General features: G+C 60.5%; 204 protein-coding genes, 1 tRNA gene, 1 other RNA gene, 6 pseudogenes and 1 riboswitch (1 of these 213 running past the window's edge). Of the genes and pseudogenes, 144 read left to right on the top strand and 68 right to left on the bottom strand.

Going from position 1 to position 229,415, the window contains the following annotated elements; all coding sequences use genetic code 11:
• The 3 genes from PFEN_RS06915 to garD form a co-directional block, all read left to right on the top strand.
• Positions 1–567: the end of an aldehyde dehydrogenase family protein gene (locus PFEN_RS06915; protein WP_191486162.1), read on the top strand. It extends 879 nt beyond the left edge of the window; 567 of the gene's 1,446 nt are visible here — the last part of the coding sequence; the start codon falls outside the window, past its left edge; its stop codon occupies positions 565–567.
• 98 nt (positions 568–665) lie between these two features.
• Positions 666–2,027: an MFS transporter gene (locus PFEN_RS06910; RefSeq protein ID WP_191486161.1), complete on the top strand. Its 1,362-nt coding sequence runs from the start codon at positions 666–668 to the stop codon at positions 2,025–2,027.
• 11 nt (positions 2,028–2,038) lie between these two features.
• Positions 2,039–3,592, top strand: coding sequence for a galactarate dehydratase (gene garD / locus PFEN_RS06905; protein WP_191486160.1), 1,554 nt, complete (start codon positions 2,039–2,041; stop codon positions 3,590–3,592).
• Between the two features lie 201 nt (positions 3,593–3,793).
• On the opposite strand, the gene glsB is transcribed toward garD, so the two are convergent.
• Complete coding sequence (gene glsB / locus PFEN_RS06900; RefSeq protein WP_191486159.1) at positions 3,794–4,702, bottom strand: glutaminase B; 909 nt, start codon at positions 4,700–4,702, stop codon at positions 3,794–3,796.
• Between the two features lie 202 nt (positions 4,703–4,904).
• Between glsB and PFEN_RS06895 the strand changes: the two genes are divergently transcribed.
• Positions 4,905–5,192, top strand: coding sequence for a PA4642 family protein (locus tag PFEN_RS06895; protein ID WP_191486158.1), 288 nt, complete (start codon positions 4,905–4,907; stop codon positions 5,190–5,192).
• Between the two features lie 235 nt (positions 5,193–5,427).
• On the opposite strand, the gene mqo is transcribed toward PFEN_RS06895, so the two are convergent.
• Entirely contained in the window at positions 5,428–6,936 is a 1,509-nt protein-coding gene (gene mqo / locus PFEN_RS06890) for a malate dehydrogenase (quinone) (protein WP_191486157.1), read from the bottom strand.
• Between the two features lie 928 nt (positions 6,937–7,864).
• On the opposite strand from mqo, the gene PFEN_RS06885 reads away from it, so the two are divergent.
• Positions 7,865–8,449, top strand: coding sequence for a YajG family lipoprotein (locus tag PFEN_RS06885; protein ID WP_191486156.1), 585 nt, complete (start codon positions 7,865–7,867; stop codon positions 8,447–8,449).
• 158 nt (positions 8,450–8,607) lie between these two features.
• Here the strand turns inward: PFEN_RS06885 and PFEN_RS06880 are convergent, their stop codons facing one another.
• A complete protein-coding gene (locus PFEN_RS06880) occupies positions 8,608–8,814 on the bottom strand; it encodes a hypothetical protein (protein ID WP_191486155.1) in 207 nt (68 codons plus the stop codon).
• Between the two features lie 135 nt (positions 8,815–8,949).
• A complete protein-coding gene (locus tag PFEN_RS06875; protein WP_191486154.1) occupies positions 8,950–10,113 on the bottom strand; it encodes a 1-acyl-sn-glycerol-3-phosphate acyltransferase in 1,164 nt (387 codons plus the stop codon).
• Between the two features lie 144 nt (positions 10,114–10,257).
• Here PFEN_RS06875 and PFEN_RS06870 point away from each other — a divergent pair, with 144 nt between their 5' ends.
• The 4 genes from PFEN_RS06870 (at position 10,258) to PFEN_RS06855 (ending at position 12,330) form a co-directional block, all read left to right on the top strand.
• Positions 10,258–10,440, top strand: coding sequence for a CPXCG motif-containing cysteine-rich protein (locus tag PFEN_RS06870; protein ID WP_191486153.1), 183 nt, complete (start codon positions 10,258–10,260; stop codon positions 10,438–10,440).
• A 13-nt stretch (positions 10,441–10,453) separates the two neighbouring features.
• On the top strand, positions 10,454–10,714 hold the full coding sequence (locus PFEN_RS06865; protein ID WP_191486152.1) for a putative signal transducing protein: 261 nt from the start codon (positions 10,454–10,456) through the stop codon (positions 10,712–10,714).
• Positions 10,715–10,783: 69 nt separating this feature from the next.
• Positions 10,784–11,404 carry an SOS response-associated peptidase gene (locus PFEN_RS06860; protein WP_191486151.1) on the top strand — a complete coding sequence of 207 codons (621 nt, stop codon included), beginning with the start codon at positions 10,784–10,786 and terminating at the stop codon, positions 11,402–11,404.
• Positions 11,405–11,511: 107 nt separating this feature from the next.
• The gene (locus PFEN_RS06855) at positions 11,512–12,330 is read left to right on the top strand and encodes a M48 family metallopeptidase (protein ID WP_191486150.1); all 819 of its coding nucleotides are present in this window, start codon (positions 11,512–11,514) and stop codon (positions 12,328–12,330) included.
• Between the two features lie 66 nt (positions 12,331–12,396).
• On the opposite strand, the gene PFEN_RS06850 is transcribed toward PFEN_RS06855, so the two are convergent.
• The 3 genes from PFEN_RS06850 to PFEN_RS06840 all read right to left on the bottom strand — a co-directional run bounded on the left by PFEN_RS06850 (position 12,397) and on the right by PFEN_RS06840 (position 15,227).
• Complete coding sequence (locus PFEN_RS06850; RefSeq protein WP_191486149.1) at positions 12,397–12,981, bottom strand: TMEM165/GDT1 family protein; 585 nt, start codon at positions 12,979–12,981, stop codon at positions 12,397–12,399.
• Between the two features lie 109 nt (positions 12,982–13,090).
• Positions 13,091–13,189, bottom strand: a riboswitch (yybP-ykoY riboswitch).
• A 40-nt stretch (positions 13,190–13,229) separates the two neighbouring features.
• Positions 13,230–14,228, bottom strand: coding sequence for a class I SAM-dependent methyltransferase (locus PFEN_RS06845; protein WP_191486148.1), 999 nt, complete (start codon positions 14,226–14,228; stop codon positions 13,230–13,232).
• A 33-nt stretch (positions 14,229–14,261) separates the two neighbouring features.
• Positions 14,262–15,227, bottom strand: a complete 966-nt coding sequence (locus tag PFEN_RS06840; RefSeq protein ID WP_191486147.1) for a 2-hydroxyacid dehydrogenase — start codon at positions 15,225–15,227, stop codon at positions 14,262–14,264.
• Positions 15,228–15,316: 89 nt separating this feature from the next.
• On the opposite strand from PFEN_RS06840, the gene PFEN_RS06835 reads away from it, so the two are divergent.
• Positions 15,317–15,946 (top strand): LysE family translocator, encoded by a 630-nt coding sequence (locus tag PFEN_RS06835; protein ID WP_191486421.1) that lies wholly within the window; start codon positions 15,317–15,319, stop codon positions 15,944–15,946.
• Here the strand turns inward: PFEN_RS06835 and PFEN_RS06830 are convergent.
• Positions 15,930–16,703, bottom strand: coding sequence for an AraC family transcriptional regulator (locus PFEN_RS06830; protein WP_191486146.1), 774 nt, complete (start codon positions 16,701–16,703; stop codon positions 15,930–15,932). The genes PFEN_RS06835 and PFEN_RS06830 overlap by 17 nt on opposite strands.
• A 104-nt stretch (positions 16,704–16,807) precedes the next feature.
• On the opposite strand from PFEN_RS06830, the gene PFEN_RS06825 reads away from it, so the two are divergent.
• The 9 genes from PFEN_RS06825 to PFEN_RS06785 all read left to right on the top strand — a co-directional run bounded on the left by PFEN_RS06825 (position 16,808) and on the right by PFEN_RS06785 (position 34,395).
• Complete coding sequence (locus PFEN_RS06825) at positions 16,808–17,992, top strand: MFS transporter (protein WP_191486145.1); 1,185 nt, start codon at positions 16,808–16,810, stop codon at positions 17,990–17,992.
• Positions 17,993–18,140: 148 nt separating this feature from the next.
• Entirely contained in the window at positions 18,141–19,823 is a 1,683-nt protein-coding gene (locus PFEN_RS06820; protein ID WP_191486144.1) for a fatty acid--CoA ligase, read from the top strand.
• A gap of 335 nt (positions 19,824–20,158) precedes the next feature.
• Positions 20,159–22,036 (top strand): DUF1302 domain-containing protein, encoded by a 1,878-nt coding sequence (locus PFEN_RS06815; RefSeq protein ID WP_191486143.1) that lies wholly within the window; start codon positions 20,159–20,161, stop codon positions 22,034–22,036.
• A gap of 30 nt (positions 22,037–22,066) precedes the next feature.
• Positions 22,067–23,431 carry a DUF1329 domain-containing protein gene (locus tag PFEN_RS06810; protein ID WP_191486142.1) on the top strand — a complete coding sequence of 455 codons (1,365 nt, stop codon included), beginning with the start codon at positions 22,067–22,069 and terminating at the stop codon, positions 23,429–23,431.
• Positions 23,432–23,665: 234 nt separating this feature from the next.
• Positions 23,666–26,413, top strand: coding sequence for a LuxR C-terminal-related transcriptional regulator (locus PFEN_RS06805; RefSeq protein ID WP_191486141.1), 2,748 nt, complete (start codon positions 23,666–23,668; stop codon positions 26,411–26,413).
• Positions 26,414–26,627: 214 nt separating this feature from the next.
• Positions 26,628–28,322, top strand: coding sequence for an EAL domain-containing response regulator (locus PFEN_RS06800; RefSeq protein ID WP_191486140.1), 1,695 nt, complete (start codon positions 26,628–26,630; stop codon positions 28,320–28,322).
• Positions 28,323–28,394: 72 nt separating this feature from the next.
• Positions 28,395–32,723, top strand: a complete 4,329-nt coding sequence (locus tag PFEN_RS06795) for a hybrid sensor histidine kinase/response regulator (RefSeq protein WP_191486420.1) — start codon at positions 28,395–28,397, stop codon at positions 32,721–32,723.
• A 114-nt stretch (positions 32,724–32,837) separates the two neighbouring features.
• A complete protein-coding gene (locus PFEN_RS06790; RefSeq protein ID WP_191486139.1) occupies positions 32,838–33,482 on the top strand; it encodes an MBL fold metallo-hydrolase in 645 nt (214 codons plus the stop codon).
• A gap of 97 nt (positions 33,483–33,579) precedes the next feature.
• Positions 33,580–34,395, top strand: a complete 816-nt coding sequence (locus PFEN_RS06785; RefSeq protein WP_191486138.1) for an OmpA family protein — start codon at positions 33,580–33,582, stop codon at positions 34,393–34,395.
• Positions 34,396–34,475: 80 nt separating this feature from the next.
• Here the strand turns inward: PFEN_RS06785 and PFEN_RS06780 are convergent, their stop codons facing one another.
• A complete protein-coding gene (locus tag PFEN_RS06780) occupies positions 34,476–34,910 on the bottom strand; it encodes a YhcB family protein (protein WP_191486137.1) in 435 nt (144 codons plus the stop codon).
• A 149-nt stretch (positions 34,911–35,059) separates the two neighbouring features.
• Here PFEN_RS06780 and PFEN_RS06775 point away from each other — a divergent pair, with 149 nt between their 5' ends.
• From PFEN_RS06775 to zapE, 3 genes are all read left to right on the top strand, one after another.
• A complete protein-coding gene (locus PFEN_RS06775) occupies positions 35,060–35,689 on the top strand; it encodes an alpha/beta hydrolase (RefSeq protein WP_191486136.1) in 630 nt (209 codons plus the stop codon).
• A 14-nt stretch (positions 35,690–35,703) separates the two neighbouring features.
• The gene (locus PFEN_RS06770; RefSeq protein ID WP_191486135.1) at positions 35,704–37,059 is read left to right on the top strand and encodes a tryptophan--tRNA ligase; all 1,356 of its coding nucleotides are present in this window, start codon (positions 35,704–35,706) and stop codon (positions 37,057–37,059) included.
• Between the two features lie 91 nt (positions 37,060–37,150).
• Positions 37,151–38,245 carry a cell division protein ZapE gene (zapE, locus tag PFEN_RS06765; RefSeq protein ID WP_191486134.1) on the top strand — a complete coding sequence of 365 codons (1,095 nt, stop codon included), beginning with the start codon at positions 37,151–37,153 and terminating at the stop codon, positions 38,243–38,245.
• Between the two features lie 37 nt (positions 38,246–38,282).
• Here zapE and PFEN_RS06760 read toward each other — a convergent pair whose 3' ends face one another.
• Positions 38,283–39,074: an MBL fold metallo-hydrolase gene (locus tag PFEN_RS06760; protein ID WP_191486133.1), complete on the bottom strand. Its 792-nt coding sequence runs from the start codon at positions 39,072–39,074 to the stop codon at positions 38,283–38,285.
• A gap of 89 nt (positions 39,075–39,163) precedes the next feature.
• On the opposite strand from PFEN_RS06760, the gene PFEN_RS06755 reads away from it, so the two are divergent.
• Complete coding sequence (locus PFEN_RS06755) at positions 39,164–40,132, top strand: GlxA family transcriptional regulator (protein ID WP_191486132.1); 969 nt, start codon at positions 39,164–39,166, stop codon at positions 40,130–40,132.
• Positions 40,133–40,374: 242 nt separating this feature from the next.
• Here PFEN_RS06755 and PFEN_RS06750 read toward each other — a convergent pair whose 3' ends face one another.
• The 5 genes from PFEN_RS06750 to PFEN_RS06730 form a co-directional block, all read right to left on the bottom strand.
• Positions 40,375–41,361 (bottom strand): asparaginase, encoded by a 987-nt coding sequence (locus PFEN_RS06750; protein WP_191486131.1) that lies wholly within the window; start codon positions 41,359–41,361, stop codon positions 40,375–40,377.
• 353 nt (positions 41,362–41,714) lie between these two features.
• The gene (locus PFEN_RS06745) at positions 41,715–42,893 is read right to left on the bottom strand and encodes a hypothetical protein (protein ID WP_191486130.1); all 1,179 of its coding nucleotides are present in this window, start codon (positions 42,891–42,893) and stop codon (positions 41,715–41,717) included.
• 11 nt (positions 42,894–42,904) lie between these two features.
• Entirely contained in the window at positions 42,905–43,801 is an 897-nt protein-coding gene (locus PFEN_RS06740; RefSeq protein WP_191486129.1) for a nitrilase family protein, read from the bottom strand.
• Between the two features lie 112 nt (positions 43,802–43,913).
• The gene (locus PFEN_RS06735) at positions 43,914–45,893 is read right to left on the bottom strand and encodes a flavin monoamine oxidase family protein (protein WP_191486128.1); all 1,980 of its coding nucleotides are present in this window, start codon (positions 45,891–45,893) and stop codon (positions 43,914–43,916) included.
• A gap of 137 nt (positions 45,894–46,030) precedes the next feature.
• Positions 46,031–46,927 carry a GlxA family transcriptional regulator gene (locus PFEN_RS06730; protein WP_191486419.1) on the bottom strand — a complete coding sequence of 299 codons (897 nt, stop codon included), beginning with the start codon at positions 46,925–46,927 and terminating at the stop codon, positions 46,031–46,033.
• Between the two features lie 263 nt (positions 46,928–47,190).
• Here PFEN_RS06730 and PFEN_RS06725 point away from each other — a divergent pair, with 263 nt between their 5' ends.
• Positions 47,191–48,327 (top strand): acyl-CoA dehydrogenase family protein, encoded by a 1,137-nt coding sequence (locus PFEN_RS06725; protein ID WP_191486127.1) that lies wholly within the window; start codon positions 47,191–47,193, stop codon positions 48,325–48,327.
• Positions 48,328–48,423: 96 nt separating this feature from the next.
• Here the strand turns inward: PFEN_RS06725 and PFEN_RS06720 are convergent, their stop codons facing one another.
• Entirely contained in the window at positions 48,424–49,464 is a 1,041-nt protein-coding gene (locus PFEN_RS06720) for an NADP(H)-dependent aldo-keto reductase (RefSeq protein WP_191486126.1), read from the bottom strand.
• Between the two features lie 245 nt (positions 49,465–49,709).
• Between PFEN_RS06720 and rplM the strand changes: the two genes are divergently transcribed.
• The 7 genes from rplM (at position 49,710) to PFEN_RS06685 (ending at position 54,628) form a co-directional block, all read left to right on the top strand.
• Complete coding sequence (gene rplM, locus PFEN_RS06715) at positions 49,710–50,138, top strand: 50S ribosomal protein L13 (protein ID WP_191486125.1); 429 nt, start codon at positions 49,710–49,712, stop codon at positions 50,136–50,138.
• 14 nt (positions 50,139–50,152) lie between these two features.
• Positions 50,153–50,545 carry a 30S ribosomal protein S9 gene (gene rpsI, locus PFEN_RS06710; RefSeq protein WP_103494515.1) on the top strand — a complete coding sequence of 131 codons (393 nt, stop codon included), beginning with the start codon at positions 50,153–50,155 and terminating at the stop codon, positions 50,543–50,545.
• Between the two features lie 265 nt (positions 50,546–50,810).
• Positions 50,811–51,407: a ubiquinol-cytochrome c reductase iron-sulfur subunit gene (gene petA, locus PFEN_RS06705; protein ID WP_191486124.1), complete on the top strand. Its 597-nt coding sequence runs from the start codon at positions 50,811–50,813 to the stop codon at positions 51,405–51,407.
• The gene (locus tag PFEN_RS06700) at positions 51,407–52,618 is read left to right on the top strand and encodes a cytochrome b (protein ID WP_191486123.1); all 1,212 of its coding nucleotides are present in this window, start codon (positions 51,407–51,409) and stop codon (positions 52,616–52,618) included. Before petA ends, PFEN_RS06700 begins: the two co-directional genes overlap by 1 nt.
• Positions 52,618–53,400, top strand: a complete 783-nt coding sequence (locus PFEN_RS06695; protein WP_191486122.1) for a cytochrome c1 — start codon at positions 52,618–52,620, stop codon at positions 53,398–53,400. The genes PFEN_RS06700 and PFEN_RS06695 overlap by 1 nt, the downstream gene beginning before the upstream one ends.
• Positions 53,401–53,585: 185 nt before the next feature.
• Positions 53,586–54,203, top strand: a complete 618-nt coding sequence (locus PFEN_RS06690; protein ID WP_191486121.1) for a glutathione S-transferase N-terminal domain-containing protein — start codon at positions 53,586–53,588, stop codon at positions 54,201–54,203.
• 11 nt (positions 54,204–54,214) lie between these two features.
• Positions 54,215–54,628 carry a ClpXP protease specificity-enhancing factor gene (locus tag PFEN_RS06685; protein WP_191486120.1) on the top strand — a complete coding sequence of 138 codons (414 nt, stop codon included), beginning with the start codon at positions 54,215–54,217 and terminating at the stop codon, positions 54,626–54,628.
• Positions 54,629–54,737: 109 nt separating this feature from the next.
• On the opposite strand, the gene PFEN_RS06680 is transcribed toward PFEN_RS06685, so the two are convergent.
• The 4 genes from PFEN_RS06680 to PFEN_RS06665 all read right to left on the bottom strand — a co-directional run bounded on the left by PFEN_RS06680 (position 54,738) and on the right by PFEN_RS06665 (position 58,228).
• Positions 54,738–55,316, bottom strand: a complete 579-nt coding sequence (locus tag PFEN_RS06680; RefSeq protein WP_191486119.1) for a BON domain-containing protein — start codon at positions 55,314–55,316, stop codon at positions 54,738–54,740.
• The gene (locus PFEN_RS06675) at positions 55,313–55,906 is read right to left on the bottom strand and encodes a phosphoheptose isomerase (RefSeq protein ID WP_191486118.1); all 594 of its coding nucleotides are present in this window, start codon (positions 55,904–55,906) and stop codon (positions 55,313–55,315) included. The genes PFEN_RS06680 and PFEN_RS06675 overlap by 4 nt, the downstream gene beginning before the upstream one ends.
• A 139-nt stretch (positions 55,907–56,045) precedes the next feature.
• Positions 56,046–56,417, bottom strand: coding sequence for a YraN family protein (locus PFEN_RS06670; protein ID WP_191486117.1), 372 nt, complete (start codon positions 56,415–56,417; stop codon positions 56,046–56,048).
• A complete protein-coding gene (locus PFEN_RS06665) occupies positions 56,417–58,228 on the bottom strand; it encodes a penicillin-binding protein activator (RefSeq protein WP_191486116.1) in 1,812 nt (603 codons plus the stop codon). Before PFEN_RS06665 ends, PFEN_RS06670 begins: the two co-directional genes overlap by 1 nt.
• A 236-nt stretch (positions 58,229–58,464) precedes the next feature.
• Here PFEN_RS06665 and rsmI point away from each other — a divergent pair, with 236 nt between their 5' ends.
• The 18 genes from rsmI (at position 58,465) to lpxC (ending at position 77,923) form a co-directional block, all read left to right on the top strand.
• Positions 58,465–59,319, top strand: a complete 855-nt coding sequence (gene rsmI, locus PFEN_RS06660) for a 16S rRNA (cytidine(1402)-2'-O)-methyltransferase (RefSeq protein ID WP_191486418.1) — start codon at positions 58,465–58,467, stop codon at positions 59,317–59,319.
• Positions 59,320–59,451: 132 nt separating this feature from the next.
• Positions 59,452–59,805: RNase P RNA component class A (gene rnpB, locus PFEN_RS06655), an RNA gene on the top strand.
• Positions 59,806–60,115: 310 nt separating this feature from the next.
• Positions 60,116–60,571, top strand: coding sequence for a division/cell wall cluster transcriptional repressor MraZ (gene mraZ / locus PFEN_RS06650; protein ID WP_011063319.1), 456 nt, complete (start codon positions 60,116–60,118; stop codon positions 60,569–60,571).
• Positions 60,568–61,515 (top strand): 16S rRNA (cytosine(1402)-N(4))-methyltransferase RsmH, encoded by a 948-nt coding sequence (rsmH, locus tag PFEN_RS06645; protein WP_412071398.1) that lies wholly within the window; start codon positions 60,568–60,570, stop codon positions 61,513–61,515. Before mraZ ends, rsmH begins: the two co-directional genes overlap by 4 nt.
• A complete protein-coding gene (gene ftsL, locus PFEN_RS06640; protein WP_100941296.1) occupies positions 61,512–61,805 on the top strand; it encodes a cell division protein FtsL in 294 nt (97 codons plus the stop codon). Before rsmH ends, ftsL begins: the two co-directional genes overlap by 4 nt.
• Positions 61,805–63,541 carry a peptidoglycan D,D-transpeptidase FtsI family protein gene (locus tag PFEN_RS06635; protein WP_191486416.1) on the top strand — a complete coding sequence of 579 codons (1,737 nt, stop codon included), beginning with the start codon at positions 61,805–61,807 and terminating at the stop codon, positions 63,539–63,541. The genes ftsL and PFEN_RS06635 overlap by 1 nt, the downstream gene beginning before the upstream one ends.
• The gene (locus PFEN_RS06630; RefSeq protein WP_191486115.1) at positions 63,541–65,004 is read left to right on the top strand and encodes a UDP-N-acetylmuramoyl-L-alanyl-D-glutamate--2,6-diaminopimelate ligase; all 1,464 of its coding nucleotides are present in this window, start codon (positions 63,541–63,543) and stop codon (positions 65,002–65,004) included. Before PFEN_RS06635 ends, PFEN_RS06630 begins: the two co-directional genes overlap by 1 nt.
• Positions 64,997–66,379, top strand: coding sequence for a UDP-N-acetylmuramoyl-tripeptide--D-alanyl-D-alanine ligase (locus PFEN_RS06625; RefSeq protein ID WP_191486114.1), 1,383 nt, complete (start codon positions 64,997–64,999; stop codon positions 66,377–66,379). The genes PFEN_RS06630 and PFEN_RS06625 overlap by 8 nt, the downstream gene beginning before the upstream one ends.
• On the top strand, positions 66,379–67,461 hold the full coding sequence (gene mraY, locus PFEN_RS06620) for a phospho-N-acetylmuramoyl-pentapeptide-transferase (RefSeq protein ID WP_191486113.1): 1,083 nt from the start codon (positions 66,379–66,381) through the stop codon (positions 67,459–67,461). Before PFEN_RS06625 ends, mraY begins: the two co-directional genes overlap by 1 nt.
• Before the next feature lie 5 nt (positions 67,462–67,466).
• Positions 67,467–68,813, top strand: coding sequence for a UDP-N-acetylmuramoyl-L-alanine--D-glutamate ligase (gene murD / locus PFEN_RS06615; protein ID WP_191486112.1), 1,347 nt, complete (start codon positions 67,467–67,469; stop codon positions 68,811–68,813).
• Positions 68,810–70,024, top strand: a complete 1,215-nt coding sequence (gene ftsW, locus PFEN_RS06610; protein ID WP_191486111.1) for a putative lipid II flippase FtsW — start codon at positions 68,810–68,812, stop codon at positions 70,022–70,024. The genes murD and ftsW overlap by 4 nt, the downstream gene beginning before the upstream one ends.
• Positions 70,014–71,084 (top strand): undecaprenyldiphospho-muramoylpentapeptide beta-N-acetylglucosaminyltransferase, encoded by a 1,071-nt coding sequence (gene murG / locus PFEN_RS06605; RefSeq protein ID WP_191486110.1) that lies wholly within the window; start codon positions 70,014–70,016, stop codon positions 71,082–71,084. The genes ftsW and murG overlap by 11 nt, the downstream gene beginning before the upstream one ends.
• A complete protein-coding gene (murC, locus tag PFEN_RS06600; protein ID WP_191486109.1) occupies positions 71,077–72,531 on the top strand; it encodes a UDP-N-acetylmuramate--L-alanine ligase in 1,455 nt (484 codons plus the stop codon). The genes murG and murC overlap by 8 nt, the downstream gene beginning before the upstream one ends.
• Positions 72,528–73,496 carry a D-alanine--D-alanine ligase gene (locus tag PFEN_RS06595; RefSeq protein ID WP_191486108.1) on the top strand — a complete coding sequence of 323 codons (969 nt, stop codon included), beginning with the start codon at positions 72,528–72,530 and terminating at the stop codon, positions 73,494–73,496. Before murC ends, PFEN_RS06595 begins: the two co-directional genes overlap by 4 nt.
• A gap of 4 nt (positions 73,497–73,500) precedes the next feature.
• Positions 73,501–74,370, top strand: coding sequence for a cell division protein FtsQ/DivIB (locus PFEN_RS06590; RefSeq protein ID WP_191486107.1), 870 nt, complete (start codon positions 73,501–73,503; stop codon positions 74,368–74,370).
• A gap of 14 nt (positions 74,371–74,384) precedes the next feature.
• Positions 74,385–75,650, top strand: coding sequence for a cell division protein FtsA (gene ftsA / locus PFEN_RS06585; RefSeq protein ID WP_191486106.1), 1,266 nt, complete (start codon positions 74,385–74,387; stop codon positions 75,648–75,650).
• A 55-nt stretch (positions 75,651–75,705) separates the two neighbouring features.
• Positions 75,706–76,899 carry a cell division protein FtsZ gene (gene ftsZ, locus PFEN_RS06580; RefSeq protein WP_191486105.1) on the top strand — a complete coding sequence of 398 codons (1,194 nt, stop codon included), beginning with the start codon at positions 75,706–75,708 and terminating at the stop codon, positions 76,897–76,899.
• A 112-nt stretch (positions 76,900–77,011) separates the two neighbouring features.
• Positions 77,012–77,923 (top strand): UDP-3-O-acyl-N-acetylglucosamine deacetylase, encoded by a 912-nt coding sequence (gene lpxC, locus PFEN_RS06575; RefSeq protein WP_191486104.1) that lies wholly within the window; start codon positions 77,012–77,014, stop codon positions 77,921–77,923.
• Between the two features lie 96 nt (positions 77,924–78,019).
• Here the strand turns inward: lpxC and PFEN_RS06570 are convergent, their stop codons facing one another.
• The 6 genes from PFEN_RS06570 to PFEN_RS06545 all read right to left on the bottom strand — a co-directional run bounded on the left by PFEN_RS06570 (position 78,020) and on the right by PFEN_RS06545 (position 86,572).
• A complete protein-coding gene (locus tag PFEN_RS06570; RefSeq protein WP_412071407.1) occupies positions 78,020–79,516 on the bottom strand; it encodes a diguanylate cyclase in 1,497 nt (498 codons plus the stop codon).
• Between the two features lie 307 nt (positions 79,517–79,823).
• Positions 79,824–80,048, bottom strand: coding sequence for a hypothetical protein (locus PFEN_RS06565; protein WP_191486103.1), 225 nt, complete (start codon positions 80,046–80,048; stop codon positions 79,824–79,826).
• 224 nt (positions 80,049–80,272) lie between these two features.
• Positions 80,273–81,637: a heavy metal sensor histidine kinase gene (locus tag PFEN_RS06560; protein ID WP_191486102.1), complete on the bottom strand. Its 1,365-nt coding sequence runs from the start codon at positions 81,635–81,637 to the stop codon at positions 80,273–80,275.
• Positions 81,627–82,307, bottom strand: coding sequence for a heavy metal response regulator transcription factor (locus PFEN_RS06555; RefSeq protein WP_191486101.1), 681 nt, complete (start codon positions 82,305–82,307; stop codon positions 81,627–81,629). The genes PFEN_RS06560 and PFEN_RS06555 overlap by 11 nt, the downstream gene beginning before the upstream one ends.
• Positions 82,308–82,316: 9 nt before the next feature.
• Entirely contained in the window at positions 82,317–85,412 is a 3,096-nt protein-coding gene (locus tag PFEN_RS06550; RefSeq protein ID WP_191486100.1) for a multidrug efflux RND transporter permease subunit, read from the bottom strand.
• Positions 85,409–86,572, bottom strand: coding sequence for an efflux RND transporter periplasmic adaptor subunit (locus PFEN_RS06545; RefSeq protein ID WP_191486099.1), 1,164 nt, complete (start codon positions 86,570–86,572; stop codon positions 85,409–85,411). Before PFEN_RS06545 ends, PFEN_RS06550 begins: the two co-directional genes overlap by 4 nt.
• A gap of 300 nt (positions 86,573–86,872) precedes the next feature.
• Here PFEN_RS06545 and PFEN_RS06540 point away from each other — a divergent pair, with 300 nt between their 5' ends.
• From PFEN_RS06540 to PFEN_RS31350, 10 genes and pseudogenes are all read left to right on the top strand, one after another.
• Positions 86,873–87,199, top strand: coding sequence for a hypothetical protein (locus PFEN_RS06540; RefSeq protein ID WP_191486098.1), 327 nt, complete (start codon positions 86,873–86,875; stop codon positions 87,197–87,199).
• Positions 87,200–87,613: 414 nt separating this feature from the next.
• Positions 87,614–88,171, top strand: coding sequence for a fimbrial protein (locus PFEN_RS06535; protein WP_191486097.1), 558 nt, complete (start codon positions 87,614–87,616; stop codon positions 88,169–88,171).
• Positions 88,172–88,234: 63 nt separating this feature from the next.
• Positions 88,235–88,969 carry a molecular chaperone gene (locus PFEN_RS06530; RefSeq protein ID WP_191486096.1) on the top strand — a complete coding sequence of 245 codons (735 nt, stop codon included), beginning with the start codon at positions 88,235–88,237 and terminating at the stop codon, positions 88,967–88,969.
• Between the two features lie 242 nt (positions 88,970–89,211).
• Entirely contained in the window at positions 89,212–91,671 is a 2,460-nt protein-coding gene (locus tag PFEN_RS06525; RefSeq protein WP_412071406.1) for a fimbria/pilus outer membrane usher protein, read from the top strand.
• A gap of 14 nt (positions 91,672–91,685) precedes the next feature.
• A complete protein-coding gene (locus PFEN_RS06520; RefSeq protein WP_191486414.1) occupies positions 91,686–92,450 on the top strand; it encodes a molecular chaperone in 765 nt (254 codons plus the stop codon).
• Positions 92,443–93,423, top strand: a complete 981-nt coding sequence (locus PFEN_RS06515; protein ID WP_191486094.1) for a fimbrial protein — start codon at positions 92,443–92,445, stop codon at positions 93,421–93,423. Before PFEN_RS06520 ends, PFEN_RS06515 begins: the two co-directional genes overlap by 8 nt.
• Before the next feature lie 85 nt (positions 93,424–93,508).
• Complete coding sequence (locus PFEN_RS06510; RefSeq protein WP_191486093.1) at positions 93,509–93,751, top strand: hypothetical protein; 243 nt, start codon at positions 93,509–93,511, stop codon at positions 93,749–93,751.
• Between the two features lie 93 nt (positions 93,752–93,844).
• On the top strand, positions 93,845–94,030 hold the full coding sequence (locus PFEN_RS06505) for a hypothetical protein (RefSeq protein ID WP_191486092.1): 186 nt from the start codon (positions 93,845–93,847) through the stop codon (positions 94,028–94,030).
• Positions 94,027–94,308 (top strand): annotated as a pseudogene (locus PFEN_RS31355) (PAS domain-containing protein); the annotation flags it as partial. The gene PFEN_RS06505 and the pseudogene PFEN_RS31355, both read left to right, overlap by 4 nt.
• Positions 94,309–94,614: 306 nt before the next feature.
• Positions 94,615–95,610, top strand: a pseudogene (locus PFEN_RS31350) (methyl-accepting chemotaxis protein); the annotation flags it as partial.
• Positions 95,611–95,738: 128 nt separating this feature from the next.
• On the opposite strand, the gene PFEN_RS06495 reads toward PFEN_RS31350, so the two are convergent.
• The 5 genes from PFEN_RS06495 to norR form a co-directional block, all read right to left on the bottom strand.
• Positions 95,739–96,491 (bottom strand): YkgJ family cysteine cluster protein, encoded by a 753-nt coding sequence (locus PFEN_RS06495; RefSeq protein ID WP_191486090.1) that lies wholly within the window; start codon positions 96,489–96,491, stop codon positions 95,739–95,741.
• 97 nt (positions 96,492–96,588) lie between these two features.
• Positions 96,589–96,912, bottom strand: a complete 324-nt coding sequence (locus tag PFEN_RS06490; protein ID WP_191486089.1) for a hypothetical protein — start codon at positions 96,910–96,912, stop codon at positions 96,589–96,591.
• A 36-nt stretch (positions 96,913–96,948) separates the two neighbouring features.
• The gene (locus PFEN_RS06485) at positions 96,949–97,440 is read right to left on the bottom strand and encodes a GNAT family N-acetyltransferase (protein ID WP_191486088.1); all 492 of its coding nucleotides are present in this window, start codon (positions 97,438–97,440) and stop codon (positions 96,949–96,951) included.
• A 1-nt stretch (position 97,441) separates the two neighbouring features.
• Positions 97,442–98,344 (bottom strand): chemotaxis protein CheV, encoded by a 903-nt coding sequence (locus tag PFEN_RS06480; protein ID WP_191486087.1) that lies wholly within the window; start codon positions 98,342–98,344, stop codon positions 97,442–97,444.
• Between the two features lie 154 nt (positions 98,345–98,498).
• Complete coding sequence (gene norR, locus PFEN_RS06475) at positions 98,499–100,049, bottom strand: nitric oxide reductase transcriptional regulator NorR (RefSeq protein WP_191486086.1); 1,551 nt, start codon at positions 100,047–100,049, stop codon at positions 98,499–98,501.
• A 155-nt stretch (positions 100,050–100,204) separates the two neighbouring features.
• Between norR and hmpA the strand changes: the two genes are divergently transcribed.
• The 9 genes and pseudogenes from hmpA to PFEN_RS31340 all read left to right on the top strand — a co-directional run bounded on the left by hmpA (position 100,205) and on the right by PFEN_RS31340 (position 109,667).
• Positions 100,205–101,386: an NO-inducible flavohemoprotein gene (gene hmpA, locus PFEN_RS06470; protein WP_191486085.1), complete on the top strand. Its 1,182-nt coding sequence runs from the start codon at positions 100,205–100,207 to the stop codon at positions 101,384–101,386.
• Between the two features lie 343 nt (positions 101,387–101,729).
• Complete coding sequence (locus tag PFEN_RS06465; protein WP_191486084.1) at positions 101,730–102,239, top strand: disulfide bond formation protein B; 510 nt, start codon at positions 101,730–101,732, stop codon at positions 102,237–102,239.
• Between the two features lie 793 nt (positions 102,240–103,032).
• Positions 103,033–103,971 (top strand): ubiquinol oxidase subunit II, encoded by a 939-nt coding sequence (gene cyoA / locus PFEN_RS06460; RefSeq protein WP_191486413.1) that lies wholly within the window; start codon positions 103,033–103,035, stop codon positions 103,969–103,971.
• A gap of 3 nt (positions 103,972–103,974) precedes the next feature.
• Positions 103,975–105,993 carry a cytochrome o ubiquinol oxidase subunit I gene (gene cyoB / locus PFEN_RS06455; protein ID WP_191486083.1) on the top strand — a complete coding sequence of 673 codons (2,019 nt, stop codon included), beginning with the start codon at positions 103,975–103,977 and terminating at the stop codon, positions 105,991–105,993.
• Between the two features lie 3 nt (positions 105,994–105,996).
• Positions 105,997–106,623 (top strand): cytochrome o ubiquinol oxidase subunit III, encoded by a 627-nt coding sequence (gene cyoC / locus PFEN_RS06450; protein ID WP_191486082.1) that lies wholly within the window; start codon positions 105,997–105,999, stop codon positions 106,621–106,623.
• Positions 106,624–106,953 carry a cytochrome o ubiquinol oxidase subunit IV gene (gene cyoD / locus PFEN_RS06445; RefSeq protein WP_191486081.1) on the top strand — a complete coding sequence of 110 codons (330 nt, stop codon included), beginning with the start codon at positions 106,624–106,626 and terminating at the stop codon, positions 106,951–106,953.
• A gap of 10 nt (positions 106,954–106,963) precedes the next feature.
• On the top strand, positions 106,964–107,851 hold the full coding sequence (gene cyoE / locus PFEN_RS06440; protein WP_191486080.1) for a heme o synthase: 888 nt from the start codon (positions 106,964–106,966) through the stop codon (positions 107,849–107,851).
• A gap of 190 nt (positions 107,852–108,041) precedes the next feature.
• Positions 108,042–108,812, top strand: a pseudogene (locus PFEN_RS31345) (MCP four helix bundle domain-containing protein); the annotation flags it as partial.
• Positions 108,804–109,667 carry a methyl-accepting chemotaxis protein gene (locus PFEN_RS31340; RefSeq protein WP_412071405.1) on the top strand — a complete coding sequence of 288 codons (864 nt, stop codon included), beginning with the start codon at positions 108,804–108,806 and terminating at the stop codon, positions 109,665–109,667. The pseudogene PFEN_RS31345 and the gene PFEN_RS31340, both read left to right, overlap by 9 nt.
• Before the next feature lie 7 nt (positions 109,668–109,674).
• On the opposite strand, the gene PFEN_RS06430 is transcribed toward PFEN_RS31340, so the two are convergent.
• On the bottom strand, positions 109,675–110,259 hold the full coding sequence (locus PFEN_RS06430) for a DedA family protein (protein ID WP_191486078.1): 585 nt from the start codon (positions 110,257–110,259) through the stop codon (positions 109,675–109,677).
• A gap of 75 nt (positions 110,260–110,334) precedes the next feature.
• Positions 110,335–111,240, bottom strand: a complete 906-nt coding sequence (locus PFEN_RS06425; protein WP_191486077.1) for a LysR family transcriptional regulator — start codon at positions 111,238–111,240, stop codon at positions 110,335–110,337.
• Between the two features lie 102 nt (positions 111,241–111,342).
• Here PFEN_RS06425 and PFEN_RS06420 point away from each other — a divergent pair, with 102 nt between their 5' ends.
• Positions 111,343–112,578 carry an acetylornithine transaminase gene (locus PFEN_RS06420; protein ID WP_191486076.1) on the top strand — a complete coding sequence of 412 codons (1,236 nt, stop codon included), beginning with the start codon at positions 111,343–111,345 and terminating at the stop codon, positions 112,576–112,578.
• Between the two features lie 190 nt (positions 112,579–112,768).
• Here the strand turns inward: PFEN_RS06420 and PFEN_RS06415 are convergent, their stop codons facing one another.
• Together PFEN_RS06415 and PFEN_RS06410 are read right to left on the bottom strand one after the other, a co-directional pair.
• Positions 112,769–113,782 carry a sensor domain-containing diguanylate cyclase gene (locus PFEN_RS06415; protein ID WP_191486075.1) on the bottom strand — a complete coding sequence of 338 codons (1,014 nt, stop codon included), beginning with the start codon at positions 113,780–113,782 and terminating at the stop codon, positions 112,769–112,771.
• A 295-nt stretch (positions 113,783–114,077) separates the two neighbouring features.
• Positions 114,078–114,782: a hypothetical protein gene (locus PFEN_RS06410; RefSeq protein WP_191486074.1), complete on the bottom strand. Its 705-nt coding sequence runs from the start codon at positions 114,780–114,782 to the stop codon at positions 114,078–114,080.
• A gap of 357 nt (positions 114,783–115,139) precedes the next feature.
• Here PFEN_RS06410 and bcsQ point away from each other — a divergent pair, with 357 nt between their 5' ends.
• From bcsQ to PFEN_RS06365, 9 genes are read left to right on the top strand one after another with little or no spacing between them, the layout of a single operon-like run.
• Positions 115,140–116,270: a cellulose biosynthesis protein BcsQ gene (gene bcsQ / locus PFEN_RS06405; RefSeq protein ID WP_191486073.1), complete on the top strand. Its 1,131-nt coding sequence runs from the start codon at positions 115,140–115,142 to the stop codon at positions 116,268–116,270.
• Positions 116,267–118,528, top strand: coding sequence for a UDP-forming cellulose synthase catalytic subunit (gene bcsA, locus PFEN_RS06400; protein ID WP_191486072.1), 2,262 nt, complete (start codon positions 116,267–116,269; stop codon positions 118,526–118,528). Before bcsQ ends, bcsA begins: the two co-directional genes overlap by 4 nt.
• On the top strand, positions 118,525–120,831 hold the full coding sequence (bcsB, locus tag PFEN_RS06395; protein WP_191486071.1) for a cellulose biosynthesis cyclic di-GMP-binding regulatory protein BcsB: 2,307 nt from the start codon (positions 118,525–118,527) through the stop codon (positions 120,829–120,831). The genes bcsA and bcsB overlap by 4 nt, the downstream gene beginning before the upstream one ends.
• Positions 120,828–122,012 carry a cellulose synthase complex periplasmic endoglucanase BcsZ gene (gene bcsZ / locus PFEN_RS06390; protein WP_191486070.1) on the top strand — a complete coding sequence of 395 codons (1,185 nt, stop codon included), beginning with the start codon at positions 120,828–120,830 and terminating at the stop codon, positions 122,010–122,012. Before bcsB ends, bcsZ begins: the two co-directional genes overlap by 4 nt.
• Positions 121,994–125,902, top strand: a complete 3,909-nt coding sequence (locus tag PFEN_RS06385) for a cellulose biosynthesis protein BcsC (RefSeq protein ID WP_191486069.1) — start codon at positions 121,994–121,996, stop codon at positions 125,900–125,902. Before bcsZ ends, PFEN_RS06385 begins: the two co-directional genes overlap by 19 nt.
• A 19-nt stretch (positions 125,903–125,921) precedes the next feature.
• Complete coding sequence (locus PFEN_RS06380) at positions 125,922–126,608, top strand: SGNH/GDSL hydrolase family protein (RefSeq protein WP_191486068.1); 687 nt, start codon at positions 125,922–125,924, stop codon at positions 126,606–126,608.
• The gene (locus PFEN_RS06375) at positions 126,605–127,282 is read left to right on the top strand and encodes a cell division protein FtsQ (RefSeq protein ID WP_191486067.1); all 678 of its coding nucleotides are present in this window, start codon (positions 126,605–126,607) and stop codon (positions 127,280–127,282) included. The genes PFEN_RS06380 and PFEN_RS06375 overlap by 4 nt, the downstream gene beginning before the upstream one ends.
• Positions 127,283–127,301: 19 nt before the next feature.
• Positions 127,302–128,717, top strand: a complete 1,416-nt coding sequence (locus PFEN_RS06370; RefSeq protein WP_191486066.1) for an MBOAT family O-acyltransferase — start codon at positions 127,302–127,304, stop codon at positions 128,715–128,717.
• Positions 128,717–129,862, top strand: coding sequence for an alginate O-acetyltransferase AlgX-related protein (locus tag PFEN_RS06365; protein WP_191486065.1), 1,146 nt, complete (start codon positions 128,717–128,719; stop codon positions 129,860–129,862). The genes PFEN_RS06370 and PFEN_RS06365 overlap by 1 nt, the downstream gene beginning before the upstream one ends.
• 183 nt (positions 129,863–130,045) lie before the next feature.
• Here the strand turns inward: PFEN_RS06365 and PFEN_RS06360 are convergent, their stop codons facing one another.
• From PFEN_RS06360 to PFEN_RS06350, 3 genes are all read right to left on the bottom strand, one after another.
• On the bottom strand, positions 130,046–131,446 hold the full coding sequence (locus tag PFEN_RS06360) for an amino acid permease (protein ID WP_191486064.1): 1,401 nt from the start codon (positions 131,444–131,446) through the stop codon (positions 130,046–130,048).
• A gap of 223 nt (positions 131,447–131,669) precedes the next feature.
• The gene (locus tag PFEN_RS06355; RefSeq protein WP_191486063.1) at positions 131,670–131,906 is read right to left on the bottom strand and encodes a hypothetical protein; all 237 of its coding nucleotides are present in this window, start codon (positions 131,904–131,906) and stop codon (positions 131,670–131,672) included.
• Positions 131,896–132,684 (bottom strand): VacJ family lipoprotein, encoded by a 789-nt coding sequence (locus PFEN_RS06350; RefSeq protein WP_191486062.1) that lies wholly within the window; start codon positions 132,682–132,684, stop codon positions 131,896–131,898. Before PFEN_RS06350 ends, PFEN_RS06355 begins: the two co-directional genes overlap by 11 nt.
• Positions 132,685–132,710: 26 nt before the next feature.
• On the opposite strand from PFEN_RS06350, the gene PFEN_RS30975 reads away from it, so the two are divergent.
• From PFEN_RS30975 to PFEN_RS06305, 11 genes and pseudogenes are all read left to right on the top strand, one after another.
• Complete coding sequence (locus PFEN_RS30975) at positions 132,711–132,845, top strand: hypothetical protein (protein ID WP_263596594.1); 135 nt, start codon at positions 132,711–132,713, stop codon at positions 132,843–132,845.
• A 9-nt stretch (positions 132,846–132,854) separates the two neighbouring features.
• On the top strand, positions 132,855–133,565 hold the full coding sequence (locus tag PFEN_RS06345; protein WP_191486061.1) for a response regulator: 711 nt from the start codon (positions 132,855–132,857) through the stop codon (positions 133,563–133,565).
• A complete protein-coding gene (locus tag PFEN_RS06340) occupies positions 133,562–134,902 on the top strand; it encodes a sensor histidine kinase (protein ID WP_191486060.1) in 1,341 nt (446 codons plus the stop codon). The genes PFEN_RS06345 and PFEN_RS06340 overlap by 4 nt, the downstream gene beginning before the upstream one ends.
• A gap of 258 nt (positions 134,903–135,160) precedes the next feature.
• Positions 135,161–136,192: pseudogene (locus PFEN_RS31335) on the top strand (cache domain-containing protein); the annotation flags it as partial.
• Positions 136,193–136,282: 90 nt separating this feature from the next.
• Complete coding sequence (locus PFEN_RS31330; RefSeq protein WP_412071403.1) at positions 136,283–137,047, top strand: methyl-accepting chemotaxis protein; 765 nt, start codon at positions 136,283–136,285, stop codon at positions 137,045–137,047.
• 105 nt (positions 137,048–137,152) lie between these two features.
• The gene (locus PFEN_RS06330) at positions 137,153–137,659 is read left to right on the top strand and encodes a hypothetical protein (protein ID WP_191486058.1); all 507 of its coding nucleotides are present in this window, start codon (positions 137,153–137,155) and stop codon (positions 137,657–137,659) included.
• 122 nt (positions 137,660–137,781) lie between these two features.
• Positions 137,782–138,651, top strand: coding sequence for a Kdo hydroxylase family protein (locus PFEN_RS06325; RefSeq protein WP_191486057.1), 870 nt, complete (start codon positions 137,782–137,784; stop codon positions 138,649–138,651).
• A gap of 287 nt (positions 138,652–138,938) precedes the next feature.
• Positions 138,939–139,691, top strand: a complete 753-nt coding sequence (locus PFEN_RS06320; protein ID WP_412071396.1) for an outer membrane beta-barrel protein — start codon at positions 138,939–138,941, stop codon at positions 139,689–139,691.
• A 446-nt stretch (positions 139,692–140,137) separates the two neighbouring features.
• Positions 140,138–140,581 (top strand): TM2 domain-containing protein, encoded by a 444-nt coding sequence (locus PFEN_RS06315; RefSeq protein WP_191486056.1) that lies wholly within the window; start codon positions 140,138–140,140, stop codon positions 140,579–140,581.
• An 833-nt stretch (positions 140,582–141,414) separates the two neighbouring features.
• Positions 141,415–141,912, top strand: coding sequence for a sterol desaturase family protein (locus PFEN_RS06310; RefSeq protein WP_191486055.1), 498 nt, complete (start codon positions 141,415–141,417; stop codon positions 141,910–141,912).
• Positions 141,913–141,978: 66 nt separating this feature from the next.
• A complete protein-coding gene (locus PFEN_RS06305) occupies positions 141,979–142,626 on the top strand; it encodes a VOC family protein (protein ID WP_191486054.1) in 648 nt (215 codons plus the stop codon).
• A 54-nt stretch (positions 142,627–142,680) separates the two neighbouring features.
• Here the strand turns inward: PFEN_RS06305 and PFEN_RS06300 are convergent, their stop codons facing one another.
• Together PFEN_RS06300 and PFEN_RS06295 are read right to left on the bottom strand one after the other, a co-directional pair.
• Entirely contained in the window at positions 142,681–143,556 is an 876-nt protein-coding gene (locus PFEN_RS06300; RefSeq protein WP_191486053.1) for a DUF4087 domain-containing protein, read from the bottom strand.
• 134 nt (positions 143,557–143,690) lie between these two features.
• The gene (locus tag PFEN_RS06295; protein ID WP_191486052.1) at positions 143,691–144,755 is read right to left on the bottom strand and encodes a hypothetical protein; all 1,065 of its coding nucleotides are present in this window, start codon (positions 144,753–144,755) and stop codon (positions 143,691–143,693) included.
• 462 nt (positions 144,756–145,217) lie between these two features.
• Between PFEN_RS06295 and PFEN_RS06290 the strand changes: the two genes are divergently transcribed.
• Both PFEN_RS06290 and PFEN_RS06285 read left to right on the top strand, forming a co-directional pair.
• Positions 145,218–146,045, top strand: coding sequence for an NYN domain-containing protein (locus PFEN_RS06290; protein ID WP_191486051.1), 828 nt, complete (start codon positions 145,218–145,220; stop codon positions 146,043–146,045).
• A gap of 339 nt (positions 146,046–146,384) precedes the next feature.
• Positions 146,385–148,913 carry an RNA-binding domain-containing protein gene (locus PFEN_RS06285; protein ID WP_191486050.1) on the top strand — a complete coding sequence of 843 codons (2,529 nt, stop codon included), beginning with the start codon at positions 146,385–146,387 and terminating at the stop codon, positions 148,911–148,913.
• A 232-nt stretch (positions 148,914–149,145) separates the two neighbouring features.
• Here PFEN_RS06285 and PFEN_RS06280 read toward each other — a convergent pair whose 3' ends face one another.
• Positions 149,146–150,123, bottom strand: coding sequence for an IS5 family transposase (locus PFEN_RS06280; RefSeq protein WP_191486049.1), 978 nt, complete (start codon positions 150,121–150,123; stop codon positions 149,146–149,148).
• Between the two features lie 407 nt (positions 150,124–150,530).
• On the opposite strand from PFEN_RS06280, the gene PFEN_RS06275 reads away from it, so the two are divergent.
• The 3 genes from PFEN_RS06275 (at position 150,531) to PFEN_RS06265 (ending at position 151,725) form a co-directional block, all read left to right on the top strand.
• Positions 150,531–150,818 carry a DUF3077 domain-containing protein gene (locus PFEN_RS06275; RefSeq protein ID WP_191486048.1) on the top strand — a complete coding sequence of 96 codons (288 nt, stop codon included), beginning with the start codon at positions 150,531–150,533 and terminating at the stop codon, positions 150,816–150,818.
• A gap of 152 nt (positions 150,819–150,970) precedes the next feature.
• The gene (locus tag PFEN_RS06270) at positions 150,971–151,438 is read left to right on the top strand and encodes a hypothetical protein (RefSeq protein WP_191486047.1); all 468 of its coding nucleotides are present in this window, start codon (positions 150,971–150,973) and stop codon (positions 151,436–151,438) included.
• Positions 151,435–151,725 (top strand): type II toxin-antitoxin system RelE/ParE family toxin, encoded by a 291-nt coding sequence (locus tag PFEN_RS06265; protein WP_191486046.1) that lies wholly within the window; start codon positions 151,435–151,437, stop codon positions 151,723–151,725. Before PFEN_RS06270 ends, PFEN_RS06265 begins: the two co-directional genes overlap by 4 nt.
• A 119-nt stretch (positions 151,726–151,844) precedes the next feature.
• Here PFEN_RS06265 and PFEN_RS06260 read toward each other — a convergent pair whose 3' ends face one another.
• From PFEN_RS06260 to PFEN_RS06240, 5 genes are all read right to left on the bottom strand, one after another.
• On the bottom strand, positions 151,845–152,066 hold the full coding sequence (locus tag PFEN_RS06260; protein ID WP_191486045.1) for a formate dehydrogenase subunit delta: 222 nt from the start codon (positions 152,064–152,066) through the stop codon (positions 151,845–151,847).
• The gene (gene fdhF, locus PFEN_RS06255) at positions 152,063–154,951 is read right to left on the bottom strand and encodes a formate dehydrogenase subunit alpha (protein WP_191486044.1); all 2,889 of its coding nucleotides are present in this window, start codon (positions 154,949–154,951) and stop codon (positions 152,063–152,065) included. The genes PFEN_RS06260 and fdhF overlap by 4 nt, the downstream gene beginning before the upstream one ends.
• Positions 154,948–156,510 carry a formate dehydrogenase beta subunit gene (locus PFEN_RS06250; protein ID WP_191486043.1) on the bottom strand — a complete coding sequence of 521 codons (1,563 nt, stop codon included), beginning with the start codon at positions 156,508–156,510 and terminating at the stop codon, positions 154,948–154,950. The genes fdhF and PFEN_RS06250 overlap by 4 nt, the downstream gene beginning before the upstream one ends.
• Positions 156,507–156,983, bottom strand: coding sequence for a formate dehydrogenase subunit gamma (locus PFEN_RS06245; protein ID WP_191486042.1), 477 nt, complete (start codon positions 156,981–156,983; stop codon positions 156,507–156,509). Before PFEN_RS06245 ends, PFEN_RS06250 begins: the two co-directional genes overlap by 4 nt.
• 323 nt (positions 156,984–157,306) lie before the next feature.
• A complete protein-coding gene (locus tag PFEN_RS06240) occupies positions 157,307–157,675 on the bottom strand; it encodes a glutathione S-transferase N-terminal domain-containing protein (RefSeq protein ID WP_191486041.1) in 369 nt (122 codons plus the stop codon).
• Between the two features lie 272 nt (positions 157,676–157,947).
• On the opposite strand from PFEN_RS06240, the gene PFEN_RS06235 reads away from it, so the two are divergent.
• Positions 157,948–158,604: a peroxiredoxin-like family protein gene (locus PFEN_RS06235; protein ID WP_191486040.1), complete on the top strand. Its 657-nt coding sequence runs from the start codon at positions 157,948–157,950 to the stop codon at positions 158,602–158,604.
• Between the two features lie 37 nt (positions 158,605–158,641).
• On the opposite strand, the gene PFEN_RS06230 is transcribed toward PFEN_RS06235, so the two are convergent.
• The 3 genes from PFEN_RS06230 to PFEN_RS06220 all read right to left on the bottom strand — a co-directional run bounded on the left by PFEN_RS06230 (position 158,642) and on the right by PFEN_RS06220 (position 160,977).
• Positions 158,642–159,529 carry a LysR family transcriptional regulator gene (locus tag PFEN_RS06230; protein WP_191486039.1) on the bottom strand — a complete coding sequence of 296 codons (888 nt, stop codon included), beginning with the start codon at positions 159,527–159,529 and terminating at the stop codon, positions 158,642–158,644.
• A 112-nt stretch (positions 159,530–159,641) separates the two neighbouring features.
• Positions 159,642–160,364: an SDR family oxidoreductase gene (locus PFEN_RS06225; protein ID WP_191486038.1), complete on the bottom strand. Its 723-nt coding sequence runs from the start codon at positions 160,362–160,364 to the stop codon at positions 159,642–159,644.
• Between the two features lie 58 nt (positions 160,365–160,422).
• Positions 160,423–160,977 (bottom strand): carboxymuconolactone decarboxylase family protein, encoded by a 555-nt coding sequence (locus PFEN_RS06220; RefSeq protein ID WP_103498557.1) that lies wholly within the window; start codon positions 160,975–160,977, stop codon positions 160,423–160,425.
• A gap of 229 nt (positions 160,978–161,206) precedes the next feature.
• On the opposite strand from PFEN_RS06220, the gene PFEN_RS06215 reads away from it, so the two are divergent.
• From PFEN_RS06215 to PFEN_RS06195, 5 genes are all read left to right on the top strand, one after another.
• Positions 161,207–161,485, top strand: coding sequence for a DUF3077 domain-containing protein (locus tag PFEN_RS06215; RefSeq protein ID WP_191486037.1), 279 nt, complete (start codon positions 161,207–161,209; stop codon positions 161,483–161,485).
• Positions 161,486–161,843: 358 nt separating this feature from the next.
• Complete coding sequence (locus tag PFEN_RS06210; protein ID WP_191486036.1) at positions 161,844–162,056, top strand: YodC family protein; 213 nt, start codon at positions 161,844–161,846, stop codon at positions 162,054–162,056.
• Complete coding sequence (locus tag PFEN_RS06205) at positions 162,056–162,322, top strand: DUF6953 family protein (protein ID WP_191486035.1); 267 nt, start codon at positions 162,056–162,058, stop codon at positions 162,320–162,322. Before PFEN_RS06210 ends, PFEN_RS06205 begins: the two co-directional genes overlap by 1 nt.
• Before the next feature lie 266 nt (positions 162,323–162,588).
• A complete protein-coding gene (locus PFEN_RS06200) occupies positions 162,589–162,945 on the top strand; it encodes a hypothetical protein (RefSeq protein ID WP_191486034.1) in 357 nt (118 codons plus the stop codon).
• 1,323 nt (positions 162,946–164,268) lie between these two features.
• Positions 164,269–165,396, top strand: coding sequence for an IS630 family transposase (locus PFEN_RS06195; RefSeq protein ID WP_224770907.1), 1,128 nt, complete (start codon positions 164,269–164,271; stop codon positions 165,394–165,396).
• 208 nt (positions 165,397–165,604) lie between these two features.
• Here PFEN_RS06195 and PFEN_RS06190 read toward each other — a convergent pair whose 3' ends face one another.
• Entirely contained in the window at positions 165,605–166,096 is a 492-nt protein-coding gene (locus tag PFEN_RS06190; protein ID WP_191486033.1) for a GNAT family N-acetyltransferase, read from the bottom strand.
• A gap of 641 nt (positions 166,097–166,737) precedes the next feature.
• On the opposite strand from PFEN_RS06190, the gene fabI reads away from it, so the two are divergent.
• From fabI to PFEN_RS06160, 6 genes and pseudogenes are all read left to right on the top strand, one after another.
• Positions 166,738–167,532 carry an enoyl-ACP reductase FabI gene (gene fabI, locus PFEN_RS06185; protein WP_099601333.1) on the top strand — a complete coding sequence of 265 codons (795 nt, stop codon included), beginning with the start codon at positions 166,738–166,740 and terminating at the stop codon, positions 167,530–167,532.
• A 189-nt stretch (positions 167,533–167,721) separates the two neighbouring features.
• Positions 167,722–168,057 carry a hypothetical protein gene (locus tag PFEN_RS06180; RefSeq protein WP_191486032.1) on the top strand — a complete coding sequence of 112 codons (336 nt, stop codon included), beginning with the start codon at positions 167,722–167,724 and terminating at the stop codon, positions 168,055–168,057.
• Between the two features lie 251 nt (positions 168,058–168,308).
• Positions 168,309–168,536 (top strand): annotated as a pseudogene (locus tag PFEN_RS06175) (transposase); the annotation flags it as partial.
• A 523-nt stretch (positions 168,537–169,059) separates the two neighbouring features.
• On the top strand, positions 169,060–169,761 hold the full coding sequence (locus tag PFEN_RS06170) for a transcriptional regulator (RefSeq protein WP_191486031.1): 702 nt from the start codon (positions 169,060–169,062) through the stop codon (positions 169,759–169,761).
• Between the two features lie 5 nt (positions 169,762–169,766).
• Positions 169,767–170,552, top strand: coding sequence for a PhzF family phenazine biosynthesis protein (locus PFEN_RS06165; RefSeq protein WP_191486030.1), 786 nt, complete (start codon positions 169,767–169,769; stop codon positions 170,550–170,552).
• 359 nt (positions 170,553–170,911) lie between these two features.
• Positions 170,912–171,433: a hypothetical protein gene (locus tag PFEN_RS06160; protein WP_191486029.1), complete on the top strand. Its 522-nt coding sequence runs from the start codon at positions 170,912–170,914 to the stop codon at positions 171,431–171,433.
• 484 nt (positions 171,434–171,917) lie between these two features.
• Here PFEN_RS06160 and PFEN_RS06155 read toward each other — a convergent pair whose 3' ends face one another.
• The 9 genes from PFEN_RS06155 to PFEN_RS06115 form a co-directional block, all read right to left on the bottom strand.
• Positions 171,918–172,760: a chromosome segregation protein SMC gene (locus PFEN_RS06155; RefSeq protein ID WP_191486410.1), complete on the bottom strand. Its 843-nt coding sequence runs from the start codon at positions 172,758–172,760 to the stop codon at positions 171,918–171,920.
• A 231-nt stretch (positions 172,761–172,991) separates the two neighbouring features.
• On the bottom strand, positions 172,992–175,898 hold the full coding sequence (locus PFEN_RS06150) for a DUF927 domain-containing protein (RefSeq protein ID WP_191486028.1): 2,907 nt from the start codon (positions 175,896–175,898) through the stop codon (positions 172,992–172,994).
• Positions 175,895–176,167, bottom strand: a complete 273-nt coding sequence (locus PFEN_RS06145; protein ID WP_191486027.1) for a DUF3077 domain-containing protein — start codon at positions 176,165–176,167, stop codon at positions 175,895–175,897. The genes PFEN_RS06150 and PFEN_RS06145 overlap by 4 nt, the downstream gene beginning before the upstream one ends.
• Positions 176,164–176,448 (bottom strand): hypothetical protein, encoded by a 285-nt coding sequence (locus PFEN_RS06140; protein ID WP_191486026.1) that lies wholly within the window; start codon positions 176,446–176,448, stop codon positions 176,164–176,166. The genes PFEN_RS06145 and PFEN_RS06140 overlap by 4 nt, the downstream gene beginning before the upstream one ends.
• A 528-nt stretch (positions 176,449–176,976) precedes the next feature.
• Positions 176,977–177,282, bottom strand: a complete 306-nt coding sequence (locus PFEN_RS06135) for a hypothetical protein (RefSeq protein ID WP_191486025.1) — start codon at positions 177,280–177,282, stop codon at positions 176,977–176,979.
• Positions 177,279–177,560: a helix-turn-helix transcriptional regulator gene (locus PFEN_RS06130; RefSeq protein ID WP_191486024.1), complete on the bottom strand. Its 282-nt coding sequence runs from the start codon at positions 177,558–177,560 to the stop codon at positions 177,279–177,281. Before PFEN_RS06130 ends, PFEN_RS06135 begins: the two co-directional genes overlap by 4 nt.
• An 86-nt stretch (positions 177,561–177,646) precedes the next feature.
• A complete protein-coding gene (locus PFEN_RS06125; RefSeq protein ID WP_191486023.1) occupies positions 177,647–178,504 on the bottom strand; it encodes a hypothetical protein in 858 nt (285 codons plus the stop codon).
• A gap of 277 nt (positions 178,505–178,781) precedes the next feature.
• The gene (locus PFEN_RS06120) at positions 178,782–180,023 is read right to left on the bottom strand and encodes a tyrosine-type recombinase/integrase (RefSeq protein ID WP_191486022.1); all 1,242 of its coding nucleotides are present in this window, start codon (positions 180,021–180,023) and stop codon (positions 178,782–178,784) included.
• 164 nt (positions 180,024–180,187) lie between these two features.
• Positions 180,188–180,272, bottom strand: a tRNA-Leu gene (locus tag PFEN_RS06115).
• Positions 180,273–180,380: 108 nt separating this feature from the next.
• On the opposite strand from PFEN_RS06115, the gene queA reads away from it, so the two are divergent.
• From queA to PFEN_RS06085, 6 genes are all read left to right on the top strand, one after another.
• Positions 180,381–181,445: a tRNA preQ1(34) S-adenosylmethionine ribosyltransferase-isomerase QueA gene (queA, locus tag PFEN_RS06110; RefSeq protein ID WP_191486021.1), complete on the top strand. Its 1,065-nt coding sequence runs from the start codon at positions 180,381–180,383 to the stop codon at positions 181,443–181,445.
• Positions 181,446–181,459: 14 nt separating this feature from the next.
• Complete coding sequence (gene tgt, locus PFEN_RS06105) at positions 181,460–182,575, top strand: tRNA guanosine(34) transglycosylase Tgt (protein ID WP_191486409.1); 1,116 nt, start codon at positions 181,460–181,462, stop codon at positions 182,573–182,575.
• A 36-nt stretch (positions 182,576–182,611) separates the two neighbouring features.
• The gene (yajC, locus tag PFEN_RS06100; RefSeq protein WP_191486020.1) at positions 182,612–182,953 is read left to right on the top strand and encodes a preprotein translocase subunit YajC; all 342 of its coding nucleotides are present in this window, start codon (positions 182,612–182,614) and stop codon (positions 182,951–182,953) included.
• A gap of 62 nt (positions 182,954–183,015) precedes the next feature.
• Positions 183,016–184,884 carry a protein translocase subunit SecD gene (secD, locus tag PFEN_RS06095; protein ID WP_191486019.1) on the top strand — a complete coding sequence of 623 codons (1,869 nt, stop codon included), beginning with the start codon at positions 183,016–183,018 and terminating at the stop codon, positions 184,882–184,884.
• 9 nt (positions 184,885–184,893) lie between these two features.
• Positions 184,894–185,808, top strand: coding sequence for a protein translocase subunit SecF (secF, locus tag PFEN_RS06090; protein WP_191486018.1), 915 nt, complete (start codon positions 184,894–184,896; stop codon positions 185,806–185,808).
• A gap of 121 nt (positions 185,809–185,929) precedes the next feature.
• Positions 185,930–186,496: a glycine zipper 2TM domain-containing protein gene (locus PFEN_RS06085; protein WP_191486017.1), complete on the top strand. Its 567-nt coding sequence runs from the start codon at positions 185,930–185,932 to the stop codon at positions 186,494–186,496.
• Between the two features lie 70 nt (positions 186,497–186,566).
• Here the strand turns inward: PFEN_RS06085 and suhB are convergent, their stop codons facing one another.
• A complete protein-coding gene (gene suhB / locus PFEN_RS06080; RefSeq protein ID WP_191486016.1) occupies positions 186,567–187,382 on the bottom strand; it encodes an inositol-phosphate phosphatase in 816 nt (271 codons plus the stop codon).
• A 144-nt stretch (positions 187,383–187,526) separates the two neighbouring features.
• Between suhB and trmJ the strand changes: the two genes are divergently transcribed.
• From trmJ to PFEN_RS05975, 21 genes are all read left to right on the top strand, one after another.
• Positions 187,527–188,300, top strand: coding sequence for a tRNA (cytosine(32)/uridine(32)-2'-O)-methyltransferase TrmJ (gene trmJ / locus PFEN_RS06075; protein WP_191486015.1), 774 nt, complete (start codon positions 187,527–187,529; stop codon positions 188,298–188,300).
• A complete protein-coding gene (gene cysE / locus PFEN_RS06070; protein ID WP_191486014.1) occupies positions 188,300–189,076 on the top strand; it encodes a serine O-acetyltransferase in 777 nt (258 codons plus the stop codon). Before trmJ ends, cysE begins: the two co-directional genes overlap by 1 nt.
• 306 nt (positions 189,077–189,382) lie before the next feature.
• The gene (gene iscR / locus PFEN_RS06065; RefSeq protein ID WP_191486013.1) at positions 189,383–189,874 is read left to right on the top strand and encodes a Fe-S cluster assembly transcriptional regulator IscR; all 492 of its coding nucleotides are present in this window, start codon (positions 189,383–189,385) and stop codon (positions 189,872–189,874) included.
• A gap of 50 nt (positions 189,875–189,924) precedes the next feature.
• Positions 189,925–191,139 carry an IscS subfamily cysteine desulfurase gene (locus PFEN_RS06060; RefSeq protein ID WP_191486012.1) on the top strand — a complete coding sequence of 405 codons (1,215 nt, stop codon included), beginning with the start codon at positions 189,925–189,927 and terminating at the stop codon, positions 191,137–191,139.
• Positions 191,140–191,238: 99 nt separating this feature from the next.
• Positions 191,239–191,625, top strand: a complete 387-nt coding sequence (iscU, locus tag PFEN_RS06055) for a Fe-S cluster assembly scaffold IscU (protein ID WP_003443374.1) — start codon at positions 191,239–191,241, stop codon at positions 191,623–191,625.
• 44 nt (positions 191,626–191,669) lie between these two features.
• Positions 191,670–191,993 carry an iron-sulfur cluster assembly protein IscA gene (gene iscA, locus PFEN_RS06050; RefSeq protein WP_010565230.1) on the top strand — a complete coding sequence of 108 codons (324 nt, stop codon included), beginning with the start codon at positions 191,670–191,672 and terminating at the stop codon, positions 191,991–191,993.
• An 8-nt stretch (positions 191,994–192,001) separates the two neighbouring features.
• Complete coding sequence (hscB, locus tag PFEN_RS06045) at positions 192,002–192,523, top strand: co-chaperone HscB (protein WP_191486011.1); 522 nt, start codon at positions 192,002–192,004, stop codon at positions 192,521–192,523.
• Positions 192,524–192,574: 51 nt separating this feature from the next.
• Positions 192,575–194,437: a Fe-S protein assembly chaperone HscA gene (gene hscA / locus PFEN_RS06040; RefSeq protein WP_191486010.1), complete on the top strand. Its 1,863-nt coding sequence runs from the start codon at positions 192,575–192,577 to the stop codon at positions 194,435–194,437.
• Positions 194,438–194,439: 2 nt separating this feature from the next.
• Positions 194,440–194,781 (top strand): ISC system 2Fe-2S type ferredoxin, encoded by a 342-nt coding sequence (gene fdx, locus PFEN_RS06035; RefSeq protein ID WP_191486009.1) that lies wholly within the window; start codon positions 194,440–194,442, stop codon positions 194,779–194,781.
• 14 nt (positions 194,782–194,795) lie between these two features.
• Complete coding sequence (iscX, locus tag PFEN_RS06030) at positions 194,796–194,996, top strand: Fe-S cluster assembly protein IscX (RefSeq protein WP_191486008.1); 201 nt, start codon at positions 194,796–194,798, stop codon at positions 194,994–194,996.
• Between the two features lie 88 nt (positions 194,997–195,084).
• Entirely contained in the window at positions 195,085–195,510 is a 426-nt protein-coding gene (ndk, locus tag PFEN_RS06025) for a nucleoside-diphosphate kinase (protein ID WP_191486007.1), read from the top strand.
• A gap of 28 nt (positions 195,511–195,538) precedes the next feature.
• Entirely contained in the window at positions 195,539–196,687 is a 1,149-nt protein-coding gene (gene rlmN / locus PFEN_RS06020; protein ID WP_191486006.1) for a 23S rRNA (adenine(2503)-C(2))-methyltransferase RlmN, read from the top strand.
• 12 nt (positions 196,688–196,699) lie between these two features.
• Positions 196,700–197,461: a type IV pilus biogenesis/stability protein PilW gene (gene pilW / locus PFEN_RS06015; protein ID WP_191486005.1), complete on the top strand. Its 762-nt coding sequence runs from the start codon at positions 196,700–196,702 to the stop codon at positions 197,459–197,461.
• Positions 197,458–198,444: a helix-turn-helix domain-containing protein gene (locus PFEN_RS06010; RefSeq protein WP_191486004.1), complete on the top strand. Its 987-nt coding sequence runs from the start codon at positions 197,458–197,460 to the stop codon at positions 198,442–198,444. The genes pilW and PFEN_RS06010 overlap by 4 nt, the downstream gene beginning before the upstream one ends.
• Positions 198,445–198,447: 3 nt before the next feature.
• Positions 198,448–199,557 carry a flavodoxin-dependent (E)-4-hydroxy-3-methylbut-2-enyl-diphosphate synthase gene (gene ispG / locus PFEN_RS06005; protein WP_191486003.1) on the top strand — a complete coding sequence of 370 codons (1,110 nt, stop codon included), beginning with the start codon at positions 198,448–198,450 and terminating at the stop codon, positions 199,555–199,557.
• A gap of 22 nt (positions 199,558–199,579) precedes the next feature.
• Positions 199,580–200,869, top strand: a complete 1,290-nt coding sequence (gene hisS, locus PFEN_RS06000; RefSeq protein ID WP_191486002.1) for a histidine--tRNA ligase — start codon at positions 199,580–199,582, stop codon at positions 200,867–200,869.
• 40 nt (positions 200,870–200,909) lie between these two features.
• The gene (locus PFEN_RS05995; RefSeq protein WP_191486001.1) at positions 200,910–201,551 is read left to right on the top strand and encodes a YfgM family protein; all 642 of its coding nucleotides are present in this window, start codon (positions 200,910–200,912) and stop codon (positions 201,549–201,551) included.
• Positions 201,544–202,695, top strand: coding sequence for an outer membrane protein assembly factor BamB (bamB, locus tag PFEN_RS05990; protein WP_191486000.1), 1,152 nt, complete (start codon positions 201,544–201,546; stop codon positions 202,693–202,695). Before PFEN_RS05995 ends, bamB begins: the two co-directional genes overlap by 8 nt.
• A 280-nt stretch (positions 202,696–202,975) precedes the next feature.
• Positions 202,976–204,451 carry a ribosome biogenesis GTPase Der gene (gene der / locus PFEN_RS05985; RefSeq protein WP_191485999.1) on the top strand — a complete coding sequence of 492 codons (1,476 nt, stop codon included), beginning with the start codon at positions 202,976–202,978 and terminating at the stop codon, positions 204,449–204,451.
• Positions 204,452–204,565: 114 nt separating this feature from the next.
• A complete protein-coding gene (locus tag PFEN_RS05980; RefSeq protein WP_191485998.1) occupies positions 204,566–205,714 on the top strand; it encodes a pyridoxal phosphate-dependent aminotransferase in 1,149 nt (382 codons plus the stop codon).
• Entirely contained in the window at positions 205,702–206,496 is a 795-nt protein-coding gene (locus tag PFEN_RS05975; protein ID WP_191485997.1) for an amidohydrolase, read from the top strand. The genes PFEN_RS05980 and PFEN_RS05975 overlap by 13 nt, the downstream gene beginning before the upstream one ends.
• A gap of 226 nt (positions 206,497–206,722) precedes the next feature.
• Here PFEN_RS05975 and leuA read toward each other — a convergent pair whose 3' ends face one another.
• The 4 genes from leuA to PFEN_RS05955 form a co-directional block, all read right to left on the bottom strand.
• Entirely contained in the window at positions 206,723–208,405 is a 1,683-nt protein-coding gene (gene leuA, locus PFEN_RS05970) for a 2-isopropylmalate synthase (protein ID WP_191485996.1), read from the bottom strand.
• A 390-nt stretch (positions 208,406–208,795) separates the two neighbouring features.
• Positions 208,796–209,617 (bottom strand): peptidoglycan DD-metalloendopeptidase family protein, encoded by an 822-nt coding sequence (locus PFEN_RS05965; protein WP_191485995.1) that lies wholly within the window; start codon positions 209,615–209,617, stop codon positions 208,796–208,798.
• Positions 209,618–209,635: 18 nt separating this feature from the next.
• Complete coding sequence (gene xseA, locus PFEN_RS05960; protein WP_191485994.1) at positions 209,636–211,015, bottom strand: exodeoxyribonuclease VII large subunit; 1,380 nt, start codon at positions 211,013–211,015, stop codon at positions 209,636–209,638.
• A gap of 236 nt (positions 211,016–211,251) precedes the next feature.
• The gene (locus PFEN_RS05955) at positions 211,252–212,151 is read right to left on the bottom strand and encodes a LysR family transcriptional regulator (RefSeq protein WP_191485993.1); all 900 of its coding nucleotides are present in this window, start codon (positions 212,149–212,151) and stop codon (positions 211,252–211,254) included.
• 100 nt (positions 212,152–212,251) lie between these two features.
• Between PFEN_RS05955 and PFEN_RS05950 the strand changes: the two genes are divergently transcribed.
• The 5 genes from PFEN_RS05950 to PFEN_RS05930 all read left to right on the top strand — a co-directional run bounded on the left by PFEN_RS05950 (position 212,252) and on the right by PFEN_RS05930 (position 218,543).
• Positions 212,252–213,019, top strand: a complete 768-nt coding sequence (locus PFEN_RS05950; RefSeq protein WP_191485992.1) for a sulfite exporter TauE/SafE family protein — start codon at positions 212,252–212,254, stop codon at positions 213,017–213,019.
• Positions 213,020–213,242: 223 nt separating this feature from the next.
• Positions 213,243–213,791: a sugar ABC transporter ATPase gene (locus PFEN_RS05945; RefSeq protein ID WP_191485991.1), complete on the top strand. Its 549-nt coding sequence runs from the start codon at positions 213,243–213,245 to the stop codon at positions 213,789–213,791.
• A gap of 82 nt (positions 213,792–213,873) precedes the next feature.
• Positions 213,874–215,343 (top strand): IMP dehydrogenase, encoded by a 1,470-nt coding sequence (guaB, locus tag PFEN_RS05940; RefSeq protein WP_191485990.1) that lies wholly within the window; start codon positions 213,874–213,876, stop codon positions 215,341–215,343.
• 105 nt (positions 215,344–215,448) lie between these two features.
• Positions 215,449–217,026 carry a glutamine-hydrolyzing GMP synthase gene (guaA, locus tag PFEN_RS05935; protein WP_191485989.1) on the top strand — a complete coding sequence of 526 codons (1,578 nt, stop codon included), beginning with the start codon at positions 215,449–215,451 and terminating at the stop codon, positions 217,024–217,026.
• Positions 217,027–217,334: 308 nt separating this feature from the next.
• Positions 217,335–218,543, top strand: coding sequence for a tyrosine-type recombinase/integrase (locus PFEN_RS05930; RefSeq protein ID WP_191486408.1), 1,209 nt, complete (start codon positions 217,335–217,337; stop codon positions 218,541–218,543).
• A gap of 67 nt (positions 218,544–218,610) precedes the next feature.
• On the opposite strand, the gene PFEN_RS05925 is transcribed toward PFEN_RS05930, so the two are convergent.
• Positions 218,611–219,582 carry a hypothetical protein gene (locus PFEN_RS05925; protein WP_191485988.1) on the bottom strand — a complete coding sequence of 324 codons (972 nt, stop codon included), beginning with the start codon at positions 219,580–219,582 and terminating at the stop codon, positions 218,611–218,613.
• A gap of 83 nt (positions 219,583–219,665) precedes the next feature.
• Between PFEN_RS05925 and PFEN_RS05920 the strand changes: the two genes are divergently transcribed.
• The 4 genes from PFEN_RS05920 (at position 219,666) to PFEN_RS05905 (ending at position 223,519) form a co-directional block, all read left to right on the top strand.
• Entirely contained in the window at positions 219,666–219,887 is a 222-nt protein-coding gene (locus tag PFEN_RS05920) for a helix-turn-helix transcriptional regulator (RefSeq protein WP_103363074.1), read from the top strand.
• Positions 219,888–220,001: 114 nt separating this feature from the next.
• Positions 220,002–221,303: a replication protein gene (locus tag PFEN_RS05915; RefSeq protein WP_224770906.1), complete on the top strand. Its 1,302-nt coding sequence runs from the start codon at positions 220,002–220,004 to the stop codon at positions 221,301–221,303.
• Positions 221,304–221,768: 465 nt separating this feature from the next.
• Positions 221,769–222,428, top strand: coding sequence for a HEPN domain-containing protein (locus PFEN_RS05910; protein WP_191485987.1), 660 nt, complete (start codon positions 221,769–221,771; stop codon positions 222,426–222,428).
• 413 nt (positions 222,429–222,841) lie between these two features.
• Positions 222,842–223,519: a hypothetical protein gene (locus PFEN_RS05905; RefSeq protein WP_191485986.1), complete on the top strand. Its 678-nt coding sequence runs from the start codon at positions 222,842–222,844 to the stop codon at positions 223,517–223,519.
• 428 nt (positions 223,520–223,947) lie between these two features.
• On the opposite strand, the gene PFEN_RS05900 is transcribed toward PFEN_RS05905, so the two are convergent.
• From PFEN_RS05900 to trbJ, 3 genes and pseudogenes are all read right to left on the bottom strand, one after another.
• Positions 223,948–224,268, bottom strand: coding sequence for a hypothetical protein (locus PFEN_RS05900; RefSeq protein WP_191485985.1), 321 nt, complete (start codon positions 224,266–224,268; stop codon positions 223,948–223,950).
• A 2-nt stretch (positions 224,269–224,270) separates the two neighbouring features.
• Positions 224,271–225,881 carry a P-type conjugative transfer protein TrbL gene (gene trbL, locus PFEN_RS05895; RefSeq protein ID WP_191485984.1) on the bottom strand — a complete coding sequence of 537 codons (1,611 nt, stop codon included), beginning with the start codon at positions 225,879–225,881 and terminating at the stop codon, positions 224,271–224,273.
• 190 nt (positions 225,882–226,071) lie between these two features.
• Positions 226,072–226,913: pseudogene (gene trbJ, locus PFEN_RS05890) on the bottom strand (P-type conjugative transfer protein TrbJ).
• A gap of 903 nt (positions 226,914–227,816) precedes the next feature.
• Here trbJ and PFEN_RS05885 point away from each other — a divergent pair.
• Together PFEN_RS05885 and PFEN_RS05880 are read left to right on the top strand one after the other, a co-directional pair.
• On the top strand, positions 227,817–228,197 hold the full coding sequence (locus PFEN_RS05885) for a plasmid mobilization protein (protein ID WP_191485983.1): 381 nt from the start codon (positions 227,817–227,819) through the stop codon (positions 228,195–228,197).
• Positions 228,198–228,736: 539 nt separating this feature from the next.
• Positions 228,737–229,396: a hypothetical protein gene (locus PFEN_RS05880; RefSeq protein WP_191485982.1), complete on the top strand. Its 660-nt coding sequence runs from the start codon at positions 228,737–228,739 to the stop codon at positions 229,394–229,396.
• Positions 229,397–229,415 lie beyond the last annotated feature (19 nt).

The raw sequence follows: 229,415 nt of genomic DNA, 5'->3' as shown, positions 1-229,415 counted from the left end.
GCCGGGATTCACGACAAGTTCGTCGAGGCCATGGCCGAACGCATGCGTTCGATCAAGGTCGGACACGCGCTCAAGAGCGGTACCGACATCGGTCCGGTGGTGTCCCAGGCGCAACTGGAGCAGGATCTGAGCTACATCAATATCGGCCAGTCCGAAGGCGCGCGCCTGGTGTCCGGCGGTGCGTTGGTGACCTGCGATACCGAAGGCTATTTCCTTGCCCCGACCCTGTTCGCCGACAGCGAAGCCGCGATGCGCATCAGCCGCGAAGAAATCTTCGGCCCGGTGGCCAACATTGTCCGCGTGGCCGATTACGAAGCCGCGCTGGCCATGGCCAACGACACCGAATTCGGTCTCTCCGCCGGTATCGCCACCACCTCGCTGAAGTACGCCAACCACTTCAAACGTCACTCCCAGGCCGGGATGGTGATGGTCAACCTGCCGACGGCGGGTGTGGATTACCACGTGCCGTTCGGTGGGCGTAAAGGTTCGTCCTACGGTTCCCGTGAGCAGGGCCGCTACGCGCAGGAGTTCTACACCGTGGTCAAGACCAGCTACATCGGTTCGTAACCTGCTTCACCCGCGCGGGGCCCTTGCCTGGGGCTCCGTGCGGTACATCCCTGAATGTTTTACCCGCGTAAAAAAATAAAGAGTGGGAGTACATCTACATGCAAGCGACCAAGCAGACCCACGTCCGCTATTTGATACTGCTCATGCTGTTCCTGGTGACCACGATCAACTACGCCGACCGTGCCACCATCGCCATTGCCGGTTCCAGCCTGCAAAAAAGCCTCGGCATCGACGCCGTCACTCTCGGTTACATCTTCTCCGCCTTCGGCTGGGCCTATGTGCTCGGGCAGATTCCCGGCGGCTGGCTGCTCGACCGTTTCGGCTCGAAGAAAGTCTATGCCCTGAGCATCTTCACCTGGTCGTTGTTCACCGCGTTGCAAGGCTACGTCGGTGAGTTCGGTGTCTCCACCGCCGTGGTCGCGCTGTTCATGCTGCGCTTCCTGGTGGGTTTGGCCGAAGCACCGTCCTTCCCCGGCAACGCCCGTATTGTCGCGGCCTGGTTCCCCACGGCCGAACGTGGCACCGCCTCGGCGATCTTCAACTCCGCGCAATACTTCGCCACTGTGCTGTTCGCGCCGCTGATGGGCTGGATCGTGTTCAGCTTCGGTTGGCAGCATGTGTTCCTGGTGATGGGGGCTCTGGGCGTGGTGTTTTCGCTGATCTGGCTGAAAGTTATCCACAGCCCGCGCCAGCACCCGATGATCAACGACGCCGAGTTCGCGCATATCGCCGAGAACGGTGGCCTGGTCGATATGGACCAGGGCAAGACCGCCGGTGGCGGTCCGAAGTGGGACTACGTGCGGCAGTTGCTGACCAATCGCATGATGCTCGGGGTGTACCTGGGCCAGTACTGCATCAATGGCATCACCTACTTCTTCCTGACCTGGTTCCCGGTGTACCTGGTGCAGGAGCGTGGCATGACCATCCTCAAGGCCGGCTTCATCGCTTCCCTGCCGGCGATCTGCGGCTTCATCGGTGGCGTGCTGGGCGGGATCATTTCCGACTACCTGCTGCGTCGTGGCCACACCCTGACCTTCGCCCGCAAGGCGCCGATCATCGGTGGCCTGTTGCTCTCGACCACCATCGTCGCCTGCAACTATGTGGACATCGAGTGGATGGTGGTGGGCTTCATGGCCCTGGCATTCTTCGGCAAGGGCGTGGGCGCGCTGGGCTGGGCGGTGGTATCGGATACTTCGCCGAAGCAGATCGCCGGTTTGAGTGGCGGCCTGTTCAACATGTTCGGCAATATCGCTTCCATCACCACGCCGATCGTGATCGGCTACATCATCAGTTCCACCGGTTCGTTCAAGTGGGCCCTGGTGTTCGTCGGCGCCAATGCGCTGGTGGCGGTGATCAGCTATGTGGTGATCGTCGGTGAGATCAAGCGCGTCGAACTGCGCGAGCCACCGGCCGGTCCCAAGCACGATAGCGAACCCCGTCTGTCCCAAGCCCATTCCTGAGGAGCGGCTTCATGCAGTTGATTGAACATTCCGACTCGCCGCGCTACATCCGCCTGCATGAGCGCGATAACGTGGTGATCGTGGTCAATGACCAGGGGGTGCCGGCCGGTACCGAGTTTGCGGACGGCCTGGTGACCCGCGAACACATTCCGCAGAGTCATAAGGTGACGCTGGTGGATATCGCCGAGGGTGGCGAGGTGATCCGCTACGGGCAGATCATCGGTTATGCGTTGCTGCCGATTCCCCGTGGCAGTTGGGTCAAGGAAGATCAACTGCGCATGCCCACCGCGCCGCCGTTGGACAGCCTGCCGCTGTCCACCGATGTGCCAGCGGCCCAGGCGCCGCTGCAGGGCTTCACCTTCGAGGGCTATCGCAACGCCGACGGCACCGTCGGTACGCGCAACATCCTCGGTATCACCACCACGGTGCAGTGCGTGACCGGGGTGTTGGACCATGCGGTCAAGCGCATCAAGGATGAACTGTTGCCCAAGTACCCGCATGTCGACGACGTGGTGGCGTTGACCCACAGCTACGGTTGCGGCGTGGCGATTACCGCTACCGATGCCTATATTCCGATCCGCACCGTGCGCAACCTGGCGCGCAACCCGAACCTGGGCGGCGAAGCGCTGGTGATCAGCCTGGGCTGCGAGAAGTTGCAGGCCGGCCAGGTGATGCACGAGGGGGACAGCTCGGTGGATCTGAGCGAGCCTTGGTTGTACCGCCTGCAGGATTCCAGCCACGGCTTCAGCGAAATGATCGAGCAGATCATGGCGCTGGCGGAAACCCGTCTGAAGAAACTCGATCAGCGGCGCCGTGAGACCGTGCCAGCGTCGGAGTTGATCCTCGGTATGCAGTGCGGTGGCAGCGATGCGTTTTCCGGGATCACCGCCAACCCGGCCCTGGGCTACGCCTCCGACCTGTTGCTGCGGGCTGGAGCGACGGTGATGTTTTCCGAAGTGACGGAAGTGCGCGATGCGATCTACCTGCTGACTTCCCGGGCGGAAAGCCTGCCGGTGGCCGAGGCGCTGGTGCGCGAGATGGACTGGTACGACCGCTACCTGGCCAAGGGCGAGGCCGACCGCAGTGCCAATACCACTCCGGGGAACAAGAAGGGTGGGTTGTCGAATATTGTCGAGAAGTCGCTGGGCTCCATCGTCAAGTCCGGCAGCAGCGCGATCAACGGCGTGCTGGGCCCGGGCGAGCGCTTCACGCGCAAGGGCCTGATCTTCTGCGCGACGCCGGCCAGTGATTTCGTCTGCGGCACCTTGCAACTGGCGGCCGGGATGAACCTGCACGTGTTCACCACCGGGCGTGGCACGCCTTATGGATTGGCGATGGCGCCGGTGGTGAAAGTGTCGACCCGTACCGAACTGGCACAACGCTGGCCGGACCTGATCGATATCGATGCCGGACGGATTGCCACTGGTCGGGCAACCATCGAGGAGTTGGGCTGGGAGTTGTTCCACTACTACCTGGATGTCGCCAGCGGGCGGAAACAGACCTGGGCCGAGCAGCACAAGCTGCACAACGACATTACCTTGTTCAACCCGGCACCGATTACCTGATTCCCATCAGGGGACCTGGAGTCACTCTTGTGGCGAGGGGGCTTGTCGGGACGCCGCCCCGCTCCGTTCGGCTGCGCAGTAGTCGTCAATCAGAGACCATGGATCTATCTGATAGATCGCGGTCGCTGGTTTTAGGGCCGCTTCGCAGCCCAGCGTGGGCAAGCCCACTCGCCACAGGTCTCGTTCCAGGCCGGCGGGGGGCTAGAACACCGACCAACCGATCCGCTGGCTCAGCAGCTCCAGCACCGCCATCCCCACCAGCGAGTTGCCGGCCGCATTCAGCTCCGGCGCCCAGACGCACACGGTAAAACGTCCCGGCACCACCGCGACAATCCCACCACCCACGCCGCTCTTGCCTGGCAAGCCGACCCGATAGGCAAAATTCCCGGCCTCGTCATACAGCCCGCTGGTAGCCATGATCGAGTTGACCTGCTGGGTCTGGCGGCGGCTCAGGATCTGCTCGCCGCTGTGCTTGCAGAAGCCATCATTGGCCAGGAAGCCGAATGCCCGCGCCAGGTCGATGCAGTTCATGCGCAGGGCGCAGTGGCTGAAGTAACTGCGCAGTACCGCCTCCACATCGTTGTGAAAGTTGCCGAACGACTGCATCAGGTATGCCATGGCCGCGTTGCGCGCCCGGTGCTGGTATTCCGATTCGGCGACTTTGCCGTCGACCATGACTTGCATGTTGCCGGACAGGCGCCGGGCGAAATCGCGCATCGACAGCGCCGGTGCGGCGAAGCGCGATTGATTGATATCGCAGATCACCAGGGCGCCGGCATTGATGAACGGGTTGCGTGGACGACCGCGTTCGAACTCCAGCTGCACCAGCGAATTGAACGGCTGCCCGGAAGGTTCATGCCCCAGTCGCTCCCAGATCGCCTCGCCGGAATGATTGATTGCCTGTACCAGGCTGAAGACCTTGGAAATACTCTGGATCGAGAACGGCGTCCGCGCATCGCCGGCCTGGAACACCTCGCCGTCGTTGCTGTAGACGGCAACCCCCAGTTGATTGCCCGACACATCAGCCAGCGCCGGGATGTAATTGGCTACCTTGCCCTGGCCGATCAATGGCCGGACTTCATCGAGAATTTCGTTCAACAGCGCTTGCATGCTCGGGCTCGCAGTCACTTCCCGCCGGGTTGCGGGGCTACAAGCTGCTAGACGCTGCGTATCGGCTTCGGAGCACAGTTTTCCGCGTCGGCTTCGAGCCGCTGACGCGGTTGTGGAGCGGATCAGTTCGTACTCGTTGAGACCGGAGCAGAGGCGGGGGTAAACTGCCTGCCCCGTGTAATGTCGTTGGCTGGAGCCGGTAATGCGCAAAGATAAGAAACAGGTGATTGGTGACGAGATCGGCGATGCGCAGATCAAGTTGTTTCTCGATTTCGAGCCGGTCGACGCCACTTCACCGTCCCTGCACAAGCTGATCAAGGCCTATCGCGGGCTGCGTATCGACGATTTCGAACGTTTCCTGGTGTTCTTCAAGGACGCCGGTTACGACCTCGATGGCAAGGATGAGCACGGTCAGGACTTCGTGAGCCTCATCCGCGATCAGCGCAATGCTGGCGACTATATCGAGTTGATCGACAACGCTCGCGGCTGATCCGAACCCTTGTGGCGAGCGCGCTTGTTGTGGCGAGCGGGCTTGCCCGTGCTGGGCTGCGAAGCAGCCCTGAAGCCAGCGATTTCATAGTGTCAGGCAAAACGCAGTCACAGGTTTTGCGACTGCTTCGCAGCCGAACGCGGGCAAGCCCGCTCGCCACTTTTTGCGGTTCTGATCCATAAAAAAACGCCCCGCTCTTCAACCGAAGGGCGGGGCGTTTTCATAAGCGATCAGCTCAAGCGTAGCTTTCGGTCTCGCTGCTCGACTCCACCAGTTCCAGGCGCAGGTTGTTCTGCGCGCTGATCTTGCGATACAGCGCCGCATCCGTCTCCAGGATCTTTTCCCGCGCCGGGAAGATTTCGTGGAGCTTGGCTGCCCACTCACCCTTGGCTTTTTCCGGGAAGCAGCGCTCGATCAGTTCCAGCATGATCGAAACGGTCACCGAAGCGCCCGGCGAAGCACCGAGCAGGGCCGCCAGCGAACCGTCCTTGGCCGCGACCAGTTCGGTACCGAACTGCAGGACGCCGCCTTTCTTCGGATCCTTCTTGATGATCTGCACCCGCTGGCCAGCCACTTCCAGGCGCCAGTCCTCGGCTTTAGCCTCCGGGTAGAAGCGGCGCAGGGATTCCAGGCGCTGCTCCATGGACTGCATCACTTCGCTGATCAGGTACTTGGTCAGGTCCATGTTGTCGCGGGCCACGGCGAGCATCGGGCCGATGTTACCGGCTCGCACCGACAGCGGCAGGTCCATGATCGAACCGTACTTGAGGAACTTGGTGGTGAAACCGGCATAAGGCCCGAACAGCAGGGACTTCTGGCCATCGACCACACGGGTGTCCAAGTGCGGCACGGACATCGGCGGCGAACCCACGGCGGCCTGGCTGTAGACCTTGGCCTGGTGGTGCTTGACCACGTCCGGGTTGTCGCAACGCAGCCACTGGCCGCTCACCGGGAAGCCGCCGAAGCCCTTGCTTTCCTCGATGCCCGACGCTTGCAGCAGCGGCAAGGCCGCGCCGCCGGCGCCGAGGAAGACGAACTTGGCATCGACATCACGGCTGTTGCCGCTGTTCACGTCCTTGATGCTCACGGTCCAGCCGGTCGCATTGCGCTTGAGGCCGGTCACGCGCTTGCAGTACTTGACCTGGGCATCGGGAGCGCTGGTCAGGTGCTTGAGCAACTGATTGGTCAGGGCGCCGAAGTTGACGTCGGTGCCTTTCATCACGCGGGTCGCGGCGATCGGCTCGTCGGCCGGACGGCCCGGCATCATCAGCGGCATCCACTCGGCCATCTTGGCGCGATCTTCGGTGTATTCCATTTCGGCGAAGGCGTGGTGTGGATGCAGGGCTTCAAAGCGCTTCTTGAGGAAGGCAATGCCCTTGTCGCCCTGGACGAAGCTCAGGTGCGGCACCGGGCTGATGAAAGACTTGCACGAACCGAAAGTGCCTTTCTGCGCCAGATAGGCCCAGAATTGCTTCGACACCTCGAACTGGGTGTTGATGTGCACGGCTTTCTTGATGTCGATGGAACCGTCACCCGCCTGCGGCGTGTAGTTCAGCTCGCACAGGCCAGCATGGCCGGTACCGGCGTTGTTCCACGGGTTGGAACTCTCCGCGGCCCCGGAATCCATCAGCTCGACGACTTCCAGCTTGATCGCGGGGTCGAGCTCCTTGAGCAGCACCGCAAGGGTGGCACTCATGATGCCGGCCCCTACCAGGACCACATCGACTGCTTCGTTATGCGCCATTAACGCGTCTCCAAAATCTGCAGCACCACATTGACGGCATGGCTGCCGGGCATCGGTGGGCTTGTTTGACATTAGCCCAGGGATGACCCGGCCAGGATGGCCATGTCCGATTCTTCGCAATTTTTTGCAACTTCAGCGGACGCTGCCGGTGGGCTCGGGGTGCGTATGAACGCATGGGCGGGCAACACGGGCAATTCGACTTATGGTCAAGAGCGTCCGATTCGTGCAATCAAATCCGTAAGCGAACAGGCGTCAGGCGCCTGTCGGGGTGTATCGGGTCCTGTGTGATGAGGTCGTTGGGGACGCTGATGGTGCCTGTTCAGACGCGAAACTATTCATTTGTTCGCCACACTCTCGTGAAGTTGTGAAAACCCGTTTTTTCACGCTCTTTTGAAGACGTGAACCTCAAAAAAGGGCTGCCGCGGTCTGTCACCGGGCCCGCGGTGCGAATACCCACCGGGAAGGGCAGGCGGCACGGGCCAACAACTCAGTGAACGAGCACAAGGGCAGCTCTGGCAGATTCGCTGAAAACGGTGGTTTGCGCAGGTATCAGCAAGCTCGCCGGCTTCACTCGATCTGTGTGGGCGGCTCTCTGTGGGCAGTACGAAGGTGTCGATGCAAGCGCATTGACGGTGCTGCGAGGCCCGATCAGGAGACGTCCTTATAATCGGGGGGAGATTGTAACTAAGAAACGCGGAGAAATGGTCGTGTTTAATGACTTTTATTCGGCATCTGGTCAGATGCCGGGCATCTTCATTGCTCAGAGCCCGTGTGCAGGGTGGCAGGCCAGTGTGACAGGCGAATGACGAGAACGACGGCCGGGCGCGCTTGTCAGAGTTTTGTGCACGGGTGGGTGACGCTGGTTAGCAACGCCCGAGCCCCGCTATACTCACGGTCTGAATGATGCCTGGTCCTTGGAGAGATGAGCATGTTGCGACGCCTGTTGTTCGGTTTGATCACTGTAACCAGTTTGACACTTGTCGGCTGTGCCAACAGCCCGCAACAACTCAGTCCGCAACCCAAGCTCAGCACTCAGCTGGCGCCTGTCGGTCACGGTCAGCCGGTGGTGGTGAGGGTCGTCGACGGTCGCCGTTCGCCGGTATTGGGCACCCGCGGTGGTTTGTACCCGGAGACCAGCGCCATTACCGTGCAAGGGGCCGACCTGATGCCGAAACTGCAGGCCCAGGTCGAAGCGGCGGTGCGCCTGTTGGGCTTCACCCCTTCGCCGAATGCCATGAATGCACCGGTACTGACCGTGACCCTGACCGATCTGACCTACCAGTCGCCGAAGGAGGGCATGTACGTGACCGAAGCGACCATCGGCGCCAACTTCCGCTCTGATGTGAGCAACGCCAATCGTCGTTACAGCGGTAGTTACGGGGCGTCCTTGAACCAGCGTTTCGGCATGGCGCCGAACGAAGAGGCGAACACCAAGTTGATCAGCGACGTGTTGAGCGATGCGCTGACCCGGGTGTTCAAGGACCCGAAAATCGGTCAGGTGCTGAGCGAATAATGCAACCTGTGTAGGAACAGGGCTTGTCGGAACGCCGCCCGGACCAAGCCCTGCTCCTACAGTAGTGTGTGTTGAGCCGATGACACCAATCCTGCAGGAGCCAGCTTGCTGGCGATGGGCCCCTCGAGGGCGCCACCAAAAGGCTTGGCGTATCAACCTCAGGCCGCCTCCACATAAAGATCCAGCACGCTCACCCCGGTCAGCAGGTCCGTTTCCGGCAGATCGGCGTGCTGGTGCCCTCCCAGCGCGCAATACACCAACCAATGGCGATCCTGGACATTGAACGACATGGCGTCGATCAAGGCTTCCTGTTCGTCGCTGGGGGCGATCAGATAAAGGCGATCCTGGTTCTCTGCGTGCAGCATGACAAGCTCCGTGGGCTATCGAGGGGCGACAGACTGGCGGGTTAAGGTGACGTTCCGGTGACAATGGACATTAACCCGACCAACAGAAACGACAACGGCGCCCACGGGCGCCGTTGTGATTTATAACCCTTGCTATTAAAGCGCCAGGCCAGCCTTGACTCGATACTGGTTGCGCACTGGCGTGGCGTATTGCTGCACCAGGTACGGACGGTGCTCGACCGGGCACGCCTCCAGGCGGCTCCGCCATTGCGCCTGGGCCTTGGCCAGTTCTTCGGCGGGAAACAGCTGGGCCGCGGCGGGCACCTGCAACTGCGGGTCGGTGCCGCTCCACTGGGCATACGCCAGGTAGTGCACCGGGAACAGGCGATAGCCTTCGAGAATCTGCCGGTCCATTTCCGTGGCCAGGACCTTGGTGTCCTCGAATTCGCCGGTCAGGGGCGCGGCGAAGTTCACATGGACCCGGCCCTTGTAGCCGGTGATGCCCTTGGCGATGCTGGCGTCATCCTCGCCCGGCACCTTGGTGTAGCTGCCGCTGGTGGCGCGGATATACAGCTCGCGGGCCTTGGCCTGGTCGCAGGGGTCATATTCGTAGCTGATGGACACGGGGGTCAGGTTCAGCGAGCGGATGACCTCGGCGAACGGCTCGTCCTTGCGGCTCATGTGGAACATTTTCAGGATCGCCGACTCGGTACGGTCGTCACCGTCCTTGGCCCGGCCTTCGGCCTGGGCGATCCAGATCGACTGGCAGTCGTGGCGGATCGAATGGTTGATGTAGGCCGAGAGCAATTGATAGGCCGCCATCTTTTCTCGCCGTCCGGCGATCGAGCGGTGCACGATAAAGCTCTTGTTCAGGCGCATCAGGTCGCTGACGAAGGGCTTTTGCAGCAGGTTGTCGCCGATGGCGATGCGCGGCGTGGGCAAGCCGGCGTGATACACGGCATAGTTGACGAAGGCCGGGTCCATCACGATGTCCCGGTGGTTGGCCAGGAACAGGTAGGCCTGGCCCGATTTGAACTGTTCGACGCCAGTGTAGGTGACGCCGTCGGTGGCGCGTTCGATGGTCTGGTCGACGTAGACTTCGACCTTGTCCTGCAAGGTGGCGACCGAGCTCACGCCGGCGAATTCACGGCGCAAGCGATAGGCGATCAGCGGTCGCAGCAGCCAGCCGAAGGTGCCGGCCAGTCGCGGAAAACGGAAGTGGGTGAGGATATCCAGAAACGCCTGGTCGCGGAACAGCCGGGCCATGACGGCCGGTACTTCACTGTCGTCGTAAGGTCGGATGGCATCGAATTCGCCCATCATGCTCTCTTGTTGGAAACGGCTAGGGTAAGTAGAGGTTTGAGTGATAAATAACAAAGCCGGGTCTGGAAAATAAAGCCCAGACATAAAATAGCCTTGCAAATAGACCGGCGATTATACGCACAAGTCACTTCGGAGGCCGCGATGCTGGAAACTGAGCGTTACGAATGTCCCTATTGTGGTGAAATCGGCGAGGCGGTACTGGATCTGTCCGGCGGGGATCAGACCTATATCGAGGACTGTGCGGTGTGTTGTCGCCCGATTACCTTTGTTCTACAGACTGATGGCCAGGAGTGGATGCTCGACGTTTACAGCGAGAATGAGTAGCGAGGAGGCCCTTATGCAGCGTATCTACGAGCCGGAAAACCTGATGGAAGGCGAGTTGCTGCAAGGCATGCTCGCCAGCGAAGGGATTCAGGCGCACCTGGTGGGGCGTGACCTGCTGGGTGGCGCGGGTGAGTTGCCGGTCTTCGGCTTGTTGGCCCTGGCGGTGGACAATGAGCAGGCACAATGCGCGCGCGAGTTGATCGCCGCGTACAATGCGGCGCTGCCGCTGGCCGGCGACGAGCCGGAGAGTTTCCCGGACGTGCTGGTCTGTTAGCCTGTGTGCGCTGCAAAGGAGCGCGTTTGTGCTGCTTGCCCGAGTTTTTGAAAAGAGCCGTATTGCCCCATGTGTGGACGTTATGCCCTGTTTCGCTGGAACCCCACCTTCGCGGCCTTGCCCGGCTTTCCCGCCGACCAGCAGGCGCAGTGGAACATTTCACCGAATGATTCGGTGCTGATCCTGCGTGCCGTTGACGGTCAGCGCGAGCTGGCCCGCGCCCGTTGGGGGCTGACTCCGGCCTGGTTGACCGACCTGTCGCGCACGCCGGCCCATGCCCGCGCCGAAACCCTGGCCGAGCAGCCGATGTTTCGCCAGGCGTTCCGTGAGCGGCGTTGCCTGCTGCCGGCCAACGGTTTCTACGAATGGCGCGGTACGCAACGCAAGCGGCCTTACTGGCTGACCCCGGCCGAAGGTTCGAGCTTGTTCTTTGCGGCAATCTGGGAGGCCTATCCGGTGGCGGGGCATGTCTGGTTGAGCACCGCCGTGGTGACCCAGGCGGCGGCCGGTCAGCGCCGTCCGCTGATCCTGGATGCGGCGGGGCAGGCGGCGTGGTTGTCCGAAACCACCGCGATGGCGGATTTGCAGGCGTTGCTGGCCAGTCCCCAGGCGCCCCTGCGCGAGCGGGTGCTGGCCAACCTGGTGAACGATCCGAAGCTCAATGCACCGGAGTGCCTGACGCCGGGTTGAGGTACGGCGCGGTTCAAAACCGGCTGAGGTCCCGCGATGCGTCATTTGTATCTGGATTTGATACAAATCCCGGCCTAGGATAGCTGCAGTTTTCAGGGAGACTGTTCATGGCTAGAGCTTGGGTGTTGGGCGCATTGAGCGCGAGTTTGCTGTTGGGTGGGTGCCAGGCCGTCAATACCACCAACGGTGGTGCGGTCGGGGTCGAGCGCAAGCAGTACATGTTCAGTATGTTGTCGAGCCAGCAAGTCGACCAGATGTACGCGCAGTCGTACCAGAAGACCCTGGGGGAGGCGAGTGGCAAGGGCGTACTGGACAAGACCAGTGCCAATGCCAAGCGGGTCCAGGCGATTGCCAATCGCCTGATTGCCCAGGCACCGATCTTCCGTCCGGATGCGGCGCAATGGCAGTGGGAGATCAATCTGATCAAGAGTGACGAGCTCAATGCCAACTGCGGTCCTGGCGGCAAGATCATCTTCTATAGCGGTTTGATCGACCAGCTCAAGCTGAGCGACGACGAGATCGCCGCGGTGATGGGTCATGAAATTGCCCACGCCTTGCGCGAGCATGGTCGCGAGGCGATGTCCAAGGCTTATGGGATCGAGATGGCGAAGCAGGGCGCGGGTGCCTTGTTCGGCCTGGGGCAGGACAGCCTGGCGCTGGCCGATACCGTGGCCAACTATGGCATGACCTTGCCCAACAGCCGGGCCAATGAAAACGAGGCGGACCTGATCGGCCTGGAGCTGGCGGCCCGTGCCGGCTACAACCCGAATGCGGCCATCAGCCTGTGGAACAAGATGAGCAAGGCGGCGGAAGGCTCGCCACCGGAGTTCATGAGTACCCACCCGGCGTCCAGTAGTCGTATCGCCTCGCTGGAGGCGGCGATTCCGAAGGTCATGCCGTTGTATCAGCAGGCCAGGAAGTCCTGACCCTGTGTGGCGAGAAGGCCGGCCCTATTTCATTGGGGCAGTCCGCTCGCCACAAGGGCGTGCGGTTTAGATCCAGCCGCTGCTCTGCATCGCCTTGTACACCGCCACCACCGCGAGGATGAAGAACGCCGATGCCGCCAGGCGTCTGATCAGGGTCAGTGGCAGCTTGTCGGCGGCGAAGTTACCCGCCAGCACCACCGGGACATTGGCGATCAACATGCCCAGGGTGGTGCCGATGACAACCAGCCACAGCTCGGGATACTGCGCCGCCAGCATCACCGTGGCGACCTGGGTCTTGTCGCCGATTTCGGCGAGGAAGAACGCGATCAGGGTGGTCAGGAACGGGCCGAATTTGCGGGCGGTGGTGGTTTCGTCATCGTCGATCTTGTCCGGCACCAGGGTCCACAGCGCCGTGGCGGTAAAGCTCGCCGCGAGGATCCAGTGCAGCACCGCATTGGAGAAGAAACTGCCGAACCAGGCCCCCAACGCACCGGCTGCCGCATGGTTGGCCAGGGTCGCGGCGATGATGCCGGCAATGATCGGCCAGGGTTTGCGAAAGCGTGCGGCCAGAATGAGCGCGAGCAGTTGCGTCTTGTCGCCGATTTCGGCCAAGGCAACGATCGCGGTGGGGACGAGCAGGGAATCCAGCATCAGGTTTTCCTAAGGGGCGGGTCGACACGGCTATGACACGTACAGCCTTCCCGCCCCGGGTAAGGTGTGCGTGTCATAGGTCTTGTCAAACCTCGGATCCGTCTGTGCGGACCCTGGGTCGCATGCGCCATGGTCTGTTGACCAAGTATGTTGACGCATGCCGGACGAGCGTGGCGCTCGTGGGAGACTACTCCCCTAGGACGGAGCGGATTCTGCCTAGGCGGGATCCATAGCGCAAGTATTCTTTTTCAACCGCGTTTGGCGCTGTAGACCCGGAAACCCTGGCCCTCGGCCTTGGTCACGCAGCGCCCCAGATGCTCTTCGATCAGCGGTTGATAACGCAGGAAACTATTCGCAACCAATCGAAGTTCGCCGCCATTTTTCAGATGTTTTGCTGCTTTTCGCAGCAAGTTCTCTGTCGCCAGGTAATCGGTGTGAACCCCGACATGGAACGGTGGATTGCTCAGGATCGCACTCAAGCCCATGGGCGCCGCATCGATACCGTCACCGCTCAGTACCTCGGCATCGAGGCCATTGGCGGCCAGGGTCAGGCGACTGCTGGCGGTGGCGAAGGCGTCGACATCGAGCAGGGTGACCTGGTTGTGCGGGTAACGCCGCTTCACCGCGGCACCCAGTACGCCGGCACCGCAACCGAAGTCCAGCAAGTGACCGCTGGGCAACTTGTCCAAGTGTTCCAGCAGCAGGGCGCTGCCGCGATCCAGCCGGCCATGGCTGAATACCCCGGGCAGGCTGACCACCTTGAGCGGGCCTTCGGCCAAGTCCAATTCGTAGTGCCGGGCCAGACTCTCCAGTGACTGGGGTGCCGGTGCTTCGGCGACAGTCACCTGCCACAACTGGCAATGCCGGGCGCTGTCGAGCTTGCGTGGCTTGCCGAAGGGGTTGAGTTGCTTGGCCGCGCCTTCGATGCCGCTGCGTTTTTCCCCGACCAGGAACACCTCGCCGCCGGGCAGGCGCGAGGCAATGGCGTTGAGCAGGTAGTCGGTCAGGTCCTTGGCCTTGGGCAGGAACACCACGGCACTGTCGAACGGAATGTCGGGGATATTCACGCCAAAATGGCTGCGACCTTCGAAGCGCGCCTCCAGGGCCGCCTGATCGCCCGCGTGCCAGCACCAGCCGTGGGCGTTGGGCAGGCGGCCGAGCAGGTCGTCGGCGGGCAGCCCGGCGAGCAACAGCCGGCCCTGGAAATAATCGGCCTGACGAAGCAGTACTTCACTGCGCGGATCCATGGTCTGCTCCCTGAAAAAAAGTGCCGCAGTTTATCAACTGACAACCCGCAGCGCTGCTCCGTTGAAGAAGCCCCGGGCGTTTTCCGCCAGTTGTCCGACGATTCGCTGCCGGGCTTCACGGCTGCCCCAGGCGTTGTGTGGGGTGACGATCAGGCGCGGGATGTCGCCAGCCAGCAGTGGATTGCCGTTGCTCGGTGGTTCGACGCTCAGCACATCGGTGGCGGCCCCACCCAGGTGGCCGCCGCGCAGGGCATCGGCGAGGGCCAGTTCGTCGATCAGGCCGCCGCGTGCGGTGTTGACCACGAAGGCGCCAGGCTTGAGCAGTGCCAGCTCGGGGGCGCCGATGAAATGGCGGGTGTATTCGTTGAGCGGACAGTGCAGGGTCAGCGCATCGACCTGTGGCAGCAGTTGCTCCAGTGGTACTCGATCGGCGCGGGCCGGGCGTCCGGGAATCTGCCCGAGCAGCACGCGCATGCCGAAGGCTTCGGCGAGGCGCGCCACCGCGCCGCCGAGTTCGCCGTGGCCGAGCAGGCCGAGGGTCTTGCCTTCCAGCTCGACAATCGGGAAGTCCAGCAGGCAGAACTGTTTGGCCTGCTGCCAGCGGCCTGCGCCCACGGTTTTCTGGTAATCGGTCAGGCGCGTGGCCAGGGCCAGCAGCAGCATCAGGGTGTGCTGGGCCACCGACGGCGTGCCGTAGCCCTGGCAGTTGCTCACGGTAATGCCGCGGGCGCGGGCCGCGACCAGGTCGACATTGTTGGTGCCGGTGGCACTGATCAGGATCAACCGCAGATCGGGGCAGGCAGCCAGGGTTTCGGCGCTCAAGGGGACCTTGTTGCTGATGGCAACGCGGGCGCCTTGCAGGTGCTCGACGACATTCTCCGGCGTGGTACTGGCGCACAGCCGTAACTCGTCAAAGCAGGCCCGCAGCGGTTCGAGGTCCAGATCGCCGAGATCCAGGGAAGGGTGATCGAGGAAGACCGCGCGGCGGAAGTTGCTCATCAACTGTACCTTTTGTGCGATGGGGTGAAGGCGTAAGGTGACGAGCCTAACAGACATATTTGGTTACTGAGGAGCCCATCGACGTGTCCATCTACCTGGCGGAATTCTTGACCGTTGCCCTGATTCACCTGCTGGCGGTGGCCAGCCCCGGCCCGGACTTTGCCGTGGTGGTGCGCGAGAGCGTGACCCATGGTCGGCGCGCCGGCACCTGGACCGCGCTGGGTGTCGGTACGGCGATTTTCCTGCATGTGGGCTATTCGCTGTTGGGCATCGGTTTGATCGTGTCGCAATCGATCGTACTGTTCAATGCCTTGAAATGGCTGGCGGCGGCGTACCTGCTGTACATCGGCTTCAAGGCGATCCGCGCCAAGCCGGGCAAGCCCGTTACCGACGACCTGGCTTTGCAGAGAGGCGAGCGCAGCGCCCGCGGTGCCTTCACTTCCGGTTTCGTGACCAATGGCCTGAACCCCAAGGCCACGCTGTTTTTCCTCTCGCTGTTCACCGTGGTGATCAACCCGCATACGCCCTTGCTGGTCCAGGCCGGTTATGGCGTTTACCTGGCAGTGGCCACCGCGCTGTGGTTCTGCCTGGTGGCGCTGCTGTTCAGCCAGCAGCGCGTGCGTGCCGGTTTCGCGCGCATGGGCCATTGGTTCGATCGCACCATGGGCGCGGTGCTGATCGCCATAGGAGTAAAACTGGCCTTCACCGAGATGCATTGATTGCGCTGAACTGATTCAAGGCGTTCAGGTAGTCGCGTGGGTTGTCGCCGAGCAGGCGTCGAAACATCGAACTGAAGGCGCGGGCGCTGCCATAGCCCAGGGCCTTGGCCACATGCTGCACGCTTTCCCCGGCGATCAGGCGTGGCAAGGCTTCCATCAGGCGTAGTTGCTGGCGCCAGGCATTGAAGTTCATTCGTACCTCCTGTTGGAACAGGCGCGCCAGGGTCCGGGTACTGGCGCCGACCTGCTGGGCCCAGTCTTCCAGGCTGTTGGGATGATCCGGGGCTTCCAGCAGGGCCCGGCAGATCCGTTGCAGGCGTCGGTCCGTCGGCATCGGGATGTGCAGCGGCAGGTTCTCCAGGGCGGCCAGTTCCTCCAGCATCAATTGCTGGATCAACGGGTTTTTCGCCTGCTCCGGCCCCTGCACCGCGCGCACGATCAACTCTCGCAGCAACGGGGTGACCGCCAGCACGCAACAACCTTGCAGGTTGGCCGGGGAATATTCGGCGGCGACAAATAACGACCGCATGCGCACCTCGCCACTCATGAAAATCTCATGCTCGACCCAGGGCGGAATCCATATGGCGCGGGTCGGAGGGATAATCCAGGCGCCGGCGGCGGTGACCAGGCGCATCACCCCGCACACGGCATAGAGCAACTGCGCTTCCTGATGGACGTGCCGTTCCTGGTGCGCGCCGTCGACGTAATCGCGGGAATAGGCGCTGACCGGGCCGTGCAGGAAATGGCTGATTAACATGTCCGATTTCACAAGTCTGTCTGATTTGATGAGTTTGTTGGCAGAAATGCGATTTATCGCCAATCTAGCATAACGGACCGCTAACCATTCTGACGTGTGCCGTGATGAACCAATCCCGAAACGTAATCCGCTACATCAATGCCGCCCATGTGATCGATCACATGTTCATGCTGATTTTCCCCGCCGCCGTGCTCGGCATGGGCCAGACCTTCGGTCTCGACTTCGCCCAGATGATCGGCCTGTCCCTGGGCGGCTTCATTGCCTTCGGTGCCTGTTCGCTGCCGGCCGGCTGGTTAGGTGACCACTGGAGCCGCCGCAGCATGATGTTGCTGTTCTTCTTCGGGATCGGCGGCGCGTCGATCTTTACCGGTCTGAGCAGCACGACGCCGATGTTGACCCTGGGGTTGACCCTGGTGGGGGTCTTCGCGGCGATCTACCACCCGGTGGGCACCGCGATGCTGGTCAGCTATGCGCAAAACCGTGGCCGTGAAATCGGTATCAACGGCATGTGGGGCAACCTTGGCGTGGCGTTCTCGGCGTTGATCAGCGGTTTTCTGGTGGCGCGGTTCGGCTGGCGTTCGGCATTTATCCTGCCGGGAGTGGTGTCGATCGTGCTCGGTGTGCTGTTTGCCTGGCAAGTGCGCGAGGAACCGATTCCGTCGCGCTCCCATGTCAAACCACGCGGCGCCAGCGGCCAGCAGATTTCCATGATCATGGTGTTCAGTGTCCTGGCGCTGGTCACGGCCACCGGTGGGGTGGTGTTCAACGCTACCACCATGACTTATCCGAAGTTGTTCCAGGAGCGTCTGCACGATTGGCTCGCGTCGCCGCAGTGGCTCGGGGTGATTGTCAGCCTGGCCTACGCCTTTGGCGCGGTGGCACAGTTGAGCATCGGCCGGGTGCTCGACCGCATGAGCTTGAAGTGGCCTTTCGTGCTGCTCACCTTGTGCCAGGCACCGTTGCTGTTCGGTCTGGCTTACGTCGACGGCCTCTCGGTGATGGTATTGGGCGCGGCGCTGATGTTCGTGGTGTTCGGCCAGGTGACGGTGAATGATGCCATGGTCGCCCATTTTGTCGCGCCGCAGTGGCAATCGCGGATCTTTGCCTTGCGCTATTGCCTGTCGTTCGGGGCCAGCGCGACGGCCATCCCGCTGATCTCTTTTGTCGAGCCACGCCAGGGTTTTGCCGGCTTGTACCTGATTCTCGCCGGCTTTGCCGCGCTGACGTTTGTCGCCGCGCTGGTGTTTCCGCGGACCCCGGCGCAGCAGCCCGTCGGGCAGCCGGCCTGAGCCTCGGCGGAGGTTTTGCTGGGTGCTGGCTTAGGGCTAGCATCCACGTTCGTCCGCAAATCATTCCTTTGGGTGATTTAGTGAGTGCGTGACGGCTCTAGAGTGCCTATCTTTAGCCACGACCGTGCAGACAGACCAAGGAAGCTCCATGTTGCAGACTCGTATCATTCCGCCCGCCGAAGGGGCTTATCAATACCCTCTGTTGATCAAGCGCTTGCTGATGTCCGGCAGCCGCTACGAGAAGACCCGCGAGATCATCTATCGCGACAAGCTGCGCTACAGCTATCCGACCTTGAGCGAGCGGATCGCCCGGCTGGCCAACGTGCTCACGGCGGCGGGGGTCAAGGCTGGCGATACCGTGGCGGTGATGGACTGGGACAGCCATCGCTACCTGGAGTGCATGTTCGCCATCCCGATGATCGGCGCGGTCATCCACACCATCAACGTGCGGCTCTCGCCCGAGCAGATCCTTTACACCATGAACCACGCCGAGGATCGCTTCGTGCTGGTCAACAGCGAGTTCGTCGGCCTGTACCAGGCGATTGCCGGGCACCTGACCACGGTGGAAAAGACCCTGCTGCTGACCGACGCCGAGGACAAGAGCGCCGAGTTGCCGAACCTGGTGGGCGAGTACGAGCAACTGCTGGCGGCGGCGAGCCCGCTCTACGACTTCGAGGATTTCGACGAGAATTCGGTCGCCACCACCTTCTACACCACCGGGACCACCGGCAACCCGAAAGGCGTGTACTTCACCCATCGGCAACTGGTGCTGCATACCCTGGGCGAGGCGACCATCATGGGCTGCATCGACAGCGTGCGCCTGCTGGGCAGTAACGACGTGTACATGCCCATCACCCCGATGTTCCACGTGCACGCCTGGGGCCTGCCGTATGTGGCGACCATGCTCGGGCTCAAGCAGGTCTATCCCGGTCGCTACGATCCCGAGCTGCTGGTGGAGTTGTGGCGCAAGGAAAAGGTCACCTTTTCCCATTGCGTGCCGACCATCCTGCAGATGGTGCTCAACGCCAAGGCGGCGCAGGGCACCGACTTCAAGGGCTGGAAGATGGTCATCGGCGGCAGTGCGCTGAACCGCACGCTGTATGAAACCGCCAAGAGCAGGGGCATCCAGCTGACCGCCGCCTATGGCATGTCGGAAACCGGCCCGCTGGTATCCTGTGCCCACCTCAGCGAAGAGTTGCTGGCCGGCAGCGAGGACGAGCGCACCACCTACCGGATCAAGGCCGGCGTGCCCGGCCCGCTGGTGGAGGCGGCGATTGTCGACGAAGCGGGCAACTTCCTCCCGGCGGACGGCGAGACCCAGGGGGAACTGGTGCTGCGCGCGCCATGGCTGACCGAGGGCTACTACAAGGAACCGCAGAAGGGCGCCGAACTCTGGGCCGGTGGCTGGCTGCACACCGGTGACGTGGCCACCCTGGACAGCCTGGGGGTGATCGATATCCGCGACCGGATCAAGGATGTGATCAAGACCGGCGGCGAATGGGTCTCCTCCCTGGCCCTGGAAGACCTGGTCAGCCGTCACCCGGCGGTACGCGAAGTCGCGGTGGTGGGTATTGCCGATCCGCAATGGGGCGAGCGGCCGTTCGCGCTGCTGGTATTGCGCGAAGGCCATGAGATCGGTGCCCGGGAACTCAAGGAACACCTCAAGCCCTTCGTCGAGCAGGGCCACTTGAGCAAGTGGGCGATTCCGAATCAGATCGCCCTTGTTACTGAAATTCCCAAGACCAGCGTCGGCAAACTGGACAAGAAGCGCATCCGCATCGATATCGTCCAATGGCAGGCCAGCAATAGCAGCTTCCTCTCGACCCTTTGAGGTGTCCCCGCCACGCCCGCAAGGGCGTGGTCGCCCCACCCAGCAAGCACTTGGCTTATCCTATGCGACTTTTCAATCATTCTTGCCAGCCGGTTTGCACCGGCTTGGCGAACGCATTGTTTGTGCAGTGACCACAGGGTGCAAATCACACTTTAGAGGGATCAAGCGGCACGACCTGCTGACTATAGTCCGCTGAAGGATTTCAAGAACCGGGCAAGCGCGCGACCTCGCGCATTGCCACTTCGGGCGATTGATGGGAGTGATTGCTTCGCTCTCGCCCGGGGCGTTCCTGAACGTGCCCTCTGCCATAACAATAAAGCACATGGAGTATGTCGATGATCGCGTTAAACCCGTTCTGGCGCCGGGCGAAACTGCCCTTGGCCGTCAGCCTCGCCTCTACGCTCGCCGGTCCCGCCTTTGGCGTCAGTTTCAATGTCGGTGAAATCGAGGGCAGCTTCGACTCGTCCTTGTCCCTCGGGGCCAGTTGGTCGACGCAGAATCCCAACAAGAACCTGATCGGTGTCAACAATGGCGGCAAGGGTCTGTCGCAGACCTCCGATGACGGGCACTTGAACTTCAAGGCCGGGGACGCCTTCTCGAAGATCTTCAAGGGCATTCACGATCTGGAGTTGAAATACGGCGATACCGGCGTGTTCGTGCGCGGCAAGTACTGGTATGACTTTGCGCTACAGAACGAAGACCTCGACTTCAAGAACGTCAGCAACGACGGTCGCAAGGAGGGCGCCAAGTCCTCCGGCGGGCAGATCCTCGATGCGTTCGTCTACCACAACTACAGCATTGCCGATCTGCCGGGCACGGTGCGTCTTGGCAAGCAGGTGGTGAGTTGGGGGGAAAGTACCTTTATCGGTGGTGGCATCAACGCCATCAACCCGATCGACGTGTCCGCGTTCCGTCGTCCGGGGGCCGAAATCAAGGAGGGCCTGATTCCGGTCAATATGTTCTATCTGAACCAGAGCCTCACCGACAACCTCTCGGCGGAAGGCTTTTACCAGATTGGCTGGGATCAAACGGTGACGGATAACTGCGGGACATTTTTTTCGCAAGCGGACATCGTTTCCCAAGGCTGTAACGATAACCTGCGGGTCTTGAACAAGAGTTCCACTATTCCTTCGGTAGCGATGCCGACGTTGGCCGCCAATGGCGTCGACATCAACCAGGAGGGGGTTCTGGTCAGGAGAAGTGCCGATAGAGATGCCAGTAGCGGCGGCCAGTACGGCTTGGCGCTGCATTATAACTTTGAACCGTTGGACACCGAGTTTGGTGCCTATTTCATGAACTATCATAGCCGGGCACCTATTTTCAGCGCGCAGGGTGCTCCACAGTCGGTCTACTCGAAAATCGCGGGCGGTGGATTGGGGCCTTTCAGTGCGCTGGCCCCTCTGGTGGTGGCGGGAAACTCCAACTATTTCGTTGAGTATCCGGAAGACATTCGTCTTTATGGTTTGAGCTTTTCGACAACGCTACCGACCGGGACGGCATGGAGTGGCGAGCTGAGTTATCGGCCGAATGCGCCGGTACAACTCAACACCACGGACATTCTGTATGCGGGCGTGCGTCCATTGGGCGGGGCTCTGGCTAATGCTTCACTCTTGAATGGCGTCCCAGGTCAGGATCTGCATGGTTATCGTCGCAAGGAGATCAGCCAGTTCCAAACCACGTTTACGCATTTTTTCGATCAGGTCATGGGCGCCAATCGTCTGACCGTTGTGGGTGAAATCGGCGTAACGCATGTCGGGGGACTGGAAAGCAAGAATGATGTTCGCTACGGACGCGACCCGGTGTTTGGTCCAGGTTCATTGCCGGGCGGCAGCTGTGAGTTTCTTAACGGACGAACCATTGCCGGAGCAGGTCCCGGGACCGCCAGCAGTAATCTTTCCTCCAACTGCAACAACGATGGCTTTACCACCGCCACCTCCTGGGGCTATCGCGCCCGGGCCATCTGGGAATACCCGGATGTCTTCGCCGGTGTGAACCTCAAGCCCAACGTGGCCTGGTCCCATGACGTGAAAGGCTACTCGCCGGGCCCTGGTGGCAACTTCGAAGAAGGTCGCAAGGCCATCAGCCTGGGCCTCGATGCCGAGTACCAGAACACCTACACCGCGAGCCTGAACTACACCAACTTCTTCGGTGGCGACTACAGCACGGTGGATGACCGTGACTTCGTGGCACTGAGCGTTGGCATGAACTTCTAAGACCGTTGCACTTGAAGGAAGAACAACAAGATGAAAATCACCAAGAATCTGCTTCAGGTCGGGGTACTGGGATTGTCGCTGCTGGCCACCGGTGTGATGGCTGCGGTCTCCGCCGACGAAGCGGCGAAACTGGGCGCCAGCCTGACCCCCATGGGCGCGGAGAAGGCCGGCAACGCCGCCGGTACCATCCCGGCCTGGGCTCCGATGGCGAAGACCATCGGCGCTGTCGATAGCAAGGGTTTCCTCTCCGACCCCTACGCCAGTGAAAAACCGCTGTTCATTATCACCGCGCAGAATGTCGAGCAGTACAAGGACAAGCTGGCACCGGGGCAATACGCGATGTTCAAGCGTTACCCGGAGACCTTCAAGATGCCGGTCTACCCCTCCCATCGCGGCGCCACCGTGCCGGATGAGGTGTTCGCCGCGATCAAGGACAACGCCACCAAGACCAACCTGGTCAGCGGCGGTAACGGCCTGGAAAACTTCAAGGTCGCCGTACCGTTCCCGATTCCGAAAAGCGGCGTGGAAGTGATCTGGAACCACATCACCCGCTATCGCGGCGGCAGTGTGACCCGCCTGGTGACCCAGGCCACGCCGCAGACCAACGGCTCGTACAGCCTGGTGTACTTCCAGGACCAGTTCGTCTTCCGCGACAAGATGAAGGACTACGATCCGGCCAACCCGGGCAACATCCTGTTCTACTTCAAGCAGAAAGTGACCGCGCCGGCACGTCTGGCCGGTGGCGTGCTGCTGGTCCACGAGACCCTCGACCAGGTCAAGGAACCGCGTTCGGCCTGGGTCTACAATGCCGGCCAGCGTCGCGTGCGGCGCGCTCCACAGGTCTCCTATGACGGCCCGGGTACCGCCGCCGACGGCTTGCGCACCTCGGACAACCTGGACATGTACAACGGTGCGCCGGACCGCTACGACTGGAAGCTCGAAGGCAAGAAAGAAATGTATATCGCCTCCGACAGCTACAAGCTCGATTCGCCGCAACTCAAGTACGCCGACATCCTCAAGGCCGGTCACATCAACCAGGACCTGGCGCGTTACGAGCTGCGCCGCGTCTGGCACGTGGTCGCGACCCTGAAGGAAGGCCAGCGGCATATCTATGCCAAGCGTGACTTCTACATCGACGAGGACACCTGGCAGGCGGCGGTGATCGACCACTATGACGGTCGCGGGCAACTCTGGCGTGTCGCTGAAGCCCATGCCGAGAACTACTACGACAAGCAGGTGCCGTGGTACGCCCTGGAAACCCTCTACGACCTGCAGTCCGGCCGCTACCTGGCGTTGGGCATGAAGAACGAAGAGAAGCAGGCGTATGACTTCGGCTTCACCGCCACCACCAGCGACTTCACTCCGGCCGCCCTGCGCCAGGATGGCGTTCGCTGAAACCCTGGGAGCAGCGCTCCCACCTGCCACCCCGTTACAAGCGCAGGCGCATCCTGCGTTGAAACGCCCCGACCGGTTCGGGGCGTTTTTTTGCTCGCGGGGTATGTGTGGCTAAATATTTCAAAGTCGATGCTTTTCGACAAAATTACGACAAAAAGCCTTCATTACGACGCTTTTTACCGCTAGTCTGCAGACAGCTGCCTGCCGATAACAGCCTTTCAACAAGAGCCGGCCATGACTGATCTGTCCCGTATGCAAGGTCCCATGGGTCCGGCCATACCTGCCCTGGAAGGACGTTTCTACCGTCCGCCACTGCCGGACGGCTATGTGTTGCGACCTCGTCTGTGCGAGCGCCTCGCCGCCGGCTTGCAGGGTCGTTTATTGCTGGTCAGCGCCCCGGCCGGGTTCGGCAAAAGCTCGTTGGCGGTGGAGTTCTGTCAGGGCCTGCCCGGGCATTGGCAAAGCCTGTGGCTGGGGCTCAGTCCCCGGGACAACGATCCGGGACGTTTCCTTGAGCGCCTGCTCGACGGCCTGCAGCGCTACTTCCCGGACCTGGGTCGCCAGGCGCTGGGCCTGTTGAAGATGCGTCAGCGGCATCAACCCTTCGCTTTCGAAGAGTGGCTGGACGGCCTGCTCGACGAACTGGCGCTGCGCCTTTGCACGAGCACGCCGCTGTTGCTGGTACTCGATGACTACCATCTGGCCCAGGGCCCGGTGCTGGATCGTTGTCTGCAGTTCTTCCTCAACCACCTGCCCGCCGGTTTGCTGGTCATGGTCACCAGCCGGCAGCGGCCGGAGTGGCACCTGGCACGCCTGCGGCTGTCGCGGCAACTGCTGGAGCTGAACGAGCAGGACCTGCGCCTGACCCACGGCGAATCCCTTGACCTGTTCGAACGCCACAGCAGTTCCTTGCGTGGCGAGGCGCTGCACAACCTGATCGAGCGCAGCGAGGGCTGGGTGGCCGGTTTGCGCTTCTGGCTGCTGGCCGCGGCGCAGGCCAGCAGCGATATGCCGCTGCCCCAGGTCCTGCAGGGTGGGGCGGGGCTGATTCGCGACTACCTGCTGGAGGAGGTGATCGATTGCCTGCCTCCCGAGGTCCAGGCCTTTCTCTACGATACCGCGCCCCAGGAGCGCTTTTGCGGTGAGCTGTGCGATGCCATTCGCGAGGCCCACGACAGTGGGCAGATCCTGAGCTATCTGCAATCGCACCAGGTGTTCCTGGTGCCGCTGGACGAACATGGCCACTGGTTCCGTTATCACCACCTGTTTTCCGATCTGCTGCGCAGTCGCCCGGCCAGTAATACCCTGGTCCCCGCCGCCAGCCTGCACCTGCGTGCCTGCCGCTGGTTCAGCGCCCAGGGGCTGTTCGACGAAGCGGTGGAGCAGGCCCTGCGCGCCGGTCACCTGGATGTGGCGGCCAACCTGGTCCAGAACCTTTCGGAAGAGCAACTGCTGGCCGAGCAGAACGTCGGCATGTTATTGCGCTGGAAAATGGACTTGCCCGACCGCTTGCTGGTCAGCACGCCGCGCTTGATCGTGCTCTACGCCTGGGCATTGGGGCTGGCCTGCCAGCTGGATGCGGCCGAAGAGCTGGCGAGCCACCTGAGCCGCTTCCTGCCCGCGCCCTCGGCCACGGCGCAGAAGTCCATGCTCGCGCAATGGCTGGCCCTGAGCGGCATCATCGCCCGGGGGCGTGGCGATCGCCAGAGAACCCAGGCCTATTGCGGCGAAGCCTTGCTCAGTCTGCCGCACAAGCGCTATGGCCAGCGCCTGGTATGCCTGTCGACCCTGTCCAACCTGGCGATCGCCGACGGCGACCTGTGGCGCGCGCGCGGCCTGAATCGCGAGTCGCTGGAGTTGGCCCAGCGCGTCGGCAATCCCTTGTTCGAAGCCCTGGCCCATTACGACCGGGCGCGCGTGCTCCAGGCCCGTGGCGAAGTGCTGCGCGCGCTGGATGAGGTCCGTCAGGGCTTGCAGCGCCTGCAAGGCTTGTCCGCCCAGCGCCTGTACGCCGCCCGCGCCCGGCTGACGCTGTACGAGGGGTATCTGCTGACCCTGCGTCTGCAACCCGAAGCCGGGCGGGTTCGCTTGTTGGCGGGCATCCAGGAGGCACGGGCCTGCCGTGATCTCAGCGTACTGCTGGGCCATTGTGTGATTGCCAGCCAGGAAGGATGCAACGGCCAGTTCGCCGAGGCCTTTGCCGAATTGGCCGAGGCCGAGCGTCTGATGCATATCTGGGATGTGCCGCCGATCTACTACCTGGCGATGATCACCCTGGTGAAGTGCCAACTGTGGTTGGCCCAGGGCCGCATGGACCTCGCCGAAGCCTGGCTGGGGCGCCTGGAGCAGACTTATAACGGCGATCAACCGGCGCCGGCGCCGGAGTTCCATCTGCAATTGCCCCAGCATATCCAGTTGCAGCAGGCACTGCTCGAGGCACAACAGGGCAAACCCGAGCTCGCGCAGCGGCGTCTGTCGAAACTGGTGGCGCAGGGGCAGGCCAGCGGTGGGCAAATGCTCAGCGTGATGGCCTGGAACCAGTGGGTACTGGTGTTGCTGGCGACTTCCCGCGAGGTCGAAGCCCGGCCGTTGTTTGCCTGCGCGGTGGCGGCCACCACGGGGGGCGCCTTGCTGCCGTTCCAGGCCCTGGCGAAGGCGCGTCCGGGTTGGATGCGCGAGCAACTGCTGCACGGCCCCGACACGCCGCTGCGGCACAGCCTGTTGGCGCTGCTGCCGGTTCCGGCCATGCGCGAGGCGACGGAGGCGGCATTGCTCGTCGAGAACCTGAGTAGCCGTGAGCTGGCTGTCCTGCAGTTGATCGCCCAGGGCTGTTCGAACCAGGAGATCAGCGATCAGTTGTTCATTTCCCTGCATACGGTGAAAACCCACGCCAGTCATATCAATAGCAAGCTGGGGGTCGAGCGGCGCACCCAGGCCGTGGCGCGGGCGCAGGAGCTGGGGTTGTTGGGCGAGTCGCGCTGAGCGATTCCTGTCGCCGGCTACTTACCGTTCGGCCAACGGGCGCGCGAAGAAGCTCCGGCGGGGTGGCTATGCGCCTTGCGTCAGCTATAACCAATATACGTCAGCGTATCCATGCAGCGCCTTGAGCGACTGGATGCTCGCGCGGGCGAGAGAAACGGGGCCACGTCAGCGCTCTTTGGTCATGATTTACAAGGGAATTGCCTGGGAGCAAGGAATGCGCGAGACCACATTTAGCCCTGCTCCGGTCGTGCTGATTGTCGACGACCAAGCCACTGACGCGCTGATTCTCAGGGAGTCGGTACGGGATCTGGCACAGGTATATGTTGCCACCAGTGGCGAGGAAGCGCTGAGAGTGGCGCGTCAATGCCGTCCCGATGTGGTTCTGCTCGATATCGAGATGCCCGGCATGAACGGCTTCGAGGTCTGCAAGGCGCTGAAGTCCGACCCCAAGCTGTCCGACGCCGCGGTGATTTTCGTCACCTCCCATGCCCAGGCCGATTACGAACTCCAGGCCCTGGGCTACGGCGGCATCGATTTTATCCAGAAACCGCTGAATATTCCGGTGGCCAGGGCGCATATCAACGCCCATATCACCCTGCGCAACGAAGCCAAGCGCTTGGCCAATCACGATGCCCTGACCGGTTTGCCGAACCGCATGCTGTTGCAGGATCGTGCCGAGCAGGCCCTGAAAATGGCCCGGCGCAATCATGGACGGCTGGCGTTGCTGTTGCTGGACCTGGACAACTTCAAGGCCATCAATGACTCCATGGGCCATTCGGTCGGCGACCAGATGCTCAAGTATGTCGCCACGCGCCTGTCGACGATGCTGCGCGGCATGGATACGCTCAGTCGGCAAGGCGGTGACGAGTTCATCATCCTGCTCTCGGAGGTGGATGGTTTCGAGGCGGTGGGCAATTTTGCCGAACGGGTGCTGACGAGTATTTCCAGCCCGTTTTCGCTGCAAGGCAATCGTTATGACCTGAGCGCCAGCATCGGTATCGGGGTTTTCCCGGAGGACAGCGACGATCTGGAATCACTCTACCGGCATGCCGATGCCGCGATGTACCAGGCCAAGCAGGCGGGACGTAACCGCTACCTGTTTTTTTCCCCGGGTATCGAGAGTGGCATGCGCGCCCGCCACCTGCTTGAACGACATATGCGCGCGGCCATCGAGGACGGGGTGTTCGAGGTGTTCTACCAGGCCAAGGTCGATGCCCGGGACCACCGGGTGGTCGGCATGGAGGCGCTGATCCGCTGGCGCAACAGCGAGGGCAACCTCGTCTCTCCGGCGGACTTCATTCCCCTGGCCGAAGAAACCGGGTTGATCATCCCCATTGGTAAGTACGTGCTGCTGCAGGCCTGCAAGGACACCTGCAAACTCCACGAGCTGGGTTACCCGATCTGTGTCAGCGTGAACATCAGTGCCGTGCAGTTTCGCGAAGAAACCTTCCTCGGGATGGTCAAGGGCATCCTGCTCGACTCCGGCCTGGCACCACAATGGCTGGAACTGGAAATCACCGAAGGCGTGCTGGCCCGGGACATCGACAACGCCCGCGAAACCCTGGTGGCGCTCAAGGAGCTGGGCGTGCACGTGGCCATCGATGACTTCGGCACGGGTTATTCGAGCCTGGCCTATCTCAAGCGTTTTCCCATCGATGTGTTGAAAATCGACCAGAGTTTTGTGCGCGACATGCTTACCGACAAAAGCGACCTGGCCATCGTCGAAGCGATCATCAAGCTGGCGCAGGCGCTGGGTCTTGAGCTGGTGGCCGAGGGCGTGGAGACCCGCCAACAGGCCGAGCTGCTGTTGGAACTGGGCTGCCGGATCATGCAGGGCTATCTGTACTGCCGACCGGTTCCGTTCACCCAGATATGCACCGTGTTGTCTTCATGGCCGCGATCAATATGAGGGGATCGGTGCCCGCCGCTGATCGACATCCCGTCCCTCGGGATCGCCACACTGCTCAAGGGAGCCCCCGTGTTGAAACGAAATAGCCTGTATGCGCTGAATGGCCGCGTCGCCACGCTCCTGGCCGTTGGGTTGGTGGCGACTATCGTCGGCAGCCTGATCCTGCAGAACAGCAACGAGCAACGCACCCGCGAAGCCCTCGGCGCCGCTGCCGAAAGTGCGCTGCAGGCGGTGGTGACCCGGCTGCAGTTGTACCAGTACGGGCTGCGTGGTACCCGAGGCGCGATTGTCACTGCCGGCGAGGATGGCATGACGCGGGAGACCTTTCACCGCTTCAGTCAGATGCGCGACGTGACCAAGGAATTTCCTGGCGCCCGCGGGTTCGGTTTTATCCGGCGGGTGTCGCCTCGGGACCTGGAGGCCTTTTTGCAGCGGGCCCGTGCCGATGGCGCGCCGGACTTCAGCATTCACCAGTTCGCCCCTCATGAAGGCGATCTTTATGTGATTCAGTACCTGGAACCCAACGCCGATCAGTCAACGGTGTTCGGCCTGGACATCGCCTCGGAGGCTGACCGGGCCGAGGCGGCGCGAGCGGCCGCGCGTACCGGAGAAGCGCGGATCACCGCGCCGATCACACTGGAGCAGTTGCCGGGCAAGCCGGAACAGTCCTTCCTGATTCTGTTGCCGATCTACAAGCACGGCATCGTGCCGGCCACCGCGCCGGAGCGCGAGGCGGCAATTGTAGGCTGGGGCTATGCGCCTTTGCTGATCGAGAATGTTCTGGACGGTCTGGTGCCGCGGGACGAGGCCATCAACCTGCGACTCAAGGACATTACCGTACCCGGGGCGGCGGAGCAGTTTTACCAGACGACTTATGAAACGGGCACGCAGCCTGCGGCCTTGATGACCCATACCCTGGAGCGGGACGTCTTCGGTCGGCGCTGGCAGATCGAGGTGCAGGCGCTGCCGCTGTTCGCGCAGCGCCTGCACCTGGTATCACCGATACTGGTGTTTTTCCTCGGTGTGCTCGCCAGCCTGCTGGTGGCCGCTCTCGCGGTCATTGCCGGCGTCAGTTCCCAGCGGCGTTTGCAGGTGATCGCGGAACAGGCGCGGCTGGCCTCGATCGTCGAAGGTTCGGCGGACGCCATCATCGGCAAGACCCTGCAAGGTGTTGTGACCAGTTGGAACAAGGGCGCACGGAACTTGCTGGGCTATACCGCACAGGAAGCGGTGGGGCGGCCGCTGGCGCAGTTGATCGTACCGCATGAACTGGTCTCGGAAGAGGTCGAGATCCTCGCGCGTATCGCCGCTGGCGAGATGATCAGCAACTTCGACACCCAGCGGCACTGCAAGGACGGCCGCGTCATCCATGTGTCGGTCAATGTCTCACCTATCTGCGACGAGAGTGGCCGGGTGATCGGCGCCTCCAAGATTCTCCGCGACATTACCGCGCAGAAGACCGCCGAGGCACGGATTCTCGAACTCAACTCCAACCTCGAGGAGCAGGTGGCGACGCGTACCGCGGAGCTGCGGCGGATCAATCTGTTGTTCAGCAGTGTGCTGCGTTCGGCCTCCGAGGTGTCGATCATCGCCACCGATCTGGAGGGGGTGATCAGCGTATTCAACGAAGGTGCCGAGCACATGCTCGGCTATCGCGCCGAAGAACTGCTGGGCAAGGCCACCCCGACGGTCTTCCATGTTGCGCAGGAAATCATCGAGCGTGGCGCCGAACTCAGCACGGAGTATGCGCAGCTCATCGAGGGCTTCCGGGTCGTTGCCCACAAACCGGAGTTCGAACATTCGGAAACCCGCGAATGGACCTATGTGCGCAAGGACGGTTCCCATGTGCCGGTCAGCCTGGTGGTGACAGCGCTGCGCGATGACGAGGGGCAGTTGACCGGCTACCTGGGGATCGCGGTTGACATCACTCAGCGCAAGGCGGCGGAACACCAGTTGGAACTGAGCCTGCAGGCAACCCGGTTGATCCGCGATCAACTGTTGATGGCCGCCGATGTGGCCGAGTTGGGGATCTGGACCTGGACGCTGGCGGATGACTCGTTGCAATGGAACGATCGCATGTTCGAGTTCTACAATCAGCCGCTGGTCTTGCGCGACAACGGATTGAGCTATGCCCACTGGTATGATCGGGTCCACCCCGAGGACGTCGACGCCGTCGCCGCGCAGTTGGCCGCGGCGGTGACGGGCGAGGGGGTCTATGACCCGATCTTCCGTCTGCTGGGGCCGGATGGCCGGATACGGATCATCCAGGCCGGTGCCCAGGTCGAGCGGGATGCCCAGGGGCGTGCCGTGCGCGTGACCGGCATCAACCGCGATATCACCGCCCAGCGCGAGCTGGAGTCGCACCTGCTGCAGGCCAAGGATCGCGCCGACAGCGCCAGCGCGGCCAAGTCGTTCTTCCTGGCCAACATGAGCCATGAGATCCGCACGCCGATGAACGCGGTGATGGGCATGTTGCAGTTGGTCCAGCACACCGACCTCAATGCCCGCCAGCGCGACTATGTGGTCAAGGCCCAGACGGCGGCCAAGTCGCTGCTGGGCCTGCTCAATGACATCCTCGACTACTCCAAGATCGAGGCCGGCAAACTGCGCCTGGACCCGCATCCCTTCGAGCTCGAGCCGCTGATGCGCGACCTGGCGGTAGTGCTGGCGGGCAACCAGGGCAGCAAGGAGGTCGAGGTGATGTTCGACCTCGACTCCGACCTGCCCGGCAGCCTGGTGGGTGACAGCCTGCGCTTGCAGCAGGTGCTGATCAACCTGGCGGGCAACGCCCTGAAATTCACCCAGCAGGGGCAGGTGGTGGTCAGTGTCCGGCAGTTGAAGCGCTTGCGCGAGACGGTGAAGATTCGATTCGAGGTGTGCGATACCGGCATAGGCATCAGTGCCGAACAACTGCAGCGTATCTTTGACGGTTTCACTCAGGCGGAAGCCTCGACTACCCGCCGTTTCGGCGGGACCGGGCTGGGCCTGGTGATCTGCAAGCGGCTGGTCGGCCTGATGGGCGGTGAGTTGCTGGTCGAGAGCGAGGTGGCGGTTGGCAGCCGGTTCTGGTTCGATATCAGCCTGGAGGTGGCCCGCGGCGAAGCCTTGCGCTTGTCCTGTCCGGGGGTCGACTCGACGATGCGCCTGCTGGTGGCCGACGACAATTCCATGGCCTGCGAACTGCTGCTGCGCACGGTGCGTTCACTGGGCTGGACGGCGGACACAGTGAACGGCGGCACCTTGGCGGTCGAGAGCGTGCGCAACGCGCAACTGCGCGGCGAACCCTACGACGTGGTGCTGATGGACTGGCGCATGCCGGACATGGATGGCCTCAGTGCCGCCCGGTTGATCAGCTTGCAGGAGCAGGCCGCGCCGCCGCCGATGGTGATCATGATTACCGCTTACGGACGTGAGGTCCTGGCGGATGTGCATCATGAGGGTGATGCACCGTTCGTGGGGTTCCTGACCAAGCCGGTAACGCCCCGGCAACTGGCCGATGCGGTCCAGCGCGCCTTCAGCACCAGCGAACCGCTTGCCGAGGCCCTGCCCGGGCCTGAGCGGCCCCGGCGTCTGGCCGGCTTACGCCTGCTGGTGGTGGAAGACAACGCCCTCAACCGTCAGGTCGCCGACGAACTGCTGAGGGGCGAGGGCGCCCAGGTCAGCCTGGCGGAAGGTGGGCTGGAAGGCGTCAGCCAGGTGTTGTCGGCTTCGACGCCTTTCGATGCGGTGCTGATGGATATCCAGATGCCGGACATCGATGGCCTGGAGGCGACGCGGCGGATTCGCCGCCAGCCGCATTTTGCCCTGTTGCCGATCCTGGCGATGACCGCCAACGCCTCCAACACCGACCGTGAAGCCTGCATCGCGGCGGGCATGAATGACCACGTGAGCAAGCCCATCGACCTGGAGCAACTGGTGCTGACATTACGCGTCCAGACTGGCCGCGAGGCGCCGCAGCCGCTGATGATGAGCGAAGTGCCGAGTCATTCGACGGAATCGGTGATCGAGGCGCGCGATTCGATCATGGGCCGCTTCGGTGGCAACGTCGAGTTGATCTGTACCGTCTTGTACACCTTTAGCGCGGAGCTGGAAAAACAGCTGTCGTTGTTGCCGGAGCACCTGCAGGACCGGGACGGGCCGGCGGTGGCGGCGGTGCTGCACGCGATCAAGGGCAGTTCCGGCACCGTCGGCGCGCAGGCCTTGTCGCTGCGCGCCAGTGCCCTGGAACGTGAGCTGTTGTATGGCGACGCGGCAGCGGTGATGCGTGTGCTGGAGGACCCGCAATGGTTGCCGGAACTCAAGGAGTTGCTGGTGCGCAGTGTTGAGCAGTTGAGAATGACGTTTGGCACGGGATATCGGGGGGATTCGCTCCGGGAGGCGGCTTCGGGGCCGTTTTCTTGAACCCTTGTGCAAGGGCGGTAGTGGACGAGGTGGGCTGCTCCTTGTACTTTCTCACATCATCACCTCGCTCGGGCGAGGGGGATATTGTCCGACGAGTCCATTGCAGGAACATTCATGAACCCGGCAAAACCTGCGTTGATCCGCGAAACCTTCCCCGTCGGCCCGTTGCAGTGCAACTGCACCTTGATCGGCGACCCGATCACGAAAAAAGCCATGGTCGTCGACCCGGGGGGCAATCCTGAGTTGATCCTCGCCCGGCTCGAAGCCCACGGGCTGAAACTGGTCAGCATCATTCACACCCACGCGCACCTGGATCATTTCCTGGCATCCGGCCAACTCAAGGAGAAAACCGGCGCGACCTTGCACCTGCACAAGGACGACCAGTTCCTCTGGGACAACCTGGAAATGCAGTGCAACCTGTTCGGCGTGCCCTACCTGCCGGTTCCGCCGCCAGACCGATGGCTGGCCGATGATGAAGCGCTGGCCTGCGGCTGCGGGGTGGCCTTGCATACGCCGGGACATACCCCGGGCTCCATGAGCTTCTGGTTTGCCGAGGCGAAACTGTTGATCGCGGGCGACACGCTGTTCCGTCGTGGCATTGGTCGCACCGATTTGTGGGGCGGCGACCAGGCCGCCATCGTGCGCTCGATCAAGCAGCGCCTGTACACGCTGGACGAAGAGGCGACGGTGGTCACCGGGCACGGTCCCGAGACCCGGTTGGGCGAAGAAATGCGCGAGAACCCTTTTGTTCGCGGCTGAACAGTTTCATGGAATTTTTACCGTTCGTCATGTTCCAACGTCGGCAGGGGTCTATTGCCAATGCCCGTTGCACCTCAAATGAGTAGGAGCTTGATTCATGTTCACCTCGCGTCGATTGATTATCCTCGCCACCGCCGTCGCCCTCGTGTCTGGCTGTGCGTCGCAAAACCCGTATGACAACCAGGGACAGGCACAGCAACAACAAGGCTCAGGGGGCATGAGCAACACCGCCAAATATGGCGGTATCGGCGTCTTGGCCGGTGCCGCGGCCGGTGCGTTGATCAACCACAAGAACCATGGCCAGGGCGCCATGGTCGGTGGCGCGCTGGCCGGTCTGGCCGGCGCCGGTTACGGCTATTACGCCGACCAGCAGGAAAAGAAGCTGCGCGAGAGCATGGCCAATACCGGTGTCCAGGTGCAGCGCCAGGGTGATCAGATCAAGCTGATCATGCCGGGTAACATTACCTTCGCAACCAACTCCGATGCGATCGCCAGCAGCTTCTATCAGCCGCTGAACAACCTGGCCAACTCCCTGAAGGAGTTCAACCAGAACCAGATCGAAATCGTCGGCTATACCGACAGCACTGGCAGCCGCCAGTTGAACATGGACCTGTCCCAGCGTCGCGCCCAGAGCGTCGCCAACTACCTGACCTCCCAGGGTGTCAGCGGTGCCAACCTTTCGGCTCGCGGTGCCGGCCCGGACAACCCGGTGGCCAGCAACGCCGATGTCAACGGTCGGGCGCAGAACCGTCGGGTGGAAGTCAACCTGAAGGCGATTCCCGGCCAGCAGTACGGCCAGCCCCAAGGTCAACAGCCCTATCCGCCACAAGGCCAGCCTCAGTACCAACAGCAAGGCCAACCGCAATATCAGCAGGGCCAGCAGTATGGCCAGCCGGTGCAGCAGTACCCTTGATCGCCTGACTGAACCCCAGGCCTGAAAAAGCCCGCCCGATCACTGATCGGGCGGGCTTTTTCATGACGCTGGAAACCGGCTTATTTTTTCAGGCCGTAGTGCTCATCCAGCATACCCGGCGCGTTCGGTGCCTTGGGCGCGTAGTCGCGCGGTGGCTCCTGGCTGCGCGGTGGCGTCAGGCGCTCCCGTGGGCTCTGTACCGCGTCGGCGTGCAGGGCGGCGAGCAGGCGTTGGCGGGTCTGTTCGTCGAGAGCCAGGCGGTTGGCACCCTCGGCGAGATGGTCTTGCACTTCCTGGTAGCTCTGGGTGAGTTTTTTCACCAGGTTCGCGGTGCTGTTGAAGTGGGTGACCACTTCGTTCTGATAACTGTCGAAACGTTCCTGGATATCGTCCAACTGACGCTGCGTACTGCTCGGGGCGGCACTCGGCACCAGACGGGCGATCAGGAAACCAATGGCGACACCCGCGACCAGGGCAAGAGTCGGCAACAACCAAACTAAGAGCGAGTGTTCCACGAGTCCTTCCTCTATAAACGGCTTTGCTTTACGTTAACGGCTCGGGCCTGCGCTGTATACCGCGATCTTAAGGTCGCGGTGATGTCAGGCACAGACTTTTAGCTAGACGAGTCGACCCCTTGAGAGGTCACGGAGTTCCTGCCTTGCTGATGCGTGAAACCCCTGTAATGATCGATGGCCCTGTCGGCCAACTGGAAGCCTTGTACCTGGACATGCCCGAAGCGCGTGGCCTGGCGCTGATCTGTCACCCTAATCCGGTGCAGGGCGGCACCATGCTCAACAAGGTCGTCTCGACCCTGCAACGCACCGCCCGCGATGCTGGCCTGATCACCTTGCGCTTCAACTATCGCGGTGTCGGCGCCAGCGCCGGCAGCCACGACATGGGCAGCGGCGAAGTCGATGACGCCGAGGCCGCCGCGCAATGGCTGCGCGCCCGACACCCGGGCTTGCCCCTGACCTTGTTCGGCTTTTCCTTCGGCGGTTACGTCGCGGCAAGCCTCGGCGGTCGCCTGGAAGCCCAGGGCCAGAGCTTGCGGCACCTGTTCCTGGTGGCGGCGGCGGTCATGCGCTTGCGGGCAGTCGATCGTCTGCCGGAACATTGCCCACTGACCCTGATCCAGCCGGAAACCGACGAAGTGATCGATCCGCAGCTGGTCTATGACTGGTCCGCGGCGTTGGAACGTCCCCATGAGCTGCTGAAAGTGGCAGAATGCGGACACTTTTTCCATGGCAAGCTGACCGATCTCAAGGATCTGATCCTGCCGCGCCTCTCGAATTGAACAAGCGATCATCCATGACCACACGTACGCGCATTCTCACCGGTATCACCACCACCGGCACGCCGCACCTGGGCAACTACGCCGGGGCGATCCGCCCGGCGATCCTGGCCAGCCGCGACAGCAACGCCGATTCGTTCTACTTCCTGGCCGACTATCACGCCCTGATCAAGTGCGATGACCCGCTGCGCATCCAGCGCTCGCGCCTGGAAATCGCCGCGACCTGGCTGGCCGGTGGCCTGGACGTGGACCGCGTGACCTTCTATCGCCAGTCGGATATCCCGGAAATCCCCGAGCTGACCTGGCTGCTGACCTGCGTCGCGGCCAAGGGCCTGCTCAACCGCGCGCATGCCTACAAGGCTTCGGTGGACAAAAATATCGAGAACGGTGAAGACCCGGATGCCGGGATCACCATGGGCCTGTACAGCTACCCGGTATTGATGGCCGCGGACATCCTGATGTTCAACGCCCACCAGGTGCCGGTCGGTCGCGACCAGATCCAGCACGTGGAAATGGCTCGGGACATCGGCCAGCGTTTCAACCACCTGTTCGGCCAGGGCCGGGAATTCTTCGTGATGCCCGAGGCGCTGATCGAGGAAAGCGTTGCCACGCTGCCGGGACTTGATGGCCGGAAAATGTCCAAGAGCTACGACAACACCATCCCGTTGTTCAGCAGCGCCAAGGACATGAAGGACGCCATCTCGCGTATCGTCACCGACTCCCGCGCGCCAGGCGAAGCGAAGGATCCGGACAATTCGCACCTGTTCACCCTGTTCCAGGCGTTCTCTACCCCGGTGCAGGCCGCCGAATTCCGTGGCGAGCTGCTGGCCGGCCTGGGTTGGGGCGAAGCGAAGAATCGCCTGTTCAGCCTGCTGGACAATGAGCTGGGCGAGGCCCGCGAGCGTTACCACGAACTGATCGGCCGTCCGGCGGACCTGGAAGACATCCTCCAGGCCGGGGCGCGGAAAGCCCGCGGCGTGGCCACCCCGTTCCTCGGCGAACTGCGCGAGGCGGTGGGCCTGCGCTCGTTCGTCAACCCGACCCAGGTGGCCGCGAGCAGCAAGAAGAAAGCCGCCAAGGCCGCGCGCTTTGTCAGCTTCCGTGAAGACGATGGCGGCTTCCGCTTCCGCCTGCTGGCCGCCGATGGCGAACAATTGCTGTTGTCGCGGCACTTTGCCGATGGCAAGAGCGCTGGCGCGGTGACCAAGCAATTGCAGTCCGGCCAGGCGCTGGATATTCGCAGCGAGGCCGGACGTTTCGGTGTCTGGTTGGAGGGCGAGTGCGTGGCCGACAGCGCCGAGTTCGCCGACGAAGCGTCGCGTGACGCGGCCATCGAGGCGTTGCGAGTCGCTTTGACTCCGGCGCAGGACTGATCCGAGGCCTTCCCCGACCAAGGGTTGATTGCCATTCCCACGGGCCGTCGCTAAAGTGACGGCCCGTTTTTGTTACCTTGCTAACGAAATTATGACGCCCCTAGAACGATATCAAGCTGATCTGAAACGCCCCGAGTTCTTTCACGACGCGGCCCAGGAAACGGCGGTGCGCCATTTGCAGCGTCTGTACGACGACTTGATCGCGGCTTCGCAGAATAAACCGGGCCTGCTCGGCAAACTGTTCGGCAAGAAAGACCAGGTGCCGGTCAAGGGCCTGTATTTCTGGGGCGGTGTAGGCCGTGGCAAGACCTACCTGGTGGACACCTTCTTCGAAGCGCTGCCGTTCAAGGAAAAGACCCGCACGCACTTCCACCGCTTCATGAAGCGGGTGCACGAGGAAATGAAAACCCTGCATGGTGAGAAGAACCCGCTGACCCTGATCGCCAGGCGCTTTGCTGCCGAGACCCGGGTGATCTGTTTCGACGAGTTCTTCGTCTCCGACATCACCGACGCGATGATTCTTGGCACCTTGATGGAAGAGCTGTTCAAGAATGGCGTGACCCTGGTGGCCACCTCGAACATCGTGCCCGACGGTTTATACAAGGACGGCCTGCAACGTGCGCGCTTCCTGCCGGCTATCGCGCTGATCAAGCAGCACACCGAGATCGTCAACGTCGACAGCGGCGTCGACTATCGCTTGCGTCACCTGGAGCAGGCCGAGCTGTTCCATTATCCGCTGGATGAAGCGGCGCACGAGAGCCTGCGTAAAAGCTTCCGGGCGTTGACGCCGGAGTGCACCCAGGCGGTAGAGAATGATGTTCTGATGATCGAGAATCGCGAGATTCGTGCGATCCGCACCTGCGACGACGTGGCCTGGTTCGACTTCCGCGAACTGTGCGACGGCCCGCGCAGCCAGAACGACTACATCGAACTGGGCAAGATTTTCCATGCCGTGCTGCTCAGCGGTGTCGAGCAGATGAGCGTCACCACCGACGACATCGCCCGGCGCTTTATCAACATGGTCGACGAATTCTATGACCGTAACGTCAAACTGATCATCTCCGCGCAAGTGGAACTCAAGGATCTCTACACCGGTGGGCGTTTGAACTTCGAGTTCCAGCGTACCTTGAGCCGTTTGCTGGAGATGCAGTCCCACGAGTTCCTGTCGCGGGCGCACAAGCCTTAACCGCAAGACCCGGCGCGGACCCCAAGCCGCGCGGTGTTCAGGATTGTCCGGTGGCGGGGAAGGCCAGCACTTCGCCGTCGCTGGGGATCAGCAGGCGTGCTTCGACGCCGGCCAACCGCGCCGCGTCGGCCAGCGCGCGACGTGTCACTGGACAGTGGCTGAGGGCTTCCAGGTGATTGGCGATCACCAGACCCGCTGACTGCCGGGTGAACTCGATCACTTCTTCAACGCCCATGATGATGTCCCCACCCAGGTCGAAGCGCGCGCCGCCCGCCGGCACGACGGACAGCCGTGGTCGATGCTCGGCGATGAATGCCCTGACGGTCGGCGTGAGCAGGGTATCGCCGCTCAAGTAGAGGCTGGGCTCACCCGGCATTTCAATCAGATAGCCCACCCCATGCTCCATCAGCTTGCCCACCAGTCCCTGGCCGTGGGTGCAGCGGACTGTGCGAATCCGCCCGCCAAGGAAAGGGCTGGGTTGTTCGTGGTCGCTTGGCAATGGCTGCACATTCAGGTCGTGGGTGGCCAGATAGGCCGCGTCGTGGGGCGTGCAGATCACCGGCGTGCCGGTGTCGCGCAGCCATTTTTTCGCGGCGCGATCAAGGTGATCGAAGTGGCCTTTCTGGCAGTGGGTGATCAGGCAATGGGTTACCGACTCGAGCGCCGCTGTTGCCGACGCCGGTAGATCTACCAGCGGGTTGCGCTGCCTGGCGCTGAACACCCGCAGGGGTGGCAAGGAGAGTTTTCGCGCCAGCATCGGGTCGACCAGAATACGCTGGTGGCCGAACTCCAGGATCATCGTCGCATTGCGTAGCTGATGGATGTGCATGCTCATACCTCTGGGAAGAGGCTGCATTGTGTTCGACCGGGCGGTCACGCAGAATGGCAGGATTGGACATAATGGATTCTGTTTCTGCCATGAGCCGCCCCCTTCGAATCGGTTTGCTGCTTTACCCGGGTTGCCTGCCGGCGGGGCTGCTGGCCTTTGCCGATTTGCTGCATGCGGCCAATCGGCGCGCCGGAGAAACACTCTTCGCAACGCAGTTTGTGGCCTTGCAGGCCGGCGCGGTGGCGTGTGCCCAGGGGGTGTCGTTGCAGGTGTCCAAGGCCTTGTCGGAGGCTGACGTCGATGCCTTGCTGATCGCCGGATTCTGGGCCGAGTCGTCGCGGCAGGTCGAGACGACCGTGAGTAATAACCAGGCATTGGTGTCGGCCCTGGCGGCTTGTTCGAAACAGCTGCAGTTGTGGAGTTACTGCACCGGTGTCTGCCTGATCGCCGCCAGCGGGCGGCTGGAGGGGCAGGCGGCCACGGTGACCTGGTGGCTGGCGGGGACCATGGCCCAGCGTTATCCCAAGGTGAACTGGCAGAGCCAGCGTCACTGGGTGATCAACCCGTCGACCGCGACCGCGTCCGGGGTCAATGGCTATCTGCCGATTGCACAGGCGCTGATCGAGCGAGCGGTTGGCCAGGATATGTTTCACGACCTGGCGAAACTGATGGTGTTGGCGCGCCCGGTCCAGTCTCATCCGGCGTTTGCGGCCATGAGTCTGATCGAGCAGTCCAGTTCGCTGCTGCGTCAGTTGCATCGTTGTGTCGAACAATCGCCGGCGGAGCAGATCACCGTGCAGCGGCTGGCGGAGCAGCTCGGTCTGTCCCCACGCACGTTGGCGCGCAGGGTGAGTGCGGAAACGGGGGTTGCCGTGGCGGCTTATGCGCGCTGCATCAAGCTCAACCAGGTCAGTGAGCGGCTGATGCTGACGTCCACGGCGGTCAATACCATCAGTGCGGACTTGGGGTTCAGCAGTGACTCGAACCTGCGCCGGATGTTCAAGGAACTGACCGACTTGACCCCGCTTGAGTACCGGCAGCAGTTTGGGCGGCGTTGAGGAAAAGCTGGGCGCGTAGCAAGGCCCGTCAATTGATGACGTTTGAAGTCGAGCGCGGTTTTGTGGTGAGCGGGCTTGCCCGCGTTCGGCTGCGAAGCAGTCGCAAAACCGGCCATCTCTCTTTGCCTGATACACCGCGATCACAGGGTTTAGGGCCGCTTCGCGCCCCAGCGCGGGCAAGCCCGCTCGCCACAAGGCCGAGGCAGGCTTAGCTGGCCGGTATTGGCTGAGCATTCTCTCGCTTACTCACCAAAGTGCTGGAGATAGTCAGGTAGCTCAGCGGTCTGCTTGCAGCCGACCAACAGCCACAACAGAATCCGCGCCTTGCGCGGGCACAGAAAACCCGCCATCTGCGCCCCTCGCCTGGCCAGGTCGATTTCGCTGCCAACAAAGCCATAAGAGTGATTCGCCGTTGAACCGGCTCCGGTGCGCGTGGCGATCAGCACCGGCATTTTCAACGCCAATGGCGTGAGCGCCTCGGCCCAGCTTTCGCTGACGTGGCCCGCGCCGAAGCCGGCAATCACCAGGCCGTCGTAGCCCAGCTCCGGCAGTTTCTCCAGGATCAACGTATCGGCCGATAGTGACGCTTCGAGCAGGGCGATCCGTTGTCCGGTGCGCGACGGTGACGGCAAGGTTTTTCGCGGGGTGGGGGCGTGCAGATAGCGCACGGTATTTTCGATAATCAGGCCGTTGGGACCAAACACGGGTGAGCTGAAGGCCTCCAGTGCCAAGGCATCGCTCTTGCGCACGCGGCTCGCGCCGTGGACCTGGCCATTGATCACCACCTGCACGCCGCGTCCGCGGCTGGCGCTCGCCAGGGCGACCAAGCCGGCGTGCAACAGGTTCGCCGGGCCATCCGCACTGATCTCGGCGGCCGAGCGCATGGCCCCGGTCAGCACCAGCGGTTCCTCGCGGTCCCAGAGCAGTTCGAACAGGAACGCGGACTCCTCCAGGGTGTCGCTGCCCTGGGTGATCACCACGCCGCTGGCGCCTTGTTCGACTTGGCGCCGGGCCCAATCGAGGACCCCGAGCAGAAAGTCGAAGTCCAGCGAAGCGCTGGGTTGCAGGCACAAGGTCTCGACGTGGATCCGTGCCCGTGTGGCGAGCAGCGGCACCTGTGCCAGCAGAGCCTGGCCATTGACGCTGGGCACCACGCCCTGGTCCGGGTGGGTGGCTTGCATGCTGACGGTGCCGCCCAGGGCGGCGATGGAAAGTTGAGGCAGGGACATGGGGCTCTCGCTGATAGAGGTCGGGAAGAGACGATGCCGGCGGCACCAGAGTATCGCCGGGTGGAGGCAAAAGCACTGTCGCTGGACGGTGAAGAGGCACACTGTCGATCCGCCGGGACAGGGCTATGTGAATACGATCTTCAACCTAGATGTAGGAGCCGGCTTGCTGGCGATGGCGTCCGAATAGACGGTGCAAGGCTTGGGGGCCTCTTCGCGAGCAAGCTCGGCTCCTACAGGTCCGTGTCATACGCAGGGCCTGTGTTCGACGCTGTACGGTGGGAGCCGGCTTGCTGGCGATGGCGTCCAAACAGGCGCCGCAAGACTCAAGGGCCCCATCGCCAGCAATCGAGTTCCTAGAAGGACCGTATCAACCAGCCGATCAACGGCACGATCAGCGCCGTGCTGAGCGCCATCGACAGCACATTGCCAATATATGGATGCATATGCCCGGGGATTCGCCGTGACAGGGCGACGGCCAGCGGCGGAGCGATCAAGGCGCCGAGCAGGGCGCAGGTGACCACCACCAGCGCATCGCCGCCATGGGCCAGCACGGCGGCCGGGGCGACCGAGACAATCGGGATGTAGGTCGGGTACCAGCCTCGCGCCATCCATCGCCGTCGCCAGATGAGCACGCCGATGGCCGACGCCAGGGTCTGGGCCGCGAGTATCGGCAGCAGCAAGTCCGAGCCGTAGGCCGGTCCGGCCGGGTTGAGCGCGTAGGCCAGCACTACTCCCAGCAGCAGCCCCAGGCTCGCCCATTCGTTACCGAAGAAGGGCGCTTCGGAAAAGTCCGCCAGCACCCGCCGCATTCCCCAGATCAGGCCATGGTTGCCGGCCTGTGGTGCGGGCGCTGGCGCGGCGGCCACTGGCGGTTCGGGTTTCACCAGCGCCGGCCAGCGTCGATAGAGCGTAAAGGCAATCACGCTGCCGATGGCCATCCCCAGCACATTGCCAATGACCGCCGGCAGGTGCAATGGGTTGCAGACAAAGTTGACGATCAGCAGGCATAGTGGCGTGACCAGCAGCGCACCCATGACCGCGCCGCTGAGCGCGATCCTCGCGCCCGCGCCAAACAGCAGCACGGTGGCGGCGGGAACGGAGACAAAGGCGGCGAAGGTCGGTTGCCAGCCATAGCGCGGCACGCTCCAGCCCCACAGCAGGTTGCTCAACAGCAGGCCCAGCAGCGAACTGCCGATCAACCAGGGCCACAGACCGCTGCCGTAGCAAATGGCAAAGCCCTGCCAGGCCTTGCCGCGGCGATGGGCCCAATGGGCCAGCCCGGCCCCGGCCAGCAGGCCCAGCGAGGCCAGTTCATGCTTGTAGAACGCGACTTCGCTGATATCGCCGATCACCCAGCGCAGCCAGGCATCGGGAGCCGGCAGGCGCTCCAGCATATGCAGGTAGCCGGCCCCGGCGAAGACATTGCCGAGCAGGATCATCCCGGCAATCAGCAGAGCGGAAACAATCAGGCCCAGGATGAGCAGGCAGACGGGCAGGTAATTGAGTCGACCCCGGTTGGCGGTGTTGTTCATGTCGACCCCCTTCAGCGCGGCAGGCCAGGGTGCCGGATGTAGCCGAGCATGCCATCGTAGAGGTCGGTCCGGCGGTCCCTGGGCAGGTCGTTCAGGCTGTTCCAGATCGGCGCGGCGCGGGCGCTGACCAGGTCGATATCGGCGAAAAGCACCGTTTCATCGACGGGCGACGCTACTTCGCCGAGAGGCCAGCCGTTGGTCCCGGCGATCAGCGAGCAACCGAGGAAGCGCTCGCCGCGATCACTGCCGATGCGATTGGCCGCGGCGATAAACACATTGTTGACGTGGGCGGCGGTGATGGTCAGGTAGGAGGCCATGCATTTGCCGGTTTCGTCGAACAGCGGTGGCGGGGTCCAGACCCAGTTGTTCAGGCTGCAGATGATATCGGCCCCTTGCTGGCTCAACAGGCGCGGTACTTCGGGAAACCAGATGTCCCAGCAGATCAGCAGGCCGATCCGTCCGATGGGCGTGTCGAACACCGGGAAACCCAGGTTCCCGGGGGTAAACCAGAGCTTCTCCTCATTCCACAAGTGCGCCTTGCGGTACTTGCCGATAAAGCCGTCCGGCCCGACCAGCACCGCTGTGTCGAACAACTGCACCCCGTCACATTCGGCGATGCCGGCCGCCAGGTAAATCCGATGTTCCCGGGCGAAGTTCATCCAGGCTTGCACGCAGGGGCCTTCCGGTACGGCTTCGGCATGGGCGAAGGCTTCCTGACGGTTCTGGAAGCTGTAGCCGGTGTTGGCCAGTTCCGGCAGCACGATCAGGTCGGCGCCGCCGCGCACCGCCTGGTCCGCCAGTGCCAGGCTCAGGTCCAGGTTGCGCGGGATGTGGGCAACGCCGGCTTGGGGGTCGAACTGCACGACGGCAATGCGTACGGGGCTGATAGCAGGGCGAGGTTCATTCATTTGAGGCGCTCTCATTTTTGTTATTCAATCCAAATGGATTGATGTGCTTATGAGAAGCCTTTCAAATCGTTGTGTATGTCGGTTGCCGTCCTGCCAGCCAGTCAGGAGTTTCCTAGGATGACCTGGGAATACCGAACGCTTTCGGTGGGGCGATGGCGGAGGGTCTTCCGGTGTATTCGGGATAGTGCTTCAAGCCGAAGCCGCCGTTGAACCGTGCACCGGTGCGTTGGCACAGATGGATGGTGGCGTCGAGGGCGCCTCGCAGGCAGGGCTCGGTCCAGCCGGCGTCGACCGAAAAGGATTCGCCACACAGATAGAGGCCGGAGCGGGCGGCGTACTGGCGGTTGTAGTTCATCAGGTCGATGGCTTCGTAGTAGGTCCCGGGGCGATAGAGTTTGGCGGCGCCCAGGGCATTGCGGTCACTCATCCAGCGATGGACCGCGGCCTTTTGCTTGTCGATATAAGGCGAGATCCGGCAATTGATATTGGTGGCGTGCAGCAGTATTCGATCCAGCTCGCCAACGCATTTGTCGACCAGTTCCTGGTCCGAAAACAGCGCCAGCTTGGTGGCGTCGTCCTCCCAAGTGTAACTCAGCAGGATGCAGTCGTAAGGGTAGCTGTCGTTGTAACGGTAGGTGTACATGTCATGGATCAGGCTGTCGGTGACCAGCGCCTGGGGGATGCCGTGGGGCTCGGAGAAAAAGCTTTTCTTCAACGGCGCAAAGACCTTGCAGCTGGTTTCCCAGTGAGCGGTCTTATAGGCGCTGCGGATGTGGAACGGCAGCATCTGTTCGTCGAAGCCCTTGAGTTCGAGGGTGGTTTCGATCAACCAGGACGGCAGGGTGAGAATCACCGAATCGAAGACTTCGCTACGGCGCTCGCGACGTTGCGGATCGCTCCATTGCCAATCGTAGTCAACGCGAATCTGCTGGTTGGGCAGTTTGCTCAGGCCGTTGACCTGGGCCTGGGTGGCGAACCCGGCACCGCGCTGTCGGCAATGTTCGTAGAAGGACAGGCCACGTTCTTCGACCGGCATGAACATCAGGCATTCGTCCAGGGCGGCGACGCCCAGGTAGCGGGGGGCATCGAAGGCCAGCCCGTTGCTGTCGAGCAGCGTGCCGGCCAACAGGTGCGGCGAGGGCAGTGGATCGCCGTGTTCATCGACCCGCCCGTGCATCAATTGCAGGCGATTGCTGAAGCCGAAGATTGCGGTGCGGATCGGGTACAGGCTGCAGGCGTCATAGAACGCGCCCCAACTGCCATCGCCGATACCGATGGCATAGAAGATCGCCGACTCTTCGGCGCTCATGCCCACGCCGCCGAAATTGCCCGGGTCGTCCGCTTGCCAGTGGCTGATGGCCGGCAGGCTGACCAGGTTGCGAAACGACAAGCTCTCATAGCGCTGGACAATCGCCGCCCAGAGATCTTCCCAACCATCGCTGGCGTAGTGGGCCTGGACCTGGCGGGTCATGCGTGCGGCGAACAGTCGCCATTTTTCGTGAACCTGTTTCAGCAGCTTTCCCGGTGGCGGGGTCTGGCCGTCCCGATTATCCCAGATCAGCATCCGCGGTGTTTCCTGTCCTTCCAGAAGGCCTTCACGGAGGAAAATGCCGGTGCTCTTGACCTGGGCGCTACCCGGGTTGGCGAAGTCGGAAAGGCGCAGGTCGAACTGCTGGGTGTAGTGCGCGAGCACGGAGCGCCCCTGCAGCGGCGATTCGCCCGCGCGGTTGAAGTACGGCAGGCGCATCGCGCCCATTTCGAACGGGGTGGAGCCGGTGGTGGCGGGCTGGTTTCTATCGATCACGGTCAGGTGCCGGCCGCCGATCCGCCGCGACTGTTCGAGCAGGGTGATGTCGCTGAAACCGCAGCGCAGCAGCTCGCGGGCCGCGGTGAGGCCGGTGACGCCGGCACCGATGATGCAGATCCGGTGGCTGCAGTCCGTGGCGTGGGCAACGCCGCCGGGTTGCTCGACCAATCGACGATAGTCGAAGCACAGGTCCGGCGGATTGGGGAAGCGGGCGCGCCAGGCGCGCTTGGGCTCCACCGTCGAGTGAGGGAAAGAGGGCTGCTGTTGAGCCAGTCCAATAGGCATGTACGACGCTCCTTGTCAGTGGCAATCGGTAGTGATTGCCGGAGCGAGTCTACGAAGGTGAGGGCCGGGCGCTGTGGTAATTAATTATGCAAGGTCGCGCGCCGCTTTCGGCTAGTGTCGAAAGCGGCGCATGGGCTTCACGCCGCTTGCTGGAATTGCTGGCGATACTGGTTCGGCGACAGCTCGGTGTGCTGGCGGAACAGTCGCGCGAAGAAGCTGGCATCGTCATAGCCGACTTCGTAGCTGATGGTCTTGATGCTCTTGCGGGTGCCCGAGAGCAGGCCCTTGGCCGTCTCGATGCGCAAGCGCTGCAGGTAGTGCAACGGCTTGTCGCCGGTGGCGGTCTGGAAGCGGCGCATGAAGTTGCGAATACTCATGCCATGTTCCCGGGCCACATCCTCGAAGCGGAACTTGTCCGCGAAGTGCTCTTCGAGCCATTGCTGGATCTGCAGGATGATCACGTCCTGGTGCAGCTTCTGTCCGCCAAAACCGATTCGTCCCGGGGCGTAGCTGCGCTGGACCTCGTAGAGGATATCGCGGGCCACGGCCTGGGCGACATTGGCCCCGCAGAAGCGTTCGATCAGATAGATGTAGAGGTCGCAGGCCGAGGTGGTGCCGCCGGCGCAGTAAAGGTTGTCGGCGTCGGTCAGGTGCTTGTCCTGATTCAACTGGACGTTGGGGAAGCGCTCGCTGAAGGCATTGAAGAACCGCCAGTAGGTGGTTGCTTCCTTGCCATCGAGCAAGCCGGCTTCCGCCAGCCAGAACACTCCGGTGGCCTCGCCACAGAGTACGGCGCCGCGCGCATGCTGTTCGCGCAGCCAGGGCATGACTTGCGGGTAACGCCGACAGAGGGTATCGAAGTCGTCCCAGAAGGCGGGCAGGACGATCACGTCGGCATTTTCCAGGCCGCCATCCACCGGCAGGATCACATCGCTGAAGCTGCATACCGGTTTGCCGTCGGGGCTGACCAGGCGGGTCTCGAAGGCCTTGGTCAGTCCCTGGCCGAGCTGTTTGCCGTAGCGCAGGCTGGCCAGGTGGAAGAAATCCTTGGCTTGCATGAGGGTGGAGGCGAATACCCGGTCGATAGCCAGGATGCTGACTCGCCGCAAGGGCGTGGAGAGTGGATTAGCCATAATTCCGTTTTTCTTATTAGGAGAAAGTTTTTATAGGGGAAAGTGGTCAACAGACGGCTGGATCGTCTTATTTTTTGGCGCATGTGTCCAGTGTTACCCGGCAAAACACTGGCATAGGCTCTAGGGACCAATCCCGGCCTCAGTCTCCTTGCAGGTGCCCTTCGATGATCCCCAGAACCCTGTTCAGTTCCGAGCACGAGCTGTTTCGCAGCAGTGTGCGCAAGTTTCTCGAGCAGGAAGCGGCGCCCTTCCATGCGCAGTGGGAGAAACGTGGCTATATCGATCGCGAGCTGTGGAACAAGGCGGGGGCGGCGGGCATGCTCTGTTCCCATCTGCCGGAGGCCTACGGCGGCATGGCGGCGGACTTTCTCTACAGCGCCGTGGTGATCGAGGAAATCAGCCGACAGGGCTTGAGCGGCATCGGTTTCTCCCTGCACTCGGACATTGTCGCGCCGTATATCCTGCATTACGGCAGCGAGGCGCTGAAGCTCAAGTACCTGCCGAAGCTGGTCTCCGGCGAGATGGTCGCGGCCATTGCGATGACCGAGCCGGGGGCCGGCTCCGACCTGCAAGGGGTGAAGACCACGGCGCTGCTGGACGGTGACGAGTATGTGCTCAATGGTTCGAAGACCTTTATCACCAACGGCTTTCTCGCCGATCTGGTGATTGTGGTCGCCAAGACCGATCCGAAAGCCGGGGCCAAGGGCACCAGCCTGTTCCTGGTCGAAGCCGATACGCCGGGGTTCGCCAAGGGCAAGCGTCTGGAAAAGGTTGGCATGAAGGCCCAGGACACCTCCGAGCTGTTTTTCCAGGATGTGCGGGTGCCCAGGGAGAATCTGCTGGGGCAGGCCGGGATGGGCTTCGCCTATCTGATGCAGGAGTTGCCGCAGGAGCGCCTGACGGTGGCGGTGGGGGGCCTGGCATCGGCCGAGGCGGCGTTGCAATGGACGCTGGAGTACACCCGCGAGCGCAAGGCTTTCGGCAAAGCCATTGCCGACTTCCAGAACACCCGCTTCAAGCTGGCGGAAATGGCCACCGAGATCCAGATCGGCCGGGTGTTTGTCGATCGCTGCCTGGAGTTGCACCTGCAGGGCCAGCTCGATGTGCCGACGGCGGCGATGGCCAAGTACTGGGGCACCGACCTGCAATGCAAGGTGCTCGACGAATGCGTGCAGTTGCACGGTGGCTACGGTTTCATGTGGGAGTACCCGGTGGCCCGGGCCTGGGCGGATGCGCGGGTGCAGCGGATCTATGCCGGGACCAATGAGATCATGAAGGAGATCATTGCCCGCTCGCTTTGAGGGACAAGTGTCCAAGAAAATTTGAAGCCAGGCGCGGTTTTGTGGCGTTCCGACAAGTCCGCTCGCCACAAATATCGGCCAGGCTTGAGATCGCGCTTACGGCGCCGGGTTCGGATGATCCTTGTGGATCGCCTCGATGCCCGCCAGTACTTCAGCGGAGAGCTTCAGGTCGATGCTGGCAATATTGCTGTCCAATTGCTCCAGCGTCGTCGCACCGATGATGTTGCTGGTGACGAACGGTCGCTGGGTCACGAACGCCAGGGCCATCTGCGCCGGGTCCAGGCCGTGTTCGCGGGCCAGGGCGACGTAGCGACTGCACGCCGCTTCCGACTGCGGGTTGAAATAACGGCTGAAGCGGCTGTACAGGCTCAGGCGCGCCTTGTCCGGTCGTGCGCCGCCCTCATATTTGCCCGAGAGGAAGCCGAACGCCATCGGCGAGTACGCCAGCAGGCCGCACTGCTCGCGCAGGGCGACTTCCGCCAGGCCCACTTCGAAGCTGCGATTGAGCAGGTTGTAGGGGTTCTGGATCGACACCGCCCGCGGCCAGCCGCGGCGCTCGGCCTCGAGGAGGAATTTCATGGTGCCCCACGGGGTTTCGTTGGACAGGCCGATATGGCGGATCTTGCCGGCCTTGACCTGCTCGTCGAGGGCTTCGAGGATATCCTCGATCGGCGTGAAGCTTTCATCGGCCTTGTGCTGGTAGCCCAGTTGGCCGAAGAAATTGGTGCTGCGCTCGGGCCAGTGCAGTTGGTAGAGGTCGATCCAGTCGGTCCGCAGGCGCTTGAGGCTGGCGTCCAGGGCGGCGACGATGTGCTGGCGGTTGTGCTTGAGCTGGCCGTCGCGGATATAGGTGATGCCGTTGCCGGGGCCGGCGATCTTGCTGGCCAGGATCCAGTCGGCCCGATCACCGCGCCGCTGGAACCAGTTGCCGATGATGCGCTCGGTGCTGGCGTAGGTTTCGGCCTTGGGCGGCACCGGGTACATCTCGGCGGTGTCGAGGAAGTTGATGCCCGCGGCCTTCGCCCGTTCGATCTGGGCAAAGGCTTGATCCTGGGTGTTCTGCTCGCCCCAGGTCATGGTCCCCAGGCAAATTGCGCTCACATTCAGATCGGTCTGACCTAGCTGGCGGTATTCCATTGACGGCTCCCGTGGGAAAACACCCATAAAAGCAGGTTGAAATTTTTTTCGCAATCTGCATAATTACGCACCTCTTTATGCAGTGGAAGTGATGCGCCGCCGCCAAAGAATCTTGCCGTTGAACGGACGCGCCGACCCGAGCCCCCGAAAGCGTCTGTATCCGGCTGCCTTTGACCTTGTCAAAGTACGCACTATTCAGTAAGATCCGCCGTCTTATTTACAGGCGGCCCCTGAGGCTATAAAGAATGAAAACTTTTACTGCTAAACCGGAAACAGTTAAGCGCGACTGGTTTATCGTCGACGCTGCTGGTCAGACCCTGGGTCGTCTGGCCACCGAAATCGCGAGCCGCCTGCGTGGCAAGCACAAAGTCGAGTACACTCCGCACGTCGACACCGGTGACTACATCGTTGTGATCAATGCTGAGCAGGTACGCGTTACCGGTGCTAAAACCACCGACAAAATGTACTACTCCCACTCCGGTTTCCCGGGCGGCATCAAGTCGATCAACTTTGAAAAGCTGATCGCCAAGGCCCCTGAGCGCGTGATCGAGACCGCGGTCAAAGGCATGCTGCCTAAGAACCCGCTGGGTCGCGACATGTACCGTAAGCTGAAAGTCTATGCGGGCGCTGTTCACCCTCATACTGCTCAGCAGCCCCAAGAACTGAAGATTTAACGGAATAGTTCATTATGTCGGCGACTCAAAATTACGGCACTGGCCGTCGCAAGACTGCAACCGCACGCGTTTTCCTGCGTCCGGGCACTGGCAACATCTCCATCAACAACCGCACCCTGGACACGTTCTTCGGTCGCGAAACTGCCCGCATGGTAGTTCGCCAGCCGCTGGAACTGACTGAGACTACCGAGAAATTCGATATCTACGTCACTGTCATCGGTGGTGGTGTAAGTGGTCAAGCTGGCGCAATCCGCCACGGTATCACTCGTGCCCTGATGGATTACGACGAGACTCTGCGTGGCGCGCTGCGCAAAGCTGGCTTCGTAACCCGCGATGCTCGTGAAGTTGAACGTAAGAAAGTGGGTCTGCGTAAAGCACGTAAGCGTCCACAGTACTCGAAGCGTTAATTCGCTTTCGTTTCAGCGTTACGTTTCAGAAAAGCCCGGCCTCCATTGTGAAGCTGGGCTTTTTTGTGGGCGAAATATTTTCCTGTGACAACTTGCCACATCCGTAGAACCCCTATACTACAAGGCTTGGGGCTGGGTGGGGTTGGTAATTACCTTGTCAGGGGTGGGGCTTTTCATTACCATTCGGCAAAATTTTTATAAGTACAAAGTTTGACTTAGTAGACGCCTGATTTAACAGGCCACAAAGCTGATGGGAGAGGACTGAATGAGTAGCAATGACGGCGTGAATGCAGGCCGGCGTCGCTTCCTCGTAGCAGCCACATCCGTGGTAGGAGCTGCAGGAGCGGTGGGGGCTGCGGTCCCGTTCGTGGGGTCATGGTTTCCCAGTGCCAAGGCGAAAGCCGCGGGGGCACCGGTGAAAGTGAACATCAGCAAGATCGACCCCGGACAGCAGATGATTGCCGAATGGCGAGGCCAGCCGGTATTTATCGTCCGCCGTACGCCGGAGATCCTGGCCAATCTTGGCAAGATCGAGGATCGATTGTCCGATCCAGGCTCGAAGGACTCTGTACAACCCACCTACGTTGACCCCAAGACACGATCGATCAAGCCAGAGGTGCTGCTGCTGATTGGTATCTGTACGCACCTGGGGTGTTCGCCGACATTCCGTCCGGAAGTGGCACCCGCCGATCTGGGCAGCGACTGGGTCGGTGGCTATTTCTGCCCTTGCCACGGTTCCCACTACGATCTGGCTGGCCGCGTCTACAAGTCGCAACCCGCGCCTTTGAACCTGCCGGTTCCGCCGCATTCCTATGAGTCCGACACGATTATTGTGGTTGGCTTCGATACGGAGAAAGCGTGATGAGCAAGTTCATGGATTGGGTCGATGCGCGTTTTCCCGCGACCAAGATGTGGGAAGACCATCTCAGCAAGTATTACGCGCCGAAGAACTTCAACTTCTTCTATTTCTTTGGCTCCCTGGCGCTGCTGGTGCTGGTCAACCAGATCGTCACCGGTGTCTGGTTGACGATGAGCTACACGCCGTCGGCGGAAGAGGCCTTCGCTTCCGTCGAATACATCATGCGCGACGTCGAGTACGGCTCGATTCTGCGCCTGCTGCACTCCACTGGCGCTTCGGCGTTCTTCATCGTGGTCTACCTGCACATGTTCCGTGGCCTGCTCTACGGCTCGTACCAGAAGCCTCGTGAGCTGGTGTGGCTGTTCGGCATGCTGATCTACCTGGCGCTGATGGCAGAGGCCTTCATGGGCTACCTGCTGCCGTGGGGGCAGATGTCCTACTGGGGCGCGCAGGTAATCATCTCGCTGTTCGGTGCGATCCCGGTCATCGGCAACGACCTGACCCAGTGGATTCGTGGTGACTACCTGATTTCCGGGATCACCCTGAACCGCTTCTTCGCCTTGCACGTGGTGGCCCTGCCGATCGTGATCCTGGGGCTGGTGGTGCTGCACGTACTGGCGCTGCACGAAGTCGGTTCGAACAACCCGGACGGCGTCGACATCAAGAAGCTCAAGGACGAAAACGGTGTACCGCTGGATGGCATTGCCTTCCACCCGTACTACACCGTGAAGGATATCGTCGGCGTGGTGGTGTTCCTGTTCATCTTCTGCTCCATCGTGTTCTTCTTCCCGGAAATGGGCGGTTATTTCCTTGAGAAGCCGAACTTCGAAGTGGCCAACGCCTTCAAGACTCCGCCGCACATTGCGCCTGTCTGGTACTTCACTCCGTTCTACGCAATCCTGCGGGCTGTTCCGGACAAGCTCATGGGGGTCGTGGCCATGGGCGCGTCGATCGCGGTGCTGTTCGTGCTGCCGTGGCTGGATCGTAGCCCCGTCAAGTCCATGCGCTACAAGGGCTGGCTGAGCAAGATCTGGTTGTGGGTCTTCTGCATTGCCTTCGTGACCCTCGGCTGGCTGGGCGTGATGGCGCCGACGCCGGAGCGTACGCTGCTGTCGCGGGTGTGCACGGTCCTGTATTTCGCCTACTTCATTCTGATGCCGTTCTATACCCGGCTCGAGAAGACCAAACCGGTTCCGGAAAGGGTGACTGGCTGATGAAAAAATTATTTGCAGTATTGATGCTTGCGGCTCTGCCGATCCTGTCTTTCGCCGCTGAGTCTGAAGGGCCGGAGCTTGAAACGGTCAACATCGACGTGTCGGACAAGGCCGCCATGCAAGATGGCGCGCGCACCTTTGCCAACTATTGCATGGGCTGCCACAGCGCCAAGTTCCAGCGTTATGAGCGGGTTGCGGACGATCTGGGGATTCCCCATGACCTGATGCTCAAGAACCTGGTGTTCACCGGCGCCAAGATCGGCGACCACATGACCACCGGCATGCAGCCGGCTGACGCCAAGGCCTGGTTCGGGGCGGCTCCGCCCGACCTGACCCTGGTAGCCCGCGTGCGCGGCACCGACTGGCTCTACAGCTATCTGCGGTCCTTCTACGAAGATCCGGCGCGTCCCTGGGGCGTGAACAACAAGATCTTCCCGAATGTCGGCATGCCCAACGTGTTGGTGGGCCTGCAAGGACGTCAGGTCGTCGGATGCAAGCAGGTTCAAATCGTCGAGGACGGCAAGAAGCAGTATGATCCGCTGACCGGTACGGCTTTGACCCATGAAGCCTGCGATCAGTTGACCATCGTGCCGAAGACCGGTGCGCTGAACGAAGAGCAATTCGACGAGAAGGTCAAGAATCTGGTGACCTTCCTGGCCTATTCGGCCAACCCGGTGAAGCTGGAGCATCAGCGCATCGGTACCTATGTTTTGCTGTACCTGGCCTTCTTCTTCGTGTTCGCTTATCTGCTCAAGCGCGAATACTGGAAGGATGTGCACTGATAACGTTGTAACATAGCTGTCAATCGTGCGCGCCCAAGGGTGCCTCTGAAGATGTAGCCAGCAAGAACGGACGGGGTGAGCCGGTGACGGTCTCACCCACTGTCTGTTTCTTGGCTACGAGAGGCTTGTCTTGGGCGCGCTCGTTTTTCCGTTTTCGATAATTTCAACAAGCGAGGAGGACCGCCATGGGCGTGACCAACCGGTTGGCCTGTTACTCCGACCCCGCCGACCACTATTCCCACCGGGTGCGCATTGTGCTCGCGGAGAAGGGTGTCAGCGCCGAGATCATTACAGTGGAAGTGGGGCGTCAGCCGCCGAAGCTGATCGAAGTGAACCCTTACGGCAGCCTGCCAACCCTGGTCGATCGTGACCTGGCGTTGTGGGAGTCGACCGTGGTGATGGAATATCTGGATGAGCGTTACCCGCATCCGCCGCTGCTGCCGGTTTATCCCGTGGCGCGGGCCAACAGTCGTTTGCTGATCCATCGCATCCAGCGCGACTGGTGTGCGCTGGTGGATCTGATTCTCGACCCGCGCAGCAAGGAGCCGGCGCGCGTGCAGGCGCGTAAAGAGTTGCGCGAGAGCCTGACAGGTGCATCGCCGCTGTTCGCGGACAAGCCATTTTTCCTGAGTACTGAGCAAAGTCTGGTGGACTGCTGTCTATTACCGATACTCTGGCGTCTACCTATTCTGGGTATTGAATTGCCGCGGCCTGCAAAGCCGTTGCTCGATTATATGGAGCGCCAGTTCGCGCGTGAGGCTTTCCAGGCAAGCCTGTCTGGTGTCGAACGCGATATGCGCTAAGGAGCTGTTTTATGAACTCCAGTCGCCCTTATTTGGTTCGTGCGCTGTACGAATGGATAGTGGATAACGATTGTACGCCGCACATACTGGTCAACTCCGAGTACCCCTCGGTCCAGGTGCCGCAAGGGTTTGCCAGTGACGGGCAAATCGTCTTGAACGTTTCGCCCAGCGCGGTGCGTCATTTGCACATGGACAATGAGGCTGTCAGCTTTGAAGGGCGTTTCGGTGGTGTGCCGCATACGCTTTATGTGCCGATCAGCGCCATTCTCGGGATCTACGCCCGGGAGAATGGCCAGGGCATGGTGTTCGAGCTGGAAGCGCCCCTGGAGGGCGACGATGGGGTTGAGCCGGACGATGACGGTCCACCGTCAGGTTCCGAGCCGCCGCGTCCTAGCGGTCGGCCAAGCTTGAAGGTTGTGAAGTAATAAAAAAGGCGACCCATCCGGGTCGCCTTTTTTGCGTCTGCATTTCGGCTGGAGCGCGGTCCTTGCAGGTGCCGGCTTGCCGGCTCCCGCACATTGGTCGGGCGTTGGCTCAGTCGATGTATTCGAACAGCTTGACGATCTTCTGCACGCCGCCGACGCCTTGCACCAGGTTGGTAGCGCGAGTGCCTTCGGCCTGGGTGACCAGGCCCAGCAGGTAGACGATGCCATTCTCGGTGACGACCTTGATGCGCGAACCGGGAATGCTGTTGTCGGTCAGCATCTGGGCCTTGATCTTGGTGGTCAGCCAGCTGTCATTGCTGCGAGCCGCCAGTGAGGAGGGTTCGATGACCTGCAGTTCGTTGTTGACCTTCTTCACCCGCTGGACCGCCGCCGCGGCCTGTTCGGCCTTGGCCTTGAGGTCTTCACGCGGGGTCTGGCCGGCGAGCAGGACAATCCCGTTGTAGCTGGTGACGACAATGTGCGAACCGGTTTCCAGGCCAGGGTCGGCTTTGGCGACGTTGACCGCGACCTTGGTATCGATCAGCGAATCATCGATCTTGCTGCCCAGGGTGCGGGTTCCGCGATCGTCGTTGATCGGTTCGTCGCGGGTGGCGGTCAGTACCGAACTGCAGCCGCTGAGGCCCAGGCACAGGGTCAAGGCCAGCAGGCTAAGGCGATTGATGGTCATTCTTCACTCCCGAACAATTGGCTGTCGATCAGATCGCAGAGGCAATGGATCGTCAGCAGGTGGACTTCCTGGATACGTGCGGTGACGTTGGCCGGGACGCGAATCTCGACATCCTCGGGTAGCAGCAGGGAAGCCATGCCGCCACCGTCGCGTCCGGTCAAGGCTACGACAATCATTTCGCGGTCATGTGCGGCCTGGATGGCCTGAATAATGTTGGCGGAGTTGCCGCTGGTGGAAATCGCCAGCAGCACGTCGCCCGGTTGGCCCAGCGCGCGGATCTGCTTGGAGAAGACTTCGTTGTAGCTGTAGTCGTTGGCGATCGAGGTGAGGGTCGAGCTGTCGGTGGTCAGGGCAATGGCCGGCAGGCTCGGTCGCTCGCGCTCGAAACGGTTGAGCAGTTCCGAGGAAAAATGCTGGGCATCGCCGGCGGAACCGCCGTTGCCGCAGGAGAGCATTTTACCTTCGTTGAGCAGGGCATTGACCATGACCTGGCTGGCTTGCTCGATGTGAGGTGCAAGAACGTCCATCGCCTGTTGCTTGGTGTCGATACTGGCCTGGAAAAGCTGGCGAATTCGGGATTGCATGTCCATCTATGTGACCTTAAGTAGGGCGGCTGGTCGAGCGCAGACCGGGTCTTCCCGGTGGCTGCCCGGCACAAGAATGTGCAGCCCGCAAAGCAATAGAGCAAAAATCGGTGGGTGAAAAGAGTCACCGGGCCGATAGCCCGGATCAGCTGTCGAAGGCATTCCGTAGCCAGTCCAATCGCGGTGTCGCCTCGATCGGGCCGTCTATGGCCACCACGTCGAAGCGGCAAGGGCTGTGGGCCCAGCGTGACTCGCGTTGCAGGAAATACTGCGCCGCGAATATTACCTTTCTGCGCTTGCGGGCATCGATGCTGCCCAGTGCGCCACCCCATTGGGTGTTTTTCCTGTAACGAACTTCGACGAATACTACTGTATCGCCGTCGAGCATGACCAGATCCAGCTCGCCACGTTTACACGACCAGTTCTGCGCCAGCAGGCGCAGACCCTGTTGTTCAAGATGCCGTAGCGCGAGTCGCTCGGCATCCTTGCCCTGTTCCAGGTGGGCGGCTGGTGCCATCAGTGCGGTGTATCCGGCAGGCGCTGGACCTGACCGCTGACGAACTGGGCCCAGGGCAACTGGCGTTCGACCCGTTGCGCCGGGTCCATGCTCAGGCTGCCGGAGAGGCCTTCGATACGGCTGTCGGGCAGGGCCTTGAGCTGGCCCAGGCGCGGTGCCAGGCGATAGGCGTCGACCCCCATGGCGTACAGGCGACCCAGGGCGCCGCCGGCTTGTGGCCATTGTGCGGTGACCTGCTTGCGCAGCGGGTCGTTGGCATCCAGCAGCCAGGGGGTTTCGCAGAAGCGCACGCCGTTCATGTCGTTGTACTGGTTCTGGTCACCGGTGGCACTGAATACGTGGGAGGTGGCGTATACCGGTACGTCGCCCGCGTACTGGAAGTTCAGGGTCGGCTTGATCTGTTGTGCCTGCTGCGGTGTCGCGGCGAGGAAGATGAACTCGATGTCCTGGCGACGCGATGGCTGGGCGGCGACCTGGCCACCGACGGTGTTTTGCAGGCTCTTGGCGCGGCCTTCGCTCTGGCGCAACTGGAACAGTTCGGCGATCTGTTGGGCCAGGGCGACGGGCTGGTCGACGCGCTCGATCCCGACCACGGTGCCGCCATTGGCTTCCCAGCTCTGGCGGAAGGCCTTGAGCACGCGATCGCCCCATTCGCCTTTCGGCACCATGGCGGCGGCGCGATGCAGGCCGTCGGCGCGGGCGCGACGGGCCACTTCGCGGGCTTCGTCTTCGGCCGCGAGGCCAAACTGGAACAGTTGGGCCGGGTTCTGCGCGCTTTCACTGTAGTTCAGCGCCAGGGTGGTGATCGGCAGTTGTGGGCGGGCGCTGAGCTGTTTGACCAGCGGCTTCTCCAGCGGACCGATCACCAGCTGCACGCCGGAGGCTTGGGCCTTGCGATAGAAATCGTCCAGGGAGCTGATGCGCGAGCTGTCGTAGAACTCGATGACCGGTGGCTTCTGGCCAGCTTGCTGGGCCTGGTAGTGAGCGGCCATGAAGCCTTCACGCAGGGCCTTGCCGACCGAGGCCAGCGGGCCTTCCTGCGGCAGCAGCAGGGCGATCTTGCTCAGTGGCTGGCTGGCCAGTTCCTTGAGTTTCATCAGCGGCAGCGGTAATTGCTGGGCGGCCGGGTGCTTGGGGTTCTGCGCGCGCCAGGTGTCGATGGCGGCCTGCTGCTGCTCCAGGGTGCCGGACGACTTCACCGCCAGGGCCAGGCTCAGCCAGCCACTGAGGTCGTCGTTGCCGGTAGGTTGCAGCTGGTCGGTCGGCAGGGCCGCGATCAGCGCCCAGATGGCCTCATGGTTGTTCTTCGCCGCGTCGCCGTTGAGCAGCGGGGCGATGAAGATACGTTCGCGAGCGGCGGCCAGGGTCTGGCCGTCGGCTTCGAGGGCGCGGGCGCGCACGGTCTGGGTCCGGACCTGCTGGTCCACCGGCAGCTCGCCGAGACGCTCCAGGCTTGGGTGGCTCAAGGCGCTCAGTGCCGCCTTGGGCTGGTTGCGCGTCATCGCCAGTTCGGCCGCCAGGGTACTGGCGTACACCTGTTGCGCCGGTTTGAGGGTGTCCAGGGGGACCTGGGCCAGGATCTGCGCGGCACGACCGCTGTCTTTCTGGCGGTAGGCCAGGTCGGCAGCGGTCAGGCGCAGCAAGGCGGCTTGTTCCGGCGTCTTGCTGGAAGCCGCCTGCTCGAGCAATTGCTCGATGCTGGCATTCGGGGTCCGTGGAAGTTCGCCAAGGCTGGAAGAGGGCGAGCTGGCGCAAGCCGCCAGCAAGGCAGCGAGGCAGAGGGCAGAGAACAGCCGCAGGCAAGCGATCATGTAGTGTTCCTGATACTCGATCATATGAGCGTGGAATTGTACCCAAGCACTGGCCGGGGCGCGATGTTACTGGCGTGAAACGGTTAAATTAGGTCGTACAAAGCGTGTCGCGGCGCTCGAAGCGCACGGCTTTCGGGCTCGCGCTCGCCGTTGTGAAGCATATCGGCAGGGCGGCTACGCGCTACAATGGCGTTTTCGTTCTTCTCGAGGTGTGTGCTTTGACTGCTCCAGGTGCTTTGAATTCCGCTGTCGGCTCGCTTTATGTGGTGGCGACGCCCATTGGCAACCTGGATGACATCAGTGCGCGGGCGATGAAAGTATTGCGCGAGGTGTCCCTGATTGCCGCGGAAGATACCCGCCACTCGCTCAGATTGCTGCAGCACTTTGGGATTACGACGCCGCTGGCGGCCTGTCACGAGCACAACGAACGTGACGAAGGCAGCCGTTTCATCGCCAGGTTGCTGGCGGGCGAGGACGTGGCCTTGATCTCCGATGCGGGCACGCCGTTGATCTCCGATCCCGGTTATCACCTGGTTCGTCAGGCGCGGGCGGCGGGTATCAGTGTCGTTCCGGTGCCTGGCGCCTGCGCATTGATCGCCGCGCTCTCGGCGGCGGGGCTGCCTTCCGATCGGTTCATCTTCGAAGGTTTCCTGCCGGCCAAGGCCGTCGGGCGTCGGGCTCGCCTGGAATTATTGAAGGAAGAGCCGCGCACGCTGATTTTCTATGAGGCGCCGCACCGGATCCTCGAATGCCTGCAGGACCTGGAGACGGTTTTCGGCGCGCAGCGCCCGGCGTTGCTGGCCCGTGAGCTGACCAAGACCTTTGAAACCCTCAAGGGCTTGCCGCTGAGCGAGTTGCGCGGCTTTGTCGAGGCGGACGCCAATCAGCAGCGCGGCGAGTGCGTGGTGCTGGTCGCTGGCTGGACGGCGCCGGAAAACGACGACGCGGTTGGCGCCGAGGCGATGCGCGTCCTCGACCTGTTGCTCCAGGAAATGCCGCTCAAGCGTGCCGCGGCCCTGGCGGCGGAGATCACCGGGGTGCGCAAGAACCTGCTGTACCAGGTGGCGCTGGATCGGCAGAAAGATGCCTGACTTATTTTTGTGTAGGTCGGATCCGTTGCGAATGTAGGATTTGGCTTGGCACTGTTTGCCGGGACAGCGCCCTGCCGCGAAACGCCTTTAAAGCTTGTCCTTCGGGGCGTGTGCCGGTAACCTTCGCCGCGGAGAGTCGATTGGACAGTCGCTGCCCCCTATGAAAATTAGGGGGGGGAGGAAAGTCCGGGCTCCATAGGGCGGAGTGCCAGGTAATGCCTGGGGGGCGTGAGCCTACGGAAAGTGCCACAGAAAATAACCGCCTAAGCGCTTCGGCGCCGGTAAGGGTGAAAAGGTGCGGTAAGAGCGCACCGCACGGCTGGCAACAGTTCGTGGCTAGGTAAACCCCACTCGGAGCAAGACCAAATAGGGTTCCAAGGCGTGGCCCGCGCTGGAACCGGGTAGGTTGCTAAAGATGTCCAGTGATGGCCATCGTAGAGGAATGACTGTCCTCGACAGAACCCGGCTTACAGATCGACTCTCCACCTCTTTCCCTCCCTGCACGCAATCGCTGGCAGAAGCGCATTTGTAATACCGAAAAAATCTTACTCTTGATAAATCACTTTAACTTCCGCGCTCAAAATTCTGAGCCCGTTGAAGTTCGTCTCTTGAAACACTCTCCCGATTGTCGAAATACCTCCGTTTATGCTCCTAAATCTCCGTTCTGTAAGGCTTTTCCTTAAGACCGCGCCTTGACGGTGTGGTGGGCGCATTCCTATAGTGTGCGCAAGTGGAGGAAAGTGGCATGAAGTGGGTTTTTTTGACGTAAAACGCTAATATTTGGAGAAACGCAGCTGTGTTTCGCGGAGCCAACGCTATCAGTCTCGATGCAAAGGGCCGTCTCGCTATGCCGAGCCGGTACCGTGACGAGCTCGTTTCGCGTAGTTCCGGCCAACTGATCGTGACCATTGATGCCGTGGATCCCTGTTTGTGCGTGTACCCGCTCGACGAGTGGGAATTGATTGAAACCAAGCTGCGCGCGTTGCCGTCGTTGCGCGAAGAGAACCGCCGGCTGCAGCGTTTGCTGATTGGTAATGCCGTCGACCTCGAGCTCGATGGCAGCGGCCGTTTCCTGGTGCCGCCGCGCCTGCGCGAGTACGCGAAGCTGGACAAGCGCGCGATGCTGGTGGGCCAGCTGAACAAGTTTCAACTGTGGGACGAGGACGCCTGGAACGCTGTATCGGCAGCGGACCTGGCGGCCATTCAACAACCGGGCGCCATGCCCGATGAACTGCGTGATCTGATCCTGTGACTATTGATAGCGGCTTTAACCACATCACCGTGCTGCTTGACGAAGCCGTCGAGGCTCTCGCCGTGCGCCCTGATGGCTGCTATCTGGATGGCACCTTCGGCCGTGGCGGGCACAGCCGGCTGATTCTCAGCAAGCTCGGGCCGGGTGGTCGACTCCTCGGCTTCGACAAGGATCCTCAGGCGATTGCCACCGGGCAAGCGCTAGCGGCCGAAGACGGCCGCTTTGTCGTTGTGCAGCGCAGCTTTGCCGAGCTGGGTTCGGAAATCGTCGAACGCGACATGGCGGGCAAGGTCAACGGCATCCTGCTCGATCTCGGCGTGTCGTCACCGCAACTCGACGATCCCGAGCGTGGTTTCAGTTTCATGAACGATGGCCCGCTGGACATGCGCATGGACCCGTCCCGTGGCATCAGCGCCGCCGAGTTCATCGCCAGCGCGCCGGTGGAAGAAATTGCCCGGGTGTTCAAGGAATACGGCGAAGAACGTTTTTCCGGGCGCATGGCCCGGGCCGTGGTCGAACGCCGCGAAATCAAGCCGTTCGAGCGCACCGCCGACCTGGCCGAAGTGCTGAAGGTTGCCAACCCGGCCTGGGAGAAGGGCAAGAATCCGGCGACCCGTGCCTTCCAAGGCTTGCGTATCCACGTCAACAACGAGCTGGGTGATCTCGAAACCGGTCTCGAAGCGGCGCTCGACGCCCTGGAAGTCGGTGGTCGCCTGGTGGTGATCAGCTTCCATTCGCTGGAAGACCGCATCGTCAAACTGTTCATGCGTCGCCTGGTCAAGGGCGAAAGCGACAACCTGCCGCGTAACCTGCCGGTCCGGCACCAGGCTTTCGAGCCGCGGATCAAGGTGCATGGCAAGGCCCGGTTCGCCTCCGAAGCCGAGCTCAAGGCCAACCCGCGCGCGCGCAGCGCCGTCATGCGCGTCGCGGAGAAGTTGCGGTGAGCAAGCTCTACGCCAAGCCACTTCCAGGCGGAAGCTTTTTCATGTTCCTGCTGTTTGTCGCCGTGCTGGTCTCCGCCATCGGCGTGGCCTACAGCGCGCACTGGAACCGTCAGTTGCTCAACTCGCTGTACAACGAGCTGAGTGTGCGTGACAAGGCCCAGGCCGAATGGGGCCGCCTGATCCTCGAACAGAGCACCTGGACCGCCCACAGCCGGATCGAAACCCTGGCCACCGAACAACTGAAGATGCGCATTCCCAGCCCGTCCGAAGTCAGGATGGTGGCGCCATGATGAAGCTCGAAGGCGCGCTCTATCCCTGGCGCTTCCGCGTGGTCCTCGGCGCGCTGGCGATCATGGTTGGCTATATCTGCTGGAAGATCGTCGACCTGCAGGTCATCGACCGGGCGTTCCTGATCGGCCAGGGCGATGCGCGCAGCATGCGGCATATCCCGATTCCCGCGCACCGCGGGCTGATCACCGACCGCAATGGCGAGCCCCTGGCCGTCAGTACGCCGGTGACCACGCTGTGGGCCAACGCCAAGGAAATGCAACTGGCCAAGGATCGCTGGCCGGCGCTGGCGATGGCGCTCGGGCAGGACCCGAAGCTGTTGACCGAACGCCTGGAGCAACAGGCCAACAAGGAATTCATCTACCTGGTCCGTGGCCTGACGCCGGAGCAGGGCCAGTCGGTGCTCGACCTCAAGGTTCCCGGCGTCTACGGTATCGAGGAGTTCCGACGGTTTTATCCGGCCGGTGAAGTGGCGGCCCATATGGTCGGCTTTACCGACATCGACGACCACGGTCGCGAAGGGGTGGAACTGGCTTATGACGAGTGGCTGGCCGGGGTCCCCGGCAAGCGACAGGTGATCAAGGACCGGCGCGGCCGCCTGATCAAGGATGTCCAGGTCACCAAGAACGCCAAGGCCGGCAAGCCCTTGGCGTTGTCGATTGACCTGCGCCTGCAATACCTGGCCAACCGCGAGCTGCGCAATGCCCTGGTGGAAAACGGCGCCAAGGCCGGCAGCCTGGTGATCATGGATGTGAAGACCGGCGAGATCCTCGCCATGGTCAACCAGCCGACCTACAACCCCAACAACCGGCGCAACCTGCAACCGGCGATGATGCGCAACCGCGCGATGATCGACGTGTTCGAGCCGGGCTCGACCATGAAGCCGATCTCCATGAGCGCGGCCCTGGAAACCGGGCGCTGGAAGCCCAGTGACACGGTGGAGGTCTATCCGGGCACCTTGCAGCTGGGCAAGTACACCATTCGTGACGTGTCCAAGACCGAGGGCCCGGTGCTCGACCTGACCGGCATCCTGATCAACTCCAGTAACGTAGGCATGAGCAAGGTCGCCTTCGATATCGGCGGCGAAGCGATTTTCCGCGTGATGCAGAAAGTCGGCCTGGGCCAGGACACCGGTCTCGGTTTTCCCGGCGAGCGGGTCGGCAACCTGCCGAACTATCGCGAATGGCGCAAGGCCGAGACGGCGACCCTGTCCTACGGCTACGGCCTGTCGGTGACCGCCATCCAGCTGGTGCACGCGTTCTCGGCCCTGGCCAACAATGGCAGGATCGTGCCCCTGACCCTGATCAAGTCCGACAAGATTCCCGACGGTACCCAGGTTATCCCGGAAAATGTCGCCAAGACCATGCAAGGTATGTTGCAACAAGTGATCGAGGCGCCGCGCGGTGTCTGGCGCGCGCAAGTGCCGGCCTATCACGTGGCCGGCAAGTCGGGTACGGCGCGCAAGACCTCGGTCGGCACCAAGGGCTATGAAGAAAATGCCTACCGCTCGCTGTTCGCCGGTTTCGGTCCCATGAGCGATCCGCGTTACGCCATCGTGGTGGTGATTGATGAACCGAGCAAGGCTGGTTACTTCGGTGGCCTGGTCTCGGCACCGGTTTTCAGCAAAGTCATGTCCGGCACCCTGCGCCTGATGAACGTCATCCCCGACAACCTGCCGACAACGCCGCAACAACAAGCCGTTGTCGCGCCTGTCCCGGTCAAAGGAGGACGTGGTTGATGTCCCTGAGCCTGAACAAGATATTTGCCCACGCCGGTCGCGATCTGCTGATTCGCGAGTTGGCGCTCGACAGCCGTAAAGTCCGTGCCGGCGACCTGTTCCTGGCGGTGCCGGGCGGCAAGGTCGATGGTCGCAACCATATTGCCGACGCCTTGCTGCGTGGCGCGGCGGCGGTCGCCTATGAAGTCGAAGGCGCCACCGTGCTGCCGATTACCGATGTACCGCTGATCCCGGTCAAGGGCTTGGCCGCGCAACTCTCCGATATCGCCGGGCGTTTTTATGGCGATCCGAGCCGGCACCTGAACCTGGTGGGCGTGACCGGTACCAACGGCAAGACCAGTGTCAGCCAGTTGATCGCCCAGGCCCTGGATCTGTTGGGCCAGCATTGCGGGATTCTCGGCACTCTCGGCACGGGTTTCCACGGCGCGCTGCGTAGCGGGATGCTCACCACGCCGGACCCGATTGCGGTCCAGGCAAGCCTGGCCGACCTGAAGAAAGCCGGGGCCAAGGCCGTGGCCATGGAAGTGTCCTCCCACGGTCTGGAACAGGGGCGGGTCACCGCGCTGGCGTTCGACGTGGCGGTGTTCACCAACCTGTCCCGTGACCACCTGGACTATCACGGCACCATGCAGGCCTATGGCGCGGCCAAGGCCAGGCTGTTCGGTTGGGCCAACCTGAGCTGCCGGGTCATCAATATCGACGATGAATTTGGTCGCCAGTTGGCCGCTGAAAAACATGAATCGCGTCTGCTGACTTATAGCCAGGAAGACCCCAGCGCTTATCTGTACTGCCGCGCCGCGCAGTTCAGCGATGAAGGTGTGCGCGCCACGCTGGTGACGCCGCAAGGTGAGCATCACCTGCGCGCTGCCCTGCTCGGACGTTTCAATCTGAGCAATCTGCTGGCGGCGGTCGGTGCCTTGCTGGGCCTGGATTACCCACTGGATGAAATCCTGCGCGTGTTGCCGCAGCTTGAAGGCCCGGCCGGTCGGATGCAGCGCCTCGGTGGCGGCACCCGGCCATTGGTGGTGGTCGACTACGCCCACACCCCGGATGCCCTGGAAAAAGTCCTGCTGGCCCTGCGTCCTCATGCCAAGGGCCAATTGCTCTGCCTGTTCGGCTGCGGTGGCGACCGTGATCGCGGCAAGCGCCCGCTGATGGCGGAAGTGGTTGAGCGCCTGGCCGACGCTGTACTGGTTACCGATGACAACCCGCGCACTGAAAACCCGGCGCGAATCTTCGACGACATCCGCACCGGTTTCGTGGTCGCGGACAAGGTCCGTTTTGTCGCCGGTCGCGGCCCGGCCATCGCCGAACTGATTGCCGGCGCTTCGGCCGATGATGTGATCGTCCTGGCCGGTAAAGGTCATGAGGATTATCAGGAAATCAACGGCGAACGTCATGCCTTCTCCGATCTGGCCGAGGCCACCAAGGCCCTGGACGCCTGGGAGGTTGCGCATGCTTGAGGCCATGAAACTCAGTGACGTGGCCGGGGCGCTCTCGGCTCGCCTGCTGACCACCGATGCCCGCTTTGATGGCGTGAGCATCGACAGCCGGGCGATTCAGCCCGGCCAGTTGTTTGTCGCGCTGAGCGGACCGCGTTTCGACGGGCACGATTATCTGGACGACGTCGCCGCCAAAGGCGCGGTCGCGGCTCTGGTCGAGCATGAAGTGAGCGCCAGCACGCTGCCGCAGTTGCTGGTCGCCGACTGCCGTCTGGCCCTGGGGCGTCTGGGCGCGCTGAATCGCGCCGCTTTTACTCAACCGGTGGCGGCCATCACCGGCTCCAGCGGCAAGACCACGGTCAAGGAAATGCTCGCGAGCATCCTGCGCACCCGTGGCCTGGTCCTGGCTACCCGCGGCAACCTGAACAATGAGCTGGGCGTACCGCTGACCCTGATCGAACTGGCTCCGGAGCACAGCGCCGCGGTGATCGAGCTGGGGGCTTCGCGTATTGGCGAGATCGCCTACACCGTGGCCATGACCCAGCCGCATGTGGCCGTACTGAACAATGCCGGAACCGCCCATGTCGGCGAGTTCGGTGGCCCGGAGAAGATCGTCGAGGCCAAGGGCGAGATCATTGACGGACTGAAGGCCGATGGCGTGGCGGTCCTCAACCTGGATGACCAGGCTTTCGGCATCTGGAAAACCCGTGCCGCCGGTCGCAAAGTCCTGAGCTTTGCCCGCGAAAACAGCGCCGCCGACTTCCATGGCGGGCAGATTTCCCGTGATCCGCGCGGTTGTCCGGGGTTTGAACTGCACAGTCCGCTGGGCAGCGCCCGGGTTCAGTTGAACCTGCTGGGCAGTCACAATGTCGCCAATGCCCTGGCCGCCGCCGCGGCCGCCCATGCCCTGGGAGTTTCCCTGCCGGGCATCGTCGCCGGGCTGGAAGCGGTCCAGCCGGTCAAGGGCCGCGCGGTGGCGCAATTGGCAATCAATGGCATTCGTATCATTGACGACACCTATAACGCCAACCCCACCTCAATGTGCGCCGCCGTTGATATACTCGCCGGCTTTTCCGGCCGCACCGTTCTGGTGCTCGGAGATATCGGCGAGTTGGGCGAGTGGGCGGAGCAAGGACATCGTGAAGTAGGCGCTTATGCCGCCGACAAGGTTTCAGCGTTGTATGCGGTGGGACCGATGATGGTTCATGCCGTCAACGCCTTCGGCCCACACGCTCGTCATTTCGCCAGCCAGGCCGATCTGATCGACGCGCTGGGCGCCGAGCAAGACCCAGACACCACCATCTTGATCAAGGGTTCGCGCAGTGCTGCGATGGAAAACATCGTGGCGGCTTTGTGTGGACCTGCTTCTGACGAACACAAGGGAGAGAAGCATTAATGCTGCTGCTGCTAGCGGAGTACCTGCAACAGTTCTACAAAGGCTTCGCGGTCTTTCAGTACCTGACCCTGCGCGGGATTCTCGGGGTACTGACCGCGCTGTCTTTGTCGCTGTGCCTGGGTCCCTGGATGATCCGTACGTTGCAGAACCGCCAGATCGGTCAATCCGTGCGTAACGACGGCCCGCAATCGCACTTGTCCAAGTCCGGCACGCCGACCATGGGCGGTGCCTTGATTCTCTCGGCCATCGGCATCAGCACCCTGCTCTGGGCCGACCTGCACAACCGTTATGTCTGGGTGGTCCTGCTGGTCACCCTGCTGTTCGGTGCCATCGGTTGGGTCGACGATTACCGCAAGGTGATCGAGAAGAACTCCCGTGGCCTGCCAAGTCGCTGGAAATACTTCTGGCAGTCGGTGTTCGGCCTGGGCGCGGCGATCTTCCTGTTCATGACCGCGCAAAGTCCGGTCGAGACCACCCTGCTGATACCAATGTTCAAGGATGTCGGCATTCCCCTGGGCGCCGGCTTCATGGTGCTGACCTACCTGGTCATCGTCGGTTCGAGCAACGCGGTCAACCTGACCGACGGCCTTGATGGCCTGGCGATCATGCCGACGGTGATGGTCGGTGGCGCGCTGGGGATCTTCTGCTACCTGTCGGGTAACGTGAAGTTCGCCGAATACCTGTTGATTCCCTATGTTCCGGGCGCGGGCGAGCTGATCGTGTTCTGCGGCGCGCTGATCGGCGCGGGCCTCGGTTTCCTCTGGTTCAACACCTATCCGGCCCAGGTGTTCATGGGCGACGTCGGCGCGCTGGCGCTGGGCGCGGCCCTGGGCACTATCGCGGTGATCGTTCGCCAGGAAATCGTCCTGTTCATCATGGGCGGGGTGTTCGTGATGGAAACCCTGTCGGTGGTGATCCAGGTCGCTTCCTTCAAATTGACGGGGCGCCGTGTGTTCCGCATGGCGCCGATCCACCACCACTTTGAACTCAAGGGCTGGCCCGAGCCACGGGTGATCGTCCGTTTCTGGATCATCACCGTGATTCTGGTGTTGGTCGGCCTTGCCACGCTGAAGCTGAGGTAGAACACGTGTCGCTGATCGCTTCTGACCACTTCCGCATCATTGTCGGCCTCGGCAAGAGCGGCATGTCCCTGGTTCGCTTCCTGGCGAGCCGGGGCATCGCCTTTGCGGTGGCCGATACGCGGGACAATCCGCCGGAGTTGGCCACGCTGCGCCGTGACTATCCGCAGGTGGAAGTGCGTTGTGGCGAGCTGGACGTCGAATTCCTCTGCCGTGCCGACGAGCTCTACGTGAGCCCCGGTCTGGCCCTGGCGACTCCGGCCCTGCAAGCCGCGGCGGCCCGTGGCGTGAAATTGTCCGGCGATATCGAGCTGTTCGCGCGCAATGCGAAGGCGCCGATTGTCGCCATCAGCGGCTCCAATGCGAAAAGTACCGTCACTACCCTGGTGGGCGAGATGGCGGCCGCGGCGGGCAAACGGGTCGCTGTTGGCGGCAACCTTGGCACCCCGGCGCTGGATCTGCTCAGCGACGACGTCGAGTTGTACGTATTGGAGCTGTCGAGCTTCCAGCTGGAAACCACCGATCACCTCGGCGCCGAAGTGGCCACCGTGCTCAATGTCAGCGAAGACCATATGGATCGCTACAGCGGCCTGCCGGCCTATCACCTGGCCAAGCACCGGATTTTCCGTGGTGCCAGGCAGGTGGTGGTCAACCGCCAGGATGCCTTGTCCCGACCGCTGATGAACGAAGGCCTGCCGTGCTGGACCTTCGGCCTCGGCAAACCGGACTTCAAGGCCTTTGGCCTGCGCGAAGAGAACGGCGAGAAGTACCTGGCCTTCGAGTTCCAGAACCTGATGCCGGTCAGCGAGCTGCGTATTCGCGGCGCCCACAATCAGGCCAATGCCCTGGCGGCCCTGGCCCTGGGCCATGCGGTCGGGCTGCCGTTCGACGCCATGCTGTCGAGTCTGCGTACTTTTGCCGGTCTCGAGCATCGCTGCCAGTGGCTGCGTGAGTTGCACGGGGTGAATTACTACAACGACTCCAAGGCCACCAACGTCGGTGCGGCCCTGGCCGCCATCGAGGGCCTCGGCGCCGATATCGCCGGCAAGCTGGTGCTGATTGCCGGTGGCGATGGCAAGGGCGCGGATTTCTCCGCCCTGCGTGGCCCGGTCACGGCCAACTGCCGTGCGGTGGTCCTGCTCGGTCGCGATGCCGAGCGCCTGGCCGAGGCCCTGGGCGACGGCGTGCCGCTGATCCGCGTGCAGACGCTGGAGCAGGCCGTGCAACGCTGTGCCGAACTGGCCGAGTCGGGGGACGCGGTGTTGCTGTCGCCGGCCTGCGCGAGCCTGGACATGTTCAAGAATTACGAAGAACGCGGACGCTTGTTCGCCCAGGCCGTGGAGGGGTTGGCATGAATTTCAATATTCTCAAGCCCTATCCGTCGCCGCTGATCAGCGGTCGTGGCATCGATGTCGATTTTCCGATGCTGGCCGGCGCCCTGGGGCTGCTGGGCCTGGGCCTGGTGATGATCACCTCGGCGTCGTCGGAAGTCGCCGCGGTGCAGTCGGGCAACGCGCTGTACCACATGATCCGCCACCTGATTTATATGGTCATCGGCCTGGGCGCTTGCATTGCCACCATGATGGTGCCGATCGCCACCTGGCAGCGCATGGGGTTCATGATGTTGGTGGGCGCCTTTGGCTTGCTGGTGATGGTGCTGCTGCCGGGCATCGGCCGCGAAGTGAACGGTTCGATGCGCTGGATCGGCTTCAGCTTCTTCAACGTACAGCCCTCGGAGGTCGCCAAGGTCTTCGTGGTGATCTACCTCGCCGGTTACCTGGTGCGACGGCAGAAGGAAGTCCGCGAAAGCTGGATGGGTTTCTTCAAGCCCTTCATCGTGTTGTTGCCGATGGCCGGCCTGTTGCTGATGGAGCCGGACTTCGGCGCCACCGTGGTGATGATGGGCGCGGCGGCGGCGATGCTGTTTCTTGGCGGTGTCGGGCTGTTGCGCTTTGGCCTGATGGTCATGCTCGCGGTCGTCGCGGTGGTGGTGCTGATCAAGGCGCAACCCTATCGGATGGCGCGCCTGACCACCTTTACCGATCCCTGGGCCGACCAGTTCGGTTCCGGTTACCAGCTGACCCAGGCGCTGATTGCCTTCGGTCGCGGCGAATGGCTGGGCGTGGGCCTGGGCAACAGCGTGCAGAAACAGTTCTACCTGCCCGAGGCCCACACCGACTTCGTGTTCTCGGTGCTGGCCGAGGAGCTGGGGGCGGTGGGCTCGCTGCTCACGGTCGCGCTGTTTGTTTTCGTCAGTGTGCGGGCCATGTACATCGGCTTGTGGGCGGAGAAGGCCAAGCAATTCTTTGCCGCCTATATGGCCTACGGTCTGGCGTTCCTGTGGATCGGTCAATTCCTGATCAATATTGGTGTGAACGTCGGCCTGTTGCCGACCAAGGGCCTGACCCTGCCGTTCCTCAGTTATGGCGGCAGTTCGTTGGTGATCTGCTGCATCTGTCTCGGCTTGCTGCTGCGTATCGAATGGGAAAGTCGAACCCATCTGGGCAGCGAGGAGATGGAGTTCAATGAAAGTGACTTCGCCGAGGAGTCACCCCATGGGCGCTAAAGTGCTGATCATGGCCGGCGGCACCGGTGGGCACGTGTTCCCGGCGCTGGCCTGCGCGCGGGAATTCCAGGCGCGTGGCTTCGATGTGCATTGGTTGGGCACGCCGCGTGGCATCGAGAACGAGCTGGTGCCGGGCGCTGGTCTGCCGCTGCACCTGATCCAGGTCACGGGGTTGCGGGGCAAGGGCAAGCTGTCGCTGCTCAAGGCGCCGTTCATCCTGCTCAAGGCGGTGTGGCAGGCGCGCAAGGTCATGCGTGAGCTGAAACCGGTGTGTGTGCTGGGCTTTGGCGGCTACGTCACCGGCCCCGGCGGCGTCGCCGCGCGGATGGCCGGTATCCCGGTGATCGTTCATGAGCAGAACGCCGTGGCGGGTACCGCCAATCGGTTGCTGGTGCCCTTGGCGAGCCGGGTCTGCGAAGCTTTCCCGAATACCTTCGGCGCTTCAGGCAAACGGCGGACCACCGGCAATCCGGTGCGCACCGAATTGTTCCTGGAAACCCCACGCCAGGCCCTGGTCGGACGCCGCGCGCGCTTGCTGATCCTCGGCGGCAGCCAGGGGGCCGAGCCGCTGAACAAGTTGTTGCCCGAGGCGCTGGCGCTGGTGCCGGCCGAGTACCGCCCGGAAGTGTTCCACCAGGCCGGGCGCAATCACGACGAAATCACCGCCGAACGCTATCAGGCGGTCGGCGTCGAGGCGCAAGTGGCGCCCTTTATCAAAGACATGGCCCAAGCCTATGGCTGGGCCGACCTGGTGGTCTGCCGCGCTGGCGCCTTGACCGTCAGTGAACTGGCCGCTGCCGGTCTGCCGTCGTTGCTGGTGCCCTTGCCCCATGCGATCGACGATCACCAGACCCGCAATGCCGAATATCTGGCCGGGGAGGGCGCTGCCTTCCTGCTGCCGCAAAGAACGACTGGCGCCGCCGACCTGGCGGCTCGCCTGACAGAGGTTTTGATGCAACCGGAACGACTGAACAGCATGGCGCGCACTGCCCGCCGCCTGGCCAAGCCAGATGCCACCCGCACCGTGGTCGAGATCTGCCTGGAGGTGGCCCATGGTTGAGAGTAAGAAAGCCATGCCGCAACCGGAAATGCGTCGTATCCGGCGTATCCACTTCGTCGGTATCGGTGGCGTGGGCATGTGCGGTATCGCCGAGGTGTTGCTGAACCTGGGCTATGACGTCTCCGGTTCCGACCTGAAGAGTTCGCCGGTGACCGAGCGCCTGGAGTCCTTCGGTGCGCACATCTATATCGGCCATCGCGCCGAGAATGCCGCCCAGGCCGATGTGCTGGTGGTTTCCAGTGCCGTGAACAAGTCCAACCCGGAAGTCGCCACTGCTCTCGAACGGCGCATTCCAGTGGTGCCGCGAGCCGAGATGCTGGCCGAACTGATGCGCTATCGCCACGGTATCGCGGTCGCCGGTACCCATGGCAAGACCACCACCACCAGCCTGATCGCCTCGGTGTTCGCCGCCGGCGGCCTCGATCCGACCTTTGTCATCGGTGGCCGGCTGAATGCCGCGGGCACCAATGCCCAGCTCGGCACCAGCCGCTACCTGATCGCCGAAGCCGATGAAAGCGACGCCAGCTTCCTGCACCTGCAACCGCTGGTCGCGGTGGTCACCAACATCGACGCCGACCATATGGACACCTATGAAGGCGACTTCAACAAACTGAAGAAAACCTTCGTCGAGTTCCTCCACAACCTGCCGTTCTACGGTCTGGCCGTGGTCTGCCTGGACGATCCGGTGGTCCGCGAGATCCTGCCGCAGATCGCCCGTCCGACCCTGACCTACGGTGTGCACGAAGACGCCGATGTCCGCGCGATCAATATTCGCCAGGCCGGTATGCAGACCCACTTCACCGTGCTGCGCCGCGACTGCGAGCCGCTGAGCGTGTCGGTGAACATGCCGGGCAATCACAACGTGCTCAATGCCCTGGCGACCATCGCCATCGCCACCGACGAAGGGATCAGCGACGCGGCCATCGTCCAGGGCCTGTCGGGCTTCCAGGGTGTCGGTCGACGCTTCCAGGTCTACGGCGAACTGCCGGTGGACGGCGGCAGCGTGATGCTGGTGGACGACTACGGTCACCACCCGACCGAAGTCGCGGCGGTGATCAAGGCCGTGCGCGGCGGTTGGCCGGAGCGCCGCCTGGTGATGGTCTACCAGCCACACCGCTACACCCGTACCCGCGACCTGTACGACGATTTCGTCCAGGTGCTGGCCGACGCCAATGTCTTGCTGCTGATGGAAGTCTATCCGGCCGGCGAGGAACCGATTCCGGGCGCGGACAGCCGCCAGTTGTGCCGCAGCATCCGCCAGCGTGGTCAGCTCGACCCGATCTATATCGAGCGTGGCGTGGACCTGGCGCCGCTGGTCAAGCCGCTGTTGCTGCCGGGTGACATCCTGCTGTGCCAGGGCGCCGGCGATATCGGTGGCCTGGCTCCGCAATTGCTCAAGAGCCCGCTGTTTGCCAATACCGTGGCCAGCCAGGGGGAGTCGAAATGAGCGCTGCTTACGCCAACCTGATCTCGACCCTCGAACCGCAAGCTTTCGGCCGCGTCGCTGTGCTGTTCGGCGGCAAGAGCGCCGAGCGCGAGGTGTCGCTGAAGTCGGGCAACGCGGTGCTGCAAGCGCTGCAAAGCGCCGGTGTCGACGCCTTCGGTATCGATGTGGGCGATGATTTCCTGCAACGCCTGCTCAACGAGAAGATCGATCGCGCCTTCATCATTCTGCATGGCCGCGGCGGTGAAGACGGCAGCATGCAAGGCTTGCTCGAATGCCTGGGGATTCCCTACACCGGCAGCGGCATCCTTGCTTCGGCCCTGGCCATGGACAAGCTGCGCACCAAGCAGGTCTGGCACAGCCTGGGGATTCCGACACCGCGTCACGCCGTATTGAGCTGCGAGGCCGACTGTATTTCAGCCGGTGCGGAACTGGGTTTCCCTTTGATCGTCAAACCTGCTCATGAAGGTTCCAGTATTGGGATGGCCAAGGTGACCGGCGTCGATGAGTTGATCGTCGCCTGGAAAGCCGCCGCCACCTACGATTCGCAAGTCCTGGTCGAACAGTGGATTCAAGGTCCCGAGTTCACCATTGCGACCCTGCGCGACCAGATCCTGCCGCCGATTGCCCTCGGCACTCCGCATTCGTTCTACGACTACGACGCCAAGTACCTGGCTTCCGATACCCAGTATCGGATTCCCTGCGGCCTCGACAGTGCCAAGGAAAAGCAATTGATGGACCTCACGGCCAAGGCCTGCGAGGCGCTCGGTATCGCCGGTTGGGGCCGGGCCGACGTGATGCAGGATGCGGACGGGCAGTTCTGGTTCCTGGAAGTCAACACCGCGCCGGGCATGACCGACCACAGCCTGGTACCCATGGCGGCGCGGGCGGCCGGCCTGGACTTCCAGCAACTGGTGCTGTCGATCCTGGCGGCGAGCGTTACCCGTCACGTAGAGGCGCGAGGTTAAGACCATGCACGGCGCATCGATTCGTCATCAGTCACCCGTCCCCGGCCGTAACAAGCCGGTGCCGCGGGGTGCCAGCCGGATGGTGGCTAAAGAACCGATGTCGGTGCGCCTGCCGAAAGCCAACTTCGGCTTTTTGAAGAGCCTGATGTGGCCGGTGTTGCTGGTGGCCCTGGGCTTCGGCACCTATGAAGGCGCCCAGCGGCTGTTGCCCTATGCCGATCGACCGATCAGCAAGATCAACGTGCAGGGCGACCTGAGCTATATCAGCCAGCAGGCGGTGCAGCAGCGGATCGCGCCGTACGTCGCCTCGAGCTTCTTCACCATCGACCTGGCGAGCATGCGCGCCGAGTTGGAAACCATGCCCTGGATCGCCCACGCCGAGGTCCGGCGCGTATGGCCGGACCAGGTGGTGATCCGTCTGGAAGAGCAACTGCCGGTGGCCCGCTGGGGCGACGGCGCGTTGTTGAACAACCAGGGCCAGGCGTTCGCGCCACGGGAGCTGGCGAACTACGAACATCTGCCGCAGTTGGTCGGTCCGCAACGGGCCCAGCAGCAGGTGATGCAGCAGTATCAGGTGTTGAGTCAAATGCTGCGCCCGCTGGGTTTCTCGATTGTCCGGCTGGAGCTGCGTGAACGCGGGAGTTGGTTCCTGACCACCGGCGCGGGTAGCGCGGGGCCGGGGATCGAGCTGTTGTTGGGCCGCGACCATCTGGTCGAGAAGATGCGCCGTTTCATTGCCATTTATGAAAAAACGCTGAAAGAACAGATTACGAACATTGCCAGCATCGATCTGCGTTACTCCAACGGCCTGGCCGTCGGATGGCGGGAACCTGTGGCGCCCGTGACGGCCAAACCCGCCGTTGCGAAGAATTAAGAAGAGGCAGGACCATGGCAAATGTGCAAAGCGGCAAAATGATCGTCGGACTGGATATCGGCACCTCCAAGGTGGTGGCGCTGGTAGGCGAGGTCGCGGCCGATGGCACGCTGGAAATCGTCGGTATCGGTACCCATCCTTCTCGCGGCCTGAAGAAGGGCGTGGTGGTGAATATCGAGTCCACCGTGCAGTCGATCCAGCGCGCGGTAGAAGAAGCGCAACTGATGGCCGGTTGCCGGATTCACTCGGCCTTCGTCGGCGTGGCGGGCAATCATATCCGCAGCCTGAATTCCCACGGCATTGTCGCGATCCGCGATCGCGAAGTCAGCGCGGCGGACCTCGAGCGGGTGCTCGACGCGGCCCAGGCCGTGGCGATCCCGGCGGACCAGCGGGTGTTGCACACCCTGCCGCAGGACTATGTGATCGACAACCAGGAAGGCGTGCGTGAGCCTCTCGGGATGTCCGGCGTGCGCCTGGAAGCCAAGGTCCATGTGGTCACCTGCGCGGTGAACGCGGCGCAGAACATCGAGAAATGCGTGCGCCGTTGCGGCCTGGAAATCGACGACATCATCCTCGAGCAGTTGGCGTCCGCGTACTCGGTGCTGACCGATGACGAGAAAGAGCTGGGCGTGTGCCTGGTGGATATCGGCGGCGGCACCACCGACATCGCGATCTTCACCGAAGGCGCGATCCGTCACACCGCGGTGATCCCGATTGCCGGCGACCAGGTGACCAACGACATCGCCATGGCCCTGCGGACTCCGACCCAGTACGCCGAAGAGATCAAGATCCGCTACGCCTGCGCCCTGGCGAAACTGGCCGGTGCCGGTGAAACCATCAAGGTCCCGAGCGTCGGCGATCGTCCGCCGCGCGAACTGTCGCGCCAGGCCCTGGCCGAGGTGGTCGAGCCGCGTTACGACGAGCTGTTCACCCTGATCCAGGCCGAGCTGCGGCGCAGCGGCTACGAAGACCTGATCCCGGCGGGCATCGTGCTGACCGGTGGTACTTCGAAGATGGAAGGCGCGGTCGAACTGGCCGAAGAGATTTTCCACATGCCGGTGCGCCTGGGCGTTCCGCACACTGTCAAAGGGCTCGCGGACGTGATCCGTAACCCGATCTATTCAACTGGGGTAGGGCTGTTGCTGTACGGACTGCAAAAGCAGTCGGACGGCATTTCCCTGTCCGGCTACAACGGCGGCAACAGAAACGACTATCGCGATGAAGAACAGAAAGCACCTGTGCTGGAGCGTTTGAAACGCTGGGTTCAGGGCAACTTTTAAAGTTTCAAAGCAGTAGAAGTAGGCGAAAAAACTAGAGAATGAAAGGAGAGGGAACATGTTCGAACTCGTAGACAACGTCCCACAAAGTCCGGTAATCAAGGTTATCGGCGTAGGCGGTGGCGGCGGCAACGCCGTTAACCATATGGTCAAGAGCAACATTGAAGGCGTCGAGTTCATCTGCGCCAACACCGATGCCCAGGCCCTGAAGAACATTGGCGCGCGGACTATCCTGCAACTGGGTACCGGCGTGACCAAGGGCCTGGGTGCCGGCGCCAATCCGGAAGTCGGTCGTCAGGCCGCGCTGGAAGATCGCGAGCGCATCGCCGAAGTGTTGCAGGGCACCAACATGGTGTTCATCACCACCGGCATGGGTGGCGGTACCGGTACCGGTGCGGCGCCGATCATTGCCGAAGTGGCGAAGGAAATGGGCATCCTCACCGTTGCGGTGGTGACCCGTCCGTTCCCGTTCGAAGGCCGCAAACGCATGCAGATCGCCGATGAGGGCATCCGCGCGCTGAGCGAAAGCGTCGACTCGTTGATCACCATCCCCAACGAGAAGCTGCTGACCATCCTTGGTAAGGACGCCAGCCTGCTGTCGGCTTTCGCCAAGGCTGACGATGTACTCGCCGGTGCCGTTCGCGGTATCTCCGACATCATCAAGCGTCCGGGCATGATCAACGTCGACTTCGCCGACGTGCGTACCGTGATGAGCGAAATGGGCATGGCGATGATGGGCACTGGCTGCGCCAGCGGTCCGAACCGTGCGCGTGAAGCCACCGAGGCGGCAATCCGCAACCCGCTGCTGGAAGACGTCAACCTGCAAGGCGCGCGTGGCATCCTGGTGAACATCACCGCCGGTCCTGACCTGTCCCTGGGTGAGTACTCCGACGTGGGTAGCATCATCGAAGCCTTCGCTTCCGAGCACGCCATGGTCAAGGTCGGTACCGTGATCGATCCGGACATGCGCGACGAGCTGCACGTGACCGTGGTCGCGACTGGCCTGGGCGCCCGTATCGAGAAACCTGTGAAGGTCATCGACAACACGCTGCAGACCAGCCAGTCGGCTGCCGCCCAGGCGCCTTCGCAAGCGCGTCAGGAAATGCCGTCGGTGAATTACCGTGACCTGGACCGTCCGACCGTCATGCGCAACCAGGCCCAGGCCGGTGCCGCGACTGCCGCGAAGATGAACCCGCAAGACGACCTGGACTATCTGGATATCCCGGCTTTCCTGCGTCGCCAGGCTGATTGATGGAATGTATCAGGAGTATTAGGGTGATTGGTGTTCAGCAAAGGTCTGGTCTGCTATTATCGCCAGCCTTTGTTGATACCTGTTCGCAATTTGCGCTGAAGCGGCCCATGCCATGATTAAACAACGCACCCTGAAAAATATTATCCGTGCTACAGGTGTCGGCCTGCACTCCGGCGAGAAGGTCTACCTGACCCTCAAGCCAGCGCCTGTGGACACCGGTATCGTGTTTTGTCGTGCCGACCTCGACCCTGTGGTGCAGATTCCTGCGCGCGCGGAAAATGTTGGCGAAACCACGATGTCGACCACGTTGGTCAACGGTGACGTCAAGGTGGACACGGTGGAGCACTTGCTCTCGGCCATGGCCGGCCTGGGCATCGATAACGCCTACGTCGAGCTCTCCGCGTCCGAAGTCCCGATCATGGATGGTAGCGCTGGACCCTTCGTATTCCTGATTCAATCTGCCGGCCTGGAAGAACAGGACGCAGCCAAGAAGTTCATCCGCATCCTGCGTGAAGTCACAGTGGAAGACGGCGACAAGCGCGCCACTTTCGTGCCTTTCGAAGGGTTCAAGGTGAGCTTTGAGATCGATTTCGATCACCCGGTGTTTCGTGACCGCATCCAGAGTGCCAGCGTGGATTTTTCCAGCACTTCGTTCGTAAAAGAAGTCAGCCGCGCCCGGACCTTTGGTTTCATGAGTGATATCGAGTACCTGCGCAAGCACAACCTCGCACTTGGCGGTAGCGTGGAAAACGCCATCGTGGTCGATTCGGACGGTGTACTGAACGAAGACGGCCTTCGTTACGAAGACGAATTCGTCAAACACAAGATCCTCGACGCCATCGGTGACCTCTACCTGCTGGGCAACAGCCTGATTGGTGAGTTCAGAGGCTTCAAGTCCGGTCACGCGCTGAACAACCAGCTTCTGCGTAAGCTCATCGAGCAGAAAGATGCCTGGGAAGTGGTGACCTTCGAAGACGCCAGCACCGCGCCGATCTCTTACATGCGTCCCGTTGCGGCCGTGTAACGACTCTCTCCTTTTGTTGTATTTGAAAGCCGCCTTCGGGCGGTTTTTTTTGTGCCCCCTGGTAGGCGCGAGCAATCGAGCCTCGACCGGCTGCTCCTACAAGGGGGGGCGGTCGAGGCTGATATGCACCACCCGGTCGCGGCCTTCATGCTTGGCTTGGTACAACGCCTGGTCAGCTTTGTTCAGCAGTTGCTCCAACGTGCCTTCGCCGGGCGGGGAAGCGGTGCTGGCACCGATGCTGACGCTAATCGGCTGCTGGTCGCCATTGAACGGTGCCTGCGCGGCCATGGCTGTCCTGATCTTTTGCGCCAGGTTCAACGCGCCTTGCGCGTCGGTTTCCGGCAACACCGCGGCAAACTCCTCGCCGCCATAGCGCGCCGCCATATCGCCAGGACGACGAATATTGTCGACGATCACCCGCGCCAGTCGCCGCAGGGCCTCGTCGCCGGCCGGGTGACCGTGGCGGTCGTTGAAGGCTTTGAAGTGATCGGCATCGATCATCAACAGTGACAGCGGTTTGCCCGCGCGTTGCGCCCTGGCCCACTCGCGCTGCAGGGTTTCATCCAGCGCCCGGCGATTGGCCAGGCCGGTCAACGCGTCGGTCGCGGCCAGTTCGGCGAGTTCCTGTTCGGCGCGCAGGCGCAGGCGCAGCTCCCGGGAGAGCAGCCAGGTCAGCCAGAGCAGGCCCAGGCAAAGAATGCCGGTGGCGAGGCCGATCAGCCATGCGGTGCGCTTCCAGGTGCCATAGACCTCATCGGTGGAGAGGCCGACCACCACCAGCAATGGCAACTTGCCCACCTGCGAGAAGGTATAAAGCCGCTCGGCGCCGTCGACGCTGGAGATGCTGGTAAAGCTGCCTTCGCCCTCCTTCAGGATACGGAGGAAGTTGGGCCGTTTACTGAAATCCTTGCCGATCAGTTCCTCGGCCAGTGGCGGCTGTTGGGCGAGGAGAACGCCTTCGGTGCTGACCAGATTGATCGAACTGCCCTTGCCGACGTTCAAGGTCTTGAACAATTCGTCGAAGTAACTCAGGCGCATCGCGGCGGCGGCGACCCCGAGAAAGGTTCCGTCTGTCGCGGATAGCCGGCGACTGAAACCGATCAGCCACGGGTGGGGCTCTCGGCGGGCCTTGAACGGACGGCTGATCATCAGTCCCAGGTCTGGATTGCGCAAATGAGCCTGGAAGTATTCACGGTCGGAAAAATTATCGACCCGCGGCTTGACCGAGAGCGAGTCGGCGATGACACCACCCTGGCGATCAAGCAGGAGGACGTCGCCTCTGTGGGACGCGCTCGAGGCCCGGTCGAAGAGTGCGAGATGGCGAACCTGAGGCGGTACGTTCACCAGGTCCGGGCGTTGCGAGGCCTTTATCAGCCCCTTGACCGCCAGGTCGTAGAGTTCCACGTTGCGCAGTACATCGGCATCGATCAGTTGCACGATATTGCTTGCTGATCGGGCGGCGGCCTGAGCGGCACTGCCGCGCTCGCGAACCAGCAGATAGCTCACAATGGCAAGAATGGCAACAACCGTGAGCGTGCAACCGAGTATCAGCAGGGTTTGCGGATTGGCGGGTTTTGCCGAGTATCGATTGATGGTGGCACTCTCGGTTACAAGGGGTTATGGGCGCATATATACGGCCCACGCAAAAAAAACGCCAGTCTCAAGAGACCGATGTTCAGAGTTTTTGCTTTTTGAAAAACATTGATCTGATCGGAGTTGGAGCGATCCCGTTCGCCATGACGGCGGCGGATGGCCGAGCCCGGCCCGGACAGGCCCAGGCCGGTGATCGTTACAGCCAGGACAATGAACAGAAAAAAGCCGCCTTTTCGGCGGCTTTAAAACATTCAATCGCGGGTAGAGCGCTGGATGAATGTCGAGGGAAAACGTTGCGGGGCGTGCTTCAGCTGTCTTTGCTGCTGTCGGACTGTCCCTGGGCGGCGGAGGTGTGTTGCCCGGGGTTAGCGTATTGATCCTTGGCGCTCATTTCGGCTTGGCTTTGCTCGGCGCTGGCGACGCGGGCGGCATTCCGGGCGGCGAACGATTGGGATTCCTCGGCCAGGGCCAGAGGCGACAACAACAAGGCGGACAGGGCGAAAACGCTGGCCATACCCATGGTGGTAGACATTTTTAGGACCTTCTTGCGGGGCAAGTGCTGTGTGGTGCGCGCACAATAAAGGCCCTGTCCGCTGGGAAAAAGCGCCGGAAGGGATAATTACCGTTACAAAACCGGTAATAGTTGCATCGTTGAAGTGCTCCGATCAGCGCCGATCCTGGGCCTTGTGCTGGCCGTCCGCTCGCCATCGCCGGCAACCCGGATTCCATGAGGGATATGTCAGCTCTGGCGTGCGTTCAGGCCGGGAGATAGAGGCCAAAGGTATTGATCCCGCCGTGGCTGCGCACGAACACATCGCCGCCATGCATCAGCGCGATGGCCTTGACGATCGCCAGTCCCAGCCCATGGTTGGCGCCGCTGTTGCTACGCGAGGCATCGACTCGGTAGAAACGTTCGAACAGTCGCGAAAGATGCTCCCCGGCAATGGCTTCGCCAGGGTTGGAGACGGCAATCGTCACTTGCTCGCCCGCGCGCTCGATCCGCACCTCGATCGCCTGGCCCGGCGCGGTGTGCTGTACCGCGTTGCTCAGCAGATTGATCAGCGCCCGGCGCAGGTGGGCGATCTCGATCCGCACCTGGGCATCGCCGCTGACCCGTACCTGGACCTGGGCGTCTTCGAGAATGAAATCCAGATAGTCCAGGGTCGTCGCCACCTCGCCGGCCAGCGAGGTGCTGATCAGCTTGGTGGCCTTGCTGCCCTGGTCGGCACTGGCCAGGAACAGCATGTCGTTGATGATCGAGCGCAGGCGCTCCAGCTCTTCGAGGTTCGATTGCAGGACCTCGAAATAGTGCTCCGCCGAGCGCCCGCGGGTCAGGGCCACCTGGGTCTGGCCGATCAGATTGGTCAGCGGCGAGCGCAGTTCATGGGCGACGTCGGCGTTGAACGACTCCAGCCGCGAATAGGCTTGCTCGACACGCTCCAGGGTCGAATTGAAGGAGTTGACGAACTGACTGAGTTCCGGTGGCAGTGGCGACAATTGCAGACGTCCGGACAGTCGTGGCGGGGCGAGTTTCTGTGCCTCTTCCGAAAGTCTGATCAAGGGCTTCAGGCCGATCCGTGTCACCCAGTAACCCAGCGCGGACGCCAGCGCGATGCCGGCGATGGCCAGGCTGATCAGGGCGATCAGCAGGCGATGTTGGGTCTGGCGGAAGGTTTCGGTGTCGATGGCGATCAGAAACTTCAGTGGCGGACGCTGCTCCTTGGCCGGCAAGGCATTGAGCAGCACCTTGAACGGGTAGGCATGCCCCGGCAAGTACAAGTCGCGCATGCCCCGGGGACCCTCGGCGAAGGCGCGGATCCGCGCATCCGGGGCGCCGTATTCGTAGTTCGCATCGCTGCTGACCACCCAGAAACGAATGCGTTTGTCCTCTTCGCCCAACTGCTTGAGCTTGGCGCTCACCTTGGCCCAATGGTCCTGGTTGCCGAAGCGATTGAGCGACGACTCCAACACGCTGTAGCGCGCCTCCAGTTCGGCTTCCGGGAGCAGGCCCAGGCCCTTGTCCACCTGCTGGTACAGGGCCCAGCCGATCAACAGGAAGACCAGCAGCGCCACCGCGCTGAACAGACCGCTCAGGCGCAGGGCAATGCTGTTAGTCGACACCGCGATTCTCCAGCACATAGCCCATGCCGCGGATGGTGTGCAGCAGTTTCTGTTCGAACGGCCCGTCGAGCTTGGCCCGCAGGCGCTTGATCGCGACTTCGACGACATTCGCGTCGCTGTCGAAATTGATGTCCCAGACCATCTCGGCAATCGCGGTCTTGGAGAGGATTTCACCCTGGCGTCGGGCCAGCACGCTGAGCAGCGAGAACTCCTTGGCGGTCAGATCCAGGCGCATGCCGGCGCGGCTGGCCTTGCGACTGATCAGGTCGACCCAGAGGTCGGCGACGCTGATCTGTACCGGTTCGTGGGCACCGCCGCTGCGCCGGGTCAGGGCCTGCAGGCGCGCCACCAGTTCGAGGAAGGAAAAGGGTTTGCCGAGGTAGTCGTCGGCGCCCTCGCGCAGGCCGCGAATCCGGTCTTCGACACGCTCGCGGGCGGTGAGCATGATCACTGGCGTCTGCTTGCGCGCGCGCAACGCCTTGAGCACGCCGAAACCGTCCAGCTCCGGCAGCATCACGTCGAGGACGATCACCGCGTAGTCGCTTTCCAGGGCCAGGTGCAGGCCACCGACACCCTCCCGGGCGACGTCCACGGTGTAACCCTGTTCAGTCAGGCCGCGATGCAGGTAATCGGCGGTTTTTTCTTCGTCTTCGATAATCAGTATGCGCATGTGCCCGCCTCAGAGAGTGATCGCCGGCGCGGGCGCCGGTGTCGGCCGATGGAACAGCCGCTCAAGCCACAAGTATATGACGGGGGTGGTGAACAGCGTCAGTGCCTGGCTCACCAGCAGTCCGCCGACCACGGCGATCCCCAGGGGTTGGCGCAACTCGGCGCCGGTGCCGTGGCCGAGCATCAGCGGCAGGGCGCCGAGCAGGGCGGCCAGGGTGGTCATGATGATCGGGCGGAACCGGGTGATACAGGCCTTGTAGATCGCGTCTTCCGGCGACAGGCCCGCGCGCTGGGCCTCGAGGGCGAAGTCGATCATCAGGATGCCGTTCTTTTTCACGATGCCGATCAGCAGCACCAGGCCGATCAGCGCCATGATCGAGAAATCCTGGCCCAGCAGCCACAGCATGATCAGCGCGCCGAGACCGGCGGATGGCAAAGTGGAAATGATCGTCAGCGGGTGCACGAAACTTTCGTAAAGCACCCCGAGGATGATGTAGACCGCCACCAGCGCGGCGAGGATCAGCCATGGTTGGCTGGCGAGGGAGCTCTGGAACGCTTGGGCCGCGCCCTGGAAACTGCCGCTGATGGAGGCCGGCATGCCGATCTCGTTCTTCGCCTGGTTGAGTTGCAGCACCGCATCGCCCAGGGCCACGCCGGGTGTCAGGTTGAACGACAGGTTGGCGGCCGGGAACATGCCGTCATGGGCGATGGACAACGGACCGCTGGTGGGCACATCGAAGCGCGCCAGGGCCGAGAGCGGGACCATCTCGCCGCTCAGCGGCGAGCGCAGGTAGAAGTAGTTCAGGCTTTCGGCCTTGCCGCGCTGGGCGGCATCCAGTTCGAGGATCACGTTGTACTGGTTGGTCTCGGTCTGGTACTCGTTGATCTGCCGTTGGCCGAAGGCATCGTAGAGGGCTTCGTCGACATCGCTGGCGGTCAGGCCGAAACGCGCGGCGGCGCCACGGTCGATGTTGATATGGGTGATGCTGCCGCCCAGTTGCAGGTCGTTGGACAAGTCGCGAAACGCCGGGTTGGCCCGCAGTTTTTCCGTCAGGCGCTGGGTCCAGGTGTTGAGCGTATCGCCGTCATTGCTCTTGAGCACGTATTGATACTGGGCCCGACTCGGGCCGGAACTGAGGTTGATGTCCTGACCGGCCCGCAGGTAGAGGACGATGCCGGGAAGCTTCATCAGTTGTGGGCGAATACGGTCGATAAACGCGCTGGCGGAGACATCCCGCTGGTCCTGTGGCTTGAGAGCGATCCAGAAGCGGCCGTTGGCAATGGTCTGGTTGCTGCCGGAAACCCCCACGGAATGGGAGAAGGCTTGCACCGCCGGATCGGCCGCGACGATCTCGGCCAGGGCCTTGTGCTTGGCGACCATGTCATTGAAGGAAACGTCGGCGGCGGCCTCGGTGGTGCCGAGGACGAAGCCGGTGTCCTGGATCGGGAAGAACCCCTTGGGAATGAACACATAGCCGGCAATGGCCAGGCCCAGGGTCACGCAGAACAGCCCGAACATCAGTTTCTGGTGTGCCAGGGCGCGCCGCAGGCCACGTTCGTAGACGGCCAGCAGGCGTTCGCCGAAGCCCGGCTTCGCGTGTTCGCGATGCACCGGCGCGCGCATGAACAGCGCGGCCAGGGTCGGTGCCAGGGTCAGCGAGACCACCACCGAAATCAGGATGGTCGAGGTGGCGGTCAGGGCGAACTCCTTGAACAACCGGCCGACCACGCCACCCATGAACAGCAGCGGAATGAACGCGGCGATCAGCGAGAAGCTGATGGAGACCACGGTAAAGCCGATTTCCCCGGCGCCCTTGATCGCCGCTTCGCGCATACCGTCGCCGGCTTCGAGGTGGCGGTGGATGTTTTCCACCACGACAATCGCGTCGTCGACCACGAAACCCACGGCGATGACGATCGCTACCAGGGTCAGGTTGTTCAGGCTGAAGCCCATCACGTACATCAGGGCGAAGCTGGCCACCAGCGATACGCCGAGCACGGCGGTGACGATCAGGGTCGCCGACAACTGGCGCAGGAACAGCGCCATCACCGCCACCACCAGCAGGATGGCGATCAGCAGGGTCATTTCCACCTCATGCAGCGAGGCGCGGATGGTCTGGGTCCGGTCGATCAGCACCTTGACCTGCACCGAGGCCGGCAGCATGCCTTGCAGTCCCGGCAGGGCGGCCTGGATGCGATCCACGGTGTCGACGATGTTGGCCCCCGGTTGACGCGAAATCACCAGGTTCACTCCCGGCTCGTCACCGGACCAGGCCTGCACGTAGGCGTCTTCGGAGCCGCGGATCACCCGGGCGACGTCCTTGAGCTGGACCGGCGCGCCATTCTTGTAGGAAACGATCAACTGGCCGTATTCCTCCGGCTGGAACAGTTGGTCGTTGGTCGACAGGGTGGAGATGCTCGATTTGCCGTACAGCGCGCCCTTGGCCAGGTTGAGGCTGGTCTGCTGGATCGCCTGGCGGATGTCCGCCAGGGTCAGGCCGATGGCCGCCAGCTTGTCCGCCGAGGCCTGGACCCGGATGGCCGGGCGCTGCTGGCCGGTGATGTTGATCTGGCCGACGCCGTCGATCTGGCTGAGCTGGCGCGCCAGCAGGGTTTCGGCATAGTCGCTGAGTTCGGTGCCGGGCATCTGGCTGGAACTGATACTGAGGATCAGCACCGGGCTGTCGGCCGGATTGACCTTGCGCCAGGTCGGCAAGGTCGGCATGTCCTTGGGCAACTTGCCCGAGGCGGTATTGATCGCCGCCTGGACTTCCTGGGCGGCGGTGTCGATGCTTTTACTGAGGGTGAATTGCAACGTCAGGGTGGTGGTGCCCAGGGCGCTGCTGGAGGTCATCTGGGTCATGCCGGGGATGGCGCTGAATTGCACCTCCAGCGGCGTGGCGACTGAAGAGGCCATGGTTTGCGGACTGGCGCCGGGCAACTGGGCGGAGACCTGGATGGTCGGGAACTCGGCTTCCGGCAATGGCGCCAGGGGCAGGCGCGGGAAGGCGATCACCCCGAGCAGGACCAGGGCGAAGGTCAGCAGGATGGTCGCCACCGGGTGGTCGATGCACCAGGCCGAAACGCCACGACTGTCCTTGATCATGGCTTGGGCTCCACGACCGCCTGGCGCTCAGCCAGCTTGGGTTCGCCGAGCACTTCGATCCGCGAGGTCGGCTTGAGCCGTGACTGGCCGTCGCTGACCAGTACATCGCCGGCCTGCACGCCCTTGATGATATTCAGGTCGCTGTCCTGATAGGCCATCTGCACCGGTACCACTTCCACGCCGCTGCCTTTGACCCGATAGACGAAGTAATTGTCCAGGCCGCGCTGGACCACCGAAGGCGGTACCACCAGGGCACCGCGTTCGAGGGCCGTCTGGATCTTGATGTTCACCAGTTGACCCGGCCAGAGCTTCTGACTCTTGTTGCTGAATTCGGCCTTGGCCTTGATGGTCCCCGTGCCTGCCGCGACCTGGTTGTCGATCAGGCTCAGGTGGCCTTCGCCGAGCAGGGTAGCACTATGCCCATCCTCCCCGAGGAAGGCGCTGACCAGTGCCGGCGGGGTGGTGCCGAGCAAGCCTTGCAAGGTTGGCAGCATCTGCTGGGGCAGCGAGAACTCCACGGCAATCGGGTCGATCTGGGTTACCGAGAGCAGGCCCTGGGCGTCGCTCATGCGCAGGAAGTTGCCTTCGTCCACGGCCCGGATACCGACGCGGCCGGTGACCGGTGAATGGATCTGGGTATAGGACAACTGGACCTGCGCCGCCGCAATTGCCGCCTGGTTGCCTTGGGTGGTGGCCTTCAGTTGATTGACCAGTGCCTGTTGCTGGTCGTAGGTCTGTTTGGAAATGCCGTTATCGACCGTCAGCAATTTGTAGCGCTTGAGATCGACTTCCGCCACCTGCAACTGCGCCTGGCTTTGCGCCAGCTGGGCCTTGGCCTGCGCCAGGTTGGCCTGGATCGAACGGTCATCGAGGGTCGCCAGCAGATCGCCCTCCTTGACCCATTGCCCTTCCCTGACCGGCAGCTTGGTGAGGATGCCGTCGATCTGTGGGCGGATCACCACGCTGTGCAACGACAGCACCGAGCCGATGCCGCTGACATAACGCGGCACATCCCGCTGGACCACGCTGACCACCTTGACCGGCACGGCGACACTGGCGCCGGGCTTGGTCTGAGACGGTCGGGTCAGCGCCCAGATCGCGACCGCGGCCAGGAGCACCAGCAGGCCAAGGATCAATGCGGTTTTCTTCGGGATACGCATGCTGTCGGGACGCCGGGACAAAGGAATAGGAAGGTGAATGCTGGCAGAACAGTAGCCTCTTTATAACCCCCCAACCCGGTCAGCAAGGTGACGGCCAACTGACAGGGCTGTCAGAAAACCGTCCGTCTTATAACACGCAGGGCTATTAAAGCCGCTATCGCTTTGGACGATAAGGTTAAAGAGTATCGTGGGCGGACAAACAATGACGATATGTCCTACGGATAATTCTTTGGTTTCTGGTGTAGTGGCCAGTAGTGATCTTTACTGGTTAATGCCGACCCTGCTTTGGGAGTGCTGGAAATGAACGGAAAAATAGTCAGTCTCAGTGTGGCTTTGTTGCTGGCGGCTGGTTTCAACGTACAGGCGGCGAATAATGCCGGGAAGATCAGGTTTTCCGGTGAGATGGTGGAATCCACTTGCGACATCGGAACACAAGCCAATGGCAATCTCGGCGCCAGCAACCGATGGATCAAGGTTTCCCCTGTATTGAGTTTGAGTGTCGATACGGCGGCTAATGCCTGCCGCGAGGGTCGGCTGCCTTTCAGTGTGAGCTATCAACCCTTGGCGACGAATATCGCGGCCCGGCAGACGAGCGCACAAGGCGTGGTGATCATCACGTACAGGTAAGTTGTACGTGGTCGCAAGCCCCGGTTGCTGTCTGTTACGTGTATAGACGGGCCGCCAGGCAGGTAAAAATCCGGCGTCCGGTTAAAACGTGCATGTCGGGAACTTGGGAATATTGAATGAATGGGCTGTTTGTAACTATTTTCGATGGCATCAGATCAATATCAAATGGCGCGATAATGTTGTTTTATTGATGTGCTGTTTCGTGAAAATAGTTTGAATGTTAAACAGCGGTTGTTCTTTTTTCTTGAGGTTTGGAGTGACGTCGAGTTCTGACAGTATTGGCGTTCCTCTTTGTAAGCGTGATCTTAGTTTTCCAATCGGGAAGGGCTTACAGCGTAATAAATTCTTCGGGTCTATAGTGCTCGCCACCCAAGTGATGGGTGCAAACGAATTAACTCGAAGGATTGTGTTCGCATGAAAAAGATCTCTATGACCCTGGCTTTATTGGCGGCGACCCTGGGGGCAGTAACTACCGCACACGCAGCCAACAGTGGCACGCTGAATTTTACCGGTGCCTTGACCAATACCAGTTGCGAAGTATCTTCCGGCGGTGGCTCAGCCGATAACATCCCGGTGGACCTGGGACGTGTGTCCTTTGCCGATATCGGTAATCGCACCGATTCGCGACTGGGCACCGCGAAAAACATCGACCTGGTGGTGACCTGCCTGCAACCGGCGGCGGAGAACACCGTGCATATGTCCTTCCGGCCTTCGCAAACCGACGCGAACGATCCTTACCTGTTGATTACCGCCGGGGCCGCCAAGGGCGTGGGGATCGGCCTGGTCCGCCGCGACAGCGACGCCTTCCTCAATATCCAGGACCCTACCGACACCATCGACGGCATCCTCGAGCCCAGCGGTACGGGCTCGCGCGGTGCACTGGCGCTGAGGGCGGTGTTCGTCAAGAACGGTGTGGCCACGGTACCCGGCGCGGCGACTGGCACCGTGCCCTTTGTCCTGACTTATAACTAAGCGGTCGTCTTGAGCGGAGCCTTGAACAGCTCCGTTCTTTTTTCACTGAAATGGGTAGTTCACATGCGGAACGTTTTTGCTCCGGTGATCGGCATTGTCCTGGCAATGTGGATAGGAGCCGATGCGCGGGCAGGTATTGTGTTGAATACGACACGGGTGGTTTACCCGGCGCAAGACAAGGAAGCGGTACTCAGTGTACTGAACAACAACGCCTCGAGCATATTGCTGCAGTCCTGGCTCGAAGCCGCTGACGGCGTCACGCAAGAGCCGCCTTTCGTGGTGGTCCCGCCCCTGGTGCAATTGCCCTCGGGCGGGCGGCAGACGGTTCGTCTCATTCATTCCGGGGCCGCGATGCCCGCGGACCGTGAGTCCCTGTTCTGGTTGAACGTGCAGGAAATTCCCCAGGCCAGTGAACAGGAAAATGTCCTGCAGATCGGCATCCGCCAGCGCATCAAGGTGTTCTACCGCCCCGACCGGCTCAACGGCGCTGTCGAACAGGCGCCCGAACAGTTGCGCTGGAGCCTGCCTCGTGGTGGCGTGCTGAAGGTGGCCAACACCGGGCCTTATCACGTGACGCTGGTGGACATTCAGTTGCTCTCCGGGGGACGTCGGGTCCTGCATCGGAAAAATTCGATGCTGGCCCCGGGACAGGCCGTCGATTATGAGCTGCAGGAGCATGCCCAGGCCGAGGACGCCCAGTTGAATTTCAGTGTCATCAACGACCACGGGGCGCTGGTGCCTTATCGCTTGTCCACGGGGGGCTGGAGCAAGGGCCAGGCGCAGCCGTCGGACAGTTAGCGCCTTCGACCGTTATTGGTTTTTTCTGTCAATGCCGGGCCCCGTGCGCAGGTCAGGGTGTTGTGCGTGCGGAAAGGGAATCCGCCTGGAACACACTTCAAGCTATTGAGTGAAGGTTGCAAATGGACTGGCTTTATCAGCGAACAAAGGAAGTGCTCGCGTTATCAGGTCATGGGCGCGCCGACGGTTTGGTGCGCTCCCTGCTTGAGCAAGCACGAGGCCCATGGGGCTTCAGATGGTCATTGGGGGTGGCGCTGCTTGCACCGAGCGCCGCATTTTCCGAGTCTTCGGGAGAGCAGGGCGGGCAGGGACCGCGCTTCAATACTGCTTTCATTCATGGCGGCGAACAGTCGGTGGACCTGAAGGCCTTCCTGGAAGGCAACAGCGTCCTGCCGGGTACTTACCGGGTGGACATCTACCTCAATCGCAATCTCAGCGCGCGTCGCGACCTGTTATTTGTCCGCAACGCCGCGACCGGCCAGGTCGAGCCGTGCCTGACACTGCCGCTGCTCGACGAACTCGGGCTGGACCTGGAGCGCCTGCGCAGCCTGGGCGTGTTGACCGAGGGTGGGTCGCCCGCACAGTGCTTCGATTGGCGCCGCCTGGACCTGGCCAGCGTCGACTACCAACCCAATAGCCTGCAACTGAACATCAGCGTGCCGCAGATCGCCTTGCGCCGCAGCGCCCGTGGCTATATCTCGCCACAATTGTGGGATCGCGGCGTGAACAGCGGCTTCATCGATTACAGCTTTATCGGCAACCGCCGTGAGGTGAGTGGGGTCCGCGGCGACAGCTATTACCTGGGGCTGAACAACGGTTTGAACCTGGGCGACTGGCGTCTGCGCAACCAGTCCTCGCTGTTGCATGGCGATGATCAAGCGTCGCGTTGGAGCAGCAACAGCACCTTCGCCCAGCGCGACCTGACCGCCTGGAAGAGTCAACTGACCCTGGGCGAAACCTATAGCGATTCGCGGGTTTTCGACAGCGTGCGTTTTCGCGGGGTCCAGGTGGCCAGCGACGACGGCATGCTGGCGGATAGCGAACGGGTGTATGCGCCGACCATTCGCGGTGTGGCCGAGAGCAACGCGACGGTGGAGATCCGCCAGAACGGCTACCTGCTGTACAGCGCCAATGTGGCGCCCGGGCCGTTTGAAATCCGCGACTTCTACCCCAGCGGCTCGAATGGCGATCTGCTGGTAACGGTGATCGAGGCCGATGGTCGCCGACGCACCTTTACCCAGGCGTTCGCGTCGCTGCCGATCATGCTGCCCGAGGGTACTTTCAGCTACAGCGTCGAAGCCGGGCAGTACGACAGCAACAGCAGTGGCTACCAGGCTCCCGGGTTTGCCAGTACTACCCTGATCTACGGCCTGAGCGAACACCTGACCGGCTATGGTGGTCTGCAACTGGCCGGGGACTACCAGGCCAGCAACCTGGGGACGGGGATCAATACCGGGCTGGGGGCGATTTCGGCGGATCTGACGCATTCGGTCAGTCGTCAGTTGGCGACCGACCTGGGTGGGCAGAGCGTGCGCCTGCGCTATGCCAATACCTTGAATGCCACGCGTACCACTTTTGCCATTGCCGGTTATCGCTATTCCAGCGAGCAATATCGTACCTTCGACCAGCACGTGCAGGAGCGCAGCCAGCCCGGCTTGATCCTGCCGGGGCGGGCCAGGGACCGCCTGGATCTCAACCTCAGCCAACCGCTGGGCACCGGGACCTTGAGCGTTTCGGTCCTGGAACAACGCTTCTGGGACCTGCCCGGCACCTCCCGACAGTACAACCTGACCTATGGCGGCTACTGGCGCGACCTCAACTACAGCCTGTCGCTGGACCGCGCTGAAGTGATGGATATCAACGGCCAGGCCGGTACCGACCATCAATTGACCCTGACCCTTTCGATGCCGTTCGGCAGTCATGAACGGACCACCCGTGCCTCGTTTACCGGGGTGCGCGACAGTAACGGCGGTTCCAGCGCCCTGGCTGGCGTGAGCGGTCGGCTGACGGAGAGCCGCGACACCTTCTATTCGGTATTGGCCGGCAACGACGGGAGCGGCGCCGGTGCCGGTTCGGCGAGCTTGAACAGCACCACGTCGATGGGGCGTTTCGAGGCCGGCTACAGCCATGGCCGCGATTTCAACAGCTGGAACCTCGGGGCCCGGGGCTCGCTGGTGGCTCATGGCGGTGGCGTCAACCTCGGCCAGTCGCTGGGCGATACCTTTGTGTTGGCGCAGGTGCCCGGTGTCAGTGGTGCTCGCTTCAATAATTTCAGCGGTGTCGAAACCGCTGCCAACGGCTACGCCGTGGTGCCTTATGCGCAACCCTACCGGGCCAATTGGATCAGCCTCGATACCCGCGAACTTGGTGCCGATGTCGAGGTGGACAACGCCATTGCCCAGGTGGTGCCACGGCGTGGCGCGGTGGTCTTGACGCGCTTCAAGGCCAGTGCCGGGCGGCGGGTGCAGTTCGAACTGAGCCAGGCCGATGGCAGTCCGCTTCCCCTTGGCGCGAGTGTCCAGGACGCCGCCGGCCGGGCATTGGCGGTGGTCGACCCGAGCAGTCGCGCGCTGGTGCTCAGTGAGCAGGAGCAAGGCGTCTTGACCGTCAGTTGGTCGGATCGGCGCTGCCAGTTTGCGTTCAAGCTGCCCCCCAGGGACCCGCAACGGACCTATGAGCGGGTTCGCGGGGTGTGCCAGTGAAGGTCCTGAACCTGATGGTATTGCTGCTGGGCCTGCTGTCGGGCCCGCTCCAGGCCGCAGTGTCTCTCAGCGGAACACGGCTGGTGTTCGATGGGCGTTTTCGCGAAGTAAGCATCGAAGCGCGCAACCGTGGCACCGAGGAGGTTCTGCTGCAGGCTTGGCTGAGCGATGCGAACGCGGGACCGGAGTCGTCGGCGAACCTGCCCTTTGTGCTGACGCCGCCGCTGTCGCGGCTGGCGCCGGAGAGTCGGCAGGTCCTGCGTCTGATGTATGAGGGGCTGGGCATGCCGTCGGGACGTGAGTCGCTGCTGCACCTGTATGTACTGGAAATTCCGCGCACGCGTCCGGGCGACGGGCTGTTGAACATCGCGATCCGCCAGCGGATCAATGTGCTGTTTCGTCCGCCGGGGCTGCCAGGGGATCCGGCGGCCACCCCGCAGCGCCTGAACTGGACGCTGGTGCGCGACGACAGTGGGGTGCTTCGGCTGCGGGTGGAGAACCCGACGGTGTTCCATGCCGCCCTGCTGAATATTCAAATCGAGGCGGACCCGCGCCAGGGCGCGCCCCAGCGTCCGGGGGACGATTTGCTGGTCCCGCCGGGAGAACGCCGGGAACTGATCCTTGCCCGCTCCCCGGCGCAACACTTGCAGTTCAAGGCGCTGACCGACTACGGCGGCCAGCGCGCCTACTACGCCAGGCTGGTCTTCGGTGCGCCGTTCAACGCGTCACTGAGTGCCGACAGCGCCCATTCCGAACAGAAGGTTTCATCCCATGACTAAGTTTGCTTGCCGTGCCTGGCTGCGCCCGTTGCTGTGGCTCGGACTCTTGAGTCCGAGCAGTGTGTTTGCCCTGACCTGTACCTTGCAGGGCAGCGGCGCGACGCTCGTCAACGCTGACCTGGGCAGCACGGTCGCGATACCGGCCGCATCCCCCAGCGGCAGCGTGATCTGGCGCTCGGAGCCGCTCAACCTGGCGCTCGATTGCGCCCGGGACAACCCACGGGGTGGCGACGAGGACGTGTTCATCTACCTCAACCCGGCCGGCCAGGTGATCGGCCAGGGTATCCGTGCCGGCTTGACCCATGAAGGTGTCGACTATCGCCAGAGCAGCGGCCGAATCGCCACTGGGCGGCGGATTCCCGGGTGCCAGGAAGGGACCTGCCCGCCCTTGAGCTTCAACCTGGCCTTCTCGGTGTTTATCGAAAAGTTCGGGCCGACGCCGCCTTCGGGAGTGGCGAGCAATCTGCAGGATTATCGCTTGTTCCAACTGGACGGGGGCGCTGGCGTGAGCGTGGGCGGACGCTCGCTCAATTATGTGATCAACAACCTCTCGGGCCTGCGTTTCGTGGCCTGTGATGCTCAATTGCAGGTGATTCCCGAGACCGTCGACTTCGGTCGGGTCGCCATTGAGCGAGTGGTCATGGGCCAGGTGGCCGCGCGTCGTCCATTCGCCTTGCACACCAGCCGAACCTGTGACACCGCGTTCAGCCTGGACGCACGGTTGAAACCGGTGTCGGGCAGTGTCTCCGGGGACTTGCTGATTCCCCAGGGCAATGATGGCGTGGGCATCCGGATTGTCCGGGTGGATAGCGGCCAGGGGATTCCCTACAACCGCTCCTTTCACCTGGCCGAGCTGTTGGGTGAAACCCGCGCGGCCATGGCCCGGTTCGACGCCGAGCTGGTATGGAACAGTGACCGGCCCAAGGCCGGGCCGTTCTCGGCCGGGGTGGTGGTCGATTTGTTCTATAAATGACCGTTGGCGCGGCGGCGCAGGGCGCTCACAGGTATACTGCGATCTTTCGGTTCGACCAGATCCGTCCTGCCTTTTCGGAGCTTCCATGACTTCCCCTGAACAACCGTCCGTTTCCGCCAACCCGGGTGAAGAGCCCGTGGTCGAGGCCGAGCTTGCGGTCGGCGAAAAGCCCGCGGTCCCGGCCTTCAGCTTTCCGTTCAACCCCGCTGAGTTCGCCGCGGCGAAAAAGACCGGCCAGACCTGGTACCAGAAAGGCGGCAAGGACGGCCATCACGAGAGACCGGGCCGCGCGCCCAACGGCACGCGTCGGTCCATGGGCAAGCGCTGAGTCGCCCTCGGCCAACACCGCTGGACGTTGGCCACACTATTAGCGCCCTGCACAAACCTTGTGGGAGCGGAGCTTGCCCGCGAAGGCGTCCTGATGAGCAATGCAGGGCTCAAGGACCTCATCGCCAGCAAGCTGGCGCCAACAGAATCGATCGTCGCCGATCCATCAGGATCATGGCTAAATGCCAATACCCTGAGCTGGATCAGTATTTTGCTTTTCCGTGCGCTTAGAGTCGACGCCCTGCCGACTCCTTTCACTCTCCGAGCGCGCTTTCCATGAAGATCAATCTCCCGATTACTGGGCGAAATGTAGACGTCGCCTTTGATGCCAACATCCTTTCGACCACCAATCTGGGGAGTTCGATCACCTACGCCAATTCCGACTTCATCAAGATCAGCGGTTACAGCCGCGAGGAGTTGCTGGGCTCGCCGCATAATCTGTTGCGCCACCCGGACATGCCCGGCGAGGCGTTCGCGCATATGTGGCAGACCCTCAAGGCTGGACGCTCGTGGATGGGATTGGTGAAAAATCGCTGCAAGAATGGCGATCACTACTGGGTCAGTGCCTACGCCACGCCGGTGACCCGCGACGGCCGGACCGTGGAATACCAGTCGGTACGGACCCGCCCCGGTGCTGGGCAGATCGAGGCCGCCGAGCGCTGGTACGGCTGGTTGCGCAGTGGGCGTTTGCCCTGGCGTCGGCGACTGCCGACCCTGCGTCTGCAAACCCGACTCTGGGTGCTTTGCAGTGCCGTGTTTGCCGTTGTCCTGGCACTGGGGCACGGTTCTTCCGGCCAGCCGCTGGTGGTCGACCTGGGGCTTTGGGCCCTGGCCAGCGTGCTGGTTGGCGCGCTGAGCCACTGGACCCTGCGCCCGTTTGCCCAACTGACGGCGCGCGCCCGGGAGATTGCCGACAACCCCTTGAGCCAGGCGATCTACACCGGCCGGACCGACGAGTTCGGCCAGATCGGCTTTGCCCTGGACATGCTGGAGGCCCAGGTGGGTGCGGTGCTGGGGCGTATCGGCGATGCTTCGCAGCGTCTGTCCGGACATGCCCAGGCGCTGGCCCGGGATATTCAAAGCAGTCATGGCAGCACCCTGGATCAACAAGCCGAAACCGACCAGGTGGCGGCGGCCATTCATCAGATGAGCGCCAGCGTCGCCCAGGTCGCCAGCAATGCCCAGCAGGCGTCCGAAGCGGCCGAGCAGGTGGGCAGGGAAACCTGTGAAGGTCATCATCTGGTGGGGGAAAGTCGCAGCGCGGTGTTGCGCCTGGCCGATGAACTGGCGCGTGCCACCGAGGTCATCCTGCACCTGGAAAATCACAGCACCGAGATCTCCACGGTACTGGAGGTGATCCGCGCCATTGCCGACCAGACCAACTTGCTGGCGCTCAATGCCGCCATCGAAGCGGCCCGCGCCGGGGAACAGGGCCGGGGGTTCGCGGTGGTGGCCGATGAGGTACGTGGCTTGGCCCAACGTACACAACAATCGACCAACGAAATCCAGCGGATGATCAGCAACCTGCAGGACGGCGCGCGCAATGCGGTAGAGGTGATGCAGCACAGCAGCCAGCAGGCCGAGGACAGTGTGCAGCAGGTCCAGCAGGCGGCCGATGCGTTGACCGGGATCAGTCAGCGGGTCAGCCGGATCACCCAGATGAGCCAGCAGATCGCGGCGGCGGTGGAGCAACAGAGCACCGTCAGCGAGGACATCAACCGCAATATCGTCAGCATCCGCAGGGCCTGCGAGGCGCTGGTCGATGTCGGCCGGCAGAGTCATCTCAACTCGGGGGATGTGGCGGGGCTGGCGGACGACCTGCGTTCATTGGCCCAGGAGTTCTGGCGCAAGCGTTGCTGAACACGATCCTGCCAACGCCACGGGACTCTGTGGGAGCAGAGCTTGTTTGGGAGCAGAGTGTGTGGGAGCGGAGCTTTTGGCGTCCTTGAGGGCCCCTTCGCGAGCAAGCTCTGCTTCCACACACACGCTTAGCTCGCCTGCAAGGCGATAAAGGCATAGGTGCTCGCCGCTTCGCTGACCACTCGCGCGCCCGCCGCCCGCAGTTGCTCGGCGATGGCCGGGCTGGAGACATGAAAGCTCCACTCGTTCGGTGCCGGCCAGTGGGTCAGCTGTTGTACCTGGTCAATCGTCTCGGCGAAGGCCGGCATCTGCGGCAGGTAGGCGGTGAAACCATCGCCCTTGAGCGCTGCGGTATGAATCCCCAGTCGCGCGCAGATCACTTCCTTGGCCTGGATATCGTCGCGATCGGCCTGGCGCGAGGCCTCGATCAGTCGTGCCAGTTCCGGGTCCTGCAACTGCCCACCAACGATCAACAGCGGTTGCGTATCCTGCCAGGCCTCTGGCGGACAACCCTTGGTCTCGGGGCGCAACGGAATATGTGGATTGATTTCCATCGGATAGATCCGGCACACCAGCGGTCGCCGTTGATAGATCCGGCAGAGCAGGTTTTCGTCAAGATTCCGGCAGGGACCGACGTTGTAGGCGGCAAAGGTGATGGCGACGCGGGCTTCGATGTGGCCGCTGGGCACACCCCAGGAGCGGCGCAGCAGGTGATCGCGTTGCTGTTCCGGCTGGCCCGGGCCATCCGCTAGAAACGCCTCGACCAGGATGATCACCTGGCCGCCGTCGGCCGCCCATTGCCGGGCTTCGGCCAGTGTCAGGGGCACATGGTGATCGGTGCAGCAGTTGCCACAACCGACGCAGGAAAAATGGGTATTCATGAGTGGGCCGACCGAAAGACAAGGGCAGGGACGGTGACGTAATTCCGTTTTGTTTCGCCGTGCGAGCTTTGCTCAAAGCAAGTTATGCGCCAGCCACTCAGTTGCTGCGGGCAGGCATGACCGAGTCCCACTCGGTGATGGCGGCCGTCTTGCTCTTCTTGTTGTACAGGCACAGCTCCGTACCCGCCTGGTTTTTCATGTGCGCCTGCGGATAGCGACCGTGCAGCAGCAGCGCGGTGTAACCGATCTTGTCGTCAAACTGCGCCGGGTTGCCCACGGGCTTGACGTTTTTCAGTTTGCTGGCCTTGGTGCAACTGGCAACCACGGCCTTGTTGTAGCTCGCCCAGGCATCGGGGCTGGCAGCCTGGGCCTGGCTGGCCAGGGCGACGAGGCTGATGAAGAGCAGGGTGAAGGTTTTCATGACGGGTCTCCTTCAAGGGCGGCGGGCAAAGGGCGATTATGCCTGAGCCGGGCTGACTTCATAGCGCTCGATAAAGCGCATGCCGACGCGTTCGTATAAGCGCCTGGCGGCAAGATTGTTTTCCATGACCTTGAGGTCGACGAAGGCTTCACCCCGGGAGGCGAACACCTTGAAGGCCTGGCGTAGCAGGGCCAGGCCGAGGCCCTGGTGGCGTCGGCGCGGATGCACCACCAGGTCCTTGATATAGGCGCTGGTCCAGCACAGGGCAACGCCCGCCACGCCGTGCTCGTCGAGGGCGATCAGGCACAGCGAGGGATCGTATTCGGCGTCCTTCGTGAAACGCTGGCGCCAGTCGGCGAACTCTTCGACACTGCCGCCACCATCCTTGTAGCCCAGCTTCAGCAAGGCGTGCACTGGTCCCATCAGGTCCGCGCGCAACACGCCCACGCGGATGCCCACCGGCCATTGGGGGATATCCAGCAAGTCGTCGAGGTCCTTGCGCAGCAACTGGCAGTGACGGTCCGGCATTTCAGATCCCTTGGGCCGCGACGGTCCTGGCCGCCTGGATCAGGCACTTGGTCAGTTCCGGTGAGGAAAACTTGGTCAGTACCGCATTGGCCCCGGCCAGCCGCGCCTTCTCACTGTTCATGGCGCTGTCCAGCGAGGTGTGCAAGAGGATGTAGAGGTCCTGGAAATCCGGGGTTTCGCGCACTGTGCGGGTGAAGGCGTAGCCGTCCATTTCAGACATCTCGATGTCCGAGACCACCACGTTGATCTGATCGGCGGTACCTTGCAGGTCCAACAGGCAACCGATGGCGTCCTTGGCGCTGCGCGCGGTGTGGCAGGTCAGGCCAAGGTTGCGCAGGGTGTGCACCGACTGCTGCAGGGCCACCTGGCTGTCGTCGACCACCAGGATGCGTGCATGACCGAGGATTTCCGCTTCTTCCATGCTCAACTCGGTCGGCGCGACTTCGATTTGCGCCGGTGCGATGCAGTGGATGACTTTTTCGATATCCAGCACCTGCACCAGCTTCCCGTCGACCTGGGTCACCCCGGTGATAAAAGCCTTGGGGCCGCCGGAGCCGTAGGGCGGAGGGCGGATATCGGTGGTCAGGCAATGGACGATCTTGCTCACCGCCTGGACATGCAGGCCCTGTTTGGAACGGCTGACGTCGGTGACGATCAGGCAACCGCCGTCCGGGTCCACCAGGGGCTGTTCGCCGATGGCGCGGCTCAGGTCGATCACCGACAGCGACGCGCCGCGCAGGGTGGCGATGCCTTTGACGTGGGGGTGGGAGTCCGGCAGCTTGGTCAGCGGCGGGCAGGGGATGATTTCACTGACTTTCAGCAGGTTGATCGCCATCAGCTTGCCGCTGCGCAAGGTAAAAAGCAGAAGTGACAGCGAGTCTGCGCGGGCTTTGTTGGAAGACATAAAAACCTTCTGTGGAAAAGGTGGTCCGGAACAGATTAACCCCGAACGGCTACCGATAGATGGGTTATCGACCCGAGAGGGGCGGGCTTTAGTTGAATATCTTGTGGGAGCTCCGCTCCCACAGAGAAGCGCTGTCCGCTTGAGCTTCATTTTGTCACTTCAAGCCCAGGCGCTTGGCCATCCGTCCAAGGTTCGCCCGGTCCAGACCCAGCTCCCGGGCGGCGCTGGCCCAGTTGTGCTGGTGTTTTTCCAGGCAGTTGCTGATCAGTTGCCGCTGGTAGTTTTCCGTGGCCTGGCGCAGATCGACCCCGCTCTCGAGGGGCGGCGCAGCGATGCCTGGCGCGACCGGGGACTGTGCCGCGGCTGTCGGCAGGTCGAGGTCGGCGGCGCTCAGACTGAGGATTTTCGGCCGCTCGCGGCAATTGCCCAAGGCTTTCAAGGCGCTGCGCCCGATCAGGTGTTCCAGCTCGCGCACGTTACCCGGCCAGTTGTACGCCAGCAGCGCCGCCTGGGCGTCCGGGCTCAGGCGCAAACTACCCAGACCCATGCGGGAGCGGTTCTGCTCAAGGAAAAAGCCGCTTAATAGCAACACATCGCGACCGCGTTCACGCAGTGCCGGCACCTGTAGCGGATAGACACTCAGGCGATGGTAGAAGTCGGCTCGATAGCGCCGGCTACGCACCTCCTCCGCCAGGTCGCGGTTGGTTGCGGCGATCAGCCGCACATCTACCTGATGCTCGCGGTCCGAGCCCAGCCGCTGTAGTTGACCGCTTTGTAGCACTCGCAGCAATTTGGCCTGGACGGTCAGCGACAGCTCGCCGACCTCATCGAGAAACAGCGTGCCGCCATTGGCCAGTTCGAACTTGCCGCGGCGATCGCTCACCGCGCCGGTGAAGGCGCCGCGCACGTGACCGAACAGTTCGCTTTCCACCAGGGTATCCGGCAGGGCGGCACAGTTGAGGCTGATGATGGGCTTTTCCGCGCGCGGCGAGGCGGCATGGATCGCCTGGGCCACCAGTTCCTTGCCCACTCCGGTTTCCCCGGTGATCAGCACCGTCAGGTCGCTGCCACCGACCAGATCAATCTCTTCCAGCAGGCGCTTGTGGACTTTGCTTTGGCCAATCATTTCGCGATTCTGCGTGCCGTTGGCCTGGCGATAGAGCTCGGCGCGCTGGTGTTCGTCCTCGGCGCGCGAGGCCAGGCGCTCGATGCGCTCGGCGGCATTGACCGTGGCTGCGGCCAGGCTGGCGAAGGCTTGCAGGGCATCGAGCTCGATCTGTTCGAAGCACTCCGGGTCAAGGGCGTCGAGCGTCAGCAGGCCCCAGGGGCGTTCGTCGATAAACAGCGGGCAGCCCAGGCAGTCATGGACTTTCAAGAGACCGCTCAAACCATCCACCAGGCCGTCGTAAGGGTCCGGCAGATCGGTGTCGCTGTCGAAGCGGGTCGGCCCGTGGCTGCCGAGCAGGATCTGGAAGCGCGGATGTTCGCTGACCTTGAAGCGTCGCCCGAGGGTATCGGTGCTCAGGCCGTCGACGGCCAGCGGTACCAGCCATTCGCCGTCCAGGCGCAGCAGCGCGGCGGCATCACAGGGTAGCAAGGCGCGCATGGCCTCGAGCAGGCGCCGATAGCGTTCGCTTTCGGGCAGTTCCCGTGAGAGATCCGATACCAGCGGCAGCAGGGTTGTCAGCAGGAGCTTTGCAGTCATATTGACTCCTATGGTGTCAGGATGACTATAAAGTGGCTTTGGTCTTTTTGACTAATTTTATTTCAACTATATGATTTATAACGTTTTTTATTGTGGCATGAAGTGTGACTGGTAAAGGTTGATTCAGCTGAAGCCTCAAACCCAGGAGTTGACCCATGCTTAGCGTTCAAGACCGTGCCATCGTCAAATCGACTGTTCCACTGCTGGAAAGCGGCGGGGAGGCACTGATCACTCACTTCTATCGGATGATGTTGTCCGAGTACCCGGAGGTGCGCCCACTATTCAACCAGGCCCACCAGTCCAGCGGCGACCAGCCCCGGGCCCTGGCCAACGGCGTATTGATGTACGCCCGGCATATCGACCAGCTCGACCAGTTGGGCGACCTGGTAGCCAAGATCATCAACAAGCACGTTGCGTTGCAGATCCTCCCGGAGCATTACCCGATCGTCGGCAGTTGCCTGCTGCGGGCCATCCACGAAGTGCTCGGCGAAGAGATCGCCACGCCTGAGGTGATGAGTGCCTGGGGCGCGGCCTACAATCAGTTGGCCGATATCCTGATCGGTGCCGAAGCGGCGATCTACGACGAGAAAGCCCTGGCGCCCGGCGGCTGGCGTGGCGCGCGCGAATTCAAGGTCGTGGCCAAGGTCGAGGAAAGCCAGGAAATCACTTCGTTCTACTTCGAACCGGTGGACGGCCAACCGATCCTGGCGTTCATACCTGGACAGTACATCGGCCTGAAGCTGGTCATCGACGGTGAAGAAGTGCGGCGCAATTACTCGCTCTCGGCGCTGGCGAAGGATGGGCAGTATCGGATCAGTGTCAAACGTGAGGTGGGCGGGCGAGTGTCGAACTACCTGCATGACCAATTGGCCATCGGCGCGACCCTGGAGCTGTTCCCGCCAGCAGGTGAGTTCACCCTGGCGGCCAGCGACAAGCCACTGGTATTGATCAGTGGTGGAGTCGGTATCACGCCGACCTTGCCAATGCTCGAAATGGCCTTGGCGAGCGAGCGGCCGGTGCATTTCATCCATTGTGCCCGCAATGGCCAGGTGCATGCTTTCCGTGACTGGGTCGATGGCCTGGCCGCGCGTCATCCACAGCTCAAGCGCTTCTATTGCTATGACGAGGATGACGGCGTGAGTCCGCCGGCGGACACGGTCGGGTTGTTGAGCCAGGCGCAGTTGGGCGAGTGGTTGCCGCTGGAGCGTGACCTGGATGCCTATTTCCTCGGGCCCAAGGGGTTCATGGGCGCGGTCAAGCGTCACTTGAAAGCCCTGGGCGTGCCGGAGCAGCAGAGTCGTTATGAGTTCTTCGGCCCGGCCGCGGTCCTGGAGTAATCCACCCTGCAGCCGTGGCGGGCGCATTCGCCACGGCTGTCGGGATCATGGCATCACGGAAATCCCTGGAGCGTTAATCCCGCTTTAATCGGCTTGTCGTTAATTCGCCGATCATTGTCGGCGATCCTGTGGTGGTTCACCCATACTCCCGCGGACACTGGCGTGGTGTGTTCAATACGCTCAACGGTCGTGGTCAGCGTGTAGACTTGCGGGGCTGAAATATCCTCCGGGTTGAAACGGCCGGATTGCGAGCGATGGGCCTATCGGATACAACCTCGGTTCGATGTCGCAGCACTGTACGCGGCGTTCCGGCCGATCCAACAACGAGTCTAAGGGAAACAGGATGACTGACGAAATGATGCGGCTGGGACGGGAAAAGCGCTTCCTGGTCCTGCTCGGGGTGATCTGCCTCGCCTTGATCGGCGGTGCTTTGTACATGCAGGTGGTGCTCGGTGAAATGCCTTGCCCGTTGTGTATCCTGCAGCGCTACGCCTTGCTGTTCATTGCGCTCTTCGCCTTTGTCGGCGCGGCCATGAGGACCACGCGCAGCCTCACGGTGCTGGAAGTGCTGGTGTGGCTCAGTGCCGTCGGCGGCGTCATTGCGGCGGGTCGGCACGTCTATATCCAGGCCAACCCGGCAGTGAGCTGCGGCCTCGATGTGCTGCAGCCGATCGTCGATGGCCTGCCCCTGGCATCGATCTTTCCGCTGGGCTTCCAGGTCGAGGGTTTCTGCGAAACACCGTATCCGCCGATGCTGGGCCTGTCCCTGGCGCAATGGGCGCTGCTGGCCTTCGTACTGACGGTGCTGCTGGTGCCAGTGGGTATCTACCGTAATCGCCGCAAAGGCCGCTGACTCCCCGCGTTTACCCTTGCGAAAACGCCCCGATCCTTCAATAAGGTCGGGGCGTTTTTGTGTTCGCCAACCGCGCAAATCGCGCCTTGATGGCGGACAAGAAATGGAGCTAAAAAAGTGCGACATATTGTCACGTCGATGCGGTCGCACTCGTGGTTTCTGACCGGGATGTCATCTTCTGGTTGACAGTCGTTCTCGAAAAAGTTCCCCGCCCCGCCCTGCGTTTCGACCGCGCGCGGCAGGCCCTCAGGCGCCCCCGGATGCCCGCTCGATCGCCCGTCATACTTGGGCCAGAGCCTCTTTCATAAGATCCTGGAAGAGGATTCCGGAGCGGATCAGCTGTCCGATAAAAGACAGGATCATGGCTTTTTATGGAGAATGAGACGCGATACGATCAAGGATCGTTGCGAAAATTGTTAATGATTGTTGCTCGATTTGATAAAAAATATTTCAGGATGAGACGTGGTTTATAAAACGCGACCTAACTACAATCGCCGCACTGAATGTCCGGCGCCGCTCTGCCTGAGCGCAATAGGGCGGTCGAAGGGCGTTATGCGCCCCTGCTGCCGGCAATCTTTTCAAGTATCCGCACCAAATGGAATTGGTCTGTAACAAGGCCTATGACCCACGAAATAGAATAAGAACTCACGCTCGTTCCAGAGGTGTCAATCAAACGATTGGTGCGACGGACAGGCCCTTATTCAATCGGAAAAAAATTGCCAACCCTTGGCAGGGTGAAGTGTTGGCTATCGAAACCCAACTGCATTGCGCAAGCTGCTTTAGAGGTCGTGAGATGAGTAAAACAAGGTATCCCAGATTCTTAGGCTTATTGCCACTGCTCGGCACGCTGTTGCTGGGAGGGTGCAACATGACCTTGCTCGATCCGAAGGGTCAAGTGGGCCTGGACGAACGTAACCTGATCATCACCGCTACGCTGCTGATGCTGTTGGTCGTGGTGCCGGTCATCCTGATGACCTTTGCCTTCGCCTGGAAATACCGCGCGTCGAACAAAAACGCCACCTACGCGCCGAAATGGAACCACTCGACCAAGATCGAAATCGTGGTCTGGGCCGTTCCGGCAATCATTATCCTGTTCCTGGGCATCGTCACCTACAAGTCGACCCACGCGCTGGACCCTTATCGTCCGCTGGAATCCAACGTCAAGCCGATCAACGTCGAAGTGGTCGCGATGGACTGGAAGTGGCTGTTCATCTACCCGGAACAGGGTATCGCCACCGTCAACAAGCTGGTCTTCCCGGCCAATACGCCGGTGAACTTCAAGATCACCTCCGACACTGTGATGAACTCGTTCTTCATCCCGGGCCTGGGCGGCCAGATCTACGCGATGGCCGGCATGCAGACCAAGCTGCACCTGATCTCCAACGAGAATCATGAGTACGAAGGGATTTCCGCCAACTACAGCGGCGCCGGCTTCACCGGCATGAAATTCAAAGCGACCGCAACCAGCCAGGCGGATTTCGATGCCTGGGTAGCTGAGGTCAAGAAGGCACCTAAACAGCTTGAACAAGCTGAATACGCAGCCCTTTCCAAGCCGAGCCAGAACAATCCGGTCGAACTTTATTCCGCCGTTACGCCGAACCTGTTCCAGACCATCGTCGACAAGTACGAAGGTATGAAACCAGGCAAGCCGGTCGAGCACGAGAAGAAAGAAGTCGCCGCATCGGAAGGAATGGACATGAGTTCGCATTCAGCTGCCGGGGCAGAGGAGTAAACGATGTTTGGTAAATTAAGTTGGGAAGCGGTCCCGTTCCACGAGCCGATCGTCATGGTGACCATTGCCATGATCGCGCTCGGTGGTCTGGCGGTCGTTGCGGGTATTACCTACTTCAAGAAGTGGACCTATCTCTGGACCGAGTGGTTGACTTCGGTCGACCACAAGAAAATCGGCGTGATGTACATCGTCGTCGCCATGATCATGCTGCTGCGCGGTTTTGCCGATGCCATCATGATGCGTTCCCAGCTGGCCATGGCCACCGAGGGTTCGCCGGGCTACCTGCCGCCCGAACACTATGACCAGATCTTCACCGCCCACGGTGTGATCATGATCATCTTCATGGCGATGCCATTCTTCACCGGCCTGATGAACGTCGTCGTGCCGCTGCAGATCGGTGCTCGCGACGTCGCCTATCCGTTCCTTAACTCCCTGAGCTTCTGGCTGTTGGTTTCTGGTGTCGTGCTGGTGAACGTATCCCTCGGTGTCGGCGAGTTCGCACGGACCGGTTGGGTTGCCTATCCGCCGCTGTCGGAACTGGGTTACAGCCCGGGCGTGGGTGTGGACTACTACATTTGGGCGCTGCAGCTATCCGGACTGGGGACAACGCTAACAGGCGTCAACTTCCTGGCCACCGTGCTGAAAATGCGTACCCCTGGCATGAAGATGATGGACATGCCGATCTTCACCTGGACCTGCACCTGGGCCAACGTGTTGATCGTGGCCTCGTTCCCTATCCTGACCGCTACACTCGCGTTGCTGACACTTGACCGCTACATGGATTTCCACATTTTCACCAATGAGCTGGGTGGAAATCCGATGATGTACGTCAACCTGTTCTGGGCCTGGGGTCACCCCGAGGTGTACATCCTGATCCTGCCGGCGTTCGGGGTCTTCTCCGAAGTCATCTCGACTTTCTCCGGCAAGAAACTGTTCGGCCACCACTCGATGATCTACGCCAGTGGCGCGATCTCGGTGCTGGGCTTCATGGTTTGGCTGCACCACTTCTTCACCATGGGTTCGGGTGCCAACGTCAACGCCTTCTTCGGCCTGGCGACCATGTTGATCTCGATTCCGACCGGGGTGAAGCTGTTCAACTGGCTGTTCACCATTTATCAGGGCCGCCTGCGTTTTACCAGTCAGGTGATGTGGACCCTGGGCTTCATGGTTACCTTCGCCATCGGTGGCATGACCGGCGTCCTGCTGGCCATCCCGGGTGCCGACTTCGTGCTGCACAACAGCCTGTTCGTGATCGCCCACTTCCATAACGTGATCATCGGCGGCGCCGTGTTCGGCTACATTGCCGGTTTCAGCTTCTGGTTCCCGAAAGCATTCGGCTTCAAACTGCACGACGGTTGGGGCAAGGCCGCATTCTGGTTCTGGATCTCGGGCTTCTTCGTTGCGTTCATGCCGCTGTACGCCTTGGGCTTCATGGGTATGACCCGTCGCCTGAACTCCACCACCAACCCGGACTGGACGCCTTATCTGCACGTGGCTTTCTACGGCGCGATACTGATCGCCGTGGGTATTGCCTGTCAGTTGATCCAGATCTATGTCAGCGTGCGTGATCGCAAGCAGAACCTGGACGTGACCGGCGACCCATGGAACGGCCATACCCTGGAATGGTCGACCTCTTCGCCGCCACCGTTCTACAACTTCGCCGAGCTGCCGAAAGCCGACGAGGTGGACGCGTTCACCGAAGCCAAGGAAAACGGTACGGCTTACTCGGTGCCCAAGCGCTACCAGCCGATCCACATGCCAAACAACACCGCGACCGGCGTGATCATGGGGGCTTTGCTGACCGTGTTCGGCTTCGCGATGATCTGGCACATCTGGTGGATGGCCATCGCTGGCCTGGCCGGTACCGTGATCTATTTCATCATCCATATCGCGCGTGATGATCAGGGTTACATGGTGCCAGTGGACGTTATCGAGCGTATCGAAGCCGAGCAGCACAAGGTGCTGGCGGCAGCGAAAGTGACTCCTGCCACCCGTGTTGAATCTTCGCTGGAACAGGCTTAAACCATGTCGAACTTAGTGACCAATGCTGGACACGCCCATGGTCATGACCATGGGCACGATGACCATCACCACGATTCGAGCGAGATAACCGTCTTCGGTTTCTGGCTCTACCTGATGACCGACTGCATCCTGTTTGCGTCGATCTTCGCAGCGTACGCGGTACTGGTTAACAACGTAGCGGGTGGCCCGTCGGGCCACGACATCTTCGAACTGCCCTACGTGCTGGGTGAAACCGCCTGCCTGTTGCTCAGTTCGATCACCTATGGCTTCGCCATGCTGGCGGTGTTCAAGGGTAAGAAAAGTCAGGTCCTGTTCTGGTTGGCGATCACCTTCCTGTTCGGCCTGGGCTTCATCGGCATGGAACTCAACGAGTTCCACAAGCTGATCGAAGAAGGCTACGGTCCTAACCGCAGCGGCTTCCTTTCCGGGTTCTTCACCCTGGTCGGGACCCACGGTCTGCACGTCACCAGCGGTCTGATCTGGATGGCGGTGATGATGTACCAGGTCTGGAAAAACGGCCTGACGCCAAGCAACACCACCCGTCTGAGCTGCCTGAGCCTGTTCTGGCACTTCCTGGACGTCGTGTGGATCTGCGTATTCACCGTTGTTTACCTGATGGGGACTCTGTAAATGGCTAATGCACACCATTCCAGTGATGCCAACCACGGCAGCGTGAAGTCCTACATGGTCGGCTTTGTCCTGTCGATCATCCTGACGATCATTCCGTTCGGCCTGGTGATGTACCCGTCGCTGCCGAAGGCTGCCACCCTGTGGATCGTCCTGATCTTCGCGGTAATCCAGGTGCTGGTGCACCTGGTGTACTTCCTGCACCTGGACCGTTCCGCGGCGCAACGTAACAACGTGGTTGCGTTTATCTTCGCGGCGCTGGTCATTGTCCTGCTGGTGGGCCTGTCGCTGTGGATCATGTTCAGCATCCACACCGTCATGATGGCGAAGTGAGGTAGACCCGATGTCGCTCAAGCACTTTATCCAAATCACCAAACCGGGGATCATTTTCGGTAACGTGCTTTCTGTGGCGGGTGGCTTCTTCCTGGCCTCCAAGGGGCATGTCGATCTGGCCATCTTCCTGGCGGCCATGATCGGCACTTCGCTGGTGGTGGCGTCCGGTTGCGTGTTCAACAACTGCATCGACCGTGACATCGACCTGAAGATGGAACGCACCAAGAACCGGGTGCTGGTCCAGGGCCTGATATCCCTGAAACTGGCCCTGGTCTATGCGAGCATCCTCGGGATCGCTGGCGTGGCCTTGCTGTACCGCGTCGCCAACCCATTGGCGGCGCTGTTCGCGGTGATCGGCTTTGTCATCTACGTCGGCTTCTACAGCCTGTACTTCAAGCGCAAGTCGGTCCATGGCACGCTGATCGGCAGTCTGTCGGGGGCGATGCCACCGGTGATCGGCTACGTGGCGGTGAGTAACAGCTTCGACATGGCTGCCCTGACACTGCTGGTGATGTTCAGCTTGTGGCAGATGCCGCATTCCTACGCGATCGCGATCTTCCGCTTCAACGATTACCTGGCCGCATCGATTCCGGTGTTGCCGGTGAAGCGCGGGATCCTGGTGGCCAAGAAGCACATCCTGCTCTACATCCTGGCTTTCCTCGGCGCGACGTTGATGTTGACGTTCAGTGGTTATGCCGGCATGAGCTACCTTGCCGTGGCCGCGGCCATGGGCATGTACTGGTTGTACATGGCCTGGACCGGTTACAAGGCAGTGGATGACACGGTCTGGGCACGCAAGCTGTTCGTGTTCTCGATCTTCACCATCACCGCCCTGAGCGTGATGATGTCCCTGGACTTCAAGGTGCCGAGCGAGTTGTTGCTGACTTACGCGCGCTGAGTTCAACCGCTGTTGAAAAAGCCCCGCCTTCGGAAGAAGCGCGGGGTTTTTTTTCCATTGACGCCCACCACGCGATGTCGGTTATCGGGCAATTATTCAAGTTGTCATACAACGTGCCGATAGACTGCCAACTCTGGAGCTACGCGCCGAGGGTCGCTGACCTGAAGCCATAACAAAAAAGGCGGTCATCATGTTTCTTCGTCAACTGAATATCGCGCCTCGCGCGGCGCTGGGTTTCGCCTTGATCGCCGTATTGGTGGCCTGGCTCGGGGTGTTCGCCCTGGGCCAGATGTCGAACATTCGCGACGGCGAGCTGGCGGTGGAAACCCAATGGCTGCCGAGCATTCGCGGGGGTGACGAGATCCGCGAGATCATGTTGCGCATCCGTACCATCTCCCTGCGCATGGCCCTGGACCAGGACCCGAAGAACATCTCGGTATACCGCGGTCAGATGGACGTGCGCGACAAGGAGTTGAGCGAGCGGATCGCCGCTTACGACAAACTGGTCACCACCCCCGAGGCCAGAGTGTTGTATGACCAGTTCAAGACAACCTTCACCGCTTACCGTGCCGGTATTGCCCAATCCTTCACCCTGGCCGAGCAGGGGCGGCGCGACGAACTGATCAAGCTGCTGCTGGTGGACATGAAGACCGTGGTGGACGGTTCCGGCAAGCAACTGAGCGACCTGGCCGATCTCTTTAGCAAGCAGGTGGCGGCCGAGAGCCAGAAGTCCGAAGAGCATTACAGCAACTCGCGGATGATCGTGATCCTGTTTATTGTCCTGGCGGCCCTGGCCACCGTGGGCCTGGCGATGCTGCTGACGCGCAGTATCGTCAAGCCCCTGGGGCAGGCCCTGAGTGCGGCGCAGCATGTGGCGCGTGGTGACCTGACTCAACACATCGAGAGCCGTGGTAACGATGAGGTGAGTCACTTGCTCGAAGCCCTGGCCACCATGCAGCAGACCTTGCGCGACACCTTGCAGGGCATCAGCGGTTCGGCGACCACGCTGGCCACGGCGGCGGACGATCTGAATACGGTCACCCTGAGCAGCAACGAGGGCCTGCAACAGCAGAACCACGAAATCGAACAGGCGGCCACGGCGGTCAACGAAATGACCACGGCAGTGGAAGAGGTGGCCCGCAATGCCGTGTCCACTTCCGATGCCACACGTCAATCCAGCGAGTCGGCCCGGCTCGGCCAGGAACGGGTGAGTGAAACCGTTGGCGCGATCAGCGCCCTGTCCGGGGATGTCGAGCGCACCGGAGAACTGGTGCGTTCGCTGGCCGATCAATCGCAGGGCATCGGCAAGGTGCTGGAAGTGATCCGGGCCATTGCCGAGCAGACCAATCTGCTGGCGCTCAATGCCGCCATCGAAGCGGCCCGTGCCGGTGAGAGCGGCCGCGGCTTTGCCGTGGTGGCCGATGAGGTGCGGGCCCTGGCCCATCGCACGCAGCAGTCGACCCAGGAGATCGAACAGATGGTTTCCGGCATGCGCAGCGGTTCGACCCTGGCCCTGGAGTCCATGCACGCCAGCACCGCCCGTGCCGCCAGCACCCTGGCGCTGGCCGAACGCGCGGGCGAGGCGCTGTTGACCATTACGGCCTCGGTGCATGAAATCCACGAGCGCAACCTGGTGATTGCCAGCGCGGCGGAAGAGCAGGCCCAGGTTGCCAGGGAAGTCGACCGTAACCTGGTGAATATTCGCGACCTGTCGCTACGTTCGGCGACCGGGGCCGATCAGACCAGCGCCGCCAGCCATGAATTGTCGCGGCTGGCGAACTCGCTGCAGGGGATGGTCGGGCGGTTCCGGGTCTGAACCCGGCTCAAGCCTTGTGACGTGCCTTCGCCTTGGCCCGCAGATGTCGCGCCAGGGCGATCCCCCCGGCGATGATCAGCACACCGACCGCGATGGGCAGTCGATAGGGTTTGAGGTCGCCGAGCAGGCTTTCGAGAAACTGTCCGGCCCAGTAGCCGGCGCTGGCAAACAGCGTGGCCCAGACCAGCGCCCCGAGCAGATTCATCAGGCTGAAACGCAGTGGTGACAGCCGGCTGGCACCGATCACCATCGGGCCCACCAGGCGCATGCCATAGAGGAAGCGCACGGCAAAGATCGAGGTCAGGGGGTGACGGTGAATCAATCCCGTCACCCGTTCTATGGCTGCTTGCTGACGGTGCAGGCGCGGTAGCAGGCGGGCGCCGAAATAACGCCCGGTCCAGAACAGCGCCTGGTCTCCCAGCATTCCGCCGAGGCAGGCCCAGAAGATCACCTGTGACAGGTGCAGGACCTGCTGGTGGGCCGCCACTCCGCCCAGGATCAGGATGGTTTCCCCTTCCAGCAGACAGCCGATGAATACCGCCAGATAGCCGTAGTTGGCGAGCAGATAGTTGAAGTCGATGTGTTCGAACATGGGCGCTCGCAGGTTTGTGTCGCGGGATGTGATAGGAGGTCTGACTGTTTGTTGCGCCAGGCATTCCCGATTTCGTCAACGTTTGCCCCATTGCCGCAGCGCAAATTCGACGAAACAGCGCAGCTTGGGTAGCCGGTAACGGTCCTGGGCGTACATCAGGTTCATCGGGCGGGAGGGTAGCTTGTAAGTCTGCAGGATCGGCACCAGCCGCCCGTTCCGCAGGTCGTCATGCAGCAGCGCGTCGGGCAGCATCACGATGCCCATGCCGGTCAGCGCGGCCTGATACAGTCCGGCGGAACTGTTGATCGTCATCGGCCCGCTCACCGGGACCAGGATTTCCCCCTTCGGCCCGGTCAGGCTCCAGAGTTTTTCCGCCGAGCGCCAGTCATCCCCGGCGGGATAGGCGAAGGCCAGGCAATGATGATGGCTCAGATCCGCCGGCACCTGTGGTGTGCCATGGCGTTCGAGGTACTCGGGCGATGCGCAGATCGTCAGCGTGTAATCCTCCAGCGGTCGGGCAATCAGGTTCGACGGTTCGTTATTACCCAGGCGAATCGCGACATCGAAACCATTCTCGATCAGATCCATCCGACCGTTGCTCAGCACCACATCCAGTTTGATCTGTGGATAAAGCCGCGAGAAGCCACTCAAGGCCGGTGCCAGGCTTTCCGAGCCGAAGGTCAGGGGCGCGGTGATCCGCAGGGTGCCGCTGGGGTCGCCGAGGGCCTGCTCGGCCAGACGCTCGGAGTCGGCCACCAGCCCCAGCACTTCAAGGCAACGCTGATAGTAAGTCACGCCAAACTCGGTCAGGCGCTGGCGGCGCGTGGTGCGCTTGAGCAGGCTGACACCGAGCCGTTGTTCCAGCGCCCGTAAGTGATTGCCGACCATGGTCGTGGACATTTCGCACGCCTGTGCGGCAGCGGTCATGCTGCCGCTCTCTACCACCTTCACGTATACCGACATTGCCTGGAAAAGGTCCATTATCAAGCCCAGCTTTAAAATGTTTAAACCAGGTCGGTGTTTATCCAACTCAGGTGGTTAACGATACTGCAAAAACCACCACGATGCTTGGAGCACGATGCCATGACCGCCGCTAGCCTGATGACCACCTATCAACCGCTGGAACTGGGTTTCGTCAAGGGACTGGGTACTCGGTTGTGGGACCGCGAAGGGCGCGAGTACCTGGATGCGGTGGCCGGCGTGGCGGTAACCAATGTCGGTCATTCCCATCCGCGCCTGGTGAGTGCCATCTGTGAGCAGGCCGGCCTGCTGTTGCACACCTCCAACCTCTATAGCATCGACTGGCAGCAGCGGCTGGCCGAGCGTTTGACCCAGCTGTCGGGCATGGATCGGGCCTTCTTCAACAACTCCGGCGCCGAGGCCAATGAAACGGCACTGAAGCTGGCGCGGCTGCATGCCTGGCACAAAGGTATTGAGAAACCCTTGGTGGTGGTCATGGAGAACGCTTTTCATGGGCGCACCCTGGGCACCTTGTCCGCCAGCGATGGCCCGGCGGTGCGGTTGGGCTTTCATGAGCTGCCGGGGGACTTCATCAAGGTGCCGTACGGCGACCTGGCGCTGCTGCACAGCATCGCCCGCAGTCACGGTCAGCGGATCTGCGCGGTATTGATGGAGCCGATCCAGGGTGAAAGCGGTGTGCAACTGCCGCCACCGGGCTACCTGAAAGCCGTGCGGGACCTTTGCAAGCGGCGTTCCTGGTTGCTGATGCTCGACGAAATCCAGACCGGCATCGGCCGCACTGGCCAGTGGTTCGCGTTCCAGCATGAGGGCATTGTCCCGGACGTGATGACCCTGGCCAAGGGCTTGGGCAATGGTATTCCCATTGGGGCCTGCCTGGCGCGGGGCAAGGCGGCCGAACTGTTCACCCCGGGCAGCCATGGCAGCACCTTTGGCGGTAACCCGCTGGCCTGTCGGGCCGGCTGCACCGTGCTCGACATCATCGAGGAGCAGGGCCTGCTCGCCAATGCCCGGGAGCAGGGCGGGCGCTTGCTGGCACGGCTACGGGCGGAATTGAGCGACTGCCCGCAGGTCATGGCGATACGCGGGCAAGGCTTGATGATCGGTATCGAGCTCCACCAACCGGTGCGCGACCTGGCCCTGATCGCGGCCCGGGACCAGGGTTTGCTGATCAATGTGACCCGGGGCAAGATCATCCGCCTGTTGCCGCCGCTGATCCTGGATGAGCAGGAGGTCGAAATGATTGTGAAGGGCGTGTGCGAGGTGTTGCAGCCGGAAAAAACCAAGGTAATGGCGAAAGGCTTACACGGCGTGCCTGCAATCGCCTCTATGAGCGTTTGAGTGGCGGCCTTAATCTAACCCCATCACTGCTGCGCAAGGATGTGCACAGGATCAGGGATGATCGACCATCGCCAGGACGGCAGCCGACAGGACGTTGGAATGGTCAAAAGAAAACCCCGCTTCGGCGGGGTTTTCTGTTGCGCGCGATTAAAGCTGGCGATACCTGGTCATGGCCCGGGTGAATACCGCTTCAGTTGGAAATCACATTCTTGCCGGCGCCCTTGGCGCGATACAGGGCCTGATCGGCCCGGCCCATCAATCCCTCCATGGGCTCGTCGGCGCAACGTTCCACCACGCCAAAACTCACCGTCAGCGAACTCAGGCCCAGAGGTCTGCATTGCCGTAGGCTCTCGCGCATCTTCTGCGCCAGGTGCATGGCGACGACCATCGGGCTGTCGGGTAGCACAATCATGAACTCGTCGCCGCCCCAGCGCGCCAGCAGATCGCTGTCGCGCAGGCAGTCCTGAAGCGTCTGCGCCACCTCGACCAGCACGGCGTCGCCGCCTTGATGTCCGTGTTGGTCATTGATGCGTTTGAAGTCATCGATATCCATGGCAATCAGCGACAGCGCCTGACGAAAGCGCCCGGCGCGCTGACACTCACCGGAGAGGATCTTTTCCAGGCGATACCGATTGGCGACCCCGGTCAGCGAATCGCTTTCGGCCAGGCGGCGATTTTCCTCGAGTTGGGCCTGCAACTGCCGATTGACCCGGGACAACTCGGCCGTCCGCTCGGCGACAATGGCCTCGAAGGATTGGGTGCGCACTTGCAGTTGTTCGAGCAGGCGCCGTTGGTCCTCGAGACTGCGGTGAGCACCGATCATCCGGGCGACCGAGCCATCGGGGTTGCGGGCGATCACATAGCCGCGGTCTTCGATCAGAATGTAGTGGCCGCTGCGTGTCCGGCAACGGTACTCGGCGTGATAGCCCAGGGTGCGTTCGTTCAGGTGGTCATCGAAATGCGCCATCACCTGCGGGTAGTCGTCGGGATGAATCACGCTCTCCCAGGTGAAGACGGTGTTTGGCAGGGTATTAGGGGAGTAGCCGAGCATTTCGTACCAGCCGGGGCTGCGGTAGACCAGGCCGGTGTTGGCATTCCAGTCCCAGACGCCATCGCTGACCAGTTCGAGGATCGCATGCACGACGTCGTCGTTGATGTCACCGAGCGGGGTGTTCCAGGGACCGTTTTTAGGTGTATCGACCATCACTGCTCACTCCTTTGGCATTGATTGCGCTGTCACGGGCCAAAAGCTGGGACGCGAGGGTCTATGGCGCAGTAATAATGTAGTGCTTGTAGTAGGAAATATAGAAGTACGCTGTTCGGGAGTCCGTAAAAAAGAGACCGCTACCTGAGCGGTTTCTTTTTGCCAGTCAGTTTCAACCCGGTGTCGGATCAAAAAAGGCAAGCCCATTCCCAAGGTCATCCTCATCGCGGCTGACTTCGAAATACACCTGCCCTTTTGCCCTTTCTCGCCGCCATGCCGATTCAGCGGCGGACCGTCACTGCTGGACGACACTGTACCCGGCGAACGCCGTCTGCTGCTGAATCGCCGTGACGATATTCTGACGGGTGGCCGGCTGCTCGTTGCCCTCGTTATCGACAAAGGTTTCGCTGAGCAACTCGGCCAGGTCGCCGTGCCCGGCAAAGGCAAAGCCGAGGAATTCGAACGCCTCGCGATCGGCATTGGCCTTGGTGCGCGGTGTGCGCAACGGGAAGTTGACGCTGGCGTCGTCCTTGCTGATGACGAACACCGGCGCTTCCTTCTTGGCGCGGGTGGTCTTGCCCTTGCCGGCCCCGGGGTTGCTCAGCGCCTGGTGAGTCTGGTTCAGCACCTTGAGCGCCAGGCCATAAACCAGTTCCTGGAACGCCAGGTCATCCTTGTAGCTGGACAGGATCCGGGTGATCGGGAATTTCGTGCTCAAGTCTTCCAGGGCCGCGATGTCGGCGGCTTCGGCGTCCTTGAGTTGCTTGAGCTGGCCCATGAGTTCGTAGGCTTTGTCATCGTCGAAACGGTCGTGCGCCTGGCGGATCGCCACGCGCAGCTCGCGAATCTGGTCGCTTTCTTTCGAGGTGTGAAAGGCGTCGAGGACCATCTCGCTGATGCTCTTGGCCTGGGGCACATGCTGGGAAAGATGGATGGCGTTTTCGTATTCGCGTTTGGCGGACAAGGAGGTTACGGCTTCATCGGTATGGGAATCAGGCATCGAAATTTCGCTATTTCACGGTCATTTAACTGGGGTGAGGCTGGAAATGCCCGGGGCATTTCAGGGCGCCTAATCTATTGGACCCACGCGCCATTGTCACGGCTCAACCGGTCGACGGTATGGGTTGTTGGAAATTTGCTAATAAAATTAATGGCTTGAGTTATATCGTCAAATTATTGGCTTGCGCTAAATTTTTTCTAATAAAAAACTATTGGACAACAAAATAATGGCGCTATCATATTGATACTGCGTGGGGAGGAAGCAATTCAGGAGTCGTGGGCAATGGAATGCACTGCTAAGCATGTACTTGTCCCCTAGTATTCGAATTGAACCTTAATTGTGCGAAGGGATGCCTACATGCACCGCTCAGATGACATTGCGAATCTGTTCAGTCGATTTGGGGGGAGTGTCGAGAGCTATCGGGAAATCGAACCCAGCTATGACTACATCGAAGAGGTTGTGGCACCGTACAACCTTGGCTTGAACACGACCCCGCCAATGTCCGAAATCCCGGCGCCAGAGCCGCTGGCTGTGAGCCTCGACCCGCAGCCGACAACGCTCGTTGCTGCCGAGCCCTTGAGTGTCATCGCTTCGCCCTCCTTGGTGCACGCCGGTTCCACGCCGCTGAGCCGGTTGTTGGTTGAAATCAAGCAACAGCGCGGCGGCGTTTCTGCTGAACTCCCCGTTGAGCCGGCGGTCCCCCGGCTCAAGGCCAAGGTCATTGTCGTCGTTTCGGCCAAGGGCGGGGTGGGCAAGAGCACCCTGGTTGCCGCCTTGGCCTGTGCGATCAAACGTTCTGGCGGGCGCACGCTCGCGCTCGACCTGGATCCGCAAAACGCCTTGTGCCTGCACTTGGGCGGCAGCGAAGACTGGCCGGGCATCGCCGAGTCCGACAGCGCCGACGACTCCTGGCAAGCGCTGATCCGCAAAGGTTTTGCCGGTAGTCGGTGCCTGGCGTATGGCGTGGCCGGCGAGCCGCTGCGTCGAGCCCTGGAACAACGCTTGGAAAACGATCATCTCTGGTTGGCCCGCCAACTGGCGCGGCTTGCGTTGGATGAACAGGACACGGTAGTCATCGACACCCCGCCAGGGGCGACGGTATACCTGGCACAGGCGCTGGAAATCGCCGACGTGGTGCTCGGGGTGACCCTGGCCGATGCGGCGGCCTACACCAGCCTCAACCAGTTGGACCGGTTGTTGGCGCCCTATCTGCAACGAGAAAACTGCGCGCAGTACAAAGTCGTAATCAACCAGTTGGACACGTCCCGCCAGTTCAGCCTCGATCTCTGTGAAGTGCTGAAAAAAAGAACAGGACATCAACTGATGGGGGTGATCCGCCAGGATCATTTCATCAGCGAAGCCTTGGCATACGGTCGTAATCCGCTGGCGCACACCCCAAGCACCCGAGGCTGCCAGGACGTCCTCGACCTCACAGGTTCGCTGTGCGAACTGCTCATGTACGGTACGCAAGAGTCCTCTTTGTCATGACCCGCGATCCAAACCCCACGTCCCATCTCCCGGGGCGCTCCGAACTGCGCCTCAATGCTTGGCTGGAACGCTTCAATCAATGGCCGGGCCTGCTGCGCAAGTCGCTGATCCTGCTCGGTTCGCTGGTGGGCGGGCTGTTGCTGCTCAGCATCGTCAGCGCCCCGCTGGACCTTTACAGCCAATGCCTGTTTGCCGCGCTGTGCTTCGGTCTGGCCTTGCTGGTCAAGCGCATGCCGGGACGCTGGCCGATCCTGCTGCTGATCGTCACCTCGCTGATTGCCTCGCTGCGTTACATGTACTGGCGCCTGACCGAGACTCTCGGCTTCGAAGGCTGGCTGGACATGGCCTTCGGCTATGGCCTGGTGCTGGCGGAGATCTACGCCCTGGTGGTGCTGATTTTCGGTTATGTGCAGACCGCCTGGCCTTTGCGCCGTCAACCGGTGCTGCTCACCGCCGACCCCCGCGACTGGCCGACGGTGGATGTGTTCATCCCCACCTACAACGAAGCCCTGAGCATCGTCAAACTGAGTATCTTCGCCGCCCAGGCGATGGACTGGCCCAAGGAAAAGCTGCGGGTGCATGTGCTGGACGATGGCCGCCGCGACGAGTTTCGCGCGTTTTGCCAGAGCATCGGCGTCAACTACATCACCCGTGCCGACAATGCCCACGCCAAGGCCGGCAATCTCAATGCCGCGCTCAAGGTGACCGATGGCGAGTACATCGCCATGTTCGACGCCGACCATGTGCCAACCCGCTCCTTCCTGCAGATCGGCATGGGCTGGTTCCTCAAGGACCCCAAGCTGGCGATGTTGCAGACACCGCACTTTTTCTTTTCGCCGGACCCGTTCGAGAAGAACCTCAAGACCTTCCGCGCCGTGCCCAACGAAGGCGAGCTGTTCTACGGGCTGGTGCAAGATGGCAACGACCTGTGGAACGCCACCTTCTTCTGCGGCTCTTGCGCCATCCTGCGGCGTCAGCCGCTGGAAGAAATCGGCGGCGTGGCGATTGAGACCGTCACCGAGGATGCCCATACCGCCCTCAAGCTTAACCGCGAGGGCTATAACACCGCGTACCTGGCGATCCCCCAGGCCGCGGGCCTGGCCACCGAAAGCCTGTCGCGGCATATCAGCCAGCGTATCCGCTGGGCCCGGGGCATGGCGCAGATTTTTCGCCTGGACAACCCGCTGGTGGGCAAGGGGCTCAAGCTCGGCCAACGGATTTGCTACGCCAACGCCATGCTGCACTTTTTCTATGGCTTGCCGCGCCTGGTGTTCCTCACCGCGCCGCTGGCGTACTTGATCTTCGGGGCGCAGATCTTCCATGCCTCGGCCCTGATGATCACAGCCTATGTGCTGCCGCATCTGTTCCATTCGAACCTGACCAACTCCTGTATCCAGGGGCGTTTCCGCCATTCGTTCTGGAACGAGGTCTACGAGACGGTGCTGGCCTGGTACATCATGCCGCCGGTGCTGATGGCGCTGATCAAACCTGGCTTCGGTGGTTTCAATGTCACCGACAAGGGCGGGATCATCGACCAGCAGTTCTTCGACTGGAAGCTGGCCCGGCCCTATATCGTCCTGCTGGTGTTGAACCTGACCGGACTGGGCTTTGCCATCCACCAATGGATCTTCGGCGATCCCGCCACCGCGATCACGGTGCTGATCAACGCCCTCTGGACCCTCTACAACTTGATTATCACCAGCGCCGCCGTGGCGGTGGCCAGTGAGTCGCGGCAGATCCGCGCCGAGCCGCGGGTGAGCGCCGAGTTGCCGGTCAAGGTCGATCTGCCCGATGGCACGCCGGTGTATGGCGTGACCCAGGACTTCTCCCAGCGCGGACTTGGCATCAAGTTGCCGCCGGGAACCACGCTCGCCGCGGGTGAGCGGATGCGGGTGACGCTGTTCCGCAACTCCGCGACCTGCGAGTTCAACACCACGGTGGTGTTCAGCAAGGGCCAGTACCTGGGGGCGCTGTTTGATCCGTTGACCCTGCGCCAGCAAAGCGAACTGGTGCGCATGACGTTTTCCCGCGCCGATACCTGGGCCACCAGTTGGGGTAGCGGCAAGCTCGATACACCGTTGTCGGCCCTGCGCGAGGTCAGCGCCATTGGCCTGGCCGGCCTGGGGACGCTGATCAAGGCGCTGCTGCTGCCCGTGCGTCAGCCCCCGACCGATCAACCGGCGTCTGCCCGCCCAGCCCAACCGGCCAGAAAAAACGCTCCTTTGAAACCGCTCGCATCTCTTATGGACAAGTCATGACCCACACACCTTTGACCCGCAGCGCCTTGCGCAGTACTCGTCGTCCGCTCATGCTCCTGGCCTCATCGGCACTGTGCCTGGGCGGCCTAGTCCATAACGCCTGGGCCGAGACCGCCGCGGTGCTGCCCGTGGTGCCGGCCAATGTCGCGGCACAGCCGCCGGTCGGCGCTTACAGCCATAGTCTGACCCTCAAGCAATTGGGGCGCCTGGACACCATGAACTTGCAGGGCGTGGAAGCGTCGGACAGCGTCAGCTTCAACATCCGCGCCGACGAGGTGGTCAACGGTGCGCAGTTGCTGCTGCGCTACAGCTATTCGCCGGCGTTGCTGGCCGATCTGTCGCAGATCAACGTACTGGTCAACGATGAAGTGGCCGCCAGCCTGGCGTTGCCCAAGGACGGTGCCGGCAAGCCGCAAGAGCAGGTGGTGAATATCCCGGCACACCTGATCACCGAGTTCAACCGTCTGCGCCTGCAATTCATCGGGCACTACACCATGCAGTGCGAGGATCCTCAGCACAGCAGCCTGTGGGCCAAGATCAACAACAATTCGCAACTCGAACTCAACGTGTCGCCGATCCAGCTCAAGGACGACCTGTCGATCCTGCCGCTGCCGTTTTTCGATCGTCGCGATTCGCTTCCACTGAACCTGCCGTTCGTGTTTGCCAAGGCGCCGGATCATGCCGCCCTGGAAGGCGCCGGTGCGCTGTCGTCGTGGCTGGGCGGCCTGGCGGCCTATCGCGGTGCCAGCTTCACCAGCAACGTCGGGCAGTTGCCGGACAAGGGCAACGCCGTGGTCCTGGTCGAGAGCAAGGAGGCCGTGCAACTGGGCGGACTGGCTATTCCCGCGCCGAAGGGCGCGACGGTCACCCTCGTGACCCATCCCGGCGACCCCCACGGCAAGATCCTGATCGTCGCCGGTCGCGATGCCGCCGAACTCAAGCTCGCGGCTTCGGCCGTGGCGTTGGGCAGCAAGGCGCTGGTGGGCAACAGCGTGGTCATCGACCATCTGGATTCGCTGATCCCACGCAAGCCTTACGACGCTCCAAACTGGCTGCCCTCCGATCGGCCAGTCAAACTCGGCGAACTGCTCGACCCCAAGCTGCTCAGTGTCTCCGGTTACAACCCGGGTTCCATCAGCGTGCCGTTGCGCCTGCCGCCGGACATGTTCAACTGGCGCGAGGAAGGTGTTCGGCTGAACCTGAAATACCGCTACACACCGCAGCAGGACTCGAGCAACTCTTCTTTGCTGGTGAGCCTGAACAACACCTTCATGAAGTCGATGCCTTTGCCATCGATGAAGAGCCTGGGCGGTGGCGAAAATTTGCTGACGCTGTTGCAGAAGGATGAAAGCCTGCCCCGCGAATCCACCGTGCGCATCCCCCTGGGTACCGCTGGCGCGCAGTCGCAATTGCAACTGCGGTTCATGTTCGACTACGTCAAGCAGGGCGAATGCCGCGACATCATCATCGACAACATGCGCGGCCTGGTCGATCCGGATTCGACCCTCGACCTGAGCGGCTACAACCACTACATCGCCTTGCCGAATCTGGGCGTGTTCAACGACAGCGGCTTCCCGTTCACCCGCCTGGCCGACCTCTCGCAGAGTGCCGTGGTCCTGCCCGACGGCAGCGGGCCGGCGGAGTGGGGCGCCTACCTGACCGTGCTCGGGCGCTTCGGCGAGTCCACCGGCTACCCGGCCACGGCCGTGCAGGTAGTCAGCGCCGCGGATGTGCAGTCGGTCAGTGACAAAGACTTGCTGGTGCTGGCCTCGGGCGACAACCAGCCTTTGCTCAAGCAGTGGATCGATCGTTTGCCGGCTGGCGTCTCGGGTGAAAACCATCGCTTCTCATTGTCCGACCTGACCTTGCGCGTACGTCAGTGGGTCAGCCCGGACCCGGCGGCGAACCAGCGTAAACCGACCTTGAGTGTGAGCTATACCGGCCCTCGGACCAGCACTTACCTGGCTGGTTTCGAATCGCCGCTCAAGCCCGGTCGCAGTGTGGTGGTGATTGCCAGCGGCCGGCCCGAAGGGTTGGCCGAGGCCACGGCCGCGATGATCGGCGGCGACGCCTACAAGGACAGCCTCCAGGGCAGTCTGGCGGTGGTGCAGGGCACGCAGATCAGCTCGCTGGTGGCCGACGAGCAGTATTACGTCGGTGAGCTGAACCTGTTCAAGCGCGTGCAATGGCTGCTGTCGCAGAACATGCTCTGGATGCTGCTGGTGACCGTGCTCGGGCTGTTGCTGATTGCCAGCTTGCTGTTCCTGTTCCTGCGGGCCCGTGCGAAGAAGCGTCTGTCATGATCTTGCGAAAAATGTTCTTGTCCCTGGCGGTGCTGCTGGTGCCGCTGGCCGCCCGGGCCGAGTCCTGCTCGTTGCAGAACTGGCCGCTGTGGAAAAACTATGCCGAGCGTTTCGTGCAGAAGGACGGGCGCATGCTCGGATCGAGCATGGACCCCAACCAGAGCAGTTCGGAAGGCCAGGCCTATGGGATGTTCTTCGCCCTGGTCGGCAATGATCCGCTGACCTTCGATGTACTGTGGCGCTGGACCCGCGACAACATGGCCGGCGCCAATATCGCGCAGAACCTGCCCGGCTGGCTGTGGGGCCCGAAGAGCACCGGCACCTGGGGCGTGCTCGACAGCAACTCCGCCAGCGACGCCGACCTCTGGATTGCCTACTCGCTGCTGGAGGCCGACCGCCTGTGGCACAAGCCCGAGTACCGCGGCGATGCCCAGCGGATGCTCGCCAACCTGGACAAGACCCTGGTGCGCAACATCCCCGGCCTGGGCAAGATGTTGCTGCCCGGACCGGTCGGCTATGAGCACCCGGACCAGCTCTGGCGCTTCAACGCCAGCTACACGCCGATCCCGTTGCTGCGTCGCTTCAGCCAGGAGAGCCCGTCCGGCGCCTGGAAGGAGATCGCCGAAAGCACCGCGAAAATGATCGCCGACAAAAATATGAACCGTTTCGGCTTCGTGCCCGATTGGGTCGGTTACCGCGCCACGGACGTCAACAAGGGCATGTTCGTGGTCGACAAGTTCACCTCGGCCCAGGGCAGCTATGATGCCATCCGCACCTACCTGTGGGCCGGCCTGACCTCGCCCGCCGACCCGCTGGCCAAGCCGATCCTCGACAACCTCGATGGCATGGCCCAGTCCGTCGCGTCCACCGGCGTGCCGCCGGAAAAGGTCCAGGTGCTCACCGGCGTCACCGAGGGCGTCGGCCCTTACGGTTTCTCCGCGTCCCTGGTGCCTTACCTGCGGGCCAAGAACCTTCCGTTGTTGGCGGACCAGCAGCAGCGCATCGTCGACGAGGCCATCGCGCGCTATGGCAACCCCGCTGATCCCGCCTACAACCAGCCTCAGTATTACCACGTGATGTTGAGCCTGTTTTCACTGGGCTGGAGCGAAAAACGTTATCAGTTCAACAAGGACGGTACCTTGAAAGTGTCCTGGGAGGCTCCATGCGCCAGCAAACTCTAGCCCTGGCGGTGTTCGCCGCGCTGTTCGCGATGCCCGGCCTGGCCGCCGAAACCGGCACCCCGCAATCGCTGCTGATCCAGCAAGGTTACTACTGGCAGGCCAAGGAGCATCCCGACCGGGCCGCCGAAGCCTGGAGCAAGCTGTTGAGCCTGTCCCCCGAGCAACCCGACGCGCTCTATGGCCTGGGCCTGATCGACCTGCAACGCAAGCGTCTGGACGGCGCCCGCCAGTATCTGGCCCGTTTGCAGGCGATCAAACCGCTGCCGCGCCTGGCCTTGCAACTGGAGCAGGACATTGCCCTGAGCCCGGACGACAAGCAGCAACTGCTGGAAAAGGCCCGCGAACTGAGCGACGCCGACCAGCGCGACAAGGCCGTGGCGGTGTATCGGCAACTGCTCGACGGACGCCAGCCGCAAGGCCTGATCGCCCGTGAGTATTACAACACCCTGGGTTTTGCCAGCGGTGGCTGGCCCGAGGCTCGTACCGGGCTGGAGCGGCTGCGTCGGGAACGTCCCGACGACGCGATTCTCGACCTGTTCCTGGCCCTGCACCTGGCGCGCAACCCCGACAGTCGCCCGGAAGGCATTCGTGCCCTGGCGCGGCTGTCGCATAACCCGGACATCGGCGGCAACGCCGATGAGACCTGGCGTTTCGCCTTGCAGTGGCTGGGCCCGCCGTCCCGCGATCAGGTGTCGTTGTTCCAGCAGTATTTGCAGGCGCACCCGAACGACGGCGAGATCCGTGCGTTGATGGACAAAGGCATTGCCCAGGGCCGTGGCGGTGCCGGCTGGCAGCGCGATCCGCTGGTGGCCCGCGGTCTCAAGGCGATTGATGCCGGCGACCTGGGCGGTGCCGAGCAGGCCTTGCAGGCCCGTCTCAAGGAACGCCCCAACGACTACGATGCCCTCGGCGGCCTGGGCATCGTGCGCCAGCAACAGAAGCGCCTGGGCGAGGCCGAAAACTATCTGGCGCAGGCCACCCGCCTGCCGGGCGGCGCGCAGTGGAACGCGGCCCTCGAGGATGTGCGCTACTGGATCCTGCTGGACAAGGCCGGCGAGGCCCAGCGCAGTGGTCGCCAGGCCCAGGCCCGTGAACTGATCGAACAGGCGATCGCCAAGAACCCCGCCGAGCCGGCCGGCCCCACGGCCCTGGCCAACTGGCAGGCCCAGGCCGGGCAACTGGACGCCGCCGAGGCCGGTTACCGGCAGGTGCTGGCGCGCACGACAAACTACCCGGAGGCCCTCGCCGGTTTGATCAACGTGCTGTCCCGGGCCGGCAAATCCGACGAGGCCTTGCGCCTGATCGACGGGCTGTCGGCGGCGGAGCAGGCGCGCCTGGCCCCCAGCGTGAAGATTCGCGCCCTGCGCGCCATCCAGATGGCCAAGCTGGCTGAGCGGCGTGGTGATCTGGCGGCGGCGCAAAAGGCCTACAAGGAAGCCCTCGCCGAGGACCCGAAAAACCCCTGGAGCCGTTTCGCCCTGGCGCGTGTCTACCTGCGTGACGGCAAGACCCAGGTGGCCCGTGACCTGATCGACGAACTGCTCAAGCAACAACCCGATCAGCCCGACGCGCTTTACACCAGCACCTTGCTCTCGGCCGAACTGGGTGAGTGGAGCAAGGCCCAGCGCACCTTGTCGCGGATTCCGCCGGCCAAGCGCAGCGCTGATATGAATGAGATGGAACTGGATATCCGCCTGCATATCCAGACCGAGCTGGCGGTGGACGTGGCCCGCCGGGGCCAGCGCCAGGAAGCCTGGGCGCTGCTGGCGCGCAGCGAGCCCCTGGCCGGACAGAAACCCGAGCGGGTTGCGGTCCTGGCGACGGCTTATGCCGAGGCCGGCAACCCGCAGCAGGCCGTGAGCCTGATGCGTCAGGTGCTCGACCGCTCGCCGTCGACCCCCGACCTGCAGTTGCTTTATGCCGGTGTGCTGCTCAAGGCCGACCAGGATGCCCAGGCCAGCGATATCCTGCGTGACTTGCAGGGCAAGCCGATGAACGAAACCGCCAGCAAGCGCTATGAAGACCTGTTGTTCCTCTACCGGGTCAAGCAGGCTGATGAGTTGCGCGAAAAGAACGACCTGGTGGCGGCCTTCGACATGCTCTCGCCGGCCCTCAAGCAGCGCCCCAATGACAGTCAGGCGGTGTCTTCGCTGGCGCGCATGTATGCCGCCAGCGGCAATACGCAAAAGGCCCGGGAGCTGTATGAACCGCTGATCAAGGCCGACCCGGGCAATGCGAAACTGCAGTTGGGCCTGGCTGATGTGGCCCTGCAAGGACGCGATTTCGACCTGGCCGAGCAAGCGGTGAAAAAAGCCCTTGAACTGGAACCTGGAGTGCCGCAAACCCTGACGGCCTCGGCACGGATCTATCGTGGCATGGGCAAGACCGGCGAGGCCGGCAAACTGCTGCGCAAGGCCATCGAGATCGAAGACAGCCAGCGGCAGGACATCTATGTGGCGGCGGCCCCGCAAGGTCCGGCGCAGTCGGCCAACCCCTTTGTCGGTTTGCCCGGCCAGCGCCGGCAGGCAACCGTCCTGGCCTCGGCGAACCTGGTTCCGCCGCCGATCAATGCCTCTGTCGGCCTGGGTTCCGGCCTGGGCAGCGGGGACAGCGAGGCGATACCCGCGGCGGTCGAGCGCAGGAACGGCGTGGCCGCGGCGACGAATGCCGCGGCCAATCCGTTCGGCAATCCCTACGCCCGGGACAATGGCCCGCGTACGGACCTGAGCCCGGCGCAACTGGCCTTGAACGAGATCGTCGAAGACCGCAGCGGCTATGTCGTCCAGGGCCTCACCGTGCGCAGCAACAACGGCGAGAAAGGTCTGAGCAAGCTGACGGACATCGAAACCCCGTTTGAAGTCAGCGTGCCGGTGGGCGATAACAGCGCCAGCATGGCACTGCAGATTACCCCTGTGGCGCTGTCTTCCGGCAGCCCTGGCGATTCCGCCCAGGCACGTTTCGGTGCCAGTGGCCTGGACCCGGTGGGTTCGCAGAACGCCAACGGCGTCGGTGTAGCGGTGGCCTACCGGGACAAGGACCAAGGCCTCAAGGCCGACCTCGGCGTCAGTCCGCTGGGCTTCATCTACAGCACGCCGATTGGCGGTGTCAGCCTCAACCGGCCCTTCGACGGTAACTCCGATTACCGCTATGGCGTGACGGTTTCGCGCCGGGCGGTGACTGACAGCCTGACGTCCTTTGCCGGCTCCCGCGATCCACGCACCGGCGACAAGTGGGGTGGCGTCACCGCCAACGGCGTGCGCGGCGAACTGAGCTACGATGACCAGCAAGTCGGCGCCTACGGCTACGGCTCGGCGCACAAGCTGTTGGGCAACAACGTCGAGTCGAACAATCGCTTCGAACTGGGCAGCGGGATCTACTGGTATCTGCGCAATGCCCCCGACAGCATCCTCACCTTGGGCCTGAGCGGTTCGGCGCTGAGCTATGCCAACAACCAGGACTTCTACACCTACGGCCATGGCGGTTACTTCAGCCCGCAGACCTTCTTCGCCCTGGGCGTGCCGATCAGTTGGTCGCAACGCACCGAACGCTTCACCTACCGGATCAAAGGTTCGGTGGGGGTCCAGCATATCGGCCAGGACAGCGCCGAGGTCTTCCCCACCAGCAGCGACAGCACCTTGCAGGCTCGGGCCACGGCGGCCGGGCTGAGCGGCTACGGCAGCGAGAACAAGACTGGTATCGGCTACAGCCTCAACGCCGCGGGCGAATACAAGTTCGGTTCGAACTTCTTCCTTGGTGGCACGCTGGGCATGGACAATGCCAGCGATTACCGGCAGCTCAGCGGCGGCCTGTACCTGCGCTACACCTTCGAGGATATGACCGGGCCGATGGCCTTGCCCGTCAGCCCTTTCGGCTCCCCTTATTCGAATTGATGCAACGAGGAAAAGATTCATGGCTTCTTCCGTACTCGCAGGTTTGACCTTGCTCGTGATTGGCGAAAGCCACATGAGTTTCCCCGATTCGTTGATGAACCCGCTCTACGACAATCTGACTCAGCAAGGCGCCCAGGTTCACGCCATCGGTGCCTGCGGCGCCAACCCGGCGGACTGGGTCACGCCCAAGCTGAAACTCGATTGCGGGGCGATTCGCGAGCCGGGCGAAAAGATCAAGGTGATGAGTCGCGGCACCCTTGACACACAACCGATCAAGGATGTGATCGCCAAGGATAAACCGGACCTGGTGGTGTTGATCATGGGAGACACCATGGCCTCCTATAAGACCACGCCGTTTCCCAAGGTCTGGGCTTACCAGAGCGTCACCGCGCTGACCAAGCAGATCGCCGACAGCGGCGCCAAGTGCGTGTGGGTGGGGCCGGCATGGGGCAAGGCCAACGGCAGCAACACCAACGAGAACCAGTACGGCAAGAATCAGGTCCGTACCCAGTTGGTCGCGGGGACCCTGGCCAATATGGTCGCGCCGTGCACCTATATCGACTCGACGAAGTTCTCCAAGCCCGGTGAGTGGACCACCTCCGACGGCCAGCACTTCACCATCGCCGGCTACAAGTCCTGGGCGGCGGCCATCGGTAAATCATTGAACGAACTGCCCGCGACAGCGGTGAAAGGAGCAGCCAAGTGAAACGGATTTTCAACGGTGTTGGCGCCCTGGCCGGCCTGGCCCTGAGTGCCAGCGCGTTCAGCGGCCCCATTGCCCTGTATCCCACCGGTCCTTCCCAGGACTCGGCCTACCTGCGCTTCGTCAATGCCGGCGACACGGCCCTGGAACTGACGCCGGAAGGCGCGACCAGCAGCCTGAAGCTGGAGAAAGGCCAGGCGGTCAGCGGTTTTATCCCGGTGTCCGGTGGCCGGCCGATCAAAGGCACCTTGAGCCGTGACGGCAAAAGCGTGCCACTGGACGTCAAGGTGACCGCGGGCGATTTCGCCACGGTGTTCGCCCTGACTGATGCGAAGCAAGGTATTCGGCAAATGCTGGTCAGCGAAGCCTTCGATATTCCCAACCAGCTCAAGGCCTCGCTGGCGCTGTTCGATGCCGACTCCGGTTGCGTCAATGCCCGGGTCAACCTGGCCGGGCGCGATGTCGACCTGTTCCAGAAGGCCCCCCCTGGCAACCCCCGGCGCCAGGAGCTGAATCCACGGGCATCGCTGGCGGTCCAGTTGGTCTGCGCGGGCAAACCGGTGGGGGCGGCGATCGAGCTCGGCGCATTGGAGGCGAACAAGCGCTACAGTTTGTTATTGCTGCCTTCGTCGACGGGGCCGCGCCTGATTACCGCCACGGATAGCTTGTCCAACTGAATCGGAAGCACCCGTCGCCATGGTCTTCGCCTCGCTTGAATTTCTGACGCTGTTCCTGCCTGCGTTTCTGTTGGTCTATGCCATGGCCAGACCGGGCTGGCGTAACGTCATCCTGTTGATCGGCAGTTGGCTGTTCTATGGCTGGCTGAGCCCGTTGTTCCTGTTCCTGCACATGCTGCTGACCCTGCTGGCCTGGATCGGCGGCTTGCTGGTGGACCGCTCGCGGGAGGATTCGCGGGGGCGGATGCGCTTGTTGATCGCCCTGATCGTGATCAACACCGCGGTGCTGTGCTGGTACAAGTACGCGAACATCCTCGCCGCGACCTGGAACCAGTTGATCACCTATTACGGCGCCATGCCCATGGCCTGGCAGCGCGTGGCCTTGCCGGCGGGGCTGTCGTTCATTGTCCTGCAGGCGATTTCCTATCTGGTGGACGTGCATCGGCATGTGGTGCCGGTGGAGCGTAGCTTTATCAACTACGCCACCTACATTTCCATGTTCGGTCATTCGATTGCCGGGCCCATCATTCGTTATGACTGGGTCCGTCGCGAACTGAACCAGCGCTATTTCAACTGGCTGAATTTCTCCCTGGGCGCGCGCCGGTTCATGATCGGCCTGTGCATGAAAGTGCTGGTGGCCGATACCTTGTCGCCGCTGGTGGACGTGGCGTTTCACCTGGACAACCCGTCCTTCGTCGACGCCTGGATCGGTTGCCTGGCGTATTCGCTGCAACTGTTCTTCGACTTCGCCGGCTACAGCTCCATGGCCATCGGCCTGGGGCTGATGCTGGGCTTTCACTTTCCGGAAAACTTCAACCGGCCGTACCTGGCCTACAGCATCCAGGACTTCTGGCGGCGCTGGCACCTGTCGTTATCCAGTTGGTTGCGCGACTACCTGTACATCGCCCTGGGCGGTAACCGCAAAGGCGTGTGGAAAACCTATCGCAACCTGTTCCTGACCATGGCCATCGCCGGGCTCTGGCATGGCGGCGACAGCTGGAATTATCTGCTCTGGGGCTCGGCTCATGGCGTGGCGTTGTGCGTTGATCGGGCCTGGTCGCGCTCCAGCCTGCCGGGGTTGCCGCTGTGGGCCTGCCATGTCGCCACCTTGTTGTTCGTGTGCCTGGCCTGGACGCTGTTCCGTTCACCGGACTTCGCCACGGCCCTGAGTATGTATGGCGGCCAGTTCGGCCAGCACGGCTTTGCCCTGGGCGACGCGCTGGCCGTGACCCTGCGTCCGGTGCACGGGCTGGCGGCGTTGCTGGGGCTGCTGTGCATCCTCGCACCGCTGTTGCAGACCCGTGTGGAAAGACGATTCGCAAGCAACGAGCTGTTCGCGTTGCTTGCGGCCCTTTGGCCCGTGCTCGGGTTCATGCTGTCGTTCGCTCTGATCGCCAGCCGTGAAGCCGTGCCCTTTCTGTACTTTCAATTCTGATGACCCAGCCAACGCAATCACCGTCCGTTGCCCCCACGCCCCCTAGCGCGCTGGCGGTGCGCGTCAGTCCCCTGGCCGGCGTGATATTCACACTGTTCCTGGCGCTGGGGGCCTTGTCCTGCGCCTGGTTGATGATCAAGGGAGCGATCGAGTTCGTGCCCAAGGTGGTGACGGCGGACATGCTCCTGCATGGCGAGATCACCCACCGTTTCGCCAAAACGCTGTCGGATGCGCCCCTGCCCAAACAGGTCGCCGACCTGGAGCGCGGCGGCAGTTGGCTGACCTTCGGCGATCTTGGCGCACGGGTGCGCGAAGGCTGCCCGGACTGGCTGTTCCTGACCGACGAGTTGCGCTTCAACCGCAACGCGGCGGCCAATGCGCAAGCCAAGGCGCAGGCGGTGCTCGATCTGCGCCAGGCGTTGAACAAGCGGGGTATTGAGCTGCTGGTGGCGGTGGTCCCGGACAAGAGCCGCATCGTCGCGGCGCAGTTGTGTTCGCTCAGGCGCCCGGCTTCATTTCAACCACGGGTTGCCAGCTGGCTGGCCGGGTTGCAAGGCGCGGGCGTGGCGGCGGTGGATCTGACGCCGAGCTTGCAGACGCTGGGCGAGGGCGCTTTCCTGCGCACCGACACCCACTGGAGCGAGGCTGGGGCCCGGGCGGCGGCGGGGCGGATTGCCGAGGCGGTCGCGGCTTTGAAGTTCAGCGCGACACCGCGCAAGCGCTATGAACTGAGTACGCAAGCCAGTGCCGTGCGCCCGGGTGACCTGGTACGACTGGCGGGGATCGACTGGTTGCCGTTGGCCTTGCAACCCAAGGCCGAGAGCGTGGCGGCGACGCAGGTCAAGGAGCGGGCTGACGAGGCGACGGGTGAGAATCTTGATGATCTGTTTGGCGATGATAACTTGCCGAACACTGCGTTGATCGGTACGTCGTTTTCGCGCAACTCGAATTTTGTCGGTTTCCTGGAGGCGGCAGTGGGCGCGCCAGTGGGTAATTTCGCCAAGGATGGTGGAGAGTTTTCCGGGGCGGCGAAAGCTTACTTCGACAGCCCGGCGTTCAAGCAGACAGCGCCGAAGTTGCTGATCTGGGAGATCCCGGAGCGCGACCTGCAGACGCCGTATGACGGCAATGTGCGTTTGCCTTGAACGGGGGATGACGGTGGGCAGATAGACCGTGTCGCCCCGGTCCGCCCGAGAACACCGGGTTGTTCACCTTGCTGCGCTCGGCGGCCCCATCGCCGTGCCCCTGTGGAGCTGGCTTGCCAGCGATGAACGTCAACGATAACGCGGGGAGTCTGACTCCCCGCGGTGTTCCCGGAAGCTCATTCTTCAGCTAACCGTCCGAACCCGGCCCTTGGCCAGTCGCAGCCGGTACAACCCATAAATGAACAGCACCCACACCGGCATCACATACACCGAGACACTGATCCCCGGAATCATCAGCATCACGCCCAGGATCAGCGCGACGAAGGCCAGGCACAGGTAGTTGCTGAACGGCGTCCAGAACGCCTTGAAGCCCGGTACCACGCCTTGCTGTTCCATGGCCTTGCGGAACTTCAGGTGGGTCAGGCTGATCACGATCCAATTGATGATCAATGAAGCCACCACCAGCGCCATCAACAGCTCCAGCGCTTCATGCGGCGCCACGTAATTGATCACCACACACAGCAAGGTAACCAGCGCCGAGACGCCGATGGCCCGCACCGGCACGCCTTGCTTGTTCAGTTTCGTCAACGATTTGGGCGCATCGCCTTGCTCGGCCAGGCCGAACAACATGCGGCTGTTGCAGTACACGCCGCTGTTGTAGACCGACAGGGCGGCGGTCAGCACCACCACGTTGAGGATCTGCGCCGCCGTGTCGCTGCCGATCAGGGCGAAGATCTGCACGAACGGGCTGCCGCTGTAGGCGTCGCCGGAAGCGCCGAGGGTGGTCAGCAACTGGTCCCACGGATACAGCGACAACAGCACGGTGAGCGCGCCGACGTAGAAGATCAGTATCCGCAATACCACCTGGTTGATCGCCTTGGGGATCACCTTGCGCGGCTCGCTGGCCTCGGCGGCGGTGATGCCCACCAGCTCCAGGCCACCGAAGGAAAACATGATAAAGCACAGCGCCATCAGCAGGCCGCTGAAACCATTGGGGAAGAAACCACCGTGACTCCACAGGTTGCTGACCGAGGCTTGCGGGCCGCCGGTACCGCTGATCAGCAGGTAGCATCCGAGGGCGATCATGCCGATGATCGCCACCACCTTGATGATCGCGAACCAGAACTCGGTTTCGCCGAACACCTTGACGTTGCTCAGGTTGAGCAGGTTGACCAGTACGAAGAACACCGCCGCGCTGACCCAGGACGGTATTTCCGGCCACCAGAACTGCACGTACTTGCCGACGGCCGTGAGCTCGGCCATGCCCACCAGCACGTAGAGCACCCAGTAGTTCCAGCCGCAGAGAAAACCCGCGTAGCCGCCCCAGTATTTATGGGCAAAATGGCTGAACGAGCCGGCCACCGGCTCTTCGACGATCATCTCGCCGAGCTGGCGCATGATCAGGAATGCGATGAAACCACAGATCGCATAGCCGAGAATCATCGCCGGGCCCGCGGACTTGAGTACCCCGGCAGAGCCCAGGAACAGCCCGGTGCCAATGGCTCCACCCAGGGAAATCAGCTGGATATGGCGGTTTTTCAGGCCGCGCTTGAGCAAACCCGGTGTCAGGTTTTCACCCGTCATTGCTTCACCTTCTCTAGTTTTTCTTCTCGGTGTCGACCTGAGCGGGCCAGGCGTGCAACCGGTACTGAATGCTCGACATAAGCGGCGTGGATATTAAATCCCGAAGGTGCGGGGCTCAAGCATTACGCGGGTTCGAGGGGGAAATAGAGAAGAAGCTGTAGGAGCGGGGCAGGCCTCGCGGAGGCCGGGTTCACACGTCGAGGCCGATGGGAAGGGCGCCAGGTCAGGCGCCGTGCTCCGCCCGTTGGACCAGCCAGCGCAGTGCATCGTCCATCGGCACCTGGTAATGCCGTTCGACCGATTGCGAACCCTGGGGGCTGTAATGCTCGGTATAACGGCTGAGGATCAGGTGGCGTCGGTCCTCTGATAGCCGCAGGCTGACTTCATGGCAGAACAGGTCGCTGCCGGCGGGTTTGCTCAGCCGTTGCTCGAGGATCAAGGCCCGCTGTTCAGAAACCATCCTGGGCGGCTCCCTGGCAGCGGTCTTTTTCCGGCTGGGTGCTGCCCTGCTTGCCTTCCTGGACGAAAGCCGCGCGATGTTCGGCGACCACGTTACGCAGTGCGCTGTAGTAGTCCGGCAGTTTTTGCAGGCTGTCGGTGAGTGGCAGCAGTTCGGCGCGCTGGTCGATCACTCCGCCGACCAGGTTGACCGTCGCCAGGGTCTCGACAGTGTCGCTGTTGCTGCCGAAGGGGTTGAAGGCCAGGCCGAGCACGCGTCCGGCGGCGTCGCGGGCGTTGCCGGTGCCCAGCAGCGGCAGTTCGACGATGGGACCGTTGCCGATGCCCCAGACGCCAAAGGTCTGGCCGAAGTCGGCGGTGTGGCGGGGGATGCCCATCCGATCCGAGACGTCGAACAGCCCCACCACGCCGAGGGTGGTGTTTACGGTAAAGCGGCCCACGGTAGTGGCCGAACGCTTCAGGTTGCCTTGCAGCAGGTCGTTGACAAAGACCTTGGGTTCGCCAAAGTTGCTGGTGAAGTTATGCACACCCTGCTGGAAAACATTCGGCAGGTAGCGATAGCCCCGGGCCACGGGCGCCAGGGCATAGTCGTCGAGCGCCTTGTTGAAGGCGAAAATCCCCCGGTTGACCCGCTGGGCCGGGTCGAACACCGGATAGTCGACTTGCGCGCAACTGGCGCTCGCCGGCGGGGTCTGGCTGCTGCAGCCAGCCAGGTACGAAACGGTCAGCAACAGCGCGGCGTGACGGAACATGGCGGGCGAACACTTGAGCGGCGGCATGGGCAAGCAATCTCTGCGGAATAAGGATGGCTGATGCTGGCAGCCGCGCCTTGCGCAAAGATGTCTGCTTTATTGCCGCGCCGACGGTTTGTTACCGCGTTGAAATATATGACGAAGCGCGGCGAATGGTTTTAGATGGGGCTCTTTCCAACTTCGAGTGATGGCCGCCGGTGAGCAGTCTGTTGATCGTGGACGACGACCTCGAGGTCCTTGCCCTGCTGAAGAAATTTTTTGTGCTGCATGGTTATACGGTAGAAGTCGCCGCCGATGGCGCGGCGTTGTGGGCCGCGGTGGAGCGCCAGGCCCCGGACCTGATCATCCTCGACCTGATGCTGCCCGGGGAGAACGGCCTGATGCTGTGCCAGCGCCTGCGCCGGCAGTACGCGACCCCGGTGATCATGCTGACCGCCATGGGCGAGTTGAGCGATCGGGTGGTGGGCCTGGAAATGGGCGCCGACGATTACCTGGGCAAACCCTTCGATGCCCGCGAATTGCTGGCGCGGGTCCGGGCGGTGTTGCGCCGGGCCGGGGAAAGCCGGCCGTTGAGCGGTGAAGTGCCGCGCCCGCTGATCCGCTTTGCCGACTGGCAACTGGACCTGACCCGACGCGAACTGCGCTCGCCGGACCAGGTGATGATCCCGTTGTCGGCGGGGGAGTTCGATCTGCTGCTGGTGTTTGTCGAGCATCCCCAGCGCATCCTTACCCGCGAGCAACTGCTGGACCTGGCCCGCGGGCACAGCCATGACGCGTTCGACCGCAGCATCGACGTCCAGGTCAGCCGCCTGCGGCGCAAGCTGGAGTTCGACACCAAGCGCCCGGCGATGATTCGCACGGTGCGTAATGGCGGTTATCTGTTCACCCCTGACGTGACGCGCCAATGACTCGCTTCGGCGCCGGGCGTTATCGTCCCAGGGACACGGTGGCGCGCTGGATCGCCCTGACCGTACTGATGGCCATGTTGACGGCGCTGGCGTTCAATGCGCTGTTCGTCAAGCTGGCCGGTGTCTGGGCCTATCCGCCCCTGAGCGAGACCGGTCTACTGGAAAAGATCATCTCCATCAGCCGTGTGCTCGAAGCGTCCGAGTCCGGGCAGCGTGGCCGTTTGGCCGCGGTGGTCAGTGAGCCGGATATATTGGTGGCTTGGTACACCGATTATCATGACATCGTCCTGCCGAAAATCGTCAAGACGCCTCACGGCGAGGAAGCTCAGGCCATACGCCGGGCGCTCAATATGTCGAATCGCCGGCTCGAGACCTATGAACCTGCCGATTCGGATGGGCGTTACGGGGTGCTGATTCAACTGACCGACGGTACCTGGCTGGAGTTTTCCACCGCATCGCGGAGTTGGGGGCTGGATGAGGGGCCACGCCGACTGATAGTGATCGTGCTGGTGTTGCTCTCCACCGCAGTGGTCACCTTGATTGCGACCCGCCGCCTGGCTCGACCGCTGCAGCAATTCGCCCAGGGCGCGCGGCGTTTTGGCGTCGACTTCCGGGCCCCGCCGGTGGAGCCGGTCGGGCCCCATGAAATCCGTCAGGCGATCCTCGCCTTCAACGCCATGCAGGCCCAGTTGCAGCACTTCATCAAGGACCGCACGCAGATGCTCGCGGCCATCTCCCATGACCTGCGCACGCCCTTGACCCGCATGCGTCTGCGCGGTGAGTTCATCGAGGATGAGGAGCAACAGCAGCGATTGTTCCGGGATGTCGATGAAATGCAGGCGATGATCAACTCCGCACTGGAATTCTTCCGCGACGATGCGCGGCTGGAGGAAGCGACCTCCTTCGACCTGGCGGAGTTGCTGCAAACCCTGGTGGACGATTATCGCGACCTGGGGATTGAGGTCGATTTCGCGGGGCCGTCCAGGTGGGTGTACTTCGGGCGGCCGCTGGGGCTAAAGCGGGTTGTCGGCAACTTGCTGGACAATGCGATCAAGTACGGCAGCGAGCCATCGATCGTGTTGGAGTCGGATTCGGAGCGACTGCTGATCCGCGTGCAGGATCGTGGGCCGGGTATTGCAGCGGATTGCCTTGAACGGGTGTTTGAAGCGTTCTTTCGGTTGGAGAGTTCGCGCAACAAAAGCACCGGTGGCGTCGGACTGGGCTTGTCGGCGGCGCGGGCGATTGTGCTGGAGCAGGGCGGCACGCTGACCCTGAGCAACCGGGCGGGTGGCGGGTTGGTCGCGCTGGTGGTGCTGCCGTTTCAGGGCGGCTTGTAGGCAGCGTCCGGGCGGCCTGCTTGTCATCGAGCCGGGGGGAGTGAAGTTGTTGGAACTTCACAGGCCACTAAAGAGCGTACTGTAAGTTTAGGGACGATCAATTTTTTTGATGCCAGCCCCCGGATATTTGTTGTTTGACAGTCCATTAAGTAACACTGAAACTTTGCCCATTAAGGGTGGTTTTCGCCCTGCCCATTGTTTTGTCCTGCCTTGATATAAAGTCAAACAAAAAACCTCCATTGTGCAGTAGCCAAAACCATGAATATTCGATTGAAGTTCAGTCAAAAGATCCTGCTCGCTGTTTCTACCGTGGTGGTTGTGGTCTTTGCGGTTTTCGCACTGTATGGCGATTATCGGCAACGCAACGAGATCAGCGGCAATATCGAAAACAACTTGCACACCACTGGGCAGGTTCTTGCCCAGAATATTCAGACATGGCTGAGCGATCGTTTGCTATTGGTGGATGCAATGGCCCAGGTCGTCGCGCTCGACCCGGCCAGGGAGAAGGTTCGCACCTTGCTCCAACAGCCCGCGCTCACCTCGACCTTCGTCGCCAGCTATAGCGCTACACGCGACGGCGCTTTCGATATCTTTCCCGACCGGGTCATGCCCGATGGCTACGATCCCCGCCAGCGGCCCTGGTACTCGGATGCGCTCAAGAACGGCCCGATCCTGACCGAGCCCTATATCGGCGTGGGCAGTGACTACCTGGTGATGAGCGAGGCGGCCCCGGTGAAGTCCGGCGACCAGGTGCTGGGTGTCCTTGGGGTCAATATCAGCCTGGACAAGATGGCCAGGATGATCAATGCCCAGGATTTCGGCGGTATCGGCTATGCCTTCCTGGTCAGTGCCGACGGCAATATCCTGGTGCACCCCGATAAAACCCTGGTCACCAAGAATCTGCGTGACATCTACGGCCTGGAGCCGACGCGCATCGGTACCGACCTGAACCAGGTGCAACAGGCGGGGCGCACGCAGTTACTGACGTTCATGCCGGTGCAGGGCCTGCCTTCGGTGAAATGGTCTGTGGGCCTGGCCGTCGACAAAGACAAAGCCTACGCGGCGCTGGCCCGGTTTCGTCTCTCGGTGCTGATTGCGACCGTGGTCTTGCTGGCTATTACCTTCGTCCTGCTCAGTCTGTTGATCCGCTTGCTGATGAAGCCCTTGCATCACATGACCCGTGCCCTGGAAGACATTGCCCAGGGCGACGGCGATCTGACGCAGCGCCTGACGATCCAGTCGCGCGACGAGTTCGGCCTCCTGGCGGGTGCTTTCAACCGTTTTGTCGAGCGCATCCACGCTTCGATCCGCGAAGTGGCCTCGACCACCGCGCGCTTGAGCTTGGTGGCCAGCCGGGTCGTCGACGCCTCCAACGCCTCGATGAGCAACTCGGACACTCAATCCCAGCGCACCAGCAGTGTCGCGGCGGCCATCAACCAATTGGGCGCCGCCGCCCAAGAGATCGCCGTGAATGCCGCGGATGCCTCACTGGGCGCTTCCGATGCGCGGGACACGGCGGATGAAGCGCGGCGGGTGGTTGAGCGCTCTATCCAGGCGATGAATGAACTATCGAGCAAGATCCTCTCCTCCAGTGCCCGGATCGAGCAGCTCAACAGCCACACCGCGAGCATCGGCCAGATCCTCAAGGTGATCCAGGCGATCTCCGAGCAGACCAACCTGCTGGCACTCAATGCCGCCATCGAGGCGGCCCGGGCGGGCGAGTCCGGGCGCGGTTTCTCCGTGGTCGCCGATGAGGTTCGCAACCTGGCCGGACGGACCCAGGCTTCGGCCCAGCAAATCCACGGGATGATCGAGGAACTGCAGGTCGGTTCCCGGCAGGCGGTCCACACCATGACCGAGAGCCAGCAATACAGCGCCGAGAGCGTGGCCATTGCCAATCAGGCTGGTGAGCACCTGGGGCAGGTCACCCGGCGTATCGGCGAGATCGACGGGATGAACCAATCGGTGGCCGCCGCGACCGAAGAGCAGACCGCGGTGGTCGAGGCGATCAACATGGATATCACCCAGATCGATACCTTGCACAAGGACGCGCTGGAGAATCTCCATGCCACGCTCCTGGCCTGTGCCGACCTGGAAACGCAAACGGCCCGGCTGGAGCAGTTGGTCAGCGGTTTCCGTATTTGAGTGAGCGGTACGGGGCTGCTTGCATGAAATAACCGTTAATACAGTAATGTCGAAAGAAAATTTTGGAGGGTTATAGTTTGGACTCATGCCAAAGGAGGGCGTGCCATGACATTCAATGACCTGATCGGTAAATACTTGTTTCTACCCATGCTCGATACCTTTGAATGGCCGGATGAAGTGTGGCCATATTTTCAAGTATTGGCAGGGCATGATTTTATTGGCGAAATAACCTGTTTCTACAGTGAGGCAGGCCATGCCGGGAAAGTCATCGGTTCATTTCACCCAGAGGAGGGTGACATTGAAGGGGAAGGACGTCTGCGCGTCATATTCGACGGCCTGTCAACGGATCCTCAATGCGATGTCGAAGGCAGTTTCTGTGAGCTTTACAAGGCTCCGTCACAAGAAGCGATGAGCCGGATGTGGCAGGCGACGCACTACAAACTGGTCATGAATAGCTCAGGTGAATATAACTTGTGGCTGATGCGTTCCGAGGAGGATGCGGCCATTTTGCAGTTCAGCGTGGCGGATGAGTTCAGTCGCGCGTCTGCCGGTTTTTTTGGTGTACCACCGACCGGAGATGTGAAGCAGCTGCGGGGGCAAGATGCTGGTTGAGGTGTCTAGCTGAGCCTTCTTGGACGGGGTCTCTTGTCATTGATGGTAACAAAATATTGCAAAGGTCGATCGGATCGCCGCATCATTGTAGGCCTACTCCCCCGAAGAGGCCCCCTGAGGAAATGGATTCTCAGATCATAGGCATCGACTTCGCCGATTGGCGGATGCCTGAAGTGAACGCGCAATGGATTGCCGCGTTGGAAGCGGGCAAGGTGCTGTACTTCCCCCGGTTGTCGTTTGAATTACGGGAAGAAGAGAAGTCCTTGCTCCGTCCGGATATTCGCTCACCCAAGGCGCGCAATATCAGCCTGGATGCGAATAATCACCTCAAAGGCGCAGAAGGCGATACCGCCGTGCAACAAGCGCTGAGCGAGATGATCGGACGTTTCCGTGAGCAGGCGCAGACGCTGGTGTACTCGCTGCTGCCCCGTTACCAGGGCGCGTTGCGCCTGGCGCCCACCAGCTACCGTCCGATGCAGGTCGAGACCCGCGCGCAGTCCTGGCGCGCCGATGACCGCCGCATGCATGTCGACGCCTTTCCTTCGCGCCCCAACTACGGCGAACGCATTCTGCGGGTATTCTGCAACATCAACCCTGAAGGTGTCCCCCGCGTGTGGCGGGTCGGCGAGCCCTTCGAAACGGTCGCCGCGAAGTTCCTGCCACGGGCCAAGCCTTATGTGGCCTGGCAGGCTCGCCTGCTGAAGGCGCTGGGCATCACCAAGTCTTACCGCAGCGAATATGATCACCTGATGTTGCAGTTGCATGACGGCATGAAAGGCGACCAGGCCTATCAGGAAACCGCCGAGCAGGTGAGCATGCCATTCGCCGCCGGTTCGGTCTGGGTGTGCTTCTCGGACCAGGTGCCGCATGCGGTCATGTCCGGCCAGTACATGCTCGAACAGACCCTGCACCTGCCTGCCGACAAACAGTACGACACCCAGTCCAATCCCTTGGCGATCCTGACGCGGATGATGGGGCGGCCTTTGGTTTGAGGGCTCTTCATTCGCGTGTCGCATTTGTCGCCCGTAGCGGCGACATGGGCTTCATGCTATCGATCGTGGTGCCTTGAGGCGCCACATCGGTGCCGCATGAGCCTTGCCTCAAGCTTCCTGTATTTTTCGCGCACCGCCGGCGTTGCGGAGGCGAGGACTGCCATTGACCTGAATTGATAAAGTGAGAACGCATGACAAAAAAGTAAATATTTATTGAACCATTCGATTGATTTTATGTTCCTAGCTCACCGGATTCGTCACGTTTGTATTCTAATGGAGTAGTGTTTGTGTTTAATCGTCTGACCCACCTGTTCGTCAAATCCTCGGTCCTTGCCTTGATTACCACCCCGATGGTAGCGATGGCGGCTGCGTCCACCGATCCGATTTCCCAGTTCGGTCTCTTGGGTAGCTACAACAACCAGAAACTGCAGGGCAGTAGCCACCCCGAGAAAAATCATGTGCCCGAGGCGGGCCTGTTCTACAACTTCGGTAACAAGATGACCGCCGAAGCTGGCCTCATCTACCAGGCGGGTGTCGAAGTGAAGTACGGCAAGCGCAACGACAATACGCTCAAGGAAGGCCAGGGCGATCTCGACCTGGGCTGGCGTATGGCGTTGGATGCACATAACTCCGTCGACGTGATCGTCGGTGGTGGTTATAGCTGGACCCGTTACGAGCCGGACTCTTCCCAGTATGACGTCAAGCTCACGGGGCGTTCACCGTTTGCCAAGGCCGCGTTGGGTTACAGCCATCAATTCGATGCCGCGACAATGCGTATCGAGGCGGGTGTTCGGCGTACCATCGGAAGCGATGCGCGAATCGATGTCCGTGGCGATGGCTCCGATACGGTAGACCTGAAGGATCGGACCAACCCTTATGCCGAAGTGAACTTCCTGTTCAACCGGCAAGGCGCGTTGCCGATTGTCGCGGGTGCTTACTACACCCATACCGACTACAAGCTGGACCGTGATTCCGACCTGGCGGACAACACCGAACTCAAGCGTGACGAGTTTGGTGCCAAGATCGGTATCGCGTTCTGATGCACCTGGCGCGGGACTTCCTGTTCCCGCGCTATCTCCTTGCGGTTGCCGCACGCCAGCAATGTTTATTCCTTCCCGCAGCCCCTAGACGCCGTGCCAGCGAAATAGTAGCTTTCCTCCCCAATGCCCTCTGCTCCTGGCCGTCTACACGTGCCAGCGACTCAGGCCTTCATAGCGGTTAAGGAAGATGCGGTGACACTGCCGATGACTTGCTGATCACCTTCAGCCCGGTCCAGCAATCACTTTTCAAGGACGAGCGATGGCCAATCGGTTCAACGACTCAAACCTGAAACAGCCCCCGACCGTATTGATGAATATCGACGACCTCCGTTCGGCATTTGTCGATGGAGCTTTTGTGCGGGTTGTCCGACAAAGTGATCTCACCGCGTTCAATCCCCTGGCGACTATCCCGCGTTCCCCGTCCCGTACTTCCCAAGGAGCTGTAAATGAAAGGCAAGATCTTGAGTTACGACACCAACACCCGTAACGGTATTATTTCGGGTGACGATGGCAACCGTTACACCTTCGACGTGGTCGAGTGGAAAGCCGCGGTGTTGCCCAAGGCCGGCGCACGCGTCGACTTCGCTGGCAATGGTGCGTTTGCCGAAGCCATCTTCGCCGACGGCGCCGCAGCGGGTGGCAACTCGAAGAAGATCCCGGCGGCCCTGCTGGCGTTTTTCTTCGGTGGCTTTGGTGTGCACAAGTTCTACCTGGGTTACAAAACCCAAGGCGTGATCATGTTGCTGGTGTTCCTGTTCGGTTGGTTGTTGTTCGGCATTCCGTCGATCATTATCAGTATTGTCGCCTTTATCGAATTCATCATTTACCTGGTCAAGTCCGAAGATGAATTTGAACAGACTTATGTGGTCGGCAAACGAGGCTGGTTCTGAGTCGCTGACCCCGGGGCTTGAGTGAGTCCGGGGTGGTTATTGGCGTTAGTGTCGGTGGGTGGGGGCGCGTTGGGCGCTTCTGCTCGACTGACGAATGTCCTGTCTGTATAGCTGCCGTGCCTGACCCTCGCGCTTTTTCCTAAGAACACGCTTGCTGGCGATGGCCGTTCGGCTGGCGTGGCTTCTTTGGGCGTACCCCGGTTTTGGAGAGCGGGCTGCGATGTGGTCGCTACCGGATAAGTCGAGGCGAAAAAAAACCACCTTAGTAGAGTGGTTTTTTCCGCAAGCCGGATGTGGAATCGGTTTGCTCATCTCACAGAGACTACCAACGAATCTCATTTATACTGAGATTTTGTATGTCGAGCAAGTCAGAGTATGGTTGGGGATTTTTCTAAATATTTTGGGAAAGAGTTTGAAATGTTTTGATTGAGGTTTTTCGCGGAAGTAACACTTTTTATTTTTAATGATGTATTCGAGCTAAGGTATGATTTTTTGGCTCTTTCGTTAGAAGACTTTTTGAAGTGGTCAAGCCAGCGCGCATTTGGGACCTCCTGACACGGTTTAGTAACCCGTGCCGGATTGGCTCAGGGGGTCATTAGCCTGGCCGCCTCACGGAGAAGTGGCCCGCCCCAACTTCGGCTGGGGCGGGTTTTGATAGAGATCCCAGGACGGCTGTTGGGCCGTCTCCTTCCTTGTCAAAGCCAGCGCCCCTCAGAAAGCCGCTCGCCAAATCACGCAGTGCGTTCGATTTACCCGCCTACCGAGGTATGCTTGAGCGCGGCTCAAATATTTCCTGCCGCCTTTCCGACGTACCTGCGAGCTCACGGCGTTCCATGATCACCCACGTTACCCTGTTTCTCTGCTCCCTGATGGCCATGGAAGGAGTCGGTTACCTCGCGCATAAATACGTCATGCACGGCTGGGGCTGGTTTCTGCACCGTTCCCATCATGAGGAACACCTGGGCGCCTTCGAGACCAATGATATCTACCTGTTGGTATTGGCGACGGTGGCCATTATCCTGATCGTGCTGGGCAATAGCGGGTATGACCCCCTGCAGTGGGTTGGTGCCGGGGTAGCAGCGTTTGGAATCATCTACGTTGTGGTACATGACGGTGTCGTCCACCGCTACTGGCCGTTCCGGCCGCGTCCTCGTCATCCCTATTTGAAGCGCCTGTATCAGGCGCACCTGCTGCATCACGCGGTGAAGGAGCGTAAGAACAGCGTATCGTTCGGCTTTCTGTACGCGCCACCGTTGCGCACGCTGAAGAGGCAATTGCGAGAGTCGCGCGAGGTGACTGAGCGTGGGGGGGACGAGGGCCACTCAGTCTAACGGGGTGATGGCGCGAGTGAATCGGAATAGCGTCGGAGCGAAAAAAACCTTGAAGGAGCTGATCGCGTGAAGAGCACCATCGATCACCTGGCTATCGTGGCGCCGGACCTCGATACCGGCTGCGCGTTCGTCACTGGCGTGCTGGGCGTTGAGCTTCAACCGGGCGGTACCCATCCACGCATGGGCACCCACAACAGGCTGCTTCGCCTTGGTCCCCAGCTCTACCTGGAAGTGATTGCCGTGGACCCATCGGCTGAACGCCCGAAGCGGCCTCGCTGGTTCGGCCTTGATCAACTTGCGCCTGACTCGCCCGCACGCTTGGCGACATGGGTTGCGCGAACCGATGATATCCATGCGGCTAGCGCTTCCTGCCAGGATATCGTTGGGGATGTCGAGCCCATGAGCAGAGGAACATTGTCTTGGCAGATAACGATACCCTCGGACGGTAATCTGCCTTTGGGAGGCTCAGTCCCCACCCTGATCCAATGGGAACAGGCGATTCATCCCGCGAGCGCACTGCAAGACAAAGGTTGTTCTCTATTGGCTTTGGACGTCTTCCATACTGATCCGGAGAAAATCAAAGCGGTTCTGGAAGCCATGAATTTTTCGGGGCCGGTATATCTTCATGCGCTCAAAAAAACTTCAGATCCGTTTCTGATCGCACATATTCAAACACCCACTGGTTTAAAAACATTGCCGATTTCGGGGGCGTGAGTTGCACTCGGCTCTGCTGCGGTCACTGGGCGTAACCTATGGGCTGCGTACTTTCTACTTGTTCTCATCAAACCGGACCGAGCGAATGATCGTGCCAATCGTGTCGAAGTCCTGATAGTAACCTACGGTATCGAACAGCAACTGCGTCTTGTCGTTATAGACAATCGCCATCAGGCAGGTACCGCCGGCGGCGTGAAAGCCGCTCGCTTCATCACCGACGCCACAGGTCTGGGTCGTCTGCATGCCTTTCCAGCCCGGGCCTTCGATGATGTCGACAGGGCTGGGTGAATCCATGCCAGCACTCCGCATCCAGACGCCGTCTTCCTGGGAAAAGATCATGCTGTCGGCGGCCTGTTGCAGCGTGCCGTGCTGGACGCACAGGTTGAGAGTGTATTCCTCGTTGGCCCGAGGCTTTGGCTGATTGAGGTTCAGGCACTCCTTGTGTTTGCTGACCTTCCAGCCTTTCGGGTAGTTGAAGCTGAAGCCCTCGGCCTGGTAGGGCTTCATATTTTTGGCTGAGGCCGGCACATCGGGTGGCCGTGGCGCGAGCGGATTTTCCGGCTCGTGCAAGGTTGTATCGTTGCGGCAGGCCGCCAGTGGGCGGGCGATGGCGTTGCTGAGGTGGTTCAGGCGATGAGTCTCGGGATCGGCGCTGGCGGTCATGCAGCCGCAGCCGTAGCCGTAATGCCCGTTGGTACGGACCCATTGCGCATCGCTGAATTGTGGCCAGGCGCCTTCGGCTTGGTAGCCACCTTGGGTGGCGATTTCCCAGGTGCCGTCACGGTCGGTGAGGGTGGCGTTTGCCGCAGTCGGATTTTCGAACCAGCCGCAGCGACGTTCGACCTTGTCGGTGGCGTGAACTGGCAAGATCACGCAGGTGAGGGCGAGGGTGAGCAGAGAGAACTGGATGTGCGGGGAGAGGCGCGGCATGGAACGTCCTTGTCTGTGATCGGCACAGGGCGGCAGTGACTGGAGCGGTCGCCGAAAGCATAGGTGATGACAGCGAATGTTGGGCTTTTCTCGCGGCAGTAGCGTGCGTGAGCCCTACCGCGAGGCCTCGGGTTTCAGCGTCTCCAGCAATCGGCATAACGCTCGCAGATGCCGTAATGCGCATCCATCTGCGCCATCCGCTCCAGATGATGGTCGATGGTTTCCAGCATTACCCGTTTGCTGGCGCCGAAATAGTAGAGAGTCATCGACTTGTATTGTTCGAGCGCGGCCACATTGGTCGATTTGGCTGACTTGTCTTCGGGCTGCGCCCGTTGTTCCAGGTCCTCATCCTTCAACCGACGCAGGCGCAGAAGGTACTCGTCCTTGTACAGCTGCAAGGTCCGCTCTTTGCGTTGGGCAGCTTCTGCATCGAAGGCCTGGAGATTCTGGCGATACAAGGTCCAATAGTCGTCCGGCAGGGTGAAGCCCAGCTTGGCCTTGCGCTCGGCTATCAAACCGTCGATTTTTTCCGCGGAGAACGCAGTCTTGGCGATTTCAGCCGGGTCGGGTTTCATGGCTGGAATAAGGCTGTTGTCGATAATCCGGCCTATCAGTTCCAGGCGATGGGGAGTGTCCGGCAATGGTTCCGGTGGTTTCGGGAACATCACGTTGCGTCCGACGCAGGCCGGGAGGCCTTTTTCAAAGACCAGCACGGGACTGCGCTGCTCCTTGCCATTGATCTTGCGGACCCGTTGTAACTGGCTACTGCACTGGCCCTTCCCGGAGTCGAAGGTCAGCTCGTATTCGGCATTGCGTTCAGGTTTGAGATTGATGCTGTTGCCACACACCGAATAGCCGTTCTGGGTATGGATCCGTAGAAGGGTTTCGTGTTCGGGCTTTAGTTTGATTTCCAGATAGCCCCTGGCGTTTTCCGGCGGCGCGATACTCATGTCGGCACGTCGCTTGGTATCGCCAAGCAGCAGATTGTTGAGGATGCCGGTAGTTTGTCCGTCGCAATGCTCGGCATCGAAGTAATCGAGCGTGGCATTTTGTGTATTGGCGATGAAACGCAGCTTGGCGGCGTCCGGGTCCGTGGCGTCCGGGTAGGTGCCGTTGACGCTGCAACCTCCGATTAGCGCCGATAGGAGCAGGGTCGTAGTGGTTAACAGGCGTGATGGAAAAAGTGAAAGAGCCGGCATTGCTCATCCCTGGCTGACGGATACGGAAGAAAGGCGCCGATGCTACTGAAATGCCACTATTGGGTCCAGTCCGGGATAGAGCGTGCGGTTTATCCTTGTTTTCACGAACCAAGCATTCGGAATTGCTCCACAAATCATTCGCTACACACAAACCCTGTAGGAGCCGGGCTTGCCCGCGAAAGCGCCGGCCCAGACGGTGTAGATCTCAAGTGAACAGCTTCATTCACTGGGTTATCGATCCGTTTTTAAATCATCCTTTAGTCGCAAACCTTCTTTTCCTCTGGCGCGATCAGTAGACGCCGTGATGTCGAAATAGTAGCTTCTCCTGACGCCCTATGTTCTCGGCCGCCTCCGCGCGCCGATGACCCAGGCCTTCATGTTCGTTAAGGAAGACGTAGTGGAACTGCCTGTTGGGTACTGATTTTCAGCCTACTTCCGGCAGCCACTTTTCAAGGATGAGTAATGGCTATCAAGTCTCCCCATGCCCACCAGCAAAAGCATTTGGCCGTCCTGATCGACGCCGACAACGCCCAGGCGGCGATTGTCGAGGGGCTGTTCGAGGAAATCGCCAAATACGGCATCGCCAGCGTGAAACGCATGTATGGCGACTGGACCTCACCGCAACTGGGCAGTTGGAAAAAGCTGATGCTGGATCACTCCATCCAGCCTATCCAGCAATTCGCCTATACCAAGGGCAAGAATGCCACCGACAGCTCGCTGATCATTGACGCGATGGACCTGCTCTATACGCGCCGGTTTGATGGTTTCTGTCTGGTATCCAGCGATAGTGACTTCACCCGACTGGCTGCTCGCTTACGCGAGGAGGGCATGACGGTCTATGGCTTCGGCGAAGAGAAGACGCCCAAGCCATTTGTGTCGGCCTGCGACAAGTTTATCTATACCGAGATTCTACGGGCTGAGGCGGTGGTTGAGCCGGGAGGGTTGGCTGAGAAGCCGTCTGCGGCGGCTAACCATGTTGTAGAGATAGAGAAACCGCACGCTCCTCCTGCGTCGACAAAGCCTCCTAAGGTGCCGGTGGAATTCATCGCGAAGATCCTGGATGACATTGCTGACGAGGATGGTTGGGCTCCATTGGGCGCGTTGGGCAACAATATCAGCCAACTGCGCTCTGATTTTGATTCTCGGCTGTATGGGCATACCAAACTCAGCGGCTTGATTCGCAGCCAAAGCAAATCTTTTGAGTTGGAAAGCCGGGGTGGCTCGCCGACAGGTGGGGCGGTGTTGTATGTGCGTAATAAAAATAGGGTTGGCGGCAGCTCATCTAATTAATATGGCAGAGCTAAAATATTGATGAAGAATGATATGGGGGTATGAGTGGTGTTGTCTTTTCAGCGATTTTAGCTTGGTGGGTGCAAACATGATTGAGCGTCCGATAAAGATTATCTCCGGGATGGAAAGCTAGAAAGCGATAAATGTCGTTGAGGGGTTTTCTATAAGGGCTCAGCAAAGCCCGGTCACAGTCGGTTCAGGTTTTTGAGTAGTTTGTTGCGCTGTTCGATGGTTTGTTTGAGATTGCATAACTGCGGTTGATAGTTGGGTCTCAATGATCAGGTATGTAACGTCTTTATGCCTGTGTTGTAAAAATGGTGGCGGATTTTGGGGGTGGTGATGAATGTTATAGAATTAAAAAAGAAGGTTTATTCTTGTGTTCAGCTTGGAAGTCTGTCTCGCGATATACTGGAGCTTATTATTCCTGACGGTGTCCCGGTTCCCCTTGAGTGTGAGCTGTGGGACTATAAGGAATGTTACGAGGCTGATGCTCATGATTATTCGAAAACGGCAAGAGCAGTGGCTAGTTTTTATAATACATATGGTGGGTACATAATTTATGGTATTAGAGAAGTTGAGAAGGATAAAAAGTTTGAACTGGTAGGGGTGGAGTCAGAAGGGTTCAATATTCAAAAGCTAAGGGGGCAGCTTGATAAATATTTTGGTCGGCGCCTGGATGTGACAATTATAGAGGTCGTGTATGGTGACGCTGATCTTCGGCTTGGACTGCTGCACGTTCCTAAGCGACCTGAAAAGCTTCATACGATCTCGGCTAATAAAAGGGCGGATGACCAAAAAAATAAGCAAATTTTTTCTGAGGGGTCAACTCTTTATCGAGCAGGAGATGAATGCAAGCAAGCAGTTACGCACGCTGATTTTGAGTTTTTAACTAGTAGTAGGGATTTTGTGGCAGTGCTTGAAGGCCATCCGTATAAAAAGATGGCTTTGTTAGATCATAATCTCCCTGATCGGAATTTTATTTGCCCCAATTTTGTAGGTCGTGTTGAAATAATTCAGAAGCTTTGGGCGTGGTTGTCTGATGAGTTTCAGTATGCAAAGGTGTTGGCGGGTGAAGGCGGGAAAGGTAAGACATCTATAGCATATGAATTCTGTCAGCTTATAGCTTCGGCAGGGGCGCCTCTTTTTGAGCAAATTATCTGGTTGACAGCGAAAACTAAGCAGTTTAGGGCCGGCGTTGATGATTTTATAGGGACGCCAGAAACTCATTATTCTGATCTTGAAAGCTTGCTCGTTTCTATTTGTCAGAGAACTGGGTCTGTGGATTCTGAGCTTGAAGATGTTTCAATTAATCAGCTAAAGAGAATTGCACGGAGAAATCTGCAAGATATTTCGTCTTTTATTGTTGTTGATGATGTTGACTCTGCTGAGTTGGATGAGCAAAAAAGAATCATGGAAACAGCTCGTGAAATTGGAAATGGCAATTCTAAAATATTGCTAACTACTCGGGCTAATGTGAGCTATTCGTCCGATGCTGCGATTGAGGTTCCTGGTTTGTCAGGTGGTGAGTATGAGGAATATATAGATGAGCTAAAATCTTTGATGGGGTTTGATGATATTAGCTCTAAGTCGGTCAGAAAGTTAGCTGTGGCCTCCGAAGGGTCGCCGTTGTTTACGGAATCAATTTTAAGGCTTTGTCGCGTTGGATACTCTATTGATAAGGCAATTTCAGAGTGGGAAGGAAAAAAGGGAGAGGCCGTACGAAGTGCGGCGCTTAGGCGTGAAATAGAGCAGCTGAGCCCTGAGGCTAGGAGGGTGCTTTTGACTATTTCTTTTATAGGTTCTTGCTCGTTGGCAGAGTTGCGGCACTATACAGAGTTAGAGGAGTTATTGATTGAGGATTCTATAGAGGAACTTGGTAAGTTGTTTCTTTTGCAGTCTGCATCGTTTATTGAATCTGAGCCTCGTTTTAAATGCTCTCAGTCAATAGCTAATTTGACTCTGTCTTTGAAGGATTTGGTGGTTACGAACTCTGAAAGATATCTCGGCTATGTTAAGGGGCGGGCGCAAGGGTTAAAGGCAAATTCCTCTAAAAGTAATCAGGCCTCAGTCGGGGAGGCAATTAGACAGTCAGCTGTTCTTCTGAAGGCTCAGGATTTTACTCGTTCTAGAGCTACCATCAAAGCGCTGCTCAAGAATCAACAGTTTAAAAATAATCCAGATTTGCTGCTGGCATTGGCTCGAGTTGAGGCATTTGATCCGAATGCTAATATAAATATTGTGAGGGGGTCTTTTAAAGATGCCCATTTTTATGGGCAGAGAAAGGAGCTTTTATTTGATCTTTGGTTTCAAGTAGAGCTTCGGGTGGGGAGTAAGTCTGAGGTGGTAGAGGTTTGCCGTCTTGCGGTTTCTGATGGTGGATTGGCCAATGCTAAGTGGTTGCGGCGATCTGCTGATGCTAAATTTTTACTATCTTCTATTGTTGAGTCTGCTGGTCGGAAATTAGAATTGTTGAACGGTGCCTATGATGATGTTTCAAAATCTATAAGGAAAAGCTATGGGGCTTTAAAGCAAGAGTTGAAAGATTTGTCCGTGAAGATATTAGACGACCTGTGGAATGTTAGTGTGCAAAGCGGTGAAAGATTTGCTGGTTTGACCTTTATGAGTAAAGCTATCAGGGCTGGCGATATTCGTAGTGTTAACTATTATAGATTGGGCGAGGCGGCGAACTCGGTTTTTGAGAGCTATAATGCTGTTGGTATAAGCTCGAGGAGACGGAAAGAGCTTGAGGGTAATTATTATGAGTGTAAACGCTTGTTGGCTGATATTATAGAGGGTGTAGATCAGGCTAGGGCGGAGGTGCATCACTCTCTGGCGTTGACTTATGCTAAATTCCAGTCGGTTCGATAAGGTTTATGGGATGCTGGGGGCAGATGGTGAATAAGTGATACTTCCATCTGAAATATCTCGCCTCAAACACTTTCTTGAATGCTCTAGGGAAGGTCTGAAATACCCACCGATTTCTGATGCCCTCATTGGCTGAGGCTCAAAAAATTCTGAGTCGGTCGAGCAGCAGACCCTTCCTGTCTTTAACTCACGGTTCTTACCTCTGATCGTACTGTTTCAAGGCGTACGGTCCGCATTACAGACGCACCTCTCCCGCATTCATCAACCGTTTTCGCACCATCCACAGATTCGATAAGGCAAACAGTGTGGTCAGTTGTGCTGTGTTTTTCGCCAACCCGCGATAACGTACTTTCGTATGGCCGAACTGGCGTTTGATGACTCGAAACGGATGCTCGACCTTGGCCCGTATCTGAGCCTTCGCACGTTCTATTCTTCGATACACTTGTGTGATCAGGCTCTTCTTGCCGTGTTTCTTAAACGTGCTGGGCCGGGCGGCAATCGACCAATACATCTGGCGTCCCTGGTGCTCAGGACGCTTCTGCACACCGGTGTAACCCGAATCGCCACAGACGTACGTTTCCTCACCCTGCAGCAACTGATCGACCTGCGTGACATCCGCCACATTCGCCGCCGTGCCCACCAGGCTATGGACCAGGCCGGAGTCGGCATCGACGCCAATGTGCGCTTTCATCCCAAAGAAATACTGGTTTCCTTTCTTCGCCTGATGCATCTCAGGGTCGCGCTTGCCCTCTTTGTTCTTGGTCGAACTCGGCGCGTGAATAATCGTGGCATCGACCACCGTGCCTTGGCGCAGCATCAGGCCACGATCACCCAGATAACCGTTGATGACCTGCAAGATCCCACTGGCCAACTCATGTTTTTCCAGCAGCCGACGGAAGTTGAGAATCGTCGTTTCATCGGGAATCCGGTCCAGGTGAAGTCCTGAAAACTGGCGCAAGATCGTCGTTTCGTAGAGCGCTTCTTCCATCGCCGGGTCGCTGTAGCCGAACCAGTTCTGCATTAGATGAACCCGCAACATCGCCATCAGCGGGTACGCCGGACGGCCGCCTTCACCTTTTGGATAATGCGGTTCGATCAAGGCAATCAGGCCCTTCCAGGGTACGACCTGATCCATCTCAATCAGGAAGCGCTCACGCCGGGTCTGTTTGCGTTTACCGGCATACTCAGCATCGGCAAAGGACATCTGTTTCATCGGGGCTCAACCGTTCAGTGTGGACGAGACGGGTATTTCACCAAATTTGGAAGTGTTTTTCAGAGTTTCCCTAGGCGTCACGCTATCCTTGAGTTGTCGTTGAAAATCCAACGACCAGGCCTGGAAACCTGTGGAACAATGGGCGCATAGGCGCCACCATTCATCACGACGGCTGGTGCCTTTTTGTGCCAGTCTCTCCGTGTTATGGCGGCTGTGCGCGGGAGGCCTTCGGGTCTGCCGGGTTTTCCTATTGTCCCGGTTTCCAGCCTGCGTACAGCTGCCACCCAATCGCCTGGAAACGAACGTGGTAGCTCTCTCACATTAGGAGCCAAGCGTATGAGTGTTTTTGACGGATCGACGTTGCAAGTTCTAGCCCTCGGTACCCACGCATTCGCCGGAGGTGCCCAATGACCAATCCACCCACAAGCAAAACCCTGGGTGTCATCACCTTTTCCCAGTGCGGTTCCCAAGGCCGTGAACTGTTCCGCGTGAACCCCGGCGTTCCCATTCTGGAAGCCATGGAGCACGCTTCCCTTCTGCTCTATTGCGCCAAAGCACTCTCCCTTGATGCCGCCCTGGAAAGCGATGGTGAACGCTATGCCTGGGCCTCGCATTACCTGGGTGAGATGGGTAAGGCAATCATTGATGACTTGACACAGGGGATGTTGCGCGGAGGCGTTGGTGTAGGCGGGTGACGTCTGGCTTGTGCCGATTTTGGCGGTGAGTGTTGGCAGGCTCACCGCGTTATCGTTCCTCGCGAGCAAGCTCGGCTCCCACAATAATTGCAGGTTAATTGTTACTCGTGTACTTTCATAACAATTAATCGTGATGCTATAGGGCAATCGCTATGCGCACTCTCACGTTGGAACAACTGCGGGCCACCACCGAAGCGGGTGGCATCGTCGGTGTTACCTTGAAAGCGCTGGGCGGGGTTTTTTTCGTCCAAGTAGAAACCCGGAACGGAGACGCCGCCGTACTGGCCAAGGCGCGTAGTAGCGAGCCGCGCAGTTTCGGTAATCCTGGCCAGGCCCTGAACCTGCTACTCGGGCTCGGCCTTGTGGTTGGTGCCTTCGATGTTGCGCTTTGGAATCCCGAGGACAGGAGCGCCAGCCGGATCCGACCAGATCGTGCTGAGGCGCTGAAACGCACGCATGGGGCCGCCGAGCACGACAAATGGTTTCGTGAGCAGGTGCAACAGGGACTGGCCGAAGCGGATGATCCGAACACCCAGTGGGTATCGCATGAAGAGGCGAAATCAAGCTGGGCGGCGAAACGAGCAGAGTTGGCGAAACGCATCAAGGAGGGCGGTTCTTGATTATTCGCTGGCTCCCTGGTGCGATTCATGATCGTGATGTACAGCTCGATTACATTGGCGAGCGCAACCCTGGTGCTGCGATCGATCAGGGTGATCGTATCGAACATCAGGTCGGCCAGTTGCTCGATCACCCTGAGATGGGGCGATTCGGTCGCATCGAAGGGACGCGCGAACTGGTCATTAGCGGCACCCCGTTCGTCGTTGTTTATCGCCTCAGGCCCCGCCTCAAGCTGATTGAGATTATCCGCTTGTTGCACGGTGCCCAGCAGTGGCCGAAAACTGATTAAGCGAGTGCAATGGTGCATTGCCAGACGCTGCGTTGGAAACGCAGAGCATCGATTTTAAAAGCACTGGAACGCCCCTCGACCCGTCTTCACAGGCCAAGGGGTCATCCCATCGTATGAACCTAAGCCTCCCACCCCGCCCCACTGACCGCCGCCTGCACCAGTGGGTGCAAATCCTCCCCTTGATGCTCCATCTGCCAGGCCAGCAATTCCTTGCGCATGCCGGGCGTCCAGAACAACTGCAGATGATTACGCACACCGAGCACGGCCTGTTGCTGGTCCGGTTCGGTGGCGAAGTATTGGGCGATCTGGTTGGCCATCTTGATCAGGTTTTCAGTACTCATCGGCGCACCTCGGCTTTGGCTCCGGCGCCGCGTTCATGGCGGCGCTCGTCGAGCAGGCGTTGTTGTTCGTCGCTGAATTCCTGATAGCGTTTCTGCCACTCGGAAGGGTGGTAGACGCGACTGACCTCCACGGCGGTGACCTTGTACTCCGGACAGTTGGTGGCCCAGTCGGAGTTGTCGGTGGTGATGACGTTGGCCCCCGATTCCGGGAAGTGGAAGGTAGTGTACACCACGCCCGGGGCGACCCGTTCGGTGACCCGCGCGCGCAGTACGGTCTGTCCGGCGCGGCTGCCGATGCCGACCCAGTCGCCTTCGTTGATGCCACGGCTCTCGGCATCGCTCGGGTGGATTTCCAGGCGGTCTTCGTCGTGCCAGGCGACGTTCTCGGTGCGCCGGGTCTGGGCGCCGACGTTGTACTGGCTGAGGATGCGCCCGGTGGTCAGCAGCAGTGGATAGCGATTGTTGACCTTCTCCTCAGTGGGGATATAGCCGGTGAGCATGAAGCGCCCCTTGCCGCGCACGAATTCCTCGATGTGCATGGTCGGCGTTCCATCCGGCGCCGCGGCGTTGCACGGCCATTGCAGGCTGCCATGGCTATCCAGCGCGGCGTAGCTGACATTGGTGAAGGTCGGCGTCAGGCTGGCGATTTCATCCATGATTTCCGACGGGTGCTTGTAGTGCATGGGGTAACCCAGGGCATTGGCCAAGGCCACCGTGCCTTCCCAGTCGGCCTTGCCGCCCAGTGGCTCCATGACCTTGCGTACCCGCGAGATGCGCCGCTCGGCGTTGGTGAAGGTGCCGTCCTTTTCCAGGAACGAACTGCCCGGCAGGAACACATGGGCGAACTTGGCGGTTTCGTTGAGGAAAATATCCTGCACCACGATGCATTCCATCGCCGATAGAGCGGCCGTGACGTGCTGGGTATTGGGGTCGCTCTGGGCGATGTCTTCGCCCTGGCAGTACAGGCCCTTGAAGCTGCCGCTGAGGGCGGCTTCGAACATATTGGGGATGCGCAGCCCCGGGTCGGGTTGCAGGCTGACATGCCAGGCTTGTTCGAACTGCGCCCGTACCACTTCATTGGAGATGTGCCGGTAGCCGGGCAGTTCGTGGGGGAACGAGCCCATGTCGCAGGAGCCCTGCACGTTGTTCTGCCCTCGCAGCGGGTTCACCCCCACGCCTTCGCGGCCGATATTGCCGGTGGCCATGGCCAGGTTGGCGATGCCCATCACCGCGGTGCTGCCCTGGCTGTGCTCGGTGACGCCCAGGCCGTAGTAGATCGCCGCGTTGTCAGCGCTGGCATACAAGCGGGCGGCGGACCGGATATCGGCAGCGGCGACACCACAGATCGCGCCAAGCACTTCCGGCGAGTTTTCCGCGCGGCTGACGAACGCGCTCCAGTGGGCGAAATCGCTGCCCTCGCAGCGGGTGTCGATAAAGGCCTGGTCGAGCAGGCCTTCGGTGACAATGACGTGGGCCAGGGCGTTGAGCATGGCGACGTTGGTGCCCGGGCGCAGGGCCAGGTGCAGCTCGGCGCGGCCATGTACCGCGTCCACCAGGTCGATGCGCCGAGGGTCGATGACGATCAGCCGCGCGCCTTCACGCAAGCGCCGTTTGAGCTGGGAGGCGAACACCGGGTGGGCGTCGCTGGGGTTGGCACCGATCACCAGGATCACGTCGGCCTGCATCACCGAGTCGAAACTCTGGGTCCCGGCGGACTCGCCCAGGGTTTGTTTCAGGCCATAGCCGGTCGGCGAGTGGCAGACCCGCGCGCAGGTGTCGACGTTGTTGTTGCCGAAGGCGGCCCGTACCAGCTTTTGCACCAGGTAGGTTTCTTCGTTGGTGCAGCGGCTGGAGGTGATGCCGCCGATGGAGTCGCGCCCGTATTTCTGCTGCAGGCGGCGGAATTCGCTGGCGGCGTAGGTCACCGCTTCATCCCAGCTGACTTCCTGCCACGGGTCGTTGATGTGCTTGCGGATCATCGGCTTGGTGATGCGGTCCGGGTGGCTGGCGTAGCCCCAGGCAAAGCGCCCCTTGACGCAGGAGTGGCCATGGTTGGCCTGGCCGTTCTTGTCGGGAACCATGCGTACCAGTTGGTCGCCTTTCATCTCGGCACGGAACGAGCAGCCCACGCCGCAATAGGCGCAGGTGGTGATCACCGCGCGTTCGGGCTGACCCAGTTCGACCACGCTTTTTTCCATCAGGGTCGCGGTGGGGCAGGCTTGCACACAGGCGCCACAGGATACGCATTCGGAGTCGAGGAAGTTCTCGCCGCCGGCGGCCGCGACCCGCGATTCGAAACCGCGCCCGGTAATGGTCAGGGCAAAGGTGCCCTGGGTTTCTTCACAGGCGCGCACGCAGCGGTTGCAGACGATGCACTTGCTCGGGTCGTAGTCGAAGTAGGGGTTGGAGGTGTCCTTCTGCTCGGCCAGGTGGTTGTCGCCTTCATAGCCGTAACGCACCTCGCGCAGGCCGACCTGGCCGGCGACGGTCTGCAGTTCGCAGTTGCCGTTGGCCGAGCAGGTCAGGCAGTCCAGCGGGTGGTCGGAGATGTACAGCTCCATGACGTTGCGGCGCAGGGTGGCGAGCTTCGGCGTCTGCGTGTGCACGCTCATGCCTTCGCTGACCGGCGTGGTGCAGGACGCCGGGTAGCCACGCATGCCGTCGATCTCCACCAGGCACATGCGGCAGGAGCCGAAGGCTTCCAGGCTGTCGGTGGCACAGAGTTTCGGAATGGTGGTGCCCAGCAGCGCGGCGGCGCGCATCACCGAAGTGCCTTCGGGCACGCTGATGCTGCGCCCGTCGATGTTCAGGGTGATTTGCACCTGGCTGTCGCGGGCCGGGGTGCCGAGGTCGATATCGGTATTCGGGTCGAAGAGAGTGATCATTGCTCGGCCTCCGAGGATTGCAGACCGAAGTCGGCGGGGAAGTGCTTGAGGGCGCTGGCCACCGGATAGGAGGTCATCCCGCCCAATGCGCAGAGCGAACCGTATTGCAGGGTGTCGCACAGGTCCTTGAGGATGAGTGCCTGGGTGTCGCGACCGTTCTGGTCCGGCGCGGCCAGCAGGCGATCGATCACCTCCACGCCGCGGGTCGAGCCGATACGGCAGGGCGTGCATTTGCCACAGGATTCCTCGGCGCAGAACTGCAGGGCGAAACGCGCCATGCGGGCCATGTCCAGACTGTCGTCGGCTACCACCACGCCACCGTGGCCGAGCATGGCGCCGATGGCGGCGAAGGCTTCGTAATCCAGCGGGGTGTCGAATTGGCTCGGTGGTACCCAGGCGCCGAGAGGGCCGCCGACCTGGGCGGCTTTCAGTGGCCGGCCACTGGCGGTACCGCCGCCGTAGTCTTCCACCAGTTCCCGCAGGGTCAGGCCGAAGGCGCGTTCCACCAGGCCGCCGTGACGAATATTGCCCGCGAGCTGGAAGGGCATGGTGCCCAGGGAGCGGCCCATGCCGTAGTCGCGATAGAACGGTGCGCCCTTGGCCAGGATCAGCGGCACCGAGGCCAGGGTCAGCAGGTTGTGCACCAGGGTCGGTTGACCGAACAGGCCCTTCAGGGCCGGGATCGGCGGCTTGGCGCGGACGATCCCGCGCTTGCCTTCAAGGGATTCCAGCAGCGCGGTTTCCTCACCGCAGATATAGGCGCCGGCACCGACACGGACTTCCATATCAAAGGCCAGGCCACTGCCGCCGACATTGGCGCCGAGGTAACCGGCGGCGCGGGCGATGTCCAGCGCTTCGCGTAGCGTGGCGACGGCCTGTGGATATTCCGAGCGCACATAGATATAGCCGTAGCTGGCGCCGACGCTGATGCCGGCAATGGCCATGCCTTCGATCAGCAGGAACGGGTCGCCCTCCATCAGCATGCGGTCGGCGAAGGTACCGGAGTCGCCTTCGTCGGCGTTGCAGACAATGTATTTCTGCGCCGCTTGGGCGCTGCGCACCGTGCGCCATTTGATCCCGGCGGGGAAGGCCGCGCCGCCACGACCACGCAGGCCCGAATCGAACACGGCGCTGGCGGTCTGCTCGCCGCCCAGGGCGATGGCCTGGGTCAAGCCCTCGAAGCCGCCGTGGGCGCGGTAATCCTCAAGAGACAGTGGTCGGGTGATGCCGGCGCGGGCGAACAGCAGGCGTTGCTGAGTTTTCAGATAAGGCAATTCCTCCACCGGACCCAGGGCCAGGGGATGGGCGGCCGGATCGCCTTGCAGCGCATCGAGCACGGACGGTATATCGGCAACGGTCAGCGGGCCGAAGCCGATACGGCCTTGCGCGCTGTCGATTTCCAGCAGCGGTTCCAGCCAGTACAGGCCACGGGAGCTGGTGCGTTGCAGGTCCAGCGGCAGATTGCGTTCGCCGGCCTGGGTGACCAGGGCCACGGCGACCTCATCGGCACCCACGGCGCGGGCAAGGGAATCGGCGGGCAGATAGAGGCTCGGCATCATGCGTCCTCCAGGCAGGTATCGAGCAGGGCATCCAGGCGTTCGGCGCTGAGCCGTGCATGTACCTGGCCATCCAGTTCGAGGGCGGGCGAGCAGGCGCAGGCACCGAGGCAATAGACCGGGCGCAGGCTGATGTTGCCGTCGGCGCTGCTGCCGTGGTCGTCCAGTTGCAGGCGTTCGCGCAACTGCGCGGCGAGCTGCTCGGCGCCGCGGCTCTGGCAGGACTCGGCGCGGCACAGGCGCAGAATATGCCGGGCGGGGGGCGCGGTACGGAAGTCATGGTAGAAGCTGATCACCCCGCGCAGCTCGGCCTGGCTCAGGTTGAGCGCATGGGCAATCTCGGGGACGGCGGCATCGGGGATGTAGCCGATGCCCGCTTGAATCTCATGAAGGATCGGCAACAGTGCGCCGGGGGAGCCTTTGTGGCGCTCCAGCACGCTGTTGACCATAGGCAGGTGCAACATCTCATCAGGCATACGGCATTCCTCACGGTCACGGACAAACCAGGCGGTTGTCGGTTGTCCGAAAGTGTCGGCTGCGGCACTCACGCCACGTCACGCTAGCATGGCATTTCAGGCCGTTGGCCAGGCACCCTGGGCGGGTATCTTGTTGGGCCCGGTGCGGTCTTCGCCACACCTCGTCAGGGCATATAAAGCCAGCTTGCCACGCGGCCTTTGATTCGCCTGCACCAAAGCGACGTATGCGGTTCTTTTTGCGACCGCCTGTTGAGTCTAGATGAGTGCTGACCGAGGTGTTGTCCCCGAGGGGCGTGATGCTCCCTAGCCAATCGAAGTCCCACTCAGTCGAACTGTATCCGATCTGCTAGGTGTTCCCGTGTGAAAGGGCCCATCGCGCTGGCGTGAAAGAACAGCTGTTCAAAGACTTTGGCGCGCTTCACCCCATCGGTAGGTAGCAGCCGGCCATATCGCTCGGCCAGGTAGACGAGAATGGCCGCCGACTCGGTGAGGACCATGGGCTGGCCGTTATTGCCATCGGGATCGACCAGCACCGGTACCTTTGCATTGGCATTCAGAGCAACGAATGTCGGCTGCTTTTGCTCGCCTTGGCGAAGGTTGACCGGCTGCAGCTGGTAGTCGAGCCCCAACTCTTCCAGAGCGATGGAGACTTTGACGCTGTTGGGGGTGGCAAACGCATGGACGATTAACATGGGGTGTTCCTGGATTGAGAATGAGTCCAACGCAATAGGGCTTCGTGCCAATTGGCCACGATGGAGATCATTCTGCCGAGGAGGGCTGGAATAGGGCTGGCAACTGGTGGGGATATGAATCATTCCCGGCTGGAATAGGCATCGCTTGCCCAAGGTGAGTCGTGAAGGGCATTCCTGATGGGCATATTTCCTATGCAGGCCAGCTCTCTACTGGGCGAGCGGCGATGTCGCGATCATGAGTCTCGAGACATCAACCTACCGAGGAAATACTCATGACCCTTCAAGCCAAACTGGATGCTTTCAAGGCCGACTTCGTTGCCGGCAAACCGCCCTACAATGCTCCGGCACCCGTGCATGCCGTGATGCACCGGGCCACTGCCGAGCTGATCGCCAGCGGCCAGGCCGAGCGTGCGCTCAAGGCCGGTGATATGGCGCCGCTATTCAGCCTGCCTGATGCTCAGGGCAATCTGGTGTCGTCGGCGGAACTGCTGGCGCGCGGGCCGCTGGTGATCAGCTTTTATCGTGGCGTCTGGTGCCCGTACTGCAACATGGAGCTGCAAGCGCTGGAGCAGGCACTTCCGGCCTTTCAGGCGCGCGGTGCCAGCCTGGTGGCGATTTCGCCGCAGAGCCAAGCCAACAGCCGCAAATCGCAACGTCAAAACGGCCTGGGGTTTCCGATCCTCAGCGACAGCGGCAATGAAGTAGCGGCTGCTTTCGGCCTGCGGTTCAAACTGCCGGACTACCTGGTTGAACTCTATCTGAGCCTGGGCAACAACCTGCCGGTCATCAACGGTGATCAGAGCTGGACCTTGCCGATGCCGGGTCGTTTCGTCATCGGCCAGGACGGCATCATTCTGTACGCGGAGGTGAATCCCGATTACACGCTGCGTCCAGAGCCCACTGAGTTGCTGCCTGCATTGCGTGGTTGACATCGAGTCCCTCAAGGCCGCCTTCGGGCGGCCTAGCTTATTGTTGGTTCATCAAGCCCGCGACGAAATCAACGAATGCCCGCGCCTTGGCACTGGCCAGGCGCCCGGTAGGAAACACCGCCCACAGATCCAGCGGCGGCAACTGCCAATCCTCCAGCAGGGGTACCACTTCGCCTTTGGCCAGTTCTTCCGCGAACATCCATTGGGACGTCAATGCTACGCCCAGACTCCCCAGCACCGCTGCCCGCACACCCTCCGCCGCACTGACCCGTACCCGCCCGCTGACCGTCACCGACTGCACCGTGCTGCCCTGTTTGAAGGCCCAGTGCTCACCGCCGCCTGCCTGGGCGAAAACGACCGCTTGGTGTTGCGCCAGATCAGTAGGGTTGCAAGGTTTGCCATGGGCTAGCACGTAAGCCGGGGTGGCCAGCACCAGCCGCTGACATTCACTGATCTTGCGGGCGATCAGGTTGGAGTCGGCTAACGCTCCCATACGCAAGGCAACATCGATGCCTTCCTCGACGAGATTGACGGTGCGGTCATCCAGAACGATATCGATGTTCAGCTCGGGGTGTGCATCGAGGAACGCTCCCAGGTACGGCAGCACATGCAGACGCGCGAAGGTCACCGCCGCACAGATCCGCAAGGTGCCGTGCAGGCCGCTGCCCGCACCGCGTGCGGCGAGGTCGGCTTCGTGGGCTTCCTCGATGGCACGCTTGGCACGTTCGTAGTAGGCGGTGCCGGCTTCGGTCGGTGTAAGCCCGCGAGTAGAGCGCAGCAATAGCCGCACGCCAAGGCGATCTTCGAGTTGTGCGATGGTTTTCGATACCGCGGGCTGGCCGAGGTTGAGGCGCCGCGCCGCCGCGGAAAACGACCCCGCTTCGAGCACGCAGACAAAGGTTTCCATTGCTGCCAATCGATCCATGTCGTTCCACCTGAAACAGTTAAAAACTCATAGCAAAAAAAGCGAGCGAAGCAGGGGGCTTCGCTCGCAACGGGTGGTTTATCTCAACAAGGCGTGCGCAACGCAACCCTGGCTAGAATGCGGCTTTGCCGATTGATGCGCCACCGTCGACGAACAGCGTCTGGCCGGTGATGAAACCGCTGCTTTCGTAAAGCAGGAAGGCGATGGCTGCTGCTATCTCTTCGGGTTGGCCGAAGCGCCGCAGAGGGATGCCTGAGAGGTAGCGGGCTTCGCCTTCACTGCCGAGCGGATTGTTCGCGCGGAACAGTTCGGTCTCGGTCGGCCCAGGGGCAACGGCGTTGACGGTGATACCCGTCGTGGCCAGTTCCAGTGCCCACGACCGGGTAAAGCTGATGAGCGCGGCCTTGGCGGCGGCATAGGCGGTGCGATGGGTAATGCCCAGTACGGTCAGGCTGGAGATGTTGACGATCCGGCCCCATTGACGCTCGCGCATACCGGGCAGCAGCGCCTGAGTGGCCAGAAGCGCCGAATGCAGATTCACCCGCATCACGGCATCGAAATCGTCCAGATCCACTTCACCCAGCACCTGCGGGCGAACCAGACCGACGTTATTCACCAGCCCGTCGAACGCATACTGCTGGGTTAACGTCGCCAAGGCCTGTTCGGTCGCCTTGCGATCTCCCAGGTCAACCGGTACCAAAATACCGGGGAAATCGACACCCCCAGCGTGCCGGGCGATGCCCACGACGCGGTGACCCGTGTTTGCCAGTGTCTGTGCCAACGCCAGGCCGATGCCCTTGCTGGCGCCGGTGATCAAAAAGCTTCGCTTGTTCATGAGTGCTCCTGGGACCAGCCCGTGCAGGGGCTGGCCGAGTGAAGGCCGAAGGCAGGTTTCAGGCTGGCTTGGTCCATTCGTTGCCTTTCATGAACGGATCGAGCTGGGTGTGCACTAGATGGTTGGTGTAGTTGCTCATGACCTTGGTGGCGACGCCCAGTACCACTTCCAGCACGTTGCGCCGCGTGAAACCGGCAGCCAGGAAGGCTTCGATACCGGCGTCGTTGACGAAACCGCGATCACGCACGACCGCCGTGGTGAACACATGCAAGGCTTCCAGGCGAGCATCCGGAATGACGCTGCCGGCGCGCAGAGCGGCAATGACCTCGGGTGCCATCTCGATCATCTTGGCCAGGGTGGTATGCCCGGCCATGCAGTAGTGGCAGTTGTTTTCGAAGTTGGAGGTCAGGTACACGACCTGCTGTTCGTGCGGGGTGAGGGTGCTCTTGCCGAACAGGTCCCAGAGTTGGCTGTAACCGGCCAGCAGCTCTGGCGATTCAGCCATGTTGCCTTGCAGGTTCGGTACGAAGCTGAAGGCTTTCTGCACGGCTTCCAGAATGGGCTTGGAGGCAGCAGGGGCAGTGTCGAGTGTGTAACGAGTGAAAGTGGTCATCGCAGTTTTCCTTGAGTGGGTCAGCAAGAGTGCTGGGGCTATCTTGCTGCTCTTGGCGGGGCTGCGGAACGTAGCGGCGGGGCATATGATTCATGCGATTTGGGAATAAAGCAGGACATGGACATATTGTCCGGCTGGCGATTTTAGAATCTCGCGGTCAATGGAAATTTTGATGGATTGACTTTGCATGTTCCAGCCCCAGCACCCAGGTCCACGCTGGAGGTGTCCAATGACGAATCTACCCACAAGTAAAACCCTAGGCGTCATCACCTTTTCCCAGTGTGGCTCCCAAGGACGTGAGCTATTTCGCGTAAACCCCGGCGTTCCCATTCTGGAAGCCATGGAGTACGCGTCCCTCCTGCTCTATTGCGCCAAGGCACTCTCCCTCGATGCTGCCCTGGAAAGCAATGGCGAACGCTATGCCTGGGCATCGCATTGCCTGGGCGAGATGGGTAAGGCCGTCATCGACGATTTGACTCAGGGAATGTTGCGCGGGGAGAGGGAGTAAAGACCGGGCGATCTTCGATTGATGTCGAGATTGGCGGCGGCGCACGGCAGGCTCACCGCGTTATCGTTCTTCGCGAGCAAGCTCGGCTCCTACAGGGATCGTGGTGCCCTTTCGCTTTTCTGTGGGCGAAAAAAAAGACCTTGAAATTCAAGGTCTTTTTTTAAGATGGTGCCCGAGGGAGACTCGTGCGCTCCATATGGTTCTTGCCTTGTAGCTCGATTATATGGTTAGGGATACAGGCAGGGATACATGATTATGAGTGCTGGTAGGATTTTGGTTCATCTTGCCAGATTCAGGAATCGCTTTTACAAATAGCCTGCGCAGGGGGATTACTCCCCTCCATACAAGGAAAGTGGCAATGAGCAAGAATCAAGATATGCAGGTGGGCACTATCGTCAAGCTGAAGTCGGGTGGGCCTGACATGACCGTCGAGGAAGTCGTTGTAGCCTACTCCACTCAACAACCTACAGGTGACGTGGATTGCCAATGGTTCGCGGGCAAGAAACTAGAAAAAGGACGATTCCCAGTTGCCTCGTTGCAACTCGTCAACCCAGATCCAAAGGCTCAGTAATGGAAGCAAACGAGGTCGCGCATTGGATGCTCGCTCAGATAGATAAGGATGGATGTATCTATCAAGATGACGTGGTGGATCATCTTGTCAAAGCACGGCGTGAGGACCTGTTGAGGGAGAACGCGGACGGCAATCAGGTAGTAGGCAAGGAAGTACTTGCGGCTTTCCGGAAGTTGACTGAATCCACCGTAGTTTGGGTCAAGCCTGATCGTTATTGGCGTTGGCGAGTAAAAGAGGATGAGCCTGGTCGCGACGCTAGAGGTTAGTCGCTTTTGCTATGCCCCAAGTCAGTCTGCGCAGATAGCAGTTCATTGCTACAGGCGTGGTGTGGGGGGGGGGAACCGAGCTTTAAAATACCAGCATCCGTTGGCTTGTATCGCTTGATGGTATTCGTGGGATACAGGTAGGAGCACACGAATACCTCAGCGCGAGCTCTCAGGCCCGGTTCATCCCTTTCCTAGCTTCACGACATCACCGTTTTGGCGTGCACCTATTGTGTGACCACCGGCTTACCTACGCAGAGGGGATAAAGATGTGGGAATGGATTACTGAACACTTAGTGAGTTGGTGGTCAGCGTTAGCGGCTGTGGGCGTCGTTGGTGTATTGAGCGCGTTTAAGCCTGGAGCCTTGCTCAAGGCATTCATCGATTTCAGGAGAGGGCGGGCTCGCATCAGGGTTGATGTTGAGGAGATCAAAGATTTTCATGCAACGCAGGCGATGACGCAGCAGAACCACCGGCCCTACGACGGCTTAACCCTACTGGAAAGCCATAAATTCAAGGTCAGAAACATCAGCTCTATTCCTGCTTATGTAGAGGACGTTGGCGTTGAATGTGCTGATGGAACACGATTTGTCGCTTGGCGAAGGGGGGGCATTTTCTCAATATGATCAATGAAGGCGATCCGGTGAAGATCGAACCGAATGCCTTCGAGCGATTCGTAGTGAGAGTTCCGTTTAACGAAACGCTCGGACCGGTTACACATTTTTTTGTCGTATTTAACAACAAGACGTGGAGGGTTCGATCTAAGACCCTGCGCGAACGTCTTTCATCCTGGTTCCCCTATAGTAAACGTTGATCATTGCTTCGTTGCTCGATCACTAGAATGCCGGGGGACCCTGACGACTTGAGGGTCACACGGGGTCGGAAACCCGCGTGATCGTGGTAGAGGCAGCCGCATCAGCTTACTGAAATTTCAACGTTGAAATTGAAAGGATCTTGAAGAGAAAAAGGCATCCTTACCGGATCTGTAACGGTCCTTGGTTTCGTTCAGGATTGTGAACGATTGGATCGGTCAACTCGGTCAACCAGTCAACTAACTTTTGAGCCCAGCCACTAACGAGATCCGGCGGGTTATCTGCCCCGTGTCTCTCAGAAATGCCCAGGGTCCCACGCGACATCTCAGCACATTGTGCAATCGCACTGGTGAACCGTAGTTCACTAAGCAGGTCATCCTCCGCTAACAGGATCACGCGGGTTTCTGACCCCGTGTGTACCTCATTGACTCAGGGGGCCTGGCACCTGCTGGATCCTCCTCGCTGGTGGGATTCATGCCTATGGGGAGCGGGGGTGGATACCTCTCAAATGCCGTGTTACTCATGTTACTCGTGTAACGATTTAGATCAACTACTTGAATTTAAAGAATAAAATCAATGTAACACTGCTTTGGATCGTCCTGTGTGAGCAGTGTTACCCATGTGAATCGGTGTAACGCATCTAGCCAAATGGCAGAGGCTAAGGAACTGCGGACCCCAAGGTCTGCTGTCGGCCCGAAGCAGACATTTCAAGACTTCTAAAAGGCCCAGAATGACTCAAAATGGCTGAACTGCTCCCAACCTACCTACCGCTAATGCCTTAGGCGCTATTCATGGATGAAATTACCACCATCCCTTCAGATAGCGTACTCAACCGGAGGTCTCAACGGACGCCATCAGACCTAAGAACGGCTATATTCAGCAGCACAGGTACCTTGAGGAGGTCGTTGTGTATTCAAACCCATCACAGTGGCGGCGAATCCGTAACAGGGTGCTGTTGCTAGGTGAGTCAATCCGCTCGGTGGCGACAAGCGAGCGGATGAGCAGGGTTACTCTGCGAAAGATCCTCACCTTCGACTCCCCCCCGGCTACGGAGGCAGAAGCAGCCCGAAGGAAATGCAAAGATGTCCCTCTGTTACCCCTTCCCCCGTCAAAGTCGACACAGTGCAGCAGCGTTGGATGGAGTGGCTTTATGAGCTTGAACGTAGCGCTTCGTCAAGCGATCCATTGCAGTCTTTGATTTACCGCTTAGTAGGCCATCGGCGAAAGAAAGTCCTCGCCGTAATGGCCCGCAGAAGTGGGTTCACCATCAGCGCTATTGTCGATCATCTCGGCTTGTCTAAAGCTACGGTAAGAAGATGTTCCTCGCTGTATGAGGCCGGAGGGCTCGATGCCCTTCTCGGCAGAAAGGAAAGGCCTCGCAAGGCAGACGATGAAGCTTTCAGGGCAGCTTTGTACGGCCTGCTGCATGAGCCACCGTCCCTCTCTGGGTATAACCGAACGACCTGGAAAATGATCGACCTTAAAAATACCCTCGTTACTCGCGGCTTCACTGCAAGCGATGACGTCATACGCGAGGCACTTCGAAAAACAGGTTTCCGGTGGAGGTCGGCGAAGGTTGTGCTCACCAGTACTGATCCGGAATACCGACAGAAACTCCAGCGCGTCCAAGATATTCTTTCTCGGTTGGATGAAAACGAGCTGTTCTTCTCTATCGATGAATTCGGGCCATTTGCAGTGAAGGCCAAGCCGGGGAAAATTCTTGCCGCGCCTGGCGTGAGCCCAAGCGTGCCTCAGTGGCAGAAGTCAAAGGGATGGCTGATCGCAACCGCAGCCCTTGAACTTTCGCATAACAGGGTTACACATTTCTACTCTCAGGCGAAGAACACGACCGAGATGATTCGGATGGCCGAAACACTTTTAAGCGAATACTCTACGGCGAGAGCACTCTACCTCTCTTGGGACGCAGCCTCCTGGCATCTCTCTAAACAGCTACTGGCTTTCGTTGAAAAAAATAATGTCAGGACAGACGGTTTTCCTCGGATTGAGCTTGTACCATTGCCAGCCTCGGCCCAGTTCTTGAACGTTATTGAGTCAGTGTTTAGCGGGATGGCTCGGGCTATCATTCATAATAGTGACTACTCTTCGGTAGATGCGGCAAAATTAGCCATTGATCGTTACTTTGAGGAACGCAACCGCTATTACGCGGATAACCCCAAGCCTGCCGGCAATAAGATCTGGGGAAAAGAGAGAACAGAGGCCGCATTCAACCCCGCTAATAACTGCAAAGATCCGGCCTATCGATAGCGAGTAGATTGGAAATTTAGTTCAGACCCTGCAACAATCAATGTAGAACCGAAAAGCCACGCAACATGGTCTTCAGGTTCTGAAGAGACGATCAGCATCGCAGCCTTCCAGTATGAAAATCCGACTTTTTCAACAGAATCGACCCAGAGCAGCCTTTCATCAACGGCTGGAAGGGGCGGCGACCAGGCTCCTGAGATAGGCAGTCAAATCACGAAACGGTTTTCGCCATCTCAGAGGTAGCCGCCCAACCCAGTCCTTCATACACCGGTTTGCCGGCCTTGGTCGCATGTAATATGGCAAAATTCATTCCGCGTTGGGCAAACTCGGCTTCAGCCAACTTCATCAGGGTTGAAGCCAGGCCCCGGCGCCGGTATACGGGTTCGACGAAAACGTTTAGCACATAGCCGCGCTGGTCTAAGGTCGGATGGGACGGATGAGGTGGCCAGTCGATATTCATCATACCTATCGCCGCCACAGGCTGCCCTGTGTCCATCAGCGCAAAACCGTAGTAGCGGCCATCGAATAGACGCTGGTGCAACCAGGGCCGGAAGTGCTCAGTCATCACCCGCAACTTAGATGGGTCTCCTCCCGCCTCAAGGAACATCGTTTCACGGTGCACACAAATGATCTCACGGTCATTTGGCCCTAGTCGACGGGCCGTCAAGCCTGAGAAATCGATGTTGCCGGGAATCTCTTTCATCGTATGCACCTGGACGGAGCGGCCGATGCTAGGGCGATCAAGAGCAGAATGTTAGACACAGATTGAATAAAAGCGCGCCATACAGCGACCGCGGCGCACGCATTCGCTTTTCAACGGATACGCTACGACTTCAACGCGGGTCATGGCATATACGCCCTAGAGTGCAGCTAAGCACTCCGAAGCTGATGACCGGGACGACATTGTTGGATGATTGTTTTTGACCGCTTCTGGCCGGTTTCTACCCCTCACGGAGGGCCACTATGGGTCGCTTTCTGCCTCTCGCAACGGGCAGAAATCGGCCAAAAGGAGCCAGTCGGATGCCCCCAGGAAATCAGAGCCGATTCACTTCGTCGAATTATTCGCAACCCGCTTTCATGACGAACTTTCACCCGTTGAACTGCCGTCGCGTGTAACTCCATGAGAGTTTCCCGCGTCACATCAGCGTTGCAGCGCCCACCGCTCTGCGTTCCGAGGCTCCCTGATTTGGGATGCCAAGACCAGAGCACGGCAACCCGTCCGCTGCTCCTCGAGTCACGGCGGTTAAGTCATGGTGGGATTTCAAACGCAAAAGATGGTGTTGTTTAGAGCCTATTAAATGCGCACGACACACTATTGGATATTTAGACATCAAGGAGCTACACATGGGTTTTCTCACAGGTAAACGAGTTCTGATCGTCGGTGTAGCCAGTAAACTGTCAATAGCCTCCGGTATCGCGTCAGCCATGCATCGCGAGGGCGCCGAGCTTGCCTTCACCTACCAGAATGAAAAACTCAGAAGTCGAGTGGAAGAGTTCGCGACTGAATGGGGTTCAAGCCCTGAGCTGTGCTTCCCCTGTGATGTCGCCAGCGATGAGGACATCGCTGGCGTGTTTGAAAAGCTGGGACTGCAATGGGATGTACTGGATTGCATCGTCCATTCTGTAGGTTTCGCGCCAGGTGACCAACTGGATGGAGACTTCACAGAGGTCACAACACGTGACGGCTTCCGCATCGCCCACGACATCAGCGCATACAGTTTCGTAGCCTTGGCGAAAGCCGGTCGCTCAATGATGCAGGGCCGTAACGGTAGTCTTTTGACTTTGTCCTACTTGGGCGCAGAGCGAACTATGCCGAACTACAACGTCATGGGTATGGCCAAGGCTAGCCTGGAGGCAGGTGTGCGCTATCTGGCGGGTAGTCTTGGTCCGGACGGTACTCGGGTCAACGCAGTGTCGGCAGGCCCCATTCGTACCCTTGCAGCCACCGGTATAAAGAACTTCCGCAAGATGCTGGCAGCCAACGAAGCGCAAACTCCATTGCGCCGGAATGTGACTATCGAAGAGGTAGGCAATGCTGGTGCCTTCCTTTGCTCCGACCTAGCATCTGGTATCAGCGGTGAAATCTTGTACGTGGACGGCGGTTTCAATACGACCGCTATGGGGAATGTAGACGATTAATCCAGCAGGGCGCCGTGGGCGTTAGCGGATGTTGGCTTGATTGCTGTGCTTGAAATGGGCAGCAATCGGCCAGAAGCAGCCTCTGACCTTTGGCCCGCTTCGAATCGATTGTTTTCAAATGGCCAGCAGGGCGGGTAGAGTGTCGCCCCCCGGAATTGGATCCTGGGATTTCTGCCATGGAGTTGTTCAGTGAAGTACCTCAGTAAAGTTGTAGCCGGTGGTGTTTTCGGCCTGATTCTGGCGGGTTGCACCGGAGCCCCGATAACCTCGCCGCACTATGACAGCAGCCAATACACCGTGGTGGGTCACAGCGAAGCAACCGCCACTGGCCTGATGTTGTTCGGTGTGATTCCGATCCGCCAGAACAGCCGTTTCGTCCGCGCCCAGAACGCTGCAATCGAGGCCAAGGGGGGCGATGCGATGATCAATACGCAAGTGCAGGAAAATTGGTTCTGGGCCTGGGTCCTGAGCGGCTACACCACCAAAGTCTCCGGTGACGTAATCAAGCTGAAAAGCGTGCAGTAACTATCGCCCTGGCGGGTTCTGCTGGATCAAGATCGGTGCTGTCTCGACGCAGTTCATCATGCACTGAAACAGCCTTTGATCATCAGACTACCCATTAGCTCGAGCGACGCTACACGACGCAATCGGCCAGATCCCACGAAATCGCTCTCTTCCGAGTGACTGGCCGCTTGCGGCCGATTCTGTTGAAAAAGTAGCTCCCCTGTCTGGCCTGCGGCAAAATCTCTGCATTGGCCAGCAGGGAAGCACACCGCATGATGGGACAGTTATCGAGTGGGCAGGAACGGCTGTTTTACTCGTTCAACCTTGAAGACCACATCCCCGCCAATCACCTTCTGCGTAGCATTGATCGGTGTCTCGATCTGAGCGACTTGCGCCATTACCTCGCCGATTTTTACAGCCCAATTGGGCGTCCTTCGATTGACCCTGAGTTGATGATTCGCATGCTGATCGTGGGCTATTGCTACGGCATTCGCTCAGAGTCTTTACCTCGGAGGAGAAGGCAAGGGATGTCTGGCGCGAACTGATAAATGACGTGGGCGCATGATTCCAATAGTCAGGTGCGGATGACGGCTATGGGTCCAGGCTGTGTAAAAACGCATACAGCGTTTTGAAGCCCGCGTTGCTACGTAAAATCTGCCAACGTTTGGTTAATCAGCAGACATAAAATTTGTGTAGGCGCACGATTTTCGTTCCGGTTCTGACCGTCAAGCCTGCTCTAAAATGTTTTTACACAGCCTCGGTCAACTCCAGCCTGCCATGACCGGCTGAAGTCGGCCGATTTCTGCCTATCGCGAAAGGCTAAAATCGACCCATAGCTGCCTGTTGCATCAGGCAGCAATCGACCCATAGCTGCCTGTTGCATCAGGCAGCAATCGACCCAAAGCTGCCTGTCAGGAACGCGAGCGGGACGATTCGTAAATTCTATTAATTCAACAAAAAATTGATAATTAAACTTATTGTTGATATTTTTCTCGACCTTCGATAAATCACTTGCAGGCACCAATGACGGTTTCTGAAGTATCACCAACCGAGCGGAAGCTGATTCTTAATGTGCTTCATAGCACCCTCAAAATGCTCAGTAATGCGGTAGGCCCTCACACGGAGATCGTGTTACATGACCTAGCCAACCCGGAGCGATCCATCCTTGCCATCGCCAATGGTCATGTCACTGGCAGAAAGGTGGGCGGTTCAGTGTTGGGCGGCCCACGCCAGGACTTAGGGTTCATCGCCGTCAGGCGCGCCATGGAAGATCACTCAAGCTCTGATCCCATAATGGTGGAGAACTATTCGACACTCGCGCCTGACGGCCGTCTGCTCCGCAGTTCCACCGTGGTATATCGCGACAGCAGCGGGCAACCTTTCGCCAGTCTGTGTATCAATGCAGACTTGAGCGGTGTTGCCGCCGCCCACGCTGTTCTCGCTGGAATTCTAGGTCTGGAAGGCGCGCCTGAATCGCGCGCCGATGAGCCAAGAGATATGGAGCAGTTGATGGCGGAAATCATTCAGGTCGCTTGTCCCGGCGGTGTGGCAGGGATGAAAAAACCTCAAAAGGTTGAGGCTGTACGGCAAATGCAGGATCGCGGGATATTCATCGTCAAAGGTGGGATTGAAAAAGCCGCTGCCGCGCTCGGAGTAACCCGATACACAATCTACAACTACCTGGAGCAGATCCGGGCTACAGAAAACGCAAGCGGGCAGGAATGATCAACATGCAACTCGATATTTTCCAGGTAGACGCTTTTTCTTCTGAGTCTTTCGGTGGCAACCCAGCGGCGGTTTGTCCGCTGCAGGCTTGGTTGCCTGATGCGACGCTGCAACAAATCGCCGCAGAGAACAACCTGTCCGAGACTGCCTATGTTGTGCGTAACGGTGAGGTGTTCGAGTTGCGCTGGTTTACTCCCACGGTGGAAGTCGACCTGTGTGGCCATGCCACCTTGGCAGCTGCCTGGGTGCTGTTCGAACAGCTTGGTGAAAACCGCGACATACTGCGCTTTTCCACTCGCAGTGGTGAATTGCGGGTACGCCGTGAATGTGGACGCCTGGCCATGGACTTCCCGGCCAAGCAGCCTGAACTCGTAGCTGTCCCGCCAGGCCTTTTGCAAGCCTTGGGCCTGGAACGGATCGATGCGCTTTATCGCACAGATGATTACGTGGTAGTGGTCGAGGATGATGCCATCATCGCCGGCCTCAATCCCAACTTTACTGCGCTGGCCGCGTTCGACGTGCGCGGTGTCGCGGTTACCGCGCCGAGTCGTCACTTCGACTTTGTTTCTCGCTGGTTCGGCCCTCGGGTGGGCGTGAATGAAGACCCGGTTACCGGCTCGGCCCACACCTCTCTGGCGCCCTATTGGGCCAAGCGCTTAGGCAAGCGCAGCCTGAGTGCAGAACAAGGTGGGACGCGCAAGGGTCAACTGCACTGTGAAGTCCTGGACAGCGACCGAGTCATTATCAGCGGCCACGGCGCGCTGTACTTACGCGGTACTATCTTTATCTGAGGCCAGTTCATTCAGGCGGACTTGCTTAACAGAGGAATGGGGGCCACTGCGACGCTCATTCTTCTGCGACCACTCTCTCGAACGTACATTTTGTAAAGGACTCGGCTGAGTCGCACTCACTAATGAATTGATTTCGCTTTTGAATGTCCACTTTTGGCCGGTTTCAGCCGGTCGCGACAGGCAACAATCGGCCAAAAGCAGGCCATGGACATTATGCTGATCAGTTAGTAATGTGCCCATAAGCATGTCGCTTTAACCAAGCTTAGACCTAACTACCAATGCCAGTTGAATATCTCTACGAAGTCAATACTTACCCCTCATGCTTGGCGTATATCTATGCCCTTGTTGATCCGTCGTCAATGCATGCGCGCTATGTAGGCATGACCGAAAACCCAGTTGTTCGTTATAACCAACACCATTCAAATGCAACGAAGAAACTATACGAGAAAGAGGAGAAACAACTCTACAGTTGGTTTAAAGATGTTCTGGACAACGGCATGAGGCCTAAGATGGTAATCTTGGCAGAAGTTGCGTTAGAGAAGGCAAAAATATCAGAGCGCCATTTTATTGGTCTACTGCGTACAAGCGGGGAGCCCATATTTAATCGAAATAAAACTATTTTTGAGATGCAAGCTATCGCAAAGCTATATGACGCAGAATGCCTTTCGATTGAATATTTAAGCTCAATAAAATCATTGAGGTGGCAATGCAGATCCAAGCATGGGTTTTCGCTTAGTGCAGCACGTATTTTACGTGGAGAGTGGTGCCCAACCTGCTCAAAACAATCAGCCACCAAAAGCAGTCAAAAAGTCAAAGAAATTTATGAGTCGAATCGTGTGCAACTTCAGCAACAGTTCCCTTCAGCATTTAGTCTTTATTGAATACTGCATATGATTTAACAATGCGCTTAAGTCGCTCGCTGGGACTGGCCGATATTTACTCTCTACTGTGAATCGCCCATGATTTGATAGGCGCGCTTTCTCCCCGTCACCAAGGGCTAAAATTGATCTGTCCACCGACCGCTTCTGGCCGAAAGCAGTCCTTGCCGAGCGACCGCTTAGGCTCGATTGGGGGCACTCGCGAACGGCAGCTATTGGCCAATTCTGTTGAAAAAGTCGGCTTCGGTTTCCACGGCAGAAAGGTACGCGTCTGAGATTGAAATCTGTGTTTTGAGCAGAGGGTTCAGGACTCAGATTTTACGTAGCCGCGTGCAAAAATGGCGTTTTCACCGTTCAATGCGCGGACAGTCGGCCTGGGTCGACTGTTTTCAACAGAATCGGCCGAGAACGACCTTTGATTTTTAGCGTGAGAAGTGTTCCGGGTAAACAGCCCGCCTGCGCGGGCTCTTTCAGGTGTCGCGGCGCGTTACAACGAGAGAACGTCTCGCACGGTGTACTTGTAGGAACGCTCCGCTAAATCACTGCTACTCCAGTTGCTGAAATTTTCACCCTGTTCAGGGAGAATCAATTTCATGAGGCCGATTTGATCGCGGTCAATCAGGCGATAGGCGGCCCAAAGCTTTCCTCCCATGTCCAGCAGCGCTTGAGCTCTCTCGTTCCACTGCTCCTCCAAAACCATCTGCGCCAGAAGCAGGGCTCTTCTTTCGATGGCGTTGTGTTCCTTTTGAGCCTCGGCAATGTGTTGGTCGACGGTAGCCAACTCCTGCTTCAGTGCGGTCATGATCAGATGTTGTCGACGATTGTGCTCGGTTGCGGTCGCGAGGTTTTTCGAAGCCTTCCGTGCATCTGTGTCGGCGTTCTTTTCGCCCTCGGTGTCGCCCCATGCCACGGCTTGGGCATAGGCGGTTGCTGCATCGGTTTCGGCTTGCCGGGCTTTCGCCATGTCTTCGGCTGCTTGTTGCTGGATCTGTTCCAAACGGGCGCTGAGGCTATCCCGTTTCTCGTTGAGTTCTTGCTCGTCGGCTTTCCAGTTCGCCATCGATTCGGTGTAACCCGCCATTAAGGTTTCGTGATTGGCGAGATTCTCGCGTCGAGCAATTTTATTGCTCACGATGCTGGCGTGGTGCTTTCGAGAGTCGTAAGGGAGTTTCAGTTCGTTGTACTGTTTCCGTATTTCATATGCTCGATCAGCATCCATGACCTCGTCGCCTTCTAATAGCGCTTCCAGCGGAGCCATCTCGGTATACAGTTGTTCGGCGTCACTCAGGAGCTCGTCGCGGCTGACTTTCAGCCTCTCGATTTCGTCCAGCAGCAGCTGTTTCTTTTCGCAATAGCCGGTCGCTTCACCGGAGCTCGAAATGGGCTGTGCAACGTCTGTGGTCCCACTGCTTTTCAGCTCATTGGTCAGTAGTTCGCGTTGTTCGGTGTTTGCTTGGAAAACGTTCATCTGTGTTGTTCCTTTGAAATTTGATTTTGGGTTGGATGAGCGGCTGGCGAGGCCGGGAATAAGCCGGCGTTACCTCTATTAGCGGAGATGCCCTCAGGCAGCCCGAGCCTCGCTCTCATCTGTTCCCGGAATCGTCTTCACGATGTAGCAGCGTTGCGGGCCAAGACCGGGTAACCGGACCAGACTCGATGCCTTGCCGTCGCTGCCCGGCTCCAGCACGCCGCGCTGCAGCAGTTCCTTGTTCACGGCGTTAATGTTCATGCCCCGGAAGATCTCGGAACGCCACGCCTCGGGCAGCACGTAATAGGTGTTGGTGGTGTGCATGGTGTCGCCCATTCCGTGCTCGAGCGTCTTGCGAAAGCCAAGGCGATCGATGGTGCGTGGGCCGTGTTCATCGATCTTTGCCGCCGCCGATTCCCAGCGGGTGAAGCGGCTTTCGCCAAAGCGCTCAATGACCTGGCGCAGTCGCGCCAAGATCGCATCGCCCTCGAAGTTACCGGCGCCTCCGCGTTCGTTTAGCCAAGCGTTCAGGCACACGCGGGCGGCAGTGGTGGCAGTCCCATCAGGCCAGCCAGTGATGCCCATTGCGGTGGCCAGCTCGCCCGCTGCGGCAGCGAGGCCGAAGCGAGCGGCGGCACGGTGTGCCTGTCCACTGGCTGATGCCGGGAGCGATTTGGCGATAAAGCCTTCTAGCGTGCGGCGCAGAATGGCCGACCAACCATGGCGCTTGCCGGGTTCGCAAAGCACCGTCAGGAACGCGGTGAGCGGTGTGCCGTAGTAGTTCGCCACCCGCGCCTTGAGTGCGTCAGACAGGGCTGCGGCATCTTCAAAGCCGTTCAGTGTGTCGAACATGCCGAGACCTTTACTGGCGTCGGCCGGAACGGCGAGCATGCGCACCTCCATACCGGCTTTGAGCTCCTTATTGGCTTCGGCCATGTGCTGGGCCAATGTCTTCTCGCCGGTGGAGAGGAACAGCAAGCGCCATTCCTGTACCTGTCGGCCTGCTTGGCCTCGATCATTGGCGCGTGCTTTGCCGGTGCCGTTGCCGAGCATGTACACCGTCTCGCCGATGATGCGCGGATCGCACATGCCGATTTCGTCCAGTACCAGGAGGCCGTCGGAGTGCGCGGCGGCGATGGACTCCAGCGCGTTGTCGGTCGAACGCCACGAGCGCACCAAGCGCGGTCCGCCGTAGATCGAGGCGGCCACCTGCAGGTGAGTGGTCTTGCCGCCGGAGCTGTCGCCATACAGGTGAAAACCGCCCGACTCATGGCCGAGCATGTGCAGCAGCGGGCCAGCGAACGCCACGCCAACGACAAACGCCAAGCGATGGTTGCCGACACACAGCGTGCCGATCTGCTGTTGCCACTGTTCGAGTGTTCCCGCTTCGCTGATCGGCGGAAGCTGCGCACCGGCTTCGTAGAAGTGCAGGTGTTCGCTGTGCGCGCCAACCTGCTGCTCGGGCAGCAGAAAGGCGCTGTCGTGCCAGCCCAAGCGAGTGACCAGTCGCGCACGTTGCGCGCTGTCGAAGCCGCCGAGGTAACTCTGCAGGTCGTTGCGTGCATTGCGTCCCGAACGGCTCCCGGCGAGGCGCAGCCCCATGTCCACCAATGGTCCGAGAACGTCCTTGCCAAAGTCGCCGGTCATGGTGCGCGCCGGGATGTTCCAGCGCTTCTTGGTGCCATCTGGGTCGTCGAATTCGACCAACAGCCCCCAGTTGTGGCCCTTCTCGTCACGGGTACGGGCTAGGATCGCTAGTGGTGAACACACCGGGCGGGCCTCGCCGTCGTCGCCCGCATAAAACACGCCTTCGTGTGTCAGGCGGAAGCCACCGGGCATTAGGTCATTTTTCGATTTTGCGGGACGCTTGGCCGGTGCTTTCGTCTTCGGTTCCGGCTTGGTTTCAGCCTGCTCAGGCTCCGGCTTTTCGACAGCCAAACCGAACAGTTCACCACTGTTTTCCAACTCGGCGAAGTGGGCCGCTGTCCAGCCTTTGGCGAGCGCATCGGCTGCGTCGTCGCCGTCGTCCCATTGACCACCTTTGGCGAAAGCGGCGCGTTCGTTCTTCAGCGTGGGCTTGCGTTTGAACACATCCAGCGCAATGACCCGGACCGAGGCGGCGCCGATTTCGCGCAGCTTGTCGGCGACAGCTTTCATGCAGACTTTGCCGCTGTCGTCGTTGTCTGGCCACAACAGCACGTCGCGGCCCTTGAGCGGTGTCAGGTCGGCTTTGTGCCAGGAGTTGGAGCCGTTCGGCCAGCAGGTGGCCACGTAGTCGGGCAACAGTTCGGCGGCGGCATCGGCGGCTTTTTCGCCTTCGCAGAGAACTACCGGTACGTCGCCGCGCAGGGACAGTTCGTCAAGGCGCAGCACAGGGCGCGGATCCGGCAGGCCCTGCCAGCGCCATTGCTTGGTTTGGCCATCGGCGCGCTGACACCACGTCAGTGGCGCAAAGACCTTCTTCGGCTTGCCGTCTTCATCGGGGCCGAGGTCGAAGCGGTAGAGCGCCATGAGTGGCTGGCCCTGCGCATCACGGTAGATCCACACCTTGGACGGCACACCGTGTTCGCGGTGCTTGGTCGGGCACTTGTTCAAGGCCTCGGCCGGGATCGGCTGGATGGCGTTCCACTGCGGTGCTTTGACCTTGCCGGGCGTTGCCTTCACCTCTGCGGCACCGGGCGAAACGTTCAGCAAGTCAGCCAGCTTGTTGCAGGCATCAACGTCAGTGCCGCCGTCCAGATAGCGCACCAGATCGATCAGGTCCCCACCCTTGTCGCCGGTGGCGAAGTCGGCCCACGTGCCCTTGCTCAAATTGACCTTGAGCGAACCGGCACGCTTGTCGCTGCGGGTCGGGTTCGGGGCGGTGTATTCCTTGCCGCCGTCCACGCGCTTGCCGTTGGGCAGCCAATGCGACAGGACACGATCAATGTCTTTCAACGCGGCGGCTTTCACATCGGCAAAGCTCGGACGTTTTGCGGTGGTGTTCGGGCGTTGGCTCATGTGTCAGCCCTCGGCAGAAACAGAGCGTCGTTGATGTCATCAATCAGAGCTTTGGCCATCTCGCCCAGATACAGCGCAGGCCAACTGAAACGCTCGCCGCTGTCGCTCATGGCGGCGTCGAAGTTGAGCTGGTTGGCGTGATGCTGCAGCAGGGAAACCATCTCCAGTGCGTCTTCGACCGGTACTCCGGCATTAACCCGGAACAACTTTAAATCGGTGGCATTCACACGAGTAAATGTGGCGTGACCCAGCGTGGTGGATTTGCTCATAGCGCACCGCCTTTCTGCACCGCAGGCGTCGAGGTGCTATCGCCGTGCATGGCGAGCGTCTTGATCAAACCAAGGGTGCCGCGCACGTCCCAAAGGACGGCAGCGATGACGTGATTGGCAAGGCGCGAGGATTCGCTTTCGAAGTGGTCTTCAAGCAACGTCAGTACTGAGTCGGCACGGTCAATGGCGCAGGTGATGGCGTCGATGGGCACACCGGCTTCTGCTGTTGGGTTAACGCAGAGCAGATCTTCGGGCAGGGCAAAACTCAGGGCGTTGTTCATTGGGCACCGCCTGCGGTTTCGAGTGCGCGGGCTTTGGCCATGTGAGCGTTGTAGCGGGAGAGGCGTGTAGCGAGGCTGGAGTTGGCGTGTAGAGCGGCGAGAGCCATTGCACGGTGTGCAGCGGCGCGAATTTTGGACGGATTGAGGGCGTGCATGTGTAGCTCCTGTATGTGGGGAGCTGCCACTGATCGTCGCCAAACGAATTGGGTGGCAGCTGTGCGCGGGTTGGCGAACCGGGCATACAGGACCCCGGCAGACCCGAAGGTCTCCCACGCACAGCCACCATAAAACAGGAATGCGGGCACAAAAAAAGCGCCTGCAATCGTAATGGAGGGCGCCTGTGCGCCTGTATGAGCTCGGGTCGCCAAACCCGGTCGCTGATTTTGCAGCGACGGCCAGAGAGTAACGTCCGTTTTTCGAAAGTGCAACTGCGCTGATGGCTTGCGGATTTTTCAGGTGCGGCATAAATTGTTCGTGCATGTAGATTTACCTCAACGCCTCCGGATTGCCCCCGGAGGCGTTTTCGTTTCAGGCATGGGCTTCCCAGCGCAGGGAGAGAAGGGGCAGGAATCCACCGCTGAGCATCGAGCGAGCGTCTTCGTAGGCTTGCATTTGCTGGCCTTCGTCGACGATCACGGCGCCGGTCTTTTCGCAGTGGAGGGAGAGGGCGCACCAGGTGCCGTCGGCCCAACTGAGTACGCTGACCACGCGACCTTGTTTTTCTTGCTGGCTGCGGTAGCGCTCAAGGCGTTGCATGAGGCGAGATGAAAAACCGATACGGCGTAGCACCGAGAAAGGATGCATCAGGGCTTTGTTGGCAATCTTGAGGTTCATGCGGCCACCTGATCACGCGCCTCGATACGGCTGCGTGCCCATGCCTGTACTTCAGACAAAACCCAAGCGACAGGGGCGCCGCGGGCGTTGCTGTTGCTCAATTTGACGGGTTGGGGAAAGCCACAATCGGTGCGCTGCATGAGCTTATAGATTGTGGAGCGCTTCATGCCCACGATGCCCTCCACCTCGCGCATGCGGATCAGGGTCGAAGCGGCATCAAAAAGTGAAGGGGGATTGGCAGGCGCCTTGCGGGAAAAATCGGTGACAGAGGTGTTCATAGGTATTGCTCTCGATAGGTTTGGACTGACGAGAGCAATGATCTAGGCGTTGAAATTTCAAAAGGAGTTCAGTTCCATTTGAAATTTCAGGTGAACAGCACATTGTGTTGTTTGAGGATGGCTTCTACGCGTTTGCGGGACAGTGCTTTATCGATTTCGAGAGCAATCCACTTGGGTCGTTGCTTGGGTGGCTTGGCGACTTGTTGTTCAAACCAACGGTGCACTGCCGTGGTTACAGATCGTTGTGGCGTGCCGTTGCGCAGGAGAGCTCGAGCCTTTTTGACGAGAGCTACGTCGCGATCACTCATCTCCTTGTTCCGGTCTTGGCCGCTATAAAGGCCGCCCTTTCGCCGGGTCGCTTCTCTGATTGCGCTGAGGGCTAGAGGCCTCAATTCGTCGCGACGTAACGCAGGCAAAATTGTGATCGGTTCCAAGTGAACAACGTACAGTTCCAGCGCATCAATGCGGTCATCCTCGTTAACCTGGCGCTCCACGTACTCGCAATAGAAGTCCCACGGCCAGTCGGGCATAGGGATCCCCTTGGGCAGGGCGCTCTGCTCGACATCGCGCATCCAACAATTCAAAACCTCCAGGGCTTTGACCGCGCAGGCCATGATGTACGCCGCGTGTGCCTGATCGTCTGTGGCGACGTCGCACTGACCATATTGGCGAACAGAGCCGGCCAGGTATTCAGGAGGGGCTGACATGGCGTCTTCCGAAATTGTTTCCTCGTGCTGCGTCACCTTAATGCACATGGTGTCGAGAGCGCCGTCGAGGGCGCCCGTATGGATACGCAGACAGCATTGGTCGATCAGTTGACACGCATGCAGGATTTGGTCACGGCAAAGGTCATAGAGCGGCTGTGCAGACAAGTATTCGATCAGACCGGTCGATGAGTTTGGCCAATGAGTACCTTCGCCTATCTCGCTTACGTTCTTGGACATAGGCTTTGGTCCATAGCATTTGGCTCAATCCCGCGCCCTGTGTTTTGCAATCTTATCCAGCGACAAACGCTTAATGGACGCTTGCGCAAAAGGTCTGCCCGCAGCAGATATGGGTTCGCTTTTTCGTTACACCTTTGAGCGGCGTTACATGGGGTGTACGGAAGACTGCTTAAACGTGTAACGAGTGAAAAAATCAATAAATTCAGTAAGTTGTAGGCGGTCGTTACACGAGTAACGCCCGTAACATGGATTTTGGAGGGGGGTTGGATGGGCGTGTTCATACCGCTTTTCCGAACTGCTCTTTAATAACCTTTCCGCTTGCTAGCGCATCGAGGTGATCCGCATACCACTGCATCATCTTTACTCGCTGCTCTAGATATTGCGCCTTGTTGTACACCCCGGAGATTCCCTCTTCTTTATGAGCAAGCTGTGCTTCAACATGCTCCTTCGGCCAACCATGTTCCCTGAGCAGGGTGCTAGCGGTGTGGCGGGTGCCATGGCCGACCAATCGACCCTTGTAACCAACCGTCGCAAAGACTTTGTTGATGGTGTTTTCACTAATAGTCGGGTTCTTAGCGCCGACTCCGGGGAACAGCCATCGACTGCGCCCGGTGAGACACTGGAGTTCTTTTAGAGCGGATAGCGCCTGCTTAGGTAGTGGGCACACGAAATCCCTGCGCATCTTCATCTTAGCGGCCGGTGTCGTCCAGATCGCTTTATCAAGGTCGAACTCTTTCCATTCAGCTAAGCGAACCATTCCCGGTCTAGATGCCGTCCATATGCAAAGCCATGCTGCAGTTCGAGCCGTCAGTCTGCTGGGGGTGTTTTTCAGCGCGGTCAGAAAGTCGCCAAGTTCAGGTTCCAGCAAATGAGGATGCTGTTGAGTTTTTGGTGCCTGGGCGGCGATATCCCGAAGACGGCTTCCCGGGTCGTTTTCGGTCAAGCCTGATCCAATGGCCCGGCCGAAGATCTGATTGATCCAAGTGCGACATTTTTCCGCTACGTTGTGAGCGTCTCTCGCTTCTATGGACGCTTGGAGATCTGCGCAATCTGTGCGGGTAATTTCGTCAAGAGGTTTGTCCCCCAATGCTGGGAGGATGTCCTTGTCGAGGTACGTCCGGATCTTATTGAGTGTAGAAGGGGCAAGACCCTTTTCTTCTTTCGCTTTTAGCCAGGCATCAGCAGCAGCTCGAAAGGTTCGGTTTTTGGCCGCATCGATAGCAGCTTTCGCGGATCGCTTTTGTTCAAGGGGGTCGGCACCGCTACTCACTACTTTGCGTAGATCGGTAGCTTTGTCCCGAGCCAACGCACCACTTACCTCTGGGTAGCCCCCGAGCCCCATCCAAGCCCAATTGCCTGCCGGACGTTTGTAGCGGAGCTGCCAGGATTTACCACCATCAGGTTTGACCCTGAAGTAGAGGCCGTTTCCGTCCAGCTCCCGGTATTCCTTTGATTCCGGCTCCAGCCCCGCAAGTGTTGTGTCTGCGAGAGGGCGGCGCTTGATGTCTGCGCGCTTCATCCTTGTATCCCAAAGTTCGGTATTTTTCTCAGGATACAAGCAGGGATACAGGGATACAACGGATAAGGGGAGACAGGGATAGACAGACAGGCACAAAAAAACCGGCCAAGTGGCCGGTTTCGTTGGGGCTGAGAGGCTGGTAGAGACTCTCAGATACTGCTATGTGGTGCCCCGAGGGAGACTCGAACTCCCACTCCTTTCGAAAACGGATTTTGAATCCGCCGCGTCTACCAATTCCGCCATCAGGGCTCAATGGCGGCGAAGTATAGAGACGTGTTTACCGTTGGTCAATCGGCTTTCGTGGTCAATTTTTACGATTTCCGCTAAACTTCCCGGCCCTGCTGAACGAACCCCATCATGCGCGTCGCTGACTTTACTTTCGAGCTCCCCGATTCCCTGATCGCTCGCCATCCCCTGGCCGAGCGACGCCTCAGTCGCCTGCTGACCCTCGACGGCCCCAGCGGTGCGCTCGCACACCGTCAATTCACTGATTTGCTTGAGCATTTACGCCCGGGCGATCTGATGGTGTTCAACAATACCCGGGTCATTCCCGCCCGCCTGTTCGGCCAGAAAGCCTCCGGCGGCAAGCTGGAAATCCTCGTGGAACGGGTCCTCGATACCCACCGCGTGCTGGCCCATGTGCGCTCCAGCAAGTCGCCGAAACCCGGTTCGAAGATCCTTATCGACGGCGGCGGCGAAGCCGAGATGCTCGCCCGCCACGACACGCTCTTCGAACTGGGCTTCGCCGAGGAAGTGCTGCCGCTGCTGGAACGCGTCGGCCATATGCCGTTGCCTCCTTATATAGATCGTCCCGATGAAGGCGCCGACCGCGAGCGCTATCAGACCGTCTACGCCGAGCGCCTCGGCGCCGTGGCCGCGCCCACCGCCGGGCTGCATTTCGATCAGCCGCTGCTCGATGCCATTGCCGCCAAGGGCGTCGAAAGCGCTTTCGTCACCCTGCACGTCGGCGCCGGAACCTTCCAGCCAGTTCGTGTGGAACGTCTCGAAGACCACCACATGCACCACGAATGGCTGGAAGTCAGCCAGGATGTGGTCGACGCCGTCGCTGCCTGCCGCGCACGCGGCGGCCGGGTGATCGCCGTCGGCACCACCAGCGTCCGTTCGCTGGAAAGCGCCGCCCGCGATGGCGTGCTCAAGCCCTTCAGTGGCGACACCGACATCTTTATCTTCCCGGGCCGTCCGTTCCATGTGGTCGACGCCCTGGTCACCAATTTCCACCTGCCCGAATCCACGCTGCTGATGCTGGTTTCGGCCTTCGCCGGTTACCCCGAGACCATGGCCGCCTACAAGGCCGCCGTGGACAACGGCTACCGCTTCTTCAGCTACGGTGATGCGATGTTCATCACCCGCAACCCGGCGCCTGCCGCACCCAAGGATCGGGCCCCAGAGGACCAAGCATGAGTCGCACCTGTCGTATGTCGTTCGAGCTGCTTGCCACCGATGGCAAGGCGCGTCGCGGTCGCCTGACCTTCCCCCGCGGTACCGTCGAAACCCCGGCCTTCATGCCGGTGGGCACCTACGGCACGGTCAAGGGCATGCTGCCACGGGATATCGTCGCCACCGGCGCCGAGATCATCCTCGGCAATACCTTCCACCTGTGGCTGCGTCCCGGCACCGAGGTGATCAAGGAACACGGCGACCTGCACGATTTCATGCAGTGGAAAGGCCCGATCCTCACCGATTCCGGCGGTTTCCAGGTGTTCAGCCTGGGCGCCATGCGCAAGATCAAGGAGGAGGGCGTGACCTTCGCCTCGCCGGTCGACGGCGCCAAGGTGTTCATGGGCCCGGAAGAGTCGATGCAGGTCCAGCGCGACCTGGGCTCGGACATCGTGATGATTTTCGACGAGTGCACCCCGTACCCGGCTGACGAAGACGTCGCCCGGGTGTCCATGGAGCTGTCGCTGCGCTGGGCCCAGCGCTCGAAAAATGCCCACGGCGACAACAGCGCCGCGCTGTTCGGCATCGTCCAGGGCGGCATGTACGAGAACCTGCGCAAGCGCTCCCTCGAAGGTCTCGACCAGATCGGCTTCGACGGCCTGGCCATCGGCGGCCTGTCGGTGGGCGAGCCCAAGCACGAGATGATCAAGGTGCTGGATTACCTGCCCGGCCTGATGCCTGCTGACAAACCTCGTTACCTTATGGGCGTTGGCAAGCCAGAAGATCTCGTAGAGGGTGTGCGCCGCGGGGTGGACATGTTCGATTGCGTGATGCCGACCCGTAATGCCCGCAATGGGCACCTGTTCATCGATACCGGCGTGCTGAAGATCCGCAACGCGTTCCATCGCCATGATGAATCGCCGCTGGATCCGACCTGCGATTGCTACACCTGCCAGAACTTCTCCCGTGCTTATCTGCATCATTTGGACAAGTGCGGCGAAATGCTGGGGAGCATGTTGAATACGATCCACAATTTGCGCCATTACCAGCGCCTGATGGCTGGTTTGCGCGAGGCTATTCAACAGGGTACATTGGCCGCCTTTGTCGATGCCTTCTACGCCAAACGCGGGCTTCCCGTACCGCCTTTGGACTGACTTTTCAGAACTGAATTCTTGCAACTGGAGTGCTAAATGAGCTTTTTCATCTCTAACGCGTTCGCGGACGGTGCCGCACCGGCCGCTGCTGCCGGCCCGATGGGCGGTGGTTTCGAATGGATCTTCCTGGTCGGCTTCCTGGTCATCTTCTACCTGATGATCTGGCGTCCACAGGCCAAGCGCGCCAAGGAGCAGAAGAACCTGCTGGGCAGCCTGGCCAAGGGCGACGAAGTGGTCACCACCGGCGGTATCGCCGGCAAGATCACCAAGGTCAGCGACGATTTCGTGGTGCTGGAAGTGTCCGACACCGTCGAAATGAAGTTTCAGAAGGGTGCCATCGCGGCCACCCTGCCTAAAGGCACGCTGAAAGCGATCTAGGTTTCAACTCTTAACAATCGACGGGGCGCGCAAGGCGCCCCGCGTCATAAGCGGGCGGCGTGATGCTGAACAAATACCCTCTGTGGAAATACCTACTGATCCTGGCGGTGCTGGCGGTCGGTTTTATTTATTCCGCTCCCAATCTCTATCCTGACGATCCGGCGATCCAGGTCAGCGGCGCCAGCACGGCGTTGCAGGTCACCCAGGCCGATCTGGACCGCGTGAGCAAGGCGCTCACCGACGCCGGGATCTCGGTCAAGGGCGCCTCCCTGGCCGCTGGCGGCAAGGGCGGGCTGGTGCGTCTGACCAAGCAGGCCGATCAACTGCCGGCCAAGGATGTGGTGCGTAAAGCCCTCGGCGACGACTATGTCGTGGCCCTGAACCTGGCACAGACCACCCCGCAATGGCTGCGCAGCCTCGGCGCGCACCCGATGAAGCTGGGCCTGGACTTGTCCGGTGGTGTGCACTTCCTGCTGGAAGTGGACATGGAAAAGGCCGTCGACGCCCGCCTGAAAGTCTATGACGGCGACGTCAAGAGCCTGTTGCGCAAGGAGCGTGTGCGTTATCGCACCCTGCCACCGTTCAATGGCGCCATCCAGTTGGGCTTTGCCGACGCCGATACCCGCGAGCAGGCCCGTGCGCTGATCCGCAAGAACTTCAACGATTTCGACATTGTACCGGCCGACCTCAATGAGCAGCCGGTACTGCGTCTGGCGATGACCCCGGCCAAGCTGGCGGAAATCCGCGAATACTCCATCAAGCAGAACTTGACCACGGTGCGTAACCGCGTCAACGAGCTGGGTGTGGCCGAGCCGCTGGTGCAACGTCAGGGTGCCAACCGCATCGTGGTTGAGTTGCCGGGCGTACAGGACACCGCCGAAGCCAAGCGGATCCTTGGCAAGACCGCCAACCTGGAGTTCCGCCTGGCCGCCGAGCCGGGGGCTTCGAAGGCGACCTCCGAGGAATTCGAGTTCCGTGAAGGCAATCGTCCACCGGCGCAGATCGAGCGTGGCCTGATCATCACCGGTGACCAGGTGACCGACGCCAAGGCCGGTTTCGACGAGCACGGTCGTCCACAGGTGAACATCAAGCTCGATGGTCACGGTGGCGAGCTGATGAGCCGCGCGACCCGCAGCAACGTCGGGCGCAGCATGGCGGTGATCTTCATCGAGCAGAAGCCGATCACCACCTACACCAAGCAGGTTGTGAACGGTGTCGAGAAAGACGTGCCGGTGCAGACCTTCAAGGAAGAGAAGAAGATCATCAGTCTGGCGACCATCCAGTCGCCGCTGGGCAGTCAGTTCCGCATCACCGGCCTGAACGGCCAGGGTGAGTCCTCCGAGCTGGCGCTGTTGCTGCGTGCCGGTGGTCTGGCCGCGCCGATGTACTTCGCTGAAGAACGTACCATCGGTCCAAGCCTGGGTGCCGACAACATCACCAAGGGTATCGATGCGTCGCTGTGGGGCATGCTGTTCGTCTCGCTGTTCATCATCGCCATCTACCGCTTCTTCGGCATCATCGCCACGGTGGCGCTGGCCTTCAACATGGTTGCCTTGCTGGCGCTGATGTCCCTGCTGGGGGCGACACTGACCCTGCCGGGTATTGCTGGTATCGTCCTGACCATGGGCATGGCGGTGGACGCCAACGTGCTGATCTTCTCGCGGATACGTGAGGAAATAGCGGCGGGGATGACGGTGCAGCGGGCGATCAACGAAGGCTTCGGTCGTGCCTTCACGGCGATTATCGACGCCAACCTGACCACCCTGCTGGTGGGCGGCATCCTCTTTGCCATGGGGACCGGCCCGGTCAAGGGCTTTGCGGTGACCATGTCCCTCGGGATCTTTACCTCGATGTTCACGGCCATCATGGTGACCCGCGCGATGGTCAACCTGATCTTCGGCGGTCGTGACTTCAAGAAGTTGTGGATTTAAGGGGCTGCCATGTTACGTACTATCAACTTCATGGGTGTTCGCAACGTTGCGTTCGGTTTCACCCTGTTCCTGACCGCGCTGGCCTTGTTCAGCTGCTTCCACAAGGGCATGAACTACGGCCTGGATTTCACCGGCGGTACGCTGATCGAGCTGACCTACGAGCATCCGGCCGATGTCAGCAAGGTGCGTGAGCAACTGACCGAAGCCGGTTACCACGAGGCGATCGTGCAGAGTTTCGGCGCGACCACCGACCTGTTGGTGCGCATGCCGGGCGCGGACCCGCAGCTGGGTCATCAGGTGGCCGAGGCGCTGCAGAAGGTCGGTGGCGACAATCCGGCGCAGGTCAAGCGCGTCGAGTTCGTCGGCCCGCAGGTGGGTGAGGAACTGCGCGACCAGGGCGGCCTCGGCATGCTCATGGCGCTGGTGGGCGTGCTGATCTACCTGGCGTTCCGCTTCCAGTGGAAATTCGCGGTGGGTGCCATCGTCTCGCTGATCCACGACGTGGTGGTGACCGTGGGTATCCTGTCGTTCTTCCAGGTCACCTTCGACCTGACGGTGCTGGCGGCGGTACTGGCGATCATCGGCTACTCGCTCAACGACACCATCGTGGTCTTCGACCGGGTGCGTGAGAACTTCCGTGTGCTGCGCAAGGCCAGCCTGATCGAGAACATCAACGTCTCGACCACCCAGACCCTGCTGCGGACCATGGCGACTTCGATCTCCACCCTGCTGGCGATTTCCGCGCTGCTGTTCTTTGGTGGCGACAACCTGTTCGGCTTCTCCATCGCCCTGTTCGTCGGGGTGTTGGCGGGTACCTATTCGTCGATCTACATCGCCAACGTGGTGCTGATCTGGCTGAACCTGAACAGCGAGGACCTGATTCCTCCAGCCAACACCCAGAAGGAAGTCGACGACCGTCCTTGACGCGAATCTCCCTCCTGGTTACCCGCTGAAAGGCGCGAGTGCGGAACTCGCGCCTTTTTTTGTACTCCAAGGCTAGGAGAAGCGCGGGCATTGATCCGCTTGTGATGGTCAGGAGATTCACATGAACAAGTCGTTGCTGGTGGGTGCGGTGTTGGGTGCTGTCGGTGTGACTGCCGGGGGTGCTGTTGCCACCTATAGCCTGGTAAAAAGCGGCCCTGAGTATGCGCAAGTATTGGCGGTGGAGCCGATCAAGACTCAAATCAAGACCCCGCGCCAAGTTTGTGAAGATGTCGCGGTAACCCGGCAGAAGCCGGTCCAGGATGAGCACCGTATCGCCGGGACCGCGTTGGGTGCCATCGGCGGCGGCCTGCTCGGCAACATGGTCGGCGGCGGTCGCGGCAAGACGTTGGCCACCGTGGTCGGTGCGGTCGGCGGCGGCTACGCCGGTAACAAGGTGCAGGAGGGCATGCAGGAGCGTGACACCTACACCACGACCCAGAAGCGCTGCAACACGGTCAACGATGTCAGCGACAAGCTGGTTGGCTACGATGTGCGTTATCAGGTCGGCGGCAAGGAAGGCAAGGTGCGGATGGATCATGATCCGGGCAACCAGATCCCGCTGGACAAGGAGGGTCGCCTGATTCTGAGCCAGAACCAGGGGCAGCCAGCTCAGCAGCCGGCTCAGTAATACCTACCGTAGAGATATGAAAAATGCCCCGTATCGCAAGATACGGGGCATTTTTGTGTTCGCTGAAAGCTTAGCGCTTCAGCGAGGCCGGCAGGTGCGGCTGGATCGCCGTCAATACTGCCTTGAAGCACTTGGTATTGCCGGCAACGATATGGCCTTTCTCCAGGAAGTCGTGACCGCCGGTGAAATCGCTCACCAGGCCGCCGGCTTCTTGGATCAGCAGGGCGCCCGCGGCCATGTCCCACTCGGACAGGCCCGACTCCCAGAATGCATCGAAACGACCGGCGGCTACATAGGCCAGGTCCAGGCTGGCGGCGCCGGCGCGGCGGATGCCGGCGGTCTGGCCGACCAGAGCGCGGAACATGCCCAGGTAGTTGTCCAGGTTGTCCATCTGGTCGTCACGGAACGGGAAGCCGGTACCCAGCAGGGCGCCGTCCAGGCTGGTGCGGCCGCTGACGCGCAGGCGACGACCGTTGAGCTGGGCGCCACGGCCACGGGAGGCGGTGAATTCTTCCTGGCGAACCGGGTCCAGGACCACGGCGTGCTCAAGGCGGCCACGGTATTTGCAGGCGATGCTGACCGCGAAGTGCGGGATGCCACGCAGGAAGTTGGTGGTGCCATCGAGTGGGTCGATGATCCACAGGTATTCTTCGCCTTCACCGCTGCCGGCGTGGAAGCCGGTTTCTTCGCCACGAATGCCGTGGGTCGGGTAGGCCTTGCGCAGCGCGTCGATGATTTTCTGTTCGGCGGCGCGATCCACTTCGGACACGTAGTCCTTGGCGTCTTTTTCGTCGACCTTGATGGTATCCAGGCGCTCGATGGAGCGGAAAATCAATTCACTGGCGCTGCGGGCGGCGCGCAGCGCGATATTCAGCATGGGCTGCATGGACATTTCACCTAGAGTGTTAAAGAAAGCCGAACATTCTACCAGAAAAGTCCCGGGGGAGAAGGACGACGTTGGCGCTCGTGGCGCAATCCCCAGTGCTTCTGTAAGATTTGCTCCCCTTCGCCGAGTCTGAGAGTGCCTCTCGTGCTGCAAAATATTCGTGTTGTCCTGGTCAATACCAGTCATCCGGGCAATATCGGCGGGGCCGCGCGGGCCATGAAGAACATGGGGCTGTCGCGCCTGGTGCTGGTGGGGCCGCGGATCTTTCCGTCCGCTGAAGCCGATGCGCGGGCTTCCGGTGCCACCGATATCCTTGAAAACGCGCAAGTCGTCGCCACCTTGGAGGAGGCGTTGATCGGTTGCAGCCTGGTGTTCGGCACCAGCGCCCGCGATCGGCGGATTCCCTGGCCGTTGCTCGATCCTCGTGAATCCGGGGTGAAGGTGGTCGAGGAGGCCGGGCGGGGCGCGGAGATCGCGCTGGTGTTCGGTCGTGAAGACTCCGGCCTGACCAACGATGAGCTGCAGCGATGTCATTATCACGTACATATCCCGTCCGATCCGGACTTCAGTTCGCTCAACCTCGCCACGGCGGTGCAGGTGCTCAGCTATGAAGTGCGGATGTCCTGGCTGGCGGCCGTCGGGCAGCCGAGCAAGGTAGAGAAACATGAAGTGGCGTCGACGCGCAGCGAAGAGCTGGCGACCATGGATGAGATGGAGCGGTTCTACGGTCATCTGGAGCAGACCCTGGTGGCCATCGATTTCCTCGACCCCGAAAAACCGCGCCATCTGATGGCGCGGTTGCGTCGTCTGTATGGGCGCAGTTCGGTCAGTCGCGCCGAGATGAATATTTTGCGGGGCATCCTCACGGAAACCGAAAAAGCGGCCCGGGGTGAGCTCCTTAAACGGAAGGATCAGTGATGTTCGAGCGTTTGCGAGAAGATATCCAGAGCGTATTCCACCGTGACCCGGCGGCGCGTAATGCCTTTGAGGTGCTGACCTGCTACCCGGGCCTGCATGCCATCTGGCTGCATCGCCTGGGCCATGCGTTGTGGGGCATGGGCTGGAAGTGGCTGGCGCGGGTGGTGTCGAACTTCGGTCGCTGGTTGACCGGCATCGAGATCCATCCCGGCGCCAAGGTCGGACGGCGCTTCTTTATCGATCATGGCATGGGCATTGTGATCGGCGAAACCGCCGAGATCGGCGATGACGTGACCATCTACCAGGGCGTGACCCTGGGCGGCACCAGCTGGAACAAGGGCAAGCGCCACCCGACCCTGGAAAATGGCGTGGTGGTGGGTGCCGGCGCCAAGGTCCTGGGGCCGTTTACCGTCGGCGCCGGGGCCAAGGTCGGTTCCAATGCGGTGGTGACCAAGGCGGTGCCACCGGGGGCGACGGTGGTCGGTATTCCGGGGCGGATCATCATGAAGGCCGATGATCAGGTCGAAGCCAAGCGCAAGGCCATGGCGGAAAAGATCGGTTTCGATGCCTATGGCGTCAGCGAAGACATGCCGGACCCGGTGGCCCGGGCCATTGGTCAGTTGCTCGATCATTTGCAGGCGGTGGATGGGCGTCTGGAGGGTATGTGTGGGGCGCTGAAAGACCTGGGCAGCACGTATTGCGCCAAGGATCTGCCGGAGTTGCAGTGTGACGGGTTTGTCGAAGTGAAGAGCGAGAACGAGGCCAAGGCGGGCTGATCTTCGTCGGGCTTGCCGGCCTCATTCGCGGGCAAGCTCCGCTCCCACAGTGGTAACCGCGGCGTACACATATGTTGCGCACGACACAAAACCTGTGGGAGCGGAGCTTGCCCGCGAAGAGGCTTTTGAAGGCAGTAAAAAACCATCGATCCAGCGCAATGCCATTACGCCCCGGACTTTGCTACAATCTGCGCGCTGTTTTTGACGGTAAACCCGACTAAAGCACTAGGTCTTATAGTTGACTTAAATACTCGGGAATAGCATACTCTTCCCCATCCCGATCCCGTAACTCCGTGGTACCTGTCCATGCGACTGACTACAAAAGGCCGATACGCCGTGACCGCCATGCTCGACCTGGCGTTGCACGCGCAACGCGGGCCGGTGTCTCTGGCCGATATCTCCGAGCGCCAAGGCATCTCCCTGTCCTACCTTGAACAGCTTTTCGCCAAATTGCGCCGCAGCAACCTGGTATCCAGCGTGCGCGGTCCTGGTGGCGGCTATCAGCTGTCACGCGAAATGCAGGGGATCCAGGTGGCCCAGGTGATCGATGCGGTGAACGAATCGGTCGATGCCACCAAATGTCAGGGGCTGGGCGATTGCCACGGCGGCGACACCTGCCTGACCCACCATCTGTGGTGCGACCTCAGCCTGCAGATCCACGAATTTCTCAGCGGTATCAGCTTGGCGGACCTTGTCACTCGCCGTGAAGTGCAAGAAGTCGCCCTGCGTCAGGATCAGCGCCGCGGTAATAGCAAAGCGCTACACCTGGATAAGATCCAAGCGTCCGCCGTCGAATGACAGCCAAAGAGCCCGCGGTGCGCCAGCCAGCCTGATTTAGGAGAGTGTCCATGAAATTGCCGATTTACCTTGATTACTCAGCGACCACCCCGGTTGATCCGCGTGTCGCGCAAAAAATGAGTGAATGCCTGCTGGTCGACGGAAACTTCGGTAACCCGGCGTCCCGCTCCCACGTGTTCGGCTGGAAAGCCGAAGAGTCCGTGGAAAACGCACGTCGTCAGGTGGCCGACCTGGTCAACGCCGACCCGCGTGAAATCGTCTGGACCTCCGGTGCCACCGAGTCCGACAACCTGGCAATCAAGGGTGTCGCGCACTTCTACAGCACCAAGGGCAAGCACCTGATCACCAGCAAGATCGAACACAAGGCGGTGCTCGACACCATGCGCCAACTGGAGCGCGAAGGTTTCGAAGTCACCTACATCGAGCCTGGTGCGGACGGCCTGATCACTCCGGCCATGGTTGAAGCCGCGCTGCGCGACGACACCATCCTGGTTTCGATCATGCACGTGAACAACGAGATCGGCACGATCAACGATATTGCCGCCATTGGCGAGCTGACCCGCTCGCGCGGCGTGCTGTTCCATGTTGACGCCGCTCAGTCCACCGGCAAGGTCGAGATCGACCTGCAGAAGCTGAAAGTCGACCTGATGTCCTTCTCCGCCCACAAGACCTACGGTCCCAAAGGCATCGGCGCGCTGTACGTCAGCCGCAAGCCGCGTGTGCGCCTCGAGGCGACCATGCACGGCGGCGGTCACGAGCGCGGCATGCGCTCCGGTACCCTGGCGACCCACCAGATCGTCGGCATGGGCGAAGCGTTCCGCGTGGCCAAGGAAGACATGGTTGCCGAGAACCAGCGCATCAAGGCCCTGAGCGAGCGTTTCTACAAACAGGTCGAACACCTGGAAGAGCTGTACATCAACGGCAGCATGACTGCCCGCGTACCGCACAACCTGAACCTGAGCTTCAACTATGTCGAAGGCGAGTCGCTGATCATGGCGCTCAAGGACCTCGCGGTTTCCTCCGGTTCGGCTTGCACCTCGGCTTCGCTTGAGCCTTCGTACGTCCTGCGCGCCCTGGGCCGCAATGATGAACTGGCGCACAGCTCGATCCGCTTCACCTTCGGTCGCTTTACCACCGAGGAAGAAATCGATTATGCCGCGCAGAAAGTCTGCGAGGCCGTTACCAAGCTGCGCGCTCTGTCGCCGCTGTGGGACATGTTCAAAGACGGCGTCGATATCTCGAAGATCGAGTGGGCGGCACACTAAACAAAGAAGCCGCCACATACGGGGCCTGTAGCTACACGGCAATCAACGGCTGGCGTAGCGCGGGACCGAGAGCGGCCCTGATGAGTGAGGATTAGTACCATGGCTTACAGCGAAAAGGTCATCGACCACTACGAAAACCCGCGTAACGTCGGCAAGATGGACGCGGAAGACCCGGATGTCGGCACTGGCATGGTCGGCGCCCCGGCGTGCGGCGACGTGATGCGCCTGCAGATCAAGGTCAACGAGCAAGGCATCATCGAAGATGCCAAGTTCAAGACCTACGGCTGCGGTTCGGCGATCGCCTCCAGCTCCCTGGCCACCGAGTGGATGAAGGGCAAGACCCTGGATGAAGCCGAGACCATCAAGAACACTCAGCTGGCTGAAGAACTGGCCCTGCCGCCAGTGAAGATCCACTGCTCGGTACTCGCCGAAGACGCCATCAAGGCCGCCGTTCGCGATTACAAGCAGAAGAAAGGCCTGATCTAAACGATCCGGCGTGCAAGATTTGGGCGAATAGTAAGGAGTCACCGATGGCTATCAGCATGACAGAAGCGGCTGCTCGACACGTGCGACGTTCCCTTGACGGGCGCGGCAAAGGTGAAGGGATTCGTCTGGGTGTTCGCACCACGGGCTGTTCCGGTCTTGCCTATGTGCTGGAGTTCGTCGACGAGGTGGTGGCGGAAGACCAGGTGTTCGAGAGTCACGGCGAGAAAGTGATCATCGACCCGAAGAGCCTGACCTACCTGGACGGCACCGAGCTGGATTTCGTCAAGGAAGGGTTGAACGAAGGCTTCAAGTTCAACAACCCCAACGTGCGCGGTGAGTGTGGCTGCGGCGAAAGCTTCAACATCTGAGGCTTCTTGTGGGTACTCCTTGTCATTTCGCTTTATTCGAGTTGCAGCCGAGCTTTACGCTGGATCTCGAACAGTTGGCCGCGCGCTACCGTGAACTGGCGCGCGCCGTGCATCCGGACCGCTTTGCCGACGCTTCCGAGCGCGAGCAACGCCTGGCCCTGGAGCAGTCCGCCAGCCTCAACGAGGCCTACCAGACCCTCAAGAGTCCTCCCAAGCGCGCGCGCTACCTGCTCGCCATGGGCGGTCGCGAGTTGCCGCTGGAGGTCACGGTGCACGATCCCGATTTCCTGATGCAGCAGATGCAGTGGCGCGAGGAGCTCGAGGAGCTGCAGGACGAGGCGGACCTGCCCGGTATCGTCACGTTCAAGCGTCGCTTGAAAATTGCCCAGGACCAGTTGAACGAGAGCTTTGCCGCCTGTTGGAACGATGCCGCGCAACGCGAACAGGCCGAGCGCCTGATGCGGCGCATGCAGTTTCTCGACAAGCTCACCTACGAAGTGCGCCAGCTAGAAGAGCGCCTCGACGATTAACCCAGTGCCGCCTCGGTCGCACGCCTGATATTCAGATAAGTCCAGATAACGATGGCCCTACTGCAGATCGCCGAACCCGGCCAGAGTCCTCAACCGCACCAGCGTCGCCTGGCTGTGGGGATCGACTTGGGCACTACCAATTCGCTGGTCGCTGCGTTGCGCAGTGGTCTTTCCGAGCCGTTGCCCGATGCCGACGGGCAGGTGATCCTGCCGTCCGCGGTACGCTATCACGCCGACCGCGTCGAGGTTGGCCAGTCGGCCAAGCTGGCTGCCGCCACTGACCCGCTCAATACCGTGTTGTCGGTGAAACGCCTGATGGGCCGTGGCCTGACGGACGTCAAGCAACTGGGCGAGCAACTGCCTTATCGCTTTGTCGGCGGTGAGTCGCACATGCCCTTCATCGACACCGTGCAAGGCCCGAAAAGCCCGGTGGAAGTCTCCGCGGATATCCTCAAGGTGCTGCGTCAGCGCGCCGAGTCGAGCCTGGGTGGCGAACTGGTGGGCGCGGTGATCACCGTGCCGGCCTATTTCGACGATGCCCAGCGCCAGGCGACCAAGGACGCGGCCAGACTGGCCGGGCTCAATGTGCTGCGGCTGCTCAACGAGCCGACCGCCGCGGCCGTGGCCTATGGTCTGGATCAGCACGCCGAAGGCGTGGTCGCGATCTATGACCTCGGTGGTGGCACCTTCGATATTTCGATCCTGCGCCTGACCGGCGGGGTCTTCGAGGTTCTGGCTACCGGTGGTGACACGGCCCTGGGCGGCGATGACTTCGATCACGCGATTGCCGGCTGGATCATCGGGCAGGCCGGTTTGTCCGCCGATCTCGATCCGGGTGCCCAGCGCAGCCTGTTGCAGACGGCCTGTGCGGCCAAGGAGGCCCTGACCGAGGCGAGTTCGGTCGAGGTGGCTTATGGTGACTGGCGTGCCCGGCTCACTCGCGAGGTTTTTGATGCGTTGATCGAGCCGATGGTCGCGCGCAGCCTCAAGGCTTGCCGTCGCGCCGTGCGCGACTCGAATGTCGAGCTTGAAGAGGTGCATGCCGTGGTCATGGTCGGTGGTTCGACCCGCGTACCGCGCGTGCGCGAGGCGGTCGCCGAGATGTTCGGGCGCCAGCCGTTGACCGAGATCGACCCGGATCAGGTAGTGGCCATTGGCGCCGCGATCCAGGCCGACACCCTGGCCGGCAACAAGCGCGATGGCGGCGAATTGCTGTTGCTGGATGTGATTCCGTTGTCCCTGGGGCTGGAAACCATGGGCGGCCTGATGGAGAAGGTGATTCCGCGCAACACCACCATCCCTGTTGCCCGCGCCCAGGACTTCACCACTTATAAAGACGGCCAGTCGGCCATGGCGATTCACGTCCTGCAGGGCGAGCGTGAACTGATCAGCGACTGTCGTTCCCTGGCGCGCTTCGAACTGCGCGGTATCCCGGCCATGGTCGCGGGCGCGGCGAAGATTCGCGTGACCTTCCAGGTCGATGCCGACGGCCTGCTCAATGTCTCGGCCCGCGAACTGGGTTCGGGGGTCGAGGCGAGTATCCAGGTCAAGCCATCCTACGGTCTGACCGACGGCGAAATCGCCAAGATGCTCAAGGATTCGTTCCAGCACGCCAACGACGACAAGGTTGCCCGCGTGCTGCGCGAGCAGCAGGTCGATGCCCAGCGCCTGGTCGAAGCCGTGCAGGCGGCTTTGGAGGCCGATGGCGAGCGCTTGCTGGATGCCGACGAGCGCATGGTTATCGATCTGCAGGTCCGGGAACTGACCGAACTGATGAAAGGCACCGATGGTTACGCCATCGAGCAGCAGACCAAGCGTCTGTCGCAAGTGACCGACGCCTTTGCCGCCCGCCGCCTGGACTCGACGGTGAAAGCCGCGCTGGCGGGGCGCAATCTGAATGAGATCGAGGAGTAACGATGCCGCAGGTCATTTTTCTGCCACACGAAAAGTTTTGCCCGGACGGCTTGGTCGTGGAGGCCGAGACAGGGATTTCGATCCTCGAGTTGGCTCATGAGAATCACATCGAGATGGAAAGTGCCTGTGGTGGCGTCTGTGCCTGCACCACCTGTCATTGCCTGGTTCGCGAAGGTTTCGACTCGCTGGAAGAGGCCGATGAGCTGGAAGAAGACTACCTTGATAAGGCCTGGGGGCTGGAAGCCCAGTCGCGTCTGGCCTGTCAGGCAAAAGTCGGGAGCGAAGACCTGACCATCGAAATTCCGAAATACTCGCTTAACCACGCCGCCGAAGCGCCGCATTGATTCTGGGAGCTGTCATGAGCCTGAAATGGGTTGATGTGCTGGAAATCGCGATCCAACTGTCTGAAAGCAAGCCGGAAGTCGATCCAATGTCGGTCAACTTCGTCGATCTGCGCAAGTGGGTGATGGAATTGCCCGAATTCGACGACAAGCCCGAGCACTGTGGCGAGAAGGTTCTGGAGGCCATTCAGGCCCACTGGATCGAAGAACGCGACTGAGCAGTGCGGCAGGTTAGGCAATACCCAGGAACCCGCGTATAATTCGCGGGTTTAATTTTTGGCAAATCACTGTTTCTGGAGTTACACCATGGCTGTTCAACGTACTTTCTCCATCATCAAGCCTGACGCCGTTGCAAAAAACGTGATCGGCAAGATCGTTTCCCGTTTCGAAGACGCCGGCCTGCGCGTTGTCGCTTCGAAAATGAAGCAACTGTCCAAGGCTGAAGCCGAAGGCTTCTACGCTGAGCACAGCGCTCGTGGTTTCTTCGGTGAACTGGTTGCCTTCATGACTTCCGGTCCGGTTGTCGTCCAGGTGCTGGAAGGTGAAAACGCTATCGCTCGCAACCGTGAGCTGATGGGCGCTACCAACCCTAAAGAAGCTGCCGCCGGTACCATCCGCGCCGATTTCGCCGAGTCCATCGACGCCAACGCCGTACACGGTTCGGACTCCGAAGCCGCTGCCGCTCGCGAAATCGCTTACTTCTTCGCTGCTACCGAAGTAACCGCTCGCTAAGCACAGGCTTATGAGTGAAGGTGAAACCATGACGACATCGACTGGCAAGACAAACCTGTTGGGGCTGACTCAACCGGAAATGGAAAAGTTCTTCGACTCAATCGGGGAGAAGCGTTTCCGTGCCGGTCAGGTAATGAAATGGATTCACCACTTTGGCGTCGATGATTTCGACGCCATGACGAACGTCAGCAAGGCCTTGCGTGAAAAGCTCAAGGCTGTTGCTGAAGTGCGTGGTCCCGAAGTGGTCAGCGAGGACATCTCCACCGATGGCACCCGTAAATGGGTGGTGCGCGTGGCGTCCGGCAGCTGCGTCGAGACCGTCTACATTCCCCAGGGCAAGCGCGGCACCTTGTGCGTTTCGTCCCAGGCGGGTTGTGCCCTGGACTGCAGTTTCTGCTCCACCGGCAAGCAAGGCTTCAACAGCAACCTCACCGCCGCCGAAGTGATCGGCCAGGTGTGGATTGCCAACAAATCCTTTGGCAGCGTCCCGGCGACCATCGACCGTGCCATCACCAACGTGGTGATGATGGGCATGGGTGAGCCGCTGCTGAACTTCGACAATGTCATCGCGGCCATGCGCCTGATGATGGACGACCTGGGCTACGGCATCTCCAAGCGCCGCGTGACCCTGTCGACCTCCGGCGTGGTTCCGATGATCGACGTGCTGGCCGAGCACATCGACGTCTCCCTGGCGTTGTCGCTGCACGCACCCAATGACGCATTGCGTAACCAATTGGTGCCGATCAACAAGAAGTATCCGCTTAAGATGCTGCTTGAGTCGTGCCGTCGCTACATGGCGACCCTCGGCGAGAAGCGCGTCCTGACCATCGAGTACACCCTGCTCAAGGATGTCAACGACCAGGTCGAGCATGCCGTCGAGATGATCGAGCTGCTCAAGGACACGCCCTGCAAGATCAACCTGATTCCATTCAACCCGTTCCCGCATTCGGGCTACGAGCGCCCGAGCAACAATGCGATCCGGCGTTTCCAGGATCTGTTGCATCAGGCCGGCTACAACGTCACGGTACGCACCACCCGCGGTGAAGACATCGACGCGGCCTGTGGTCAACTGGTGGGACAGGTGCTGGATCGCACCCGTCGCAGCGAACGCTACATCGCCGTACGTGAGCTGAGCGCCGATGCCGAAAGTGGGCAAAGCGCCGCGAACCAAAACTGAGAGAGGACCTCCATGACCTTGCGCGCTGCGCTCCTTGTAGTATTCACCGGCCTGCTGGCCGGCTGCGTTTCATCGGGTAATGTCGATCCGTTGAGTACCAGCAAGGGGCGCGAAGAAGCGCGCACGGCCTATGTGCAACTGGGCATCGGCTATCTGCAGCAAGGCCAGACCGAACAGGCCAAGGTCCCGCTCAAGAAAGCCCTGGAAATGAACAGCTCCGACCCCGACGCCAATGCCGCCCTGGCGCTGGTGTTCCAGGCCGAAGGCGAAGCGCAACTCGCCGAGGAGCATTTCCAGAAAGCCCTGTCGTCGCGTCCGGGCGATGCACGTATTCTCAACAATTACGGCAGCTTCCTGTTCGAGCTCAAACGCTACAAGGACGCCTACCAGCGTTTCGAACAGGCCGCCGCCGACAGCCTCTATACCGAACGCTCCCGGGTTTTCGAAAACCTCGGTCTGGCTGCCCTGGCCCTTGGCCAGCGGGATCTGGCCCAGCAGCACTTCGAAAAATCCCTGCGCCTGAATCGACAACAGCCACGCGCTTTGCTGGAAATGGCTGAGTTGTCTTACGAAGACAGGCATTATGTGCCCGCACGCGATTATTACGACCGCTTCAGCCTGCTGAGCGAGCAAAATGCACGTAGTCTATTGCTCGGTATCCGCCTGGCGAAAATCTACGAAGATCGTGACAAGGTCGCCAGTTTCGGCCTGCAACTAAAACGACTCTATCCCGGTACGCCGGAATATCAGCAATACCTGTCGGAGCAAAGATGAAAGCGGCGCAACCCGAATTTGTAGCAGCGACTCGCGTCAACCCCGGTGAGACCCTGCGTCAGGCCCGCGAAAGCAATGGTTGGACGCTGGCCGAGGTGGCCCTGAAGCTCAACCTCACGGCGTCGTCCTTGAGTAACCTGGAAGCCGGTGCCTTCGACAAGCTGCCGGGGCATACCTTTGCCCGCGGTTATATTCGCGCCTACGCCAAGTTGCTCGGCATGGACCAGGCCGGCCTGGTCCAGCAGTTCGACCAGTGCACCGGCACCGACTCCCAGGGCAGCAGTGTCCAGGCGCTGGGGCGTATCGAAGAGCCCGTGCGGTTTTCCCATACCCTGCTGCGCATTGTCAGCCTGCTGCTGCTGATTGCCGTGATCGGCGGCGGTTTCGTCTGGTGGCAGGACCAGGCCAGCCTGCGTAGCAAGGATCAGGCCGCCATCAGCATGGAGCACGTCGAAGTCGAAAGCGCCGATGGCACCACGCAGATTCACCCGATCGACGAGCCGGAAGACCAGGCGGTGACCGAGAATCAGGCGGTGCCTGAAGCGGCGGCGCCCGAAGGCGCTGTCGAGGCCCCGCCAGCGCCGCCAGCGCCTGCGACCAGTGCTCCGGCAACCCCGGCCGTGGTGCCGGTGCCGCATTCGGCCCAGACCCTGGTGGTGCCAGCGGTGTCCGCCCCGGCGCCGACGTCGACGGTGGCGCCAAGCGCGCCGGCCAATGGTACGCCCGCCGAGGCCGTTGCCGGCGCCGGCCAGGTCCGCCTGACCTTCGTCGCCGATTGCTGGACCCAGGTCACCGACGGCAATGGCAAGGTGCTGCTCAGCGGCCTCAAGCGCAAGGGCGAGAACCTTGAGCTCAGCGGCAAGCCGCCGTTCGCCGTGCGCCTGGGCTATGCCCGTGGCGCGCAGATTACGTACAACGGTCAGCCGGTCGATATCGCCCCGTTCACCAGTGGCGAGACCGCTCGCCTGAAGCTAGGTCAATAAGTCATGCACGGCCAATCTCCTATCAAGCGTCGCGAGTCCCGTAAAATCTGGGTCGGCTCGGTACCCGTGGGCGGCGATGCACCGATCGCGGTGCAGAGCATGACCAACAGCGACACCAATGACGTCGCCGCCACCGTGGCGCAGATCAATCGTCTGGAAGCCGCGGGCGTCGATATCGTGCGGATTTCCGTGCCGGATATGGACGCCGCCGAGGCCTTCGGTCGGATCAAGCAGTTGGTCAAGGTGCCGCTGGTCGCCGATATTCACTTCGACTACCGGATCGCCCTGCGCGTGGCCGAACTGGGTGTCGACTGCCTGCGCATCAACCCGGGCAATATCGGTCGCGAAGACCGGGTACGGGCCGTGGTCGATGCCGCCCGTGATCGCGGTATTCCGATCCGTATCGGCGTCAATGCCGGCTCCCTGGAAAAAGACCTGCAGAAAAAGTACGGCGAACCAACCCCGGAAGCCCTGGTCGAGTCGGCCCTGCGCCATGTCGAACACCTGGAGCGCCTGAATTTCCAGGACTTCAAGGTCAGCGTAAAGGCTTCCGACGTGTTCATGGCAGTAGCCGCCTACCGCCTGCTGGCCAAGGAAATCGTCCAGCCGCTGCACCTGGGAATCACCGAAGCCGGTGGTTTGCGTTCAGGCACGGTGAAATCCGCCGTCGGCCTCGGTATGCTGCTGGCCGAAGGGATTGGCGATACTATTCGCATCTCGTTGGCGGCCGACCCGGTCGAGGAAGTGAAAGTCGGCTACGACATCCTCAAGTCCCTGCACCTGCGCTCCCGTGGCATCAACTTCATCGCCTGCCCGAGTTGCTCGCGGCAGAACTTCGATGTGGTCAAGACCATGAACGAGCTGGAAGGGCGCCTGGAAGATCTGCTGGTGCCGCTGGATGTGGCGGTGATCGGCTGTGTGGTCAATGGCCCGGGCGAGGCCAAAGAGGCCCACATCGGCCTGACCGGTGGCACGCCGAACCTGATCTACATCGACGGCAAGCCGGCGCGGAAACTGACGAATGACAACCTGGTGGATGAGCTGGAAAAGCTGATCCGGCAGAAGGCGGCCGAAAAGGTCGAAGCCGATACGGCGTTGATCGCCCGCGGCTGATCAAAGAATTTAAGGATATTTTGTGAGCAAGTCTTTGCAAGCCATTCGTGGCATGAACGACATCCTGCCCGAGCAGACGCCGCTGTGGCGCTATTTCGAGGGCACTGTCGCGCGTCTGCTGGATAACTACGGTTACAAGCAGATCCGCATGCCGATCGTCGAGTTCACCGAGCTGTTCAAGCGCTCCATCGGTGAAGTGACCGACATCGTCGAAAAAGAGATGTACACCTTCGAGGACCGCAACGGCGATTCCCTGACCCTGCGCCCGGAAGGCACCGCGGCCTGCGTGCGCGCCGTGCTCGAACACGGCATCAGCGGTGGCGGGCAGCCGCAGAAGCTCTGGTACATCGGCCCGATGTTCCGCCACGAGCGTCCGCAGAAAGGCCGTTATCGCCAGTTCCACCAGATCGGCTGTGAAGTCTTCAATATCGAAGGTCCGGACATCGACGCCGAACTGATCGTGCTGACCTGGCGCCTGTGGGGCCTGCTGGGCATCCGCAACGCGGTCAAGCTCGAACTCAACAGCCTGGGCACCAGCGAGGCCCGTGGGCGCTATCGCGAGGCCCTGGTGGAGTTCCTCGGCGCGCGTCTCGACCAGCTGGACGAAGACAGCCAGCGTCGCCTGAAGACCAACCCGTTGCGGGTGCTCGACACCAAGAACCCGGAAACCCAGGCCGTGCTGGTGGATGCGCCGAAACTCGCCGACTATCTCGACGAAGAGTCGCGCCTGCACTTCGACGGCCTCAAGGCCCGTCTCGATGCGGCCGGTATCCCTTACGTGATCAATCCCAAGCTGGTGCGCGGGCTGGATTACTACAGCAAGACCGTTTTCGAGTGGGTCACCGACCAGTTGGGCGCCCAGGGCACGGTCTGTGCCGGCGGTCGCTACGATGGCCTGGTGGAACAGATGGGCGGCAAGCCGACCCCGGGCGTGGGCTTTGCCATGGGCATCGAACGCTTGATCCTGCTGCTGGAAACCCTGGAGCAGGTCCCGGAAGAAATTTCCCGGCAGGTCGATGTCTACCTGTGCGCCTTTGGCGAGGCCGCGGAACTTGCGGCCCTGGCCCTGAGTGAGAAGGTTCGTGACCGGTTGCCGAACCTGCGCCTGCAGGTCAACGCCGGTGCCGGCAGCTTCAAGAGCCAGTTCAAGAAAGCTGACAAGAGTGGCGCGCTGTATGCCTTGATTCTCGGTGACGACGAATTGGCCCAGCAAGTGGTAGGTTTCAAACCCCTGCGTGGCCAGGGCGAGCAACAAAGCATTGCCTGGGAGGCTCTTTCCGAGCACTTGGCCACCTGCGTCGTGCAGGGTTGAAGCTGTAAAACAGCCGATTTAGAGAATAAGGAGTATTGGGGTGTCGAGTACCGAAGATGATCAGTTGGCGGAGTTGAAGGACTGGTGGCAGCGTAACGGCAAACCCCTGGTCACTGGCGGCTTGCTGGCCCTGGTAGTGGTGTTCGGCTGGCAGGCCTGGCACAAGTACCAGAGCAACCAGGCGCAAGGCGCCTCGATGCTCTATCAGCAGTTGCTGGAAACCACGCTGACGCCGGACGGCAAGCCTGATCCCGCACGCGTGGCGGACTTGGCCAACAAGCTCAACAGTGAATTTGCCGGCAGTGCCTATGCGCAGTACGGTAGCCTGTTCGTGGCGAAAGTCGCGGTCGATACCGGCAAGCTGGACGACGCCGCGCGCGAGCTCAAAGCCATTACCGACAAACCGGCCAACCCCACCCTGGGCGAAGTCGCGCGTCAGCGCCTGGCCCAGGTGCTGGCGGCACAGAACAAGGTCGACGATGCACTGAAACTGCTCGACGGCGATGCTGACAAGGCGTTCCTGGCCAGTCGTGAAGAACTCAAGGGGGACCTGTTGGTTCAACTGGGTCGGAGCGACGAAGCCCATGCCGCGTACCAAAAGGCCAAGGCGGCGCTGTCTGATGAAGCAGCGGTCGGTGGCTTACAAATCAAGCTGGACGACCTGGCCAAAGGGGATGCGTGACGTGATCCGTTGGAAACATGCAGCATTGCTGGCTCTGGCCATTCTGGCCGCGGGTTGCAGCAGCAACAGCAAGAAAGAACTGCCACCGGCCGAGCTGACCTCCTTCAAGGAGGAAGTGGTTTTGCAGAAACAGTGGAGCCGTTCCATCGGCGACGGCCAGGGCAAGATCTACAACATATTGGTCCCGGCGGTTGACGGCGATACCATTTACGCGGCCGATGCGACCGGCGTAGTGGTCGCCATGGACCGCATGAACGGCGACGTGAAGTGGAAGAAAGACCTGGAGCTGCCGGTTTCCGGTGCGATCGGCGTCGGCTACGGCCTGGTGCTGATGGGTACCCTCAAGGGCGAAGTGATTGCCCTGGATGCCAGCAGCGGCGAGCAGAAATGGCGCGCCCAGGTGACCAGCGAAGTGCTGGCTCCGCCGGCCACCAACGGTGACGTGGTGGTTGTGCAGACCCAGGACGACCGTGTGATCGGCCTCGATGCCAGCACCGGCAGCCAGCGCTGGTTGTATGACAGCACCCCGGCGGTCCTGACGCTGCGTGGCACTGGTGCGCCGATCGTGACCAACCACCTGGCGGTGGCGGGTCTGTCCACCGGTAAAGTGGTCGCTCTGGACACCCAGAACGGCGTGCCCGCGTGGGAAGCCCGCGTGGCCATTCCGCAAGGGCGTTCGGAGCTGGAGCGTGTGGTCGACATCGATGGCGGCCTGCTGTTGTCCGGCGGCAACCTGTATGTCGCCAGCTACCAGGGCCGCATGGCGGCGTTGGAGCTGGAAAGCGGTCGCGTGCTTTGGCAGCGTGATGCTTCCAGCTACGCGGGTGTGGCCCAGGGTTTCGGCAGTGTCTATGTCGCCTTGGCGTCGGGCACGGTTGAGGGCGTCGACGAACGTTCCACCACGGCGCTCTGGAGCAATGATGCCCTGGCTCGCCGCCAGCTGACGGCACCGGAAGTGTTCTCCAGCTATGTTGCGGTAGGTGACTTCGAAGGCTACCTGCACCTGCTGAGCCAGGTGGACGGTCGCTTCGTTGGTCGCGAGCGTATCGACAGCGACGGCCTGCGTGCCCGTCCGCTGGTGGTGGGTGACATGATTTACGTGTATGGCAACAGCGGCAAACTGGAAGCCCTGACCATCAAGTAGTTTTTAGTCCCTGAAGTCGCCGAGCGAAGATCAGGCAAGGCGAAGATCAGTGAGCAAGCGGAGTTGACGTTCGTCAATGAGCATTGCGAACTGATCTTCAACGCAGCATGATCGAGCGCAGGCACTTCAGGTGCAAAAAACAGGTTTGACTATGCTTGGGGGTACCCCCAAGCGGCCTTGCCCCGGCGAGGTTTGCGGCACCTCCCGGTGCTGCCCCGAGCACCAGCCGCTGCCTTGCAGCGGCTTTTGTATTTTCTGAAATAACGAAGTGGAGAGCCGCATGGTTCCCGTAATCGCCCTGGTGGGCCGACCGAACGTCGGCAAGTCCACCTTGTTCAACCGCCTGACCAGGACTCGCGACGCCATTGTCGGCGACTTGTCCGGTCTGACCCGTGATCGCCAATACGGTGAGGCAAAGTGGCAAGGGCGCACCTATATCCTGATCGACACCGGCGGTATTTCCGGCGACGAGCATGGCATGGACGAAAAGATGGCCGAGCAGTCGCTGCTGGCCATTGAAGAAGCCGATGTCGTGCTGTTCCTGGTAGATGCCAAGGCCGGCTTCACCGCCGCTGACCAGATGATCGGCGAGCACCTGCGCAAACGTAACAAGCGTTCCTACGTGGTCGCCAACAAGGTCGATAACATCGACCCGGATATGGCTCGCGCCGAATTCAGCCCGATGGGCCTGGGCGATGCGATCCCGATCGCCGGCGCCCACGGTCGCGGCATCACCCAGATGCTGGAGATCGCCCTGAGCGACTTCCCGAAAGACGACGAGGACGAGCCGGAAGACGGCGAGACCGAAGACGTTGCCGAAGGTGAAGAAGCCAAGCGCATTCCCGGCCCGAGCGAGAAGGATGGCATCAAGATCGCCATCATCGGCCGGCCGAACGTCGGCAAGTCGACCCTGGTCAACCGCATGCTCGGTGAAGACCGGGTGATCGTCTATGACCAGCCCGGTACCACCCGCGACAGTATCTACATCCCGTTCGAGCGTAACGACGAGAAGTACACGCTGATCGACACCGCCGGTGTCCGCAAGCGCGGCAAGATCCACGAGGAAGTCGAAAAGTTCTCCGTGGTGAAAACCCTGCAGGCGATCAAGGACGCCAACGTCGTGATCTTCGTCATGGACGCCCGCGAAGGCGTGGTCGACCACGACCTCAACCTGCTCGGGTTTGCCCTGGAGTCCGGTCGCGCGCTGGTCATCGCCCTGAACAAATGGGACGGCATGACCCCGGGCGAGCGTGATTTCGTCAAGATCGAGCTGGAGCGCCGGTTGTTCTTCGTCGACTTCGCCGACATCCACTTTATCTCGGCCTTGCACGGCACGGGCGTGGGCAACCTGTACCAGTCGGTGCAGAACTCCTTCAAGTCGGCGGTCACCCGCTGGCCGACCAGCCGCCTGACGCAGATCCTCGAAGATGCGGTGAGCGAACACGCGCCGCCGATGGTCAACAGCCGTCGGATCAAGCTGCGCTACGCGCACCTGGGCGGGGCCAACCCGCCGCTGATCGTGATCCACGGCAACCAGGTGGAGAAGGTGCCGAAGTCCTATGTTCGCTACCTGGAAAACACCTATCGCCGCGTGCTGAAGCTGGTGGGGACACCGATCCGCATCGAGTTCAAGGGCGGCGAGAACCCGTATGAAGGCAACAAGACCGCGCTGACCGACCGCCAGGTCAACAAGAAGCGCCGGATGATGTCGCACCACAAGAAGGCCGACAAGAAGCGTCGCGACAAGAAACGCTGATACAGGTCTGGAAAACGGGCGCCTTGGCGCCCTTTTTCATGCCTGGCGTTTACGTTATCCTCGAACCCCTCCCGTGCCCCGTAGCGCCGGATGTTCAGCAGGGAAAACGACCCCATGATCACCAGCAAGTTGCCGAATGTCGGCACCACTATCTTTACCCGTATGTCTGCGCTCGCGGTGGAAACCGGCGCGCTGAACCTGTCCCAGGGGTTCCCGGATTTCGATGGGCCGCAAGCCCTGCGTGACGCTGTTGGCCGCCATGTCAACAACGGCCACAACCAGTATGCGCCGATGACCGGGCTACCCGCCCTGCGCCAGCAGGTGGCGGCGAAAATCTCTCGCAGCTACGGCGTGCATGTAAACGCCGATGCCGAGATCACCATCACCCCCGGGGCGACCCAGGCGATCTTCTGTGCGATCCAGGCGGTGATCCACCCCGGTGACGAGGTGATTGTCTTCGACCCTTGCTACGACAGCTACGAACCCTCGGTGGAATTGGCCGGCGGGCGTTGCGTGCATGTGCAACTGGGGCTGGAGGACTTTTCCATTGACTGGCAGAAGCTCACCGATGCCCTGAGCCCGCGTACCCGCATGATCATCCTCAACAGCCCGCACAATCCCAGCGGCGCGTTGATCACTCATGCCGAGCTGGATCAGTTGGCGCAACTGATCGCCGACCGCGATATCTACCTGGTCAGCGATGAAGTCTACGAGCACCTGGTGTTCGACGGCGTGCCCCATGCCAGCGTACTGGCCCACGAGGCGTTGTATCAGCGCGCCTTCGTGGTCAGCTCGTTCGGCAAGACCTACCACGTCACCGGCTGGAAAACCGGCTATGTGGTGGCGCCGCCGGCCCTTACCGCCGAACTGCGCAAGGTGCACCAGTACGTCAGCTTCTGTGGCGTGACGCCGTTGCAGTATGCATTGGCCGATTTCATGGCCATGCATCCGCAGCATGTCGAGGAACTGCCGGCGTTCTACCAGGAGAAGCGCGACCTGTTCTGCGATCTGCTCGGCGAGTCGCGTTTCAGCTTTACCCGGGCGGCGGGCACCTACTTCCAGTTGGTGGATTACTCGCGGATCCGCCCGGACCTGAACGACGTCGATATGGCCCTGTGGATGACCCGTGAACATGGCGTGGCGAGCATTCCGGTGTCGGTGTTCTACCAGAATCCGCCGGAGGGGCAGCGCCTGGTGCGTCTGTGTTTTGCCAAGCGTGAGGAGACGCTGCGTACCGCGGCGGAAAAACTATGCGTGATTTGACTGGCTTGCCCGACCTGAAGCTCGCCTTGGTGCAGACCACCTTGGCCTGGCATGACCGTCAGGCCAATCTGGAGCATTTCGAGGTGCTGCTGGAGCAGGCCGCGGGGGCTGATCTGGTAATCCTGCCGGAGATGTTCACCACGGGCTTCTCCATGGCGTCGCAGACCCTGGCCGAAGCCGAAAACGGCCCGACCAGTCACTGGCTGCGGGCGCAGGCGAAGAAGTTCGACGCGGTGATCACCGGCAGCGTGATTATCCGCGCCGCCGATGGCAGTCACCGTAATCGTCTGTTGTGGGCGCGACCGGATGGCGAGGTGCTGCACTACGACAAGCGTCACCTGTTCCGCATGGCCGGCGAGCACAATCATTACACCCCGGGCGAGCGCCAGGTGCAGTTCGAGCTCAAGGGCTGGCGGGTGCGGCCACTGATCTGCTACGACCTGCGTTTCCCGGTGTGGAGCCGCGATGCCCTGGACACCGACCTGCTGCTGTACAGCGCCAACTGGCCGGGCGCGCGGCGGTTGCACTGGAACCGGCTGTTGCCGGCCCGGGCGATTGAAAACCTGTGCTATGTGGCGGCGGTGAACCGTATCGGCGTCGATGGCAAGGGTTTCGCCTATACCGGCGACAGCCATGTGCTGGATTTCCAGGGCGAGTCGTTGCTGGGCGCGGGGGAGGCCGATGGCGTGTTCCAGGTCACCTTGAGCGCGGCGGACCTGGCGGCCTATCGGACGCGGTTTCCGGCCTACCTGGATGCCGACGGCTTCGAGCTGAATCACTGAGACCGCGTTATCGTTTATCGCCGGCAATCGAGCGTCGACCGGCGGCTCCTACAGGATCGGTGTCGAGTCGAGTTGTTGTGCCTGACCGAAACCTAATGTAGGCGCTGGCTTGCTGGCGATCGCGCCCGGACAGACGATGCAAGGCTTACTGGTGTATTCAATACCACCGAAGCACAAAAAGGCCCCGGGGTTCACACCACCGGGGCCTTTTCATTTCAGCCGACGATTACGCCGCCTTGGTGGTGCTCACCTGGCTCAGCGAGCGGTTCAGTGCACTGAACAGTGCCTTGAAGCTGGCGGTGGTGATGTTCTCATCGATACCCACGCCGTGCACCGCCCGTTCGCCATTGACCCGCAGCTCGATATAGGCCGCGGCCTTGGCATTGGTCCCGGCACCGATGGCGTGCTCGTTGTAGTCCATGATCTCCACCGGCAGTGGCAAGCCGGCCACCAGCGCTTCCAGGGCACCGTTGCCCTTGCCGCGCCAGTGCAGGTTGGTCTCGCCCTGGCCCTTGCTCGCCACTTCCACTTCCACGGCACTGTGACCGTTTTCTTCCTGCAGGCGATGGCTGACCAGCGAGTACGGGGTATTGGCTTGCAGGTACTCGCTGTGCAACAGCGCATGGATCTGTTGCGCGGTCATTTCCAGGCCGAGGCGGTCGGTTTCCCGCTGCACCACCTGGCTGAACTCGATCTGCATGCGACGTGGCAGGCTGATGCCGTATTCCTGTTCCAACAGGTAGGCGATACCGCCCTTGCCCGACTGGCTGTTGACGCGGATCACCGCCTCGTAGCTGCGACCGATGTCGGCCGGGTCGATCGGCAGGTACGGCACTTCCCACAGGGCGTCGGCTTGCTGCTGGGCAAAGCCCTTGCGGATCGCGTCCTGGTGGGAGCCGGAGAACGCGGTGTGCACCAGGTCGCCGACATACGGGTGGCGTGGGTGCACCGGAAGCTGGTTGCACTCCTCGACCACCTTGCGCACGCCGTCGATGTCGGAGAAGTTCAGTTCGGGGTCGAGACCCTGGGTGTACATGTTCAGGGCCACGGTGACCAGGTCGACGTTACCGGTACGCTCGCCGTTGCCGAACAGGCAGCCTTCGACGCGGTCGGCGCCGGCCATCAGGCCCAGTTCAGTGGCGGCCACGCCGGTGCCACGGTCATTGTGGGTGTGCAGGCTGATGATCACGCTGTCACGACGATTGATATGGCGACCGAACCACTCGATCTGGTCGGCATAGATGTTCGGTGTGGCGCACTCGACAGTCGCTGGCAGGTTGAGGATTACCTTGTGCTCGGGCGTCGGGTTCCAGACTTCGATCACCGCATCACAGACTTCCTTGGCGAACTCCAGCTCGGTGGCGCTGAAGGTTTCCGGGGAGTATTCGAACTGCCACTGGGTTTCCGGCTGCTGGGCGGCATATTTGACGAACAGCTTGGCGGCGTTGACCGCGATGGCCTTGACCCCGTCCTTGTCCTGGTTGAAGACGATGCGGCGGAAGGACGGCGAGGTGGCGTTGTACAGGTGCACGATGGCCTTTTTGGCCCCGCGCAACGATTCGAAGGTGCGGGCGATCAGGTCTTCACGGCCCTGGGTCAGCACCTGGATGGTGGTGTCCTCGGGGATATGGTTGCCTTCGATCAGGGTGCGGACGAAGTCGAAGTCGGTTTGCGACGCGGCCGGGAACGAGGCTTCGATTTCCTTCACGCCGACACTGACCAGGGTTTTCCAGAAGCGCAGTTTCTTCACCGCATCCATCGGCTCGATCAGCGACTGGTTGCCGTCGCGCAGGTCGGAGCTGCACCAGATCGGCGCGCTGGTGATGGTTTTCGACGGCCAGGTGCGGTCCGGGAGATCGATGGTGGGGAACGCACGGTACTTCGAAGACGGGTCTTTGAGCATGCTCATGGAAAATTCCTTGGGGTCAGGGCCGAAAAAAGGCGGCCGGCCAGTAATGTGTTGTCAGGGAGAAAACCGGGGGACGAGGTCGCGCGATTCAGCCTGGCAGTCGTGCACTGACAAGGCAGAGGCTGCGATGTTGACGTCGCTGAATGAGGGTGTGAGAAGTTTTCATGGATTCAACCCTAACCATTGAGGTGAAAGATGGCAAGCCTGTGGGGAAAATTGAGAGGAATACTCGTGGGAACGACTTTTTCGAGATTTTATTCTGCGTGAGTGACTAAAAATCTAGAACAATTGCGCACTATTTTGGCGCCGCGCAATCTTCGTCGGCGGGGTTATTGGTCGCGACACCGATCGCCCGGATTGAACGCGGTCCTTGTAGGAGGGGGGAGGGGATCAGGGCTGGAACGCGCCGATAAAGATCGCCGGATCGACCCGCGCGTCATTCAGGCTGACGTTCCAGTGCATATGTGGTCCGGTCGCGCGGCCCGTCGCACCGACCTTGCCGACCAGCGCCCCGCGCGCCAGGGACTGGCCCACCCGCACGTCGATCTTCGACATATGGCAGAACATGCTGATAAAGCCCTGGCCGTGATCGACGAACACGGTGTTGCCATTGAAGAAGTAATTGCCGATCAGGATCACCTTGCCCGCCGCCGGCGTCTTGATCGGTGTGCCCGCCGGAACCGCGAAGTCCAACCCGGCGTGCGGGTTGCGTTCCTCGCCATTGAAGAAACGGCGCACGCCGAAACGGCTCGACAGCGGGCCGTTGACCGGCTTGTCCAGCAGCAGGTTGCTTGGCGTGCCGGGGCTGAAGCTGCGATAGGCGCGAATCTGTATCGCCAGTTCTTCGTCAATGCGCTTGAGGTCGGCCGGGTTCGGGTTGACCTGCCGGGTGTTCTTCAAGGTGATGTGCTGTTCCGGGTACTTCTTGCCGCCGACATTGAAACTCAGGTTGCGCCCCGCCGAACTGATCTGCTGGCTGCCGGGCTTCACGCTCAGGGGAATACCGACAATCGCCAGCCAGCTGTTCTGCTCCTTGACCACCAACACCGGCTTGCCCTGGTAGCTGGCCTTGGGGGCCTGGCTGCCTGGCCCGAGATCGACCACTGCGACGCCGCCGGGCACCGGCTTGTTCAGCAGGCGGGTGATGTAGCTGTCCGCCTGGGCATTGAAGGCGAGGCCCAGTAACAGCAGGGCGCTGAGAAAACGGTGCATGTTCTGATCCCTTGACGTTCAGTCCAGTAGAGAAAGGGTGACTGGCGTCAGGTGATTGTCCTCGACCCGCACCTGCAATTCCCCCTCGCCCAGTCTTGCCTTCAGGCGTTGGCCGGTATGGGTCTGCCTGGCGCTGCGGATCGCCTGGCCGCGCTCGTCCAGTAGAATACTGTAGCCACGACCCAGGGTTGCGAGAGGACTTACTACATGAAGTGTCTGCATTTGGCTTTGCAGTTGCAGGCGCCGGGCTTTCAGGCCCTCGCGCATGGCCCGTGGCAGGCGCGCGGCGAGGCTGTCCAGGCGTTGGCGTAACAGGGCCAGTTGGCGCCCCGGATGTTGCCCGGCGAGACGGGTTTCCAGGCGGAGCAGTTTTTCCCGGCGGGTATTGAGCTGGCGCTCGAAGGCCCGGCGCAGGCGCATGTCCAGGTCATCCAGGCGTTGGGCCTGCTGGCGCAGGCGCTCGCCGGGATGACGCAGGCGTCGGGCCAGGCCATCGAGGCGCAGGCGATCGCGCATCAGGCGGTCGCGTATGCGCATCACCAACCGCCGGTGCAGGCTCTCGACCCGGCGTAGCAGGTCGCTGGCGTCCGGGGCCAGCAACTCGGCGGCGGCGGAGGGGGTCGGGGCGCGGACATCGGCGACAAAGTCGCAGATGGACACATCGGTTTCATGGCCGACGGCACTGACGATCGGCGTGACGCAGGCGTCCACCGCACGAGCCACGGCTTCTTCGTTGAAGCACCAGAGGTCCTCCAGCGAGCCGCCGCCACGGGCCAGGATCAGCGCATCGAAGCCCTTGGCATCGGCGAGCTTCAGGGCCCGGACGATCTGCCCGATGGCTTCGCGGCCCTGTACGGCGGTGGGGATCAGCGTCAGCTCGACTTGCGGTGCGCGACGGCGGAAGACACTGATGATGTCGCGGATCACCGCCCCGGTGGGCGAGCTGATAATGCCGATGCGTTGCGGATGCGCGGGCAGCGGGACCTTGCGTTCGGCACTGAACAGGCCTTCGGCGCTGAGTTTTTCCTTCAGCGCGTCGAAGGCCAGGCGCAGGGCGCCATCGCCGGCCGGTTCCACGGTATCGAGAATCAGCTGGTAGTCGCCACGGCCTTCGAACAGCGAGACCTTGCCACGTACCTTGACCGCCAGGCCGTCCTTCAGCGCTTGGCGCACGCGGGCGGCATTCTGTCGGAACAACGCGCAACGCACCTGGGCGCCGCTGTCCTTGAGGGTGAAATAGACATGGCCGGACGCCGGACGGGCGAGGTTGGAGATTTCGCCTTCGACCCAGATATTGCTGAACACGTCTTCGAGCAACACCCGCGCGCGGCCGTTGAGCTGGCTGACAGTGAGGACTTCGCGGTCGAGGCCCAGGCGTGAAAAGGGATCTTTAATCATGGGCGGCATGATAAAGGCATTCGGTTGCCAATCTCTACGTTATGTCATCGAACGGGGATTTTGTGTGCGGCCCGAATCTAATGTGGGAGCAGAGCGTGCTCGCGAAGGCGGCCGGGAGGACGCTAAAAGCTTCGCGGCGGTGCGGCGATCCGACAAGCTCCGCTCCCACGCAAGCTCCGCTCCCACACAAGCTCCGCTCCCACACAAGCCCTGCGCCTTCAAGTTCGGAGGTGTTTTCAGGGGCGTTGCAGGTCTTCGCTGAACCGCTCGACAAATTGCGCCACCAGTGGCGTCGGTTCCTGGCGGCAGGCCAGGGCCAGGGTACTCTGGCAATCCGGGTCCTTGAGCGGCAGGAAATGGATGTTCGTCGGGGCAATGTCCCGCATCGACTCAGGCAACAGCGCGACGCCGAATCCGGCCTGGATCAACTGCAACTGGGTGGTCTTGCGCGACACCACCCGCGCCGCCCGTGGAAAGAACCCCTGGCGCATGCACAGCTCGGCCGAAAGATAACTCAAGCCGCCACGCTGCGGATGTGGAATGGATATGAAAGCCTCGTCCTTCAGGTCCGCCAGGTCGATGCCTTCGGTCGAGCCTGCCAATGGGTGATTCGGTGGTACCGCCAACAGCAGGCGCTCGCTGAACAACGGCAGGATCTGCACGCCTTCACGTTGGCGCAATACCGGCAGGCGCAACAGGCCGATATCCAGCCGCCCCTCGGCGAGCTCCTCGAGTTGGGCCTCGGAAGATAATTTGACGATATCCATCGACGCCCCCGGGCTCTGCTCCAGGTAATGACTGATCGCCCGCAGCAATCGCCCGCTCATCGGTACTGTGCTGGAATGACTCAGGCGCAATGTTCCCAGTTGCCCGTTGCCGACCTGGGTCGCCAGTTCGCTGGCCTTGTTCAGTTCGCTCAGCAGATTCCGCGCCCGAGGGTAAAAGGCCTCGCCGGCGGCCGTCAGCTTCGGCTGGCGCGCCGTGCGTTCGAACAAGGACGTCTGCAACTGCTTTTCCAATTCCTTGATCTGCCGACTCAAGGCCGACTGGGCGATAAACAGGCGCTCGGCGGCGGCGCTGAAGCTGCCGGATTCAGCGATTTCGACGAAATAGCGCAGTTGGCGGGTGGATATCACGAGTCATGCCTTTTCGAGATGGGTAGCGGGCTTTGAATATATTAGTCGCAAGGCTTGGTACTGGCTAAAGTCAATCGAACCCATTGTGGAAGTGTTCTTCATGAGTCTTGTTGCCCTATTGAGCCAATGGCCGTTCAGCGCCACTGACTGGCTGGTGGTGGAGTTGGGCGTGGTCCTGGCCTATATCGTCTTCGGTGTGGCGGGCTTTGGCACGGCGCTGGTGGCGGGGCCGATTCTGATCCTGTTCATGCCGCTGTCGAAAATCGTGCCCTTGCTGGTGTTGCTGGATTTTGTCGCGGTCTTTGGCAATCTGCTGCCTTCGCGCAAGGACGTGGCCAAGTTCGAATTGCTGTGGCTGCTGCCGTGCATGGCGGTGGGCTGTACCCTGGGGGTCATCTTCCTGTTGAACCTCAAGTCCGACATTCTGTTGCTGCTGATGGGCTTGTTCATCAGCGCTTATGCGCTCTATAGCCTGTCGGTGAAGGTGCGACCGACACAGCTGGCGGCGGCTTGGGCGGTGCCGATGGGCACGGTGGGCGGGATGTTCGGCGCGTTGTTTGGCAGCGGCGGTTTTTTATATGCGATCTACCTGAATAGTCGCTTGCCCAAGGACGCGGCCCGGGCCACCCAGAGCGCCCTGATCAGTTGCAGCACGGTGGTGCGCTTGTCGCTGTTCGTGATTGCCGGGGTGTATGCTGAACTACCCTTGTTGGTGTTGGCGCTCTGTCTGCTGCCGGCGATGGCGCTGGGCTCGTGGATCGGCCGGCGTTTGATCCGCCGGCTGTCGCGCGAAGCCTTCGTGCGGCTGGTGACCTGGTTGGTGCTGGCCAGCGGGATTGCCCTGATCAGCCGTTATTTCAGCACTTGACCTGATGCTCTCAGAGATTAAGCTGAGCGGCTGCGTACCTTGTGGCGAGTGGGCTTGCCCACGTGGGCGCGCGCAGCGGCCCTAAGACTGGCAACTGTGTTGTAGCTGACAGAGCGCGTGTGGTGGTTTTACGACTGCTTCGCAGCCGCACGGGGCGGTGTGGCGTTCCGACAAGCCCCCTCGCCACAAGGAGCACCACAGCCCTTCGTTCCAGGCCGTACCCATGAATTCCCAAAGTATCATCGTCCCGAAGATTTCCACCTTGCCGGTCCACGAAGCCCGGGCCCGGGCCGTCGTGCGCTGGCTGGCGCGCAAGAACATCGTCGAGGAACAGTTGAGCACCTGCGGTCGCACCGGCAACCGCATGGCCCACGCCATTGCCCCGGGCGCCGCCAGCGTGGTCCTGCGCCCGGAGGCGCTGCCGTTCCAGGCGCCGATCAACGGCCTGGAGATCGTTACCAAGCGCTGCATCTATACCCCGGCCAAAGGCTTTCTCGAAGAGGCGGGCTGCGCCGAGTGCCGGCGGGAAGTCGGCGAGGCACTGTTTGACAGCCTCGAAGACTGGATGCCGGGCCGCACCGAGAACTTCATCTGCCCATTGTGCGGCCATGAGGACGATATCAACGGCTTTCTGTTCCTGCAGGAATGCGCCTTCTCCAACCTCGGTTTTATCTTCAACAACTGGCTCGAGGCCGGCTTCAAGCAGAGCTTTCTCGACGAATTCGCCGACTGGCTGGACCAGCCGGTGGCCTGGGTGAAAGTGCAGCTTTAAATAAGCCAAGGTTTACATTGAGCCCAGGGGGCCATCTGAGTATAATGGCGCGCTTCCATTTTCCCGCTCGGGAGCCCCCGCGATGCTGCGTATCAGCCAAGAAGCTCTGACCTTCGACGACATTCTCTTAGTGCCCGGTTATTCCGAGGTGCTCCCTAACGAAGTCAGCCTCAAGACCCGCCTTACCCGTGGCATCGAGCTGAATATTCCGCTGGTTTCCGCCGCCATGGATACCGTGACCGAAGCCCGTCTGGCCATTGCCATGGCCCAGGAAGGCGGTATCGGTATCATCCACAAGAACATGACCATCGAGCAGCAAGCTGCCGAAGTGCGCAAGGTCAAGAAGTTCGAAGCCGGCGTGGTCAAGGACCCGATCACCATCGAGGCCGATGCCACGGTGCGTGAACTGCTCGAACTGACCCGCATGCACAACATCTCCGGTGTGCCGGTGCTGCACGATGGCGACCTGGTCGGCATCGTCACCTCCCGCGACGTGCGTTTCGAAACCCGCATGGATGTCCCGGTTCGCGAAGTGATGACGCCCAAAGAGCGTCTGGTCACGGTCCGCGAAGGCGCGAACAAGAACGAAGTCCGCGAGTTGCTGCACAAGCACCGTCTGGAAAAAGTGCTGATCGTCGACGACAAGTTCGCCCTCAAGGGCATGATGACCGTCAAGGACATCGAAAAATCCAAGGCTTACCCGCTGGCCAGCAAGGATGACCAGGGTCGTCTGCGTGTCGGCGCCGCGGTGGGTACCGGTAAAGATACCGCCGATCGCGTGGCGGCACTGGTCACCGCCGGTGTCGACGTGGTGGTGGTCGACACCGCCCACGGTCACTCCAAAGGGGTGATCGACCGCGTTCGTTGGGTCAAGCAGAACTTCCCGGAAGTGCAGGTGATCGGCGGCAACATCGCCACCGGCGCGGCCGCCAAGGCCCTGGCCGAAGCCGGCGCGGATGCGGTCAAGGTCGGTATCGGCCCGGGTTCGATCTGCACCACCCGGATCGTTGCCGGTGTCGGCGTGCCACAGATCAGCGCCATCGCCAACGTCGCCGCCGCCCTTGAAGGCACCGGTGTACCCTTGATCGCCGATGGCGGCATCCGCTTCTCCGGTGACCTGTCCAAGGCCATCGTTGCCGGTGCTTCCTGCGTGATGATGGGTTCGATGTTCGCCGGTACCGAAGAGGCCCCGGGCGAAATCGAACTGTTCCAGGGCCGCTCCTACAAAGCCTACCGCGGCATGGGCTCGCTGGGCGCGATGTCGCAGTCCCAGGGTTCCTCCGACCGCTACTTCCAGGACTCCTCCGCAGGTGCCGAGAAGCTGGTACCGGAAGGCATCGAAGGGCGCGTACCGTACAAGGGTTCCCTGAGCGCCATCGTCCATCAACTGATGGGTGGCCTGCGTTCCTCGATGGGCTACACCGGCAGCGCCAACATCGAAGAAATGCGCACCAAGCCTGAATTCGTGCGGATTACCGGTGCCGGCATGGCTGAATCTCACGTTCACGACGTGCAGATCACCAAGGAAGCTCCAAACTATCGCGTAGGTTGATAGTGATCGCCTCCTGGCCGAGGTCGGGAGGCGATTGACGAATTTGAACCGGGGCTGTTGATGACAGCCCCGTGTTGTTTCTGATTTCACTGACGAGAATGACTCATGGCCCTCGACATTCACGCCCACCGCATCCTGATCCTCGACTTCGGTTCCCAATACACCCAACTGATCGCCCGCCGCGTGCGTGAAATCGGCGTGTACTGCGAACTGCATCCGTTCGACATGGACGAAGCAGCGATTCGCGAATTCGCGCCAAAAGGCGTCATCCTCGCCGGCGGTCCCGAGTCCGTGCACGAAGCCGACAGTCCTCGTTGCCCGCAAGCCGTGTTTGACCTCGGTGTCCCGGTCTTCGGTATCTGCTACGGCATGCAGACCATGGCCGAGCAGTTGGGTGGCAAGGTCGAAGGTTCCGAGTTGCGTGAGTTCGGCTACGCCCGTGTCGATGTGGTTGGCAAGAGCCGCCTGCTCGACGGCATCGAAGATCACGTGGATGCCGACGGCGTCCTCGGCCTCGATGTGTGGATGAGCCACGGCGACAAGGTCACCCGGATTCCAGACAACTTCCATATCCTGGCCAGCACCCCGAGCTGCCCGATCGCCGGTATGGTTGACGATGCCCGTGGTTACTACGGCGTGCAGTTCCACCCGGAAGTGACCCACACCAAGCAGGGTGGTCGCATCCTGTCGCGCTTCATCCTCGACATCTGCGGCTGTGAAGCGCTGTGGACACCGTCGAAAATCGCCGAAGACGCGATCGCCAACATCCGTGCCCAGGTCGGCACCGATAACGTCCTGCTCGGCCTGTCCGGCGGTGTTGACTCCTCGGTAGTGGCCGCATTGCTGCACAAGGCTATCGGCGACCAGTTGACCTGCGTGTTCGTCGACAACGGCCTGCTGCGCTTGCACGAAGGCGAGCAAGTGATGGCCATGTTCGCCGAGAACATGGGCGTCAAGGTGATCCGCGCCAACGCTGAAGACCAGTTCCTGAACAACCTGGCCGGCGAGTCGGACCCTGAGAAGAAGCGCAAGATCATCGGTCGCACCTTTATCGACGTGTTCGATGCCGAGTCCTGCAAGCTGGACAACATCAAGTACCTGGCCCAGGGCACCATCTACCCGGACGTGATCGAGTCGGCTGGCGCGAAAAGCGGCAAGGCTCACGTGATCAAGTCGCACCATAACGTCGGTGGCTTGCCGGAAGAGATGAACCTCAAGCTGGTCGAGCCGCTGCGCGAACTGTTCAAGGACGAGGTTCGTCGCCTTGGCCTGGAGCTCGGCCTGCCCTACGACATGGTCTACCGTCACCCGTTCCCGGGCCCGGGCCTGGGGGTGCGGATCCTTGGTGAAGTGAAGAAGGAATACGCCGACCTGCTGCGGCGCGCCGACCATATCTTCATCGAAGAGCTGCGCAAGGCCGACTGGTACCACAAGGTCAGCCAGGCGTTCGTGGTGTTCCAGCCGGTGAAATCGGTCGGTGTGGTCGGTGATGGCCGGCGTTACGCCTGGGTCGTGGCCCTGCGCGCGGTGGAAACCATCGACTTCATGACCGCGCGTTGGGCGCACCTGCCTTACGAGCTGCTGGAAACCGTCAGTGGCCGGATCATCAACGAAATCGAAGGCATCTCCCGCGTCACCTATGACGTGTCGAGCAAGCCGCCGGCGACGATCGAGTGGGAATGATTGGACGTCCGGCATTGTCCGGCACGATCTAGCAAGAAATGTCCTGGAGCCCGCGTAATTGCGGGCTTTTGGCTTTTTGGGTCTGGCAAATTCTGGCAGCTTTATGCATCGCCAAGCACCATGTTTGTATGGCATGGTACGGGGCATTGACTGAGCCAAATGCCATGTTCGGTGCTCGATACCATGTCGTCCTAGTAGGGAAGGGCATGGTATCAAATCTCATCATCAGCCCGGTTTCATTGGGTTTTATCGAGGTGAATGAGTGCTTTTCTGAGCATGGTATTTTTTCCATGGAATCCGTAACTGCCATGCTGACCGATACCAAGCTGCGTAACCTCAAACCGCAAGAAAAACTCTACAAGGTGAACGACCGCGACGGGCTGTACGTGGCCGTCACTGCTGCCGGTTCCATCTCATTTCGTTACAACTACTCAATCAATGGCCGTCAGGAGACCATCACGTTCGGTCGTTATGGCGTGGGTGGCATCACACTTGCGGAAGCCAGAGAGCGCCTGTGCGAGGCTAAAAAGATGGTTTCGGCGGGTAAGTCACCTGCCAAAGAGAAAGCCCGTGCCAAGGCACGCACCAAAGGGGCAGAGACGTTTGATGCGTGGGCTGAGAAATGGCTGCGTGGGTATCAGATGGCTGACTCTACGCGTGACATGCGCCGATCGGTTTACGAGCGCGAGCTAAAGCCGCACTTCGGTAATCAGAAACTGGTGGAAATCAATCATGAGGATCTGCGAACGCTGACTGATGCAATTGTGGAGCGTGGAGCTCCAGCCACGGCCGTGCACTCCCGCGAGATTGTGATGCAGGTGTTCCGATGGGCGATAGAGCGAGGCCAGAAGGTCGAGAATCCGGCTGATCTGGTTCGTCCTGCAAGCATCGCTAAATTCGAGCCACGTGACCGTGCTTTGGGGCCTGACGAAATCGCGTTGATGTATCAGTACCTGGAACGCATCGGCACTGCCTCCTCCGTGAGGGTGGCCGCTAAGTTATTGTTGCTGACCATGGTTCGCAAAAGTGAGTTGACCAATGCGACCTGGAACGAGATCAATTTCAGCGAAGCCTTGTGGACAATTCCGAAAGAGCGGATGAAGCGCCGCAACTCCCATTTGGTGTTCTTATCTCAGCAGGCTTTGGATTTCTTCATTGCGTTGAAGACGTTTGCCGGTGGTTCAGATTACGTCTTTCCCTCCCGGTACGATTCAGATTTGCCAATGAGCACCGCGACGATCAATCAGGTGCTGACGCTGACCTTTCGGCTTGCGCAGAAAGAAGGGCAGCCGCTAAGCAAGTTCGGCCCGCATGATTTGAGGCGCACAGCGAGCACGCTGCTGCATGAGGCGGGTTACAACTCAGACTGGATTGAGAAGTGCCTTGCGCACGAGCAGAAGGGGGTACGGGCCGTTTACAACAAGGCTGAATACCGAGATCAGCGTCGGGCGATGTTGCAGGATTGGGCGGATATGATTGACGAATGGACGCAAAAAAAACCACGTGCGAAGGTTTGATTTAAGAGTCCGGTTCGGCCGCGAACCTCTATTGATTGTGTATTTGGGTTGACACTAAAAAGAGCCACTAACCGGATCGGTGTGGCTGACTCAACCAAAATATCTCTGGGATTGAGGCAATTGCTTTGGATACCGCTTGGCGTTCGATACCCAGCCTGCGCGCAATCGCTGATTGATTGAAACCAAGCCGTCGGAGCATGAGTATCTGTTTTTTTCTATCAGATAATCTTGAGTCCACCATGAGTCGCGCTAGGTCCCGTAACTCTGCTTCCTCTGCTAGCGTTAGCGTTTGGCCAAGCATGTAGTTGTGTATGTAGCTGTCAACCAACTCGTCACCTGATTTCGCTTGCGGGGTGCCTCGCGAGGCGCATTGTCGGCTGAGCCTAATTAGTTCGAGGTCAAACTGCGCTACAGACCGTTTTGCTTTCCTGTACTCGGGATTCCAATCGTCATCCGGCAACTTAGGGCGATGAGCCGCGCAGTACAGGTTGCTTAGGCGTAGTTTTTCATCGATTCCGCGTTGGCCTTCGTCTTTGACGGATTCGGCGAATGAGGCCAGCTCCGCAAGCGAGCCGCAAAATCTACAAAAAACTTTTAAGCGTTGACCATTTAAGCCGCGAACATTTCTGTTCGCCGGTTGCTTGCGCTTGCATGCCCATACCAGCTCGATGAGCGTTTCGAGTGTGGCGATAAATTGCTGGTCTCTCTTGGACTGCTGATCTTCTGTTAGAGCAAAAGCTCGCAGCAATCGGCGCTGTATCCGGACCATTGCTTCAGCACCGACCAATCGCATGATCTCACTGAATGCTACGCCGGTACCGGCTCCTGGCACGTGCCCCAAATAGCGCGACGGGAGTGTTGTCGTGTACGTAGCTACAACGGGGTCGATGAGTTCTTCTACCAGTCGAGCGATAGGGTAGCGCTTCGATGCTGCAGAGTACGGCTCCCAGCAATCCCGAAACCGTCGAATGGCATCTGCGACGGTTGGGTCGCATCCCTTCCAAATGGCGATGGTTGATCTATTTTTCATGTCAACCATTTTAGCCAATCATCTCGTCGAAGCAAGCGGCACGTCCGGGCACGATCAGGCACACATCCAATGTGACTGATTGAGGCAAGGGTATGCAGGTATCAACGAACAGAACGCTTATCGATAAAAAGACGCTACTAGCAATGATCCCGCTGTGTGAGCGGACGATCTACAACTTTGAAATCAAAGGTAAGTTTCCGCGTCGCATTGCGATCAGCAGTCGCAAAGTAGTATGGGATTTGGCTGAGGTCGAAGATTGGATTGACGCATGTAAGGACTCCGGCCCTGCGCCCAGGCCCGGAATTGGAGTCTGAGCGGTGCAGATCGGGCCCGACGCAGGGCCCATGTCGCAGCAGCATGCTAGAACGGCTTGCGGTCGCCACCAATGTCCACAGCTTGCGCTATTCAGTTCTCAGGACGAGGCGCAGATGTACCACGACAGCAACAGGAGCGGATTTTTCTCGCTGTTGGTTGACGTACGTGGCGAAAAACGCCAGTCCTCCCACCGGTTAGCGGACATGCCCGCCATTCTCAATTTGGTGGATAAAAACCGCGACACATGGATGTCTCAGGCAGAGTTCATCCGGCCCAACCGGCGGGTCGTGAACCTTGCCCGGTTGGGGCTGTTGTTCACCGATCTTGACACTTATCGCATACCTTCTCTCGCCGGTCGCACGCCTGACCAACTGGCGATGTCGGTGCTGTATTTCTGCACCGAAGAAGGATTACCGGCACCGTCCGTACTGATCTACAGCGGCCGTGGTATTCAGGCGAAATGGCTACTCGACGGTACTATCCCGCGTCAGGCGTTGCCCCGCTGGAATGCGTGCCAACGCTACCTAGTGGATCGCCTCGCACATGTCGGGGCCGATCCGATGGCCAAAGATGCAAGCCGCGTTTTGCGAACTATCCAGACAGTCAACAGCAAGAGTGGCGAAGTCTGTCGCGTTGTTCACGTCACGAACGACACCGATGGCCAGCCCGTCCGCTATAACTTCGAGTATCTGGCCGAGGCCCTGCTACCAACTGCCCGTTGGACAATCGAGCAACAGCGGCAGGAACAGGCCGAGCGGGTCAAACGCAAGCCTAAGCCCCTCCTTTTGGTGCCCGGCGGTAAAGCTGACAATCTCCGCAGATTCTCCGGCCGCCAGCTCGCGTGGGATCGCCTTGAAGACCTGCGCAAGCTCGCCGAGCTGCGCGGCGGCGTCAACGAAGGCTGCCGGATGCAACACCTTTTTTGGCGCTTGAATTTCCTGCTCCTTTCCGGCGCGACAAACAGCAAGCAGATGTATCACGAAGCCTCAGCGCTGGCCCGCGAGCTAGATCCGAAATGGAGTAGCCGCTCCAAGGAGCTGATGACGTTGTTTAGTAAGGCCAAGGCCTACGAGTCGGGAGAAAGGATTAGCTTCGGAGGAAAGGACTACGCGCCACTCTATACCCCCAAGAACGACACCCTGATCAACCTGTTCAGGATCACCGTGGACGAACAGCGGCAGCTCAAGACGATCATTGGCTCGGGGATGGCCCAGGAGCGTGACAGGAAGCGCCACGAGATCCGCAGGCGCGCCGCCGGTGCTGTAGCGCGTGAAACTTTTTTAGCGGCTGCCGAGGGCCGCCGCTCGCAGGCGCAAATGTTGCGAGCTGAGGGATTGAGCATCCGGGCTATAGCGGCTCGAATGGCCGTCAGCAAGACAGCTGTAGGGCGTTATCTCAGCGATTCTGTCGAGTGATCCTCGTCCGTCCGCATTACCAGCGGCGAATCGCTATCGTTTTGGACTGCGGCCCAAGAGGTGTCCCAGGTCCGTCCGTATTACTAATGGCGTAGCCTCCGAGTTTTTGGCTGAGGCCTGAACTGTCTGATCAAGAAAGGCTTTCAGTTTAATCACGGTTGCTCTGAAAGGTGTTCAAAGTCGGTGCGTATTAGTAATGGGTATCCCCTCTCTGCGGTTCTCGGGCGTCTCCGGTTCCACTGACCGTCTGTCCGCATTCGTCCGGTCCCCCAGTGCGCCTAATCCGGTGTACTCGTTGGAGGAGACGATCAGCAAAAATCCGGGTTTTTGTGGATTTCCTGCTTCGTCTGGTTCCAGCATCAAAATGATGTTCAACCTGCGTAGGAACGTACAGAAAGCAGTCGCCTCTGTTGGAAAGTGGCAGTTTTATGTATGCTGGCGTTTTGATCTCATGGAGTGAATCAAATGTCGCAAGCAGTGGCGAGTTTTCAAGCTAACCAAGAAGATATCGAGCAGCTTTGGACCATTCACGAGGATTATGCGGGTCAAGGTCCAGGTAGAAAGTATGGCGTAGAAGTCCTGAATAGATCGGTGATTGTTTTCGTGACGGCTTGTTGGGAGTCCTATATTGAGGATTTAGCGACCGAAGCGTTCGATTTTCTCCTTGCGAATGTGGATAGCGCTGATCGCATACCGCTAAAGATAAGGAATTACTCTGTAAAGGGATTAGTGGAACAAAAAAATCCTGAATTGCTTTGGCAGCTCTCCGACGATGGATGGCGAGCAGTTCTGGAAGCCCATAAAGGCGAAGTTCTCGATAAGTGGGTAGGTACACTTAATACTCCAAAAACTCCACAAGTGAACAAACTATATGAAGAGCTGATAGGGATTCCCCAGATTAGCAGCTGCTGGCGGTGGGAAAAGATGTCGGCTACGAGAGCTGCTGATAAGTTAGATGAATACATTACGATCAGGGGCAACATAGCTCATCGAATTCGCGATAAGGACGCAGTAAAAAAGTCGGTTGGTTTTCAATATCTAAATCATGTAATTCAGATTGTGTACAGAACAGAAAAAACCGTTGCAGACTATTTGGAGAGAGAGACTGGTTTGCGACCTTGGTAATTCATAAATTAGGCGCAATGATATAGTCGACGGCGCCAATTATGGTTTTTAAAATTTTTTCTCGTGAGTATGAAGCTTTGAGAGATGATGAGTTTTTTCTCTGAAGTAAATGGCTAATGTGTGTTGTATAACTTATAAGGCTACCTTAGATTTGCTGAGTCTCAATTTACTAGGCGCGTTGGCTTGTTTAGAAGAGGTGTTTTTTGAAATGTTTGTTTAGTGGTTCCGAGCCCGACACAAAAGAGCATGTGATACCTGTTTGGCTTCAGCAAAGGATGAGGCTTGGAAATGAAAAGCTAGGTCTTCCCAATGGGTCTTTCTTGCAATACAAGCACGCAGTAGTTCCCGCTGAGTCATCCCATAATAGGAAGTTCTCAGAGATTGAGGGGCGGATATCTCAGGGCGTTTTCAATTTGGACGAAGTTTACTTGTGGGCGCTAAAGATTCATGTGGGTCTTCTTGCTAGGGACTCGACTCTTAAAGACGATATTAGGGATCCAAATTCCGACGCGATAATTGATTTGAGGGGGTTTAATTATCATGTGACTATTTTTCGCACTCTTTATCAAAATTGGGCTGATGGCGGAATAACTGATCCTTCACCGTTTGGGAGTGTTTTCATTCTTGACTCTTTAACTCCAGAGACTCATTTTGATTTGGTCCATTGCTCTTATACAGGTGCATTAGGTATCGATATAGGTAAGAAGTTTATATTTGTTACCTTCTGGGATCGCGGAAGAACCTTGAATTCAAATGCTATCGCTCTTTGGAATGAGGATCAAGTGCTTAGAGTTGAACGCTTAAAGAACACTTCTGAGCATGAAGGTCAATGTATGATGGCTCATCGAGTATGGGCTTGTGAAATTGCCTATTTTCAGTTTCGAAGCAGGCCTAACTCTATGACTATCCTCAAGGCTGATAAGAAAGTAATTGCAGGTCCTCCTCCAGTAATTCCAGCTCGACCTGTTGATTTGATGGAGTATGTTCTAGTATGCAAAAATTTTGGCATCCAAAGAGATTTATCCGGAGGAAATAATTCGTACACTCAATTCACGACTATTGATCAAGCTATGAGATCTGCCGATATTTAATGCTCAAACAATTTTCGAACGCGAATCGTTTTTTTCGGGATTCACAACCGCTAAAAAGGTGGCATTGGCTTGCGATAGAAGCGACAGAACCGATGGTTCTTAGTGGGGAGTAAAGAAATCCGATTGCGCATAATTTTGAACAGCAACGAGATCGAAACATAAATTGCTAATGCAGTCTTACCTCGCTCCTTGGTCTGCTGCCATTGGACATCAAAAAGGAGTTTCGCGGGGTAACCGTATGCTGGCGTGCCCATTGCGTTTGCTCGAAACGCCCCTGGATCTGCCAAAACTGTTGTTCAGATCGCGAAAATTAATGTTGCTGGCTTAATGTAGAAATCGCTCAGGTCGTTTGCCAGAGGTTATCTTGGTGCAACTGGCGAGCAAAACCCCGCACTGACGCGGGGTTAGCTCTTAGTAATTAATAGTGGTCAAACATTACCAGCGTTCTCTCGCTTTCGTAATTCGTGCGCGGTTCGGATGGCCATCAAAATTTCTTTGTTCAGGACTACGTTATCCTTATTACCCAGCAAAGGCAGGCGACTCAGAGCTTGCGCCCCGACAAACATACGATAAGAAGCGGACAGTGCGAACGGGCTAGCGCGAAGCTGCAACGCCGTGTATTGCCGATCCAGCTTATCTAGCTGCGGCCCGTAACCTTTGCTTCGCAACCACCGGCCGAGTGCCCACATGCCAACGGCGAACGTAAAGGCGAATACTGCGAATCCAGCGAACATCAGAAATTCCATCATGATTATTTCCCCGTTTTTTCGTTGTTGGAGGCCGTACCCGGCACACTCAGCGAGGCTAGGCGACCAGTAGTAGGGCTTGCGTCTGAGGCTGGACGGATCACGTTGGAATCCCCCTGCTCGGAATCAGCGGCTAACTCTCCGCGGTTGTTTGGAGCGGTCGAATTGGCTTCGCTATTTGAAGGTGGGGTTGATCCAGCACCAAGGGATAGGCCGTGCGCATTCTCCATGCCCGGTACAGCCATTGAAGCCATCACCCCGAGCACCTTCGCACCTCCATTCGCCGCTTGAGATAGGGAATTTCCCGACACTTCAGTACCCCTTTTTGGTGTCTCTTGTTGTTTGTCTTTGTCGTCGTTGTCTTGCACTACCTTTCCAGCCTGCTTGGCGGCCTGCTGCACGCCGCTGTTAGGTGGTTGGGCAGGGCTGGGCGTCGCTTTAGCGGCACTGCCACCTACGCTCGACCCTGCTGATGTAGAGACTTTGATGGCTGCACCGCCACCAGTGCTGGCACCCACTCCAGAGGACGCGGCGTTGCCCATTGAGGCCGCTGCACCGATGCCGGAGTTTGCCGCACCGGCAAAGCTGGAGTTAATAGAGCCAGCCAATCCTCCGCTACCAGCCGCCCCTGCGGCACTTGCACCACCACTGGCAGCTCCAAGCGCACCAGTGGCAACGGGCGCAGCGGCACCGGCCGTGGCGATGGTGGCGACTGCGGCAGCAGCACCGGCAGCGCCAGCCGCTGCCATTCCACCGATGGCCGAACCTCCACCCAGTGACGTGCCGCTGATCATCCCGCCAATCAGTTCGGGAATAGTCTTGGTCAGGTAGGCGCATACCAAAGCCAAACCTGCCAATGTCATCAGAGATGCTTCGTCATTGGTATAAGCCGCTAACCAGGACTTAGCCGAAGTGACAATAATTCCTACGATCAATGTTAAGACGAACAGCTTGGCACCCACTGCAACAACGAAGCGGAGTGGTGCAATTGCAAAATCGCGAGTCCATTGCGAACCACCGAAACCGAAGAACAGCGCGGAGGCATTGATGATGACGTACGATTCTACAAGCGTCACAAACATGAATGCCGCGATAAAGGCGAAGCACAGTAAAACCAAGCAGCCAACAAGCGCGATAAGGACTGCTTTACCCGGGGAAAAAAGCGAAATTCCTTCCACGATGGTGCGTGAGAAGTTGACGGCCACCGCGAACATATCGCCAGGCTGAAGCGCACGGCCCGAACCACTAGCTGTGCCCGCAGCTTCTCGGAAGCTATCCACTACGGCTGTCGCCCATGGTACGGAGTGCTCAATGACTGCGTAGAAAAAGCCAATGACCATGAACAAGCGGATCAGCTCGCCGACAACTTCGCCTAAGTCAGCTTGTTTCATAACTAAAGGCATGAACGTCCAAACCAATTGGATGAGAGCGAGAGAAGCCAGCAATCTGTTTGCATACCCCTGTAGCCGTGGGGACCATTCACTTGCCGCTTGATAAAGCATCCGCAAAAGCCCGTTCATTTCATTACTTTGAGTTACATCTCCTGCTGCCATCGCGCTACCGGCCGAAAGCAAGAGCATTGCACTGACGAGTGCCAGAAATGTTGAGCGTTGCATAGTTAGAAATCCTCAGACGGGCCCCAGTTGTTTTTCCGTGCTTCAAAGTTCTTATCCGTGTCTGATTGCATCGACCGCTCAACAGCCACGCAATCGGTGCGGATAGAAACAATGAATCCAGATAGAGCAGAGCCACCAAGAGCGGAGGCGATGCATAACCCAACGATCAGATTTTTAGATATGAACATGGTTAGAAATCCTCGGAAGGCCCCCAGTTGTTTTTACGGGCCTCGAACTTTTGCTCGGCGGCTTCGCTAGCAGCCTTCCGGTCGCCCTGCTGAGCCATATAGTTGCCTTGCATGGTTATTTGCGTGGCCAGTAGATCGCGCAGCTTTTGCAACTGCTGAACGTTCTGAGAGGCTATCTCGTTGCCTGCCTGAATGGCTTGCATTCGGCCCACGGCCGACTGTGAGCGAGCCACCATGTGATCGAGCTGGGTGTCCTCAGACTCGAAAGTGCTGGTGTTGAGGTTCGCCGCCTCAAGCGCCATTTTCACGCTGTCGCGGTTTTGCTCTGACCACTTCTGATAGCGCTCACCCGCCGGTACTTCTGCCGAGTTTGCAGCTTGATTCAGATAGGATTGAAAGCCGGGAAAAGCCGTATTGAACTGTGAGTCCATGTTCTGGATCTGGCGGCCTAGAGACTGCGAGCGGGTGTAGATGTTAGCCACTTTTTTGAGATCGGCCGCGACGCTGCCGAACATTGAGCTGGGCAAGCCGGTGCCTTGAGTGACCATGTTCTGATACTGCTGAATTTGCGTCTGTAATGTCTCGGCGGTGTTCAAGGCGGTATTAACGGCCTCGACGTACTCGAACATTTGCTGATAGAACGTCGAGCAGTTCGAGCAATAGATGGCGTAAGCCGGGGGGGAGCGATGTACATGGCCAATCCGAAAAAGACGGCTACGGCAATTTTGGCACCATAGGCCGCCTTACGACGGAGTTCCCGAGCAGTAGAAACGGTCGTTTCGCGCAGGGGAATTGTTGTCAGCGGCGTTTTGGCGATAATGGACGTTATGATTTTTTGGTGCATTTCCCGGCCTCTATCAGTCACTTTGGTCAGTGCCTGATCGTGCCCGGACATGCCGGTTGCATCGATGGAATGATTGGCTAATTAGGTTGACATAGGGAAGATCAATTCTTGGCGATTATTTGTTCAATCCGCCCTGTTCGGAATGTACCGAATATTGTGCTTCTACTTGCAGTAGGTGCTTTGGGCCGCTAGAAAGATGTGCAGCCGAAAAGGCTAAACCCTTAGAAGGCTATATAAGATCATCACGGTTATTGCCGCTGCTTGGGTCATGCCGGAACCCAGGTCGTGGCTTCGACATAGGGGCGGGTACCGTTGGGAGGGCGGACTGCATTTGTTCTGGCACCGGCGCTACCGGAATTGTTATTTCGTCAGAAATTGTGGGCTGCTGGGCGCCACGCTTGGTCGGCTTGCGGATGTACTTTCCTACGTACCGAGCGAACTGGCTGTAGCTCAGCCCCGTGTTATCTCCGCCGTGGTTCTCATAAACGACCGTCACCGGCCAACCGGCTTGAATGAGACCCCGAAACTCATCGAGGCGCGCTAAAAACGCCACCCGCCCCGCGCCAGCAAGCCCTTCTTTTGGTGTCTTCGTCATCGAACCTCCGCTTAAGCATGGTTACGCAAGTATGCGCAAAAAATTGTTTACGGACCATGCGTAATCTAGCTCATAAATGCGTAGGCATGCGTAAGTATGCTTAGGTATGCTAGATATGATCCGTTCGCAGAGATACGCATGTAATAGCGTCGAATCGGACGGCAAGATGTGTGTTGTACGGGTACGGGCAAGCCCGAACCCATCCACCACTGCCACTTATTCGCCTTCGGCTCAACGTATCTTGTTCTGCAAGGCGCACAGCCGCTGCCGCGTCTAGGAGCAAAAGCAAGGCAAACACAGGAGCGCCCATGGCAATCGGCACCAAAGAAAAAGCATCACCTCGCCGACGCGGCAAGCCAATCGAGGTTTGGGTTACTGACGAGGAAAAGGAGGCGATTACCGAGCGTGCAAGAGAAGCTGGTATGTCCCGCTCAGGCTACCTCCGCGCTTTGGGCCTGAACACGCCTATTCGCTCGGTCGTCGACCTAAAGGCGGTGGCTGATCTCTGCAGAATTAACGGCGACTTGGGTCGGGTTGCCGGCCTGTTGAAGCTGTGGCTTGCAGAGAAAAACGGGCAGGGAGCAAGCTCGCTCGAGGTCGAGCGAATGATGATCGATTTTCGTGAGTTGCAAGCGGGTATTCTGGAAAAAATGAGCGCTGTCGTTTTTGCTCGAAAGCGTCGGGGCTGACGCCTCGAATTCTTTGGATTGTGCAATCCAATTCAGTGATGACAATTGCTAGAATGGTGTCTTGCCTGACCATCGCCCGGGGACTTTTCTTACTCCCGCTAGCGAGCAGCTATTATCGGGATGGCCCAAGGGCGACGATGCTAGCTTGGGTGTGATGAAGTCCTTACTCACGGTGCCTCTGCTGGGAGACTGGCGATGTTCGAAGAAACAATCCGCGCATTACAAAACCTTAGCGATGAAAAATCTACGGTCGCCATCTCCGCAGACGATGACAACTACTTTGATCGCGAGTGTCCCGCGCCAGAATGCTTAGCTCAGTTCAAGGTACTGATGGCAGATTGGAGGATAAAGTTAGGGACGAGGAGGTCTTTTGTCCGTTCTGCGGCCATACCGCTAATGCTCGGAGTTGGTGGACCCAGGAACAGCTTAATCATGCACGGGACGTTGCTCTAGCGAAGGTTCGAGCGGCTTTAGGGGGGGCGCTTCGCGTTGATGCGCAGAGATTTAATCAGAGGCAGTCTAGGGGCGGATTCATCTCAATGAGCATGAAGGTGGACAGCAGACCTCAACATGTTCCAATCCCCTATGCTGCGGCAGCACCCATGCGTCTTAAGATAACCTGTGGCGAATGCGGATGTCGGTATGCCGTTGTAGGGGCGGCATATTTCTGTCCGTCTTGCGGGGCAAATGCTGCGGAACTTGTCTTTGATCTCACTGCCCAGGGTATCCGGCAGTCGCTTGAAGCAGTTGACGCCATCAGAGTTGCTATTACAGACGCAGATACTGCTGAGAACACGTGCCGTCTGATCGTTGAGGGCGCTTTGCAGAATGCGGTGACGGCATTTCAGAGGGTTGCAGAAGCGCTTCATGCGCACACAGCACCGACAGTGCAGATCCGGCGCAACGCATTTCAGAATCTTGCCGAGGGTTCAGCTCTTTGGGCTGTCGCGACAGGAGGCGGTTACGACAAGCATCTTACGGTCGTCGAGATGGAACAACTGACAACGGCCTTCCAGCAGCGTCATTTGCTCGCTCATACACAGGGTATTGTCGATGATGATTACATCCGGAAAACCGGTGACACACGGTATAAATCTGGGCAGCGGTTGGTGATCAAGCGCGAGGCTGTGGCTGAAGCACTTAATCTAGTCGAGCAATTGACGCATGGCATCCGCCAGGACGCCAAAGGTAAAAGATGAACTCATTAACAGCTGGTTT

It is taken from the genome of Pseudomonas sp. FEN (genome assembly GCF_904067045.1).
GTDB lineage: Bacteria > Pseudomonadota > Gammaproteobacteria > Pseudomonadales > Pseudomonadaceae > Aquipseudomonas.
The sequence above is the reverse complement of the archived record's forward strand: the minus strand, read 5'-3'. Positions and strand labels throughout refer to the sequence as shown.

Excerpts from the sequence above, each read along its gene's own strand:
- PFEN_RS06910 (WP_191486161.1), top strand. The coding sequence starts at position 666 with ATGCAAGCGACCAAGCAGACCCACGTCCGCTATTTGATACTGCTCATG.
- garD (WP_191486160.1), top strand. The coding sequence starts at position 2,039 with ATGCAGTTGATTGAACATTCCGACTCGCCGCGCTACATCCGCCTGCAT.
- glsB (WP_191486159.1), bottom strand. The coding sequence starts at position 4,702 with ATGCAAGCGCTGTTGAACGAAATTCTCGATGAAGTCCGGCCATTGATC.
- PFEN_RS06895 (WP_191486158.1), top strand. The coding sequence starts at position 4,905 with ATGCGCAAAGATAAGAAACAGGTGATTGGTGACGAGATCGGCGATGCG.
- mqo (WP_191486157.1), bottom strand. The coding sequence starts at position 6,936 with ATGGCGCATAACGAAGCAGTCGATGTGGTCCTGGTAGGGGCCGGCATC.
- PFEN_RS06885 (WP_191486156.1), top strand. The coding sequence starts at position 7,865 with ATGTTGCGACGCCTGTTGTTCGGTTTGATCACTGTAACCAGTTTGACA.
- PFEN_RS06880 (WP_191486155.1), bottom strand. The coding sequence starts at position 8,814 with ATGCTGCACGCAGAGAACCAGGATCGCCTTTATCTGATCGCCCCCAGC.
- PFEN_RS06875 (WP_191486154.1), bottom strand. The coding sequence starts at position 10,113 with ATGGGCGAATTCGATGCCATCCGACCTTACGACGACAGTGAAGTACCG.
- PFEN_RS06870 (WP_191486153.1), top strand. The coding sequence starts at position 10,258 with ATGCTGGAAACTGAGCGTTACGAATGTCCCTATTGTGGTGAAATCGGC.
- PFEN_RS06865 (WP_191486152.1), top strand. The coding sequence starts at position 10,454 with ATGCAGCGTATCTACGAGCCGGAAAACCTGATGGAAGGCGAGTTGCTG.
- PFEN_RS06860 (WP_191486151.1), top strand. The coding sequence starts at position 10,784 with ATGTGTGGACGTTATGCCCTGTTTCGCTGGAACCCCACCTTCGCGGCC.
- PFEN_RS06855 (WP_191486150.1), top strand. The coding sequence starts at position 11,512 with ATGGCTAGAGCTTGGGTGTTGGGCGCATTGAGCGCGAGTTTGCTGTTG.
- PFEN_RS06850 (WP_191486149.1), bottom strand. The coding sequence starts at position 12,981 with ATGCTGGATTCCCTGCTCGTCCCCACCGCGATCGTTGCCTTGGCCGAA.
- PFEN_RS06845 (WP_191486148.1), bottom strand. The coding sequence starts at position 14,228 with ATGGATCCGCGCAGTGAAGTACTGCTTCGTCAGGCCGATTATTTCCAG.
- PFEN_RS06840 (WP_191486147.1), bottom strand. The coding sequence starts at position 15,227 with ATGAGCAACTTCCGCCGCGCGGTCTTCCTCGATCACCCTTCCCTGGAT.
- PFEN_RS06830 (WP_191486146.1), bottom strand. The coding sequence starts at position 16,703 with ATGTTAATCAGCCATTTCCTGCACGGCCCGGTCAGCGCCTATTCCCGC.
- PFEN_RS06825 (WP_191486145.1), top strand. The coding sequence starts at position 16,808 with ATGAACCAATCCCGAAACGTAATCCGCTACATCAATGCCGCCCATGTG.
- PFEN_RS06820 (WP_191486144.1), top strand. The coding sequence starts at position 18,141 with ATGTTGCAGACTCGTATCATTCCGCCCGCCGAAGGGGCTTATCAATAC.
- PFEN_RS06815 (WP_191486143.1), top strand. The coding sequence starts at position 20,159 with ATGATCGCGTTAAACCCGTTCTGGCGCCGGGCGAAACTGCCCTTGGCC.
- PFEN_RS06810 (WP_191486142.1), top strand. The coding sequence starts at position 22,067 with ATGAAAATCACCAAGAATCTGCTTCAGGTCGGGGTACTGGGATTGTCG.
- PFEN_RS06805 (WP_191486141.1), top strand. The coding sequence starts at position 23,666 with ATGACTGATCTGTCCCGTATGCAAGGTCCCATGGGTCCGGCCATACCT.
- PFEN_RS06800 (WP_191486140.1), top strand. The coding sequence starts at position 26,628 with ATGCGCGAGACCACATTTAGCCCTGCTCCGGTCGTGCTGATTGTCGAC.
- PFEN_RS06790 (WP_191486139.1), top strand. The coding sequence starts at position 32,838 with ATGAACCCGGCAAAACCTGCGTTGATCCGCGAAACCTTCCCCGTCGGC.
- PFEN_RS06785 (WP_191486138.1), top strand. The coding sequence starts at position 33,580 with ATGTTCACCTCGCGTCGATTGATTATCCTCGCCACCGCCGTCGCCCTC.
- PFEN_RS06775 (WP_191486136.1), top strand. The coding sequence starts at position 35,060 with ATGCGTGAAACCCCTGTAATGATCGATGGCCCTGTCGGCCAACTGGAA.
- PFEN_RS06770 (WP_191486135.1), top strand. The coding sequence starts at position 35,704 with ATGACCACACGTACGCGCATTCTCACCGGTATCACCACCACCGGCACG.
- zapE (WP_191486134.1), top strand. The coding sequence starts at position 37,151 with ATGACGCCCCTAGAACGATATCAAGCTGATCTGAAACGCCCCGAGTTC.
- PFEN_RS06760 (WP_191486133.1), bottom strand. The coding sequence starts at position 39,074 with ATGCACATCCATCAGCTACGCAATGCGACGATGATCCTGGAGTTCGGC.
- PFEN_RS06755 (WP_191486132.1), top strand. The coding sequence starts at position 39,164 with ATGAGCCGCCCCCTTCGAATCGGTTTGCTGCTTTACCCGGGTTGCCTG.
- PFEN_RS06750 (WP_191486131.1), bottom strand. The coding sequence starts at position 41,361 with ATGTCCCTGCCTCAACTTTCCATCGCCGCCCTGGGCGGCACCGTCAGC.
- PFEN_RS06745 (WP_191486130.1), bottom strand. The coding sequence starts at position 42,893 with ATGAACAACACCGCCAACCGGGGTCGACTCAATTACCTGCCCGTCTGC.
- PFEN_RS06740 (WP_191486129.1), bottom strand. The coding sequence starts at position 43,801 with ATGAATGAACCTCGCCCTGCTATCAGCCCCGTACGCATTGCCGTCGTG.
- PFEN_RS06735 (WP_191486128.1), bottom strand. The coding sequence starts at position 45,893 with ATGCCTATTGGACTGGCTCAACAGCAGCCCTCTTTCCCTCACTCGACG.
- PFEN_RS06725 (WP_191486127.1), top strand. The coding sequence starts at position 47,191 with ATGATCCCCAGAACCCTGTTCAGTTCCGAGCACGAGCTGTTTCGCAGC.
- PFEN_RS06720 (WP_191486126.1), bottom strand. The coding sequence starts at position 49,464 with ATGGAATACCGCCAGCTAGGTCAGACCGATCTGAATGTGAGCGCAATT.
- rplM (WP_191486125.1), top strand. The coding sequence starts at position 49,710 with ATGAAAACTTTTACTGCTAAACCGGAAACAGTTAAGCGCGACTGGTTT.
- rpsI (WP_103494515.1), top strand. The coding sequence starts at position 50,153 with ATGTCGGCGACTCAAAATTACGGCACTGGCCGTCGCAAGACTGCAACC.
- petA (WP_191486124.1), top strand. The coding sequence starts at position 50,811 with ATGAGTAGCAATGACGGCGTGAATGCAGGCCGGCGTCGCTTCCTCGTA.
- PFEN_RS06700 (WP_191486123.1), top strand. The coding sequence starts at position 51,407 with ATGAGCAAGTTCATGGATTGGGTCGATGCGCGTTTTCCCGCGACCAAG.
- PFEN_RS06695 (WP_191486122.1), top strand. The coding sequence starts at position 52,618 with ATGAAAAAATTATTTGCAGTATTGATGCTTGCGGCTCTGCCGATCCTG.
- PFEN_RS06690 (WP_191486121.1), top strand. The coding sequence starts at position 53,586 with ATGGGCGTGACCAACCGGTTGGCCTGTTACTCCGACCCCGCCGACCAC.
- PFEN_RS06685 (WP_191486120.1), top strand. The coding sequence starts at position 54,215 with ATGAACTCCAGTCGCCCTTATTTGGTTCGTGCGCTGTACGAATGGATA.
- PFEN_RS06680 (WP_191486119.1), bottom strand. The coding sequence starts at position 55,316 with ATGACCATCAATCGCCTTAGCCTGCTGGCCTTGACCCTGTGCCTGGGC.
- PFEN_RS06675 (WP_191486118.1), bottom strand. The coding sequence starts at position 55,906 with ATGGACATGCAATCCCGAATTCGCCAGCTTTTCCAGGCCAGTATCGAC.
- PFEN_RS06670 (WP_191486117.1), bottom strand. The coding sequence starts at position 56,417 with ATGGCACCAGCCGCCCACCTGGAACAGGGCAAGGATGCCGAGCGACTC.
- PFEN_RS06665 (WP_191486116.1), bottom strand. The coding sequence starts at position 58,228 with ATGATCGCTTGCCTGCGGCTGTTCTCTGCCCTCTGCCTCGCTGCCTTG.
- PFEN_RS06635 (WP_191486416.1), top strand. The coding sequence starts at position 61,805 with ATGAAGCTCGAAGGCGCGCTCTATCCCTGGCGCTTCCGCGTGGTCCTC.
- PFEN_RS06630 (WP_191486115.1), top strand. The coding sequence starts at position 63,541 with ATGTCCCTGAGCCTGAACAAGATATTTGCCCACGCCGGTCGCGATCTG.
- PFEN_RS06625 (WP_191486114.1), top strand. The coding sequence starts at position 64,997 with ATGCTTGAGGCCATGAAACTCAGTGACGTGGCCGGGGCGCTCTCGGCT.
- mraY (WP_191486113.1), top strand. The coding sequence starts at position 66,379 with ATGCTGCTGCTGCTAGCGGAGTACCTGCAACAGTTCTACAAAGGCTTC.
- ftsW (WP_191486111.1), top strand. The coding sequence starts at position 68,810 with ATGAATTTCAATATTCTCAAGCCCTATCCGTCGCCGCTGATCAGCGGT.
- murG (WP_191486110.1), top strand. The coding sequence starts at position 70,014 with ATGGGCGCTAAAGTGCTGATCATGGCCGGCGGCACCGGTGGGCACGTG.
- murC (WP_191486109.1), top strand. The coding sequence starts at position 71,077 with ATGGTTGAGAGTAAGAAAGCCATGCCGCAACCGGAAATGCGTCGTATC.
- PFEN_RS06595 (WP_191486108.1), top strand. The coding sequence starts at position 72,528 with ATGAGCGCTGCTTACGCCAACCTGATCTCGACCCTCGAACCGCAAGCT.
- PFEN_RS06590 (WP_191486107.1), top strand. The coding sequence starts at position 73,501 with ATGCACGGCGCATCGATTCGTCATCAGTCACCCGTCCCCGGCCGTAAC.
- ftsA (WP_191486106.1), top strand. The coding sequence starts at position 74,385 with ATGGCAAATGTGCAAAGCGGCAAAATGATCGTCGGACTGGATATCGGC.
- ftsZ (WP_191486105.1), top strand. The coding sequence starts at position 75,706 with ATGTTCGAACTCGTAGACAACGTCCCACAAAGTCCGGTAATCAAGGTT.
- lpxC (WP_191486104.1), top strand. The coding sequence starts at position 77,012 with ATGATTAAACAACGCACCCTGAAAAATATTATCCGTGCTACAGGTGTC.
- PFEN_RS06565 (WP_191486103.1), bottom strand. The coding sequence starts at position 80,048 with ATGTCTACCACCATGGGTATGGCCAGCGTTTTCGCCCTGTCCGCCTTG.
- PFEN_RS06555 (WP_191486101.1), bottom strand. The coding sequence starts at position 82,307 with ATGCGCATACTGATTATCGAAGACGAAGAAAAAACCGCCGATTACCTG.
- PFEN_RS06550 (WP_191486100.1), bottom strand. The coding sequence starts at position 85,412 with ATGATCAAGGACAGTCGTGGCGTTTCGGCCTGGTGCATCGACCACCCG.
- PFEN_RS06545 (WP_191486099.1), bottom strand. The coding sequence starts at position 86,572 with ATGCGTATCCCGAAGAAAACCGCATTGATCCTTGGCCTGCTGGTGCTC.
- PFEN_RS06540 (WP_191486098.1), top strand. The coding sequence starts at position 86,873 with ATGAACGGAAAAATAGTCAGTCTCAGTGTGGCTTTGTTGCTGGCGGCT.
- PFEN_RS06535 (WP_191486097.1), top strand. The coding sequence starts at position 87,614 with ATGAAAAAGATCTCTATGACCCTGGCTTTATTGGCGGCGACCCTGGGG.
- PFEN_RS06530 (WP_191486096.1), top strand. The coding sequence starts at position 88,235 with ATGCGGAACGTTTTTGCTCCGGTGATCGGCATTGTCCTGGCAATGTGG.
- PFEN_RS06520 (WP_191486414.1), top strand. The coding sequence starts at position 91,686 with ATGGTATTGCTGCTGGGCCTGCTGTCGGGCCCGCTCCAGGCCGCAGTG.
- PFEN_RS06515 (WP_191486094.1), top strand. The coding sequence starts at position 92,443 with ATGACTAAGTTTGCTTGCCGTGCCTGGCTGCGCCCGTTGCTGTGGCTC.
- PFEN_RS06510 (WP_191486093.1), top strand. The coding sequence starts at position 93,509 with ATGACTTCCCCTGAACAACCGTCCGTTTCCGCCAACCCGGGTGAAGAG.
- PFEN_RS06505 (WP_191486092.1), top strand. The coding sequence starts at position 93,845 with ATGAGCAATGCAGGGCTCAAGGACCTCATCGCCAGCAAGCTGGCGCCA.
- PFEN_RS06495 (WP_191486090.1), bottom strand. The coding sequence starts at position 96,491 with ATGAATACCCATTTTTCCTGCGTCGGTTGTGGCAACTGCTGCACCGAT.
- PFEN_RS06490 (WP_191486089.1), bottom strand. The coding sequence starts at position 96,912 with ATGAAAACCTTCACCCTGCTCTTCATCAGCCTCGTCGCCCTGGCCAGC.
- PFEN_RS06485 (WP_191486088.1), bottom strand. The coding sequence starts at position 97,440 with ATGCCGGACCGTCACTGCCAGTTGCTGCGCAAGGACCTCGACGACTTG.
- PFEN_RS06480 (WP_191486087.1), bottom strand. The coding sequence starts at position 98,344 with ATGTCTTCCAACAAAGCCCGCGCAGACTCGCTGTCACTTCTGCTTTTT.
- norR (WP_191486086.1), bottom strand. The coding sequence starts at position 100,049 with ATGACTGCAAAGCTCCTGCTGACAACCCTGCTGCCGCTGGTATCGGAT.
- hmpA (WP_191486085.1), top strand. The coding sequence starts at position 100,205 with ATGCTTAGCGTTCAAGACCGTGCCATCGTCAAATCGACTGTTCCACTG.
- PFEN_RS06465 (WP_191486084.1), top strand. The coding sequence starts at position 101,730 with ATGACTGACGAAATGATGCGGCTGGGACGGGAAAAGCGCTTCCTGGTC.
- cyoA (WP_191486413.1), top strand. The coding sequence starts at position 103,033 with ATGAGTAAAACAAGGTATCCCAGATTCTTAGGCTTATTGCCACTGCTC.
- cyoB (WP_191486083.1), top strand. The coding sequence starts at position 103,975 with ATGTTTGGTAAATTAAGTTGGGAAGCGGTCCCGTTCCACGAGCCGATC.
- cyoC (WP_191486082.1), top strand. The coding sequence starts at position 105,997 with ATGTCGAACTTAGTGACCAATGCTGGACACGCCCATGGTCATGACCAT.
- cyoD (WP_191486081.1), top strand. The coding sequence starts at position 106,624 with ATGGCTAATGCACACCATTCCAGTGATGCCAACCACGGCAGCGTGAAG.
- cyoE (WP_191486080.1), top strand. The coding sequence starts at position 106,964 with ATGTCGCTCAAGCACTTTATCCAAATCACCAAACCGGGGATCATTTTC.
- PFEN_RS31340 (WP_412071405.1), top strand. The coding sequence starts at position 108,804 with ATGCAGCAGACCTTGCGCGACACCTTGCAGGGCATCAGCGGTTCGGCG.
- PFEN_RS06430 (WP_191486078.1), bottom strand. The coding sequence starts at position 110,259 with ATGTTCGAACACATCGACTTCAACTATCTGCTCGCCAACTACGGCTAT.
- PFEN_RS06425 (WP_191486077.1), bottom strand. The coding sequence starts at position 111,240 with ATGGACCTTTTCCAGGCAATGTCGGTATACGTGAAGGTGGTAGAGAGC.
- PFEN_RS06420 (WP_191486076.1), top strand. The coding sequence starts at position 111,343 with ATGACCGCCGCTAGCCTGATGACCACCTATCAACCGCTGGAACTGGGT.
- PFEN_RS06415 (WP_191486075.1), bottom strand. The coding sequence starts at position 113,782 with ATGGTCGATACACCTAAAAACGGTCCCTGGAACACCCCGCTCGGTGAC.
- PFEN_RS06410 (WP_191486074.1), bottom strand. The coding sequence starts at position 114,782 with ATGCCTGATTCCCATACCGATGAAGCCGTAACCTCCTTGTCCGCCAAA.
- bcsQ (WP_191486073.1), top strand. The coding sequence starts at position 115,140 with ATGCACCGCTCAGATGACATTGCGAATCTGTTCAGTCGATTTGGGGGG.
- bcsA (WP_191486072.1), top strand. The coding sequence starts at position 116,267 with ATGACCCGCGATCCAAACCCCACGTCCCATCTCCCGGGGCGCTCCGAA.
- bcsB (WP_191486071.1), top strand. The coding sequence starts at position 118,525 with ATGACCCACACACCTTTGACCCGCAGCGCCTTGCGCAGTACTCGTCGT.
- bcsZ (WP_191486070.1), top strand. The coding sequence starts at position 120,828 with ATGATCTTGCGAAAAATGTTCTTGTCCCTGGCGGTGCTGCTGGTGCCG.
- PFEN_RS06385 (WP_191486069.1), top strand. The coding sequence starts at position 121,994 with ATGCGCCAGCAAACTCTAGCCCTGGCGGTGTTCGCCGCGCTGTTCGCG.
- PFEN_RS06380 (WP_191486068.1), top strand. The coding sequence starts at position 125,922 with ATGGCTTCTTCCGTACTCGCAGGTTTGACCTTGCTCGTGATTGGCGAA.
- PFEN_RS06370 (WP_191486066.1), top strand. The coding sequence starts at position 127,302 with ATGGTCTTCGCCTCGCTTGAATTTCTGACGCTGTTCCTGCCTGCGTTT.
- PFEN_RS06365 (WP_191486065.1), top strand. The coding sequence starts at position 128,717 with ATGACCCAGCCAACGCAATCACCGTCCGTTGCCCCCACGCCCCCTAGC.
- PFEN_RS06360 (WP_191486064.1), bottom strand. The coding sequence starts at position 131,446 with ATGACGGGTGAAAACCTGACACCGGGTTTGCTCAAGCGCGGCCTGAAA.
- PFEN_RS06355 (WP_191486063.1), bottom strand. The coding sequence starts at position 131,906 with ATGGTTTCTGAACAGCGGGCCTTGATCCTCGAGCAACGGCTGAGCAAA.
- PFEN_RS06350 (WP_191486062.1), bottom strand. The coding sequence starts at position 132,684 with ATGCCGCCGCTCAAGTGTTCGCCCGCCATGTTCCGTCACGCCGCGCTG.
- PFEN_RS30975 (WP_263596594.1), top strand. The coding sequence starts at position 132,711 with ATGGCTGATGCTGGCAGCCGCGCCTTGCGCAAAGATGTCTGCTTTATT.
- PFEN_RS06340 (WP_191486060.1), top strand. The coding sequence starts at position 133,562 with ATGACTCGCTTCGGCGCCGGGCGTTATCGTCCCAGGGACACGGTGGCG.
- PFEN_RS31330 (WP_412071403.1), top strand. The coding sequence starts at position 136,283 with ATGAGCAACTCGGACACTCAATCCCAGCGCACCAGCAGTGTCGCGGCG.
- PFEN_RS06330 (WP_191486058.1), top strand. The coding sequence starts at position 137,153 with ATGACATTCAATGACCTGATCGGTAAATACTTGTTTCTACCCATGCTC.
- PFEN_RS06325 (WP_191486057.1), top strand. The coding sequence starts at position 137,782 with ATGGATTCTCAGATCATAGGCATCGACTTCGCCGATTGGCGGATGCCT.
- PFEN_RS06315 (WP_191486056.1), top strand. The coding sequence starts at position 140,138 with ATGAAAGGCAAGATCTTGAGTTACGACACCAACACCCGTAACGGTATT.
- PFEN_RS06310 (WP_191486055.1), top strand. The coding sequence starts at position 141,415 with ATGATCACCCACGTTACCCTGTTTCTCTGCTCCCTGATGGCCATGGAA.
- PFEN_RS06300 (WP_191486053.1), bottom strand. The coding sequence starts at position 143,556 with ATGCCGCGCCTCTCCCCGCACATCCAGTTCTCTCTGCTCACCCTCGCC.
- PFEN_RS06295 (WP_191486052.1), bottom strand. The coding sequence starts at position 144,755 with ATGCCGGCTCTTTCACTTTTTCCATCACGCCTGTTAACCACTACGACC.
- PFEN_RS06290 (WP_191486051.1), top strand. The coding sequence starts at position 145,218 with ATGGCTATCAAGTCTCCCCATGCCCACCAGCAAAAGCATTTGGCCGTC.
- PFEN_RS06285 (WP_191486050.1), top strand. The coding sequence starts at position 146,385 with ATGAATGTTATAGAATTAAAAAAGAAGGTTTATTCTTGTGTTCAGCTT.
- PFEN_RS06280 (WP_191486049.1), bottom strand. The coding sequence starts at position 150,123 with ATGAAACAGATGTCCTTTGCCGATGCTGAGTATGCCGGTAAACGCAAA.
- PFEN_RS06275 (WP_191486048.1), top strand. The coding sequence starts at position 150,531 with ATGACCAATCCACCCACAAGCAAAACCCTGGGTGTCATCACCTTTTCC.
- PFEN_RS06270 (WP_191486047.1), top strand. The coding sequence starts at position 150,971 with ATGCGCACTCTCACGTTGGAACAACTGCGGGCCACCACCGAAGCGGGT.
- PFEN_RS06260 (WP_191486045.1), bottom strand. The coding sequence starts at position 152,066 with ATGAGTACTGAAAACCTGATCAAGATGGCCAACCAGATCGCCCAATAC.
- fdhF (WP_191486044.1), bottom strand. The coding sequence starts at position 154,951 with ATGATCACTCTCTTCGACCCGAATACCGATATCGACCTCGGCACCCCG.
- PFEN_RS06250 (WP_191486043.1), bottom strand. The coding sequence starts at position 156,510 with ATGATGCCGAGCCTCTATCTGCCCGCCGATTCCCTTGCCCGCGCCGTG.
- PFEN_RS06245 (WP_191486042.1), bottom strand. The coding sequence starts at position 156,983 with ATGCCTGATGAGATGTTGCACCTGCCTATGGTCAACAGCGTGCTGGAG.
- PFEN_RS06240 (WP_191486041.1), bottom strand. The coding sequence starts at position 157,675 with ATGTTAATCGTCCATGCGTTTGCCACCCCCAACAGCGTCAAAGTCTCC.
- PFEN_RS06235 (WP_191486040.1), top strand. The coding sequence starts at position 157,948 with ATGACCCTTCAAGCCAAACTGGATGCTTTCAAGGCCGACTTCGTTGCC.
- PFEN_RS06230 (WP_191486039.1), bottom strand. The coding sequence starts at position 159,529 with ATGGATCGATTGGCAGCAATGGAAACCTTTGTCTGCGTGCTCGAAGCG.
- PFEN_RS06225 (WP_191486038.1), bottom strand. The coding sequence starts at position 160,364 with ATGAACAAGCGAAGCTTTTTGATCACCGGCGCCAGCAAGGGCATCGGC.
- PFEN_RS06220 (WP_103498557.1), bottom strand. The coding sequence starts at position 160,977 with ATGACCACTTTCACTCGTTACACACTCGACACTGCCCCTGCTGCCTCC.
- PFEN_RS06215 (WP_191486037.1), top strand. The coding sequence starts at position 161,207 with ATGACGAATCTACCCACAAGTAAAACCCTAGGCGTCATCACCTTTTCC.
- PFEN_RS06210 (WP_191486036.1), top strand. The coding sequence starts at position 161,844 with ATGAGCAAGAATCAAGATATGCAGGTGGGCACTATCGTCAAGCTGAAG.
- PFEN_RS06205 (WP_191486035.1), top strand. The coding sequence starts at position 162,056 with ATGGAAGCAAACGAGGTCGCGCATTGGATGCTCGCTCAGATAGATAAG.
- PFEN_RS06200 (WP_191486034.1), top strand. The coding sequence starts at position 162,589 with ATGTGGGAATGGATTACTGAACACTTAGTGAGTTGGTGGTCAGCGTTA.
- PFEN_RS06195 (WP_224770907.1), top strand. The coding sequence starts at position 164,269 with ATGGAGTGGCTTTATGAGCTTGAACGTAGCGCTTCGTCAAGCGATCCA.
- PFEN_RS06190 (WP_191486033.1), bottom strand. The coding sequence starts at position 166,096 with ATGAAAGAGATTCCCGGCAACATCGATTTCTCAGGCTTGACGGCCCGT.
- fabI (WP_099601333.1), top strand. The coding sequence starts at position 166,738 with ATGGGTTTTCTCACAGGTAAACGAGTTCTGATCGTCGGTGTAGCCAGT.
- PFEN_RS06170 (WP_191486031.1), top strand. The coding sequence starts at position 169,060 with ATGACGGTTTCTGAAGTATCACCAACCGAGCGGAAGCTGATTCTTAAT.
- PFEN_RS06165 (WP_191486030.1), top strand. The coding sequence starts at position 169,767 with ATGCAACTCGATATTTTCCAGGTAGACGCTTTTTCTTCTGAGTCTTTC.
- PFEN_RS06160 (WP_191486029.1), top strand. The coding sequence starts at position 170,912 with ATGCATGCGCGCTATGTAGGCATGACCGAAAACCCAGTTGTTCGTTAT.
- PFEN_RS06150 (WP_191486028.1), bottom strand. The coding sequence starts at position 175,898 with ATGAGCCAACGCCCGAACACCACCGCAAAACGTCCGAGCTTTGCCGAT.
- PFEN_RS06145 (WP_191486027.1), bottom strand. The coding sequence starts at position 176,167 with ATGAGCAAATCCACCACGCTGGGTCACGCCACATTTACTCGTGTGAAT.
- PFEN_RS06140 (WP_191486026.1), bottom strand. The coding sequence starts at position 176,448 with ATGAACAACGCCCTGAGTTTTGCCCTGCCCGAAGATCTGCTCTGCGTT.
- PFEN_RS06135 (WP_191486025.1), bottom strand. The coding sequence starts at position 177,282 with ATGAACCTCAAGATTGCCAACAAAGCCCTGATGCATCCTTTCTCGGTG.
- PFEN_RS06130 (WP_191486024.1), bottom strand. The coding sequence starts at position 177,560 with ATGAACACCTCTGTCACCGATTTTTCCCGCAAGGCGCCTGCCAATCCC.
- PFEN_RS06125 (WP_191486023.1), bottom strand. The coding sequence starts at position 178,504 with ATGTCCAAGAACGTAAGCGAGATAGGCGAAGGTACTCATTGGCCAAAC.
- PFEN_RS06120 (WP_191486022.1), bottom strand. The coding sequence starts at position 180,023 with ATGAAGCGCGCAGACATCAAGCGCCGCCCTCTCGCAGACACAACACTT.
- queA (WP_191486021.1), top strand. The coding sequence starts at position 180,381 with ATGCGCGTCGCTGACTTTACTTTCGAGCTCCCCGATTCCCTGATCGCT.
- tgt (WP_191486409.1), top strand. The coding sequence starts at position 181,460 with ATGTCGTTCGAGCTGCTTGCCACCGATGGCAAGGCGCGTCGCGGTCGC.
- yajC (WP_191486020.1), top strand. The coding sequence starts at position 182,612 with ATGAGCTTTTTCATCTCTAACGCGTTCGCGGACGGTGCCGCACCGGCC.
- secD (WP_191486019.1), top strand. The coding sequence starts at position 183,016 with ATGCTGAACAAATACCCTCTGTGGAAATACCTACTGATCCTGGCGGTG.
- secF (WP_191486018.1), top strand. The coding sequence starts at position 184,894 with ATGTTACGTACTATCAACTTCATGGGTGTTCGCAACGTTGCGTTCGGT.
- PFEN_RS06085 (WP_191486017.1), top strand. The coding sequence starts at position 185,930 with ATGAACAAGTCGTTGCTGGTGGGTGCGGTGTTGGGTGCTGTCGGTGTG.
- suhB (WP_191486016.1), bottom strand. The coding sequence starts at position 187,382 with ATGCAGCCCATGCTGAATATCGCGCTGCGCGCCGCCCGCAGCGCCAGT.
- cysE (WP_191486014.1), top strand. The coding sequence starts at position 188,300 with ATGTTCGAGCGTTTGCGAGAAGATATCCAGAGCGTATTCCACCGTGAC.
- iscR (WP_191486013.1), top strand. The coding sequence starts at position 189,383 with ATGCGACTGACTACAAAAGGCCGATACGCCGTGACCGCCATGCTCGAC.
- PFEN_RS06060 (WP_191486012.1), top strand. The coding sequence starts at position 189,925 with ATGAAATTGCCGATTTACCTTGATTACTCAGCGACCACCCCGGTTGAT.
- iscU (WP_003443374.1), top strand. The coding sequence starts at position 191,239 with ATGGCTTACAGCGAAAAGGTCATCGACCACTACGAAAACCCGCGTAAC.
- iscA (WP_010565230.1), top strand. The coding sequence starts at position 191,670 with ATGGCTATCAGCATGACAGAAGCGGCTGCTCGACACGTGCGACGTTCC.
- hscA (WP_191486010.1), top strand. The coding sequence starts at position 192,575 with ATGGCCCTACTGCAGATCGCCGAACCCGGCCAGAGTCCTCAACCGCAC.
- fdx (WP_191486009.1), top strand. The coding sequence starts at position 194,440 with ATGCCGCAGGTCATTTTTCTGCCACACGAAAAGTTTTGCCCGGACGGC.
- iscX (WP_191486008.1), top strand. The coding sequence starts at position 194,796 with ATGAGCCTGAAATGGGTTGATGTGCTGGAAATCGCGATCCAACTGTCT.
- ndk (WP_191486007.1), top strand. The coding sequence starts at position 195,085 with ATGGCTGTTCAACGTACTTTCTCCATCATCAAGCCTGACGCCGTTGCA.
- rlmN (WP_191486006.1), top strand. The coding sequence starts at position 195,539 with ATGACGACATCGACTGGCAAGACAAACCTGTTGGGGCTGACTCAACCG.
- pilW (WP_191486005.1), top strand. The coding sequence starts at position 196,700 with ATGACCTTGCGCGCTGCGCTCCTTGTAGTATTCACCGGCCTGCTGGCC.
- PFEN_RS06010 (WP_191486004.1), top strand. The coding sequence starts at position 197,458 with ATGAAAGCGGCGCAACCCGAATTTGTAGCAGCGACTCGCGTCAACCCC.
- ispG (WP_191486003.1), top strand. The coding sequence starts at position 198,448 with ATGCACGGCCAATCTCCTATCAAGCGTCGCGAGTCCCGTAAAATCTGG.
- bamB (WP_191486000.1), top strand. The coding sequence starts at position 201,544 with ATGCGTGACGTGATCCGTTGGAAACATGCAGCATTGCTGGCTCTGGCC.
- der (WP_191485999.1), top strand. The coding sequence starts at position 202,976 with ATGGTTCCCGTAATCGCCCTGGTGGGCCGACCGAACGTCGGCAAGTCC.
- PFEN_RS05980 (WP_191485998.1), top strand. The coding sequence starts at position 204,566 with ATGATCACCAGCAAGTTGCCGAATGTCGGCACCACTATCTTTACCCGT.
- PFEN_RS05975 (WP_191485997.1), top strand. The coding sequence starts at position 205,702 with ATGCGTGATTTGACTGGCTTGCCCGACCTGAAGCTCGCCTTGGTGCAG.
- leuA (WP_191485996.1), bottom strand. The coding sequence starts at position 208,405 with ATGAGCATGCTCAAAGACCCGTCTTCGAAGTACCGTGCGTTCCCCACC.
- PFEN_RS05965 (WP_191485995.1), bottom strand. The coding sequence starts at position 209,617 with ATGCACCGTTTTCTCAGCGCCCTGCTGTTACTGGGCCTCGCCTTCAAT.
- xseA (WP_191485994.1), bottom strand. The coding sequence starts at position 211,015 with ATGATTAAAGATCCCTTTTCACGCCTGGGCCTCGACCGCGAAGTCCTC.
- PFEN_RS05950 (WP_191485992.1), top strand. The coding sequence starts at position 212,252 with ATGAGTCTTGTTGCCCTATTGAGCCAATGGCCGTTCAGCGCCACTGAC.
- PFEN_RS05945 (WP_191485991.1), top strand. The coding sequence starts at position 213,243 with ATGAATTCCCAAAGTATCATCGTCCCGAAGATTTCCACCTTGCCGGTC.
- guaB (WP_191485990.1), top strand. The coding sequence starts at position 213,874 with ATGCTGCGTATCAGCCAAGAAGCTCTGACCTTCGACGACATTCTCTTA.
- guaA (WP_191485989.1), top strand. The coding sequence starts at position 215,449 with ATGGCCCTCGACATTCACGCCCACCGCATCCTGATCCTCGACTTCGGT.
- PFEN_RS05930 (WP_191486408.1), top strand. The coding sequence starts at position 217,335 with ATGCTGACCGATACCAAGCTGCGTAACCTCAAACCGCAAGAAAAACTC.
- PFEN_RS05925 (WP_191485988.1), bottom strand. The coding sequence starts at position 219,582 with ATGGTTGACATGAAAAATAGATCAACCATCGCCATTTGGAAGGGATGC.
- PFEN_RS05920 (WP_103363074.1), top strand. The coding sequence starts at position 219,666 with ATGCAGGTATCAACGAACAGAACGCTTATCGATAAAAAGACGCTACTA.
- PFEN_RS05915 (WP_224770906.1), top strand. The coding sequence starts at position 220,002 with ATGTACCACGACAGCAACAGGAGCGGATTTTTCTCGCTGTTGGTTGAC.
- PFEN_RS05910 (WP_191485987.1), top strand. The coding sequence starts at position 221,769 with ATGTCGCAAGCAGTGGCGAGTTTTCAAGCTAACCAAGAAGATATCGAG.
- PFEN_RS05900 (WP_191485985.1), bottom strand. The coding sequence starts at position 224,268 with ATGATGGAATTTCTGATGTTCGCTGGATTCGCAGTATTCGCCTTTACG.
- trbL (WP_191485984.1), bottom strand. The coding sequence starts at position 225,881 with ATGCAACGCTCAACATTTCTGGCACTCGTCAGTGCAATGCTCTTGCTT.
- PFEN_RS05885 (WP_191485983.1), top strand. The coding sequence starts at position 227,817 with ATGGCAATCGGCACCAAAGAAAAAGCATCACCTCGCCGACGCGGCAAG.
- PFEN_RS05880 (WP_191485982.1), top strand. The coding sequence starts at position 228,737 with ATGAGCATGAAGGTGGACAGCAGACCTCAACATGTTCCAATCCCCTAT.